Origin of the sequence: Bacillus sp. 2CMS4F, from assembly GCF_023161785.1 — a bacterium.
In the GTDB taxonomy this organism is placed as follows: Bacteria; Bacillota; Bacilli; order Bacillales; family Bacillaceae; genus Bacillus; species Bacillus halotolerans.
This window is the reverse complement of the sequence record NZ_JALNTO010000001.1, coordinates 172,693-403,378: the sequence shown is the minus strand read 5'-3', so window position 1 is coordinate 403,378 and position 230,686 is coordinate 172,693. Positions and strand designations below refer to the sequence as shown.

Below are 230,686 nucleotides of genomic sequence, written 5' to 3'. Positions count from 1 at the left end.
TACTTACCGGATTGCAGCAGTTGAACAGTTGAAAACATATGCCGAGCTGTTGCAGGCTCCTCTGGAAGTCTGTTATACAAAAGAGGAATTTCAGCGGGCGAAAGAATTATTTGCTGAATATGATCATGTATTTATCGATACAGCAGGAAGAAACTTCAGAGAACAGCAATATATCGATGAACTGAAAGAGACGATTCCTTTTGAAAGCAGCATTCAGTCATTTCTCGTTTTGTCAGCGACTGCAAAATATGAAGATATGAAACAAATTGTCAGACGTTTTTCATCTGTTCCTGTCAATCAGTTTATTTTTACGAAAATAGATGAGACTGCTTCCTTAGGCTCTGTATTCAGTATACTGGCAGAATCAAAGATAGGCGCCGGGTTTATCACAAACGGCCAGAATGTGCCGGAGGATATACAGACAGTCTCGCCGCGGGAGTTTGTAGGGATGCTGTGCAGATGAACAGATTTGACCAAGCAGCAACTTTACGGGCGAAAATGAAGAAGCGTGAGCGCGATCTGCCGATTGTTTTTGCACAGAAAGCTAAAACACTTGCAGTCATCAGCGGCAAGGGCGGTGTCGGAAAATCCAACATCACTTTAAATATGGCTCTTGCGCTGCAGGATAAAGGCAAGAAGGTACTGCTTATTGATCTTGATATCGGAATGGGGAACATTGATATATTAATGGGAAACTCGTCTTCCGCGACTATTATTGACGTTCTAACTGAGCGCAAGCCTTTTATGCAATCCATATCTACTGGGCCAAAGGGTCTTCGGTATATATCTGGCGGAACTGGGCTGGATGTGATGTTTCAGCTGGACCAGGAAAAATGGACCTTTTTTGCTAATGAGCTTTCTCATGCGTTAAGTCAGTTCGATTATGTACTGTTTGACATGGGGGCGGGCTTATCAAAAGACCAGCTGCCTTTTATTTTATCAGCAGAAGACATTTTGATCATAACAACCCCGGAGCCTACAGCCATTATGGATGCATACAGCGCTGTCAAACATTTAGCTTTGACAGGAAATCAGCTTTCAATGAAAGTAGCTGTCAATCGGTGCCGTGATCAAAAGGAAGGGCTTGACGCTTTTACCCGCCTTTCCCGGACCATTCACATGTTTTTAGGCGAAGCGGTTCAGTTTGCCGGTTCAGTCCCTGACGACGGGATCGTGAGCAAAGCAGTTGTCGAACAGGTTCCTTTTTTATTAAAAAGTCCTCAGGCAAAAGCCAGCCGGTCAGTCCGTCTCCTAGCGGACGCCTTGTTTGAAAGAGAAGAAACTAGACACAAAGAAGAAAAACAGACATTTATTGAGAAATTATCTTCTTTTTTAATGAGGAGGGCTTAATTTGATTCGTGTGCTTGTAGTTGATGATTCGGCTTTTATGAGAAAAATGATAAGTGATTTTCTAACCGAGGAAAAGCAGATAGAAGTAATCGGAACTGCGAGAAACGGAGAAGAGGCACTTAAAAAGATAGAATTGCTGAAACCGGATGTTATCACACTTGATATCGAAATGCCGGTGATGAATGGAACAGACACACTGCGGAAAATTATTGAGCTTTATCAGCTGCCGGTCATTATGGTTTCAAGCCAGACCCAGCAAGGAAAAGAGTGTACGATTAACTGTTTAGAGATAGGCGCCTTTGATTTTATCACAAAGCCATCTGGTTCTATATCTTTAGATTTATACAAAATTAAAGAACAATTAGTTGAGCGGGTCATCGCGGCTGGGCTTTCCGGCCAGCAAAAAGCTGCGGCTCCGGCGGTCATTCGGCCTGAGCCTAAACGCATCGCTAAGCCTGCATTGAGTCAGTCGAAATCTGGAACAGGCAGACAGATTGTTTGTATCGGCACGTCAACAGGCGGACCAAGGGCGCTTCAAAAGGTGATACCAAAGCTTCCTAAGGATTTAAACGCGCCTGTAGTCGTTGTACAGCACATGCCTGAAGGCTTTACTGCTTCTCTGGCTGATCGGCTGAACCATCTGTCTGACATTCGTGTAAAGGAAGCAAAAGATGGCGAAGCAGCTCTTAACGGCTGTGTGTACATAGCTCCGGGGGGAAAAAACATATCCGTTATCAAAAACAGCGGCGGCCTTAAAATCGTTCTTGATAATCACGATACGCCAAGCCGTCATAAACCATCAGCAGACTACTTGTTCCGTTCTGTCGGCAAACTTGCAGACTATGAAAAAGTAGCGGTCATTATGACTGGAATGGGCAGTGACGGTACTGCCGGTCTTAAGGACATGCTTGCGTCCGGCAATGTGAAAACCATTGCAGAGTCTGAAGAATCTTGTGTTGTATTTGGAATGCCGAAAGCAGCCGTTAAGGCGGGCCTTATTCATGAAATTAAACATGTGGAAGATATCGCAGCATCCATCACAAGCTGTGTGAAAAAAGAGAGGGTGTGATTCAAATGGATATGAATCAATATTTAGATGTCTTTATTGATGAAAGTAAAGAACATTTACAAACATGTAATGAAAAGCTTCTCCTTTTAGAGAAAGACCCGACAGATCTTCAGCTCGTCCACGATATATTCAGGGCTGCCCATACACTAAAAGGTATGAGCGCAACGATGGGGTATACGGATTTAGCCCATTTAACCCATCTGCTTGAAAACGTATTGGATGCTTTTCGAAACGGAGATATGGCAGTTACATCAGACTGGATGGATATCTTGTTTGAAGCGCTGGATCATCTGGAAGCAATGGTTCAGTCTATTATTGACGGCGGGGATGGTAAAAGAGACATCTCCGAAGTGAGCGCAAAGCTTGACGTGAACGGTGCGCATGCTGAGACTGCTGCTTCAGCCGAACCTGCTGAAGCGAAGGGTTCAGCATCTGATTGGGGATATGATGAGTTTGAACGAACAGTGATAGAAGAAGCGGAGGAGCAAGGTTTCAAACGGTATGAAATCACAATTTCTCTGAAAGAAGACTGTATGTTAAAAGCGGTTCGTGTATATATGGTTTTTGAGAAGCTCAATGAGATCGGAGAAGTAGCCAAAACAATACCGAGTGCGGAAGTGCTTGAGACGGAAGATTTCGGCACTGACTTCCAGGTGTGCTTCTTAACGAATCAAACGGCTGAAGACGTTGAACAGATCATCAACGGAGTTTCAGAGGTCGAGCATGTTGAAATTATTCAGGGCTCGCCTTTACAACCAGCCGAAAATCCGGAGGAGCCTCAGGCGGATACACCAGCTGCTGCACAGGCACCTGTTAAGCAGGATAAACAAAAGCAGCCTGCTAAAAACGAGGAACAGTCGAAGCATACATCAGGCGGATCTAAAACAATTCGTGTCAATATCGACAGGCTTGATTCTTTAATGAACTTATTTGAAGAGCTCGTCATTGACCGCGGGCGTCTTGAGCAGATTGCAAAAGAGCTTGAGCACAATGAATTGACTGAAACAGTAGAGCGAATGACGAGAATTTCCGGCGATTTGCAGTCTATTATTCTCAACATGAGAATGGTTCCGGTTGAAACTGTTTTTAATCGTTTCCCAAGAATGATTCGCCAGCTTCAAAAAGAGCTGAATAAAAAAATCGAACTCTCCATCATCGGCGCGGAAACAGAACTTGATCGAACAGTAATTGATGAAATTGGAGATCCGCTCGTTCACTTAATCAGAAACAGTATTGACCATGGAATTGAGTCTCCGGAAACACGTTTGCAAAAAGGAAAACCTGAGTCTGGAAAAGTTGTGCTGAAAGCTTATCACAGCGGAAATCACGTCTTTATTGAAGTAGAGGATGACGGGGCAGGACTTAATCGCAAAAAAATCCTTGAAAAAGCGCTTGAGCGCGGTGTCATTACAGAAAGAGAAGCTGAAACTTTAGAAGACAATGAAATTTATGAATTGATATTTGCTCCGGGATTCTCTACAGCTGATCAAATTTCGGATATTTCCGGGCGGGGTGTCGGGCTTGATGTTGTGAAAAATAAACTCGAGTCACTCGGCGGTTCAGTCAGTGTGAAATCTGCAGAAGGACAAGGATCATTATTCAGCATCCAGCTTCCGCTTACATTGTCCATTATTTCAGTTCTGCTGATCAAATTGGAAGAAGAGACATTTGCGATTCCGATTTCTTCTATAATTGAAACGGCAGTTATAGACAGAAAAGATATTCTGCAAACGCATGACCGTGAAGTAATCGATTTTAGAGGGCATATTGTCCCTGTCGTTTATTTAAAAGAAGAGTTTAAAATAGAAGATACAAGACAAGATGCGGAACAGCTCCATATCATTGTCGTGAAAAAAGGCGACAAACCTACAGCATTTGTGGTGGACTCCTTTATTGGCCAGCAGGAAGTTGTGCTGAAATCACTCGGAGATTATTTAACAAACGTCTTTGCAATTTCCGGAGCTACTATTTTAGGAGATGGAGAAGTAGCGCTCATTATCGATTGTAATGCACTGATTATTTAACCATACGAGGAGGTGTCTCACATGACTGCAGAAATTAAAACAGGCGAAAAAATGATTGTCTTTATGGTAAATGGCAAAGAATATGCCATTTCTGTCACTCAGGTGAAATCAATTGAGAAATGGCAAAAGCCAACGAGAGTGCCAGGCGTTGAATCTTATATTTGCGGAGTGATCAATTTGCGCGGCGTGGTGACTCCGGTTATTGATTTAAGAAAGCGTCTCAGCTTGCCTGAGTATGAAATTACCGATGAAACACGAATTATCATTATTGCTTATCGTGATATTGAAGTCGGCTGGATTGTGGATGAAGCAAATGATGTCATAACAGTTCATGAAAGTGAAATAGAGTCTGCTCCGGAAAGTGTTCAAAAAGACACGTATGTGTCGATCAAACAAATTGTAAAACAAGAGAACAGGCTCTTAAATATTATTGATGCAAATGCGGTTTTGGATAAAGAATCATCTCAGTCCGCTGTGCCCGATCAAGCTTAATCTTAAAGGGGTTATGACATGAGTATTTTTAATGGAATCAAAGAAGAGCAGATGGACATTTTGCGGGAAGTCGGCAATATCGGAGCCGGCCACTCTGCTTCTGCAATGGCCCAGCTGTTAAATAGAAAGATTGATATGGAAGTCCCGTTTGCAAAGTTACTATCGTTTGATGAACTTGTAGACTTTTTCGGCGGAGCAGAAATGCCGGTCGCCAGCATCTTTTTAAGAATGGAAGGCGATTTAACGGGCTCAATGTTCTTTATAATGCCTTTTTATCAGGCGGAGCAGTTTATCAGAGAGCTGATCGGCAACCCGGATTTTGATATAGAAAACCTGGGTGAAGATCATATGAGTTCTTCCGCTTTGCATGAACTGGGCAATATTTTAGCAGGATCATATTTAACGGCATTGGCTGATTTGACGAAACTCCAGCTTTACCCGAGTGTTCCAGAAGTTTCACTGGACATGTTCGGTGCTGTCATCAGTGAAGGTCTGATGGAGCTCAGTCAGGTTGGGGAACATGCAATTGTTGTTGATACGTCAATTTTTGACCAAAGCCATCAGCAGGAGCTAAAAGCGCATATGTTTATGCTGCCGGACTATGATTCATTTGAAAAGCTCTTTGTCGCCTTGGGTGCTGCATTATGAGTACAACTGCGGCTGCTGTTGTAAAGGTTGGAATTGCGGACGTGAAGATCGCCCGCTTCCCGGATTCAATCCGGACGTCTGGTTTAGGATCGTGCGTAGGGCTGGTGCTTTACGATAAAGAAAAGCAAACGGCGGGGCTTGTCCATGTCATGCTGCCGGATTCGACGTTATCAAAAACAGCTGAACTCAATCGGGCAAAATATGCCGATACCGCTGTAAAAGCTACGATTGATATGCTGGTAGAAGCGGGCTGCCGAAAGTTTGCGTTAAAAGCAAAGCTTGCCGGCGGATCAGAGATGTTTAAATTTAAAATGACGAATGATTTGATGAAGATCGGACCGAGAAATGTCTTGGCGATAAAGGAACAGCTGTCGTTATATAATATTCCGATTATCAGTGAAGATACGGGAGGCTCAAGCGGCCGGACGATAGAATTTGAACCGAAGTCCTGTATGCTGCATATTCGAACTGTTAAACAAGGTGAAAAAACGATTTAATTAAGGTATTAGGGGGATAACAATGCAATCCTTGAATTATGAAGATCAGGTGCTTTGGTCGCGCTGGAAAGAGTGGAAAGATCCTAAGGCCGGTGATGATTTAATGCGCCGTTACATGCCGCTTGTCACATATCATGTAGGCAGAATTTCTGTCGGACTGCCAAAATCAGTGCATAAAGACGATCTTATGAGCCTTGGTATGCTTGGTTTATATGATGCCCTTGAAAAATTTGACCCCAGCCGGGACTTAAAATTTGATACCTACGCCTCGTTTAGAATTCGCGGTGCAATTATTGACGGGCTTCGTAAAGAGGATTGGCTGCCCAGAACCTCGCGTGAAAAAACAAAGAAGGTTGAAGCGGCGATTGAAAAGCTTGAACAGCGCTATCTTCGGAATGTATCGCCCGCAGAAATTGCAGAGGAACTCGGAATGACGGAACAGGATGTAGTGTCAACAATGAATGAAGGTTTTTTTGCAAATCTGCTGTCAATTGACGAAAAGCTTCATGATCAGGATGACGGGGAAAACATCCAGGTCATGATCAGAGATGACAAAAATGTCCCGCCGGAAGAAAAGATCATGAAAGATGAGCTGATAGCGCAGCTTGCGGACAAAATTCACGAACTCTCTGAAAAAGAACAGCTTGTGGTCAGTTTGTTCTATAAAGAGGAATTGACACTGACAGAAATCGGACAGGTATTGAATCTTTCTACGTCCCGTATATCACAAATACATTCAAAGGCACTATTTAAATTAAAGAATCTGCTGGAAAAAGTAATTCAATAAAGAATTCTCATGATTAGCGAGTGAAAAACATGTCAACACTATTATGGCTTTTAAGCTTCACGCTTCACGGCGTTCTTCTGTACGCTGTCATTATCCTGTATATGAGGCTCGGCGCTGTGAAAGAAACAGAAAAACAGCAAAAGAAGCTGCTGGAAGAGACGGAGAACACACTTGCGGCATTTCTTCTTGAACTAAAAGAAGAAAATGAGAAGTTGATAGACAACTTGGATGTACCTTCTGTTCAAACTGAAGAAAAACAGAAGGAAGAGCATCATTACGCTGAACAACATTCAGAGCGAGGTGCTGTTCAGGAAGAAGACAACGCTCTTCCCGAGCATATCGAAGGTCTGATCAACGAGGTTGAGAGGGCGGAAGAGAACGTAAACAGCGATGCCCGATATGAAGATGAAGTTATGACATTATATGAACAGGGGTATTCAGCTGGTGAAATTGCTCAGAAATTGAAGAGCGGAAAGACAGAAATCGAGCTATTTCTAAAATTTCGCTCCAAAGCTGTAAAGGATTCTTGATTGTCGCATAAAGCTGTGTTATATTATGTCTTGGTGTTAAATACACACGCTTAACGATTTATGCAGAGGGTGCTGCAGGCGGCAGTTCTGCACAAAAATGACCTAAGCGGAGGAAAAAAACCATTATATTAGGAGGAAATAACATGTCAGTCATTTCTATGAAGCAATTGCTTGAAGCTGGTGTTCACTTCGGTCACCAAACACGCCGTTGGAACCCAAAAATGAAGCGTTACATTTTCACGGAGCGTAACGGAATCTACATCATTGACCTTCAAAAAACAGTCAAAAAAGTAGAGGAAGCTTACAATTTCACTAAAAATCTTGCTGCTGAAGGCGGAAGAATCCTTTTCGTCGGCACAAAAAAACAAGCTCAAGATTCTGTTAAAGAAGAAGCTCAACGCTCTGGCATGTACTATGTCAACCAACGCTGGTTGGGCGGTACATTAACAAACTTTGAAACAATCCAAAAACGTATTAAACGTCTTAAAGACATTGAAAAAATGCAAGAAAACGGTACGTTTGAAGTACTTCCTAAAAAAGAAGTCGTTCAATTGAAAAAAGAATTAGAGCGTCTTGAAAAATTCCTAGGCGGAATTAAAGAAATGAAGGATCTTCCTGATGCATTGTTCATCATCGATCCTCGCAAAGAGCGCATCGCTGTTGCGGAAGCTCGCAAATTAAACATCCCTATCATCGGAATTGTAGATACTAACTGTGATCCTGATGAAATCGATGTTGTTATTCCTGCGAACGATGACGCTATCCGCGCTGTTAAACTTCTAACTTCTAAAATGGCAGATGCAATCTTAGAAGCGAAGCAAGGCGAAGAAGAAGCGGAAGTTGCTGAAGAAACTGCACCAGAAACTGAAACAACAACTGCGTAACCTATTCAAAAGGTGATAAGAGGGACTGCCTTTTATCACCTTTTTTCAAGAAAAATGTCATGATACATATCTTGTTTAAACATATAAGGAGGAATTCAAATGGCTATTACTGCACAGCAAGTAAAAGAACTGCGTCAAAAAACTGGCGCGGGTATGATGGATTGTAAAAAAGCGTTAACTGAAACTGATGGAGATATGGACAAAGCAATTGACCTTCTTAGAGAAAAAGGAATTGCAAAAGCAGCGAAAAAAGCTGACCGTATCGCAGCAGAAGGTTCAACTCTTATTAAAACTGACGGCAACAAAGGTGTTATTTTAGAAGTAAACTCTGAAACTGATTTCGTTGCGAAAAACGAAGGCTTCGTAGAGCTTCTTAACACATTGGCTGACCACCTTCTTGCAAACACTCCTGCAGATGTTGAAGAAGCAATGGGCCAAAAAATGGACAACGGCTCTACTGTAGAAGAGTACATTACAAGTGCAGTTGCTAAAATCGGTGAGAAAATCACGCTTCGCCGCTTTGCTGTTCTTACAAAAGATGACAGCTCTGCATTCGGTGCTTACCTTCACATGGGCGGACGCATCGGCGTATTAACTGTTCTTAACGGTACAACTGACGAAGAAACTGCGAAAGATATCGCAATGCATGTTGCTGCGGTTAACCCTCGTTACATTTCTCGTGACCAAGTATCAGAAGAAGAAACAGACCATGAGCGTCAAATCTTAACTCAGCAAGCTCTTCAAGAAGGAAAACCTGAAAACATCGTAGCGAAAATGGTTGAAGGCCGTCTGAACAAATTCTTCGAAGAAATTTGTCTTTTAGACCAAGCATTCGTTAAAAACCCAGATGAAAAAGTGAAACAAGTTGTTGCAGCGAAAAACGCAACTGTTGAAACTTTCGTTCGCTATGAAGTTGGCGAAGGTATCGAAAAACGTCAAGAAAACTTTGCTGAAGAAGTAATGAACCAAGTGAAAAAATAATGGTGAAAAGATGTCGCGATCAAGTCGCGTCTTTTCAGGCAGTATAGGGGACACACTTTGTGTTCCCTATTTTTAAAACTATATTTACAAACCTTTTTTTCTCTTGCATAATAGAAAACGGCAATGTTTACACTTGGAGGTTATTATGGAAAAACCAAAATACAAACGTATCGTATTAAAGCTTAGCGGGGAAGCATTGGCAGGGGAACAGGGTAACGGAATTAACCCTACTGTCATTCAATCCATTGCAAAGCAAGTGAAAGAAATCGCTGAGCTTGAAGTCGAAGTGGCTGTTGTAGTAGGCGGCGGCAACTTATGGCGCGGAAAAACAGGAAGTGACCTGGGCATGGACCGCGCAACTGCAGACTATATGGGGATGCTGGCGACAGTGATGAACTCGCTTGCTCTTCAAGACAGCTTGGAAACACTCGGAATCCAGTCCAGAGTGCAAACATCCATTGAAATGAGACAAGTTGCTGAACCGTATATCAGAAGAAAAGCGATACGCCACTTAGAGAAAAAACGTGTCGTTATTTTTGCTGCGGGTACAGGAAACCCATATTTCTCAACTGATACGACAGCTGCACTGCGCGCTGCTGAAATTGAAGCAGACGTTATTTTAATGGCTAAAAACAATGTTGACGGTGTGTATAATGCTGATCCTAGAAAAGATGAATCAGCTGTAAAATATGAATCGCTTTCTTACCTTGACGTTCTAAAAGACGGCTTGGAAGTGATGGATTCAACAGCATCATCATTATGCATGGATAATGACATTCCGCTAATCGTCTTTTCTATTATGGAAGAAGGAAATATTAAACGCGCCGTGACAGGCGAATCAATCGGAACGATCGTGAGGGGGAAATAACGTGTCAAAAGAAGTATTAACACAAACGAAAGAAAAAATGGAAAAAGCAATTGCTGCTTATCAGCGTGAATTGGCTACTGTACGCGCAGGCCGTGCGAACCCATCTTTATTAGATAAAGTAACAGTTGAATATTACGGAGCGCAGACACCTTTAAACCAGCTGTCTTCTATTAACGTGCCTGAAGCTCGTATGCTGGTCATAACACCATACGACAAGTCAGCAATCGGTGATATCGAAAAAGCAATTTTAAAAGCGGATTTAGGCTTAACGCCAACGAGCGACGGCAATATGATTCGCATTGCGATTCCTGCGCTAACAGAAGAAAGACGTAAAGAATTAGTCAAAGTTGTAAAAAAATATGCTGAAGACGCAAAAGTAGCTGTACGAAATGTACGCCGTGATGCGAACGATGATCTCAAAAAACTTGAGAAAAACGGAGACATCACTGAAGATGAACTGCGTGCTTCCAATGAAGATGTTCAAAAACTGACAGATGAATATGTGTCAAAAATTGACAGTGTCACAAAAGACAAAGAAAAAGAAATCATGGAAGTTTAATGAAAAACTATGTACAATAGATAATAGTGAAAAGACCCTCTCATGTTTACAGGGGGTTTTTTTGTTAATACTGTTGATTACATCGGTTATCAGCAGGGAATGCAACCTTTTTGGGTGACGGAGGAATCTCATGCTCAACATACTCAAAAATTGGAAGAACCAGCAAACTGCGGCTTCCAACTTAGAACGCTATACAAAAGAAGACATACTTAAGGGAGAAATCCCCGAACACATCGCCATTATAATGGATGGAAATGGCCGTTGGGCTAAAAAACGCTCTCTCCCCCGAATTGCAGGCCACCACGAAGGAATGAAGGTGGTTAAAAGGACAACAAAGCTTGCTAACGAATTGGGTGTCAAGGTACTGACCCTGTACGCATTTTCAACAGAAAACTGGAAGCGGCCGAAAATGGAAGTTGATTTTTTGATGAAGCTTCCTGAAGAGTTTTTAAATACGTATCTACCGGAACTTGTTGAGGAGAATGTGCGGGTCCGGATTATAGGAGATGAATCAGCCTTGCCGCCGCACACAATGCGAGCGATTGAAAAGGCTGTAAAGGATACGGCGCAAAATGACGGGCTGATCCTTAATTTTGCTCTCAACTATGGAGGGCGTACTGAAATTGTCACTGCTGCAAAAACACTCGCGGAAAAAGTGAAGGATGGTTCTTTGAAAATAGAAGACATTGATGAATCGCTTTTTTCTAATCATTTAATGACTGAATCTTTGCAGGATCCTGAACTTCTAATTCGAACGAGCGGCGAGATTAGACTAAGCAACTTTATGCTTTGGCAGGTTGCCTACAGTGAATTTGTCTTTACTGAAGTTCTGTGGCCTGACTTTAAAGAAAATCATTTCTTGCAGGCGTTAGGAGAATATCAGCAACGGGGCCGGAGGTTTGGCGGAATTTAGAGGATGGTGGACATGAAACAAAGAATTTTGACAGGTGTACTGGCAGCAATTGTATTTTTATTTTTAGTTATTGTCGGGAATTTGCCGTTCACCATATTAGTTTATGCAATGGGCAGTGTAGCGCTTTTTGAGCTTCTGCGGATGAAAAAACTTAAGCTTGTTTCACTGCCTGGATTGATCAGTCTTTTATTGTTATGGATGTTCTTAATGCCAAGCCAGTATTCTTTTTTTGAAGCGAATGGTATCTCGAAAATTGAAACGGCTTTGTTCGCAGTACTGATTTTACTGACGTACACAGTATTGGTGAAGAACACTTTTACCTTTGATGAAGTCGGCTTTATTACCCTTGCAACGATTTACATCGGAATGTGTTTTCATTATTTTATTGAAATCAGAAATCTTGATCAGCACGGGCTGACATACATCTTTTATGCCTGTGTCGTGATTTGGTCGACTGATTCCGGTGCATATTTTGTCGGGAAATCGCTTGGGAAACGAAAACTGTGGCCTGAAATCAGCCCTAATAAAACAGTTGAGGGATTTGTAGGCGGAATCGTCATTGCACTTGTACTTTCGACGATTTTTCAGCTTGTCGCAAACTTGCCGATCCCATATTTCTATCTGCTTTTGATCACACTGTTTTTGTCTGTTTTCGGACAGATTGGGGATTTAGTAGAATCCGCTCTGAAAAGACATTACGATGTAAAGGATTCTGGGAAGATCCTTCCCGGGCATGGCGGTGTGCTAGACCGTTTTGACAGTTTTTTGTTTGTCATGCCTTTCTTGTACTTTCTGCTTGCCCTTTTTTCATAAAAAAGTCTAATATGAATATGAGACTGAATATGCAGCAAAAAGAATAGGAGTAGTGGCACTTTGAAAAATATTTGTCTTTTAGGAGCAACAGGATCAATCGGCGAACAGACTCTTGACGTATTGCGTACGCACCAAGACCAATTTCAGCTGGTATCTATGTCGTTCGGCAAAAATATTGATAAGGCCGTGCCGATGATAGAGGCCTTTCAGCCGAAGTTTGTATCTGTCGGTGATCTGGATACATATCACAAATTAAAACAAGTTTCTTTTTCATTTGATTGCCAGATCGGGCTTGGTGAAGAAGGCCTGATTGAAGCGGCAGTTATGGAGGAAGTCGATATTGTTGTCAATGCCTTGCTTGGAAGTGTCGGTCTCATCCCTACGTTAAAGGCGATCGAACAGAAAAAAACAATTGCGCTTGCAAATAAGGAAACTCTTGTCACTGCCGGGCATATAGTTAAAGAACATGCTAAGAAATACAATGTTCCGCTGCTGCCCGTTGACAGTGAGCATTCAGCCATTTTTCAAGCCCTACAAGGCGAACAGGCTAAAAACATTGATCGCCTTATCATTACGGCGTCCGGCGGAAGTTTTCGGGACAAGACGCGGGAGCAGCTCGAAACAGTTACAATTGAAGATGCATTACAGCACCCGAATTGGTCAATGGGTGCAAAAATTACAATTGATTCGGCTACAATGATGAATAAGGGATTAGAGGTGATTGAGGCGCATTGGCTTTTCGATATTCCATATGAACAAATCGATGTGGTCTTACATAAGGAGAGCATCATCCATTCCATGGTAGAGTTTCATGACAAAAGTGTGATTGCACAGCTCGGCACTCCTGATATGAGGGTTCCGATTCAATATGCGCTCACCTATCCCGACCGATTGCCATTGCCAGACGCCAAAAGGCTCGAGCTGTGGGAAATCGGCAGTCTTCATTTTGAGAAAGCTGACTTTGACAGGTTCCGCTGCTTACAATTTGCCTTTGAATCAGGTAAAATAGGGGAAACAATGCCGACTGTGCTAAACGCGGCAAATGAAGTGGCTGTCGCCGCCTTTTTAGCGGGCAAGATATCGTTTTTAGCGATTGAAGACTGTATCGAAAAGGCATTAAACCGCCATCAGGTTATTCAAAAGCCTAGCTTGGCAGACATTCAGGAAGTGGACAAAGATACCCGGGGATACGTCAATTCAATACTCACATAAGGTGGTATGTTCGTGAATACAGTTATAGCGTTTATCATTATTTTCGGAACGCTCGTTTTCTTCCATGAACTGGGCCATTTGTTGTTAGCCCAAAGAGCGGGAATTTTGTGCCGTGAATTTGCGATCGGCTTTGGTCCAAAAATCTTTTCATTCAAAAAAAATGAAACGGTGTATACGATCAGACTTCTCCCGGTCGGCGGGTTTGTCCGCATGGCCGGCGAAGATCCGGAAATGATTGAGGTGAAACCCGGCTACACGATCGGGCTTCTTTTTAACAAAGAGGATCAGGTGGAAAAAGTCATCATCAATCAAAAGGAAAAATACCCGGATGCTTTAATTATCGAGGTGGAAACGGCGGACCTAGAGCATGACATGAAGATCACCGGCTATGAACAGGGGAAAGAGGATGAGCTTTCCAGCTTTAGTGTGAGTGAAACCTCCTTTTTCATTGTAGACGGAGAAGAAGTTCAGATCGCGCCGTATAACCGCCAGTTTGGTTCCAAACCTGTGTGGCAGCGAATTAAGGCGATTGCCGCAGGTCCGATTATGAATTTCATATTGGCTTATGTCATTTTAGTGATGCTTGGGCTGATTCAGGGTGTTCCGTCAAATGAGCCTATGCTTGGACAACTGACAGACAACGGACGGGCAGCCGAAGCAGGGCTAAAAGAAGGAGATTACATTCAAAGCATTAACGGAGAGAAGATGAGGTCCTGGACCGACATTGTCTCTGCGGTAAAAGAAAACCCGGAAAAAGAAATTGACGTTGAGGTAAATAGAGATAACAAAACGCTCCACATTTCAGTTACTCCGGAAGCCGTTAAAGATGAGAACAAAAAAACAATCGGCCGCTTTGGTTCTTACGCGCCAACTGAGAAAGGCGTTCTCTCAGCAGTTGCTTATGGTGCAACATCAACTGTGGATGTTACAAAAGCGATATTAACGAATCTCAGTAAATTAGTGACAGGACAATTTAAAATTGATATGCTTTCAGGTCCTGTCGGCATATACGATATGACAGACCAAGTGGCAAAAACGGGAATTATTAATTTATTCCAGTTTGCTGCATTTTTAAGTATTAACCTTGGTATCGTCAATCTGCTTCCGATTCCGGCTCTTGACGGCGGAAGACTGTTGTTTCTATTTATAGAAGCCATTCGGGGCAAACCGATCAACAGAGAAAAAGAAGCCTTTGTGGTGTTTATCGGAGTCGCTTTCCTAATGCTTCTTATGCTGGTCGTTACATGGAACGATATCCAGCGGCTGTTTTTGTAAATGAAAAGTAAATCAATCAGAGGTGCGAAGAAATGAGACAAAGTTTGACGCTTATTCCTACGCTCCGTGAAGTTCCAGCTGATGCCGAAGCGAAAAGTCATCAGCTTCTTCTAAGAGCAGGATTTATCAGACAGAATACGAGCGGGGTATACAGCTATATGCCTCTTGCGTATAAGGTTATTCAAAACATTCAGCAGATCGTCCGTGAGGAAATGGAAAAAATCGACGCTGTAGAAATGCTTATGCCCGCGCTGCAGCAGGCTGAGACATGGCAGGAATCAGGCAGATGGTATACGTACGGTCCTGAACTGATGAGACTTAAAGACCGTCACGGCCGTGAATTTGCTTTAGGGGCAACGCATGAAGAAGTGATCACTTCACTCGTTCGCGATGAGGTTAAATCCTATAAGCGTCTCCCTCTGACTCTGTACCAAATCCAGTCTAAATTCAGGGATGAAAAACGCCCTCGCTTCGGTTTATTAAGAGGCCGCGAATTCATTATGAAGGATGCTTATTCTTTCCATGCTTCTGAAGAGAGCTTGGATGAAACATATCAAAAAATGTACAATGCGTATTCTAATGTTTTCGCCCGCTGTGGCATTAATGTAAGACCTGTTATCGCTGACTCAGGTGCCATGGGTGGAAAAGATACACATGAGTTTATGGCACTTTCTGAAATCGGAGAGGATACCATTGCGTATTCTGATGAATCACAATATGCAGCCAATATCGAAATGGCTGAGGTTCTTTATCAGGAAGTCCCTTCAAATGAAGAGCCTGTCGCTTTAGAAAAAGTGCACACTCCTAATGTGAAAACGATCGATGAGCTGACTGCATTTTTACAGGTTTCAGCTGAAGCCTGCATTAAATCGGTATTGTTTAAAGCGGATGACCGTTTTGTTCTGGTGCTTGTAAGAGGGGATCACGAAGTGAATGATATTAAAGTGAAGAATCTCCTGCATGCAGAGGTTATGGAACTTGCTTCTCATGAAGAGGTCGTTCAGCAGCTTGGAACAGAGCCTGGTTTTGTCGGACCTATCGGTGTGAATCAAGAGATTGACGCCTATGCAGATTTCGCTGTTAAAGCAATGGTTAATGCTGTTGCCGGTGCGAATGAAGGTGATTATCATTATAAAAATGTCAACGTAACCCGTGATGCGCAAATTAAAGAATTTGCCGATCTTCGCTTTATTAAGGAAGGCGACCCGTCACCAGACGGCAAAGGCACGATCCGTTTTGCAGAAGGAATCGAAGTCGGACAAGTCTTTAAGCTTGGAACTCGTTATTCTGAAGCGATGAATGCGACATATTTAGATGAAAACGGACGGGCACAGCCAATGCTGATGGGCTGTTACGGAATCGGTGTTTCCAGAACCCTTTCTGCTATTGCTGAACAGCATCACGACGAAAAAGGCTTAATATGGCCAAAAAGCGTCGCGCCGTATGATCTTCATATTCTTGCACTGAATATCAAAAACGATGCGCAAAAAGAATTGGCTGAAAAGCTGTACGCTGATTTAAAGGCGAAAGGCTATGAAGTGCTGTATGACGATCGTGCGGAACGTGCCGGCGTAAAATTTGCTGACTCGGATCTAATCGGTCTTCCAATCCGTATTACTGTCGGCAAACGGGCTGATGAAGGAATTGTGGAAGTGAAAATCCGCAAAACGGGTGAGTCAACAGAAGTTTCTGTTGATGAGTTATCTGCTTTTATCAGCAAGCAGTAAACACCATAACGATTTATCAAAAAACATGTTAAAATAGAAATAATAGAAGGTACCTCATTGCCTGAGGTACCTTCACTTATGATGTTTTTAGGGGGGATACTGTCTTAATGGAACAGTTATCAGTAAACAGAAGGCAGTTTCAAATTCTTCTGCAGCAGATTAATATGACAGATGATACCTTCATGACATACTTTGAAGATGGCGAGATTAAAAAGCTGACGATACACAAAGCGTCTAAATCCTGGCATTTTCATTTTAAATTCAAATCTTTGCTGCCTTATCAAATATATGACATGTTAACCATGAGGCTGACGCAATCGTTTGCCCATATTGCAAAAGTGACGTCTTCAATCGAAGTGCATGATGCCGAGGTTGATGAAGGCCTCGTGCAGGATTACTGGACACGCTGCATTGAAGAGCTGCAAGGCATTTCACCGCCGATTATCAGTCTCTTAAGCCAGCAAAAACCAAAGCTGAAGGGCAACAAACTGATTGTCAAAACAAAAACGGATACAGAAGCATCTGCTCTTAAGAACAAATACAGTGCGATGATTCAAGCGGGATACCGTCAATTTGGGTTTCCGGATTTTCAGCTTGATGCTGAAATATTTGTATCTGATCAAGAAGTGCAAAAGTTTCGGGAACAAAAGCTAGCTGAAGATCAAGAACGGGCGATGCAGGCTTTAATTGAAATGGAGAAGAAAGATAAAGAAAGTGATGAAGACCAAGCTCCTTCAGGGCCTCTTGTTATCGGCTATCAAATTAAAGATAATGAGGAAATCAGAACACTTGACAGCATAATGGACGAGGAACGGAGAATTACGGTTCAGGGTTATGTGTTTGATGTGGAAACCAGAGAACTGAAAAGCGGGCGCACGCTGTGCATCTTCAAAATTACTGACTACACAAATAGTATCTTAATTAAAATGTTTGCAAGAGAAAAAGAAGATGCGGCCCTGATGAAGTCTCTGAAAAAAGGCATGTGGGTAAAAGCGCGCGGAAGCATTCAAAACGACACCTTTGTCCGAGATCTGGTCATGATTGCAAACGATGTAAATGAGATAAAAGCAAAAAACCGTGAAGACACGGCGCCTGAAGGAGAAAAAAGGGTAGAATTGCATCTGCATTCCCCAATGAGCCAAATGGATGCTGTAACAGGCATCGGAAAGCTTGTTGAACAGGCGAAAAAATGGGGGCATGAGGCGATCGCTTTGACTGACCATGCTGTCGTTCAATCCTTCCCAGATGCGTATTCTGCTGCCCAAAAACATGGAATTAAAATGATTTACGGAATGGAAGCCAACATCGTGGATGACGGGGTGCCGATTGCTTATAATCCCGCACACCGTTTGCTTGATGAAGAAACATATGTCGTTTTTGACGTCGAAACAACCGGACTTTCCGCTGTGTATGATACGATTATTGAACTGGCGGCTGTAAAAGTGAAAGGCGGGGAGATCATTGATAAGTTTGAGTCATTTGCCAACCCGCATCGTCCGCTTTCGGCGACAATCATTGAACTGACAGGCATCACTGATGATATGCTGGTCGACGCGCCGGATGTAATAGACGTGATAAGAGATTTCAGAGAATGGATTGGCGATGATATTCTCGTCGCCCATAATGCAAGCTTCGATATGGGATTTTTAAACGTTGCTTTCAAAAAGCTTCTCCAAGTTGAAAAAGCAAAAAATCCTGTTATTGATACGCTGGAGCTCGGCCGTTTTCTTTATCCGGAATTTAAGAATCACCGTCTGAACACGCTGTGTAAAAAGTTTAACATTGAACTTACACAGCATCACCGTGCGATCTACGATACCGAGGCAACCGCTTATTTGCTTTTGAAAATGCTGGAGGATGCTGCTGAAAAGGGCATTCAGTATCATGACCAGCTGAATGAAAATATGGGTCAGTCCAACGCTTATCAAAGGTCAAGACCGTATCATGCAACAGTGCTGGCGGTGAACAGCACAGGCTTGAAAAACTTATTTAAGCTCGTTTCACTTTCCCATATTCATTATTTTTACAGAGTGCCGCGTATTCCAAGATCTCAGCTTGAGAAATACAGGGAAGGCCTTCTGATCGGTTCAGCCTGCGACAGAGGAGAGGTTTTTGAAGGCATGATGCAAAAGTCGCCGGAAGAGGTGGAGGATGTTGCGTCATTCTACGATTATCTCGAGGTTCAACCGCCTGAGGTGTACCGCCACTTGCTTGAGCTAGAACTGGTTCGCGATGAAAAATCGCTGAAAGAAATCATTACGAATATCACCAAACTCGGTGAAAAGCTTAATAAACCTGTTGTCGCAACAGGAAATGTTCATTATTTGAATGATGAGGACAAAATTTACAGAAAGATTTTAGTATCCTCTCAGGGCGGCGCGAATCCGCTGAACAGACACGAACTCCCGAAAGTGCATTTCAGAACGACAGATGAAATGCTTGAAGCCTTTTCCTTCTTAGGGGAAGAAAAAGCGAAGGAAATCGTTGTTACCAACACACAAAAGGTTGCATCTTTAATTGAAGACATCAAGCCGATTAAAGATGATTTATATACGCCGAAAATCGAAGGCGCTGATGAAGAGATCAGGGAAATGAGCTATCAGCGTGCACGTAGCATTTACGGAGAGCAGCTCCCTGAAATCGTTGAAGCGCGTATTGAAAAAGAACTGAAAAGTATCATCGGCCACGGCTTTGCTGTTATTTATTTGATCTCTCATAAACTCGTAAAGAGATCTCTCGATGACGGGTATCTGGTAGGGTCACGGGGATCGGTAGGTTCTTCATTAGTTGCGACACTTACTGAGATCACAGAGGTGAACCCGCTGCCGCCGCACTATATATGTGCTGAATGCCAGCATTCTGAGTTCTTTAATGACGGATCTGTCGGTTCAGGTTTTGACCTGCCTGACAAAATGTGTCCTCATTGCGGAACGCCTTTGAAAAAAGACGGGCACGATATTCCGTTTGAAACGTTCCTGGGATTTAAAGGGGATAAAGTACCTGATATCGATTTGAACTTCTCAGGGGAATATCAGCCGCAGGCCCACAATTATACAAAAGTATTGTTCGGAGAAGACAACGTATACCGTGCGGGAACGATCGGCACGGTTGCAGAAAAAACAGCCTACGGTTACGTAAAAGGCTATGCCGGCGACAATAATCTCCATATGCGCGGCGCCGAAATCGACCGGCTTGTGCAGGGCTGTACAGGTGTAAAACGGACGACCGGACAGCACCCTGGCGGTATTATTGTAGTTCCGGATTATATGGATATTTATGATTTCTCTCCGATTCAGTTTCCGGCAGATGCGACAGGTTCTGAATGGAAAACGACTCATTTTGACTTCCATTCCATTCATGACAACCTGCTGAAGCTTGATATTCTGGGGCACGATGACCCGACGGTAATCCGTATGCTTCAAGATTTAAGCGGAATTGATCCGAAAACGATTCCGACGGATGACCCTGAAGTAATGAAAATCTTCCAAGGAACCGAATCACTCGGTGTCACACAGGAACAGATTGGATGTAAAACGGGCACTCTGGGAATTCCTGAATTCGGAACCCGCTTTGTCCGGCAAATGCTTGAAGACACAAAGCCAACAACGTTTTCTGAGCTCGTTCAGATTTCAGGGCTGTCTCACGGAACAGATGTATGGCTCGGCAATGCGCAAGAGCTCATTCACAATAATATTTGTGAGCTGAGTGAGGTGATCGGCTGCCGTGATGACATTATGGTTTATTTAATCTATCAAGGGCTCGAGCCGTCACTGGCGTTTAAAATTATGGAATTTGTCCGTAAAGGAAAAGGTTTAACGCCTGAATGGGAAGAAGAAATGAAAAATAACAATGTCCCAGACTGGTATATCGATTCCTGCAAAAAGATTAAATACATGTTCCCGAAAGCCCACGCCGCGGCTTATGTATTAATGGCGGTCCGTATTGCTTACTTTAAAGTGCATCACGCGCTTCTGTATTATGCGGCTTATTTTACGGTTCGTGCAGACGACTTTGATATTGATACAATGATCAAAGGCTCCACAGCAATCAAAGCCGTCATGGAGGATATAAACTCCAAAGGGCTTGATGCGTCGCCGAAGGAAAAAAACCTTCTCACAGTATTAGAATTAGCGCTGGAAATGTGTGAAAGAGGCTATTCATTCCAAAAAGTCGATTTATACCGCTCCAGCGCAACGGAATTTATTATTGACGGCAACAGCCTGATCCCGCCGTTTAATTCTATTCCTGGATTAGGTACGAACGCCGCTCTAAATATTGTAAAGGCCCGTGAAGAAGGAGAATTTCTCTCAAAAGAAGATTTGCAAAAGAGAGGGAAAGTATCAAAAACGATTTTAGAGTATTTAGATCGTCACGGCTGTTTGGAGTCATTGCCGGATCAAAACCAATTATCGCTGTTTTAGCATATAAAAGCCGAATTTCTTAAGAAATTCGGCTTTTATGCATACATGAGCGGCAAAAGTGCAATCGTATGAGTAAGAGTCCCTGTGATCAGCTTAACAGCGTAAAGGTAAACGTATATCCATTTGCAATAAAAATATGGTTATGGTATAGTTTTATTGGAAATGCTAACGATTACCGAGGCAAAGAGTGGGGAAACCCGCTCTTTTGTATTGAACAAGACAATTTTGTCTCGACATGTTCATCGTTTACTTTAAAGCCCCTGCTCTTTTGAAGCAGGGTTTTTATGCAGAGTGACGAGACGAATATGATATCGACAGCACAAGGAGGAAGAACATGAGCAAAAAAGTGACTGACACCGTTCAAGAAATGGCTCAGCCAATCGTAGACAGCCTTCAGCTCGAACTCGTTGACATTGAATTTGTCAAAGAGGGTCAAAGCTGGTTCCTTCGCGTGTTTATTGATTCCGATGACGGTGTGGATATTGAGGAATGTGCCAAAGTAAGCGAAGCTCTAAGCGAGAAGCTTGATGAGGCAGACCCAATCAGCCAAAATTACTTTCTTGAGGTTTCATCCCCGGGAGCTGAGCGTCCATTAAAGAAAAAAGCCGATTTCGAAAAATCACTTGGGAAAAATGTATACATTAAGACCTATGAGCCGATTGACGGCGTAAAAGTGTTTGAAGGACAGCTGGCTGAATTCGATGGACAAACAGTGACAGTTGAGATGACAATCAAAACAAGAAAGAAACGGATCGATATTCCGTATGAAAAAATAGCTAACGCAAGATTAGCTGTCACATTCTAATGAATACAAGTTTTAAGGGGGGAGACCGTTAACATGAGCAGTGAATTATTAGATGCTCTCACCATTCTTGAAAAAGAAAAAGGCATCAGCAAAGAAATTATCATTGAAGCAATCGAAGCTGCTTTAATTTCTGCTTATAAGCGAAATTTTAATCAGGCGCAGAATGTACGGGTGGATTTGAACCGTGAAACAGGTACAATCCGTGTATTCGCAAGAAAAGATGTCGTTGATGAGGTATACGATCAAAGACTGGAGATCTCAATCGAAGAGGCGCAAAGCATCCACCCGGAATATATGGTAGGCGATGTTGTAGAGATTGAAGTAACGCCTAAGGATTTCGGACGCATTGCGGCCCAAACAGCGAAGCAGGTCGTGACACAGCGTGTGCGCGAAGCTGAACGCGGTGTGATCTATTCTGAGTTTATTGACCGTGAAGAAGACATCATGACTGGTATCGTCCAGCGCCTGGACAATAAATTTATCTATGTGTCTCTAGGCAAAATTGAAGCTTTGCTGCCGGTTAATGAACAAATGCCGAATGAAAGCTATAAGCCTCATGACCGCATTAAGGTGTATATCACAAAAGTAGAAAAAACGACGAAAGGCCCGCAGATTTATGTGTCAAGAACACACCCAGGCCTCTTGAAGCGTTTATTTGAAATCGAAGTGCCGGAAATTTATGATGGAACTGTAGAGCTGAAATCTGTTGCCAGAGAAGCAGGCGACCGTTCGAAAATTTCTGTTCGCACTGATGATCCTGATGTGGATCCGGTGGGCTCTTGCGTCGGTCCTAAAGGCCAGCGTGTTCAGGCGATTGTCAATGAATTAAAAGGTGAAAAAATTGACATTGTCAACTGGTCGAATGATCCTGTAGAATTTGTCGCGAATGCGCTCAGCCCTTCGAAAGTGCTGGATGTCATCGTGAATGAAGAAGAAAAAGCGACAACTGTTATTGTTCCTGATTACCAGCTGTCTCTGGCGATTGGCAAAAGAGGACAAAACGCACGCTTAGCTGCTAAATTGACAGGCTGGAAGATTGATATTAAGAGCGAAACAGACGCAAGAGAGCTTGGAATCTATCCGAGAGAACTTGAAGAAGAAGACGAAGAGCCGCTCTTTACGGAGCCTGAAACTGCTGAATCGGATGAATAAGAGGTGACCTTAGGTGAATAAACACAAAAAGATCCCGTTACGCAAGTGTGTAGTGACTGGAGAAATGAAGCCTAAAAAGGAACTAATCCGAGTTGTACGTTCAAAAGAAGGCGAAATCTCAGTAGATCCGACCGGGAAAAAGAACGGGCGGGGTGCTTATTTAACGCTGGATAAAGAGTGCATCTTAGCGGCAAAAAAGAAAAACACTTTGCAAAATCAATTTCAATCACAAATCGATGACCAGATTTTCGAAGAATTGCTGGAACTGGCGGAAAAGGTGAAAAAATAAAATGTCTGGAATGGAATGGTTTCCCTTGCTGGGTCTGGCCAATCGAGCTCGTAAGGTCGTGTCAGGCGAGGACTTGGTTATTAAAGAAATCAGGAATGCGCGTGCGAAGCTTGTCCTGCTTACAGAGGATGCATCATCTAACACAGCAAAGAAAGTAACCGACAAGTGCAATTATTATAAAGTTCCTTATAAAAAAGTCGCGGATCGCGCGATTCTTGGACGCTCTATCGGTAAAGAATCCCGTGTCGTTGTCGCCGTCACTGACCAAGGTTTTGCGAATAAGCTGATCAGCTTGCTCGATTAATATTTTTGGGGGTGAACGAATGGCTAAAATGAGAGTATACGAATATGCAAAAGCGTTAAATGTTTCAAGTAAGGAAATTTTGACCGCACTGAAGAACATGGATTTAGAAGTGAATAATCATATGGCCATGCTTGAAGAAAAGGCCATTAAACAGCTTGATGCCAAATTTAAAAAAGGCGGCGCAGCCGTTAAATCTCAAAAGCCTGCGGAAACGAACAAAAACAAACAGCCGCAAGGGGTAAATCAGCAGTCTGCTGGAAATCAACCAAATAAAATTCGAGACGGAAAGAAGAATGACGTGCAGAATAATCAATTTAACAAAAACAAGAAGAATAACAACAACAAAAAAAATAAACGCAACAATAACAACAACAGAAACCAACATCAGCAAAAGCCTGTGAAGCCGAAAAAAGAGCTTCCTGAAAAAATTACGTTCTCAGGCACTTTAACAGTCGGCGCGCTGGCTGAAGAGCTTGGCAAAGAGCCTTCTGAACTCATCAAAAAACTGATGCTTCTTGGAGTTATGGCGACCATTAACCAAGAGCTCGATAAAGACACAATCGAACTGATTGCATCAGAATACGGTGTTGAAACTGAAGAAGTTATTGTCCTTGAAGAAACTGAATTAGAGAAATACGAAGAGCCTGACAAAGAAGAGGATCTTGAAATTCGTCCTCCTGTCGTTACAATCATGGGTCACGTTGACCATGGGAAAACAACGCTTCTTGACAGCATCCGTAAAACAAAGGTTGTTGAAGGAGAAGCTGGCGGAATCACTCAGCATATCGGAGCCTACCAAATCGAAGAAAACGGCAAGAAAATCACTTTCTTGGATACCCCGGGTCACGCCGCATTTACAACAATGCGTGCACGCGGTGCGGAAGTAACTGATATTACGATCCTGGTTGTAGCTGCGGATGACGGTGTAATGCCGCAAACAGTAGAGGCGATCAACCACGCCAAAGCGGCAGAAGTACCGATCATCGTTGCTGTGAATAAAGTTGATAAAGAAGCTGCAAACCCTGACCGTGTGATGCAAGAACTGACAGAATACGGACTTGTGCCTGAAGCTTGGGGCGGAGAAACGATTTTTGTTCCGCTTTCCGCTTTAACTGGAAAAGGCATTGATGAACTCGTTGAAATGATTTTGCTTGTCAGTGAGGTAGAGGAACTGAAAGCGAACCCGAACCGCCAGGCAAAAGGAACTGTTATTGAAGCGGAACTTGATAAAGGCAGAGGGTCAGTTGCGACATTGCTCGTACAGACTGGAACACTGCATGTCGGTGATCCGATTGTAGTCGGCAATACATTTGGCCGTGTCCGTGCAATGGTCAATGATATTGGTCGCCGTGTGAAAACAGCGGGACCGTCTACTCCGGTTGAAATTACCGGTCTAAATGACGTGCCTCAAGCGGGAGATCAATTCCTTGTCTTTAAAGATGAAAAAACAGCTCGTTCTGTTGGAGAAGCCCGTGCTTCCAAACAGCTTGAAGAGCAGCGCAGCGATAAAGCAAAGCTGAGTCTTGACGACTTATTCGAGCAAATTAAACAAGGTGATGTAAAAGACATCAACCTCATCGTAAAAGCTGACGTTCAAGGATCTGCCGAAGCTTTAACAGCCGCACTTCAAAAAATTGAAGTTGAAGGCGTTAAAGTGAAAATCATCCACACAGGCGTTGGTGCAATCACAGAATCTGACATTATTTTAGCATCTGCTTCCAATGCAATTGTTATCGGGTTTAATGTGAGACCGGACGGTAATGCTAAGAGTACGGCTGAAGCTGAAAACGTAGATATTCGTCTTCACCGTATTATTTACAAAGTAATCGACGAGATTGAAGCAGCTATGAAAGGTATGCTTGATCCTGAATATGAAGAAAAAGTAATTGGTCAAGTAGAAGTGCGCCAAACATTTAAAGTATCTAAAATCGGTACGATTGCCGGCGGATATGTTACTGAAGGAACGATTACGCGCGACAGCGGCCTCCGTTTAATTCGTGACGGCGTCGTGATCTTCGAAGGCGAAGTGGACGTTCTGAAACGCTTTAAAGACGATGTGAAAGAAGTTTCACAAGGCTACGAATGTGGTATAACGATTAAGAAATACAATGACATTCGTGAAGGTGACATCCTTGAAGCGTTTGTCATGCAAGAAATTGAAAGAACGTGATCGGATTTGCGGAATGTGAATGCATCATTTATGATGCAGGATCGTTAAAAGAAAAGCGCGCCGTTCTGAAGCGGATCTTAACCAGGGTTCAAAATAAGTTCAATGTTTCGATTTCGGAGATTGGCTATCAGGACACATGGCAAAGAACCAGCTTTGGAATTGCCGCTGTTTCTTCCTCTCGCGTTCAGACAGAAAAAGAGTTGCAGCGTGTTCTTGCGTTTATCGACTCTTTTCCTGAAATTGAACGGACGATCACTAGAACAGAGTGGTTTTAACTTAGAGGTGATTGAATTGAGTATGAGAGCAAACCGTGTCGGCGAGCAAATGAAAAAAGAACTCGGTGATATTATCAGCCGAAAGCTGAAGGATCCGAGAATTGGTTTTCTGACAGTAACGGATGTACGTGTATCAGGTGATTTACAAATTGCAAAGGTGTATATTTCCGTTCTCGGAGACGAGAAAAAACGGGAGGAAGCACTGAAAGGGCTTGCTAAGGCGAAAGGGTTTATTCGCTCTGAAATCGGCAGCCGCATCAGACTTCGTAAAACGCCTGAAATTGAATTTGAGTTCGATGAATCAATTGATTACGGAAATCGAATCGAAACATTGATTCACCAATTGAATTCAGAGAACCCGTCTGAATAACAAATGAAGAGGATAGGCGTTCGTCGTCTGTCCTCTTTTCTGCGTTTTGAAGAAAATCCTCACAACAGAAGGAGTGAAAAGCATATGGTTAACGGAGTTCTCCTTTTACATAAACCGGTCGGCATGACATCGCATGATTGTGTCATGAAGATCCGGAAGCTGCTTAAAACAAAAAAAGTCGGACATACGGGAACGCTTGATCCTGAGGTATCAGGTGTGCTTCCGATTTGTGTGGGCCGGGCTACAAAAATTGTCGAATATTTAACTGAGAAGTCTAAAACATATGATGCTGAAATTACGCTTGGTGTTTCAACGACGACAGAGGATCAAACCGGAGAAACCGTTGAAACAAAGCCAGTAGATCAAGCTGTTGATGAAGCAGAAGTAGAAAAGGTTTTAAACAGTTTAAAGGGACAACAAGAACAGATTCCCCCGATGTATTCCGCAGTAAAGGTAAACGGCAAAAAATTATATGAATATGCAAGAGCGGGACTTGAAGTAGAACGTCCAAAACGTCTTATTACCATTGAAGATATTGTGCTCACTACAGGGGTTAAACATAATGGAGAGACAGCGAGTTTCCGGTTTACAGTAACATGTTCAAAAGGAACCTATGTGCGGACACTGGCGGTTATGATTGGTGAAAAGCTCGGATATCCGGCTCATATGTCTCATTTGATCCGTACGGCATCCGGCGACTTTTCTCTTGATGAATGCTTTACATTTGAAGAGCTGGAAGCTCAAGCCGAGTCCGGAACTGTAGCAGAGCATACAGTCTCTATTGAACGTGCGCTCAATCATTTGCCGAAATGGATCATAAGTGATACATTAGCTAAGAAAGTAGAAAATGGGGCCTTGCTTGAAACACCAGAACAATTCTCGGATCTGACAAGTGACGACCGTCTCGCAGTCTATACGGAATCCGGAAGCTGTCTGGCGATTTATTTCCCTCATCCTACAAAACACGGGCTGTTAAAGCCGGCAAAAGTATTGATGCAAAAAAGCGAACAATAGAAAAAAGGTGACCGTTCTGTGAAGACGATACATATTACACATCCGCATCATTTAATAAAAGAGGAGCAGCCAAAGTCTGTGATGGCGTTAGGTTATTTTGACGGCGTACATTTAGGGCATCAAAAGGTAATCGGCACAGCTAAACAGATAGCTGAAGAAAAGGATCTGACATTAGCCGTGATGACCTTTCATCCCCATCCTTCCCATGTGCTGGGCAGGGATCAGGAACCAAAGGATCTGATTACCCCTCTTGAAGATAAAATCAGCCAAATTGAACAATTAGGCACGGAGATACTGTATGTCGTTAAATTCAATGAAGTGTTTGCTTCTCTGACTTCTAAGCAGTTTGTTGATCAGTATATTTTAGGCCTTAATGTACAGCATGCAGTGGCAGGCTTTGATTTTACGTACGGAAAATACGGCAAAGGAACAATGGAAACGATGCCGATTGATTTAGATGGAAAAGCTGATTGCACAATGGTGGAAAAATTGACGGAGCAGGATAAAAAAATCAGCTCCAGCTATATTCGGACTGCACTTCAAAACGGAGACGTTGAACTGGCCAATGTCTTGCTTGGACAGCCCTACTTTATTAAAGGAATTGTCATTCACGGAGATAAAAGAGGGCGGACAATCGGGTTTCCGACGGCCAATATCGGCTTAAATAACAGCTATATTGTCCCGCCGACCGGTGTATATGCCGTCAAGGCGGAAATAAACGGCGAAATTTACAACGGCGTTTGCAATATCGGCTATAAGCCGACGTTTTATGAAAAACGTCCGGAACAGCCTTCAATTGAGGTCAATTTATTTGATTTTGATCAAGAAGTATACGGAGCCGCTATAAAAATTGAATGGTATAAACGTATTCGGAGCGAGCGCAAGTTCAACGGCATTCAAGAATTAACAGAGCAAATTGAGAAAGATAAGCAGGAAGCGATCCGTTATTTCAGCAATTTGCGGAAATAACATGCAGCGCACACAAATTTTATTCTAAAATATTTGCATATAGGCTCGATTTTTAGTATGATAGTTTTCGTAGTCTTAAAACCTTTGCTTGGCAATCCGAAGTCACCGACGGTTGCTAGGTAACTGGGGCTAAATATTATTTGGAGGTGAAACAGGATGGCAATTACTCAAGAGCGTAAAAACCAACTCATCAGCGAGTTTAAAACACACGAATCTGATACTGGATCTCCAGAAGTTCAGATCGCTATCCTAACTGATTCAATTAACAACTTGAACGAGCATTTACGTACTCACAAGAAAGACCACCATTCACGTCGCGGTCTTCTTAAAATGGTAGGTAAGCGTCGTAATCTTCTTACGTATCTGCGTAATAAAGACGTAACTCGTTACCGTGAGTTAATTAACAAACTAGGCTTACGTCGATAATCGTAAAAAGCGGGAGGATTCCCGCTTTTTTATCGTATAAAAGCGAAAAAATTTTCATAACCAATCATTAAAATCCTTTTACATACTACTTTGACATTGATATGTTCAATCCATTTCGTTCATAATAGGAGTAATTGATTATTTCACACAACGAAGAGAGGAGTTCGTAATCGTATGGGACAAGAAAAACACGTCTTTACCATAGATTGGGCCGGAAGAACGCTTACTGTTGAAACCGGCCAGCTTGCCAAACAGGCAAATGGTGCTGTTATGGTTCGCTATGGCGATACAGCAGTACTCAGTACAGCAACCGCTTCAAAAGAACCGAAACCGCTTGATTTCTTCCCGCTTACTGTAAACTACGAGGAAAGATTGTATGCGGTAGGTAAAATACCTGGCGGGTTTATTAAAAGAGAAGGACGTCCAAGTGAAAAAGCCGTTTTGGCGAGCCGTTTAATCGACCGTCCGATCCGGCCTTTGTTCGCCGATGGATTCCGTAATGAAGTTCAAGTCATCAGCATCGTCATGAGTGTTGATCAAGACTGTTCTTCAGAAATGGCTGCTATGTTCGGTTCATCGCTTGCACTTTCTGTATCAGACATCCCGTTTGAAGGACCGATTGCAGGGGTAACTGTCGGACGCATTGACAATCAATTTGTTATTAACCCGACGGTTGATCAGCTTGAGAAAAGTGATATCAATCTTGTCGTTGCCGGAACTAAAGATGCAATTAACATGGTGGAAGCAGGAGCAGACGAAGTTCCTGAGGAAACGATGCTAGAAGCGATTATGTTCGGCCATGATGAGATTAAACGCCTGATTGCTTTCCAAGAAGAAATTGTTGCAGCTGTCGGCAAAGAAAAATCAGAAATTAAGCTTTATGAAATTGATGAAGAGCTGAGTGAAAAAGTTAAGGCTTTAGCAGAGCAAGATTTGCTGAAAGCAATCCAGGTTCATGAAAAGCATGCCCGTGAAGATGCCATCAATGAAGTGAAAAACACAGTTGTGGCAAAATTCGAGGATGATGAGCATGACGAGGAAACAATTAAACAAGTCAAACAGATTTTGTCCAAGCTCGTCAAAAATGAAGTGCGCCGCCTGATTACTGAAGAGAAAGTAAGACCTGACGGCCGCGGAGTCGATCAAATCCGCCCGCTTTCTTCTGAGGTTGGCCTCTTGCCGAGAACACACGGTTCCGGATTGTTCACAAGAGGACAGACCCAGGCTCTCAGCGTTTGTACGTTAGGTGCTCTCGGAGATGTGCAAATCCTTGATGGTTTAGGTGTCGAAGAATCGAAACGGTTTATGCATCATTACAACTTCCCGCAATTCAGCGTCGGGGAAACTGGACCGATGCGCGGACCGGGACGCCGTGAAATCGGACATGGAGCTCTTGGTGAGCGTGCGCTTGAGCCTGTTATTCCGTCTGAAAAAGACTTCCCTTATACTGTCCGTCTTGTATCTGAAGTGCTTGAATCAAACGGTTCCACTTCTCAGGCAAGTATTTGTGCAAGCACACTTGCGATGATGGATGCCGGTGTACCGATTAAAGCACCAGTCGCAGGTATTGCAATGGGACTTGTCAAATCAGGCGAACATTATACTGTTCTGACTGATATTCAAGGTATGGAAGATGCGCTTGGAGACATGGACTTTAAAGTTGCCGGAACTGCAAAGGGCGTAACGGCGCTGCAAATGGACATTAAAATTGAAGGCCTCTCCAGAGAGATTCTTGAAGAAGCGCTTCAGCAGGCGAAAAAAGGAAGAATGGAAATCCTCAACAGTATGCTTGCTACATTAAGCGAATCAAGAAAAGAGCTTTCTCAATATGCGCCTAAGATTTTAACAATGGCTATTAATCCTGATAAAATCCGCGATGTCATCGGACCTAGCGGAAAACAAATCAATAAAATCATCGAAGAGACCGGTGTTAAAATTGATATCGAGCAGGATGGCACAATCTTTATTTCATCGACAGTTGAAAGCAGCAACCAAAAAGCGAAGAAAATCATCGAAGACCTCGTCAGAGAGGTTGAAGTCGGCCAGCTTTACTTAGGTAAAGTGAAACGAATTGAAAAGTTCGGCGCTTTCGTTGAAATTTTCAGCGGAAAAGACGGTTTGGTGCACATTTCAGAGCTTGCGCTTGAGCGCGTAGGAAAAGTTGAAGATGTTGTCAAAATCGGAGACGAGATTCTTGTGAAGGTTACTGAAATCGATAAGCAAGGACGGGTCAACTTGTCTCGTAAAGCTGTGCTCCGTGAAGAGAAAGAAAAAGAAGAACAAAAATCTTAAATGAAAACATAAAAGGAGCCTGGGAGACCCGGCTTCTTTATTTTGACGCTTTAAAAAGCAAGCGGGTTCTACCTTGTCCTTCTCCTTCATAATGTGAGGTGAGGGGGGGACAGAACATGTACAAAAAATTTGTACCGTTTGCCGTTTTTCTATTTCTTTTTTTTGTTTCATTCGAGATGATGAAAAATCCGCACACACTTGATTATATAGGGGCAATGAAACAAGATACGGTGACCGTCTCGGCGTCCAAAGACCCGTTATATGAAGAATTGCTTCAAAAGGCGCCAGATTATGAAGTAAAGCCTCAGAATGCAAGAATAGACAAGGTGTGGAAAAGCATTCCCGGTTACAATGGTTTAAAGGTCAATATTGAAAAATCATATAAAAAAATGAAAAAGCACGGTGAATTTCGGGAAAACGATTTAGTGTACAGTCAAGTAAAACCAAGCGTTCATCTTGAGTCTCTTCAGCCAGAGCCTATTTACAAAGGGAATCCGGAAAAACCGATGGTGGCTTTTTTAATTAATGTGGCATGGGGAAACGAATATTTGGAAAGAATGCTCCCTGTCCTTCAAAAGCATAACGTGAAGGCTACGTTTTTTCTGGAAGGCAATTGGGTGAAAAACAATGAACAGCTGGCTAAAAAGATTGCGGAAAAAGGACATGAAATCGGAAATCATTCATACAATCATCCGGATATGAGCAAACTGACTACAGGAAGAATTTCCGAACAGCTCGACAAGACGAATGAGCAAATAGAAAAAACGCTCGGCGTCAAGCCGAAATGGTTCGCTCCGCCAAGCGGGAGTTTCAGGAAAGCGGTTGTTGACATTGCAGCTGAGAAACATATGGGAACGGTGATGTGGACAGTTGATACAATCGACTGGCAAAAACCGGCTCCGTCTGCACTTCAAACCCGGGTGTTAAGCAAGATACATAATGGTGCCATGATTTTAATGCATCCGACCGATCCCACGGCGGAAAGTCTTGAAGCGCTGATTACAAAGATAAAAGATAAAGGATATGCGCTTGGAACAGTCACTGAACTAATGGATGAAACAAGACTGTTGAAATAACAGGGCAGGCAGCTAGTCTTTGAATAGGAGGAACAAATTTGATTAAACGATATACGTGTCAAAATGGTGTAAGAGTTGTGCTTGAAAATAACCCGACAGTCCGTTCTGTCGCGATCGGCGTTTGGATTGGCACAGGCTCGCGGCACGAAACGCCGGAGATAAATGGGATTTCCCACTTTTTGGAGCATATGTTCTTCAAAGGGACGAGCACAAGATCTGCACGTGAGATAGCAGAATCTTTTGATCGTATTGGCGGTCAGGTCAATGCGTTTACCTCAAAGGAATATACCTGCTATTATGCAAAGGTGCTTGATGAGCATGCGAATTACGCACTTGACGTATTAGCAGATATGTTCTTTCATTCAACTTTTGATGAAAACGAGCTGAAAAAAGAAAAAAATGTGGTTTACGAAGAAATAAAAATGTATGAAGACGCGCCCGATGATATTGTTCATGATTTACTGAGCAAAGCCACGTACGGGAATCATTCTTTAGGCTATCCGATTCTAGGCACAGAGGAAACGCTTGATTCCTTTAACGGCGACTCTCTCAGACAGTACATGCATGATTATTATACGCCGGACCGTGTCGTTATTTCTGTAGCGGGTAATATATCAGAAAGCTTTATAAAAGATGTAGAAAAATGGTTCGGATCATACGAGGCAAAAGGCAAAGCGACAGGTCTACAGAAGCCCGGATTCCATACAGAAAAACTCACAAGAAAAAAAGAAACAGAACAAGCCCATTTATGTCTGGGATTTAAAGGGCTGGAAGTCGGTCATGAAAAAATTTATGATTTGATCGTCCTTAATAATGTGCTCGGAGGCAGCATGAGCAGCCGCCTGTTCCAAGATGTTCGTGAAGATAAAGGGCTCGCTTATTCTGTTTACAGCTATCACAGCTCATATGAGGACAGCGGCATGCTCACCATTTATGGCGGAACAGGTGCAAATCAGCTTCAGCAGCTGTCAGAAACCATTCAAGAAACCCTTGCAACATTAAAGCGCGACGGCATAACGCCAAAAGAGCTGGAAAACAGCAAGGAGCAAATGAAGGGAAGCTTGATGCTGAGCTTAGAAAGCACAAACAGCAAAATGAGCCGAAACGGTAAAAATGAACTGCTGCTCGGAAAACACAAAACATTAGACGAAATTATTAATGAACTAAACGCTGTAAACTTAGAACGTGTCAACGGTCTTGCCAGACAAATGTTTACGAATGACTATTCTCTGGCTCTTATCAGCCCTTCCGGCAATATGCCGTCATAAATCCGAAATGCCTGCCCTGAAACGGAGCAGGCATTTTTTTATCCTTTTGATCATACATAGTACAAGGGGGTGACAGAGATGCGGCTCAGTGAATTATCCGGGAAGGAAATTGTCGACATCAAAAGAGCTGAACGGCTGGGAGTACTGGGGCAGACCGATTTAGAAATCAATGAACAGGATGGTCAGATCACAGCGCTCCTCATTCCGACAGTCAAATGGTTTGGTTTGAGAAAACACGGTCAAGACATTCGTGTCCCCTGGAATCATATTCAAAAGATCGGATCAGATATGATCATTTTAGATGTGCCTGAGGAAATTTCTCCTCACCAAGAGTAACTATAGAAAAAGCCCAACTCTGCAGGTTATGGGCTTTTCATGAAAACATCCAAACATCGGCTGAGTCTGCCGATGTTTTTTTGTGTGAAAAAAGCGTATGTTTTAATTCACCGCTATTTCCTTTTGATCATAAGATGAAGGGGAGCTTAACAGCTAGGGATCCAGTATATACAAAGAAGGTGAACGTTTAACATGTTAACCGGATTGAAAATTGCAGTTATCGGCGGTGACGCAAGACAGCTCGAAATTATTAGAAAGCTCACTGAACAGCAGGCTGACATCTATCTCGTCGGTTTTGACCAATTGGATCACGGTTTTACCGGAGCTGTAAAATGCAACATTGATGAAATTCCTTATCAGCAAATAGACAGTATCATTCTTCCTGTGTCTGCGACAACAGGAGAAGGTGTCGTATCAACCGTATTTTCAAATGAAGAAGTTGTTTTAAAACAGGAGCACCTCGACCAAACGCCTGCACACTGTGTCATTTTCTCAGGGATTTCTAACGCCTATTTAGAAAACATTGCAGCTCAAGCAAACAGAAAACTTGTTAAGCTGTTTGAGCGGGATGACATTGCGATATACAATTCTATTCCGACAGTAGAGGGAACCATCATGCTGGCCATTCAGCACACAGATTATACGATACACGGATCTCAGGTGGCGGTTCTCGGGCTGGGACGCACTGGAATGACGATCGCCCGTACATTTGCCGCGCTTGGGGCGAATGTAAAGGTCGGGGCAAGAAGTTCAGCGCATCTGGCGCGCATTACCGAAATGGGGCTCGTTCCGTTTCACACTGATGAACTCAAAGAGCATGTCAAAGATATAGATATTTGTATTAATACCATACCGAGCATGATTTTGAATCAAACTGTGCTTTCTCGCATGACACCGAAAACCTTAATATTGGATCTGGCTTCACGTCCCGGCGGAACCGATTTTAAATATGCTGAAAAACAAGGGATTAAGGCACTCCTTGCCCCTGGTTTGCCGGGGATTGTCGCTCCTAAAACAGCAGGGCAGATCCTCGCCAATGTCTTGAGCAAGCTTTTGGCTGAACTACATGCTGAGGAGGGGAAATAAGAATGTCGTCACTAAAAGGGAAAAGAATCGGATTTGGACTGACAGGCTCGCATTGCACATATGAAGCGGTGTTTCCTCAAATTGAGGCGCTAGTCAATGAAGGAGCGGAAGTTCGGCCGGTTGTCACATTTACTGTAAAATCGACTGATACACGCTTTGGAGAAGGAGCGGAATGGGTTAAAAAGATTGAAGACCTTACCGGATATGAGGCAATTGATTCAATTGTAAAGGCTGAACCCCTCGGGCCAAAGCTTCCGCTGGACTGCATGGTAATTGCGCCTTTAACCGGAAACTCGATGAGCAAGCTCGCCAACGCCATGACAGACAGCCCTGTACTGATGGCTGCAAAAGCAACAATCAGAAACAATCGGCCGGTCGTTCTCGGTATATCAACAAATGACGCTCTCGGTTTAAACGGCACTAACCTAATGAGGCTCATGTCTACCAAAAATATCTTTTTTATTCCATTTGGGCAAGACGATCCCTTCAAAAAACCGAATTCAATGGTTGCCAAAATGGATCTGCTTCCTCAAACCGTTGAAAAGGCGCTGATGCATCAGCAGCTTCAGCCGATTCTCGTTGATAATTATCAGGGAAATGACTAAATATACAGAAAATCTTTCCCAAACAAAAAAATTCGGTCATCACCCGCATATTCTATGGTAAAATAAAACGTAAAATTATAGTCAAATCAATTCAATGAAGCTGATTGGCGGAAGGAGTTTTACAGATGGGAAGAGGTTTACACGTAGCTGTTGTCGGAGCGACAGGAGCTGTAGGACAACAAATGCTTAAAACACTTGAAGACAGAAATTTTGAAATGGACACACTTACATTGCTATCTTCAAAACGCTCTGCGGGTACCCAAGTCACATTTAAAGGCCAAGAGCTGACTGTACAGGAAGCTTCTCCTGAAAGCTTTGAAGGAGTAAATATTGCTTTGTTCAGCGCCGGCGGAAGCGTATCACAGGCATTGGCACCCGAAGCTGTAAAACGCGGCGCTATTGTTATAGATAATACAAGTGCGTTCCGTATGGACGAAAATACACCGCTTGTTGTGCCTGAAGTTAACGAGGCAGACTTGCACGAACACAAAGGCATTATTGCCAACCCTAACTGCTCTACAATTCAAATGGTGGCTGCGCTGGAACCGATCCGCAAAGCTTACGGCTTAAATAAAGTTATCGTATCAACTTACCAAGCGGTATCAGGAGCGGGAAATGAAGCAGTAAAAGAGCTGTACAGCCAAACAGAGGCGATTTTGAACAACGAAGAAATCAAACCAGAGATTATGCCTGTAAAAGGGGATAAAAAACACTATCAAATCGCTTTCAATGCGATTCCGCAAATTGATAAATTCCAAGATAACGGCTATACGTTTGAGGAAATGAAAATGATAAATGAAACGAAAAAAATCATGCACATGCCTGAGCTTCAAGTAGCGGCTACATGTGTGAGACTTCCGATTGAAACCGGCCATTCAGAGTCCGTTTACATCGAGGTAGACCGAGATGACGCTACTGTGGAAGATATTAAAAATATATTAAAAGAAGCTCCTGGCATTACACTTCAGGACGACCCGAGCCAGCAGCTTTATCCGATGCCTGCCGATGCAGTCGGCAAAAACGATGTGTTTGTAGGCCGCATCCGCAAAGACTTGGACAGAGCAAACGGTTTTCATTTATGGGTAGTTTCTGATAACCTATTAAAAGGCGCGGCATGGAACTCTGTTCAAATTGCAGAAAGCCTGAAAAAACTAAACCTCGTATAAAAGAAAGAATTTCCCAAAGACGAATAGAAGAGAGTAAGGCGCAAATAGCCTGCTCTCTTCTGTTACGTCCGAATAATTTGGAGTGAAAACAGTGAAGATAATTGTTCAGAAGTTTGGCGGGACATCTGTAAAAGATGACAAAGGCCGTAAACTGGCTTTAGAGCACATTAAAGAAGCAATCAGTGAAGGATATAAGGTTGTCGTTGTCGTTTCTGCGATGGGCCGGAAGGGTGATCCGTACGCAACAGACTCTCTGTTGGGACTGCTTTACGGCGACCAGTCTGCGATTTCCCCGAGAGAGCAGGATCTGCTTTTATCATGCGGAGAGACGATTTCTTCTGTCGTCTTTACGAGCATGCTGCTGGATAACGGTGTAAAAGCATCTGCACTGACAGGGGCTCAGGCTGGGTTCTTAACGAATGATCAGCATACAAATGCGAAAATCCTTGAAATGAAACCGGAGCGTTTATTCAGTGTGCTTGCGAATCATGACGCAGTAGTCGTCGCAGGATTCCAAGGCGCTACTGAAAAGGGCGATACAACAACGATCGGAAGAGGGGGCAGCGATACGTCTGCAGCTGCACTTGGGGCGGCAATTGACGCTGAATACATCGATATTTTCACAGATGTTGAAGGTGTGATGACTGCTGATCCGAGAGTAGTGGAAAACGCGAAACCGCTTCCTGTGGTAACATATACAGAAATCTGCAACCTGGCGTACCAGGGAGCGAAAGTGATTCATCCGCGAGCTGTAGAGATTGCGATGCAGGCTAAGGTTCCGATTCGCGTCCGCTCAACATATTCCAAAGATAAAGGCACATTGGTGACATCACATCATTCTTCCAATGTCGGCAGTGATGTTTTTGAACGGCTGATTACCGGAATTGCCCATGTCAAAGATGTCACACAGTTCAAAGTGCCTTCAAAAATCGGTCAGTATAATGTTCAGACTGAAGTTTTTAAAGCGATGGCGAGTGCAGGAATCAGCGTTGATTTCTTTAACATTACACCTAGTGAAATCGTTTATACGGTGGCTGGGAACAAGACGGAAACAGCTCAGCGCATCTTAATGGATATGGGCTATGACCCGATGGTGACGAAAAACTGTGCAAAAGTTTCGGCGGTCGGTGCCGGTATCATGGGCGTCCCGGGTGTAACGTCTAAAATTGTGACAGCTCTATCAGAGAAAGAGATTCCTATTCTGCAGTCGGCGGACAGCCACACGACCATCTGGGTGCTTGTCCATGAAGAGGACATGGTTCCTGCTGTAAACGCTTTGCATGAAGTGTTTGAACTTTCTAAGTAAATGTGATTGAATCATGATGAGGTGAAAAAAATGAATTTCGGAAATGTGTCTACAGCTATGATTACACCTTTTGATAATAAAGGGAATGTAGACTTTCAAAAATTGTCTACACTGATTGATTACTTGTTGAAAAACGGAACAGATTCTTTAGTAGTAGCGGGAACAACAGGAGAATCTCCAACCCTTTCAACAGAAGAAAAAATAGCGCTATTTGAATATACGGTCAAAGAAGTGAACGGCCGGGTGCCTGTTATTGCGGGTACTGGCAGCAACAATACGAAAGATTCCATTAAGCTGACCAAAAAAGCTGAGGAAGCAGGCGTAGATGCGGTGATGCTTGTTACGCCGTATTATAATAAACCTTCACAAGAAGGAATGTATCAGCATTTTAAAGCTGTTGCTTCTGAAACATCTCTTCCGGTTATGCTGTACAATGTGCCGGGCCGCACCGTTGCTTCTCTTGCTCCTGAGACGACAATCCGTTTGGCGGCGGATATTCCGAATGTTGTTGCGATTAAAGAAGCGAGCGGAGATCTCGAAGCGATTACAAAAATTGTTGCGGAAACGCCTGAAGATTTCTCCGTTTATTCTGGGGATGACGCCTTGACGCTTCCTGTCCTGTCAGTAGGAGGAAGAGGTGTCGTTTCAGTCGCAAGCCATATAGTAGGCTCTGATATGCAGCAAATGATCAAAAATTATACAAATGGGCAAACAGCTAACGCGGCACTGATTCACCAGAAACTGCTGCCGATTATGAAGGAACTGTTTAAAGCGCCTAACCCGGCTCCTGTGAAAACAGCTCTTCAGCTGAAAGGCCTTGATGTCGGTTCAGTGCGTCTTCCTCTCATCCCATTAAACGAAGATGAACGTCTGAGCTTAAGCAGCGCGATCAGCGAACTGTAAGAAAAATTTCATACAGTGAAACAAACGCGGTCATTCTCATTCCACCTGAGTTTGACCGTTTCTTATACATATTGGTTTTCCCTAAACCTTCTGCTTTATCTTGTTTTCTAAATTTACTTTCAGTTATAATAGGAACAAGTGATGATGGACGGGTATGAGACTAGGAGGATATAGATTTTGAAAAAGAAAAATACAGAAAACGTTAGAATTATCGCCCTTGGCGGTGTCGGAGAAATTGGGAAGAACCTTTATGTCATCGAAATTGATTCAGACATATTTGTCGTTGATGCCGGCCTTATGCATCCAGAAAACGAAATGCTCGGTATTGATGTGGTGATTCCTGACATATCATATTTGATTGAACGATCTGACCGCGTTAAGGCTATCTTTTTAACACATGGGCATGATGAGAATATCGGTGGCGTTTTTTACTTATTAAACAAGCTTTCTGTTCCTGTATACGGAACAAAGCTGACGCTTGCACTATTAAGAGAAAAATTAAAACAATACGGACATAACCGAAAAGCTGATTTAAGAGAAATTCACTCAAAATCTGTCATTACATTTGAATCAACAAAGGTATCGTTCTTTAATACGATCCACAGTATCCCTGATTCAGTAGGCGTCAGTTTAAAAACATCACTTGGATCTATTGTATGCACGGGAGACTTCAAATTTGACCAAACACCCGCACTTAATCAATCGTGCGACATTGGCGAGATTGCTAAAATCGGCAACAGCGGCGTACTTGCTCTGCTTTCTGACAGTGCTAATGCAGAACGTCCGGGTTACACCCCTTCGGAGGCTGCTGTCAGCGGAGAGATTTCGGACGCGCTGTACAATTCAGAGAACCGGGTAATCATTGCCGTTTTCGCATCCAATATTAACCGGATTCAGCAAGTCATTCATGCAGCGGCTCAAAATGGCAGAAAGATTGCCATTGCCGGAAAAAACCTTCAATCGATCCTTCAGCTTGCAAGAAAGCTTGGATATATTGAAGCAGATGATGAACTGTTTATTTCCATTCAGGACGTCAAAAAATATCCGAAACGCGAAGTAGCGATTGTAACTGCCGGCAGCCATGGTGAACCGTTGGCAGCTCTGACAAGAATGGCAAACAAAGCTCACAAGCAGCTGAATATCGAAGAAGGGGATACAGTTGTCATTGCATCCACTCCGATCCCTGGGCAGGAACTCATTTATTCTAAAACAGTAGATTTGCTTGCCAGAGCCGGCGCACAAGTCATTTTTGCCCAAAAGCGTGTGCATGTATCTGGACACGGCTCACAGGAAGAGTTAAAGCTGATGATCAATCTGCTTAAACCAAAATATTTAATTCCTGTAAACGGCGAATACAGAATGCAAAAGGCTCATTCGAAAATCGCTGAAGATATCGGCATGAAGCGCAGTGATATCTTCTTAATTGAAAAAGGAGACGTTGTCGAGTTTCGCGGCCAAAACGTAAAGATCGGTGATAAAGTGCCATACGGCAATATTTTAATCGATGGTTTAGGTGTAGGCGACATCGGAAATATTGTGCTGAGAGACCGCCGCTTACTTTCACAAGACGGCATACTGATTGTTGTCATTACACTTGATAAACAAAAGAAACATCTTGTATCAGGTCCTGAGATTATCACACGCGGTTTTGTTTATGTAAGAGAGTCTGAAGGCCTTATCGTACAGGCTACTGAGCTTGTACGCTCTATCGTGACAGAAGCAACTGAAACATCAAACGTTGAATGGTCAACGCTTAAGCAGGCAATGCGAGATGCTTTGAACCAATTCCTATATGAAAAAACAAAACGTAAACCGATGATCATCCCAATTATTATGGAAGTCTAATGTAAAACGTAAGACCGGACCTGTTCCGGTCTTTATTTTTTTGCCTGTTAAGCCGGGATTGAATTGAAGATCTTTGTTCATAATACAAAGAGAAACTCGGAAAGGGTGAAAGCGAAATGGATCATCGTATGGAAAATACAGAAGAAGAACGTCCCGAAAAAAATGATGCGAAAGACAGCATTATGAATAAAATACAGCAGCTAGGGGAAACGACACTTCCACAGCTGCCGCAAGATACAAATATCCATTGTCTGACCATTATCGGACAAATAGAAGGCCATGTTCAGCTGCCTCCGCAAAACAAAACAACAAAATATGAGCATGTCATCCCGCAAATCGTAGCCATTGAGCAGAATCCAAAAATTGAAGGTTTGCTTATTATATTAAATACAGTCGGCGGAGATGTAGAAGCAGGTCTTGCAATTGCTGAAATGCTCGCATCATTGTCAAAACCGACCGTCTCCATCGTACTTGGCGGAGGACATTCCATCGGTGTACCAATTGCGGTATCTTGTGATTACAGCTATATCGCTGAAACAGCTACCATGACGATTCATCCCGTTCGTCTGACGGGACTGGTAATCGGTGTGCCTCAAACCTTTGAGTACTTGGATAAGATGCAAGAAAGAGTCGTTAACTTTGTAACAAGCCATTCAAATGTAGATGAAGATAAGTTTAAAGAGCTGATGTTTTCAAAAGGAAACTTAACACGCGATATTGGAACAAATGTCGTCGGCAAGGATGCCGTCGAGTATGGACTGATTGATCACGTCGGCGGAGTCGGACAAGCGATTCATAAATTAAATGAGCTGATCGAGGAAGCGAGAGAAGAAGAAGGACGGATGATTCAATGATTTTGTATACCACGATGCCGCAGGAAATTGTTTTCGCGGAACAGAACCAACAGCCAAGTGCACACGAGCAAATTGAGTATAGAGGTGTTCCGCTTCTTGTTGAGATGAAAGGCAATGAAGCAGAGGTTATTCAAGTCATGAGCACTAATCCTATGCACTTTCTGCATCCGGATATTTCTCCGGGACAAAAGCTAAAATTAAACGTATAAGATTCCGGCCCTTTTTTAAGGGCAAAATATGCTATAATAGGGGAATCCTACAGAAAAACGCAGCCAGTAAACGGCTGCTTTCTTCATTATGTATGAACTTACATTTTTTAACGCAGTAAGGTGATGAGTGTGGCAAAGAAAAAAAGAAAATCGAGAAAAAAACAGGCAAAACAGCTCAACATAAAATTTGAATTAAACGGATTGCTGTGCATTGCTATCTCAATTATCGCCATTTTACAGCTTGGTGTAGTGGGACAAACCTTTATCTACTTGTTCCGTTTTTTCGCTGGTGAGTGGTTTATTTTATGCTTGTTAGGCTTATTTGTTTTAGGGGTTTCCCTATTTTGGAAGAAAAAAACGCCGAGTCTTTTAACGAGACGAAAGGCAGGGCTGTACTGCATCATTGCAAGCATATTGCTGCTTTCTCATGTGCAGCTGTTTAAAAATTTGACGAACAGAGGATCCATTGAGTCTGCCAGCGTGATTCGCAATACATGGGAATTATTTTTAATGGACATGAATGGGAGCTCTGCTTCACCTGATTTAGGCGGGGGGATGATCGGGGCGCTTCTGTTTGCGGCTTCACACTTTTTGTTTGCATCAACCGGTTCTCAAATTATGGCGATTGTAATGATTTTGATCGGAATGATTCTGGTCACGGGGCGTTCTCTTCAAGAAACGCTGAAAAAGTGGATGAGCCCGGTCGGCCGTTTCATCAAAGAACAATGGTTTGCTTTTATTGATGATATGAAATCAGTCAAAACAAATATGAAATCATCGAAAAAAGCGAAAGCCAATACCAGTAAAAAACAAAAGCCGGCGCGCAAAAAACAGCAAATGGAGCCAGAGCCTGCTGCTGAAGAAGAGGAGCAGGAAATGGTATCGCCTCTCATTCATTCAGAGCCGATTATCTCAAGCTTTTCAGACCGGAATGAAGCGGAAGAGCCTCCGGCAGCTGCAGTAAAACGAATTGAGCCGGCCACAGAACCGCTTCAGGAAAGTCAGTCCGAGGCTGACCATAATGAAACGGCTGCTGCTCCGCCAATGACTTTTACAGAACTTGAAAATAAAGATTATCAGATGCCGTCATTAGATTTATTAGCTGATCCGAAGCATACCGGCCAGCAGGCTGATAAAAAAAATATTTATGAAAATGCCAGAAAGCTTGAACGCACGTTCCAAAGCTTCGGCGTAAAGGCGAAAGTGACACAGGTTCATCTTGGGCCGGCTGTCACGAAATATGAAGTGTATCCGGATGTCGGAGTGAAGGTAAGCAAGATAGTCAACCTAAGTGACGATTTAGCGCTTGCGTTAGCTGCAAAAGACATCAGGATTGAGGCGCCTATTCCAGGTAAATCTGCCATCGGAATAGAAGTGCCAAACGCGGAAGTGGCTATGGTATCGCTGAAGGAAGTGCTTGAATCAAAACTTAATGACAGACCTGATGCAAAACTGTTAATCGGACTTGGCCGTAATATTTCGGGTGAAGCTGTGCTTGCTGAATTAAACAAAATGCCTCATTTGCTTGTCGCAGGCGCGACCGGGAGCGGAAAAAGTGTCTGTGTCAACGGCATTATTACAAGTATTCTGATGCGCGCTAAACCGCATGAAGTGAAAATGATGATGATTGACCCAAAAATGGTTGAACTGAATGTGTACAATGGGATTCCGCATTTGCTTGCTCCGGTGGTAACTGACCCGAAAAAAGCATCACAAGCTTTGAAAAAGGTTGTCAATGAAATGGAACGTCGGTACGAATTGTTTTCTCATACAGGAACAAGAAATATTGAAGGGTACAATGATTATATAAAACGCTCCAATAATGAGGGAGAGGCAAAACAGCCAGAGCTTCCGTATATCGTGGTCATTGTGGACGAGCTAGCTGATCTCATGATGGTAGCTTCATCTGATGTAGAAGACTCGATTACGAGATTATCCCAAATGGCACGGGCTGCCGGCATCCATCTTATTATTGCGACACAGCGTCCGTCGGTTGACGTCATTACAGGGGTCATCAAGGCAAATATTCCGTCACGAATCGCATTCAGTGTCTCTTCACAGACGGACTCAAGGACCATTCTGGATATGGGGGGCGCTGAAAAGCTTTTAGGACGAGGAGATATGCTGTTTTTACCTGTCGGGGCTAATAAACCTGTCCGTGTACAAGGAGCATTTTTGTCAGACGAAGAAGTGGAGCAGGTCGTGGATCATGTCATTACGCAGCAAAAAGCTCAATATCAGGAAGAAATGATTCCTGAGGAAACAACGGAAACCCATACTGAGATTACCGATGACCTTTATGATGAAGCCGTAGAATTAATCGTCGGCATGCAGACTGCATCCGTATCGATGCTGCAAAGAAGGTTCAGAATCGGGTATACGAGAGCGGCACGCCTGATTGATGCAATGGAAGAACGCGGCGTAGTTGGCCCGTATGAAGGCAGCAAACCAAGGGAAGTCTTAATATCAAAAGAAAAACATGATGAGCTCTCTTCTTAAATGAAGGGAGTTCAGTAACAATAATAACATTATGTAAACTGTGCACCTTTCTATTTATTTTTTCGACAAAACATGATATAGTTGTCCCAATTGTTCAATAATTTTTATCGAAAGTGGTTTACGGAGGGGAAACATGTCTACAAAAGCTGATAATCGGCACTTGTATTTAAAAGTGATTGAACGAATAAAAGAGGATATTAAAAATGGAATCTACACTGAGAAAGAAAAGCTCCCTTCTGAATTTGAGCTTTCCAAAAAGCTTGGTGTCAGCCGGGCGACTTTGCGTGAAGCACTGCGGATATTGGAAGAAGAGCATGTGATTATCAGAAGGCATGGTGTAGGAACTTTTGTCCATTCTAAGCCGTTATTTCTTTCGGGCATTGAACAGCTGAACAGTGTAACCAAGATGATTGAACAGGCTAATATGATTCCAGGAACGATTTTTCTTTCATCTCAAGTGCTTATGCCGTCCGATGATGATATCAAGAGATTTCATTTGACATCAGGCCAGGAAGTTTTTTATCTTGAACGTGTCAGAACGGCAAACGGACAGCCGATTGTGTATTGTATTGACAAAATTCCGATGGATATTTTGCCGGATTCTTTTTCTCACCAGCAAGAGTCTATGTTTGACCTGCTTGAGAAAAATTCAGGCTCTGTGATCAGCTACGCTGTAACTGATATTGAGCCGATCGGCTATCATGATACGATTTCTCCAGTGCTGGAATGCGATCCGGAAACAGCTCTTTTGCTGTTAAAACAAACGCATTACGATCAGCATGATAAACCGGTGCTTTATTCATTAAATTATTTCAGAGCCGACAAATTCAGATTCCATGTTTTGCGTAAACGTTTCTAAAACAGACGCCTGTGATGTGTCTGTTTTTTTATTTGCCTGGTTTATGTTTCTTTGTACATACTTTTACTGCGGTTAACGCATGATATAAAGGATGACAAAGTGAATGGGTGAAAATGTTGAAAGAAAAAATAGGAATGAAAAATATTATTGCTCTGGCTTCCGTACCGCTTGTTATGACATTAGGGAACTCCATGCTGATTCCCGTGCTTCCGATGATGGAGAAAAAGCTGTCGGTCAGTTCATTTCAAGTGTCATTAATTATCACTGTATATTCGGTGGTAGCGATCATTTGCATTCCGATCGCAGGGTACCTGTCGGATAGATTTGGCAGAAAAAAAGTATTGCTCCCATGCCTTCTTATTGCGGGAATAGGGGGAGCAGTGGCTGCTTTTGCTTCAACATATATAGACAATCCTTACGCTATGATCTTGGCCGGACGGGTTCTTCAAGGCATCGGATCAGCGGGTGCAGCTCCCATCGTCATGCCGTTTATCGGCGATCTGTTTAAGGGGGATGATGAAAAGGTCAGTGCCGGTCTTGGCGATATTGAAACCGCTAACACCTCGGGAAAAGTGCTGAGTCCCATACTGGGCGCCTTACTTGCCTCCTGGTACTGGTTCGTCCCGTTTTGGTTTATTCCGTTTTTCTGTTTGATCAGCTTTTTGCTCGTATTGTTTCTGGTCGAGAAGCCTGAAGAAGATGAGGATGCACCTACAATTTCAGAGTTTTTCAAGAATGTGCGGAAAATCTTTAAACAGGATGGACGCTGGCTCTACACAGTTTTTATCATTGGATGCGTCATTATGTTTTTATTATTTGGCGTATTATTTTACTTATCAGATACGCTAGAGAATAAATATACAATTGACGGAGTGGCCAAAGGCGGGCTGCTGGCGATACCTCTTTTATTCCTGTCCAGCAGTTCTTTTATAGCGGGTAAAAAGATCGGCAAAGATAAGGCAAGAATGAAATTTTGCGTCGTTACAGGGATGATTATGTTAAGCCTGTCTTTTATCGGCTTGTGGTGGAACCACAGTTTTTATTTTTTATTTATCTTTTTGAGTTTTGGGGGAATTGGAATCGGAATGGCGCTTCCTGCTTTAGATGCGCTGATAACAGAAGGGATTGAGAGTGAGGAATGCGGAACTATTTCCTCATTTTATAATAGTATGCGCTTTATTGGAGTAGCTCTCGGGCCGCCTGTGTTTGCGGCATTGATGTCTAATGCAAGCTGGCTTATCTTCATTCTTTCCGCATTTTGCGGGATTGTTTCCTTATTTCTGGTGCTCTTTAATGTAGATGCTAAAAAAAGTGAAGAAGAAAAAAACTTAGGGACGGTTTGACACACCGTCTTTTTTTGCTGAGAAAAATAGTGAATCTTGGCAGAAAACTTGTGATTAGGAGGCATCAAGCAGGAAGCTCTTTTTTATTCCCAATAGCGGACGAACAATTAATACGTAAGAGGTTATTGTTTCCTTATAAATCCTACAGTTGCTATAATTACATGAAAGAGTGTTTCTGCGAATGCTGAAATTTGGTCATAATACATACTAATAAGAAATGAACGAAGGAGGTTTCACATGTCATATGTCAATGAAGTCAAAACAAAGCACGGCGGTTTAACCGCACATATTGTAGAAACAGAAAAATTTAAAACCGTCTCGCTTATCTTTAAAATGCTGGCGCCCTTAACAAAGGAGCAAGTTACGAAAAGAGCGCTGTTCCCGCATGTGCTGCTTCGAGGAACAGAAAGCCGTCCGAAAACTGCAGAATTGCGTTCTTACCTGGATGAACTCTACGGCACGTCTGTTTCGGCTGATCTCTCGAAAAAAGGTGAACAGCATGTAATTACATTCAGACTTGAAATTCCGAATGAAAAATATTTAAAAGATCAGACGCCGCTCCTTGAAAAAGGGCTGCAGCTTCTCGCAGAAATCGTGTTTTCACCTGCTTTGGAAGCAGGCGTTTTTCAATCGCAATATGTGGATCAAGAAAAACGAACGCTGAAGCAAAGAATTCAAGCAGTTTATGATGATAAAATGCGTTACTCTAATCTAAGGCTTATACAGGAAATGTGTAAAAACGAACCTTACTCGCTGCACGTCAATGGTGAGATCGACGATGTTGATGCCATTACGGCCGATCAATTATATGAAACATACCGACATGCGATCCAAAAAGACCAGCTTGATTTATATGTCGTCGGCGATGTTGACAGTAAACAAGTGCAAGCTGCAATTGAACAATATTTTCAAACAGAGGAACGCACCCTGGAAGCATTTGCAAACAATCATGCTGAACAACCTGAACCCAAAGAAGTCATTGATGAAGAAGACGTCAAACAAGGCAAGCTGAATATTGGCTATCGGACCAATATTACCTTTACAGATCAGGATTATTCAGCTTTACAAGTTTTTAACGGAATGTTCGGCGGCTTTTCTCATTCTAAGCTTTTCATTAATGTTCGGGAAAAAGCCAGTCTCGCTTATTACGCAGCCTCGCGTATCGATAGCTTTAAAGGTTTATTAATGGTGATGTCAGGAATTGAAGTGAAAAACTACAAACAAGCCGTCTCTATTATTGCCGAGCAATTTCAGGCTATGAAAAACGGGGAGTTCAGTGAGCAAGACATCTCTCAGACGAAAGCCATGATTCGGAATCAGGTGCTGGAAACAATTGATACTGCGTACGGTTTATCTGAATTTCTATATCAGCAGGCCGCTGCCCAAGTCGATATTCCGATCGAAGATTTCCTTGCCAATATTGAGCGGGTGACAAAAGAGGATATCATTAAAGTCGGCGAAAAGATTCAGCTTGATACGACTTATTTCTTAAAAGGGACGGAGGGTGCATCTTGATAAAACCAATCGAATTTGAACAGCTTCAGGAGACGCTGTATCATGAAAAAATGTCAAACGGCCTGGACGTATACGTTTTGCCGAAAAAAGGCTTCAACAAGACGTATGCGGTATTCACAACAAAGTACGGGTCTATAGATAATCAGTTTGTCCCTCTTGGAAAAGACGAGATGGTTCAAGTTCCGGACGGGATTGCCCATTTTCTTGAACATAAGCTGTTTGAAAAAGCTGATGGAGATGTTTTTCAAGATTTCAGTAAACAGGGCGCCTCTGCCAATGCGTTCACGTCATTTACAAGAACGGCTTATCTTTTCTCAAGCACGTCAAATGTTGAACGCAATTTGGAGACACTGATTGATTTTGTGCAGGACCCTTATTTTACAGAAAAAACGGTGGAAAAGGAAAAAGGGATTATCGGCCAGGAAATTAACATGTATGATGATAACCCTGACTGGAGGCTTTACTTCGGGGTGATTGAAAACATGTACAAAGATCATCCTGTCAAAATAGACATAGCCGGGACTGTAGAAAGTATATCTCATATCACAAAGGACCTTCTTTACGAATGCTATGAGACGTTTTATCATCCGAGCAACATGCTCCTCTTTATAGTCGGCCCTGTTGATCCTGAAGCTATCATTTCTCAGGTAAGAGAAAATCAGGAAAGAAAACCGTATACAGATCAGCCGGAAATTAAACGAGAAGAAGTAAAAGAGCAAGAAGCTGTTTTCCGGAAAGAAAAAGAAATTAAAATGAATGTTCAGGGACCGAAATGTCTCGTCGGACTGAAATCAAAGCATCCGTATAAATTAGGGAAAGAGCTGCTCAAGCATGAACTTGCAATGAACCTATTGCTTGAATCTTTATTCGGCAAAAGCTCTGCCCAATATGAGTCCCTTTATGAAAAAGGGTATATAGATGAAACGTTCAGCTTTGATTTTACGGCTGAATATGGGTTCGGTTTTGCGGCCATTGGCGGGGACACGCCTGAACCGGATAAATTGGCTGAAGACATTTCAGGCAATCTGCTTCGTGCCGGTGAAATCATCACCGCTGAGAAGATTGAACTTGCCAGAAAGAAAAAAATCGGGTCATTTTTAAAGGCATTAAACTCACCTGAATACATCGCTAACCAATTCACTCGCTATGCATTTTTGGAGATGAGCCTGTTTGATATTGTAACTGTTCTCGAGCAGATCACCCTTGAGGATGTGCAGCAAATCATACAAGAGGAAATTGCTGAGGACAGACTGACTGTCTGCAAAGTGGTTCCTAAATCTTAACATGCATCCCTCCAATGTGAGGGGTGTTTTTCTGCGGAAAGAAGGAAAGAGGATGAAAAAAACAGCATTAGTCACCGGGGCGAGCGGCGGTATCGGCAAAAGCATAAGTGAATCGCTTGCAGCAGAGGGTTATGATCTGCTTTTGCACTACAATCAGAATGAAAGCGCGGCTGCAGAGCTTGCTGAAAAACTGAAACGGTCATTTGGCATATATGCTGATATTTTGCAAGGAGATCTCTCCACTCCCACTGGCGCTGATGAACTAACAAAATCAATTGTTCAGCCGGTTGATGCGATCGTTTTAAACAGCGGCAGAAGCCATTTCGGGCTGATTACTGATGTAGATAATGCTACGGTACAGGAAATGGTTCAGCTGCATGTGGCAAGTCCTTACATGCTGACGAGAAACCTTGTTCCAGGCATGATCCGTAACAAATCGGGAGCGATCGTGGCAGTCAGCTCTATTTGGGGAGAGACTGGCGCATCGTGTGAGGTGCTGTACAGCATGGCAAAGGGAGCGCAGCACTCGTTTGTAAAAGGACTGGCTAAGGAGCTGGCCCCAAGCGGTATCAGGGTTAACGCAGTAGCACCGGGTGCTGTAGATACAAACATGATGAATCAATTCAATCCGGATGAATTAGAAGAGATCGCTGATGAAATCCCGATCGGCAGGCTTGCACAGCCGAAAGAAGTTGCCGAGGCGGCAGCATTTCTCCTGTCTGAAAAAGCTTCCTATATTACTGGACAGATTCTGTCAGTAAACGGCGGCTGGCACTGCTGATGCAAAATAAAATGTGTATAGTTTCTTTTAAGAAGGACAAAATAATTTTGTAACTTCACATGAAATGGAGGAAACTCACATGTCAGTATTAGAAAACTGGGATAACTGGAAGAATTTCCTTGGTGATCGTTTAAACTATGCGCAAGAAAAAGGCATGAGTCAGGACACCATCACTGACCTTGCTACAGAAATCGGCGGTTACCTGGCTAATGAAGTGGATTCTAAGAACGAGCAGGAAAAAGTGCTGGCAGATCTTTGGAGCGTAGCATCTAAAGAAGAACAGCACGCCATTGCCAATATGATGGTTAAGCTTGTTGAAAATAACAGCACTCATTAAGAAGAGAGGAGATTCTTCCTCTCTTTTTTATGTTTTCCCCATCACAGCAACATTCTTCTTTCTAATTAGAGAAAAATGCTTTATGATAAAGGAAGGTAAAATTTTGCCACAATGAAGGGGGTATATCATTTGGCAAAGCTCGAATGGTATTTTGAATATGAAATTCAAGTGAACCGCCCCGGACTGCTCGGGGATATTTCATCTCTTCTCGGGATGCTTTCTATTAACATCGTAACGATAAACGGCGTCGATCTTTCCAGAAGGGGAATGCTGCTCAGGTGCCGCCATATAGATCAAATTAAGCGATTAGAATCAATCTTAAAAACGATGGAAACAATTAAAGTAACGAAGCTGAGAGAACCAAGGCTTCGCGACCGCCTCGCCGTGCGTCACGGCCGGTACATCCAGAGGGATGCCGATGATAAGAAAACATTCCGCTTTGAACGGGACGAGCTGGGCTTATTAGTCGATTTTATGGCCGAACTGTTCAAAAAAGAAGGCCATAAATTAATCGGGATCCGGGGAATGCCGCGCGTCGGGAAAACGGAGTCAATCGTAGCTTCCAGCGTATGCGCCAGCAAAAGGTGGCTGTTTGTGTCATCTACCTTGCTGAAACAGACAATCAGAAGCCAGCTGATTGCCGATGAATACAGCACTGAAAATGTCTTTATCATTGACGGCATTGTATCGACAAGAAGAGGATCAGAACGCCATCTGCAGCTGGTGAGGGAAATCATGAGGCTGCCTGCTACAAAAGTGGTGGAGCATCCGGACATATTCGTTCAAAATACAGAGTATACACTAGATGACTTTGATTATATTATTGAACTGAGAAATGATCCTGATGAGGTTATTACATATGAACATGCTGAAGAACCCCAAATGTTTGATCAATCCGGGTTTTCAAGCTTTGATTTTTAAAATTGGAAGGTGTTTGTTGTGACTGAACTAGGAATCCGGCTGAAAGAAGCCAGAGAGGAAAAAGCAATGTCATTGGATGATCTCCAAGCGGCAACTAAGATTCAAAAAAGGTATTTAACCGCCTTGGAGGAAGGAAATTATGACATTATTCCGGGTAAGTTTTATGTCCGGGCTTTCATCAAGCAATATGCGGAAGCCGTCGGGCTTGATGCTGACCAATTGTTTGAGGAGCATAAAAAAGATATCCCGAATACGTATCATGACGATGTGTCTGAAAAAATCTCCGGCATGAATCTCCAGAAGGAAATGCCAAAGCCTGCTTCTAAGGCGCTGGAATTGCTGCCTACAATACTTGTGATTCTCGGCGTGATTGTCGTGATCGCCATTGTTTACGCTATAATTCAGTTTGCGAATCATAAAAACGATGATAATAGCAATGCGGCATCAGAAAAATCAATCGCGAAAAGTGAAAGCAAGTATGAGATCCCTAAAGATTCAACGCTGAAAGAGAATCAAACCAACAGCTCTGAAAAAGAGACAGACACGAAAAAAGAAACGAAAGACAAAGAAGATAAAAAAGTTAAAAAAGAAGACAGTGACAAACTAGAGATGAAAGCAACTGGCACTGAAGGATCTGTAACAACTTATGAAGTGTCCGGTGCTGATAAAATTGAGCTTGAGCTGAAGGCTTCAGACAGCTCTTGGATTCGAGTGCGTGATGAAAACAGCAGCTCTCTTAAAGAGGGTACACTGAAAAAAGACGAAACGTATAAAAAAGACATAACTGATCAGAAACAAGTTGAAATCCGCACAGGATATGCACCTAACCTGAAAATAAAAATCAACGGTGAGGTTCTTTCATATAAACTTGATCCTAAAGAAGTGATGGCACAAACAATAAAGATTGTAAATAAAAAGGAAGAAAAGTCATCTTAATCACCAGATGACTTTTCTTCACGTCCGAGTATGAAACTGGAGGGGCTTTATGTTTAACTTACCGAATAAAATCACACTAGCAAGAATTGCATTAATCCCAATCTTCATGATTATCATGCTGGCGCCGTTTGACTGGGGCAGGCTCGAATTTGGAGACGAATCCATTCCGGTCACACACTTGGCGGGCGCTATCTTGTTTATTATTGCATCGACGACAGATTGGATAGATGGTTATTATGCCCGCAAACTGAACCTTGTTACAAACTTTGGGAAATTTCTCGATCCGCTTGCGGACAAACTTCTCGTATCGGCAGCGTTAATTATCCTTGTTCAATTTGATCTTGCTCCCGCTTGGATGGTCATTGTGATTATCAGCCGGGAGTTTGCCGTAACAGGTTTAAGGCTTGTATTAGCCGGAACGGGAGAAGTGGTAGCTGCGAATATGCTTGGTAAAATTAAAACCTGGGCACAAATCATTGCAGTATCTGCATTGCTTCTACACAATCTTCCATTTGAGCTTGTGTCATTTCCGTTCGCTGACCTGGCGTTATGGGTAGCCGTATTCTTTACCGTTGTATCAGGCTGGGACTATTTCGCTAAAAACTGGGAAGCGCTAAAAACATCTAACTAAGAAAGAAGGACATACGTGATGGAATTTCCAAAAAAAGCAGAGATTATTGCAGTCGGTTCAGAGCTCTTACTTGGTCAGATTGCTAATACAAATGCTCAATTTATCAGCAAACAGCTGGCAGAAATCGGAGTAAACGTATTTTACCATACAGCAGTCGGTGATAATCCGGAGCGGCTGAAGCAGGTCATCCGCATTGCTGAAGAGCGCTCTGATTTTATTATTTTTTCCGGAGGGCTCGGGCCGACAAAAGATGATTTAACAAAAGAAACGATAGCAAATGTGCTGGGACGTCCGCTCGTTTTAAATGATGAGGCGTTTCAATCCATTGAGGATTATTTCAAACGAACAAAACGCACGATGTCACCTAATAACCGAAAACAGGCGCTTGTCATCGAAGGATCTGACGTACTGGCGAATCACTTTGGAATGGCGCCGGGAATGCTTACAGAGCATGATTCGCGCTTTTATATGCTTCTTCCCGGGCCGCCGAGCGAATTGCGTCCGATGTTTGAAAATGAGGCAAAACCGCTTCTTCTTAAAAAGATGGGCTCCAATGAAAAAATTGTATCAACTGTTCTTCGCTTTTTCGGTATCGGCGAATCTCAGCTTGAAGCTGATTTAGAAGATATCATTGATGCACAGACGAACCCGACGATCGCTCCGTTGGCAGCGGACGGCGAGGTGACGCTTCGCCTGACAGCGAAACATGCCGATGAAAAAGAAACAGAGCGTTTGTTAAAAGAAACAGAAGCCGTTATTTTAGAACGTGTCGGTGAATTTTTCTATGGCTACGACGATACATCGCTTGTGAAAGAGCTATCTAAAGCATGTAAGGAAAAAGGCATCACGCTTTCTGCCGCAGAAAGCTTTACCGGCGGGCTGTTTTCCGAATGGCTGACAGACCTTAGCGGCGCTTCAGCATTGTTTTCCGGCGGCGTTGTTTGCTATTCAAACGAAGTGAAGCAAAATGTCCTCGGCGTCAAAAAGGAAACATTGGACCGCTTCGGCGCAGTCAGCGAGGAATGCGCATCTGAGCTCGCAAAGGGTGTTCAGCAGCTCACTGGAAGCGATATTGGCATTAGCTTTACCGGTGTTGCCGGCCCTGATACTCAAGAAGGCCATGCACCTGGACATGTATTTATCGGTATTTCTGCAAACGGAAAAGAAGAGGTTCACGAGTTTCACTTTGCAGGCTCCAGAACAGGAATCAGAAAACGTGCTGCTAAATATGGCTGCCATTTAATTTTAAAACTGTTAGAGCAAAAATAATGTTTTCAGCACACTATCCTCCTCAAAAAACATGATTTCTCTGACTCATTATGATATTTTGGTAGAAATCAGGCCAAGAAAAAATCCGAATATGCGTTCGCTTTTTTCTTGGCAAATCCCTTCAAACAGGGTATAGTATATGTAGTGGTAACATAAAGGAGGAAAAAATAGAATGAGTGATCGTCAGGCAGCCTTAGATATGGCTCTTAAACAAATAGAAAAGCAGTTCGGCAAAGGTTCTATTATGAAACTGGGAGAAAAGACAGATACAAGAATTTCTACTGTCCCAAGCGGCTCCCTCGCTCTTGATACGGCACTGGGAATTGGCGGATATCCGCGCGGACGGATTATTGAAGTATACGGTCCTGAAAGCTCAGGTAAAACAACTGTTGCGCTTCATGCAATTGCTGAGGTTCAGCAGCAGGGAGGACAAGCTGCGTTTATCGATGCGGAGCACGCGCTAGACCCGGTATACGCACAAAAACTCGGTGTCAATATCGAAGAGCTTTTACTGTCTCAGCCTGACACAGGCGAGCAGGCGCTTGAAATTGCAGAAGCGTTGGTTCGAAGCGGTGCAGTTGACATCGTTGTTGTCGACTCTGTAGCGGCGCTCGTTCCGAAAGCGGAAATTGAAGGCGACATGGGAGATTCACATGTCGGTTTGCAGGCACGTTTAATGTCTCAAGCGCTTCGTAAGCTTTCAGGGGCTATCAACAAATCGAAAACTATTGCGATTTTCATTAACCAAATTCGTGAAAAAGTCGGCGTTATGTTCGGAAACCCGGAAACGACTCCCGGCGGTCGTGCGCTGAAATTCTACTCTTCCGTTCGTCTTGAAGTACGCCGTGCTGAACAGCTGAAACAAGGCAACGACGTTATGGGGAATAAAACGAGAATTAAAGTCGTGAAAAACAAGGTGGCTCCTCCGTTCCGTACAGCTGAGGTTGATATTATGTATGGAGAAGGTATCTCAAAAGAAGGCGAAATCATTGATCTCGGAACTGAACTTGATATCGTGCAAAAAAGCGGTTCATGGTACTCTTATGAAGAAGAGCGTCTTGGCCAAGGCCGTGAAAATGCCAAACAATTCTTAAAAGAAAATAAAGATATCATGCTGATGATTCAGGAGCAAATTCGTGAACATTACGGCTTAGATAATAACGGAGTAGTACAGCAGCAGACGGAAGAGACACAGGAAGAACTCGAATTTGAAGAATAAGAATAAAAATAAAATGAATTTGAAATGATAAAAAAGGCAGAGTGAAAACTCTGCCTTTTTTTCTTTTATATTTTCTGCAAAATAAAGATAAATAAATTGGTTTTTTTGACAACTTTTATAGTGCTTCATACGTCTAACAAAACGTGTGTATTTGAAATTAGATTGGGAGGATAAAATGAATGACAAGCCCCACTCGCAGAAGAACTGCGACGCGCAGACGGAGAAAACTAAATAAAAGAGGCAAACTTTTGTTTGGTATGTTGGCCGCAATCATTTGTTTCACGATTTGGAATGCCATTCATCGAGAGGATGAAGAAGCCGAACCATCTCAAGAAGCTGCGGCGGTTTCTGATACCGGTCAGAAGCAAGCTGATCAGAAGAAAAATAAAGCCAAAAAAACAGAGGAACAAATCAAAGCAGTGGATCGCAATCAAAAAATCAGCAGTTATTTAAAAGAGATCGGCTTCAGCGGGACAGCCATGATCGTCAGAAATGGAGAAGTCATAATAAATAAAGGTTTTGGTTACGCGGACCGCGAGCATCATATAAAAAACAATCCTGCGACATCCTTTTATGTCGGATCGTCACAAAAAGCGCTGATAGCAACCGCTATTTTGCAGCTTGAGGAAAAGGGAAAGCTCCAGACAAGTGATCCGGTCAGCACGTATTTATCTCATTTTCCCAACGGAAAGAATATTACATTAAAGAATCTGCTTACTCATACATCGGGAATAAACGGACATGTTGAAGGGAATGGGGAGATCACTCCGGATGACTTAATAAAAGACATAGAGCAGCAAGGAATCAAACGCCAGCCTGGGATATGGGACTATCAGGATTCTAACTATACAGTTCTCGCTTATATTGTTGCTGAAGTGAGCGGTGAGTCTTATGAACAATACATAACCAATCATATTTTTAAGCCGGCGGGGATGACGCATTCGGGTTTTTACAAGACATACGATAAGCAGCCTTATCCAGCTGTCGGCTACAAGCTGAAAGGCAGCAGGGCCGTCACACCGTATATGCCTGATTTATCTCAGCTTTATGGAGCAGGCGATATATATATGAGTGCTGCCGACATGTACAAATTTGACAAAGCACTGATAGACGGCAAGCTCTATTCGCAAGAAAGCTATGAAAAAATGTTCACGCCAGGGAGCAGTTCCACATACGGGATGGGATTTTATGTTGCTCCCGGAAGCTATTCAAACCACGGAGTCATGCCGGGCTTCAACGTATTGAACAGCTTCAGCAAATCCGGACAAACCGTTGTTGTTTTGTTGTCAAACATTCAAAATAACGCTAAACTTGGACAAGTGAACAATAAAATATACCAGCTTCTAAATCAGGAGTAATTTACGATCTGTTTTTTCAAAAGATTGGCGGATTCACGTTCAGCACGATAAATGGGGGCGGCTCGGCAAACGTTAAGCTGGCAAGCTTGACAAGTATTTCCGACACAATTACAATGAAGTTGTAACATTTGTTTTTTTAACATGATTGTTAAACCATTTAAACTTGACAAGGGCGATGAAACTTTCATTCCCTGTGAAGGTTCTGTATGTTGAGAAAACTAGACAATGTACATGCCGACACTTATTTTGAGCAACAACCAAGTTCATAGCAAGAGGAGGTGAAAGTATGACCCCAATTATGATGGTTCTCATCTCCATTTTGCTGATTCTACTCGGTTTAGTTGTTGGCTACTATGTTCGTAAAACCATTGCCGAAGCGAAAATTGCAGGCGCACGCGGTGCAGCCGAGCAAATTCTTGAAGATGCAAAGCGTGATGCTGAAGCACTGAAAAAAGAAGCTCTGCTTGAAGCAAAGGATGAAATCCACAAACTTCGAATAGATGCTGAACAAGAAGTTCGTGAAAGACGAAATGAGCTTCAAAAACAAGAAAACCGTTTACTCCAAAAGGAGGAAAACCTTGATCGCAAACATGAGGGAATTGATAAACGGGAAGCGATGTTGGAGAAGAAAGATCATTCTCTGAATGAACGACAACAACATATTGAAGAGATGGAAAGCAAAGTGGATGAGATGATTCGTATGCAGCAGTCAGAGTTGGAACGAATTTCGAGTCTGACTCGTGACGAAGCGAAACAAATCATTCTTGACCGGGTTGAAAACGAGCTTTCACATGACATCGCCATCATGACAAAAGAAACTGAGAACCGTGCGAAAGAAGAGGCGGATAAAAAAGCGAAAAACATTCTTTCACTCGCCTTACAGCGCTGCGCAGCGGACCACGTTGCCGAAACAACGGTATCAGTTGTCAATCTTCCAAATGATGAGATGAAAGGACGTATCATCGGTCGGGAAGGGCGTAACATTCGTACGCTTGAAACGCTGACAGGTATTGACCTGATTATCGATGATACCCCTGAAGCTGTCATCCTGTCCGGATTTGATCCGATCAGACGTGAGACAGCAAGGATTGCTCTTGATAAACTCGTTCAGGATGGCCGTATTCATCCGGCACGGATTGAAGAAATGGTTGAAAAATCTCGCCGCGAGGTCGATGACTACATTCGTGAGATGGGTGAGCAAACGACATTTGAGGTTGGCGTTCACGGCCTCCACCCAGATCTGATCAAAATTCTCGGCCGCTTAAAGTTCCGTACAAGCTACGGTCAAAATGTGCTTAAGCATTCCATGGAAGTCGCATTCTTGGCTGGGCTGATGGCATCGGAGCTTGGAGAAGATGCAAAGCTTGCTAAACGGGCGGGACTTCTTCATGACATCGGAAAAGCGATTGACCATGAAGTAGAAGGAAGCCACGTTGAAATCGGAGTCGAGCTTGCGACTAAATATAAAGAGCACCCAGTCGTAATTAACAGTATTGCATCACACCATGGGGACGAGGAGCCGACTTCCATTATCGCTGTGCTGGTAGCTGCAGCAGATGCGCTTTCCGCTGCAAGACCTGGCGCAAGAAGTGAGACGCTCGAGAACTACATTCGAAGACTTGAAAAGCTCGAAGAAATTTCTGAGTCCTACGAAGGTGTTGAAAAATCATTTGCGATTCAGGCTGGACGTGAAGTGCGTATTATGGTGAAGCCGGATTCAATAAATGATCTTGAAGCTCATCGCCTGGCGCGAGATATCCGAAAACGAATTGAGGACGAGCTCGATTATCCAGGTCATATTAAAGTGACAGTCATTAGAGAAACTCGAGCCGTAGAGTATGCAAAATAAAGTGATGCGCTAAGCATCACTTTATTTTTTTGACGGCTGAGGAATAGAAAGGATTTACAAAATGAGAATTTTATTTATCGGAGATGTTGTCGGGTCACCGGGCCGCGACATGGTAAAAGAGTATGTGCCAAAGCTGAAAACAAAATACAAGCCGCATTTTACCATTATAAATGGCGAAAATGCCGCACATGGAAAAGGCTTAACAGAAAAAATCTATCACAGTTTAATACAGTCTGGCGCAGATGCGATCACGATGGGAAACCATACATGGGATAAAAAGGAAATTTTTGATTTTATCGACGATGTCCCGAACTTAGTCCGTCCCGCAAACTTTCCGGAAGGAACACCGGGAAAAGGGATCACATATGTGAAAGCAAACGGTAAAGAACTAGCTGTTATCAACTTACAAGGCCGTACGTTTTTACCGCCGCTCGATGATCCGTTTTTAAAAGCGGATGAATTAATTGCCGAAGCTGCTAAAAGAACACCGTACATTTTTATCGACTTCCATGCGGAAGCGACAAGTGAAAAGCTCGCACTCGGCTGGTACACGGATGGACGGGCATCTGCTGTAGTAGGAACTCACACTCACGTGCAAACAGCGGATAACCGCATTTTGCCGAAGGGCACGGCATATATTACTGATGTAGGAATGACCGGCCCATATGACGGTATACTGGGGATGGACAGAGAAACGATTATCAAACGTTTCAAAACAAACCTTCCTGTGCGCTTTACTGTCGCTGAAGGAAAAACAACCCTGAGTGGAGTCGTCATCGATATAGACGATCAAACGAAAAAAGCCGTTAAAATCGAACGTATTTTAATCAATGATGATCACATGTTCTTTGAATAATTGATCTCATGGTTATTTTATAAAAATATTAAAAAGAAAAGCAGGAATATAGCAACTCCTTAGTGAATATAGTAAAAATGGAAGGTAGCCCGCTATTTTTGAAAAGCATTGTGGGGATGGCTTTTTGGATAGCAACATCTAATAATGATTGTTCTAATGAACACTCACTTATCCATTGTAAAACTAAGGGGGAGCAGAAATGGAAATCTTAAAAGTTTCAGCAAAATCGAGTCCAAATTCAGTGGCAGGTGCGCTTGCAGGTGTGTTAAGAGAGCGCGGAGCCGCCGAGATTCAAGCAATTGGAGCGGGTGCTTTGAACCAAGCTGTAAAAGCTGTGGCAATCGCCAGAGGATTTGTGGCGCCGAGCGGGGTTGATTTGATTTGTATTCCGGCTTTTACTGATATTCAGATCGATGGTGAAGAAAGAACAGCGATTAAATTAATCGTGGAGCCTCGCTAAGAAAATTAAAGTATTCACAACCTGTTTGCATATGCAAGCAGGTTGTTTTTCATTTATTGTGATATTTTCTCTCAATAGTATTTTTATAATATAAATGAACCATATGTCATGTGTAAAAACGATTCCGGCTTTTTATTAAAAAAATTTAGCCCATTTTTCAAGACGGATACTTTTGTCTTTCCTAGGAGGACACAGCTGTTTACGGTGATTCCAGATCATGGTACAATCCGGTTATAACAAGACTTTTAAAGGAGGATTGTACATGCAGAGTGGAAAGATGAAAGCTGTAATGAAAAAACACGGTGCTTTCGGCGCTGTGCTGGCTGAAGTCCCCATTCCTGAAATCGATAAGCATGAAGTTCTTATAAAAGTTAAGGCAGCTTCCATTTGCGGCACGGATGTGCATATTTATAATTGGGACCAATGGGCACGGAAGAGAATAAAAACTCCTTGTGTCTTCGGCCATGAGTTCAGCGGGATTGTCGAGGCTGTAGGCGAGAATGTCAGCAGTGTAAAAATCGGGGAGTATGTTTCTGCGGAAACACACATTGTATGCGGCACATGCGTCCCTTGTTTAACAGGAAAGCCTCATGTATGTAAAAATACGGCCATTATCGGAGTGGACACGGCAGGCTGTTTTGCGGAGTATGTCAAAGTGCCGGCCGAAAACGTTTGGAAGAATCCCGCGGATATGGACCCGGCGATTGCTTCCATTCAAGAGCCTTTAGGAAATGCCGTTCATACAGTTCTTGAGAGTCAGAACGCCGGAGGAACGACTGCCATTATTGGATGCGGTCCGATCGGACTTATGGCGGTAGCGGTCGCAAAAGCAGCAGGTGCAGCGCAGGTGGTCGCCATTGACAAAAATGAGTACAGATTAGCTCTCGCCAAACAAATGGGAGCCACAAGCACGGTCTCCGTCGAAAAAGAAGATCCGCTCAAAATTGTAAGCGCTTTAACGGGCGGGGAAGGAGCTGATCTCGTTTGTGAGATGTCGGGTCACCCTTCAGCTATCGCGCAAGGCCTAGCAATGGCTGCAAATGGCGGGAGATTTCATATTCTCAGCCTGCCGGAACATCCGGTTACCATCGACTTGACGAATAAAGTCGTGTTTAAAGGCCTTACCATCCAAGGGATCACAGGGAGAAAGATGTTTACGACATGGCGGCAGGTTTCACAATTGCTTGGATCAAACACACTGGATCTTTCACCTATTGTTACCCATCAGTTTCCATTAGAAGAGTTTGAGAAAGGGTTTGAACTGATGAGAAGCGGGCAGTGCGGAAAGGTTATTTTAATTCCATAAAGGGGGATCAACATGACAAAAGAATTTGAGTTTCTAAAAGCAGAGCTTGAAAGAATGAAAGAAAACCATACATGGCAAGACGTTAAACAGGTTGAATCAATGCAGGGCCCTTCTGTTACAGTGAATCATAAAAAAGTCATTCAGCTTTCTTCTAATAATTACCTCGGATTTACTTCACACCCAAGACTCATCAAAGCTGCACAGGAAGCTGCTCAGCAATTTGGAGCCGGAACCGGTTCAGTCCGGACAATCGCCGGAACGTTTACCATGCATCAAGAATTGGAGAAAAAACTGGCAGCCTTTAAAAAAACAGAGGCGGCACTTGTCTTCCAATCAGGCTTTACAACAAACCAAGGTGTACTTTCCAGCATTCTTTCAAAAGACGATATTGTCATTTCTGATGAATTGAACCATGCCTCTATCATTGATGGAATCAGATTGACTAAGGCGGATAAAAAGGTTTATCAGCATGTAGATATGAGTGATTTAGAGAAGGTGCTGAGAAAATCAATGAATTACCGCATGCGCTTGATTGTCACTGACGGCGTATTTTCAATGGATGGAAATATTGCTCCTCTGCCTGACATTGTGGAGCTCGCTGAGAAATATGACGCTTTTGTGATGGTTGATGACGCCCACGCATCCGGAGTGCTTGGCGAAAACGGCAGAGGGACGGTAAATCATTTCGGTCTTGACGGAAGGGTTCATATTCAAGTCGGAACGTTAAGCAAGGCAATCGGAGTTTTAGGGGGATATGCTGCCGGTTCAAAGGTGTTAATCGACTATTTGCGTCATAAAGGCCGTCCATTTTTATTTAGCACGTCACATCCTCCGGCTGTAACTGCAGCTTGTATGGAAGCAATTGATGTCTTGCTGGAAGAGCCGGAGCATATGGAGCGTCTGTGGGAGAATACACATTATTTTAAATCAATGCTTGTCCAAATGGGTTTTACTCTCACACAGAGCGAGACGCCGATTTTACCTATTTTAATAGGTGATGAGGGGGCAGCGAAGCAATTTTCTGATCAGCTTCTGTCAAAAGGTGTTTTTGCACAAAGCATCGTTTTCCCGACTGTTGCAAAAGGAAAAGCCAGAATACGCACAATTATTACAGCCGAGCACACCAAAGAAGAACTGGATCAGGCGCTTGATGCCATTGAAAAGACAGCAAAGGAGCTTCAGCTATTGTAAGGAGAAGGGAATACTCTTCTCCCTTTCATTCCTTATTGATTATTATTCTCAATGAGTGTACAATAATAGGTTGCCAGTTGTGCAGAGCTTCAATAACCTTTATACTGGAGGGTGGAAGTTTGGTTTGAAAGGAGAAATATCATATGAATGAAAAGCAAAAATTAGAGAGCGGACAAGTTAATCCATCGGACAAAAAATCCGAGAAGGATTACAGCAAGTACTTTGAAGCTGTCTACATTCCGCCTTCTTTAAAAGATGCGAAAAAACGCGGCAAAGAAGCCGTTACTTATCATAATGACTTTAAAATTTCTGAAGAATTCAAAGGCATGGGTGAAGGAAGAAAATTCTATATCCGGACGTACGGCTGCCAAATGAACGAACATGATACAGAAGTAATGGCAGGTATCTTTATGGCTCTTGGCTATGAAGCGACAAACTCTGTTGACGATGCCAATGTCATTCTGTTAAATACATGTGCGATCCGTGAAAATGCGGAAAACAAGGTATTCGGTGAGCTTGGACACTTAAAAGCACTCAAAAAAAATAACCCGGATCTTATCTTAGGCGTTTGCGGCTGTATGTCACAAGAGGAATCAGTCGTTAACAGGATTTTGAAAAAACATCCGTTTGTCGATATGATTTTCGGTACGCATAATATCCATCGTCTGCCGGAGCTTTTGTCTGAAGCATACCTTTCAAAAGAAATGGTCATAGAAGTTTGGTCCAAGGAAGGCGATGTCATTGAAAACCTTCCGAAAGTCCGCAACGGAAAAATTAAGGGCTGGGTCAACATCATGTACGGCTGTGACAAGTTCTGTACGTATTGCATCGTACCGTATACACGCGGAAAAGAAAGAAGCCGCCGTCCGGAAGAGATCATTCAGGAAGTAAGAAGACTTGCAAGCGAAGGCTATAAGGAAATTACACTTTTAGGCCAAAACGTAAACGCGTACGGAAAAGACTTTGAAGATATGAACTACGGCCTTGGTGATTTGATGGATGAGCTGCGCAAAATCGATATCCCGAGAATCCGTTTCACAACGAGTCATCCGCGTGACTTTGATGATCATCTCATTGAAGTGCTTGCAAAAGGCGGCAATCTGCTCGATCATATTCATCTGCCGGTCCAATCAGGAAGCTCAGAGGTCTTGAAACTGATGGCACGCAAATATGACAGAGAGCGTTACATGGAGCTCGTCAGAAAAATCAAAGCGGCTATGCCAAACGCTTCTTTAACAACTGACATTATCGTCGGCTTCCCTAACGAAACGGACGAACAGTTTGAAGAAACGCTGTCATTATACCGTGAAGTGGAGTTTGACAGCGCCTATACGTTTATTTACTCTCCGCGTGAAGGCACACCTGCAGCAAAAATGAAAGATAACGTTCCGATGAGAGTGAAAAAAGAACGCCTGCAGCGTCTGAACGCATTGGTTAATGAAATTTCTGCTAAAAAAATGAAGGAATATGAAGGCAAGGTTGTCGAAGTATTAGTTGAGGGCGAAAGCAAAAACAACCCTGAGGTTCTTGCCGGCTACACTGAAAAAAGCAAGCTTGTGAATTTCAAAGGACCAAAGGAAGCGATCGGCAAAATCGTTCGCGTGAAAATCCAGCAAGCGAAAACGTGGTCGCTTGACGGAGAAATGGCAGGAGAAGCAATCGAGGTGAAATAAGATGACGCTCTACTCTAAAAAAGACATTGTGCAGCAAGCCCGAAACCTTGCAAAAATGATCTCTGAAACAGAAGAGGTTGATTTTTTCAAACGGGCTGAAGCGCAAATTAACGAGAACGCAAAAGTGTCTGTAATCATTAATCAGATTAAAGCCCTGCAAAAACAAGCTGTTAATCTGAAGCATTACCAAAAACTCGAAGCGCTCAAACAAGTAGAAGAAAAAATTGATGCGCTGCAAGAGGAGCTTGAAGACATTCCTGTCATCCAAGAATTCAGAGATTCTCAGGTTGAGGTGAATGACCTTCTGCAGCTCGTGGCGACCACCATCTCCAACCAGGTCACAAATGAAATCATTACATCAACCGGAGGCGACCTTCTAAAAGGAGAAACCGGTTCGAAGATGAAACATTCAAATAACAGCTGTTCTCTTTAAACACGGTGCCTTTTCAGGCCCGTGTTTTTTAATGTTAAACTATCAACAGAACTAAATGAACTATGTACTAAATATTCAATCTGTTTTGCCGCCTTTAGCCAAATAAACTTTATCGCACTTATGAGTAAAGTTTCTAGGCACCCCTGCATACAATGGAACAGAAACTTTGTATTTTTATATTTTATTTATAAAAATGCACACTAGACGAATGCCCAGCATAAGATAACACGAAGAAGAACAAGGAGGCATGCCGGAATGTCTGAATACAGGGAAATTATCACGAAGGCGGTAGTAGCGAAAGGCAGAAAATTTACACAGTGCACCAATACCATCTCCCCTGAGAAAAAACCGAGCAGCATTTTGGGCGGTTGGATTATCAATCACAAGTATGACGCAGAAAAAATCGGAAAAACCGTAGAAATTGAAGGGTATTATGATATAAACGTATGGTACTCTTACGCAGACAATACAAAAACAGAGGTTGTCACAGAACGAGTGAAGTACGTCGATGTGATTAAACTCAGATACAGAGATAACAATTACTTAGACGATGAGCATGAAGTGATTGCAAAAGTGCTTCAGCAGCCAAACTGCCTTGAAGTCACCATATCTCCAAATGGCAATAAAATTGTTGTGCAAGCGGAGAGGGAATTTTTGGCGGAAGTGGTAGGGGAAACAAAGGTTGTTGTAGAAGTGAATTCTGATTGGGAAGAGGATGACGAAGAGGATTGGGAAGACGAACTTGATGAAGAGCTTGAGGACATCAATCCTGAATTTTTAGTTGGAGATCCTGAAGAATAAAAAAGAGACTAGGGGAGTCGGTACCCCAAGTCTCTTTTTTATATAGACATATCATTCTTTTAACACTTTCTGTTTATGTTATAATGAAGGCTGGCAAATAGAAACGTTGATACATAGTGAGGGATTAAACAATGGCTACTTATACGCCTATGATACAGCAATATTTAAAAATAAAGGCAGAGCATCAGGATGCCTTTTTATTTTTTCGTCTCGGTGATTTTTACGAAATGTTTTTTGAGGACGCTAAAAAAGCGTCACAAGAGCTGGAAATTACGTTAACAAGCAGAGACGGAGGCGCCGCTGAAAAAATACCGATGTGCGGTGTTCCGTATCATTCTGCTTCGGCTTATATCGAGCAGCTTATTAAAAAAGGATACAAGGTGGCCATATGCGAACAAACGGAGGATCCAAAGGCTGCAAAGGGCGTCGTCAAACGTGAAGTCGTTCAGCTGATTACGCCTGGAACTGTAATGGACGGAAAAGGCATCCATGAATCAGAAAACAACTTTATTGCATCAGTTTCGGCCTGCTCAAACGGATACGGGCTGGCGCTGTCCGATTTAACAACGGGTGAAAATTTGGCTGTTTTAATTGAACGGCTGGAAGACGTCATATCAGAAATTTATTCGGTCGGCGCGCGGGAAATTGTCGTATCGGGAAGCCTTGATGAAAAGACGGTTGCTCAGCTGAAGGAGCGGTGCGGCGCTACCATTTCAATTGAAGATGGGGAAACGGATGAGCACGTTCAGATTATTGAGCATTTGCAGAATCCGGACGTAACGAAAACTTTTCTCCGTTTATATACGTATCTGAAAAGGACTCAGAAACGGAGCTTAGATCACCTTCAGCCTGTACAAGTGTATGAGCTTGAAGAAGCCATGAAAATCGACTTATACTCGAAGCGAAATTTGGAGCTGACTGAAACGATCCGTTCAAAAAATAAAAAAGGCTCCTTGTTATGGCTGCTTGATGAAACAAAAACTGCGATGGGAGGACGGCTGCTGAAACAGTGGATTGACCGTCCGCTTATCAGAGTGAATCAAATTGAAGAGCGTCAAGAAATGGTGGAAACATTAATGTCCCATTTCTTTGAACGGGAAGATCTGCGTGAGCGTTTAAAGGAAGTCTATGATTTAGAACGCCTCGCAGGCCGTGTCGCATTCGGAAATGTCAATGCGCGGGATCTCATTCAGCTGAAAGAATCATTAAAGCAAGTGCCCGGCATTAAACAGCTTGTTGCTTCACTGGCTCATAAGAAAGCGAAGGAGCGTGCTGAGCGGATTGACCCGTGCGGTGATGTTTTAGAATTACTGGAAGGAGCCCTGTACGAAAACCCTCCGATATCAGTAAAAGAAGGGAACCTGATCAAAGACGGGTACAATCAAAAACTCGATGAATACCGCGATGCTAGCAGAAACGGGAAAGACTGGATTGCCCGCCTTGAACAGCAGGAACGTGAATATACAGGCATTCGGTCATTAAAAGTCGGCTTCAATAAAGTATTTGGCTATTATATTGAAGTGACAAAGGCGAATTTGCACCTTCTTGAAGAAGGGCGTTATGAGCGGAAACAGACGCTAACGAATGCAGAACGCTACATTACACCTGAATTAAAAGAAAAAGAAGCGCTCATTTTGGAAGCGGAAAATAACATCTGTGAGCTGGAATACGAGCTCTTCACCGAGCTGCGTGAGAAAGTGAAATTGTATATTCCGCGTTTGCAGCAGCTCGCCAAACAGATGAGTGAGCTCGATGCGCTGCAATGCTTTGCGACAATCAGTGAAAATCGTCATTACACGAAACCTGAGTTTTCTAAAGATGAAGTTGAGGTCATAGAGGGCAGACACCCGGTTGTTGAAAAAGTAATGGACAGCCAGGAATACGTGCCTAACAACTGTGTGATGGGCGATAACAGACAGATGCTGCTCATTACCGGTCCGAACATGTCGGGGAAAAGCACATACATGAGACAAATCGCGCTCATCTCTATTATGGCGCAAATTGGCTGCTTTGTGCCTGCGAAAAAAGCTATGCTTCCGATTTTCGATCAAATTTTCACCCGAATCGGCGCGGCGGATGATTTGATTTCCGGACAAAGTACATTTATGGTGGAAATGCTTGAAGCCAAAAATGCGATTGTAAATGCAACCAAAAACAGCCTCATTTTGTTTGATGAAATCGGGCGGGGAACGTCCACATATGACGGCATGGCCCTTGCGCAAGCCATTATTGAATATGTTCATGACCATATTGGCGCCAAGACGCTGTTTAGTACGCACTATCATGAGCTGACGGTTCTTGAAGAAAAGCTTCCGCAGCTGAAAAACGTCCATGTTCGTGCTGAGGAATATAATGGAATGGTTGTCTTTCTTCATCAAATTAAAGAAGGGGCAGCTGACAAAAGCTACGGTATCCATGTCGCCCAGCTGGCTGAGCTGCCGGAAGATCTGATTTCGCGCGCTCAAGACATTCTAAAAGAACTTGAGCATTCAGGGAACAAACCGGAAGTGCCAGTGCAGAAACCTGAGGTACCAGTGCAGAAACCTGAGGTAAAAGAAGAGCCGGCACAGCTGTCCTTCTTTGACGAATCGGATAAACCGGCGGCATCACCAAAGCTTTCTAAAAAAGAAAAGCAAGTGCTTGATATCTTTAAATCTCTGAATATACTTGATATGACACCGCTGGAAGCGATGAATGAAATGTACAAGCTGCAAAAGAAATTACATTAAAACGGGGTGATGAATGTGGCAAAAGTCATCCAGCTGTCAGATGAACTTTCAAATAAAATTGCGGCGGGCGAGGTTGTGGAACGGCCCGCCTCAGTCGTGAAGGAATTGGTAGAAAATGCCATAGACGCTGACAGCACAGTCATTGAAATCGACATTGAGGAAGCGGGTCTTGCATCCATTCGTGTTCTGGATAATGGAGAAGGAATGGAAAATGAAGATTGCAAGCGTGCCTTCCGCCGCCACGCAACAAGTAAAATAAAAGATGAGAATGATTTATTCAGAGTGAGAACACTTGGCTTCAGGGGAGAGGCACTGCCGAGTATTGCGTCAGTCTCCCATCTGGAGATTACGACAAGCACGGGAGAAGGAGCGGGAACGAAGCTCATGCTCCAAGGCGGAAACATCATTTCTGAATCGCGTTCCTCAAGCAGGAAGGGAACCGAAATTGTCGTTTCCAATCTGTTTTTTAATACACCGGCCCGCTTGAAATATATGAAAACCGTTCATACAGAGCTTGGGAATATTACGGATGTGGTCAACCGGATTGCGCTGGCACATCCGGAGGTATCGATCCGCCTTCGCCATCATGGAAAAAATCTTCTCCAAACGAACGGAAATGGAGACGTGCGCCATGTCCTTGCCGCGATTTACGGTACGGCTGTCGCTAAAAAAATGCTGCCGCTTCATGTCAGCTCACTGGATTTTGAAGTGAAGGGATATATCGCTCTGCCAGAGATTACACGGGCATCGAGAAATTACATGTCGTCTGTCATCAATGGCCGTTATATTAAAAATTTCCCGCTCGTCAAGGCGGTGCACGAAGGATATCACACACTTTTGCCAATCGGACGCCATCCGATCACATTTATAGAAATCACCATGGACCCGATTTTAGTCGATGTCAACGTGCACCCTTCGAAGCTTGAGGTACGGCTCAGCAAGGAAACAGAGCTGCACGACTTAATTCGTGACGGCATAAAAGATGTATTTAAACAGCAGCAGCTGATACCGAGCGCACAGCTTCCGAAAAAGTCAGCACCTGTGATCAAAAATGAGCAGCAGTTCATGACCTTTGATGAAAAACCTGCTGAAAGAAAAGTGCCGGAAAAAGCGCCTATGCCTTCGTATTCACCAATGAAGCTCAGTTCAGTTGTCAAAGAACCAGTTGAGATAGAAGACGAATTGCCTTCAGAGCAGCTTGAAACTCATTCTGTGGCTGAAACAAAACAAGATATTGCAGAGCCTGCTGTTTCAGAGGAATTGCCTGTAGCATTCGAACAGGAGCCCGCTCAGGAGCTTCAGCAGACATCATCTGAACGTGTGCCGATCATGTACCCGATCGGCCAGATGCATGGGACCTATATATTGGCGCAAAACGAAAACGGCTTATATATTATCGACCAGCATGCCGCCCAAGAGCGTATTAAATACGAATATTTTCGTGAAAAGGTCGGGGAGGTTGAGCCTGAGGTGCAGGACATGATTGTGCCGCTCACGTTCCATTATTCCACGAACGAGGCACTCATTATTGAACAGCATCAACAAGAGCTCGAAAGCGTAGGTGTCTTTTTAGAGTCTTTCGGCTCGAACAGTTACATCGTCCGCTGCCACCCGGCTTGGTTTCCAAAAGGAGAAGAAGCCGAGCTGATAGAAGAAATCATTCAGCAGGTGCTCGATTCGAAAAACATTGATATCAAAAAACTGCGCGAAGAAGCGGCGATTATGATGAGCTGCAAAGGTTCAATCAAAGCAAACCGCCACCTCAGAAACGATGAGATCAAAGCGCTCCTGGACGATCTCCGGAGCACATCAGACCCATTTACATGCCCGCACGGCCGTCCGATTATTATTCATCATTCCACGTATGAGATGGAAAAGATGTTTAAACGTGTGATGTAGCGGGGTTTGGTGAAGGGGATAGATCCTTTGCTTATGTTGAAGGCAAGCCAATATCCCGTTCGATGGCGTACGTCTCAGGGCGGCTGCTGAGTATGTAGGTATAGACGAAATTGAAACCCATCCGTTGAGGAAAACATTTGCTATCACTTTTACAAACTGAGATATTTAACCACTCGGACCAGCGTACAACGCTCGTTATATCGGAATCAATTAAGACGCAATGAAGAAATTCAAAATATAACCAGGCTCATCCAAAATAACAAGGATGGGTCTTTTTCTTTTCATTTTTCGTCAATTTTTCAAAAGTAATAGGTATGTAATTCATTTTAGGGATATGGCTTTAAAACAGAGACGACAAGGGATTAAAACAGTTGAACGAGTTACACAGTATAAAACGTATGGGGAGCATAGAAAAAAGGGTATTATAAATAAGAAAAAGGGGTCAGAACTTGAAAATTGATAAAAGAACTGCTGTTGAAATAAGTGTCAAAGAAGCAGCTGAAGAATTACGTAAATTAATGGATGAATTACATTAATTGTACAAGCACTTTGCTTTTGTGAAAGTGCTTTTTTATATTCTCTGTAAACTGCTTCCGGTAAATATCAGGATAGACAATTGGCGGTACGGTGGCAGTTTAGAAAGAATAAATATGTGATTAAAAGGGAATCGTTCGACAAATTTTGCGAAACTGTTTCATTTCTAGTCCTCTTGTCTGATAATAAAGCAAGAGGTGAAAGTTTATGAAATTTGAAGTTGTTTTTTGGTTTGATAATGAAAATTTAAGAACAGCTAAAGTAACTGCAGAATCTGAGAAAGCACTTATAAAAGAATTGCAAGAATGTGAACATTGGTATGAGTTTGAAGATGGTAAGCGTATAGCAAATGTTAATATGCGACTTGTCACGCAATTTGATGTGAAAAGAAAATAAAAAAGCATCCCTCGGGGTGCTTTTTTATTTGGGTAGTTGCGCGATGCAGTTGCACATGTGAACAGAGGAAAGGAACGTATGGGGGAGGGATTTACTTTTGTCTATTAAAAAGTAGTTTGAAACAATCATGTAAGGTATACTCTTCTCATAATGGAGGGAGTTACATGAAATACATAATAATTATTTTGATATCTATTGGACTGCTTGCTGGCTGTTCAACCAGCAATGAAACGAAAAACAATGACACTACGAAACAGAATGAGATAAACAAGGAATCAAACACAGATGGGTTGTCTATAGTTGATGCTGGTGTTACTCAAGAAGACGAGTCTACAGACACAGCACGTACAGAAGTTAACGAAACAGTAAAGGAAATTGCTACTCAAGCGTCATACGAAGAATTAAATGTAAACGATCCACCAGTTGATAAAGTTGTTAAGATAACTGGCACAGTCAAGAGTGTAACGGATGAAGGTGGTGCTTTGGATTCGTTTATAATTTCTCAGGAAGAAAATGGTGAAAAGTGTTTGTATCAAGTGATGAACATGAGTTACTTAATATTAACTAAGGGTGATAAGGTTTCAGCTTACGGCCCTGTGCAAGAAGGTGAAGAGACACCGGTGATTACAGGCGTTCTAGTAGAAAGAGAGTAAGACATCCGATTGGGTGTCTTTTTATATTGGCAAAGGAGAGATTATGAATAGGATACAAAATATTCGAAGGAGAATTAAAGATGACTAAGCAATTCATCAAAAAGATTTGATATGTAGCTTCACTCGCGAATGAAAGGACAAAGAGTGAGGGCTATGCCCCTAAGCCTATGAGAATATGAACCGCCTCTGATTGCCCGATCCTGCCTCACCCGTAGCTGGGGCTGTGATGCACACTAGACCAGCAACAAGAAGAAACGAAACCATAACAAGTTTTTAGACATATTTTGATTTTTGTTTTGCATTCGAGGTTTTATTCCTCTAATTGTTTTACACTTTCTCGTTGACCATATAAGAAAGTGAGGCGACGAACATGTCATTACAGCATAAAACCGAATCAATCACAAGCGGTTTTTTTATCGGTTTATGTTTTAGACTGATCATCAAATGCTAGTTCAGTAAACGCCATAAATGCTGATATGACAAAGAGTAATGCGTCCGGAATATAAATAGAATCCATAAAGTAATCAACTAAACAAATTGTGATGAAATTAGCGATGAAATAAAAAACAAATGTGAAAAGTGCTGTTTTTCTGATAGAAAGTGAATGGATCATGATCAAAGAAACGGCTTTTGTTAGAGGGTCTATAACCAGTCCGGCAGCAAAGCATCCCAATATAAAAAACAATAAGGTTTGATTGGAATCGTATGTGATGCCGAGAATTTCAAATAGCCCTTTCATGCCGAAGAAATAACCGCCGAAGATCACAGCAGCTGCAATTGTGATAAGGAGGGCAATGGATACAATCACTATTATTTTTGAGCTTGGTTTTAAGTCTTTAAATGGCGTGTCGTGTTCTTTCTGGCTCACGTATTACACTCCTTACATGTTAGTGATTCACAATACAGCAGAACTCATCCCGAATATACTAAAATAATAATAAAAACAGGATATGTTTCCTAGGCAAGTGCCTAATGAAAAAAGCGAAAATCCGGCAGGTATACTGAGAAAGCAGTGGCTTTTTTCATATAAGCTCCTTATCTAGATGACTTGCATAAAGTGTAACATATATTTACAAAAGTGAAAAAATCCTTTTTCTATTGAAAAAGGATTTTTTAGCGGGACTAATTTTAACTACTGAGATTTTTTGAAGCTTTCGCTTTTTTCGGCCAGATAAAATAACTGGCGGTGATCAGGCAATCAATGCCCAGAATGACTGTCCATAGCTTTAAAACACTGCTCAGCGCTTCGGTACGGGCAGCATCATTAATAAAATAAATCATCCCGGCCAGCAGCCCGGCACCAATAAGGTAAGCGAGCACATGTCTGATCAAGCTTTTCGCATAATGTTTCGCATGATCCATTCCATAGCGCACAAGCGGTTTTGAGCCTTGCTTTGTTACATAAAAACGGAATTTTTCATCCGCCCATTGGATCATTTGCTTGCCGAAAGCGATCGATACGCCGATGTACACTGCCGCAATCGCGTGTGCAGTAGTCGCAACGGCTCCGCGGTATAAGTCCGCAGACGTCATTACTAACAAAATCAGGTCAATGACAGGGGTTAAGGCAAAAAGAAGCAGCCCTAATTTATCTTGTTTAAATAGATAGCGTACGACAAGGCCTAACACTATTACAACCCAAAATCCTATTTCGCAGAAGACAATCATCCAAGCGACACTGTTCAATCTGTTCCCCTCTTTCCAATACAGTTGTATTATTTAATATGATTTTACCATCTGCGTTTTTATAAAACAACTGTATTATAAAAATTGCTCTCTGATTTTTTTCTTGGTAAAATAAAGATATGCCAAAACAAATTGACCATGAAAAAAGAAGAAAACACATTGCAGAAGCGACATGGCGGGTGATTTTAGAACGAGGGATGGAGGGGGCCTCAGTCAGAAACATTGCCAAAGAAGCAGGACTGTCGTTAGGTGCGCTTCGCCATTATTTTTCAACTCAGGATGAATTGCTTGTTTTTGCAATGAAACTTGTGAAAGAAAAGGTGACAGCCCGCATTAATGCAATTGCTGCCCATGATTTGCCGCCTAAAGAAAAAGTGTTACACATACTGCTTGAAATTGTCCCGACAAATGCTGAAACGATTAGAGAGATGGAGGTATGGTTTGCTTTTACTGTTTATGCGAGACATAAAGACAATATGTTTGATGAGGGACATGACGAAATTTACAAAGCAATTCGAAATCTGATTGACTACTTGGACCAGCTTCATTTATTGCAAAAACATGCTGATAAAGAAATAGAAGGAGAGAGGCTGTACGCCTTAATTGATGGCTTGGCGTTACATGCGATGTTTGACCCTCGCCGTGTGAATAAAGAACGGATCAAACGTGTTATGATGCAGCATTTACAATCTATATGCGTGGATGAATCAGCCCAAGAGTGAATAGGTCACTGCAAAAAGTTATTCTTAATGGACAAGTCTCCAAAAAGAATAACTTTTTTTATGAGAATCAAGCCGTAACTGCAAGAATGAATTGAAGAATGGAAAAGCCGCATGCCGTTTGGTAAAGTGGGAATGGAAGAGAGAATGAAAGAACTTCATATTGATAGGAATGGTGAAAATGGTTACTTATGCGGTACATACGATCAAAACATTTCATCACAGGTGGACTAACTACTGTTACATCATAGAAGATATTGTAAGCCGATCTGCGATAGTTGTTGATCCATCATGGGAATTGAGTAAAATAACTAATAAACTTTCTGAACTGGAGGTTGATTTATCAGCAATTCTTTTAACGCACTCTCATTATGATCATGTAAATCTTGTTGAGCCGCTCTCGGCATTATTTCATCCTCAAGTGTATATGTCGAAAACAGAAATCGACTTTTACCAATTCAGATGCAAAAACTTAATTGCTCTTCAAGACCGTGAAACCATCAGCATAGGAATGACGAAAGCGCAATGCCTGCTTACACCTGGGCATACAGCCGGCGGGATGTGTTATTTGTTTTCAGAAAGTATATTCACAGGAGATACGATTTTTACGGAAGGATGCGGGATATGTGAAGATCATGGCAGTTCCGCAGATGATATGTTCGATAGTGTTCAGAGGATAAAATCCATCGTTTCCCCAGAAGTGCGGGTTTATCCGGGGCATTCATTCGGTCAAGCACCAGGGCAAACAATAGGTGAGCTTTTAAAACATAATATTTATTTTCAGATTGATAAAAGAGAATATTTTGTGAAATTCCGCAATAGAAAAAATCAAAGAGGCATTTTTGATTTTAAATAAGTTTTTCCCGAAATCATTCTATTAGACTATTTTCTTTCTGCATCCGAAAGATTTGCCTTTTGAAAAATGATGACAAAGCACGGGTTGATTTTATTAAGTAATGAAATGAAGCTTATGTATCATCATCTTTTGGCACAAATGATATGCAGGTCTATTTTCTTATGTTTTACAGCATGTCCTGATTCTTTATACCTTTATGGAAAAATGCAGAGAAAAAACGATGGAAAGTGTAGGAAAAATTAACTTGACGGATAATATTTACAGAGGTTACCATCAACATGAACATGCTACTATTTATCCGGGGCAATACTTATATTTTCTATAACGTAAGTCAGCAGGTAATTATATATGCGGGGAAGGGTGGCTTTAATAGAATGATCACATATGTTTTTCCGGGACAGGGTTCACAGAAACAGGGAATGGGCAGTGAGTTATTTGATGAGTTTAAAGAACTGACGGCACAAGCAGATGAGATCTTAGGATATTCTATCAAACGCCTATGCATAGAAAATCCTTATTCAAACTTAAACAAAACGCAATTTACTCAGCCGGCCTTATATGTAGTGAACGCATTAAGCTACCTGAAAAAAATACAGGAAACAGACATAAAACCCGATTTTGTTGCCGGGCACAGCCTTGGAGAATACAATGCGCTATTTGCGGCTGAAGCCTTTGATTTTGAGACGGGGTTAAAGCTTGTCAGAAAAAGAGGCGAGCTGATGAGCATGGTAAGCAACGGCGGTATGGCGGCCGTTATGGGACTAAATGAAGAACAGGTTTCAGAGGTTTTGATAGATCATCATTTACATGCGATTGACATTGCGAATGTAAATGCTCCTTATCAAATTGTGATTTCAGGTCAAAAAGAAGATATTGGCAAAGCCGCATCCATCTTTGAAGCCAAAACAGACGTTACGATGTTTCTCCCCTTAAACGTCAGCGGTGCGTTTCATTCCAGATACATGAATCATGCAAAGCAGGAGTTTGAACAGTTTCTTGACACTTTTCATTTTGCTCCTTTGTCTATTCCGGTTATTTCTAATGTATATGCCAGACCGTACTCTTCTGAAGTAATTAAGCCGACACTGGCGGATCAAATCAACCATTCGGTAAAATGGACTGAAAGCATACGCTTTTTAATGGAAAAAGGTCAAATGGAGTTTGAGGAAATAGGACCGGGAAATGTGTTAACAGGATTGATCCGCCGCATTGAAACAGATGCGGAACCTATGACACGCTAAACCGATTTCTATACCAAAAGGCCTCAAATTTGGGTCTAAAGTATACGTGATGCATGATTCGATAGACACTGTTAAAACTGAAAGAATTTATATACTGTTACATAAAGAGGCTGATAACAAAGTTCGCTCTCTAGCGGACATTTGCACTATCGCAGTCAGTTTTTATATTACGATAAACCATCGCTCTCCTTTCAAGAGAACCGCCCTTTATTTCAAAAACATCTAAGTCATAATAGAGTCGATGTTTTTGGCGATGCCAAAATGATTCACATCAAATTCAGATACTTCCAAGATCACTTCATTAACGAGCTTCCACATCCAGAACAACAAAACCAAAGCATTTTTCCATTCATGTTATAAACCATATAACGAGGCTTTTCTCACAGGCAGCCAGCATCATCATATTTCCGTAACTCACCTTTAAATACATAAAAAAGAAGGTTATACAAATGAATGAACCACTCGTTTTTATGTTTTCCGGACAAGGCTCTCAGTACTATCATATGGGAAAAGAATTATTCAGCGGAAACACCGTTTTTCGTCAATGTATGCTTGAAATGGATGCCATTGTCTCTCGGCGAATCGGCATATCTATAGTCAATGAAATGTACCATCCCGCTAAGCGTGTGTCGGATCCGTTTGACCGTGTCCTTTATACGCACCCCGCTATCTTTATGGTTGAGTATTCTTTATATCGGGTTTTCGCAGAAAAGGGAATCCAGCCTGATTACGTGCTGGGGGCAAGTCTGGGAGAATTCGCGTCAGCTGCTGCTTCCGGTGTTTTAGACGCAAAAGAGATACTGGAATGCATACTTGAACAGGCAACCGTCATCGAAAAATACTGCGATAAAGGAAAAATGCTGGCTATACTCGACAAACCGCAACTATTACTTGATCATCCGCAGCTATTTGAAAATAGTGAATTAACCTCCATTCATTATGATTCGCACTTTGTCATTTCGGGAGAAAGTGAAAACATACAGCAGATCACTGATGTCCTGAGAGAGAACGAGATTCTCTGCCAGCCGCTGCCTGTATCCTACGGATTTCATTCTTCCCTTATTGATCCTGCAGAAGATGCATATAAAGAATTTTTAAGATCAAAATCTTTTAAACACCCTAAAATCCCGTTGGTATCCTGTTTAACGGGAAGCAGCAATCGCGAGATTCATAACGATTTCTTTTGGGATACTGTAAGAAGACCAATGAGATTTCGAGAAGCTATTCATTTTTTGGAAAGTCAGCATACGTGCCATTTCATTGATTTGGGACCTTCAGGAACCTTAGCTGCGTTTGTTAAACAATTAATCTCGGGAGATTCAGCGAATCGCTGTTATTCAATCATCACACCATTTCATCAGGAGCTGAAAAATCTGGAGATGGTTGAGCGTTTACAGAAACTAGAAAGGAAGTAAACAAGATGATTACATATGTTTTTCCAGGACAAGGCTCCCAGCAAAAAGGAATGGGACAAGGACTTTTTGAGCAATATCAGCATTTGATCGACCAAGCAGATCAAATACTTGGATATTCAATCAAAAAGCTCTGTACTGAAAAAGGCTATTTCGATCTCAATCATACTCAATATACTCAGCCGGCTTTATACGTGGTCAATGCACTCAGTTATTTGAAAAAGCTTGAGGAGACCGGCGAAAAACCTGATTTTGCGGCGGGGCATAGCTTAGGAGAATACAACGCGCTGTTTGCAGCAGGCGCATTTGACTTTGGGACAGGCTTAAAGATGGTGAAAAAAAGAGGCGAGCTGATGGGACGGATTACTGGGGGCGGTATGGCTGCGGTGATCGGTTTACATAAGGAACAAGTTGCAGCCGTATTAGAAGAACATCATTTACATACGATTGATGTGGCAAATGAGAATACACCTCGGCAAATTGTGATTTCCGGGCAAAAAAAAGATATTGAAAAAGCGGGAGCTGTTTTTGAAACCATCCAGGATGTAAAGCTGTTCCACCCGTTAAACGTAAGCGGAGCTTTTCATTCCAGGTATATGAATGAAGCAAAACAAGAATTTAAGCAATTGATAGAAACATTCCATTTTGCACCTTTGTCTTTTCCGGTTATCTCGAATGTTTATGCAGAGCCTTATCAACAGGAAAGGCTGAAAGAGACCCTGTCTCAACAAATGAACAGCACGGTTAGATGGACAGACAGCATTCGTTATCTTATGGGAAGAGGAGCAATGGAGTTTGAAGAAGTCGGTCCTGGAAAGGTGTTAACCGGCTTAATTACCCGCATAAAAAATGAAGCGGAGCCGTTAACACATCATGCTGATACAACAGAGAAAAAGGCCTTTCCCGGCCAGCAAAATGAACAAGCAGAAACTGACGCCCATTCAGCTCGAATGTTTGCTGAGATTACAGCTCATTCATTAGGAAGTGCCGAGTTTAAAAAAGACTATCAACTTACATATGCTTATCTTGCAGGAGGAATGTACCGCGGTATTGCTTCGAAAGAAATGGTTGTAAAGATGTCAAAAGCGGGGATGATGGGGTTCTTTGGCACGGGCGGTTTGGATCTGAATGACGTTGAGGATGCGATTCTGTCTATTCAAGGCGAATTGGGGCAGGGGCAAGCCTATGGCATTAACCTGGTGCACAATATGAAGCATATTGAATCAGAAGAAAAAATGATTGATCTTTTATTGAAACATAATGTGAGACATTTGGAAGCCTCCGCATTTCTAAGTGTCACTCCTGCTTTAGTAAGATATCGCGCCAAAGGATTGAAACGGCGTCCAAACGGTGAAGTGATATGTGCAAATCGAATGATAGCGAAAATCTCTAGGCCGGAGGTTGCCGAATCCTTTATGAGTCCTGCGCCGGAGAATATGGTAGAAAAGCTTTTAAGAGAAAACAAAATCACAACTAGTGAAGCTGAGTTATTGCGGGAGATCCCTGTGGCAGAGGATATTTGTGTGGAAGCAGACTCAGGCGGTCACACGGACGGCGGTGTCGCATACAGCTTGATGCCGGCGATGACATTATTAAGAGACGAAATGATGAAAAAGTATCGATATAACAAAAAAATACGCGTCGGTGCGGCAGGCGGGATAGGAACTCCTGAGGCGGCGATGGCTGCCTTTATGCTCGGTGCGGATTTTATCTTAACCGGCTCAATCAATCAGTGTACGGTTGAAGCGGCTACAAGTGACAGAGTGAAAGATTTATTGCAGCAAATGAATGTTCAAGATACGGCGTATGCGCCAGCGGGTGATATGTTCGAATCAGGCAGCAAAGTGCAAGTGCTGAAAAAAGGTGTGTTTTTTCCATCGCGAGCCAGCAAGCTGCATGAACTTTACCAGCGATTTGGATCATTGAGTGAGATCGATCAAAAGACCTTAACTCAGCTAGAGGAGAAATATTTTAAACGCAGTATCAAAAAAATATATGAAGATATTAAATTGCACTATCCATCGGCAGAGATTGAGAAGGCTGAACGGAATCCGAAACATAAGATGGCATTGATTTTCAGATGGTACTTTAGGTACAGTTCGCAATTGGCGATCAGCGGAAGCGAAGAGTCTAAAGTCGATTATCAAGTTCACTGCGGCCCGGCGTTAGGGGCTTTTAATCAATGGGTGAAAGGCTCGAAATTAGAGAGCTGGCGGAACCGTCATGTGGATGACATCGGGAAAATATTAATGACAGAAACCGCAAAGTTACTTAACGACAGAATTGCATTATTTTCTCAAAAGGCGCTTTAAAGTCTATTGTGCAATAATAAAAGATTGAATATTGCGAAAAAACTGGGCCGAGCTTGCATGTTTAACATTCCATTTAAAGGAGAGACAAACGTTATGAATAAACAGAAAGTCTTCGAAGTATTGATTACTAATATTTGTGAGGTTCTTCCGGAATTGGACGGACACCGTTTTGAGCCTGAAGACCGATTAGCTGATTTAGGGGCTGATTCTGTAGACAGGGCTGAAATTATAACCATGGTGCTTGAGGATTTATCATTAAAAATCCCTCGTGTCGAGCTGTCTGGTGTGAACAACATCGGCGAATTAGCTGAGGTGCTTTATGACAAAGTACAATCCGCCTGAGATTCTGGTGACCGGTGTCGGAGTAACGGCAGCGATCGGCCAAGGAAAAGAGGCTTTTGTTTCTTCGTTGTTGTCTGGGAGGCATGCCTTTGAAGTGATGCAGCGCCCTGGCAGACAAAAAGACAGCCGGTTTATTGGAGCTGAAATTCCTTCGTTATCTTATCCGGACCGTCTTTCTAAGAAACTGCTAAGAAAAGCGTCATTTTCCAGCCGAGCTGCTTTGGTTACTCTCTCAGAAGCCTGGGAGGAGGCGAAGTTAGACGATGCTGGTTCCGCACGTATCGGGCTGGTAGCAGGAGGATCGAACTTTCAGCAAAGAGAGACCCTCCAGCTTTATGAGAATTATAGGGACCGCTCTGGTTTCATGTCGCCAGCTTATGCACTGTCTTTTATGGATAGCGATCTTTGCGGTCTTTGTACAGAACAGTTTGGAATTACCGGTTTAGCTTATACGGCGGGAGGTGCTTCCGCAAGCGGCCAGTTAGCGGTGATTCAAGCCATTCAGCAAGTCCTGTCAGGAGAGGTTGATATTTGCATCGCACTGGGGGCGTTAATGGATATTTCCTATATGGAATGTGAGGCGCTCAGGGCTTTAGGCGCTATGGGAACGGATAAATATGCTGATGAGCCGGAAAACGCGTGCCGTCCCTTTGACCAGAACAGAGATGGATTTATTTATGGAGAATGCTGCGGTGCATTGGTGATAGAACGAAAAGATACGGCTGTCCGCCGGGGCGTAAAACCCTATGCTGCATTGTCTGGATGGTCAATCAAAGTAGACGGGAACCGCAATCCTGATCCTTCTTTAGAAGGGGAGATCTATGTTATACAAAAGGCATTGGAGCGAGCCGGTCTCACACCTGAAGAAATTGATTACATAAACCCTCATGGCACGGGTTCTTTCATTGGAGATGAAATTGAATTGAAGGCGCTGCATGCTTGCGGTCTTTCTCATGCTTATATAAATGCAACAAAATCAATAACCGGGCATGGGCTCAGTGCAGCAGGCATTGTTGAGATTATTTCTGTACTGCTTCAAATGAAAGAATCACGCCTGCATCCGAGCCGGAATTTACATGATCCAATTGATCCTTCCTTGCATTGGGTGACGGATCAATCAATTTCACACGACATAAAAAACGCGTTGAGTTTAAGCATGGGTTTTGGCGGAATGAATACCGCTGTTTGTATACAAAACATTGAAAAATGCGGAGGCGAATCATAAATGGTTTCTGCTGGAATAGAAGCGATGAATGTCTTTGGCGGAACGGCATACCTTGATGTCATGCAATTAGCCAAGCACAGACATTTAGATACTGCTAGATTTGAAAATTTATTAATGAAGGAAAAAGCGGTAGCACTGCCTTACGAAGATCCTGTGACCTTTGGAGTGAATGCGGCTAAACCGATTATTGATTCACTAAGTGACGCAGAGAAGGACAGGATTGAATTGCTGATCACCTGTTCCGAATCTGGGATCGATTTTGGAAAATCGTTAAGCACCTATATCCATGAACATTTAGGGCTCAATCGCAACTGCCGTTTGTTCGAAATAAAGCAAGCCTGTTATTCAGGAACTGCCGGATTTCAAATGGCAGTGAATTTTATATTATCCCAGACGTCTCCGGGTGCCAAAGCACTGGTCATCGCCAGTGATATTTCCCGTTTTTTAATCGCTGAAGGCGGAGACGCTTTAAGTGAGGATTGGTCCTATGCTGAACCGAGTGCCGGAGCGGGAGCAGTGGCTGTTTTGATAGGCGAAAATCCCGAGGTGTTTCAAGTTGATCCCGGGGCAAACGGCTATTACGGCTACGAAGTGATGGATACGTGCCGTCCCATTCCCGACAGTGAGGCGGGAGATGCTGACCTGTCTTTAATGTCATATTTGGATTGCTGTGAACAAACGTTCTTGGAATATCAAAAACGTGTACCCGGGGCTCATTATCAAGATACGTTTCAATATCTAGCCTACCATACGCCTTTTGGCGGGATGGTGAAAGGGGCGCACCGGACAATGATGCGTAAGATGGCAAAGGCGAAAACGGCTGAGATAGAAACTGATTTTTTAAAACGGGTACAGCCTGGATTGCTCTACTGCCAAAGGGTCGGAAACATTATGGGAGCCGCATTGCTTCTGGCGTTGGCTAGCACTATTGACAAAGCGCAGCTTGACTCGCCTAAACGAATCGGCTGTTTCTCCTATGGTTCAGGCTGCTGTTCTGAATTTTACAGCGGAATTGCAACGCCTCAAGGCCAACAACGCCAGCGCTTATTTGAAATCGAGAAGCACTTGGACAATCGATATCATCTTTCGATGGATGAGTATGAAACGCTGTTCAAGGGAAGCGGGATGGTCCGGTTCGGAACTCGTAATGTCAAGCTGGATCTTGAGATGATTCCGGGGGTATTGCAGTTTCATCAAGAAAAGCCGAGGCTGTTTTTAGAAGAAATTTCTGAGTTTCATCGCAAGTACAGGTGGATGTCGTGACATACCAAACAATTAAGGTCCGGTTTCAAGAGTCAATTTGCTATCTAACCTTTCATCGTCCTGACGCTAATAATACGATCAATGACCAATTAATCGATGAATGTTTACATGTGATGAATCAATGTGAGACATCTTCCGTTACGGTCATTGTTTTAGAGGGGCTCCCGGAGGTATTTTGTTTCGGAGCGGATTTTCAAGAAATATATCAGGAGATGAAAAGCGGCAGAAAACAAGCGAGTGCTCAAGAACCTCTCTATGATTTGTGGCTGAAATTGCAGACTGGTCCTTTTGTCACCATTTCACATGTGCGTGGAAAAGTAAATGCCGGAGGTCTTGGATTTGTGGCTGCCAGTGATATTGTCATTGCGGATCAAACTGCATCATTCAGTCTGTCCGAGTTATTATTTGGTCTTTATCCAGCTTGTGTGCTGCCATTTCTGATTCGCAGGATCGGCTATCAAAAAGCGCATTATATGACATTAATGACAAAACCGATTTTTGTTCAGGAAGCCATGGAATGGGGCTTGGTAGATGCCTGTGACGCTCAAAGCGAGGTCCTGCTTAGAAAGCATTTATTGCGCTTGCGGCGGTTAAATAAAAAGGCAATTGCGCGGTATAAACAGTTTATCAATTCATTGGATGACCGCCCGCGGCGTACAAAATCCATGGCTTTAACTGAAAATCAAGACATGTTTTCCGACCCTCAAAATCAAATGGGCATCATTAGGTACGTTGAAACGGGGCAGTTCCCTTGGGAGAAGAGCCCGTAAACTGTGTGAAATACATACAATCAGAAACCGTTAGGAGGACATCATGACGCATTCTGTTGTAGAGCTTTTTGAAATCGAGCCCGCTATTATTCAGGTCAAGATGCATGACCGTGTTCATAAAAACGCGTTTTCGCAAGAACTCACAGACGGATTAATTCAAGCGTTCGAATTCATTCGCAATCAACAAAGCTATAAAGCAGTGATTTTAACGGGATACGACAATTATTTTGCTTCAGGCGGAACACAAGAAGGATTGCTGAGAATCCAGCAAGGAATCACCAAGTTTACTGATGACAATCTCTATTCTCTGGCACTTGATTGCAGAATTCCCGTCATTGCTGCCATGCAGGGTCACGGAATTGGGGGCGGCTTTGTCATGGGGCTCTTTGCTGATTTTGTTATTCTGAGCAGGGAGAGCGTGTATACCGCTAATTTTATGAAATACGGGTTTACACCGGGTATGGGAGCTACTTTTATCGTTCCCCAAAAACTCGGGTTCAGCTTGGCGCAGGAGTTATTAATGAATGCAGGCAATTACCGGGGAGCCGATCTCGAAAAAAGAGGAATACCCTTTCAAGTCCTCCCTCGATCTGAAGTTTTGGAGTATGCTGTGGAGCTGGCGCGTGAGCTGGCGGAAAAACCGAGAAACTCCTTAATTACATTAAAAGACCACTTGGTTGCGCCGCTTCGCGAGCAGCTTTCCCGCGTGATAGAACAGGAGCTCGTTATGCATGAGAAAACATTTCATCAAGACGAAGTCAAAACGAGAATCACAGGTTTATATGGGAATTAATTGATTTAGAAACGATCGTCGTGTGATACATAAAAATGTGCAGGTGAAATGGAGGCAGCTCTATGAGAAATGATGTGAATACCCGCGGATTAGCTAATCCCTCTGTCAGTTATGGGGAGCCATTACATATATCCGAAGATCAACCGGCCACAATACCCGAGGTTTTATACAAAACGGCAGCGGAGCTTGGAGAAACAAAGGGGATCATTTATCTGCAGCCGGATGGGACTGAGATTCATCAATCTTACGGCCGTTTATGGAAGGATGCGCTGCGTATTGTGAAGGGGCTCCGTCAATCTGGCCTGAGAGCAAAAGATAATGTGATCTTGCAGCTTGGTGACAATTCACAATTTATCCCTGCTTTCTGGGGCTGTGTTTCAACTGGAATTGTTCCGGCGCCTTTAGCTGTTGTCCCAACGTACACAGAGTCGAACAGCGGGACTCAAAAGCTGAAAGACGCATGGACACTTCTTGACAGGCCGCCGGTGATTACGAGTCGGGAATTGCTTCAGGAAATGATTGATTGGGCAAAAGAGCAAGAACTTGAAGGTTTTTGCGCCTTGGCTGTCGAGGATCTTTACTGTGATGAGATGGAAACCGACTGGCATCAAGCTCACCCTGAAGATTTGGCGCTTCTGCTGCTGACTTCAGGGAGTACGGGCACTCCCAAAGCAGTCATGCTCAATCACAAAAATATTTTAAGCATGGTGAAAGGCATTATTCAAATGCAAGGTTTTACAAGAGAGGATATCACGTTTAACTGGATGCCGTTTGATCATGTCGGAGGCATCGGGATGCTTCATTTGCGGGATGTTTATCTTGGCTGCCAAGAAATCAACGTCGCAAGTGAAACGATTTTGATGGAACCTCTAAAATGGCTTGATTGGATTGATCATTACCGTGCTTCTGTGACGTGGGCGCCGAATTTTGCTTTCGGACTGGTCACTGATTTTTCTGATGAAATGAAAAATCGAAACTGGGATCTGTCATCCATGCGCTATATGCTCAATGGCGGTGAAGCGATGGTCGCTAAAGTGGGGCGCAGAATGCTAGAGCTTTTAGAACCTCACGGATTGCCTGCTGATGCGATTCGCCCTGCATGGGGCATGTCTGAAACTTCATCCGGCGTGATTTTCTCTCGTGAGTTTACCCGTGCCGCAACAAGCGATGATGATGGTTTTGTGGAAATAGGCTCCCCGATTCCTGGATTCTCCATGAGGATTGTGGATGACCATAATGAATTGGTTGAGGAAGGCGAGATCGGCCGTTTTCAAGTCTCTGGCCTCTCTGTTACCAGCGGATATTATCGGCGCCCGGATTTAAATGAGAGTGTGTTTACGGAGGATGGCTGGTTTGAAACTGGCGATCTCGGTTTTTTGCGCAATGGGCGTCTAACCATTACGGGCCGTACGAAAGATGCGATTATTATTAATGGTGTCAATTACTACAGCCATGCGATTGAATCCGCGGTTGAAGAATTAGCGGAAATCGAAACTTCTTATACTGCCGCCTGTGCTGTCCGTGTGAATAACAATACAACGGATCAGCTGGCTATCTTCTTTGTTACTTCCACCCAGATGAATGATGATGAAATCGTTCAGCTTCTTAGAAACATACAGTATCATGTCACGCAGACAATCGGTGTGACTCCCGAATTTTTGCTGCCGGTGCATAAAGAAGAGATTCCGAAAACAGCTATAGGAAAGATTCAGCGCACGCAGCTGAAAACGGCATTTGAAAATGGGGAGTTCGACCACTTGCTTCACAAACCGAACCGTATAAACGGTGAGGGAGAGACACAAGAAGCAGATGATGCCAAAAGAATAAGAGAAGATATACAGGAATATCTGCTCAGCTGTTTTACTGATGAGCTTCATGTTTCCCGCAATTGGATTGAGCCCAACACCAATATCCAAAGCCTCGGTATTGACTCTATTAAGATGATGAAGCTTATTCGGGCGGTCGAGAAAAAATACCGCATCAGACTCACAGCCAGAGAGTTATATAAGTATCCTGCAATCGAATCTCTGGCCAACTATCTGTCTGAAAAAGAAGATTTGCGGAGCAGCCTGTCTGGTGACAAAGATAGCATTGACGCACCCCAATCAGAAGAGGCGAAAAAAAAGCAAGCAGCCTTTCAACCTCTTTCTGAAGTACAAAAAGGTTTGTGGACATTGCAAAAAATGTCACCTGAAAATAGCGCGTATCACGTACCTCTCTGTTTTCGATTTACGTCAGCGCTTCACCTTGAAACTTTAAAGCAAGCTTTTCACCATGTGCTGAAACAGCATCCGATACTAAAGCATGTGATTCAAGAAAAAGACGGAGTGCCTTGCCTCAAAAATGAGCCGGCGCTGTCTCTTGATATCAAAACAGAAGACATTTCGGGTATGAATGAGCCTGACACGACTGCTTATCTTAGAAAACTAGTAAAAGAACCGTATGTAAAGGAAAACAGCCCGTTAATGCGCGTCCGTGTTTTTTCCAGATCAGAAGAAGAGCACTTTTTGCTTGTGGTTATTCACCATATTATTTTTGACGGGATTTCTTCCCTGACGTTTATTCGCAGCCTTTTTGACAGCTATAAGCTTCTATTAGAAGGACAGGAGCCGAAAGAGTCTGTTTCACCGGCCGTTTATCATGATTTTGCCGCTTGGGAACAGAACATGCTTGCCGGTGAAGACGGCGAGAAACATCGTTCGTACTGGCGGAAACAGCTATCGGGCACATTGCCGAATCTTCAGCTGCCGGCTGTAATCACCAGTACGTCCGTTTCAGAGTTTAAGGAAGACACATACGCTCGGCGGCTGCCCAGCAGTTTAATGAAGCATGTCAGATCGTTTGCCAAAGAGCAATCTACAAATATTTCAACAGTATTGCTGAGCTGCTATATGATGCTGTTAGGCCGTTATTGCGATCAGAAAGAACTGATCGTCGGCATGCCTGCGATGGTGAGACCTGAAGAGCGATTTGATTCCTCTATTGGGCATTTTCTCAATATGCTGCCTATCCGGGGTGAACTGAAAGCGGGAGAAACTTTTTCTGAGTTTGTTTCGAGATTGCAATTCACAATCCTCGACGGACTGGATCATGCGGCTTATCCTTTTCCAAAAATGGTGCGGGATTTGAATATTTCTCGCCAGCAAGCAGGTTCACCTGTTTTTCAGACAGCTTTTTTCTATCAGAATTTTCTTCAAACTGGAAGTTATCAAAGTATGCTGAGTAAATATAAGGATTCCTTTTCTGTTGATTTCGTTGAGAGTATTCATCAAGAGGGTGAATACGAATTGGTGTTTGAGCTATGGGAAGAAGAAGAAAAAATGGAGCTGAACATCAAATACAATACTGGGCTGTTTGATACCGCTTCTATTTCCGCTATGTTCGATCATTTTGTTTATTTAACAGAACAGGCTGTTGGGAGTCCTTCTCAGTCTTTAAAAGAGTATTCCTTATTAACTGACGAAGAGGAACAAATGATTCTCAGAACGTGGAACGCTACTGACAAGAATTATCCACATGCGTGTTTTCATGAGTTATTTGAGCAGCAGGCGAAAAAGACGCCTAATCGGGCGGCTGTCAGCTATAAAGGTGAAACATTGACGTATCGGGAGCTTGATGAAAAAAGCACACAGCTGGCCATATATTTGCAGGCGCATGGAGCGGGGCCGGATCGCTTGGCAGGTATCTATGTGGATCGATCGCTGGAAATGATTGTGGGTTTATTGGCGATTCTCAAGGCAGGAGGAGCATATGTGCCGTTAGACCCGTCTTATCCGGCTGAGCGATTGGAATACATGCTGAAGGACAGTGAAGTCTCCATTACACTGACTACTTCCGAATTGGCCAATACTTTAAGCTGGAATGGGGTTCAGACAGTTTTGTTAGATCAGGACTGGGATGATATCACTCAAGCCGCTTTTGATCGTCGTGTTCTTTCGCGCACCGTCAAGCCGGAAAACTTGGCTTATGTCATTTATACGTCCGGCAGCACAGGGAAGCCAAAAGGTGTCATGATTCAGCATAAAGCGTTGACAAACTTTCTCGTTTCCATGGGTGAGACGCCTGGTCTTTCATCAGCGGATCGCCTGCTTGCTGTGACAACCTACTGTTTTGATATAGCTGCTTTAGAGCTATATCTCCCTTTGATAAAGGGGGCGCAGTGTCATATTTGCCAAACTGAACATACAAAAGACGTTGAAAAACTGAAGCGCGACATACAAGATTTGAGACCGACAATCATGCAAGCAACCCCTGCGACATGGAAAATGCTCTTTTATTCAGGCTGGAAAAATGAAGAGGGAGTCAAGATTCTATGCGGAGGCGAAGCCTTACCTGAAAAACTAAAGCGGCATTTTCTCAATACGGACAGCGAAGCCTGGAATATGTTCGGACCTACGGAAACAACAGTCTGGTCTGCGGTCCAGCGTGTGAATGAAGAAAGCTCTCACATCACGATAGGCCGGCCTATCGCAAATACCCGGATTTATATTACCGATTCGCAGCTAACGCCTGTCCCGGCTGGTGTCCCGGGAGAGCTTTGCATTGCGGGGGACGGAGTGGCAAAGGGCTATTACAAACAGGGTGAATTGACGAATGAAAGATTTATAGACAGCCCTTTTGAGCCTGGGTCAAAGCTTTATAGAACTGGTGACATGGCACGCTGGCTTCCGGGAGGCAGGATTGAATATATCGGCCGCATCGACAACCAGGTGAAAATACGCGGATTCCGCATTGAGCTTGGCGATATTGAAAGCCGGCTTAATGAACATCCGGCTATTCAGGAAAGCGTCATTCTAGCAGCTGAACAGGATGGAGACGAGAAGCTCGCTGCCTATTATATAGTGAAAGATGCAAATTTATCTCTATCATCAAGGGAGCTGCGGAATTATTTAAAAAACAGTTTACCAGCCTATATGGTGCCTTCTTATTTTACCCAGCTTGACCATATGCCGTTAACACCGAACGGCAAGATAGACAGAAATACTCTGAAGAAACAAAAAGTGACAGCGAAGCAGCCAAGGCAAGGGAATATTGCTTCTATGAAAATACAGGAAACTATTTTATCTATTTGGCAAGATGTACTGAACGTTTATGACATTGAGCAGGAAGACGGATTTTTCGATGTGGGAGGCGATTCGCTTCTCGCTGTTACGGCGGCCGAACGCATCAAGCATGAACTATCCTGTGAGTTTACTGTCACGGACTTGTTTGAATACTCAACGATCAAAGGCATCAGTAAATATATCACTGAACAGCAAATGGCGGATACTGGTTTCTCTTTGACTTTAGCATCAGCGGAAAAGTCAGATAAGCCTATTCACATGCAAAATGTTACTGGTGATCTTCCGGATTATTATGAGGACAGTGTAGCGATTATTGGGATATCGTGTGAATTTCCAGGTGCGAAAAACCATGCTGAGTTTTGGGAGAACCTTAGAGACGGCAAGGAAAGTATTAAATTTTTCAGTACAGAAGAGCTTCGGAGTTTTGGTGTTTCAGAGGAACTGACTGAGAGCTCACGGTATGTCCCGGCTAAATCCTCGATTGAAGGAAAGGACGAGTTTGACCCAAGCTTCTTTCAAATATCACCTAAAGATGCTGAATTTATGGATCCGCAGCTGCGGATGCTCATGACTCACTCCTGGAAAGCGATAGAAGATGCAGGTTACGTGTCCAAACAGATTCCGGAAACGAGTGTTTATATGTCAGCAAGCAATAATTCATATCGCGCGCTCTTGCCAAAAGAAACAACGGAGAGCCTTGAAACGCCGGACGGTTATGTATCATGGGTGCTTGCACAGAGCGGAACCATTCCGACGATGATTTCTCATAAGCTCGGATTGAAAGGGCCTAGCTATTTCGTTCATGCCAATTGTTCTTCTTCTTTAATCGGATTGCATTCCGCCTATCAAAGCCTGATGTCTGGTGAATCTAATTATGCTTTGGTCGGCGGAGCGACATTGCACACTGAGTCAAATATCGGCTACGTGCATCAGTCAGGTTTGAATTTTTCAAGCGATGGGCATATTAAGGCATTTGATGCCTCTGCCGACGGAATGATTGGCGGTGAGGGCGTTGCCGTTGTATTGCTGAAAAAAGCGGCGGATGCCGTAAAAGACGGCGACCACATCTATGCGTTGTTAAGAGGCATAGGTGTAAATAACGATGGAGCTGACAAAGTCGGTTTTTATGCTCCAAGTGTAAAAGGACAGGCGGACGTGATTCAAAAGGTCATGAATCAAACGAATATTCAGCCTGAATCCATCAGCTATGTAGAAGCGCACGGTACAGGTACGAAGCTTGGAGATCCAATCGAGCTGTCAGCGTTGACGGCAGTTTACAGGCAATATACAAATAAAAAACAATTTTGCGGAATCGGATCGGTCAAATCCAATATCGGACACGCTGATACAGCCGCCGGGCTGGCAGGCTGCATTAAGGTTGTGATGAGCCTTTACCATAATGAGCTTGCTCCTAGCATCAATTATAAGGAGCCGAATCCAAATACAGACTTAGCTCATTCTCCTTTTTACGTCGTCGATCAAAAGAAAGCATTGAGTAATGAAATAAAAACGCACAGGGCTGCACTTAGTTCCTTCGGGCTTGGCGGGACAAACACTCATGCGATTTTCGAGCAATATAAAACAGTTGCTGCTGATCAGAAACAAACAGGGGCCTGCATCATTCCGATATCGGCAAAAAATAAAGAGCGGCTTCATGAGTATGTACATGGCATTCTGGTTCATTTGGAAAGAAGAGGGCTTGAAAGCGGCCGTCTGGCTGATTTTGCTTATACCCTTCAGATCGGGCGGGAAGCAATGGAATATCGGGTTGCCTTTATCGCTGATCATGTGGATGAGTTAAAACAAAGGCTGGCTGATTTTATCGATGGAAATTCACCAATAGAAGGCTGTTATCAAGGAGAGAAGCAGCAAGCCAAGGATGTTTCATGGCTGACAGAGGATGAAGACAGCGCGGAACTGATTGGGAAGTGGATCGCAAAAGGAAAAGTGAACAAGCTGGCGGAGATATGGAGTAAAGGAGCGCATATTGATTGGCTACAGCTTTACAAAGGTGTGCGTCCAAACAGAATGAGTTTGCCGACATATCCTTTTGCAAAGGAACGATACTGGGCATCACAGGATGATCACAAGCTTTCGGGAAGAATGTCCGCTAAACAGACCGGCGTCAGTGCATTGCATCCGCTGCTTCATCAAAATACGTCAGACTTTTCTGAGCAGAGATTCAGTTCAGTTTTTACAGGTGAGGAATTCTTTCTGACAGATCATGTGGTGAGAGGGAAGCCGGTGCTCCCTGGGGTTGCCTACCTTGAAATGGCGCAAATGGCTGTAAACAAGGCGACAGGCAGCACGAACGAACAGGATGTCAGAATCAAATTGAATCACGCCGTTTGGGTTCAGCCTGTAGTGGTCGAGAGTCAGCCGGTTCATGTGCATATCAGTCTCTTCCCAGAAGAGGATGGGAAAATCACATATGACATTTACAGTACCGGAGAAGGGTCAGACTCAGCCATACACAGTCAAGGCAGTGCGGAACTGATAACTGCAGCAGAAAAGCCGGCTTGGGATCTTGGTGAATTACAGCGCCGCTGCAGCCGGAAGGAGCTTTCGCCTCACCAATTTTACGAGGAAGGCAGAAGCAGAGGAATGTTTCATGGTCCGGCATTCCAAGGAATTCAGAAAGTGAATATCGGAAACAGAGAGCTTTTGGCACGATTGCAGCTGCCAGCATCTGTTTCTGACACACAGGAACGTTTTGTGCTGCATCCAAGTATGATGGACTCCGCTGTTCAGGCTGCCACAATCTGTATCATGCAGGAATTTACTGAGCAAAAATTGATTTTGCCGTTTGCGCTTGAAGAACTTGAAGTGATCAAAGGATGTACGTCTGCGATGTGGGCATATGCCCGGTTAAGTGACGGTGATCACGGCGGGGATATGGTGCAAAAAGCGGATATCGATTTGTTGGACGAGACTGGGGACGTATGCGTAAGGATGAAGGGATTTTCAACAAGAGTGTTGGAAGGAGAAGTTCATTCGCCAAAACCTGCAGTTACACATGAGCGGTTAATGCTCGAGCCGATTTGGAATAAGCAGGATGAGGTGATCGCTAAAGATGTGACATCTTACGGAGAGTATCTCGTTGTCTTCTGTGAAACCGAACGAAAGGTCAGCGACGGCATCGCATCCCGCATGCAGAATGTGCATGTCATTACTCTGAATGAAACTGAGGGGAATATCGCTGAACGTTTTCAAAGCTATACACAGCAGGTTTTTGAACTCCTACAAAAGAAAATTCGCTCTAAAGCTAATCTGATCATTCAAGTGATTGTGCCGGGGAAAGGCGAGAAGCATTTGTTTGCAGGAATGTCCGGATTACTCAAAACAGCAGAATTGGAGTACAGCAAACTTACAGCTCAGGTCATTGAGGTCGAGAATCCGGAAGAGATCATTGGCCTTCATCAAAAGCTGATAGACGACAGTCAGAGGCCTGATGACAAACAGATCAAATATAAAGCTGGAGACCGCTTTGTCAAAGGCTGGCGTGAAATAGCACGTCCGGCAGCTGCTGAGCTTCATATGCCATGGAAGGATAATGGCGTTTACCTTATCACAGGTGGAGCGGGGAGCTTAGGGCTTTTGTTTGCAAAAGAAATTGCCAATCGAGCCGTTCATCCGGTCATCATTCTTACGGGACGCTCAGTCTTAAATGAGCATAAGGAGCAGGAGCTTGAGGCTCTCCGAAAGTTGGGTGCAGAGGTTATCTATAAACAGGCTGATGTTGGAGATCAAAAGGCGGTCTCACGGCTCATGGATGAAATCAAAGAGACGTACGGCCATCTCAATGGAATTCTTCACGGTGCAGGCATCATAAAAGATCACTTCATTGTGCACAAAACAAATAAAGAGTTTCAAGAAGTGTTACAGCCAAAAGTGAACGGTTTGTTTTATCTAGATGAATGCAGCAAAGATTGGCAGTTGGACTTTTTCATCTTGTTTTCATCTGTGTCCGGATGTTTAGGAAACACTGGACAAGCAGACTATGCAGCAGCCAATACATTTATGGATGCATTTGCCGCGTACAGAAACGCGCTTGCCGTGTCTAAGAAGCGGAACGGCACAACCATTTCCTTCAACTGGCCGTTATGGAAAGAGGGCGGTATGCAAGTTGATGCTGAAATTGAAAAGAGTATGTTGAAAAACGCAGGAATGGTCCCGATGCAAAGTGATCACGGCATTAAAGCCCTTTATCAAGGAATCGCTTCAGAAAAGCCGCAAGTATTCGTGATGGAAGGTCAGCTTGCGAAAATGAAGCAAAAATTGCTCTCTTCCGGGTCTAAAATCAAACGGACGGATCATAAAAGCGCAGATAAACATAACAGCCAAACCCGTAAATTGGAACAGTCTTTCATCCAGATGGTCGGAGAGATTTTAAAAGTAAACACTGAAGATATTGATATCAATACAGAACTCAGCGAGTACGGATTCGATTCGGTTACGTTTACTGTATTTACAAACCGGATTAATGAAGCGTACCGATTGGAGTTAGCGCCGACCATTTTCTTCGAATACGGAAGCATACGAAGCCTGGCTGAATATGTAATGTCTGAGTATCAGGATGAATGGCTGCATCAAGATGTAGCTGTCAGCGGGGCTGATGAACCATCCAACTCTTTACCTGCTGCAGACAGCCTGCAAGCTTCATTGAGTCACATGGTCAGCGTCATTTTAAAAGTGAACGTTGATGATATCGATATCAATACAGAGCTGAGTGAGTATGGCTTTGATTCAGTTTCATTCACTGTATTTACGAATCAGATTAACGAAGCATATCAATTGGAATTGACGCCGACCATTTTCTTTGAATATGGAAGGATTCAAAGTTTGGCTGACTATCTGATAGATGAATACAAGGAGGCTTTTGCTGAGGAGAACGCAATATCATCGGTTCCTGAAAAAGATGAAGAAACAGCTCCTGCGGCGCCAAGCATGACAAAGAGGAGAAAACAGCGCTTTAAACAGACTGTTATGCCAAAAGAGGAAAGAAACACAAATCAGACTGCCGATTATGAGCCGATCGCGATTGTCGGCATCAGCGGCCGATTCCCTGGAGCCAATGACATAGATGAATTCTGGAGAAATCTTGAGGAAGGCAAAGACAGTATCACGGAAGTCCCGAAAGACCGTTGGGATTGGCGGGAGCATTTTGGAAATCCTGACTCAGAAGCCAATAAGACTGACATCAAATGGGGCGGATTTATTGATGGTGTAGCAGAATTTGATCCGTTGTTTTTTGGGATATCACCCCGTGAAGCCCATTATGTAGATCCTCAACAGAGGCTGTTAATGGAATATGCATGGAAGGTGATAGAAGATGCCGGATGCTCGCCGCAGACCCTTTCAGGTACAGGGACAGGCATCTTTATCGGCACAGGAAATACAGGATATAAAGATTTATTTAATAAAGAAAATCTGCCGATTGAAGGACATGCCGCAACAGGCCATATGATTCCTTCGGTCGGCCCGAATAGAATGAGTTATTTCTTAAATACCCATGGTCCAAGTGAACCGGTAGAAACGGCTTGTTCAAGCTCGCTAGTTGCGATTCACCGTGCTGTGACTGCCATGCAAAGCGGCGACTGTGAGATGGCAATCGCAGGAGGCGTGAACACGATATTAACCGAGGAGGCGCACATTAGCTACAGCAAAGCTGGCATGCTGAGCAAAGACGGTAGATGTAAAACATTCTCTGCTGATGCGAATGGTTATGTCAGAGGAGAAGGTGTCGGAATGGTCATGCTGAAAAAGCTGACAGATGCTGAGCGCGATGGGAATCATATTTACGGCGTCATTCGGGGTACGGCAGAAAATCACGGAGGAAGAGCCAATACTCTGACATCGCCTAATCCGAAAGCGCAAGCTGATTTGCTGGTGCGTGCATATCGCCGGGCAGGCATAGATCCAAGTACAGTCACATATATCGAAGCGCACGGAACGGGGACTGAATTGGGAGATCCGATAGAAATAAACGGGCTGAAAGCCGCGTTTAAAGAATTGTCTAATATGGATGAGCACATACAGCCGGAAGTTCCGGATCATCGATGCGGGATCGGCTCAGTTAAAAGCAATATCGGTCATTTGGAGCTGGCAGCGGGTATTTCAGGCCTGATTAAGGTACTGCTGCAGATGAAGCATAAAACCTTGGCCAAAAGCCTGCATTGCGATACGCTCAATCCTTACCTGCAGCTTACTGACAGTCCATTTTACATTGTTCAAGAAAAAGAGGAATGGAAGGCTGTCAAAGACCGGAACGGAAACGAAATCCCGCGCCGGGCAGGAATAAGTTCTTTTGGGATTGGCGGAGTAAACGCCCATATTGTGATTGAAGAATACATTCCAAAAGCAGGTTCCCGACATGCGCTTACTGAACATCCGAACATTATTGTGCTGTCGGCTAAAAATAAACAAAGGCTAATGGATCGGGCTGCACAATTGCTGGGTGCCATTCGTGACAAAAAGTATACAGATCAAGATCTGCACCGTATCGCCTACACGCTTCAAGTCGGGCGGGAAGAAATGGATGAACGTATGGCTTGTATTGCGGGCACAATGCAGGAGCTTGAAGAAAAACTGCAAGCGTATGTAGACAGCAAGGAAGGGGCTGAAGGGCTCTTCCGCGGACAGGCGAATCGAAACAAAGAAGCGTTGGCCATTTTTTCTGCTGATGAGGACTTGGCAATGGCTATTGAGGCTTGGATCAGAAAAAGGAAATACGCCAAGCTTGCGGATTTATGGGTCAAAGGTGTCGCGGTCAATTGGGCTAAACTATATGGTGAGGCAGCCAAACCGCGTCTGATAAGCCTTCCTTCATACCCGTTTGCGAAGGATTACTATTGGCTTCCAGCAGAGGAACGTCTTTCAGAACCGGACAACATAGAGTTCGTTGATCACAGTGAAAAGCGCACCTCATGTGTTTTGACAAAACAATGGAGCGCAAGTCCGATTGCCACAAAAACGCCGGGGACAAGGGCTGTTGCGATTCTCAGCAATGAAGAGACGGCAGACTTGGCAGCTGAAGTATCAAAGCATTTCCCGAAACATCTCATATTAAATGCGAGCCGGATTGACAATGAACAGTTCAGTAATGATTGGAAACAGTTTGACGGCCTTGTGGATTTAATCGGTTGCGGCGGACACGAGGAAGAACAGCTACATTGGATTAGCTGGATTCAAAGGCTGGTTGAAGACGGGCATAAAGAGGGAATCATGCTGCTTTGTGTGACGAAAGGGCTGGAATCATTCCAAAACCCTTCCGTGCAGATGACAGGAGCCTCCCGTGCTGGCTTGTATCGTATGCTTCAAAGCGAATACAGCCATTTGAGATCAAGGCATATGGATGCGGAAGACTCTGTTCATCCTCATATTCTCGCGAAGCAGATCGCTGAGGAGTTTTATTCCGATACTGAGGAGACGGAGGTTTGCTACAGAGAGGGCTTGCGGTACCAGGCTTACTTAAAAGCGCATCCGGTAACCTGGAAAGGAAACGAAGAGCGACAGACCTTCCCGGAAGAACATGTGCTTCTCATTACAGGCGGGACAAGAGGAATCGGACTATTAAGCGCCCGGCATTTTGCGGAACACTATGGAGTGAAAAAGCTGGTTTTGACAGGACGTGAGCAGCTTCCACCGCGAGAGGAATGGGCTCATGCTGAGACATTAAATACCTCTGTAGCGCAGAAAATTCAAGCGGTGCGGGAGCTGGAGGCACAAGGCATACAAGTTCAAATGCTGTCACTCTCTTTGTCTGATGAGACACAAGTACAGCAAGCCTTACATGAAATCAATCAAACAATGGGGCCAATTGGCGGAGTCATTCATTGTGCAGGAATAACGGACATGGATACCTTGGCGTTTATCCGCAAAACAGCTGATGATATGTGGCAGGTACTGGAGCCGAAGGTGTCTGGGCTTACAACCCTTTATCGCTATGTAAGTCGTGAGCCACTACAGTTTTTTGTATTATTTTCTTCTGTTTCGGCCATTATTCCGGCACTTTCGGCTGGACAAGCTGATTATGCCATGGCTAACAGCTATATGGATTATTTTGCAGAAGCACATAAGGAAAATGCGCCAATCTTCAGCATTCAGTGGCCGAATTGGAAAGAAACCGGAATGGGGGAAGTGACAAATCAAGCATATCGAGAAAGCGGCTTGCTGAGCATTACGAATTCAGAGGGCTTGCGTTTTCTGGATCAAATCTTATCTGGGACCTTGCAGCCGGTTGTCCTCCCTGCTATCACAAATCAGGAAAATTGGAAGCCAGACCGGCTGATGGAGCGGCGGATCCGGCAAGAATCTGGATTGAAAGAAGAAGCTTTGCTTGTATCACAACCTGAAAAAATCGGGAAAACCGCAGAGCCGGCTAAACATGAGCTGCTTTTAGATGAAACGCGGACATGGCTTGTTGCTTTGTTTTCTGAAGAGCTGAGAATCGAACGCGAACACCTGGAAATTGATGATTTATTTCAGGATTATGGTGTAGATTCTATTATTTTGGCACAGCTGCTCCAGCGTATTAATCGAAAGTTAGACGCAGCGCTCGATCCATCTATTCTTTATGAATATCCAACAATTCAGCGCTTTGCTGATTGGCTTGTAGGATCTTATGCCGAATCCTTGACTGCTCTGTTTGGAGACAAGATAGCGGAAAATGCGGAAGCATCTTCGGCAAATAGAACTGAGACAGTCACACCTCACCCTGCAGAGGATCCAGCTTCTGTCAGCCGAAGACAAGTGCCGGTGTCCTCGTCACCGAGTTCTCATGCAGAGGATATCGCCGTTGTCGGATTATCTTGCCGCTTTCCGGGGGCGGATACACTGGAATCATATTGGTCGTTATTATCTGAGGGACGCTCGTCAATCGGACCGGTTCCGGCAGAGCGCTGGGGTTATCAGTCACCGTATTATGCCGGAGTCATTGATCACATCAGCCATTTCGATCCTGATTTCTTCCTGCTCCATGAAGAGGATGTAAAGGCGATGGACCCGCAAGCATTATTGGTATTGGAAGAATGTTTGAAACTTTGGTATCACGCCGGATATACACCAGATGAAATAAAGGGTGAATCCATTGGTGTCTATCTTGGAGGCAGAAGCCAGCACAAGCCTGATGAAGAGAGTCTTCTTCATGCGAAGAATCCTATCGTGACAGTCGGCCAGAATTATGTAGCGGCAAATATTTCACAATTTTTTGATGTTCGCGGTCCGAGTGTTGTGTTAGATACAGCATGTTCATCAGCTTTAGTCGGCATGAACATGGCTATTCAGGCCTTGCACAGCGGGGATATGAAAGCTGCTGTAGTGGGCGGTGTCAGCTTGCTTGGTTCAGACGCCTCTCACCGGCTGTTTGAGCAGCGCGGCATTTTAAGTAAGCGTTCATCCTTCCATGTGTTTGATGAGCGTGCTGATGGCGTTGTTTTAGGTGAGGGTGTCGGAATGGTTCTGTTAAAAACGGTAAAACAGGCCATACAAGACGGAGATACCATTTATGCTGTGGTCAAAGCGGCCTCGGTCAATAATGACGGAAGAACCGCAGGGCCTGCAACACCTAATTTGGAGGCGCAAAAGGAAGTCATGAAGGCTGCGCTTGCCAAAAGCGGAAAACAGCCAGAGGACATCAGCTATCTTGAAGCAAACGGATCAGGTTCAATGGTAACCGATCTGCTTGAGCTTAAAGCGATTCAATCCGTGTACCGTTCAGGGAACGCGAATCCTCTTTCGCTCGGATCAATCAAGCCGAATATCGGACATCCGCTTTGTGCTGAAGGAATCGCAAGTTTTATCAAGGTTGTTCTGATGATGAAAGAGCGCAGTGTGGTTCCATTTTTATCAGGTGATAAAGAGATGTCACATTTCGATAAGCAGAAAGCGAATCTCACGTTCAGCCGATCGCTGGAAAAATGGACAGAACCGCTGCCTGCTGCGGCCATTAACTGCTTTGCTGATGGGGGGACAAACGCCCATGTCATTTTAGAGGCGTGGGATGAAGATAAAAAACGTGTGATTAAGCGTAGTCCAATATCGCCTCCTGAATTAAAGAAACGGGTGTTTTCGGCTGGCGCGTCAAAGCCGGAAGAGGAGACCTTAAAAATGGACACAGCAAACATATGGGATTCTTATGAAGTGGAGGTCTAACGTGAAAAATATAACGAAGCAACTCACTCTATCGTTAAAAAATCCGTTTATTTATCACCATGTGGTTTACGGACAACATGTTCTTCCGGGTTTGGCTTATATTGATATGATTTACCAGATATTCAGAGAACACGGCTATTCCTTCTCAGAGCTTCAGCTGCGGAACTTATCCATTTACCAGCCGTTGACTGCTAGACAGGATTCGGTAATTATGCTCAATATCGATTGCACGGAGAAAAATGAAGGGCATTGGCAAATATCAGTTAAAGGCTTCGAAAAACGCCGTGATAAAGAAGCGTCAGATGAAAAGCTCTACATGAAGGCTGATATGCACACCGACGTGCCGGCAGTGTTTGAAGAAACACTGGAGATCAATCACCTCAAAGCAACTCCGGACACGATTGTACAGCTTGATGATGTGTATGAACAGTGCAGACGCCAAGAACTTGTGCATAGCGGGTATATGAAAGCGAATGGACATATTTATGAAGAGGAAGACGGTGTGCTCCTTGATCTTTCTCTTGGCTCCGAAGCCATGCTTCATGCAGAAGGCTTTATGTTTCATCCGGCTCTCATTGATGGGAGCGGAGTGGGAGCCAACAATTTGCTTACATCCTTGCTTAAAGGGGAACAGAGGCTGTTTTTGCCTCTGTTCTATGAATCTTTTTCTGCTTCAGCCCTTTTGCAGACGCATTGCATGACAAGAATTAAGCGTTCATCTGTCCGTCAGGAAAAAGAGCTCATTTATGTAACGCTTGAATTTTTTAATGCTTCGGGAGAAAAGGTGGCTGAACTGAAAAACTTCACAAGTAAATTAGTGCGTGAAGCAGAGCTTATTCATGGAGGCCGCAAGGATTTGCCTCAAAACCAGGAGGCGAGAAAAGATACAGCCGAATTTTCACAGGCTGCAGAAGGAATCAAAGAGGTGTCATCGTCAGCCGAGAGCACGGGGACATACGAGGCAGCTGAACAATTCGTCAGCCAATTAATCGCAGACAAAATCAATAAGCCGGTCGAACAGATTGAAAAGCAGGTCGGCTATTATCAAATGGGCCTGAATTCTTCCGGGTTGCTTGAAGTGGTAGAAACCATCAGTGACAAAATTGGTGAGAGCCTTTCACCGACGCTCTTGTTTGAGCATACCACGATTGCGGAGCTGTCAGCGTTTCTTGCCCAGGAGTACGGTGAGCATTTTTCCTCCTCTCATTCTATTGGTCAAAATGAACGAAATCGTGCCGCTTTTCGCGCAATCGATCGCGGTACTGCTGAAAGCCGGAAGAGACGTGTACATGAGGATTCTGCCCGAACTGCATCTCTGAAGGCAGCGGAGGGAGACATTGCGATTATCGGCATGGCGGGCCGGTACCCGAAGGCAAACAATATTCATGACTTTTGGAACAATCTGAAAGAGGGAATGGATTGCATTAGCGAGATTCCCGAGTCGCGCTGGGATTGGCGGCGCTTTGAAGGAATCACCTCCCCTTCAGGAAAAAGCATTTCTAAGTGGGGCGGATTTATTGATGATCCTGATTGCTTTGATCCCCAATTTTTCAGAATCACGCCTAGAGAAGCGGAGACAATGGATCCTCAGGAGCGGCTGTTTTTAGAAACATGCTGGGAAACGATTGAGGATGCTGGCTACACGCCGAAGACGTTAGCCACACCTAGAGGACGGAACAAAAGACAGCATGTAGGTGTTTTTGCCGGCGTCATGCATAAGGATTATACATTAGTCGGTGCTGAAGCGGCATCGAAGGAAAATGTGTTCCCTCTCTCTCTCAACTACGCGCAAATTGCCAACAGAGTGTCCTATTTTTGCAATTTCCACGGTCCGAGTATGGCGGTTGATACGGTATGTTCCTCATCTTTAACTGCCGTACATCTGGCGTTGGAAAGCCTTCGACACGGAGAGTGCGAGGTCGCATTAGCCGGCGGTGTTAACCTTTCTCTGCATCCGAATAAGTATATGACGTACGGTGTTTGGGATATGTTTTCCACTGACGGGCACTGCCGCACGTTTGGCAAGGATGGGGACGGCTATGTGCCGGCAGAAGGAATTGGTGCGGTCTTATTAAAGCCTTTGCGCCAGGCCGAGAAAGATGGAGATCGGATTTATGCAGTAATTAAAGGAAGTGCAGTCAACCATGTAGGAACTGTAAGCGGGATTTCTGTGCCAAGTCCTGTTTCACAAGCTGATCTGATTGAGACATGCTTGGAGAAAACAGGGATTGACCCGCGGACTGTCAGTTATGTGGAAGCGCACGGAACCGGTACATCTTTAGGAGATCCGATCGAATTACAGGGTCTGGTAAAAGCGTTCCGCCAATATACAGAGGATCGTCAGTTCTGTTCAATCGGTTCTGTCAAGTCAAATATCGGGCATGCGGAATCCGCCGCAGGTATCAGCGGTTTAAGCAAAGTCGCCCTTCAGCTTCACCATCAAACCCTCGTGCCTTCTTTGCATTCAGAAGAGCTGAACCCGTACGTTGACTTTGAAAAGTCGCCATTTTATGTACAGCATAAAACCGAAACTTGGAAGCAGCCTGTTATCAATGAGAATGGTGAGGGAATCATCTATCCGCGCCGGGCAAGCATCAGTTCGTTCGGTGCAACCGGTTCTAATGCCCATATGATTTTAGAAGAATACATTCCTGAAGCAGCGGAGCAGACCGTGTCTGTACCTGACACCACACTGGTGATTATTCCGCTTTCTGCCCGGAATCAAGAACGTCTTCATGTGTATGCGGAACGTGTTCTCGATTTTCTTCATGAGGGTATTGAAATCAGAGATGTGGCTTATACATTGCAGATTGGCCGTGAACCGATGGAAGAGCGGGTTGCTTTTTTGGCAGGTGGGATTCAAGAATTGAGAGGTCAATTAGAAGCATATCTAAAAGGGCAGGAAACCATTGAGCATTGCTGGAAGGGCCGAATGACAAAAGAAACCGGTGATATATCACTTTCCGCGGAAACAGTACATAAATGGCTGGAACAAGAAAATCTAAACCTGATCGCTGAAAAATGGGCCGGCGGATCTGCGGTTGATTGGAAGCTCTTATACGGGGAAAACAAACCTAAGCGGATCAGCTTGCCGACATACCCTTTCGCAAAAGTGCGGTATTGGGTGCCGGAGAAAGAGACAGAGACTGACTTGCCAAAACAGAATTTGACCCAAGGCCATGCCATTCATCCTCTCCTGCACGAAAATGTGTCTGACATGTCGGGCGTGCGTTTTCGTTCGGAGTTCACAGGGCGTGAATTTTTCTTAAAGGATCATGTCATTAAGGGTCAGCGCATTTTACCCGGTGCAGCCTTGTTAGAAATGGTTCGGGCAGCTGCAGAAAAGGCGGCTGCGGACCAGATGCATGCAGATATTCGTCTTCAGGATATCGTTTGGATTCGCCCTGTTGCCGTCACAGATCTGCAATCAGACATATACGTTCACCTTTATCCGGAAGACAATGGTGATATTTTGTTCGAAATCTGCAGGGAGAGTGACAGTGCGGGGGAGGAACCGGTGATATACGGCCAAGGAAGCGTTGTGCTTTGCCAGACTGAAGAAGCTCCTAAACTGAATATTGAAGAGGTGAAAGCAAGCTGCAGTAGACGCATTCTGCCGCCTGATGTATGCTATGACGCTTATGCGGAAATGGGAATTGAGTACGGTGACGGTCACAGAGCGATTGATACTATATATGTCGGGGCAAACGAAGCTCTAGCTAAAGTGACGTTGCCGTCTGTCGTTTCACATACCCAAGATCATTATGTTTTGCATCCGAGCATGATTGATGCGGCATTTCAAGCTTCTATCGGTCTGAGGCTTGGAACAGAGGATGCCAGTTTGACAGAAAGCCAAGCAATGCTGCCTTTCGCATTGCAGGATGTCCAAATTTTCAAAGATTGTGAGACTTCGATGTGGGCCCGCGTGAAATACAGCGAGGACAGTACCGCTGCGGATCGTATTCAGAAGCTTGACATCGATTTGTGTAATGAAGCGGGCCAGGTATGCCTGCGAATGAAAGGTTATTCTGCCAGAACTCTAGAAAACGAGACGGATTTAGCAACTGGCATCCTTTTATTCGAGCATATATGGGAAGAAACAGCTGTTTCCGAGAAAAATGAGTTAATGGAATATCAGAGGCATAAAGTTATTGTTTGTGGTATTACAGAAAGGCAAATCGAAAGAATCCGGAACAAGTTTGACTGTACGGTATTAGAAAAAAGCGGGCAGGCAGTTCATGAATGGTTTAAAGCGTATGCTTTACAGTTATTCGAAGACATTCAACAGCTGCTAAACTCAAAACCTGGCGGGAATGTGCTCATTCAAGTCGCTGTTCCTGCATTGGACGAACCGCAGCTGCTAAACGGCTTAGCGGGACTTCTCAAAACGGCCCAGCTGGAAAACCCAGCATTCAATGGCCAGCTGATTGAATTTGATTCAGGCATATCTGCAACCGATCTGGCTGAAAAATTATCAGAATGCAGGCAATATCCTCATGATAACCATATCCGATATTGGAAAGGAAAACGGTATGTAAGCAAATGGAAAGAGGCAGCAGCTGATCAACCGGGCACCGACATGCCATGGAAGGATAAAGGGGTTTATCTGATTACAGGCGGTGCAGGGGGGCTTGGTTTCCTATTTGCAAATGAAATTGCAAACAAAACGCGTGAGGCTGTCATGATTCTCACAGGCAGGTCTCCGCTCAATGAAAGAAAGCAGTTACAGCTTCAGAAGTTACAGAAAATGGGCGCGCGTGTTGTTTATAGACAAACCGATATGACTGAAAAAGAAGCTGTTATGGCTTTAACGAAAGAGATTCAAGAGGAATATGGCGGCTTAAATGGCATCATTCATAGCGCAGGCATTATAAAAGATAATTTCATTATTAAGAAAAAGAAAGACGAGATTCAAGATGTGCTCGCTCCAAAGGTCACCGGCCTGATTCATCTTGACGAAGCAACGAAAGATATCCCGCTCGACTTTTTTATCCTTTTTTCTTCAAATGCCGGGACAGTGGGAAGTGCGGGACAGGCAGATTACGCAATGGCAAATGCTTTTATGAATACATTCAGCGAGTACCGGAATGTCCAAGCAGCAGAGCACAAGCGCTACGGGAAAACCCTTTCCATGAGCTGGCCGCTGTGGAAAGACGGAGGCATGCATGTTGATGCTGAAACCGAAAGGATGCTGACGAGAGATACAGGTATGGTCGCCATGGAAGCAGATGACGGAATTCAGGCATTATACCATGGATGGGCCTCAGGAAAATCGCAGCTGATGGTGGCTGCAGGCGTTGTGAGCAAAATCCATTCATTTTTGGATCAAACAGGAAATGGACAATCTCCAAATGGAAAATACAAAAGTGAAATTCAGCATACTGAAAATGCGAGTTCCGTGATGGGAGCCGACGAAGAGATGCTGAGAGAAAAAGCAGAGGATTATTTCAAGAGTGTGCTTTCCTCAGTTACAAAGCTGCCTGTCAGCCAAATTGACGCCGAAGCTCCAATGGAGGATTACGGAATCGATTCAATTATGATCATGCATGTTACCGGACAATTAGAAAAAGTATTCGGTTCATTGTCTAAAACCTTGTTCTTTGAATACCTCAATATTCGGTCATTATCACAGTATTTTACTGAATCACATAGAGAAAAGCTGTTACACATCTTGGGGATTGAATCAGAAACATCTTCTTTAATAGAAAAAAATAGAAAGACAGATTCTGAGACCGAAGAGAAAAAAGAAAGTCCGGTTCGCCGCAGAAAGTCCGGATTCGTCCCCATGCAAAGAAATGGGCAAAAGCAGTCTGCTGAAAAAGAAACGGAAGAGATTGCGATTATCGGAATCTCCGGACGCTATCCGCAAGCAGACAACATCCATGAACTGTGGGAAAACTTGAGGGACGGCCACGACTGTATTACCGAGATTCCTGAAGACCGCTGGGACCACAGTCTCTATTACGATAAAGATAAGGACAAACCAGGAAAAACGTATAGCAAGTGGGGAGGCTTTATTAGGGATGTAGATAAGTTTGATCCGCAATTTTTCCATATCTCTCCTCGTGAAGCGAAATTAATGGATCCGCAGGAGCGTTTATTTTTGCAATGTGTTTACGAAACGATGGAGGATGCCGGATATACAAGAGAGCACCTCGGACGTAAACGGGATGCTGAACTTGGCGGAAACGTAGGCGTTTATGTCGGTGTCATGTACGAAGAATATCAGCTGTACGGAGCGCAAGAACAAGCGCGGGGCCGATCTCTGGCTTTACCGGGAAATCCATCCTCTGTAGCAAACCGGGTATCCTATTATTTCGATTTCCATGGACCGAGTATGGCTCTGGATACGATGTGCTCTTCTTCATTGACCGCTATACATTTGGCTTGCCAAAGCTTGCAGCGCGGTGAATGTGAGGCAGCTTTCGCAGGGGGAGTCAATGTTTCAATCCACCCCAATAAATATTTGATGCTTGGACAGAACAAATTTATGTCAAGTAAAGGCAGGTGTGAAAGCTTTGGACAGGGAGGAGACGGCTATGTGCCGGGAGAAGGCGTTGGAGCTGTACTCCTTAAGCCATTGTCCAAAGCGATTGAAGATGGCGATCACATTTATGGAGTCATTAAGGGCACAGCCATTAACCACGGAGGAAAAACAAACGGATACTCAGTTCCTAATCCGAAAGCCCAGGCAGAGGTCATTAAAAAGGCGGTTACAGAGGCGCAAATTGACCCGCGGGCTATCAGTTATATCGAAGCGCATGGCACCGGCACTTCACTCGGAGATCCTATTGAAATAACGGGACTGGCTAAAGTGTTCTCAGAACATACGAAAGACAAACAATTTTGTGCCATAGGCTCAGCCAAATCAAATATCGGGCACTGTGAGAGTGCAGCGGGCATTGCGGGATTAACAAAGGTATTGCTTCAAATGAAATACAGACAGCTGGCGCCTTCCCTTCATTCAAAAGTGCTGAATCCGAATATTGACTTCTTTAATTCTCCATTCAAAGTCCAGCAAGAGCTTGAAGAATGGAAGAAGCCGATCATTGAAGTAAATGGAAAAGAAATTGAATATCCGCGAATCGCAGGTCTCTCATCATTTGGCGCCGGAGGGGGTAATGCCCATATTCTAATAGAAGAATATGCTTTCAAATCTGAGCCAGAGCATTCTTCAGCGGGACAGGCGGCTGTTATTGTGCTCTCAGCAAAAAATGAAGAGAGACTTCAAAAACGGGCGGAACGATTGCTGGATGCTCTCCGTGAGGGGCGTTATTCTGAAGCCGATCTGCCTCGTATCGCATATACGCTTCAGGTTGGACGGGAAGCAATGAATGAGCGTTTGGCGTTTGTGGCTGAAAATATGCAGGAGCTTAAAGAAAAGCTGAATGATTTTATCTCTGGAAAAGAACACATTGAACACTTATATCGGGGACAAGTGAAGCGAAATAAAGAAACCATGGCAGTTTTTGCGGCTGATGAAGATATGGCGATGACAATTGAAGCATGGGTTCGCAAAGGAAAATTCGCAAAGTTTTTAGACCTCTGGGTCAAAGGATTAAATATCGATTGGAACATGCTTTATCAAAATGGTAAGCCGCGCCGTATCAGCTTGCCTGCCTATCCTTTTGCAAGAGACCGTTATTGGATAGAAGAAACTGTGGTGAAGACAGTTGAAAAAAGACCAGTGAAGCCGGCTGTCACATCACAGCCAGTCATCCAAGAGCCATTTATTCCGGAAAAAGTCAGCGGTAAGCCTGCCAATATTTCGTTGCAGCCTTTGATGGCAAGCAGTCAGGAAACACCGCAAAGTACATCTGTTCCGCTGCAGCCGGTTAGAAAGCAGCAAACCATAACTGCTGAAGTCTTATGTGATGAACTGACGGCAAGCTTAGCAGACGTGTTATATATGGATCAAAATGAAATCGACCCGGACGAGGCATTCATTGATATCGGAATGGACTCCATTACCGGTCTTGAATGGATAAAATCAATCAATAAGAAATTTGGTACATCGCTTCTTGTAACCAAGGTTTATGATTATCCGACAATCCGTGATTTTGCCGCTTTCTTAAAAGATGAAGTAGATGGAGAAAATGCAGAAAACCATCCGCAAAAATCAGAGGAGACGTATACACCGATACAACGGGAATCCATCTCATCTAAACCGGATAATATTTCGTTGCAGCCTTTAGGCCATCATGAGCCGGAGCAGCAGAAACCAGTTGAAGACATTCAATATGCAGCTGCGGAAATATCTGCTTCCAGCCAATATGCTGGAACAATTGAAACACTGAATGATGAATTAAAGGAAAGCATTGCTGAAGTGTTATGCATGGATTCCCAAGAGGTCGATATCGATGACACTTTTATCGATATCGGAATGGACTCCATTACAGGACTAGAATGGATAAAAGCAATCAATAAGCAATATGGCACATCATTTTCAGTTACCAAAGTTTATGATTATCCAACAATTCGTCAGTTTGCAAATATGTTAAAAGCCGAGCTTGTCAATCATAGTAATAGAAGTAAAGAAAGAGCGGATGAGCTTTTCCAAGAGAATAAACAGTCTGAAGCACCAGCTAAAGCGAAACCCGCGGAGCGTTCGATTCAGCCTGTTCGGCTGCCAGCGATGAAAGCGCCTGAACAGAAACCAGACCGTTCTCATCAAGGTTACCGAGACGATGCGATAGCCATAGTCGGGATGGCAGGCAGATACCCCGGTGCCAAGGATGTAAGAGAATATTGGGGCAATCTGGTAAATGCAAGAAATGCGATCCGTGACATTCCGAAATCACGGTGGGATGTAGACAAATACTATGACCCGGCACTGAATCAAAAGGGGAAAGTCTACTGCAAATCACTGGGGATGCTGGATGATATTGAACATTTTGATCCGCTGTTTTTTAATATTCCGCCGTCAGAAGCTGAACTGATAGACCCGCAGCATCGAATCTTTTTGCAGGAAGGCTATAAAGCATTCGAGGATGCCGGATATAATGCGCAAACGTTAAGCAATAAAAAGTGCGGTGTTTATCTTGGCATTATGAGCAATGAATACGGAGTGATGCTGAATCGGAATCAGGCAAGAGCAAGCGCCACCGGAAACAGCTTTGCGATAGCGGCAGCGCGTATTCCGTATTATCTCAATTTAAAAGGGCCGGCGATTCCGATCGATACGGCTTGCTCATCCTCACTAGTCGGTACACATTTAGCGCGTCAAGCATTAGTAAACAAAGAAATTGATATGGCGCTGGTGGGAGGAGTCACCTTATACCTGACACCGGAATCTTACATCAGTATGTGTGAGGCCGGCATGCTGTCTCCTGATGGACAATGCAAAGCATTTGATAATGGCGCAAATGGTTTTGTTCCCGGAGAAGGGGCAGGAGCGCTCGTTTTGAAACGGCTGAAAGATGCAGAAGCGGATCGTGATCACATCTATGGCGTTATTATCGGTTCGGGCATTAATCAGGACGGGAAAACAAACGGAATTACGGCACCGAGCGTGAAAAGCCAAATGGATCTGGAACGGGATATATATGAGACATATGGCATACATCCTGAAAGCATTAGCTATGTTGAAATGCACGGCACCGGAACAAAACAAGGAGATCCAATAGAATTAGAGGCGCTGTCCACCGTCTTTAAAGAGAAAACAGACAAAAAGCAATTTTGTGCGATCGGTTCTGTGAAAAGCAACATTGGCCATACATCAGCGGCAGCGGGTGTTGCCGGTGTTCAAAAAGTGCTGATGTGCATGAAACATAAAACGCTGGTGCCTACATTGAACTTCTCTGAACCTAATGAGCATTTTCAATTTGAAGAATCGCCTTTGTATGTAAACACTGAGCTTAAGCATTGGGAAACGGCTGATAGAAAACCGCGGCGGGCCTGTGTGAGTTCTTTTGGATATAGCGGAACGAATGCCCACCTCGTGATTGAAGAATATCAGTCTGATAGAAACAATGATCCATTGCCAGATCGCCATCATTCAAAGTTATTTGTGCTCTCAGCGAAAAAAAGGCAGCAATTGAAGGCTTATGCCCAATCGATGAGAGACTTCGCAGATTCTAATAAAGATATCAATCTGGATGATATGGCATATACCCTTCAGACTGGCCGGGAACCAATGGACTACCGAATGGCATTTTTGGCTGAATCGAGAGAAATGCTTATCAAAACGTTAGAAGACTATATTGAAGATATTCCCAATACAGAAATCTATGACGCGCATGTCAAAACGAAGAAAAGTGAAATGAAAGTGTTTGAAGCAGATAATGACGCCAAAATCCTGCTGGAAACGTGGATTGAGAAAAAAAGGCTGGAGAAGCTAGCAGAATTATGGGTAAAAGGATTGCGAATAAACTGGAACGAGCTTTATGGCGAACACATGCCTCGCCGAATCAGTCTGCCTGCTTATCCGTTTGCAGAAGAATACTATTGGCTGCCTAATGAAGATTCTGCAGAAAAAGACAGCCGTTCGGCATTGCCATCTGCTGTACGGCCTACGAAACAGAGCTTGTTACAAAAACAGTGGCAGGATTGCCCGATTATATCAGCAGAACGTATGAGCCAAACGGTTGCCATATTGGCAAACGCAGAAACAAGGTCATTGGCTGAAGAGCTTTCCCTGTATTTCTCGAGCTATCGCATCATTGACAGCCAAGAGCTTGAGTATCTGTCAGACGCCGACTGGGAAAATGTCGGCGGAGCAGTGGATTTGATCGGATGCGGAATGAGCCATGAGCAATCGCTAAACTGGATCAGTTGGCTGCAGAAACTGATTGAGCTTGGCCGTAAACACAAGCAAGAATTGACTGTCTTGTGTGTGACGAAGGGGCTCGAGTCTTACGATAATAAAGATGTTAATCTGTCCGGTGCTTCCCGGGCCGGTCTTTACCGAATGCTCCAAAGTGAATACAGTCACCTTACATCAAGACATATGGACACAGACCATGTAACAGCCGAAAAGGAGCTGGCCAGACAGATTGCAGATGAATTTTATGCTGACAGTACAGACACTGAAGTTTGTTATCGAGACGGACGGCGTTATCGTGCATATTTGGACGAGCGAACAGCAGATGCTGTTAATCAAAAAGAATTATCGTTACCGTCAGACCAGGTGCTGTTGATTACAGGGGGGACAAGAGGGCTTGGAATGATGTGTGCGCGTCATTTTGTGCAAACATACGGGGTGAAACGATTGGTTCTCACCGGCCGTGAAGTCATGCCCCCGCGTGAACAGTGGGAGTTTCTTAAAGCGAAAAACACGCCGCTTGCTCAGAAATTGAAAGCCATCCAAGAGTTGGAAGAAATGGGCGCTCAAGTACAAGTACTGTCTCTTCAGCTCTCCGATCCGCTTGCTGTCAAACAAAGCATCGAGACGATTCAGCAAACGATGGGAGCGATTGGCGGAGTGATTCATTGTGCCGGGGCTGTGAATAAACATAATCCGGCATTTATAAGAAAATCAGCAGAAGAAATTCAAGCCGTGCTGGAGCCGAAAGTCGGAGGGCTTCAAACCTTATTTGACCTGCTCAAAGATGAGCCGCTGCAATTCTTTGTTTTATTTTCATCTGTATCAGCGACCGTCCCTGTGCTTGCGGCCGGACAAGCTGATTATGCAATGGCGAATGCATTTATGGATTATTTTGCAGAATCACAAGATAAATATCCGATCGTCAGCATTCAGTGGCCAAATTGGAAGGAGACCGGCTTAGGCGAGGTTCGAAGCAAAGCTTTAGAACAGACCGGACTGTTAGGCTTGAATAACGAGGAGGGATTGCAGCTTCTGGATCAGATTCTTTCTGAAAAACAACAAGCTGTTGTCCTGCCCGCGATTTACCATACAGATGTATGGCAGCCGGGTAAGCTCATGCAGCACTCACTAACGGATAAGGCTTTCCGACGTGCTGAGACAAGAGAATCAGACAGCGCTCAAAGCTTGTTCCATGGAACAGTAGAATGGCTTGTGACTATTTTTTCTGACGAGCTGAAGATAGGCGCCGGAGACCTTGAAACTGATGAGCCTTTTCAAGAATACGGAGTAGATTCGATTATTTTGGCGCAGCTATTACAGCAGATTAATCAAAAGTTAAAGGGAGATATCGATCCATCTATTTTATTTGAATACCCCACAATAGAATCTTTTGCAAAGTGGCTGATTTCTGAATATAAATCTGCCTTACCAGATGCTGTACATCCAGCTGACTCAAAAGAACATGTGCCTGATGCGGCATCATTGCCGCCCGATCAGGGTTCCGCGGCGAAACAGCAAATGCAAAAGGCAAGCGATATAAAACCGGCGCTTCATGCAGAAGACATCGCGATCGTTGGCCTGACATGCCGATTTCCCGGAGCGGAAACGCTGGAGGCATACTGGGATTTAATACGTGACGGTCGATCAGAGATCAAACCTGTGCCGCATGAACGCTTTGGCAATTCAAGCTCGTATTATGCCGGGGTAATCGAGGACCTGAACCGATTTGATCCTGATTTCTTCCTGATGTCCGATGATGATGTCAGAGCAATGGACCCGCAGGCTTTGGCAGTATTGGAAGAAAGTCTGAAGCTGATGTATCACGCGGGGTACACCGAAAAGGAAATGAAAGGCATGCGGGCTGGTGTCTATATAGGAGGACGCAGTCAGCACAAGCCTGATCAATCCAGTCTTTCAAAAGCGAGAAATCCAATTGTGGCTGGAGGTCAAAACTATTTAGCCGCTAATATTTCACAATTTTTTGATTTGCGAGGACCGAGTATTGTACTGGATACAGCTTGTTCCTCTGCATTGGTCGGCATGAATATGGCCATTCAGGCTTTACGAAGCGGAGATATCGAGGCAGCGGTTGTCGGCGGTGTCAGTTTGCTCGATACAGATGCACATCGAATGTTTCAGGAGCGCGGACTTTTAAGTGACAAGCCGTCTTTCCACGTATTTGACAAGCGAGCAGAAGGCGTCGTTTTAGGAGAAGGCGTGGGAATGGTTTTAGTCAAAACGGTCAGCCAAGCACTTGAAGACGGAGATTCCATTTATGCTGTCATTAAAGCCGCAGCTGTAAACAATGACGGAAGAACGGCAGGCCCGTCCGCACCGAATCTTGAGGCGCAAAAGGACGTGATGCTGTCGGCGCTTGAGAAAAGCGGCAAAAAGCCTGAAGAAATCAGTTATCTCGAAGCAAATGGATCTGGTTCAGTTGTGACGGACTTGCTTGAGCTTAAGGCGATTCAAGCGATTTACCGTTCCCGCTGCAATGCTCCATTAGGATTGGGGTCGGTTAAACCTAACATCGGCCACCCTTTATGCGCAGAAGGGATAGCAAGCCTGATTAAGGTCGCTTTGATGCTGAAACATAGACAATTGGTTCCGTTCCTGTCAGGTGATGAGAAAATGACGCATTTTAATATTGAGGAAACGGATTTGTATTTTTGTAAAACACAAGCCGAGTGGAAAGAGAATACGCCGGCTGCAGCGATCAATTGTTTTGCCGATGGAGGAACGAATGCCCACTTGATTATAGAAGCTTGGGATGACTCGGCTGATCGTCCGATCAGAAGAAAGCCTTTGCCGCTGCCGGCACTGAATCGGCGGCCCGTTTTACAAGAGAATCGAGCCCTATCAGCTCAAACTGAGCGGGGACAAGGGTTTTCAGACAAGGGTGCTCCTAAAGAAATGTTTTGGAAAACTTTCAAATAAGAGAGGAGTGGGAACATGATAACTGAACAACTGCGCATCTCATTAAATAATCCTATCATGTGCAATCACAAGGTATATGGACAAGCGTTATTACCCGGCCTTGCTTATATAGATCTGATTTATCAAGTATTCCAAGAACATGGTTACGCTTATCAAGAGCTAGAACTGAAAAATCTGACCATTTTTTATCCTCTGATCGCGGAAGCATCGTATGACATTGCCCTGACAATCCAAGTGTCTGAAAGCAAAAAAGAGACATGGTCCATCTTCATTGAAGGGCAAAAACAGCATGGAGAGTCGTTATCAGGTCATAGACGATATGCTTCGGCTGAGATGCATCATAAAGCACCAGCTGCTTTCACGGAAAAGATTGACCTTCATCAATGGAAAAAAGCGGCCGGACGAATTCTGAATTTGGACGACATCTATGATCAATGCCGCCGTCAAGAATTAGTGCATACAGGCATGATGAAAGCAGAAGGACAGGTATATGAAACAAAAGAGGCCGCTTTGATTGATGTATCTGTCGGACAAGAAGCATTGCTTCATTCTGAGGCTTTTATGTTTCATCCGGCGCTCATCGACGGCAGCGGTTTAGGGTCAAGCGGCTTGCTCTCAAGTGTAAATAAAAACGAACAGACTGTGTATCTGCCTTTGTTTTTCGAATCCTTTACAGCTTCAGAGCCATTACAAAAAGAATGTGCGGCGCGCATTCAGGCTTCCTCCGTGCGCCAGAAAAACGAGCTCACTTATATGACCATTGAATATTTTAATTCTTCTGGACAAAAAGTAGCCGAACTCAAAAACTTCGCAAGCAAGTCTGTCCGGGATGCGAAGGCCTTTCAGCCTGAAAAAGAAACTGATCAGCTCCAGGAAGAGAGAGTGGTAAAAGAAATTACTGTCTCTCATGACGCTGGCCGGAAATACAATGCGTTTGAAAGGTTACTGCGTCAGTTGCTGGCTGAACAGCTTGAAAAACCGGCAGAACAAATGGATATTCACGCCGGGTACTATGAGCTTGGGTTAGATTCGCCATCCTTGCTTGAAATTGTTCAGGCGATAGGATCTCATGTTGGAGAAGATCTCTCTCCCACTTTGCTGTTTGAATATACAACGATTGCAGAATTATCAGCGCATTTGGCTGAAAACTATTTGTTTGGAGAGGCGGACGATGCTGTCCGCCAGTCTCCTGCATCACTGCCGGAGTCTTTAGATGCTCCTTCTTCCCCGCCAAAAAAAGCGGAGGACATTGCGATCATTGGGATGGCAGGCCGTTATCCTAAGGCGAAAAACATACAAGAATTTTGGGAAAATCTTAAGGCTGGAACAGACTGCATCAGTGAAATTCCGAAATCACGGTGGGAATGGAAGGAATTCGATGAACTGACAACACCTTCAGGAAAGCCCTTTTCAAAATGGGGCGGGTTCATTGAGGATGCCGATTGCTTTGATCCGCAATTCTTCAGAATTTCTCCCAGAGAAGCAGAAACCATGGATCCTCAAGAACGCTTATTTTTAGAGACATGCTGGGAAGCCATTGAAGATGCAGGTTATACGCCTGAGACAATTGCTGCACAGCGAGGCGCTAATAAAAGACGGCATGTCGGCGTCTTTGCCGGTGTCATGCATAAGGACTATTCCCTAATAGGTGCTGAAGCTTTATCCGAACAAAATCCATTTCCTTTGTCCCTGAACTATGCGCAAATCGCCAATAGAGTGTCTTACTACTGTAATTTCCATGGGCCGAGCATGGCGGTGGACACGGTCTGCTCATCCTCTTTGACTGCCATTCACTTGGCGATAGAAAGCATCCGGAATGGGGAATGTGAGGCTGCGATAGCAGGGGGTGTCAACTTATCTCTGCATCCGGCTAAATATATCAGCTATGGCAGTGTGGGGATGCACTCGAGCGACGGCTATTGTCATACATTCGGCGAAGGCGGTGACGGATACGTTTCTGGAGAAGGGGTTGGAACGGTATTATTAAAGCCTCTGCGAAAAGCTGAACAGGATGGTGACCGGATCTATGCCGTCATCAAAGGAAGTGCCATTAATCATGTAGGCAAAGTCAGCGGTATTACGGTTCCGAGCCCTATAGCGCAAGCCGATGTTATAGAAACCTGCTTAGAAAAAACAGGAATCGATCCGCGTACGGTCGGCTATGTGGAAGCGCATGGCACGGGCACCTCTTTAGGAGACCCAATTGAAATTCAAGGATTGGTGAAGGCTTTCAGCCGAAATACGAAGGATCAGCAATTTTGTTCGATCGGTTCTGTGAAATCAAATATTGGCCATGCTGAATCTGCAGCCGGCATCAGCGGGTTAACGAAGACCGTTCTGCAGCTGTATTATAAAACGCTGGTCCCATCCCTACACTCAGAAGAGCTGAATCCTTATTTGGAGCTGGATCAATCACCGTTTTTTGTTCAGCGCGAAGCGAAGAAATGGGAGCAGCCGGCATTGACAGAAAACGGAATGGAGATTAAGTATCCCCGCCGTGCCGGTGTAAGTTCGTTTGGAGCGTCAGGGTCCAATGCGCATATCATTTTGGAAGAATACATCCCGGAAGAGAACGACTCAGCTTCTGTTTCTGTGAAATATGAAGAGGCAATTATCCCCTTGTCGGCGAGAAATATAGACAGGCTGCAAGCATACGCCGGCAAACTCATTGAGTTTCTTCACGAGGACATTAATCTTTTTGAGCTTGCTTATACACTGCAGGCAGGACGGGTGGAAATGGAGGAGCGGGCAGCCTTCATCGTGAAAGACATAAAGGATCTAATTCATCAACTTCAAGCATTTGTAAAAGGCGAAGAAGCCGATCGCTTCTGGACCGGACCGGCCAAAGAGGGTCAAGGGTTTACCGGGGCAAAATCGGGGGATTTGAAGAACATCGCAGAATCATGGGTTCAAGGAAAACAGGTCAACTGGGATGAACTCTACGGCGCTCGCAAGCCGCTTAAAATAAGTGTTCCGACCTATCCGTTTGCAAAAGAACGCTACTGGATACCGGCACCTGAGACGAAAATCAGCGGCAGAACAACGAATTCTGCATTACATCCGCTGCTGCATAGGAATACGTCAGACTTTTCTGAGCAGCGCTTTAGCTCTAGCTTCACAGGCAAGGAATTTTTTCTATCAGATCATGTTGTGCAGGGACAGAAAATCCTGCCGGGTGTTGCCTATTTAGAAATGGCAAGGGAAGCAGCGGAAAAAGCAGCGGGTGATCTGGAAGATGGACAAAGAATTGTGTCGCTCAGAGACATCGTCTGGATTCGTCCTATCGCGATTGAAAGTGAACCAAAAGAGATACATATTGGCCTTTATCCTGAGGAGACCGGAGAGATCAGCTATGAGATTTACAGCAAAGATGACCAGATGATACACAGCCAAGGGACTGCAATCCTAGGGGCTGAACCGGACATTCCTGTTTTAGATATTAAAGCGCTGCAGGCGGAATGCAGTCTGGACACAGTGACGTCAGAGCAATGCTATGCGGCGTTTCGGAAGATAGGGCTTGACTATGGAGAGGGCTATCAGGGGATTAAAAAAGTGCTTATCGGACACGAACAATTGCTTGCAAAAATCTCCTTACCCGCTTTTTTGGAAGACGGTAAGAAGCAATTCATGCTTCATCCGAGTTTGATGGATGCCGCTTTCCATGCATCGATTGGTTTTATCGTTAGCTCAGTCAATACGGATGCTCAAGTCCATAAGCTGTCTCTGCCGTTTGCAATGCAGGAACTTAACATTCTTGCCCCTTGCCCTTCTGAAATGTGGTCTTATATTAGATTCAGTTCAGACAGTAAGGCAGAGGACAAAATCAGAAAGTATGATATTGATCTATGCGATGAAGACGGGAATGTCTGTGTGCAAATGAAGGGTGCGTCCATTAGAGCGCTGGAAGGAGAACCTCAATCTCCGGAAGCAATAGCAGCGGGATCTTCACCGATAGGACATACGATGATGGTTCCTGTCTGGGAACCAGTGTCTCCAAATGCGGAGAGCGGTGTCTCGGCTGCCGGTGGACAAGCCGTTTTATTAGGGGGTACTGAGCACGAACAGAAGTTAATGAAACAATACTATCCTCAGGCTGTAGTTTTGGATATCCAGCCGGCAGATCACATGGAAACGATAGTGAACAAGCTGCAAGCGTGCGGCAACATTGACCATGTACTGTGGATTGCCCCGCTACACTCAGAGCAGATGTTTATTGAAGAACAGGAAGAAAACGTTCTTCACGTATTTAAGCTTGTGAAAGCACTTCTTCAATTAGGCTATGGCGGGGAAAAGCTGGAATGGTCCATTGTCACCGTCCAAGCGCAGCCGATTACTCAGCATGAAGCTGTCAATCCTGCTCATGCTAGCATTCAAGGACTCATTGGCACAATGGCTAAGGAATATCCGCATTGGAAGATCCGGCTGATTGACCTTGAAGAAGGCTGCGCTTGGCCGATCAAACAGATGTTTACACTCCCTGCAGACCGTCTTGGGCACGCGTGGGCCTATCGGAATCACCAATGGCATCAGCAGCAATTGATTCCCTATCAGCAATCCCCGTCAAATGATACGTTATATCGAACCGGCGGAGTGTATGTGGTTATTGGAGGAACTGGGTACATCGGCGAGGCGTGGAGTGAGTATATGATCCGCCGCTATCAGGCGCAGATCATTTGGATTGGACGCAGTCAAATCAATGATGCCATCCAGGCAAAATTAAACCGTCTCTCGGCACTTGGACCTGCGCTTTACTATATTGCAGCCGATGCTGCGGATATGCATTCATTGCAGCAGGCTTATGAACAAGTGAAAAAACGCCATCCTCATATTCATGGGATCGTTCATTCTGCAATGGTTTTATTTGAACAAAGCCTGGAAAATATGACGCTCGAAGAATTCAGAACTGGATTGGCGGCAAAGGTGGATGTAAGTGTTCATATGGCCCAAGTATTTCAGCAGGAGGATTTGGATTTTGTTCTATTTTTCTCTTCGCTTGTGTCCCATATCAAAAATGTGAAGCAAAGCCATTATGCCTCTGGCTGTGCGTTCGCAGATGCATTTGCTTACCGGCTGTCCCAAAGCTGGAGTTGTCCCGTTAACGTCATGAATTGGGGATATTGGGGGAACAGGGAAGCGGCCGAAGATGAAAATTATGTGCAGCTCATGAATCAAATTGGCTTAGGCTTAATTGAACCTGAGGAAGGGATGAGAGCGTTAGAAGCCCTGCTTTCAGGGCCTGTCAGCCAAACGGCTTTCATTCATACGACTAAACCTGTTGCAGTCGAAGGCGTGAATCAGAAGGAATTCATCACCCTTTACCCGCAGCAGCCTTCGATAGACGCCGAAAGCCTGAAGAGACGCCTGCCGGAAACACGGAAAATAAAAAGAGTAACACACGAGGAGCTGGACGCTCTCCTTTACAGACTTCTATTAGCACAGATGCAGACGGCCGGGCTGTTTGATGGTCATACATTATCGGTTGAACGTCTTCAACAAAACAACAATACTCGTGAGTTTTATGAAAAGTGGCTCCGGCAAAGCAGCGAATTCCTTCTGCAGCAAGACTACCTTAAAAAAGATGGAGATTCTTTGGTGAGGAAGGACAAGGCAGAGGATATAGACATGCTTTGGAATGAATGGGATGCAAAAAAATCAGAATGGCTCCAAGACAGCAACACAAAAGCGATGGTTGTATTAGCTGAGGCCATGCTGAAAGCATTACCGGATATCCTGACAGGGAAGGTGCCTGCGACGGATATCATGTTCCCTCATTCGTCAATGGAATTGGTGGAAGGTATTTACAAGCATAACCAAGTTGCAGACTACTTCAATACAGTGCTCGCTGATACGTTAACAGCTTACGTAGATGAACGGCTGAAACAGGACCCTAAAACCTCCATTCGCATTATGGAGATAGGCGCAGGTACTGGCGGCACGAGTGCCGGAATCTTTCAAAAACTGAAAACCTATCAAAATCATATAGGAGAATATTGTTATACAGATCTTTCAAAGGCGTTTTTGCTGCATGCAGAAAAAGAGTATGGGGCGGAAAACCCTTACCTGACATATCAGCTATTTGACGTAGAAAAACCGATCGATCAGCAGGAAATCGAGGCAGGCGGCTATGACGTTGTAATTGCCGCTAATGTCCTTCACGCGACAAAAAATATTCGCCAAACGCTGCGGCATGCAAAAGCTGTCATGAAGCACAACGGATTGCTGTTACTAAATGAAATGGCGGGAAACAGCTTGTTTCCACACATCACCTTCGGACTGTTGGAAGGCTGGTGGCTGTATGAAGATCCTGCGCTGCGAATTCCCGGCTGTCCTGGTCTATATCCAAACAAATGGAAAGAGGCCTTAGAAAGCGAAGGATTTGAATCCGTGTTCTTCCCGGCAGAAGCAGCACATGATCTCAGTCACCAGATCATCGCAGCCTCAAGCAACGGAGTGGTGCGCCGTATGGCTATGGAAATGGCGCCTCCTGCAGAAAAGGATTTTTCTTCAGTGAGGAAGGAGCCGGCATCTGTCCAAAACGAAGCTTCAGAGATAGGTGGACCATCAAATGATGCCGTCTTGATAGAAAAAAGCACCGAGTATATGAAAAAACTAATCGGACAAACATTGAAAATCCCTGCAAGTAAAATTGATTCATCTGAACAGCTTGAAAAGTATGGCATCGATTCCATTGTCGTTGTTCAGCTCACGAATACATTGCGTAAGGAACTAGACCATGTGAGCAGCACTTTATTTTTTGAGTATCAGACAATAGACGCGTTAGTGGAACACTTAATCAAAACGAAAAAAGAAGCACTTTTGAGACTGACAGGTCTTGACCGTCAAGTGCAAAATGACAAGCCGGTAGCAATCAATAACAAATCTTCTCAGAAGGCTGGGCAGGCGCCTGACACAACCCGGCGCTATCGTAAGCTTGGCCGCAGCCGCGAGAAAGAAGCACCATCACTGGCACAAGCACCGGTCAGCCGTGATGTTGCCATTATCGGCATATCCGGGCGTTATCCTCAGGCGGAGACAGCAGAAGAATTTTGGAACAATCTAAAAGAAGGAAGAAATTGTATAGAGGTAATCCCGAAAGATCGCTGGGATTGGAAAGCATATTACGATAAAGAAAAAGGAAAAGAAGGCTCGATTTATACAAAATGGGGCGGATTTATCAAAGGTATGGATACTTTTGATCCTTTATTCTTTCAAATTTCTCCGCTAGAAGCAGAAAGAATGGACCCTCAGGAGCGATTATTCCTGCAAACCGCCTATGCGAGTATTGAAGATGCGGGATACACGCCAGACAGGCTCTGCTCAAGCAGAAAAGTCGGCGTCTTTGCCGGAGTAATGAACAAAAATTATCCTACTGGCTACGGCTATTGGTCCATTGCCAACAGGGTATCCTATTTGCTGAATTTCCAAGGCCCGAGCCTTGCTGTTGACACAGCATGTTCGTCTTCTCTGACAGCGATCCATTTGGCGTTAGAAAGCATTTACAGCGGATCAAGTGAGTGCGCCATTGCCGGCGGCGTCAATTTAGTTGTCGACCCTGTTCACTATCAGAACTTATCTGTCATGAACATGCTCTCTGAAACTGACAAATGTAAATCATTCGGTGATGACGCAGATGGGTTTGTTGACGGAGAAGGAGTGGGTGCCGTCATTTTAAAACCTTTGCAAAAAGCAATAGAAGATGGTGACCATATATATGGGGTGATAAAGGCCAGCTCCATTAACAGCGGAGGCAAAACCAACGGATATACGGTTCCAAATCCGAATGCCCAAGCCAAGTTGATTAAAGAAGCCATTCAGCATGCCAATATCCCAGCCAGAACGATCAGTTATCTGGAGGCACACGGAACAGGCACTGCATTAGGAGATCCGATTGAGATTGCTGGATTAACAAAAGCGTTTGAGGAAGATACACAAGAAAGACAGTTCTGCGCGATCGGCTCCAGCAAATCCAATATTGGTCATTGTGAAAGTGCAGCCGGCATCGCTGGTTTGACAAAAATACTGTTTCAGTTTAGATACGGTCAAATCGCACCATCACTGCATGCTGAGCGTTTGAATCCAAATATTGAATTCAGTCAAACTCCGTTTATCGTTCAGCAAAAGCTTGGTGAATGGAAGCGGCCGATCATTGACGGTCGGGAAGTGCCAAGACGCGCCGGATTAAGCAGTTTTGGCGCCGGCGGGTCAAATGCCCATCTGATCTTAGAAGAATATATTCCGAAAACCGGGGCACAAACACCTCAAGTTCATCCTCCTGCTCTGATCGTGCTGTCAGCGAAAAACAGTGAACGGCTTCAAGAAAGGGCGGAGCAGCTGCTCACTGCCGTTCGCGAAAAAAGGTACAGTGAATCAGATCTGGTCCGGATTGCCTTTACGCTGCAAACAGGCCGTGAAGCAATGGAGGAAAGGCTTGGCTTTATTGCCGAATCAATAGAAGATCTAGAGAGCAAGCTGCAAGATTTTATAGAAATGAAAGCAGAGGATCTGTATCTGGATCGTATCGACGATAATAAACAAGCATTAGCGCTCTTATCAGCTGATGAAGATACGGAGAAGATGATAGACGCCTGGGTGAGCAAAGGGAAATTTACGAAATTACTGGATCTTTGGGTGAAGGGCTTGTCTTTTGACTGGACAAAGCTGTACGGAGCTCATAAGCCGATGCGAATCAGCCTGCCGACATATCCATTTGCGAAGGAACATTACTGGGCATCAGGTGTTGAAAAGAGAACAACGTCCTTTGAAAACAATATAGAACACCAAGAGCAAGAAGACTTCGAGGTGATGACCTTTAAAGAAGTATGGAAAGAACAGCAGGTGTCTCTCACATCGAAAAGCTTCACAACTCTCGTCTGTTTTCTGACTGACAGAGACAAGCAACAAGCATTTGCTTCAGCTGTGAAAAGCTTTGATTCAGAGACCAAGGTCATATTTGTTTCTCAAGGCGAAACGTACGGCAAACAGTCTCAATACTCTTATCAAATTGTACGGAAGGACCCCAGCACTTTTGAGAAAGCCTTCCGGAGGATTCAGGAAGAACATGGAGAACCGGATGCAATCCTCTATTTATGGGCGACGGAGGATTCAAGCTGTAGTCAGGATTATTCCTGTGCAGTCTATTTATTGCAAGCTATGGCGGCCGCGAAGCTTCAACCTGCCCGTGTGTTATTGGCTGGATGTTTTGAAAAGGGTCTTGACCGAAGTTATCTGGAATCATGGATAGGATTTGAACGTTCACTCGGGCTAGTCCTTCCGAATACGAAAGTGACAGGAATCTTTCAGGATGCTGATCAAATTCCAAAAGAATCAATGGATGATTGGACAAGTAAGATCTGGACGGAATTACAGGCTTCAACCGAACAAACCGTCTTGTATCAGAATGAGAAACGTTATGTATGTCAGATTGAACAGACAACGTTACAGCCAGGCAACAGCAAATTGAAGTCAGGGGGAACTTACCTGATTACAGGCGGTTTAGGAGGGCTCGGTTATTTATTCGCCAAGCATTTGGCTAAAAACTATGCCGCGAACATCATTCTGACAGGACGAACGCCTATCAACAAAGAAAAACAAAAGCAGCTAAAAGCATTGAAGGAGTTAGGCGGCGAAGCCATGTATGCAGAGGCGGATGTGTGTGATCCGATCGCAATGGGAGACTGTGTGAAACGCGGAAAAGACCGGTACGGCACCATCCATGGTGTCATTCATGCTGCCGGTATCGAGAGCGGGTCCTCTATTTTTGAAAAAGAGATGGATAGCTTCAAGCGCATTATTGAACCGAAAATCAATGGAACGATCGCGCTTGACGAGTGGTTTAAAAAAGAAACCCTGGATTTTATCTGTTACTTCTCTTCGTCTTCTGCTATTTTAGGAGACTTTGGTTTTTGTGATTATGCGGTAGGGAATCGGTTCCAAATGGCTTATGCACATTACAGAAACGAGCTTCATCGCGGCAATACGTTTGTTATCAACTGGCCTGTTTGGAAGGACGGCGGGATGACAATCGGGAATGCCAAAACTACCGAGATGTACCTGAAGTCAAGCGGTCAGCGCTTCTTAGAAGCGGAAGAAGGCATACGTATGTTTGAACACATTTTGTCTCAGCAGGATGCGCAGCATCTTATCATAGCCGGTCAGCCAAGCCGGGTCCGCCGCTTTTTAGGAATGACTGAACGTGCCGTTCCAGAACCGGACATGATAGCCCCGCCTGCACAAGAAACATCGGGCGGGATGAAGAACCTAAGCGTTGAAAAACGTTTGGAAATGGACTTGAAAGCGCATATTCACACCTTGCTTAAGATCTCAAAAGACAAGCTAGACTTGAATAAGAACTGGGCCGACTTTGGATTTGATTCCATCTACTTGGCTAAATTCTCGAACGTGTTAACTGACTATTACAAAGTCGAGATAACGCCTGCATTATTTTTTGGCTATTCGACTTTAAAAGAATTGATCCGCTTCTTTTTAACTGATCATAAAGGCCTGATCGAGGAATTTTACCGGGGTGATGCGTCTGATACTCAGAATCAGGCTGAAGCTGAAGTGCCGGTTTCTGCAGCACTCGAAACACAAAACAGCCATAGAAGCGGTCGGCAGCTTTACACAGAGCCTATCGCCATTATCGGAATGAGCGGCAGGTTTCCTCAAGCTGATTCGGTTCATGAATTGTGGAACAATCTGAAAAACGGAAAAAAATGCATTTCAGAAATTCCGAATGACCGCTGGGACTGGCGTGAAGTCAAAGGACATCCAGAGAAAGCAGAAGTGCCGAGATGGGGCGCATTTTTGAAAGACATAGACAGATTTGATCCGCTGTTTTTCCACATATCGCCTAAAGAAGCCAAAAGTATGGACCCGCGCCAGCGATTGTTTCTGGAAGAAGCATGGCATACATTTGAGGACGCAGGATATATGGGAAACCGGATTAAAGGAAAGTCCTGCGGCGTTTATGTGGGTGTGGAAGAAGGAGAATATGCCCACTTAACCGGTGATACGGATTATATTACCGGCACTCAAAACGCCACATTGGCTGCGCGAATTGCATACGCATTAGATTTAAAAGGACCTAATATGGCGCTGACGGCAGCATGTTCCTCAGGACTTGTAGCCATTCATCAGGCTTGCGCAGCCTTGCGTCAGGGAGACTGTGAAATGGCTTTAGCCGGCGGCGTCAGTCTGAATATTTCTCAAATGTCTTATGAGGCGCTGACAAAGGCAGAAATGCTTTCTCCAGATGGACAATGCAAAGTGTTTGACCAGGATGCCAATGGGCTTGTGCCTGGTGAAGCGGTAGCAGCTGTTCTGCTGAAACCATTATCAAAGGCAATTGAAGATCAAGATCACATTTATGGATGTATAAAAGCAAGCGGCGTGAATTATGACGGCAAAACCAATGGAATGACAGCTCCCAATCCTTTTAGCCAGGCGGAATTAATAGAAAGCATTTATGAAAAATATCAGGTCAATCCGCTGGATATTCAATATGTGATGGCGCACAGCACTGGATCAAATCTGGGAGATCCGCTTGAAGTACAGGCATTGACGGGTGCGTTCAGCAAATATACGAAACAGAAGCAATTCTGCACCATCGGCTCGATTAAATCATTAATCGGACACACATTTGCAGCTTCCGGTGTGGTTGCTTTGATCAGTATGCTGATGGCTATAAAAAATCAAACCATTCCTGCTACCCATGAATGTGAATCGAGCAATCCCTATATTCAGTTTGCAGAAAGCCCTTTTGTGCTTCACAAAGAGAACCAGCCATGGATCAGAAAAAATCATAATCCGAGGATGGGGACAATCAGCACAACGGGCATCAGCGGTACGAATGCGCATGCAGTAATTGAAGAATACATTCCGGATGAGCAGGCATCCGCGCATCAAGAGCCAACGGAATGTCCGCAAGTTATCGTGCTTTCTGCTCAAAATGAGGATCGGCTTCACGATGCTGTTCTGCAAATGCTTGAGTATGCAGAGCAGAATGACAGCCTTTCATTACCAGATGTTGCGTATACACTCCAGGTTGGAAGAAAAGCAATGGAAGCAAGACTGGCGATCGTAGTGAATAATCAGGAACAACTGGTGCGAAAATTGAAGGAATTTGCAGAAGCGGTGAAGAATGGTGAATCATTCGGCCAATTTACATCTTTTTATACAGGGAATGCGGAAGCCATTTCAGAAGAATTAGATGAAACATCTCTGAAAACGGTCGTCATAGAAAAAGATTTTAAAAAGATAGCAGATTGGTGGACGAAAGGAAATCATATTTCTTGGGAACTGCTCCATGAAGACAATAATGTCCGTATCGTTCCGTTACCTGGCTATCCATTTGCAAAGGAACGCTATTGGATCTCATCAGATAAGAATATTAGGCCATCGTCACAAGTCGCCCAAAGTGAGACTGACGAGTCCAAGGAAGAGAAACACATTCAAGACATCATCGTACAATTTCTGGAACGAGAGCTGAGCCTGTCACGGCATCAAATCAATTTCAAAAGAAACGTTCAAGAATACGGGATGGATTCAATTCTTGGCCGAAAGCTGATGCGTCATTTAGAAAAGACCATTCAGATCAAGCTGACCGGCCGGGAGCTTCTTGAATTCCAGACAATCCAAGCGCTTTCTGCTTATGTGGCCTTAAAAGCTGAAGGAAAAAACCGAAGCGCGGAGGCTCTGCCGCAAAATCAAACCAACAGCCTGTACACTGACGAGCAAATCATCGGTTTGATGCAAGAGGTGGCGCAAGGGAAATTGGATTTTAAGAGTGTGCAAAACATCATAGAAGGGAGTTAATCGTATGAACCATAAAGAAATTCTCGATGCCTACAGATCAGGAGAATTAACGATTACTGAGGTAGAAGAGCATCTTCAAAGCATGAAGCGTCAGTTGAAAAGCCCGCTTTCAGAAGGTCAAAAAGGGTTATGGATGCTTCAAAAAATGTCTCCTGATATGGGCGCATATAATATTCCTTTATGCTTTCGCGTCCGCAAAAAATTACATGTCGAGACGTTCAAGCAAGCCCTTCTGTTTGTACAGAAACAATATCCTGTTTTAACGAGTGTGATTCAAGAGGAAAATGGCATTCCATTTCAAACGGTGCAGCCGTTGCAGGCTCTTCATTTTGAGGAAGCGGATATCTCAGCTATGAATTCAGCTGAGGTATTGCCCTACCTAAAAGAAAAAGCTAAAGAACCTTTTCATCTGGAAACTGGTCCGTTAATGCGCACATATCTGTTTCATCAGTCAAACGAGGCATGCATTGTGCTTATCACGGTTCATCATATTATATTTGACGGTGTGTCAATGCTGACATTTATATCGACGCTTTTAGAGGCGTATCAACAATTGCTGCGAGGAGAAGAGCTGGTGCTGCAGACTTTACCGGCCGATTATCCTGACTTTGTTGACTGGGAAAATCGCATGCTGGGCGCTAGAGAAGGGGCTGAGCACCTTGCTTATTGGAAAGAGCAGCTGTCCGGGACGCTGCCTATTCTTGAGCTGCCGGCCGACCGTCCCCGTCCTTCAGCACAAAAATATAAGGGGCAAGCTTACAAAAGCTTGCTCCCTCATAACCTGAGCAAGCAAATAAAGTCGTTAGCCCGTTCTCATTATGTGAACGAATCTGTTGTGTACCTTTCTATTTATAAAGTGCTGCTGCATCACTATACAAAACAAAAGGACATCATTGTCGGAGTCCCGACAATGGGGCGGCCTGAAGACGGTTTTGAATCGATCATCGGGTACTTTATTAATATGATGGCTGTTCGGAGTAAAGAGCTAGGAACCCAAACATTTCATGAGTTCCTTCGAGACCTGCAGCTGACAGTGGCAGACGGACTTGACCATGCGGCATACCCGTTTCCGGCACTGGTAAGAGAACTGAATGTAGACCGCTCAGCAGCGGATTCTCCGATTTTTCAAACAGCCTTTCTCTACCAGAATTTCTTTCAGACAGCAGGCTTACAAAAAATGCTGGAACCATATCAAGCTCTTGGCATCAAATATATCGAAGACATTCGGCAAGAAGGGGAATTCGAGCTGGCGCTGGAAGTGTATGAACAAGAAAACGAAACAGTGCTTCATCTTCTGTATAACCCTGATATATATGAATTATCTACCATTGAAAGAATGATGGAGAACTACATCAAACTCACTGAAAACATCATTAACGATCCGTCTTTATCACTTGAAACATACTCTTTACAGTTAGATCAGGAACAAATCAGCTTGTTCGAGCAATGGAATGCGACAAAGACAAATGACTCCAAAGACAAGTGCATACATGAGATTTTTGAGGAAAAAGCGAAAAAAACCCCCGATGCGATAGCGGTCGTATTCGAAGAGGAGACTCTTACATATAAGGAATTAGATCAAAAAAGCACATCGCTGGCCATTTACCTTCAGGCACAGGGGGCTGGACCGGAACGCCCGGTAGGGATTTGTACAGAGCGTTCGTTTGATATGCTGATCGGAATTTTAGGGATTCTGAAAGCCGGCGGAGCGTATGTGCCTCTAGATCCGAACTTCCCTCAAGAACGATTAGCGTACATGCTCAAAGACAGTGAAGCGTCCATTGTCCTTACACAATCTAAAGCTCATGACAAAGTAAACAAATTAACTGATGACCATGTAAAAGTCATCAATATCGATTTGGCTTGCAGTCACACGGACACTGCTCAGCAAAAAAGTGAATTGAAACGAGAAGTCAAACCCCATCATCTCGCTTATATCATTTACACCTCGGGCAGTACCGGACAGCCCAAAGGAGTCATGGTAGAGCATCAGAGCATTATGAATACGCTGAATTTTCTTGAATCCCAGTATCCTGTCACTGCTGAGGACGCTTATTTATTAAAGACGAACTATGTTTTCGACGTATCCATATCGGAATTATTCGGCTGGTTTATCGGAAATGGCCGACTTATTATTCTTCCGCCAGATGGAGAGAAATCACCGCAGCAGTGCATGGATGTGATTGAAAAATATCAAGTGACCCATGTTAATTTTGTTCCTGCCATGCTGCATGTATTTTTAGAAATGGCGAAAGACAACAGGAAATTTACTGAAGAAGGACCAATCAAATACATGATGGTTGCAGGAGAAGCCTTTCCTAAGGAATTGGTGAAAAAGGCAGTATCGATCTTTAAAAACTGCCGTGTTGAAAATATTTACGGACCAACAGAAGCCTCCATTTACGCGACTTATTTTGGATGCGGAACAGGAGATATCGCCAGTCATCATACGCCAATCGGCAAGCCTGTATCCAATACGAAGATTTATATCGTGGACCAGCATTTGAAGCCTGTTCCGATCGGAAAACCTGGTGAGCTTTGTATCGCAGGCGACGGATTGGCAAGGGGCTATTATAACCAGCCCGGCCTGGCAGCGGAAACATTTATTGACAATCCGTTTGAATCTGGGACCAAGCTTTATAGATCCGGTGATTCAGCAAGATGGCTGCCTGACGGCAATATTGAATATTTAGGCCGTATTGACAGCCAGGTTAAAATTCGAGGTTTCCGAATTGAATTAGGTGCAATAGAAACGAAACTGAGTGAATATCCGGGCATTTTAGATCAGGCAGTAGTGGTCAAACAGCTGGAAGGACATAAAAAGCTGGCTGCATATTATACGGAGCAAAATGGACATCAGCCTATCGATCCAAACGATTTGCGACGCTGCCTGAAATCCAGCCTGCCGGAATATATGATACCTGCGCACTTTATCCGCCTGGATGAGATGCCGTTAACACCAAGCGGGAAAGTGAACCGCAAGGAATTGGAACATCGGAAGGTCATTTTAAATAATAGAAAAACACAACACTTACAGTTATCAGAAGTAGAAGGCAAAGTGCAGCTCATTTGGGAGGATATGCTGAAAGTCAGCGGTTTTGGGCCAGAGGACGGATTTTTCGATGTGGGAGGCGATTCACTTCTTGCCGTGGCCGTGGCGGAACGAATCCAAAAAGAATTTGACTGTGAATTCAGTGTAACGGAGCTGTTCGAGTACGCCAATATCAGGGCCATCAGCCAATATATTATTGAAATGAAAAACACAGCGGCGGCCATACCTCAAAATGAAAGCAAGCAGAATGTGACGAGGGTGAAACAAACGGAACAGACGGAACAGACGGAACAGCAAGCGCTGCCGCCGTATTTTGAAGACAGTATTGCCATTGTGGGAATCTCCTGCCAGTTTCCGGGGGCGAAAAATCATCATGAGTTCTGGAATCAAATCAAAGAAGGCAAGGAAAGTATTCAATTTTTTTCAAAAGAAGAACTGCGAGAAAATGGAGTGCCTGAAGAATTAATTCAACATCCTGATTACGTTCCTGTGCAATCTGTGATTGAGGGAAAAGATTTGTTTGACCCAGGTTTCTTTCAGATCTCTCCGAAAGATGCTGAGTTTATGGATCCTCAGCTTCGTCTCTTATTGCTGCATTCATGGAAAGCAATTGAGGATGCGGGTTATGTGGCAAAAGAAATTCCGGAAACAAGTGTGTATATGTCTGCAAGCAACAATTCCTACAGAACGTTATTGCCGAAGGAGAGAACAGGAGGTCATGAATCTCCGGATGGCTATGTCTCATGGGTATTAGCCCAAAGCGGAACGATCCCGACGATGATCTCGCACAAGCTCGGATTAAAGGGGCCAAGCTACTTTGTTCATTCCAATTGTTCTTCTTCACTAGTAGGTTTGTATCAAGCGTACAAAAGCCTAACAGCTGGTGAATCTGAATACGCGCTTGTTGGAGGCGCAACCTTGCACGCGCAGTCAGGAATAGGCTATGTGCATCAAAACGGATTGAATTTTTCAAGTGACGGGCATGTTAAGGCATTTGACGCCGCCGCTGACGGAATGGCAGGAGGAGAAGGTGTAGCTGTCGTCCTATTGAAAAAAGCTGTGGATGCGGTAAGAGACGGAGACCATATTTACGCCATCATGCGCGGAATAGGAATCAATAATGACGGAGCTGATAAGGCCGGCTTTTATGCTCCTAGCGTAAAAGGCCAAACAGAGGTCATACAGAGCGTATTGGACGAAACCGATATCCATCCTGAAACGATCAGCTACATTGAAGCACACGGTACAGGGACTAAATTAGGCGACCCTATTGAAATTTCTGCCTTAAACAAAGTGTACAAGCAATACACGGACAAAATACAATTTTGCGGAATCGGTTCGGTGAAAACCAATATCGGACATTTGGATACTGCCGCAGGGTTAGCCGGCTGCATTAAGGTTGCCATGAGCTTATCTCATAACGAACTTGCGCCAACTATCAACTGCCAGGAGCCGAATCCGAATATTCACTTTGACAGCTCTCCATTTTATGTTGTCCGCGAACGAAAATTATTACAGAAAAATCAAGGTGTACATCGGGCAGCTCTGAGCTCGTTTGGGCTTGGCGGAACGAACGCTCATGCCATATTTGAACAATATGAAAATGCCCAAGATACAAGAGCGGATAACGAAGGAAATCCTCCGTACCTCATTCCGGTATCGGCAAAGAACAGGGAGCGGCTGCAAGCATATGTAAAGGAACTGCTGACATTTGTCAGTCAAAATGATCTGACACAACACTCTTTAAGGGATTTGGCATACACCTTCCAGATCGGCAGGGAGGCGATGGACACCAGAGTTATTTTTATGGCGAGCGATATGGAAGAATGGAAGCTGCAGCTGGAGCGTTTTGTGGATGGACAACCGTTGACAGAAGGCTGTATTCAAGGAGAGAAAACGCGAGTGAAATCCGCTGATCTCTTGCTTGGAGATGAGGAAACGGAAGAACTGGTTGCATCATGGATGTCCAAAGGCAAACTGAAAAAGCTTGCCGAAGTGTGGGCCAAAGGTTTTCAGGTTGAATGGCGCCATCTTTACCCGAATGCGAAGCCGCGCCGCATGAGTCTGCCGACATATCCTTTTGCTGAAGAACGGTATTGGCCTGACATCAGCACGGGCAATCGTAAAACAGCCGTACCATCACGCTTGCATCCTTTGGTGCACCAGAATACATCTGTTTTATCGGAGCAGCGGTTCAGCTCCAGCTTCACAGGACAGGAGTATTTTATTGCTGAGCATATCATTAAAGGGATGTCGATTTTGCCTGCAGCTGTCACGCTTGAAATGGCAAGAGCCGCTATAGAACAAGGAATTGGCGGTTTAGATGATGAGGAATCCGGAATCCGCCTGAAACATGTGGTTTGGATGCGTCCGGTTGTAGCGGGAGATGAGCCGGTTACAGTAAACATCGGACTCTATGATGAAGACGGCGGACATATTCTTTATCGGATGTATGGTGAACCGGAATCCGCTGATGCAGACCCAATTGTATATAACCAGGGCATAGCGGAATTATTTCAGCCAAAGCATGCGGAGGTATTGGATCTAGGGGCGATAAAGAATCAATGTAATCAAGGCTTGATGGACACCTCCTTATTTTATGAAGGCATGATCGGAGCCGATTACGGTCCCGGATACAAGAGTGTGGAGACCGTTTATAAAGGAGACGGCCAGCTGCTTGCCAAATTATCGCTGCCGGGATCTGTCTCTCATACAGCAGCCGATTATGCTCTTCATCCAAGTTTATTGGATGGGGCGTTACAGGCGGCTGAATATTTGCAAAACGTCACCAGAGCGGAGCTTTCTGACAGTGAAGACTTTAAAGCTGCACTGCCATTTGCTTTAGAGGAGCTTGAAGTCTTTCATGAATGCGTTTCTGATATGTGGGTTTATGTTCAATTTAATTCAAAAAATAAACCGGGCGATCTGATACAGAAAGTTGATATTGATCTATGCGATGAGCATGGCAGCGTTTGTATACGGATGAAGGGGTTTTCGACGAGAGTGATGGAGGCTGACATACAAACAGAATCATCACATTCAGAAACCTTATTGCTTCAGCCCGTTTGGAAAGAACAAAAGGCTGGCGGAAAAGCGGATAAAGAATATGCAGAGCATCTCGTGTTCCTCTGTGAATGTGATCAGGATATGAGAAAAAAGATCGAAGCAGAAATGGAGCATGTCCATGTCTTCATCCTGGAAGCAAGGCCTGCTTCAGTGGATGGGCGTTTTCACTCGTATACGGAACAGGTGTTTAGAAAAGTGCAAGCGCTGATTCGCGAGAAACCGCAAGGAGATATTCTGATTCAGATCGTGACCTCCGCAGAAGGCGAGCAGCGATTGTTTTCTGGATTGACAGGGCTGCTGAAAACGGCCGAATTAGAAACGGCTAAGCTGACCGGACAAATGATTGAAATCAGCAGTGAAGAAAGCGGGGAAAGTATCGCCCGCAAACTGAAAGAAAATCAAATAAGCAGCGGCACCCATATCAGATATCAAAACGGCACACGATTTATTGCAGATTGGAGTGAAATGAAAGCGGCAAGCCGTAACATCAGCATGCCGTGGAAAAACGGCGGCGTTTATCTCATCACAGGCGGTGCCGGTGGCTTAGGCCTTATGTTCGCAAAAGAAATTGCTGAACAAACGAAAAATGCGACAGTCATTCTGACGGGCCGTTCACCTCTGACTGATAATAAAAGAGGGAAGATTGAAGAGCTTCGCGCCATAGGGGCCGAGATCACCTATCAGCAAATGGATGTTGCCGATAAAATCGCAGTGTACCAGTTAATGAACAATATCCATAAAGAACATGGCCGTCTTGATGGCATTCTTCATAGCGCGGGAATTATTAAAGATAGCTATTTGGCCAAGAAATCAGCAGAAGATTTGCATGACGTGCTGGCACCTAAAGTAAAAGGACTCGTTCACCTGGATGAAGCCAGCAAGGATTTGGCATTGGATGTTTTCATTCTCTTTTCATCTCTTTCGGGAAGTTTAGGCAGCATTGGTCAGGCTGACTATGCGGCAGCCAATGTATTTATGGATATGTATGCCGGATACCGCAGTACGCTAGCCGAACACGGTCAGCGGCATGGCAAAACGCTTTCTGTAAACTGGCCATTATGGAAAGAGGGCGGCATGAAGGTCGATCGTGAAACGGAGAAAAGACTTGTGCAGCTGGCCGGAATTGTTCCTCTGGAAGCAAAACAAGGCATACAGGCTTTTTATCAAGCGTTCAATAGTGAGGCAAGCCAGGTCATGGTGATGGAAGGCAACGTTCAGAAGATAAAACAAAACATGCTGTCAAAAACAGCCTCAGCACCTATTGAAAAGAGGGAAACAGAAAGCATGACTGAACCGGCAAAGAGCATTGACACAGGGAGTTTGCTGGATAAAGTAAAGGCGATGTTAAAGCGGGAGGTCGCCAAGCTATTAAAGGTTCCATTTGAAACGATTGATGACCATGCCGAAATGACGGTGTATGGGTTTGACTCCATTTCTATGACTGAATTCACCAACCATATCAATCGGGCATATAAACTGGCGCTGACGCCAACCGTCTTTTTTGACCATCCGACGATCCATGAGTTCGGCAAGCATTTGTCAGAAGAATATCAAGCGGTATTTGCGAAAACATTTGCTGTGCGGACCAGGTCAAAGGTTCAGGCTCAGCCTGCATTTGAACAGGATAAAACCATACATGTCACCTCAAAAAGACGCCGAAAGCAGCCGATTATGCTGCCGGCAACCATACAGAGTGAATCCGGTCCCGAGCCAATCGCAATCGTCGGAATAAGCGGCATTTTTCCAATGGCAAAAGATGTGGATGCCTACTGGAAGAACTTAAAAGAAGGCAAGGACTGCATGACGGAAATTCCGAAAGACCGCTGGGATTGGCGCGAATATGAAGGGGATCCTGCGAAGGAAGCCAATAAAACAAATGTAAGATGGGGAGGTTTTATTGACGGCATTGCGGAATTCGACCCATTATTCTTTGGCATTTCCCCGCGTGAAGCTGAACAAATGGAGCCACAGCAACGCTTATTATTGACTTACGCATGGAAAGCGATTGAAGATGCAGGGTATTCGGCAAAAAGTCTGTCAGGCACGAAAACAGGCGTATTCATCGGAACGGGTAATACAGGATACAGTTCTCTTTTATCTAAAGCGAACTCGGCAATAGAAGGGGCAGCGGCAGCTAACACGAGCCCGTCAGTCGGTCCGAATCGTGTCAGTTATTTCCTTAATCTGCATGGGCCGAGTGAACCTATTGATACGGCGTGTTCCAGTTCATTGGTAGCGATCCATCACGCCATTTCCTCAATCGAGGAAGGCACTTGTGACATGGCATTAGCCGGCGGCGTTAATACGATTATTCTGCCTGAGGTGTATATCAGCTTTGATAAAGCGGGTGCCCTGAGCAAAGAAGGCAAATGCAAGACGTTCTCAAATCGAGCTGATGGTTTTGCTCATGGGGAAGGAGCCGGCATACTGTTTCTGAAGAAGTTAAAAGCGGCCGAGGAAGCGGGAGACCATATTTATGGAGTGATAAAAGGAAGCGCAGTGAACCATGGGGGGCGTGCGGCGTCTTTAACGACGCCTAATCCGAAGGCCCAGGCGGAAGTCATTCAAACGGCATTCCAAAAGGCGGGAATCGATCCCAAAACGGTGACGTACATTGAGGCGCACGGAACAGGTACGGAGCTTGGAGATCCGGTTGAAATTAACGGATTGAAAGCGGCTTTTAAAGGGCTGGGTGTAAAAGAAGGAGACACTTCTGCCAATCATTATTGCGGCCTCGGTTCAGCGAAGACAAACATCGGTCATTTATCGCTTGCAGCCGGTGCAGCAGGAATTATTAAAATTTTAATGCAGCTTAAACACAAAACCTTAGTGAAAAGTCTCCATTGCGAGACTGTCAATCCGTATATTCAGCTTGAAAACAGCCCATTTTATATCGTTCGGGAAACAGAAGAATGGAAAGCGCTACAGAATGAGCAGGGGCAGAAGCTGCCTCGCCGTGCAGGCGTCAGTTCATTTGGTATCGGCGGGGTAAATGCCCACGTGCTCATCGAGGAATATATTCCGAAGGCGGACGCTGGCAACATACCGTCGATCACTTCTGAACATCCAGGTATTTTCGTCCTATCAGCTAAAAATGAAGCAAGACTGAAAGAATACGCACAGCAGCTGGCTGAAGCGTTAGACCAGCATATTTACAAAGACGAAGATCTCGCAAATATTGCTTATACGCTGCAAGCTGGGCGAGACGCGATGGAAGAACGGCTGGGGATCATTTCCGAGTCAATTGAGGATTTGCAAGACAAGCTAAAAGACTATGCAGCCGGCAAAAATAATGTGGAGAATGTGTATAGAGGGCGGATTGATAAAGGAACGCTGCAAATGCTGACGGAAGATGAAGAAATTCAAGAAGCGGTTGAAAAATGGATGGAGCGCGGAAAGTATGCAAAACTGCTGGAATTATGGGTGAAAGGGCTTGATGTGGACTGGGCGAAGCTGTATGGCGAGAATGAGCCGCATCGCATTAGCTTGCCTACATATCCGTTTGCGAAAGACCGTTACTGGATTTCTGATTATGTCGCAAAAAAGGGAAGCCTTGCAGCCGACAAAAAAGCATCTCACATCAGCGCATCTGTGTTACACCCATTAATGCATCAAAACACTTCGAATCTCTCGGAACAGCGGTTTAGCTCTATCTATACGGGAGAAGAGTTTTTCCTTGCAGATCATGTTGTCAAAGGCCAACGGATCTTGCCGGGAGTGGCCCATCTTGAAATGGCGCGGGCTGCCATTGAGCAGGCTGCAGAGGTACAAAACGGTCAGTATCGCATTACGCTCAAAAACACAGTGTGGGTGCGGCCGATTGTAGTCGGGGAGCAGCCGCTGCAAGTACACATCAGGCTTTTTCCGGAGGAGCATGGTGACATTACGTATGAAATCTACGGCAACCCGGAAACAGCCGGTGACAAACCAATTGTATACAGTCAGGGCGGGGCTGAATTACATCCTGCTGGGGATACGCCGGTCATTGATTTAGCATCCCTGCGCAAGAAGTGTCAGCAAACTCATTTCTCCGTAAACGAAGTATACGACACCTATAAAATGATTGGTTTTGACTACGGTCCCGCTTATCGCGGTGTAGAAAAGATTTATACAGCTGAACATTTTGTATTGGCAAGATTGTCATTGCATCCTTCTGTTTTAGATACAATTGGCCAATTCAGCATGCATCCGGGTCTGATGGACTCCGCTCTACAGGCATCCAGCATTTTGACAGGCACAGGAGATAACCGGCTGACGCTGCCTTTTGCGGTTCAAGAGCTTGAAGTCTTCGGGACATGCTCCTCGAACATGTGGGTATACGCCAGATACAGTGAAGGCAGCAAAGCAACTGATAAGGTGCAAAAGCGGGATATCGATATCTTAGATGAGAACGGCAATGTTTGCGTACGGATAAAAGGTTTGTCATTCAGAGCGGCAGAAAGCGACCCTAGATCAGCAGAGCCTGACCAAACAATGGAAACTTTGATGTTTGAGGAAAAATGGATGTCTAAGGAGATCGACAAAGACGGTCCGGAACCAGAATATGAACGGCATATTATCATGCTTTGTGAAATGAACAGACTCTCAAAAGACAGTATTGAATCAAAGCTCAAAGGAGCGGAATGTATAGTATTAGAGTCTTACCGGGAGGGTCTGGCAGAGCGATTCCAAGATTATGCCGAACAAGCGCTTGAGACGATACAGAGTATCCTCAAAAGCAAGCCGCAAGGCCATGTTCTGATCCAAATGCTTACTTCCGCGCAAAGAAAGCATTACTCTTTCTCAGGACTTTCGGCGCTCCTTAAAACGGCCGGGCTGGAGAATACAAAGCTGATCGGCCAGACGATTGAAATCGATACAAACGAAACTATGAATAGGATCGCAGACATAGTCCAAGAGAATAAAAGAAACACAGGAGATCAGCGCATTAAATATGAAAAAGGCAAACGGTACATCAATGAATTAAATGAAATTCATACGCCTGACCGTGAAATCAGATTGCCGTGGAGGGATAAGGGTGTGTACCTCATCACAGGCGGTGCAGGAGGACTTGGATTTATTTTTGCGAAAGAAATTGCAAGCCAAGTCAAACAGCCTGTTTTGATTCTTACAGGCAGGTCCGTGCTTAGCGCTGATCAGCAATTACAGCTTAGCGAACTGCAGCGTTTAGGTGCCCGTACAGAGTACAGACGGGTTGATGTGACTAAAACGGAGGCTGCGTCCGAGTTAATCACAAGGATCACAGCTGATTATGGCGACTTGCATGGCGTGATTCACAGTGCTGGACTGCTTAAAGACAACTATCTCATGAATAAAACAAATGAAGAACTTAAGCAGGTCCTCGCTCCTAAGGTAAAAGGGCTCGTAAATGTGGATGAGGCAACCGAGCATCTCGCGTTAGATTTCTTTATCCTTTTCTCTTCCATATCTAGTATCACCGGCAGCGCGGGACAGGCGGATTATGCAATGGCTAATGCATTTATGGACAGCTATGCCGCTTATCGTAATGCGCTTGTGACCGCCATGTACAGACACGGCCAAACATTTTCGATCAATTGGCCGCTGTGGAAAGAGGGCGGCATGCGTGTAAATAAAGAAACTGAAAAAATGACAATGAAAAATACGGGCGTTACGGCTATGCGAACCGAAACCGGCATTCAGGCACTTTATAAAGGATTGGCTTTTGGTAAAGATAACGTCATTGTCATGGAAGGTATCAGAGACATGATGAGAGAAAAGCTGTCTCAAAAGCAGCCTTCTGAAGATGTTCCGAATAAACCAGCGCAAGAACCGGTGACCCAGAAAGCAAGAATGGATCAAGGCAGCTTATTGGAACAAATACAAGACATTTTAAAGCAAGCAATCTCTCAATTGCTCAAAATCAAAACTGAAGAGATTGATCCGGATATGGAGTTTAATCAATATGGATTTGATTCAATCACTTTGACTGAATTCGCTAATATATTGAATGAACAATACAAGCTGGATCTGACCCCTACAATTTTCTTTGAGCATGCAACTGTTTCTGCCTTTGCCGCATATTTATCAGCAGAATATCAAGATACATTCTCGGCGCAATTTGCAGTACCTGTCAAGGAGGATCTGCCTGTACAGCCTGCGGAAAAAGCCATGAAAGACATCAGGTTTTCAACCGAAAACCGTTTTGGCAAACCAAAGGAGCTGCCAGTGAAGAAGGCAGCCGAGCATGCGCCTGAGCCCGAACCTATTGCCATTGTAGGAATGAGCGGAGTTTTCCCAAAAGCAAAGGATGTTGAGGAGTACTGGATGAATTTGAAAGAAGGCACAGATTGTATAACAGAGGTTCCAAAAGACCGCTGGGATTGGCGTGAGTACTACGGAGACCCGCTAAAAGAAGCAAATAAAACGAACGTCAAATGGGGCGGTTTTATTGATGGAGTAGCCGACTTTGATCCGTTGTTCTTCGGCATTTCTCCGCTGGAGGCTGAGCAGATGGAGCCTCAGCAGCGTCTATTAATGACCTATGCTTGGAAAGCGATAGAAGAAGCGGGACATTCAGCCCAAAGCCTATCAGGAACCAAAACGGGCTTATTCATCGGTACTGGAAACACGGGATACAGCTCTCTTCTCTCAAATGTAGATATCGAAGGCTCAGCAGCTGCTAATATGAGTCCTTCTGCCGGACCGAATAGAGTCAGTTATTTTCTGAACATTCATGGACCGAGCGAACCGATTGACACTGCATGTTCAAGCTCACTGGTCGCCATTCATCATGCAGTTTGTGCAATTGAAGCTGGAAACTGTGAAATGGCGATCGCGGGAGGCGTCAACACGGTTGTAACACCGCAAGGCCACATTGCCTACGATAAAGCAGGGGCTCTGAGCAAAGAAGGAAAATGCAAAACGTTCTCTGATAAAGCCGATGGATTTGCGGTCAGTGAAGGTGCAGGCATCCTCTTCCTGAAAAAACTAAAGGCGGCGGAACGCGACGGCGATCATATTTACGGTGTGATTAAAGGAAGTGCGGTAAATCACGGAGGCCGCGCGAATTCTCTGACGACTCCTAATCCGAAGGCTCAGGCAGAAGTCGTAAAAACCGCTTATTTCAAGGCGGGAATCGATCCGAGAACTGTGACGTATATTGAAGCGCATGGAACCGGAACGGAACTTGGCGATCCGGTAGAAATTAACGGGCTGAAGGCTGCATTTAAAGAACTGTACGAGAAAACGGGAGATCCTTCTGTTCATGCCAGCCATTGCGGACTGGGTTCAGCGAAGACAAACATCGGCCATTTATCGCTCGCAGCCGGTGTAGCCGGTGTCATCAAAATCCTGTTGCAGCTAAAACACAAAACGCTGGTAAAAAGTCTGCACAGTGAGACGATCAATCCGTATATCAGGTTGGAAGACAGCCCATTTTATATCGTGCAAGAATCCAGAGAATGGAAATCGCTGCGGGATGAAAACGGACGGGAGCTGCCTCGCCGAGCCGGAGTCAGTTCATTTGGCATAGGCGGTGTCAATGCCCATGTGGTCATTGAGGAATATATTCCAAAAGAAACTGCTCCTTCTGAACAAGCGCCAGCAGTGACATCACAGAATCCGGGCATCTTTATCTTGTCGGCAAAGGAAGAAGATCGCCTGAAGGACCAAGCACAGCAATTGGCGGATTTTATCAGCAAACATTCAATCTCAGATCGTGATCTCACTGATATTGCTTATACACTCCAAGAGGGGCGCGATGCAATGGAGGAGAGATTAGGGATTATCGCTGTCTCGGTTCAAGATTTACTGGAGAAACTGTACCTCTTTATAGAAGGACAAACCAATGCGACGAACATGTATAGAGGCAGGGCAAATAAAGGGATATTACAGACACTCAGGTCAGACGAAGACATTCAGAAAACACTCAAAAATGACTGGGAACCCGAAGTTTATACAAAACTGGTTGAATTATGGGTAGCAGGATTAAAAATAGATTGGAATAAAATGTATAACGGAAAACAGCCTAACCGCATCAGCTTGCCAACCTATCCATTTGCAAAAGAGCGCTACTGGATAACGGATATGAAAGAGGAGGCAATCACACAAAAGGCACCGACAAAAACTGTTGATACAGCAGTTTTGCACCCATTAGTACAAACCAACACTTCTGATTTGACAGAGCAGCGTTTCAGCTCAATCTTTACAGGCGCTGAGTTCTTTTTCAACGACCACAAGGTGAAGGGAAAGCCGGTCATGCCGGGGGTCACGTATCTTGAGATGGTGCATGCAGCCATTTCGCAGGCAGTGCGAGGGCTCAAAGATCATCAATCTGTCATTCATATAAAAAATGTTGTTTGGGTGCAGCCGATTGTGGCGGATGGTCAGCCTGTCCAAGTGCATATCAGTCTTGATCCTCAGCACGATGGTGAAATTGCTTTTGAAATCTTTACAGAAGACGGTGAGGGCGCACGAAAGGTACACAGTCAGGGCAGTGTTGAGATAAGAGAAGCAGGAAACATTCCTTCTCATCATATCAGCGCGCTGCAATCGCAATGCAGTCAAAGCACACTTTCAAATGAACAGTGCTATGAGTTATTTAAAGCGATCGGCATAGAATACGGGCTTGGTTTTCAAGGAATACAGCAGCTTTACATTGGCCGCAATCAAGCGTTGGCAGAGCTTTCGCTGCCGTCTGGTTTATCTCAAACGCTGAACGAATTTATTCTTCATCCAAGTATGACGGATTCTGCTTTGCAGGCGTCGATCGGGTTAAAGCTGAATTCCGGAGATGAACAGCTTTCATTGCCTTTTGCACTGCAGGAGCTTGAAGTATATAGCCCATGTACAGAAAACATGTGGGTCTCTGTCGCCTCGCGTCCAAACGAGGACAGAATACAAAGGCTGGATATTGATCTATGTAATGAACAAGGCCAGGTATGTGTAAGAATCAAGGGCATCTCCTCAAGAGTGATAGAAGAAGACATACAACGCCCTGAAAAAATAAAACCATCTGACAGCAAGGCGTCTCTTAATGGAGCGCTTCTAATGGCGCCGGTATGGGATCAAGTGCAAACGGAGAATAGCAGGATCATTCCGTCTGCTGATGAGCGTGTTGTCATTCTAGGTGGGGATGAAAACAGCAGAAACGCTGTACAAAGACAGTTCCCGCTTGCCAAAGAGCTGCACATCAAGCCGCATGATTCTATTCAACAGATGGCAAACCAGCTTGAAGCATTAGGGGCATTTGACCATATTGTGTTGATTTCTCCTTCCCATATTGCGGAGTGCGAAATCGGTGATGACATGATTGAAGCCCAAAACCAAAGCGTTATTCAACTGTTCAGGCTCATTAAGGCGATGCTTTCTTTAGGCTATGGAGAGAAGACGATAAGCTGGACGGTCGTGACAGCGAATACGCAATGTGTTGATCAGCATGACATTGTCAATCCAATTGATGCCGGTCTTCACGGTCTGATCGGCTCGATGGCAAAAGAATATACAAATTGGCAGACAAAGCTGATCGATGTAGATCGAAATGAGGATTGGCCGGTGGCTGAAATCTTTTCCCTGCCTTTCGACCAAGAGGGAAATACGTGGGCGTATCGGAACAAAACCTGGCACAAACAGCGTCTGATTCCTGTACACAGCAATCAGCCTGTGTACACCAAGTATAAACACGGAGGCGTTTATGTTGTCATAGGCGGTGCGGGCGGAATTGGAGAAGCTTGGAGCGAATATATGATTCGAACATACCAAGCGCATGTTGTTTGGATTGGCAGAAGAACAAAAGATGCATCCATTCAAAGCAAGCTGGACAGACTTGCGCGTTTAGGGCCGGCTCCGTTTTATATCGAAGCTGATGCCGCAAACCGAGAGGACTTGGAACGCGCTTATGCAGCCATCAAACAAATACATCGGGAAATCAACGGTATCATTCATTCTGCCATTGTTTTGCAAGACCAAAGCCTGATGAATATGGACGAGGAACGTTTCAGAAATGTTCTTTCTGCAAAAGTGGATGTAAGTGTGCAAATGGCTCAAGTCTTCCAGAAAGAGCCGTTGGACTTTGCTTTGTTTTTCTCTTCCGTACAATCATTTGCAAGAGCTTCAGGACAGAGCAATTATGCTGCCGGCTGCAGCTTTAAGGATGCTTTTGCTCATCGGCTTTCACAAGTATGGCCTTGTACAGTAGCTGTGATCAATTGGAGTTATTGGGGCAGCATTGGTGTTGTTTCCTCACCTGATTATCAGCGAAGAATGGCGCAGGCGGGCATAGGCTCCATTGAAGCCCCTGAAGCGATGGAAGCGTTGGAACTGCTGCTCGGGGGGCCGCTGAAACAGCTTGTGATGATGAAGATGGCGGACTGCGAAACGGGCAATGACTCAGGACAGAATGACGAAACAATTGAGGTGTATCCGGAAACTCACAGCTCCGCCATTGAGAAACTGCGAAGCTATCACCCGGGAGACAGCACAACGATACAACAACTGTTATAGGAGGGGAAGCGCCAATGCGAAACACAGAAGACATTCTCTGTAAGATGCTGTTAGCACAATTGCAGTCCATAGGATTTTTCAAGGAAAATAAGCCCCAGCCGGTGCTGCAGAATTTCTATGGCAGATGGTTTGAGGAGAGCCTATCGATTTTGGAGCGGCATGGTTTTCTTCAACAAACGGCAAATGGATACGCCGTAACCCGCTCAACAGAGGACATAAATGAATTGTGGAACGAATGGGATGAAAAAAAAGCAGACTTGCTTCAAGACAGTAACATGAAAGCCATGGTGGTGTTAGTAGAGACTGCACTTAAAGCCTTGCCGGATATTCTGACCGGCAAGGCATCTGCCACCGATATCCTTTTTCCGAACTCATCTATGGAGTTAGTGGAAGGAATCTATAAAAACAATCAAGTCGCAGACTATTTTAACGATGTGCTGGCAGACACCTTGGCTGCCTTTATGCAGGAGCGTTTAAAGCAAGAGCCTGAAGCAAGGATTCGTATACTAGAAATCGGAGCAGGAACAGGCGGTACAAGCGCGGCAGTTTTTCAAAAAATGAAACCCTATCAGTCGCATATAAAAGAATATTGCTATACAGATCTCTCCAAAGCGTTTTTACTGCATGCGGAAAAAACGTACGGTCCGGACAACCCTTATTTGACGTATAAGGTATTTAATGTGGAAGAGCCGGCGGCTGAACAACATATAGAAGCGGGCGGATATGATGTGGTTGTCGCTGCAAATGTGCTTCATGCGACGAAAAATATCCGGCAGACATTGAGAAATGCCAAAGCGGTTTTGAAGAAGAACGGCCTGCTCGTTCTGAATGAAATTAATGACCATAATATATATTCACACCTGACCTTTGGCTTGTTAGAGGGCTGGTGGCTGTATGAAGATCCCGATCTGCGTATCCCGGGGTGCCCCGGTTTATATCCAGACACATGGAAAATGGTGCTTGAGAGTGAGGGCTTTCGTTATGTTTCCTTTATGGCTGAACAATCACATCAGCTCGGCCAGCAGATCATCGCAGCGGAAAGTGACGGAATCGTCCGTCAAAAAACGCGAACAGAAAAACCAGCAGAAGAAATTATAGATTACCATCTAGATGAACATCATTCTCAAACGAAGGATAGTGATGAGGATTCTCTTCTTGAACAAACGACACAATTTGTGAAACATACGTTAGCAAAATCAATAAAACTATCACCGGAGCGTATACATGCAGAAACAACGTTTGAGAAGTATGGAATCGATTCTATTTTGCAGGTGAATTTTATTCGTGAGTTAGAAAAACTGACGGGTGAGCTTCCGAAAACAATTTTATTTGAACACAGCAATACGAAAGAACTCGTCGATTTTCTGATAAAGGAGCATGAAGGGAAGCTGCGGACATCACTGCTGAAAGAAAAATCACAGCCCGCAAATAAAGAAACTTCTATTCAAGTGAAGCCAGTAAAATCTGAACAGCCGTTTACATATGAAACGCGCCGTTTTAGCGGAGACCAGCAGCTAATTAAAACTCAGCAAGCAAAGGCGAATCCAAAATCAGAAACCGAAACAGCGAAAAACATAAAGGCAATCCCTTCTCATAGAACTACACCGAATCATTACGGCACAGAAGATATTGCAATTATCGGCATAAGCGGACGTTATCCGATGTCTGAAAACGTAGAAGAGCTCTGGGAGCATTTAATAGCTGGGGATAATTGTATTACAGAGGCTCCGCAATCAAGATGGCGGACATCTTTAGTAAACACTTTGTCGAAAGAATCATTACAATCGGCAGATAAGAAGCGCTACGGCGGATTTTTAAAAGACGTACATGCGTTTGATCATCATCTTTTTGAAGCGGATCAGAATCAAGTAATGGAAATGACGCCGGAACTTCGTTTATTTTTAGAAACCGTCTGGGAAACTTTTGAGGACGGCGGCTATTCCCAAATCCGATTAAATGAACTGCAGGACAACGGAACGGGAGTAGGTGTCTTTGTTGGAAACATGTATAATCAGTATTTTTGGAATATCCCTTCATTAGAACAAGCGGTGCTGAGCTCTAATGGCGGAGACTGGCATATTGCAAATCGCGTTTCTCATTTTTTTAACCTGACAGGACCAAGTCTGGCTGTCAGCTCCGCATGCTCCAGTTCATTAAACGCAATCCATCTTGCATGTGAGAGTTTGAAACTGAAAAACTGTTCGATGGCAATAGCCGGCGGTGTCAATTTAACACTGGATCTCTCAAAATATGATGCACTGGAGCGCGCAAATCTTTTAGGGAACGGACATCAAAGCAAGAGCTTTGGAACAGGAAGCGGGCTTATTCCGGGTGAAGGTGTCGGAGCCGTCCTGCTAAAACCGCTCTCTAAGGCGATAGAAGATCACGACCATATTTATGCCGTCATCAAAAGCAGCTTTGCCAATCATAGCGGCGGAAGGCAGATGTATACAGCGCCAGACCCGAAGCAGCAAGCTGCATTAATCTCCAAGTCCATTCAGCAATCCGGCATTGATCCGGAAACAATCGGCTATATAGAATCTGCGGCAAATGGTTCAGCGTTAGGCGACCCGATTGAAGTAATCGCACTATCTAATGCATTTCAACAGTATACAAATAAGAAACAGTTTTGTGCGATAGGCTCTGTAAAATCGAATCTTGGACATTTGGAGGCGGCTTCCGGCATTTCTCAGCTCACGAAAGTTCTGTTGCAGATGAAAAAGGGGACGCTTGTGCCGACGATTAATGCAACCCCTGTCAATCCAAATATTAACCTGGAAAACACAGCATTTTATCTGCAAAAACGAACGGAGCCGTGGCAGCGGTTAAAAGATCCCGATACAGGAAAGCATCTGCCCAGAAGGAGCATGATTAATTCTTTCGGAGCGGGAGGGGCCTATGCGAATCTCATTATAGAAGAATTTATCGGCGCTGCATCTGAGCAACAACATCCAGTGCCTCACCAGCAGGAATATCTGGCCGTTTTTTCTGCGAAAACGAAATGGAGCCTGCTCAGCTATCTCGAAAAACTGCGAGTGTTTTTAGAAAAAAAACCATCTTCTTCTATTGGATCAGTTGTACGCTCACTGCACAGGATCAACCATGACTTAGAACATCGGGCTGCATTTTCGGTATCGTCGACGCAGGAATTGATTGAAAAACTAGAGATTCTCCAAAAAACAAAAGAAAGCTCACTCCAGGATGGTATCTATACATCCTTTGATTTACAATCAGATGCGATTTCTACGAATGCAGGGTCTGCTCATGAAGAAACAAGCTTAACTGCACAGCAATGGGCTGCGGGGGCTTCGATTCATTTTGACCATATACATCAAGGGAATGAAACTGGCTGGATCAATCTGCCTCACTATGCATTTGACCATCAAACAGTCTTTCAATTTGGTGCCCTGCCTCATGAAGAAGGGAAAAGGCATGATGAGCAAACGGTTAATCATCCGCTGATACAAGCTTCATTCGAATACGATGAGCCTTACGTTCAAGGCCATGTGTTCAACAAAGAACGGGTGCTCGTCGGTGCAACCTATGCAAGTCTTGCGATTGACGCATTTTTTGAAATGTTTCCTGAGGAAATCAGCGGCCGTATCAGTAAATTAAGTTATCTAAATCCTGTTGTCATAAACCAGGGGCAAACAATTGAAGTAAAAGCTGATCCTCTTCAGAAAGATCATGCAATCGATTTGCAAATCATGTATCGTGAGCGGGCATCTGAGACGTGGAAGCCTGCCGCAATCGGGCAATGCCAAAAAGATCATTTTGAAACAAAAAAAGTCAATATCGAAAGCGTAAAACGTTCGTTAACCGAGCTGGATCATATTGACCAAATGTATCAAACCATCGACGGCGGCGCTGAGTGGGGAGACTTGTATAAAACCATCACTCATCTGTACAGAGGCAATAATTCAATCCTTGCAAAAGTGCGTTTGTCTCAAAACGGCATGACAAATGCGCATCATTACACTGTCAGCCCATTGATTACAAACAGTGCTTACCTGGCAATTCTCAGTTTCATAGAACAATTAGACATAGAGGGGCATTTCTTGCCATTTGGAATCAACGATATTCAATTCACAAAAAATAAAATAAGAGAAGATTGCTGGCTTTTGATTACTTTCGTTAAGAATACCGGTGACATGCTGCTGTTTGACATAGACGTGATGAATGAAGCGTCAGAGACGGTGCTGCGCTATTCAGGTTACTCTTTAAAGCAATTCCGCTTAACAGATCGAGGAAGCAAAGAGGAAAATCAGGAAGTTCAAATACACGATATAAGAGACCGTATTCGAAGCTATATCACAGATAAACTGGCTGAGAAGACGGCCAATCCATCAAAACTGTCTCTTGCAAAAGTTCATATCATGGATTTAGGGATCGATTCTTCCCAATTGATTGCGTTGACAAGAGAGCTGGAATCAGAGACAAAGATTGAGCTAAACCCTACATTGTTTTTTGAATATCCGACTCTTCAAGAACTGGCCGATTTTTTTGCCGAAAAACATGAAAAATCCTTTGTTCAATTGCTTGGAGGGGCCAAGCAACAGCAGGAATCCCCGAATATAAAAGAAAATAAAATAAAGCAAATGCAAACCTATGAAAGAAAGACGGATGAAACAAAAGAATATACGGCAGACGGTATAGCCATTATCGGCATGTCGGGGCAGTTTCCAAAAGCAAACAATGTAACGGAATTTTGGGATAACCTGATTCACGGGAGGAATTGTATTTCTGAAGTGCCGGAAGAACGCTGGGATTGGCGAAAATATACCGAAAAAACTGATGGGAAGCAGTCAAGCCTCCAATGGGGCGGGTTTATAGAAGGCATAGGTGAGTTTGACCCGCTGTTTTTCGGCATTTCACCGAAAGAAGCAGCGACAATGGATCCCCAGGAGTTTCTGCTTTTGACACATGCGTGGAAGGCGATGGAAGACGCCGGTATAACAGGCCAAGCCTTATCCAGCTGCCCGACAGGAGTTTTTGTCGCAGCCGGCAATACAGATGCGGCTGTGATTCCTTCCTTAATGCCAAACCGCATTTCCTATGCGCTGAATGTAAAAGGGCCAAGTGAATATTATGAGGCTGCCTGTTCCTCAGCTCTCGTCGCTTTGCACAGAGCGATTCAATCCATTCGAAACGGCGAATGTGAGCAAGCCATTGTTGGCGCTGTGAACCTTCTGCTCTCACCAAAGGGCTTTATCGGCTTTGATTCAATGGGATATTTGAGTGCGGAAGGGAAAGCCAAGTCCTTTCAAGCAGGGGCGAATGGATTTGTTCGAAGTGAAGGTGCAGGGGTTCTCATCATTAAACCTTTACAAAAAGCCATTGAAGACTCTGATCATATTTATTCTGTCATTAAAGGGACAGGTGTATCGCATGGTGGCAGGGGAATGTCACTGCACGCGCCTAATCCGATCGGAATGAAGGATGCGATGAAGAAGGCTTACCAAGGGTCGCAAGTAGATCCGAAAACTGTGACTTATATAGAAGCGCACGGGATCGCCTCGCCAGTGGCTGATGCTATAGAAGTGGAAGCGTTGAAATCGGGATACAGACAGCTCGAATCGGAGCATTCACACCAACTGCAAGGAGAAATGCCATGTTACATCAGCAGCTTAAAGCCGAGCATCGGGCATGGAGAACTGGTCTCAGGCATGGCTGCTCTTATGAAAGTCAGCATGGCGATGCAGCATAAAACAATACCTGGTATTCCCGGTTTTAATTCATTGAATGATCAGGTGTCAATAAAGGAAACACGTTTCCGGATGATTGACGGAAATCAGCAGTGGGAAGAAATACAGGATGATGCAGGCAGAACGATACCACGCAGAGCAAGCATTAATAGCTATGGTTTTGGAGGAATAAACGCGCACATCATCTTAGAAGAATATGTTCCTTCTCATACAGAACCAGCAATTGAACATACAGATGAGCCGCACATTGTGGTGCTTTCTGCAAAAAACCAAGACAGACTAAGAGCCGTTGTTCAACAGATGCTTGACTATGTAAAACAGCAAAAAGAACTGTCTTTACAAAATTACGCTTACACACTTCAAGTCGGACGAGAAGAGATGAGTGACCGGATGGCCTTGGTCATCCGCAGTAAGGATGAACTCGTACTCGGATTGGAAGAGTACTTAACAGCTGCGGAAAAAGCCGAAAAGCCGAAAAGCACTGTACCTTGCTTTATCGGAAATTCAGAAGAAGGCTTGTCAGATATCGGCGCCTTGCTTGAGGGAACATTGGGCGATATCGTGATGCAGACACTATTGTCTGAAAACCATCTTGAAAAGATCGCGTTTTGCTGGGCAAAAGGAGTGCAAATTCCATGGGAGCAGCTTCATCAAGGAAAAGGTGCGCGGAGAATATCATTGCCTGCCTATCCGTTTGAAAAAAGAAATTGCTGGAATGGCTTTCTGTCACCAGAGATAGCACCTGCTTTTTCAAATGATGAGATTCCCCTTCACAAAAGAAACGATATTCAAATGATATCTGATGTATTGGGCATGACGCCTAAAGAATTAAATCCTCAAAAGGCATTACAAGATTACGGGTTTGATTCTATCGTTTGTATACAGTTATTGCAGCAATGGCAAGCAGAAGCTGGCCTGTCAATCAGCCTGGCAGAGCTGCAAACGTGTCAAACCGTGCAGAATATGGTGGACTTGATAGCAACAAAACGGGAAAACACAGTACAAGACCAGTCAGTCCAGACTGTCAGCCGGTCATTTCCGGAATTAATACCGTTAAACGATGGCAAGCGGGGGCGCCCTGTATTTTGGTTTCATGGAGGAGTAGGCGGTGTAGAAATCTATACGCCATTTGCGAAGAAAAGCCAGCGTCCTTTTTACGGCATTCAAGCCAGAGGCTTTATGACAAATCATGCTCCTTTACACGGAATTGAACAAATGGCTTCCTATTATATAGACATTATTCGAGCCGTACAGCCGGAAGGCCCTTATGATGTAGGCGGATATTCCTTAGGCGGACTGCTCGCATATGAAGTAACACGCCAGCTGCAAAGCCAGGGGCTTGCTGTAAAAAGCATGGTCATGATTGATTCCCCTTACAGTCCTGGACGTGAACAAAATGAGCCTTCTGTAAAAACATCAATGCTTCAAACGATAAATACGATGCTGGCATCTATTGTTCAGCCGGAAAAGCTTACAGACGTTCTCATCAGCCGTGAAGAGGTAGATGTTGACAGAGAGGAAGAGGAATTTTTAACTGAACTGATTGGTTTAGCAAGAAAGCGGGGATTAAACAAACCGGAGAAGAGAATACGGACTCAGCTTAACCAAATGGTCAAAGCTCAGCATGCTTATGAATTTGAGGCGTACACTGTGCAGCCGCTTGTGGATCCTGAAGCGGTAAAATGTTATTATTTCCGCAATAAAAGCAGGTCATTCCTTGGAGACTTGGACATTTACTTTGCCATTTCAAATGAAAAAATACCGTTGGATGATACTGCCTACTGGGAGGAATGGGAGCGGCAAATCCCTCAATTCCATCTTGTGGATGTCGATTCCAGCAATCACATGATGATGTTAACAGAATCTAAAGCGTCCAGCGCCATGCTGGAGTTTTGTGAAAAACTATACTCAAACAGAGGCGTAGTAAACGCGAATTTCCTTAAGGCTTTTCGCAAAAAACATGAAGCCAGCGAAGAAAACGCAGATGAATTGGTAAAGCGCTGAGAAAATATAAAATCCCCCTTTAAAAGGGGGATTTTTATCTGCTGGAAGAAATCAGCTGAGGTGTGAAAGTGAATCTTTCCTTGCAAGTGAGACCGGAAGACTTTCTAATCCTCTTAAAAAAGCATTTTTTCTCCATTTCAACTCTTCTGGCGTTACCGTAAGTTCAATTTGCGGAAATCGTTTCAGCAGTGCGTTAAACGCAATTTGTCCTTCCAATCTTGCCAGCGGCGCTCCTAAACAGAAGTGTATCCCAAAGCCGAAAGAGATATGCCGATTAGGTGTTCTGGTTATATCGAATGTTTCTGGATTTTCAAATCGTTCAGGATCTCGATTGGCAGAACCGATTCCTATAAAAATCATGTCTCCCTTTTTGATAGAATGGCCTTGGTAGGAGAAGTCTTCAATGGCCCACCGATTTGCCATCATAACGACAGGGGAGGTGTAGCGCAGCAATTCTTCAACGGCTGTATCTATCATTTCAGGATGCTGTTTCAGTTTCTCTAATTCTTCCTTGTGCTGAAGCAATGCAAGGGTGCCAGATCCGATTAAGTTAACCGTCGTTTCAAGTCCTGCTACCACCAAAAGGAACAGCATAGAGTAAAGTTCTTTTTCACTTAACGTTTGGCCGTCTTCTTCAGCATGCACAAGTTTACTGATCAAATCGTCTTTTGGCTGTATTCTTCTTTCATGAATTAACTTGCCAACATAGTCTTTAAACTCCCGAAGAGCCTGATTGGTCAGTTCTCGGTTGGCCTCTGAAGTATCAACCATGGCATTGGTCCATATTTGAAACTGTGCCCGATCCTCTTTCGGTATGCCCATCATTTCAGAAATCACGATAAACGGTAACGGAGAGGCAAAGGATGCCATGAAGTCCGTTTCATTCTCTTTTTCCATTTCATCTAACAATCGTTCAGTAATTTGTTCGATGCTGATGCGTAGATTTTCAATGGTGCGGGGGGTAAATGCTTGATGAACCAGTGACCTTAAACGAGTATGGTCAGGTGTGTCTTTTGCCAGCATATGATCTGATACAAAATCAACGTCTTCACTGACATTGAGCATTTCAATTTGTTCTTTGCTCATTACGTTTTTAACGTCTCTTGTAATTCGGTTGTCTTTAAGAAATGCCATGCAATCATCGTAACGGGTGATTAACCACGCCGGATATGTACTTCCAAAACGGTGTAATTCGAATCGATGAATGGGTGCTTGTTCTCTAAAACGGCCTAAAACTGAAAAGGGGTTTTCATGAAACTCTTTAGCATGCGGATGAAACATCAAATTTTCCATTTTCCATTCTCCTCGCCTAATAGATTAAGACAGATGCATTTATTCAGTTTAGACCAGATGTAAAAGAAAGCTTTGCGCAATCTGTATAACAGAATCCCATTGGAAACGACAACCTGTTATGTCTAAAACTATATATCTATTTTAGGTGCCGTTCAATAGTTTTGGGACGAAAATATCGGCTTGCGGGTAAGGAAATGATTCCATGCAAAAAAGCGCCTTTGGGGCAATTTCAAAAGCGCTGTATTCTTTCGACCAGGTGAAAGTTTCTTCATTTGTTTTGTACATCAATAGTATATACCGCACGATCTGTCAGTACCTTCAATCCGCCATTTTCTTGGTGAATGTGAATATCCCCTAATAAAGGAATTTCATAAGCGTTCTGCGGAAGCGGTACGTCCCCAGCTTCAGTAAAGGTTGTTCCTTCGCCTTCCAGGACGAGTTCGTCATTTGCAACGTAGTCGTCAGGGTGGTTTGCGCTGCGTATGCCCACTTTTTGAAGGTGAAGAACAATCTGATCCAAATCTGAAATCTCGTCTTGGTTATTGGTCAGTTCGCCTTTTCTAATATCAAGCGTCTGGCCGATCCGCTCTCTCAACCATTCAGAAAGCTCAGTATTGTTGAGTGCCATCAGTCATTCCTCCTTTTGATCTATACTGTAACTATTCCCAATTGTTTTATGTTTTACACTCTGCTGGGATATACCGGCTTATGTATGCTAAAAACACTGCTGACCCTTTAACGAACCAGCAGTGTTCACGAAATTCATGAAATCTTATTCACCAGGAATAGCTTTCTCAGCATTGATCGCTCCGGCACCGTAAATATTCGGGTCTTCGCCTGTCCATTTATCAGCCCCATTTTTAAGCAGCTCTTTTACTTCGTCTGGCGTAAGATCCGGATTCTGCTGGAGTATTAAGGCGGCGATTCCCGCACAGATCGGCGTTGCCATTGATGTCCCCGACATTGTAAAATACTGAGACCCTACACGGCTTGATTTTTGCAGCTTATCGATATATGAATTCGGTGAGCGAAGGGAAATGATATTTACGCCCGGTGCTAAAATATCGGGCTTTTCTTTCCCGTATACAGTCGGTCCGCGGCTTGAGAAAGAAGCAACTGTGTCATCTTCGCTGCTTACTGTATTGTGATCGTCAAACGCGCCGACAGTAATGACTTTTTCGCTTACACCAGGGCTTGAAATTGTCTGCGGATCAGGGCCTGAATTTCCGGCAGCAACACAGACGACAATCCCGGCGTTCCAAGCTTCTTCAACTGCTTTGACTAATGGATCTTCCAGTTCATTGTCATAACGCAGCGCATCGCCGCCAAGGGACATGCTGATAATATCAATTGGTTCATCCGGATTGTCCTCATTATATTGAATACACCATTCGACGCCTTCAATAATGTCCGCTAACGTGCCTGAACCTTGTTTGTTCAGCACTTTTACTCCGATTAAATTGGCTTCCGGTGCAGGTCCGCGGTATTGGCCGGAAGATGACGCGCCGCTGCTTGCGACATCACCTGCGCAGTGTGTGCCATGTCCATTATCATCATACGGCTCTGTTTTTTGGTTTACCATATCGGCAAATCCAATAATTCTTCCCTCTAAGTCAGGGTGCGGGTAGATTCCTGTATCGACTACTGCGACTGTAACGCCTTTACCGGTTAAGGTTTGCCCGCTTCTGACGACTTCCTTTGCATGGCTTGCTTCGGCTGCTGTGTCAAGAAGCGCTTTGACTTCGCGGTTTAAATACACTTTGCGAATATCGCTGCATTCAGAAAGAAGAGAATGCAATGCTGAAGGGGTAACCTCTGCGCTGCAGCAATTGATTTTGTTAAAACGGTTTTTTAACTTGCTGCGTTTTTCTTTTTGTAAAACCTGTCCCGCAATTTGAAAGCCTGCCTCATGGCAGCCTTCCTCGAATTCAATGATGACCGACATTTTTTTTCTGTTTTTTAATTTTGTTTCAAAAAACTGATGTAAAAAGCAAGGAGTCCACTTGAAGGGCTTGTAGAGCTGCAAGACGCTTTCACGCAATGGCCAATCAAGCTTATGAGCGTTTGCTCTCACCATTTGTACCATAGAGTAGCCAAACATCGATTTTCCTCCTGTTATGAAGTTCTCTGTATACTCTATGAGTGGCTCATATGTTTGGTAAGTTTGTTTGTCCTTTAGAGGAGGCGGACAAGAGTTTGTTTTTATGAATCTTTTGAATCTGATACGAAAGAATCATGTGTACTGTTAATCATTGGGCATTGAAAAAGAACGTTTGTTCGTATTATCATTTATATATATCAAACAGGAGGGAGCGATAATCGTATGAATATCTTCTTACGCCGGTCTTTGGAAGATCAGATACCAATCAGCATTATATATATGAAGAAAGACGGCACCATAACAAAAAGAACGATTATCGTCAGGCAGAAAAGCAAAACACAAATTAAAGCTTTTTGTTTTACAAACCATCAGATCAGAACGTTTTTATTAGACTCTATCCTCTCCTGTGACTTTGTGCGAACAAGGAAGCAAGAACCCCGGTTCGCAGGACTATAACAGGCTGTCGCTTCAGCATCCCGGACAGCCTGGTTTTTAGTAAAACCTTCCTTATTCCTCTATACATTTAATTACCAAGTGAGGTTATTCCTACCTTTTTCGTTTTTCCTCTCAATCTTTTTTCACTGATATTTGAATATAACCGCTGATAAATGTGACATTCAATTGATTTTTTGAAACCGGGAACTTTTTCACTGATGATATGGTGTATACAATGGTAAGATAAAACCTATTGACTATACCTCATATAATGAACCTTGCCATTCTTGTGAAAGGAGTTTAACATGAGAAGATTTTTACTAAATGTCATATTAGTCTTAGCCATAGTCTTATTCATAAGATATGTTCATTACTCATTAGAACCTGAACCATCCAACCAGCCGGATACATATTCAAATTTCAGCAGTCTGGCAGAGAATGAGGACCCTGCTGATTATGATATTTCTTATCAAGAGAAAAAAGGGAGCAAAGTTTTAATCATGTCTCCGCACGGCGGAAGAATTGAAGGCGGAGTAAGTGAGCTTGTGCGTTATTTCAACGATGACTACTCGACTTACCTGTTTGAGGGCTTAAAGTCACATGATAATCAAACGCTGCACATTACAAGCACCAACTTTGATGAGCCATTGGCTAAAGAGAAGATCAAGGAGCACCAGTACGTTGTCGCTTTTCACGGATATAAAGGAGAAAAGAAAAATACACTTGTCGGAGGAACAGACCGTAAGCGGGCGAAAATGATTGTCAGAGCTCTTGAAAATAGAGGGTTTTCAGCCGAATTAGCGTCCTCTCAAAGCGGCCTTGCAGGATTAAGTGCAGATAACATTAATAACCAGGGGGAAACCGGGCTGAGTATCCAGCTGGAAATCAGCCGTGAACAGAGAGAAGCCTTTTTTGATGATTTTTACTATAAAGATAGGAAATACACGAAAACCAGTGAATTCTACTCTTATGTCCGGGCGATAAAACATGTACTTGAAAAAGAATATTCCTAATAAGCAAATCAGAGGACAAAATCAAGGAAGATCAGTAGACTGAAATGGAATCCATTGAAGGAGGCAATCAAATGGCAGATCATCATTTTTATTTAAAAGCGAATTGGCCGGGAAAACGCAATGATGTCGGCACAATCGAAAGCGGCAATCTCATCACGTCTATTTCTATTCCTAAAGAAATGGACGGACCGGGGGAGGGGACCAACCCGGATGAAATGCTTCTCGGGGCAGCGGCAACCTGTTATATTATTACGCTTGCTGCTATGATGGAAAGAAGCGGACTGGAAAAAGAAGATCTGCAGATGGAATCAGAAGGCATAGTCGATGTGACAAGAGGGATCTTTACATACAAAAAAATCATTCACCGCCCCGCAGTAGTCCTCAGACACGATGCCTCAGAAGAAGACGTTGCGTTAGCCCACAAGCTTTGTGAAAAAGCGGAGTCTTCCTGCATGATCTCACGAGCCATTCAAGGAAACGTCGAACTGCAGCTAGAAGCTTCTGTAAAAATATCGGAGCAATCATAAAAAAGCAGACGGTCACTGACAGGCCGTCTGCTTTTTTTCTTTATTAGGGGCTTTTGACTGATTTAACAGCACAACGCCTGCAATAACGAGTGTCAGCCCAAATATACCCTTCAAGCTGATGGTTTCGCCAAAAAGCAAAAAACCGACTACAGCTGTAAGCGCCGTCCCGATACCGGACCAAGTGGCGTAAGCGCTTGATAAGTCTATGGTTCTTAAAGAAAAGCTTAAAAACGTGAAGGCGGACAGAAATCCGGCAGCCACTCCGATAATAGGCCAGAATTGCGTAAAGCCTTCGGAGAGTTTGAGCATTGTGCTCCCAAATACCTCAGATAATATGGCAAGAGCCAAATAAAGAAATCCTCTCATATACAACACTCCCTTACTGCCAATTAAGCAGCACGACACCTGAAATTAATAGACCAATCCCAATAAGTCCTTTTACATTCAGTTTTTCCTTGAAAAATTTTGCCCCGATAACGGCCGTCAGCACCGTACCCACGCCGCTCCATGTCGCATATGAAAGGCTTAGAGGGATGCGGTTTAAGGTAAGCGACAGCATATAAAAGGCAAGGGAATAACCAATCACGACCAATGCACTCGGCTTCCACTTTTTGAAGCCGTCAGACACTTTCAGCATGGCCGCTCCGATTGATTCTGAGCATATGGCAATTGTGAGGAATAAGTAACCGATCATCATCGTAATCCTCCTCACTCAAAATATGATAAATGTAAGTTAATGAAAAGATCATCAGCTAGAAAAATATTAGTGCAAACCTATGTATGAGTCAAGAGATTCATTTTAACTCAGATTCGGGGGATAAAAAAGACCCCTTTTATAAGGGGTCTGCCGGGTTTAGTAGTAATATGGGTATGGGGGATAAGGATATCCGCCATAAAAATAAGGGTTAAATAAAGCACTTCCTACCAGTCCGCCTACCAGCCCGCCAAAAAAAGGTCCTCCGTAAAATCCAAACGGCCGTCCAAAGCCATAGCCAAACCCAGGTCTTCCAAATCCAAAACCTGGCCGTCCAAACCCGTAGCCGAACCCTGGTCTGCCAAAGATTCTTGCATCATTTTCGTCAATGAAATATTCCACTTCGTTCATTTTTTCTTTCCTCCAATAATAAAATGTAGATGATGCAGTGTATTCAGCCTACCCAAATTTGATTGGGCGTTCAGCTGAAAAAGAAGGAGAGTGAATTGATTGGGCCTGTATCAGTCTGACTGGGCCATGGCGCCGCCTCACGTACATGCTTATCGTGCTAAAACAACCAGTGAACAGGGGCATTATCATATCATTGAAGGTTTTACTCAGCCGGCAAACGGAACGAATACGGATCGCCATACACACTACTTCACTGGGATTACTTCGTTTGAAAATGGCCATTTTCACCGCTATTACGGGATCTCGGGCCCTGCCATTCCCCGGGCTGACGGCACACATTATCACGAAATTGAAGAAAATACTTATCTCGCTTATAACGAGCCGATTCAGATCCGTTACGGAGGCGTTGTGTACGATCCCCGAAATCACAGCAAAAAAACGCATCGCCATCATTTGAAAGGCAAGACACGGGAAATTGTAGGAAATGAGCCTCTTGGCTGGTAGAAGAGATGTTTACTGCTGCAAAAAAAGGGCAAAATGGATAGGTGGTTATATATGATGAATGCTATAATGGGGGGAGATTTGTAAAAGAGAGTGATACATAGTGAAAAATAACAAACAGCCCGTTGTCATATTAGTCGGACCAACGGCAGTGGGGAAAACCAATTTAAGCATTCAGCTTGCTAAGGCTTTGAACGCAGAAATTATCAGCGGAGATTCCATGCAGGTTTATAAAGGAATGGACATCGGGACAGCTAAAATCTCTGAACAGGAGACAGAAGGTGTGCCGCATCATCTGATTGACATTCTAGACCCGGCAGATTCTTTTTCCACCGCGGATTATCAAGGCTTGGTCAGAAATAAAATCAGCGAGATCGCAAAAAAAGGAAAGCTTCCGATGATTGTAGGCGGTACGGGGCTTTACATTCAATCCGTCCTTTACGATTATACCTTTACGGAAGAGGCGAACGATCCGGCGTTTCGGGAAGAAATGCAGAAGGCTGCGGCGCAGGAGGGGGCTGAATTCCTTCATGCTAAGCTGGCTGCGGCTGATCCGGAGGCAGCAAAAGCGATTCATCCGAATAATACAAGAAGAGTGATTCGCGCACTGGAGATTTTACATACATCTGGTAAAACGATGTCGCAGCATTTAAAAGAGCAAAAGCGGGAGCTGCTGTACAATGCTGTATTAATCGGGCTTACAATGGACAGAGACACGCTTTACGACAGGATTAATCAGCGAGTCGATCTGATGATGGAAGCCGGACTTCTTCCGGAAGTGAAACAGCTCTACGACCGAAAATTGAAAGACTGTCAATCGATACAGGCGATCGGCTACAAGGAGCTGTACGCATATTTTGACGGATTTGTGACACTTTCTGAGGCTGTCGAGCAATTAAAACAAAACTCCAGACGGTATGCAAAACGCCAGCTGACGTGGTTTCGCAACAAAATGCCGGTTGACTGGTTCGATATGACCCCGCCTGTTGATATGGAGCTGAAAAAAAAGGAAATTTTCACACATATAGCAGGAAAACTGCAACTTTAATCGAAACTGTATGATATAGAGAATCAAGGAGGACGAAACATGAAACCGATTAATATTCAGGATCAGTTTTTGAATCAAATCCGCAAAGAAAATACGTATGTAACTGTTTTTTTACTGAACGGCTTTCAATTGCGCGGCCAGGTGAAAGGCTTTGATAACTTTACCGTATTGCTAGAATCGGAAGGTAAGCAGCAGCTTATATATAAACATGCGATCTCAACTTTTGCACCGCAAAAAAACGTCCAGCTTGAATTAGAATAGACCATAAAGATAAAAACGAAATAGAAGAACCTCGGGCTGAAAGCCCGAGGTTTTTTGTGTCACAGAAATTCCTATAGAGATTACAAAAAATACAGGAAATTGGTTATTTGTGTAAAAACCCTATTGTTGTACAATGATTTGTAATCACTGGAAAGGGGAGAGGAAAATGATTCACAAACGAAAACGTGCCATATCATGCGGTCTGGTGTTTTTCTTAACATTGCTGTTTGTCACGCTGCCGGTATCTAAAACTTGGGCTGCAAGCGTAAATGGCACGCTGATGCAGTACTTTGAATGGTACCTGCCTAATGACGGACAACATTGGAAACGTTTGCAAGAAGATGCGGGGCATTTATCTGAAATTGGAATCACTGCTGTATGGATTCCGCCTGCATACAAAGGAACGAGTCAATCTGACAATGGATATGGCCCATATGATTTGTACGATTTAGGAGAATTTCAGCAAAAAGGGACGATGCGAACAAAATACGGCACAAAACCGGAGCTCCAGTCAGCGATCAGCTCCCTGCATTCGCAAAACATCCAAGTATACGGTGATGTTGTTTTGAATCATAAGGCAGGCGCGGATGCAACGGAAGATGTAACCGCGGTCGAAGTGAATCCAAACGATAGAAATCAGGAAACATCAGGAGAGTATCAAATAAAAGCATGGACAGGCTTTCATTACCCGGGCCGCGGAAGCACGTACAGCGATTTTAAGTGGCATTGGTACCATTTCGACGGAGCGGATTGGGACGAATCCCGAAAGCTGAACCGCATCTATAAGTTTCGAGGGGATGGAAAGGCATGGGATTGGGAAGTATCAAGGGAAAACGGCAACTACGATTATTTGATGTATGCAGACGTTGACTATGATCATCCGGATGTTGTCGCAGAAACGAAAAGATGGGGTACCTGGTATGCAAACGAGCTTCAACTCGACGGTTTTCGGCTCGACGCTGTTAAACATATTAAATTTTCTTTTCTGAGTGATTGGGTAAAGGCAGTCAGACAATCAACAGGAAAGGAAATGTTTACAGTTGCAGAGTATTGGCAAAATAACCTGAACGAGCTCGAAAACTATTTGAATAAAACTGATTTTAAGCAATCTGTTTTTGATGTCCCGCTTCACTATCATTTGCAGGCCGCATCCTCACAGGGGGGCGGCTATGATATGAGACATTTGCTGGATGGCACTGTCGTATCGAAGCATCCGATGCAAGCGGTAACATTTGTGGAAAATCATGATACACAGCCGGGGCAATCATTGGAGTCGACTGTACAAACATGGTTTAAGCCCCTCGCTTATGCCTTCATTTTAACAAGAGAGGCTGGTTACCCGCAGGTTTTCTATGGAGATATGTATGGAACAAAGGGTTCATCGTCAAGGGAAATTCCGTCGCTCAAAAATAAAATAGAACCCATTTTAAAAGCGCGTAAACATTATGCATACGGGACCCAGCATGATTATTTTGACCATGAGGATGTGATTGGCTGGACGAGGGAAGGTGATCAATCGGCCGCCCAATCAGGATTGGCTGCATTAATCACAGACGGTCCTGGCGGGTCAAAGAGGATGTACGTCGGAAAACAAAATGCCGGCGAGACATGGTATGACATTACTGGGAACCGCTCCGATCCTGTTACGATTCATTCTGATGGATGGGGAGAATTTCATGTAAACGGAGGTTCAGTATCCATTTATGTACAGAAGGAAGAAAGGGAGGGGCTGAAAGGCTAAAACAGCAGTCTCTCTGGTTTTTTAACTTGCGTGGTCTTTTTTATAATGAGAACATAAGAAGGGGGAAAGTGTATATAATGTAAAAAATTTGAACGCAAGAGGAGTGAACGAATGTTTTCTGAATCCGAAGCGGAGTTGAGACGAATCAGAATTGCACTTGTCTGGATTGCTGTGTTCTTATTGTTTGGTGCGTGCGGGAGGGATGAAACAGTAATTGAAACAGATAGCGGAGATTCTTATGAAACGCCCCAGCCAAGTTCATTTCCGCTCGAAAATAATCATTTTGGAATCGTAAATGACGGCAATATAGAAATTTATGAGTATAATGAGGCTGATAACAAGGTAAAGCTTAAAAAAGAGTTTCCGTCTGATGAGCTTGAATAAAATTCACAAGCATGGAATTTTACAAAGCAGACGCAGGCCGCTAAACTGAATACTGACACAGAACATACAGAGGGTGAAATGATGAAGCATAAGATTATTGTCAATCACTGGGAAGAAATCTGTGAAGACGATTCCTGCTATGAATATGGAACGAGTATTATTGTTAATGGAAAAGAATTAATCAGAGAAGCCTCAATTATAAGCGCATTGAAGGCAGTTTTAGAAGAAATCGGCGCTGACGCAGAAATAGAAGAAACAGTCGAAAGCGAAAAATGCTGTGACAGTATAAGAAAAAAAAATCTAGACTACTAAGCAGTTTTTTTTCATGTTATGATATACATCGGCTTAAAAACGACACTTCGAGTAGGATGAGAGATGATTCTCGTTCTGCTCTCTTTTTTGGGCCCTGATGAGGGTGCCAGAGAGAAAATATGAATTTTTTATTAAAACGAATCTATATATTGTGTTTTTGCCAGAGGGTAGTATACTATATATAGTGTTAGTAGTTGAGAGATTCATATTTTTTGATAGGTCGTGATAAAACGTGGTACAAATCATATTTGATTCAAAAACAGGGAATGTTCAGCGCTTTGTGAATAAAATAGACTTTCAGCAAATACGCAAGGTGGACGAAATTGACCACCAGGACACTCCGTTTGTTTTGGTCACCTACACGACAAACTTCGGCCAGGTACCGGCATCAACACAATCATTTCTCGAAAAATACGCCCATCTCTTATTAGGGGTCGCTGCGAGCGGCAATAAAGTATGGGGCGATAACTTTGCGAAAAGCGCCGATACCATTTCAAGACAATATCAGGTGCCGATTTTGCACAAATTTGAACTCAGCGGCACACCTAAAGACGTTGAATTGTTTACTCAGGAGGTAGAAAGAGTTGTCACAAAATCAAGTGCCAAAATGGATCCAGTTAAATAACGAAATCATGATCCAAAAAGATGGAAAATTCCAGTTTGATAAGGATAAAGAGGCTGTACATAGCTATTTTGTAGATTATATCAATCAAAACACGGTTTATTTTCACGATTTAAAAGAGAAGCTGGATTATTTGATTGAAAACCAATACTACGAAGAGGAATTCTTAAGCCTTTATTCTTTTGAAGACATTAAAGAAGTGTTTAAGACAGCTTACGCAAAGAAGTTTCGTTTTCCTTCCTTCATGAGTGCGTTTAAATTCTATAATGACTATGCTTTGAAAACGAATGACAAGAAAAGAATCCTCGAGCGTTATGAGGACCGGATCTCAATTGTTGCGCTGTTCTTCGCAAACGGCGAAACTGAGAAAGCAAAAGAATATGTCAACCTGATGATCAATCAGGAATATCAGCCGAGCACACCGACATTTTTGAACGCCGGCAGAAAACGCCGCGGAGAACTGGTGAGCTGCTTCTTGCTCGAAGTCAATGATTCTTTAAACGACATTTCAAGAGCGATCGATATCTCCATGCAGCTTTCTAAACTGGGCGGCGGGGTTTCTCTTAATCTGTCCAAGCTTCGAGCGAAAGGTGAAGCCATCAAAGATGTTGAAAATGCCACAAAAGGCGTTGTAGGCGTTATGAAGCTTCTTGATAACGCGTTCCGTTATGCTGACCAAATGGGACAAAGACAAGGATCTGGTGCGGCGTATTTAAACATTTTCCACCGCGATATCAATGATTTTCTCGATACGAAAAAGATTTCTGCCGACGAGGATGTGCGCGTCAAAACACTTTCTATCGGTGTAGTCATTCCGGACAAGTTCGTTGAGCTTGCGCGTGAGGACAAAGCGGCTTATGTATTCTATCCGCATACCATCTATAAAGAGTACGGACAGCACATGGACGAAATGGACATGAATGAAATGTACGATAAGTTTGTCGACAACCCTCGAGTGAAAAAAGAGAAAATCAACCCGCGGAAATTGCTCGAAAAACTTGCGGTGCTTCGTTCTGAATCAGGCTATCCATACATCATGTTCCAGGATAATGTCAACAAAGTACATGCGAATAACCATATTTCAAAGGTGAAATTTTCTAACCTTTGCTCTGAAGTGCTGCAGGCATCTCAGGTTTCTTCTTACACAGACTACGATATAGAAGATGAAATCGGTTTGGATATTTCCTGCAACCTGGGATCGCTTAACATTCTCAACGTGATGGAGCACAAATCGATCGAAAAGACTGTTAAGCTTGCGACTGATTCTTTAACTCACGTATCTGAAACGACTGATATCCGTAATGCACCTGCTGTAAGACGGGCAAACAAAGCGATGAAATCAATCGGTCTCGGCGCTATGAACCTTCACGGATATCTTGCGCAAAACGGCATCGCGTATGAAAGTCCAGAAGCACGCGACTTTGCGAACACATTCTTTATGATGGTGAACTTCTATTCTATCCAGCGTTCTGCAGAGATCGCAAAAGAGAAGGGCGAGACGTTTGATCAATATGAAGGATCAACCTATGCAACTGGTGAATACTTCGATAAGTACGTTTCAACTGATTTCTCGCCGAAATACGAAAAAATCGCAAATCTGTTTGAAGGTATGCACATCCCGACGACAGAGGACTGGAAACAATTAAAAGCATTTGTCGCTGAACACGGTATGTATCACAGCTACAGATTATGCATTGCGCCGACAGGCTCGATTTCATACGTTCAGTCAAGCACGGCATCTGTCATGCCGATTATGGAACGGATTGAAGAAAGAACATACGGCAACTCAAAAACGTACTACCCAATGCCTGGGCTTGCATCTAATAACTGGTTCTTCTACAAAGAAGCCTATGATATGGATATGTTCAAAGTCGTAGATATGATCGCGACAATCCAGCAGCACGTTGATCAGGGAATCAGCTTTACATTGTTCCTAAAAGATACAATGACGACTCGTGATTTAAACCGGATTGATTTGTATGCACATCACAGAGGAATTAAAACCATTTACTATGCAAGAACGAAAGATACTGGGCAAGACAGCTGCCTTTCTTGTGTTGTTTGATTAAAGGAGAGTTTATAGTGACGAAAATTTATGACGCAGCAAACTGGTCAAAGCATGAAGACGACTTTACCCAAATGTTCTATAACCAAAATGTGAAACAGTTCTGGCTTCCGGAAGAGATTGCTTTAAACGGCGATCTCCTCACTTGGAAGTACCTCGGGAAAAACGAGCAAGACACGTATATGAAGGTACTGGCCGGATTGACTCTTCTTGATACAGAGCAGGGGAATACAGGAATGCCGATCGTGGCTGAGCACGTAGACGGCCACCAGCGGAAAGCCGTGCTGAATTTTATGGCGATGATGGAGAACGCCGTTCACGCAAAGTCGTACTCTAATATTTTCATGACACTGGCACCGACTGAAACGATTAATGAAGTATTCGAATGGGTCAAACAAAACAAATTTTTGCAGAAAAAAGCGCAAATCATCGTCGGACTCTACAAAGCGATTAAAAAAGATGACGAGATTTCACTGTTCAAAGCAATGGTTGCATCTGTGTATTTAGAAAGCTTCCTATTCTATAGCGGTTTCTATTATCCGTTATATTTCTACGGACAAGGAAAACTGATGCAAAGCGGTGAAATTATCAACCTGATCCTTCGTGATGAAGCGATTCACGGTGTTTACGTCGGACTTCTCGCTCAAGAAATCTACAATAAGCAGACAGAAGAGACAAAAGCAGAGCTTCGCGAATTTGCCATTGACCTTTTGAATGAGCTTTATGAGAATGAGCTTGAGTATACCGAGGACTTATACGATCAAGTCGGACTCTCCCACGATGTCAAGAAGTTCATCCGTTATAATGCGAATAAAGCGCTGATGAACCTTGGATTTGATCCGTACTTTGAAGAGGAAGACATTAATCCGATCGTTTTAAACGGATTAAATACAAAAACAAAATCACATGACTTCTTCTCCATGAAGGGGAACGGGTACAAAAAAGCGACCGTTGAGCCGATCAAAGACGATGACTTTTTCTTTGATGATGAAAAAGAGCAGATATAATATCTGCTCTTTTCGGCTTGAAGGTTGAAATAGGAGGACGCAGTAATCATGGGAAAAATGGATGAAATCATCTTGGTCGCTCCGCGCGATGAAGTGTTTAAAAAAGAAAAATTGACTTTTCAAGGCGTAAACAGTGAAGATGCCCGAGTAGCAGAAATTATGGCTCAAATTGAGGCGACCTATTCTGAAATGAGAAGGGGAGACGCAGAAGAAGATCCTCATTATAAGCAGCCGATTCCTTATGTCGTCATTAAACGCGAGGATGAAGTTTTCCTTTATGAGCGGCTGGCTGGCGGCGGAGAATCACGTCTTCACAATAAGCTTTCTCTTGGCTTTGGCGGCCATATGAATCATATTGAAGGAGCTGCTTCCTTTGCCGAGGTCTTAAAGCTGAACACAGACCGGGAGCTTGATGAAGAACTGCAAATCGAAGAAGAGGATAAGCAGGCCATTGTCACATTAGGTTTGATCAATGATGATGACAACAGTGTCGGCAAAGTGCATATCGGTATTCTATCTGCGCTTCAATTAAAGCCAGGCTCACATGTGGAAGTCAAAGAGAAAGAGCAAATTGCGGGTAAATGGATGAAAATTTCTGAACTACAACAAACAGACATTTATAACCGTCTGGAAACATGGTCGCAATTCGTGGTTGACATTCTTGAATAAAAAAACCCGGTTTCTCATGAAGAGGAACCGGGTTTTTTTATCAGGCATGCTCGTCCGCAGCAGTATTATGATTCTAGGAAGACCATAGCGTCAAAGCCGGTATTCTCAGCTCTGGCAGCAAGGGCATCGGCATTATCTTTGGAAGAAAAAGCGCCGATCTGAACCTTATATAATCCGTCCTTTAAGAGCACAATAGCGTCAAAGCCCTTAGACTCTGCGCTGGTTGCAAGATTGTCCGCATTTGCTTTGACTTTAAAAGCCCCGATTTGAACCTTATATAACCCTGAGTTGGATGTCTTTTGAAGGCTGAAGGCTTGCTCCAACCCGTTTGCATGTCCTCTTGCTAAGCTTTGAATAAAACTGCTCGTTTTAAGCTTGTTCGCATCTGTAACCGTATCAATAAAACCGTTTTCCGTAAGCAGGGCAGGCATTGAGGATTCCCTTAATACGTGGAAGTTTGCTGTTTTTTTACCGCGATCGGAAAAGTCGACAGCTTGTATGACTTCAGAGTGAATCTCCGATTGGTAAGTCGTTGTCGGTGCTCCGACTCCCGGATAAATGTAGCTTTCGAAACCTGTTCCGCCCCCGGAATTAATGTGAATGGATAAAAAGAAATCGGCTCCCCAGTTATTTGCAGCATTTGTCCGGTCGCTTAAGCTGACATATTGGTCGCTTGTCCGGCTCAGCAGCACGGTAACACCCTCATACTCATTCGTCAATATAGTGCGTAAAGCTAAAGCGATTTGCAAGGTTAACGTTTTTTCTTGGAGACCATTGCCTGTTGCGCCTGGATCGGACCCGCCATGACCTGGATCAATAAAAATTTTAACCATTCTCCATCACCTCATTACAGGATATGAAAAAAGACGGCTTCTGCTTGTACGATTATCATCCGGCAGAAAAATGAGGAAATAACCCCTGTTACCCGAAAAATTATTTCTCGGGAAAGCGCACAATTCAACAGGATGCGACAGGAAGGTTACTAAAAGTGTGCCTTCTAATCGGCTTAAAAAAGGGGGTTATTCAATCGATTTCAGCAGAAAGCGGAGGGGTATATGATGATGACATACACAACGGTTTCCATGCTGCTTCAGTCTTTTTGAGGCCCGACTGTGGTTTTGGGGGTCAGTCAAAACGTACTCAATGGAAATAGAGTTCAGACATTCTTTTTGTTTCCTATTGAAATCTCTGACTCATGGTTCGCATGGATTAACGTAAATACTCACTCTTTTCCTCGATGCCATTATTTTGCTCTCCAGTTCTTCATCGGATTATTGGGCATTTGTATTTGAAGGAGTATGGGGATTTGACATCATCCTAGACTTAGTCACCGATTTTTTCTCAGGAAAGTTGATTTTCCGGGTGTTTTACCCGAGTTTCTTCCAAAAAGTTGCTGGCTTTTATACATCATCAGAAAATCCTCTTTCTCGATGAGCCAAAAATTGCTTTAGATATCGTTGCGAAAAGAAGAATACAGCAATTTCTTCATCATGTAAATACTGAGCATAAAACGAGGATTCTTCTCACCTCCCATCAAATTGATGACGTTGAACGTTTATGTAAACGGATCATCCTGATCGAGGAGGGAGAAATCATTCGACGGACCAAAAGAAAAGCACAGTAAGAGAAGCTCAGCTGTTGAAGTAGACGCCGTTCATGCAGACTGGGGTTTACTTTCATGTCAACCTACTGAAGTGAAAGGGAAGTCTATCTGATAATTCACAAATTCCTCAGCTCATCACAAGCATATCTGCGCATTGAAAATATCCTGACTGAGGTTTATACATCGAAGAAATATCACTTTCATCGCTGATTGTTCTAACAAATTTGCTGAAAATAAAATCTCTTGGTTTGTCCACCCTGTGTTCGTGAATACAATAAGAAATAAAGTATTTCTCGGGAAAGCGCAGGATTCCCCATTGTTCCCGAAAAAAAGCATTTGTTTCGACACATGATAGGCGTTTGTCACATAAGGCATACGCTTGAATATCATATAGAGAGAACTGAGAGGTGAAAATGTTGGAGCGCGCTGTGACTTATAAAAACAACGGACAGATCAACATTATTCTTAACGGACAAAAGCAGGTGCTGACAAACGCTGAGGCAGAGGCGGAATATCAAGCGGCTTTGCAAAAAAACGAAGCTAAGCACGGCATTTTGAAGGAAATAGAAAAAGAGATGAACACACTGGTTGGAATGGAGGAAATGAAACGAAACATTAAGGAAATATACGCTTGGATTTTTGTCAATCAAAAACGTGCGGAACAGGGCTTGAAGGTGGGAAAGCAAGCGCTGCATATGATGTTTAAAGGAAATCCGGGAACTGGGAAAACGACAGTTGCACGGCTTATCGGCCGGCTGTTCTTTGAAATGAACGTACTGTCAAAAGGCCACCTTATCGAAGCGGAACGTGCTGACTTGGTCGGGGAATACATTGGCCACACCGCCCAAAAGACGAGGGATTTAATCAAAAAGTCATTAGGCGGCATTTTGTTTATAGACGAAGCCTATTCCCTTGCAAGGGGCGGCGAAAAGGACTTCGGGAAAGAAGCGATTGACACGCTCGTCAAGCATATGGAAGACAAACAGCATGAATTCATTTTAATTCTTGCCGGATATTCACGGGAAATGGAGCATTTTTTATCATTGAATCCCGGTCTCCAATCCAGATTTCCCATCTCCATCGATTTCCCGGATTATTCCGTCAATCAGCTTATGGAAATTGCGAAACGGATGATCGCAGAGCGGGAATACCAGCTCAGTCAGGAAGCTGAATGGAAATTAAAGGATTACTTAATGACAGTCAAAAGCACAACAAGTCCCATTAAATTCAGCAATGGCCGTTTTGTCAGAAATGTCATAGAAAAATCGATCAGAGCGCAAGCCATGAGACTTCTAATGGGCGACCAATACTTAAAAAGCGATTTGATGACCATTAAAAGCCAAGATCTTTCAATTAAAGAAGATACCGCTGGCTCGATATAGACCTCTTCCTGTGAGAGGTCTTTTTTTTCTAATGTATTTCTTGTTTTCACAGCAATCGATTTGTGGTATACACATGCAGGGTTTGGTATGATAATACTACTGCCCAATATGCAATAGAAAGGAACATCCATTTGAACGAACAAGAAATAAGACAGGAAAAGGCCATTTTAGTCGGATGTCAGCTGCCGCATATCACAGATGAGCATTTTGAAAATTCCATGGAAGAGCTTGCATCACTGACAAAAACAGCAGATGGAACGGTATTGACCAGCGTCACGCAAAAACGAAACCGGGCTGACGCAGCTACATATATAGGAAAAGGGAAGGTTGAAGAGCTGAAGACGCTCGTTGAAGAGCTTGAAGCCGATCTTCTTATTTTTAATGATGAACTGTCACCAAGCCAGCTGAAGTCCTTGGCAACTGCGATTGAAGTAAAAATCATCGACCGCACGCAATTGATATTAGATATTTTTGCGAAAAGAGCAAGAACAAGAGAAGGGAAACTTCAAATCGAGCTGGCTCAGCTCCAGTATGCTCTCCCGCGTCTGACGGGACAGGGGATCAACCTTTCCCGGCAAGGCGGAGGGATCGGCGCGAGAGGACCGGGGGAAACAAAACTGGAGACCGATCGCCGCCATATTAGAAATCTCATTCATGAAATTAACACGCAGTTATCCGCTGTCATTCGCCATAGAAGCCGCTATCGTGAAAGAAGAAAGAAAAACGGTGTGCTGCAAATCGCTCTTGTCGGGTATACGAACGCGGGGAAATCAACGTGGTTTAACCGCCTGACAAGCGCTGACAGCTATGAAGAAGACCTTCTCTTTGCCACACTGGACCCTATGACCAGAAAAATGGTGCTGCCAAGCGGCTACAGCGTGCTCCTGTCAGATACGGTCGGATTTATTCAGGATCTTCCGACGACACTGATCGCTGCATTCCGCTCAACGCTTGAAGAAGTAAAAGAAGCGGATGTGATTCTGCATCTGATTGATTCCTCAAATGAGGAGTACACAGGGCACGAAAAAACGGTGCTTCGCTTGCTGGAAGAGCTTGAAGCAGATGATATCCCGGTGCTGACGGCTTATAACAAACGCGATCAAAAGCTGCCTGACTTTATCCCGTCCGTTGGAAAGAATCATATCATGGTCAGTGCGAGATTTGAGGAGGATGCTGAAAAGTTTAAGGAAGCCATCCAGCGTTATTTGCGCCAAGAGCTGTTAACGCCTTTTGAAGCGCAGGTACCGGCAAGTGAGGGCAAGCTTCTCTCCAGAATCAAATCCGAAACGATGGTTGACCGTTTTCATTTTAATGAAGAAAACGAACAGTACGACATATCAGGATATGTACAAGAAGAGCAAAGTATCATCGGTGAATTGAAGAAGTATATGTAAGAAGGGAATACAAGGACATGTTCGAAACTTTAACACACGGAGATTTATTAAAAAAAACAGCAATGGAAGTGGAAACGGAAATTGCCGGCGTTCATAAACAAATAGAAGAAATCAGTGAACGCAATGAATGGAGAGTGCTTCAAAGCTATAGAAAACACAAGGTGAGCGACACTCATTTTACGCCCTCTACAGGATACGGCTATGATGACATCGGAAGAGATACACTTGAAAGCATTTATGCAGATGTGTTTGGGGGCGAAGCCGGGCTTGTCAGGCCTCAAATTATATCAGGCACACATGCGATTTCCATTGCTTTATTCGGTGTCCTCAGACCGGGGGACGAGCTGCTTTATATCACAGGCAAGCCGTATGATACGTTAGAAGAAATTGTCGGCGTCAGAGGCGGAGAAAATTCTGGATCGCTAAAGGATTTTCAAATCGGCTACAATGCGGTTGACCTGACTGAAGACGGAAAAATAGATTACGATGCTGTCGCTGCAGCTATCAATCCGAAGACAAAGGTGATCGGCATTCAGCGCTCAAAAGGATATGCCAATCGTCCTTCTTTCTTAATTAGTGAAATCAAAGAAATGATTCGCTTTGTAAAAGAAATCAATGAAAATCTTATTGTATTTGTGGACAACTGTTACGGAGAATTTGTAGAAGAGCTGGAACCTTGCCATGTAGGCGCCGATCTCATGGCGGGATCTCTTATTAAAAATCCGGGAGGCGGTCTTGCCAAAACAGGCGGGTACCTCGTTGGAAAATCTGAATGGATCGAGGCTTGTTCATACCGAATGACTTCACCGGGCATCGGCCGGGAAGCCGGAGCGTCTCTTTACTCGCTCCAGGAAATGTACCAAGGTTTCTTTTTGGCGCCTCACGTTGTGTCACAAAGCTTAAAGGGAGCGGTGTTTACAGCGAGATTCCTTGAAAAACTGGGCTTCACTTCAAACCCGAAATGGGATGCGAAAAGAACAGATTTGATACAATCCGTTGAGTTTTCCGACAGAGAAAAGATGATTGCCTTTTGCCAGGCCATTCAATATGCATCGCCGATCAATGCCCACGTGACGCCTTATCCAGCCTACATGCCGGGATACGAAGATGATGTGATTATGGCAGCGGGCACATTTATACAAGGAGCAAGCATTGAATTATCAGCTGATGGCCCTATCCGCCCGCCATATGTAGCGTATGTCCAGGGAGGATTAACCTATGCGCATGTGAAAAATGCCATATGCAGTGCAGTGGATTCTTTAATGGATAAGAAATTAATTTGAATAGTTTAAAATTTTCACTGAATTTCATGTTAAGAATCCTTACATGTTATTGACACAAAATATAACATCTCTTATAATGAAACTAAGTTAAGAAAAGGAGGAAATTGAGATGAGTGATAACATTCGCCGCTCAATGCCTTTATTTCCAATAGGAATTGTCATGCAATTGACCGAATTATCAGCAAGACAAATTCGGTATTATGAGGAAAATGGACTGATATTTCCAGCTAGAAGCGAAGGAAATAGACGATTATTCTCATTTCACGATGTAGATAAACTGTTAGAAATTAAACACCTGATTGAACAAGGTGTAAACATGGCAGGAATTAAACAAATTCTGGCGAAAGCTTCGGCCGAGCCGGAACAGAAACAAAATGAGAAGACGAAGAAACCAATGAAACATGATCTGTCTGATGACGAACTGAGACAGCTCCTGAAAAACGAGCTTATGCAAGCCGGCCGTTTTCAAAGAGGAAATACATTCCGTCAAGGCGACATGTCCCGCTTCTTTCATTAATCCGTTAGCAACTGTTTTGCTATATACATTTACCTTTTAGAGGAGGAGTTTTACGAAATGGCAAAGTATACAAGAGAAGATATCGTAAAATTAGTAAATGAGGAAAACGTCAAGTACATTCGCCTGCAATTTACCGACATTCTTGGAACAATCAAGAACGTTGAGATTCCTGTAAGCCAGCTTCCAAAAGCACTGGATAATAAGGTCATGTTTGACGGATCTTCTATTGAAGGTTTCGTTCGCATCGAAGAATCAGATATGTACCTGTATCCTGATCTAAATACATTTGTTATCTTCCCATGGACAGCTGAAAAAGGTAAAGTAGCACGTTTCATCTGTGATATTTACAATCCGGATGGCACACCTTTCGAAGGTGACCCGCGAAACAACTTAAAACGGATTCTGAAAGAAATGGAAGACCTGGGCTTCAGTGATTTCAATCTAGGACCTGAGCCTGAATTCTTCTTATTCAAATTAGACGAAAAAGGCGAACCGACTCTTGAATTAAACGACAAAGGCGGATATTTCGACTTAGCTCCAACTGACTTGGGAGAAAACTGCCGCCGCGATATCGTTCTTGAGCTTGAAGAGATGGGCTTTGAAATCGAAGCATCTCACCACGAAGTAGCACCTGGCCAGCACGAAATCGACTTTAAATATGCTGGTGCAGTCCGCTCTTGTGACGACATCCAAACGTTTAAACTAGTTGTTAAAACAATTGCCCGCAAACACGGTCTGCATGCGACATTTATGCCAAAACCGTTGTTCGGTGTGAACGGTTCAGGTATGCACTGCAATCTATCACTCTTCAAAGATGGCGTTAACTCATTCTATGATGAAAACGCAGATCTTCAGTTAAGTGAAACAGCGAAACACTTCATTGCAGGTATCGTGAAGCATGCAACAAGCTTTACAGCAGTAACAAACCCGACAGTGAACTCTTACAAACGTCTTGTTCCTGGCTATGAAGCACCTTGCTACGTTGCATGGAGCGCGCAAAACAGAAGCCCGCTTATCCGTATCCCGGCTTCCCGCGGCATCAGCACACGTGTTGAAGTGCGCAGCGTAGATCCAGCTGCGAATCCGTACCTAGCACTTAGCGTCTTGCTTGCTGCAGGTTTAGACGGAATCAAAAACAAACTAGAAGCGCCAGCTCCAATCGACCGCAACATCTATGTGATGAGCAAAGAAGAGCGCATGGAAAACGGAATCGTCGACCTTCCTGCAACACTTGCTGAAGCATTAGACGAATTCAAATCAAACGAAGTGATGGTCAAAGCCCTAGGCGAGCACCTATTCGAGCACTTCATCGAAGCAAAAGAAATCGAGTGGGATATGTTCCGCACACAAGTTCATCCTTGGGAGCGCGAACAATATATGTCTCAGTATTAATCTCTCAATCCCTTGGCACTATTGGTGTCAGGGGATTTTTTGATTGCTTCACAATTTTAATAACTTAATATAAATCATACACCACCCACAAAACACCCACAAAAAAACAATAAAAAATCACTCCATAATTGTGGAGATATAATCTTCGTACTTATTCATTGAATCCCTATCAATCTTTTTGCTGATGTGTGAGTAAATATCTGACGTAACTTGAATACTTTTATGACCCAGTCGTTCTTGTACATATTTCATTGAAGCACCTGACTCAAGGAGCAAAACAGCATGTGTGTCACGAAGGGCATGAATAGGAAGTTTCTCTAGACCAGCTTTATTTAGTATTCGGACAAAAGCATTAAACAAGGACGATTTAGGTAAATGTGAACCATCTTTGCGAGTGAAGACTAAGTTAAGGTCATGGTGATAGATCTCATTAAGCTGAAGTTTATCTTCGTTTTGTCGTTTTCTAAGTTCGTGAAGTTCATTTACCAACCTTTGATCAATAGTAATAATACGTTTGGATGTATAAGTCTTAGGGTCACCAAATAATTCATCTTTTGAAGCTGCTTTAAAATCTAGAGTTTTAGAAATTGAGATGGTTTTATTTTTTAAATCAATATCTGACCACTGTAAAGCAGCAGCCTCGCCTTTACGCATGCCAGTATTTATGAGTGTTTTAAAGAAAATATAGTACATATAACCATATTCATATGCTACACGTAAAAAAAGAGGTATGTCATCGCTATTGATAAACTCCATATTGTATTCTCGTTTTTTATTTGTTTTAATCTCGATACCATAACAAGGGTTTTTTTCGAGTTTTCCTAATACTACTGCTTTCTCCATCGCATTTCGCATTGTTCCATGTATAATTTCGATGGTTCGTTTACTATATTTTTGTTCGCAAAGGTGGTTGATAAATTTTTGGTAGAGGATTGGTTTTATGTCTTTAATATCAATATCTTTGAAGTACGGAATAATATGATTATTTATGTTTCTTTTATGTAATTCAAAAGTGTTTTTGCGCACTGATCCTAATTTATACTCTTTTAACCAGTCTTGCAGATAATTTTTAAGATAGTAGGGGTGATTATCCAATTCAAGATCATTAAAAATTCGTTTTTCTGTTTCAGCAGCAGCCAATTGAGCCTCTTTTTTTGTGGAAAAACCACGCTTAGATTTTTCTTTAAACTTTTGATTGATAGGGTCTTTGTAACGAATTCTATATTCCCATGTTCCATTTGAATGTTTGCGAAAACTCGCCATAATTATGATCACCTCTAATAAGAATATGTGTTCGATTTTTGTGTAAATTTTTTTACGTTTGAAAGGTTTCGAACATTTCGATCACCCCTAAGGGTTGAAAGCAAATTGTTAGTCCGTTTACCTCTTTAAAATAACCGTACTCTTCAATATATCTTTTAAGAGCTTCGTCCAAGAATTTTTCTGTTACATTAAGAAACTCAGCGAGTTCATAACGATTTTTAATACCTGCTTTATGGGCTTGAATAATTTTATTTAGTGGTACTAATTTTTTGTAAGCCCAATTTCTAGCTCTCAATTCTTGTTTTCTGTTTTGTACGGTTGACTGATCGAGTATTTGGCCAGCAGTTGTAAAGTGATGTCCTAATTCTTCAGCTAGAACCTCTCTTTTTTCTGTATTCGATAACTTTTTATTTATCCAAATAATTCCATCTGAATATAAACCTTTTATTCTTCGGCTGAGTTTCTTTTCGAATACTGTTACTGTATCTTCTGATTCAATTAAAAGGTTTTCATAACTCATTTATAGACTACTCCTGATTGTTTTTTCTTTTTGATTTTACAAATTCTTTAAAGCGACGAATTTCCTCGAGCTCTTCTTCAGTCCAATCTTCTCCATCGTGATGCGCAGCAATGGTCTCTACGTCTTCATGGATTTTAAATTTCAAAGGTTTGACCTGCATATCAGATATACCTACTAAATAATCGGAGGATACATTAAAGTAATCAGCAAGGATCCGTACAATTTCCATTTTTGGATCTGATTGTCCGTTTTCATACCGAGATATCATGCTTTTACTGATACTTGTCTCATATTTTTTATTTAATTCTAAGACCAATTCATTTATGCTTTGCTTGTTTTTATCACGTAAAGATTTCAACCTTTCACCAAATACATTCATTCTTTTATCTTCTCCTATTCGATATTCCTTGTATGGGAATATTTTATAATATGTGTTCCTTAAATGCAACATTTTATCCAAAAATGATTCCATATTAGGAACATTTTTTGTTGACACAGAAAATAAAGTGTTTTATATTTGAGTTGTTCCTTAATCGGAACGGAAGGAGGCGGTGATTTGGAAACTAGAAATAGACAACCATACAATAAAATCAAAGCATATTTTGTAGAAAATGAAATTAAGCACAAAGACGTGGCAGCTTTATTAAAAGTGAAGCCTAACACTATTAGTAAAAAGTTAAATGGTTTTGGAGGAGACTTTTCTCTAGAGGATGCAAAAAAGATGCATTTTCATTTTGGCGTACCGATCGCCTATTTTTTTGAACCTGTCGTTCCTAAAAAGGAACGATCGCTTATATCATAAGGGAGTGATTTGGTGTTATCTGTTCAAGTAAATGAAGAACAAATTAAGCAGCTTTGTATTCAAAAAATTGAAGAGAAATTGAATGAGGCCAGAGATTCATACACCTTTTGGGATATGAAAGAGCTATGTAGACAAACAAATATGAGTCTGAATTTTATCAAGGAGACTTTCTTTTATGATGAAAGATTTCCGAAATATCGTGTCGGAAAGAAATGGCTCTTTCCAGAAAAACAATGCAAAGAGTTTTTACTCAAATGGCTTTCAGAACAACCAAGAAATTAATACCAATCTATAAGAAATGTAGGTGGGAAAATGAATGAAAGTTTGAAGTTGAATGACATTCAAATAATAAACCCGGAACCGGACTTAGATATTGAAGCATCTTACAAATTCATAGATTTTTTGTTTAATAGCGGACCGCTTTTCGCGTTTTCAAAAAATCCAAGTGATAATTCAGGCTTGAAGTTTGAAATAGCAAAAAAGACACAGCCTGTAAAAGGCCGTGTGATGCTTGAGTTTGTCAGCGCAGGAACAGAATACTGCGTACATATGTGCGAGGCTGAGGAACTAGAAATAATTGAAGTCCGATGCAGGGAATTAGAAAGAATGGAGGCTACAACATGAATAATAAAAATAATTCGATCCCAGCAGTAAAGGTGGAAGGCGTGAAAAAAATTATTAGAAAAAGCGTCGAAGATGAGTTTATATGTAACGTTATTGAATTTGTTACAAAAGAGGGCTTGACTATTAACAATATTGAAGCTTGCATGGAAAAAGTATATGAGCATATGAAAGCAAATGCTTTTTTAGGGAAAGACTACCAAGTAGATACCGGTAGCCTTATAGAAGATTAATAGAAGCGGTATCGATATCGTCCACCGCCACGGACTATTAGATACCACCTTCCAGCACCACGGACTGAGATATTTACTGGTGTTCGTGTATAGTGCCCACCATAGTATTTGAATCTTCGTCCAGCTTTATAGTTTTTAAAATTGATGCTGTCTACAAGAAATACATCAGCAGCATGCTCTAAATGAACTTCAACCGATAAAGAATTGTTTGTATCAGCATAAGGTATTTGAGTCATTGGATAAACACCCCCTATCTAAATAGATAGGAACATTATACCAATAGGAGGAAATAAATTGAATAACACTTTAAATTTAATCGAATCAAACGGACAATACCTCATGGACAGTCGAGACGTTGCTGAATATATAGACAAACGACACGACCATCTTTTGAGGGACATCAAGAAATATATTGATGTTATTTCAACCAACCCAAATTTGGGGGCGTTAGATTTCTTTGTTCCTTCGACTTATCAGGACAATAAAGGACAGATAAGACCTCATTATCTTCTAACAAAAAAAGGCTGTGAAATGGTTGCAAATAAAATGACGGGAGAAAAAGGTGTGTTATTCACAGCTGAATACGTTACAAGATTTAATGAAATGGAGCACCACTTACAAACTGGTTATTCGCAGTTGAGTCCACAGTTACAACACATGATCCGTCTTGAGCAAAAACAGAATGAACAAGACAAACGTTTAGGCAAACTTGAAGACAATTTGAGTATCGACTCCTTTCAACAAAATGTTATCCAAAAGCAAATTAAAAAACGTGTTTATGAAATTCGTGATAGATACGATGACAGCCCAGAGGGGACACGCCGCCTATTTTCAAGTATTTACCGCAATTTTAGGGACGCTTTCGCAGTGCCTTCATACAGGGATTTGAGAAAGTTAGATTTTGAGGATGCTAAGGCATGGATTAAAACATGGCGGCCGTTAATTTAGGAGGATGAGAATATGAATAAATTTGAGTTTTATAGTCGTCTCAAAGCTTTAAAAGTAGAAGTGAATCATGTAACGAAGGAATTTCATGCTTTCATCAATGACACATACAAAGCCTTTTGGCGTGGTGTTGATCATATCGCGGAATCTAATTTGATGTATTTGTTTGTTGGCATGACTGAGGCGGATATTCCTGAAAAAGTGAGTCATGACCTACGTAAATTTTTCAACGTAGATAAAATTATGTCCGTTTCAAAATATAGTCCATATAACGCCTTGGTGTGGATCAAACGATTACAGCGGGAAATGAATCGCGGAGAAATCACCGCTTCTAAATATCGCAAGCGCTTGTGGTCTATTTTAGCCGAGCTTGAGGATTTAGAGGAAGCGAATGAATCTATAGGGGAAATGGGCGAAAATTCCATCGCTGAGATTAAGCAAGAAATTGAAAAAGCAGTTAAATTAAGTCCCTCTTATCCAGAAAGACTTGAAAAGCATTTAGTCTTGTCAATGGGTTTCTGGAAAATGAAAAAGAATGATTTTTTATCTCTGCTGTCTATAGATCATAGCAAAGAAAGAGCGGCTGAAATGAGAAGCACAATTGATAATATGCCGGATGAAATAGATTTTGATAGGTTCATGCTTGAGGTATTTGTGAAAAATATTGAGTCGCCAGATGATGATGTTTTCTTTGATATTTTCTATAGAGGTGTAATGGATCGAATCATAAGCGGGGAGATTGATACTTCAAAAATATTACATGAGGTTATTAAAGAACCAATTCCGGTGTATAAAGCCGAAAAAGACGAATATGGCCGCATCGCCTCAATAGAGAAGGATCGGCCAAATCTCACATTACTCTAAGATGTAAGAGTCAAACATACGGTCAAGAAATAGTGTTGCCGCACTTTTTCTTGATTTATTCAGATAGACAATACCACGACTTAACGAAAATATCAATCTAATAAATAAAACAGGGGAGAGTTCAATTATGAAATTAATGGGTACGCCTACTAAAATAGCTGCTATTGGTGAACAGATCGGAGCGGATATAAATAAAACGACTGTATGTGGTAAGTATTATGATGCTGGCATGGTTACTATGCTCAAATTGATAGCGACGAAGGCTTTACATGAGCCATTAGATAGTGACAAAGAGAATGTTGAATGGTCACAAAAAACAACTAAAGCAAACGACAGAATGAATAAGCTTTATGCAGTATTAAGCGAGAAGCTGCCGGCAGACTTAAAGCCGCTTTTGCAGGACTTTGACGAGGCTTGTTCAACAAAAGCAGCATATGAAAGCGAGGATGCTTTTATATCAGGGTTTATTGCCGGTTTCCGTTATCTCATGGGAGAAGTGGCTTATAGCGATGAATTGAATTTTTACAAGTAAGCAAGGTGATTCTAATGATTGGTTGGATAAAGCTTCATAGGAGTGTTCAAGATCACTGGATTTATCAAGAGAAAAGGAAGTTTTCTAAATATGAAGCTTGGCTCGATTTACTCATGATGGCCAGTCATAAAGATAATAAATTCGTTCTAGGGAATGAGCTTTACGAGGTGAAGAGAGGTCAATTTATTTCCTCAATTCGTAAACTTGGTGAGCGTTGGTCATGGTCTAATACCAAGGTAACGCAATTTCTTGACCTGTTACGGAAAGATGAAATGATTGATTTTAAAAAAGACACTAAAAAAACGCTTATAACCATTGTGAATTATGGGGTTTACCATGATTCAGAGGAAGAAAAAAAGACAGTGATCGAACACGAAAACGACACGAAAGCGACACAAAAACACACAATCAAGAATGATAAGAATGTAAAGAATGAAAAGAATATAAATACTTCTCGTCTCAAATATGAAATTTGCGACATGGAGAATGCGGAATTTTTGTTTCAAGAAATTCTTAAAAATAATCCCGATGCTAAAAAGCCCAATCTTGAAAAATGGGCTAATGAATTTAGGTTAATCCGAGAAAGAGATAAACGGACAGACAAACAAATCAAATACTTAATTAGGTGGTCACAACAGGACAGCTTTTGGAAAACCAATATCCTAAGTCCATCCAGCCTTCGAAAACAGTTTGATAGGCTTGTGACCAAGATTAAGAGTGATAAAGAACAGGAGACAGCAAAGAGAACTGTTATACCTAAAGGAGAGGAGTTTAATTTGGATGATTAAAAAACAAACCTTCGAAATTATGTCTCTTATCAAGCAATACTTTGAACATTTTGAGATTACGCAAGAAAAAATTGATTCTTGGCATGAACTTTTGCAGGAAGCTGAATACGAGGAAGTACGCCGCAATCTAATCAACTTTTGCCGATTGAATAAGTTTCCGCCGAAGGTTGCAGACTTGTTGAATGCAAAGCCTGCAACAGTTGACCGGATGAATGCTATTCCCTCTGTAGAGGAAACAAAAGAGTATCTTGCGAAAATGGCTGCTCCTAACGAGCTAACAGATCAAGAGCGGGCATCCATAGAGAAATCAAAAGCAGAAATCAGACGAATGCTTGGGATCGGTGATTAAATGGACACGAACCAATTTTTATACAACATAGATGCGGAGCAGTCCTTTTTAGGGGCGCTCCTTTTAGAACCTGAGCTAATAAAAGACAGTCGCATTAAGCCGCTCCATTTATCACAGTTCAAACATAGAAATCTATTAGCTGCGATGATTGAACTAGATTCTAAAGGGATCCCGATAGATTTGGTTGCAATCGTGGAGCAAGTAGGACGTGACAACTTAGGCAGCGTTGGCGGGCACAAATATTTATCCGACTTAACTGAGTCGGTGCCGACTACCGCCAATATTTCCTTTTACGAAAAGCTTATATTTGAGTATTGGCAAAAAAGAGAAATGAGCAAGATCGCGGAGGAAATTAAGCAAAATGCCGCTCATGAAGATGTGTCCTCAACTATTCAAACGAGCATATCCAATTTAATGCGCTTAGAAGACGCTACAGGCGATGAAGAGGACGGTGCAATACAAAATGACCTATTAGACATTTACGAAGAGCTAGCGACCCCAAAAGGGGAAATTACGGGTATGCGAAGCGGCTTTGCAGAGCTTGACCGAATGACTTCGGGTTTTCAAAAGCAAGAATTGGTCATCATTGCCGCTCGGCCGTCTGTCGGGAAAACTGCTTTTTGCTTAAATGTTGCGGCTAATTTTATGGGGAGTTCATTAAATCAATATAGCGGCGGCGCAGTGGGTATTTTCTCTCTTGAAATGTCACGTAAGCAGCTCTTAAAAAGAATGGCTTCAATTCTTGGAAATATTAATGCAGATGCGATACGTACGGGGAATTTGACAGCGAATGACTGGAACAAGCTTTCACAAGCAAATGGTATTCTTGGTTCTGCTGATCTAAGAATATTTGACCGCCCAGGCGTCACAGTAAACGAAATATGGTCAAAGGCAAGGAAAATGAAACGGGAGTATGCCGGCAAAGATATCTTGATCATTATTGATTATTTGCAGCTGATTACAGGATCAGCAAAACATAGGGGGAACAGAACACAGGAAATAGGCGAAATAAGCCGCATGCTCAAGCATATGGCCCGAGAGTTAGACATTTGTGTGATTGCTCTTAGTCAGCTTTCAAGGGGCGTTGAACAGCGGCAGGATAAGCGCCCAATGATGTCTGATATTAGGGAATCAGGGCAAATCGAACAGGACGCGGATGTCATTGGGTTTCTTTATCGGGACGATTATTATGACAAGGAAAGCGAAAGTAAAAACATCATCGAAATCATTATTGCAAAACAGAGAAACGGTCCTGTTGGTACTGTCTCATTGGCGTTCATTAAAGAATATGGATTGTTCTTAAATTTGGAGCGCAGGTTTGACAGTTAGAGATTGGTATCGCGAAGCGCTGCGGCATAACTATTATTCTCTCATTCTGCTGATAGAGTTTTTGGTTTATGAGAAGAAAACCATAAAACTGCAGGATCCGGAACAGGCGCTTAATTTTTATTTGCAGGAAAGATTTAAGGATAAAATGAACGCTTATTTGTTGGCATACGAGCAGCGGATTAAAAGGAGGGAAACAGTTTGAGATTAATCAATTTAGATCATATAATTGAAAGAGATAAACTTGTCATAGACACGAAACAGCACGATTGTTTTGCGGTTATTCTATCCAATGGAGCTGCAAGGATGATCCCACTCCCCCCATATGGGGAAACAAAGATAATTACAAATCAAGGCAAGGTCACCCGCTTTAAATGGGACGAAGGTGAATTGTTTAATTGAATACAAGTCCAAGACGGAAAACCTGCGGACACTGAACCTACAGCGCTAATGCTTTAGTTAAGTGTCCGTTGGCAGCTTCATTCTGTTAAATTTAAAGAGGTCGTGCATAAAGGGCTGTCCAAGTTCCGTCACTTGCTAGCCATGCATCTTTTAAGTACCATTTATAAGGGGCGAAGGGAAGTATGTTAGGGATAACATCACGGGATTTCCAGCCACCGACTTTCATAGTTTCTATGTCTTGCGCTGTTATTGCGTGATTGTTTGAACTTGAAACTTTAGGACTTTCAGCAAAAGCTGGTGATGCAGAAACTAGTAGAACTAGAGACAAGGCGGAACCAGTTAAAACTTTTTTTAATTTCATTTTGAAATCCTCCCTTTATTTTTAATACACCTGTATTATCACACTGTTTGGGAACTTTGTCCAAGTAAATTTATGTTAATTTTTTGTGAACTAAATAATAGTCCAAGACGGAAAGCCTGCGGACACTGAACTTACAGCAATAGCGCTGTTTGTTCGGTGTCCTTTTTTATTTTGAATAATCAGGAGGTAAATATGAATCAAATGACATTAAACCTGCCTCAGATTGACGAAGAAGCCACTAAAGCAAAAGCAGAGCAGCTGCTTGATCAATACCGGTTATATCTCTTACAGGTGCCAGATGATTTTTTGCCAAAGGTTACACCAGCTTATAGCATTGTTCCGCCGAGTATTACGAATGAATTTCATTCATCGACAGAAGATGCAGCATTAAAACGTCTTGATTGGGAGATTCAGCGTGATAAATTTCTAAAAAGGATCCAAAGGGCTGTTAACCGGCTTACTCAAAGAGAACGGCAGATCATTGTCATGCTCTATATGCAGCCGGAAGAACTGTGTGATTATGAAGTTTATACGGAAATGAATATGAGTCATCGCAACTATTACCGAGTGAAGGCAAAAGCTTTCTACAGACTAGCGTTTGCTCTAAGAGAAGAAGTGTACAAGAAGAGGCAGGAAAGTGCTTCTGTTTGATAGAAATGAATGTTAGAAAATGGAGAAAATGATATTATCGTGTTACAGGAGGTGATCCGAATGAGTAGAGGTGCTGGATCAAAGAAAGAACAAAAAGGTATGGTTTGATAACTTTTACAATCACGTATTAGGAGGTGAACATTTATGAGCAGAGGAGCAACAGGTTCACGTTTAGATCAAAAAGGCATGTATTGAGATTTGTAAAAAGGATGGTGTTTCTTTTGAGTAGAGGAATGACAGTAAAATAATTTTGGCACAAATTTGGCACGATAACGGCACACCATTTTGTTTTCAGTCATGTATTATGGTAATAGGTAATAAATCGACAGGCGCTTTCCTAATCGGGAGGGCGTTTTGTTTTTTTTATGTAAAAACCTCAGGTTATTTTAGGTTTAGTGAACAATTCGACAAATTCCGAAAAATGGTAAAAAAGTAGCTGGAAAATATAAAGTTAAATGGTATATTTTATTTACATTCTGAAAAGGAGATGAGTAAATTGGTTAAGAAGTTAATCTCGTTTGGCCTTTTAATTAGTATGTTAGTTGTGGGTGCTGACGGTGCTCTTGCAGCAGGACAGGAATCTAAAAGTGTCCAAGGTACAGGAGAAATTACTGTTAATGGTATTGGTCAGTACGGCAGATGGACTATTCAAACTGGGGTAAATGGTGGCGACATTCAGGGCTTATTATATGAAGACTGTGGGAATGGCATTAAAAGATTAGATGAAATGAATACTGGCGGAGTTTATGTCTTCGATCAACTTTCAAACAACGCTTATATGCAATTTGGATGCAAATATACTTTGGACTTCAGAGAGCATAGAGGAACTGGCGGCAAAGGGTTTATAAGAAACTGGAACTAAAGTTATTAATAAACAAAGAGCATCCTTTAAGGGTGCTTTTTGTCTTACGACTGCTACTAGTTATGAAGGGTGCTTTTGTTCGACAAATTCTGCAAATAGTTCCTTTAATTACTGCTTTCACCGATAATAAGGGGGAGGTGAAACAGTGTGGACGAACTTATAAAAACTTTCGGTGTACTACCCACCGCATTAACAGCTGCAGCAGCTATTATAGTACCATTTATTACTTTTATTTTAGGTAGAATCAATGAAGATCATAAAGTTAAGTTTGAATACAGAACTTTTATGGTGATGGATGAGATAACAGGAAAATACCATCTTAAAAATGCTCCTTTTGTAAAGAAGGGGTCCAAGTTATTATTGCCAAAGAGCTACGAGAGTTTAGAGAAATTTATAATAGGAAAAAGACTAGATCAAGATGAGAATTTCACTGATGTATCTAGATTTAACTATTTACAGGTAAGGACTGTTGGGAAAAGTATTATTACAGGTGGATACATTAAAATAAAATTAGGTAACGATGATGAGAGTATAATAGAAACATCTTTGCCATTTATGCTTCCCGATGATGAGGTTTATATCCCACTGGATATAACTCATGAGAATGTTACTAATCGCAAATATGGAATTAAAAGAATAGATGTTTGGTATCAATTGCAAACAGGACAACGGATGAAATATAAAAGTGTAAGATCATTTAAAGAGGAAGAAAACGAGACAATCATTAAAGATAGTCATAGTGTAAAAAAATTTCATTTATATTACTGGAGGATTCAAAATTTAAGAGGAAAGAACATGGGATGGTATTATCTGAATTTAAATAAAAGCGAACAAAAGAACCCTTCTAACTGAAGGGTTTTTATATTCTCTGTAAACTGCTTCCGGTAAATCTCAGGATAGACTATTGGCGGTTAACGGCTTGAGTACGGTGGCAGTTTAGAAAGAATATGATAGGAGTGATAAATTTAAAAAAGAAACCATCTACACCATAAGGTATAGATGGCACGAGTCATTATTTTTTTAACTTAGATTTGATTTCTTCAGGAATAAGATTCACTAAGGAATCAGGGTGAGTTCTATTCAGCTTAGCAGCTAAAGCATAGTATTTTGCGAATGTATTAGCAATGTCCTCTTCTGTTACAACTTCAAACTTTCTAATATGTAACTGTGTTAGTTCAGTTGCAACATCCAGTGGATTACGCTGAATAGGGGTTGGTTTAGTAGTAATATCAGCCATATTTATCACCTCCTGGTTAAATTATATCGTATTTGGGAATTGAAGTGTTATATTTTTCTAGTTGTTAAAAGGAAAGGAAGTGATAGTTCTGCCGTTAAAAAGATGTAACGCGCCAGCCTGCCGTAACTATGTGGACTGGGCACAGCGCTATTGTGAGAAGCACGAGGGCTATGCTGACAAGCAGTACAACAAAGATGTGAGATACAACAGGGAGAACAATGAACTCTATTCTTACTACCATTCGAGAGAGTGGAAGCTTCTTCGTGAACAGAAGCTTAGAGAAAGCAACTATCATTGTGCCGTCTGTGCCTCACAGGGACGTTTAAATAAGTCTCATAGGTTAGTAGTCCATCACAAGTTCAAAGAGCTTAGAGACGTTTTAAACGATGATCAGGCACGTACTGATTTAAATAATCTTGAGGTGCTATGTCAGTATCATCATAACCAAGTCACGTTTGGGAAAGGAGAAGGTAATGCAGACAATATTTGAGCATCCGTATCTAACATCGTGGTTTATTTTCTGGTTTGCATGCTGTTTTCACTCATTAACTACAATAAATATCAAAAAAGACGACTGAAGTCCCCCCGAACTTTAACCGGGTACCAAAAAATTTTTCCTGGGTATCGGCGCCCCCTCTTCTTCGTAAAATTTGTTGAAATGAAATTTTGATTTTTACTATTTTGAGCCGTTTTTGAATATGAGTTCTTTGCGCTTGATCCCTTATCCAGCATAAGTTGATCGGCGTTTTTATTATGCGTTCATTTGTTGAAAATCAGTAGTGCGGAAATTCGCTGAAAGGTGGTGGTTTTTATTGGCGAGAAGAAAACAAATGACGGAAACACTAAAAGGACAAATATCTAAAGATGAATTGCAGAAACGGCAGCAGCAGGAAGAAAAATTAAAAGGTTTTACGCCATTGCAAGAGAAACCACCCTACTGGCTTTCGACAATGGCGAAAAATGAATGGGAAAGAATATACCCTTATCTCAGCGAGCTGCCAATATCAGAATTAGACAGGACGCTCTTTGCTCTGTTTTGTAACAGCTACGCACAGTACAGGATAGCGCTAAATGACATTAACGAAAACGGTCAAACGATCGAAGAAATAAACAGCAAAGGCTTTCCTGTCAAAAAGAAAAACCCGTCCGTTGATATCATGAATAGCATGTCAAAAGAGATACGCGGAATAGCAGGTCAGTTAGGGCTTTCATTAGACTCAAGGCTGCGTCTTGTTGGCTTGGGTGACGATGAGGGCGAAGAGGACCCAATCACAAAATTCATGAAAAGCCGTGGTAAGAATGGTTGATCATGTAAAGGCATATGCCCAAGCGGTTATAAGCGGCGAGATTGTTGCGGGTGAGTATATCGTTCTTGCTTGCAAAAGGCATATGGAGGATTTGGAAAGATCGAAACTTGCACCTTTCAACTATTATTTTGATGTGGAAGAGGCAAACGCAAGAATTGACTTTACTGAAATATTGCCAAACCCTGAGACTGGTGAACCGGTAGAATTGTTGTCATATCAAAAATGGATTATTGGAAGTATCTTTGGTTGGAAAAGAAAAGATAATGGCAACCGACGATTTAAAAGAGCACTAATAACAAAGGCCCGGCGTAATGGGAAAACGTTTTTAGTCTCGACGATGGGAACGAATGAGTTTTTCCTCTGCGAAACACCAAAACGCAACAGAAAAATTGTATTTGCCTCCAATGCCTTAAAACAGGCGAGAATCGGCTTTGAGTATATGAAAGACCAAATAAGAACATTGACAAATGGTTCAAAAGCCATGAAAAAGAGAGTCAAAATTTTAGACGCTGAAATAAAAGACTTGTATTCAGGCAGCACGGCATATCCCATTTCCTCTGATACGTCTACGGGAGACGGATTTGCGGCAACAGTCGCAATCATAGACGAATGGCACGAAAGTCAAGATTTGAAAATGTACAACCTTTTAAAATCGGGTCAGATCGCTTTAAAAAATAGCTTGCTTGCAATTATCAGCACAGCAGGATTAAACCCAAACGTCCCAATGTATAGGGAAGTTCAAATGCTGAAAAAGGTTTTAAGAAAAGAGCGGTCCATGGATGACTATTTCATAGCTATTTATGAACAGGACGACGTTGAAAAAGAGGCGGAGCTCCCAGAAACATGGATAAAGTCAAACCCTATCTTGGAGCATCCAGAGATTGGCGAAACCGTCATGGAGTCATTAAAGATGGACTTGATAGCCGCAAAAGAGCAGCGGAACCTAAATGCTTTATACGTGAAAAACTTTAATGTGTGGCGGCAAGTGAGTGAAGAAAGTTTTATCTCTATTGACGATTGGAACGCCTGTGCCGTGGACGAAGCGCCGGACCTTGTCGGTCGAGAGGTTTATATTGGGCTGGACATGTCAAGGTCAGACGATCTAACGGCTGCGTCCTGGATTTATCCACTTGATGACGAGGCAAGAAGGTATTACGTTGACAGTCATTCATTTGTTGCGACAAAGGGCGGCCTGGACCAAAAAATAAGCCGGGACAAAATTGACTATAGGGAGATGGCTGACCGGGGTTACTGCACCATTACTGATAAAGAAACCGGGATAATCAATCAGCAGCAGGTCATCGACTACATTAAGCATAGAATTAAGTCGCAAAAGCTTAAGGTTAAAGGCATTCTTTATGACCCTCATGCTATTTCCTTGGTGTTGAATGAGCTGGAAGAATACCCGTTAATTGAAGTGGGGCAGGGGGCGAAGCGACTTTCCCCACCAGCAAAAGACTTCCGGCTATGTGTTTATGATAAGCGCATCATTCACACTGACAATCCTTTACTGACAATTGCCGTAAACAATGCAATAGTCAAAGAGTTTAATGATTTAATCAGGATTGATAAAGATAAGAACCGTGAGAAAATTGACCCGATCGCGGCAATGATCACGGCTCACTATGAAGCGATGCACTATTACACAGATGAATTTGATTGGAACTCTTATTACGAAAGCGAAGAATTCACTCTTTAGGAAAAGGAGGGGCGCCATGAAAATCGGAAAAATAAATACATTTTTGTTGGGAGTATGTCAGTTTATTAAGTTGAACTTGCATACTCTTTTATTTTTGGCCGGCTTGTTTGTTATCGACTATGGGGTTTTCTATCTTCATCCAGTAGCCGGCTTTATTGTGGCGGGTCTTTTTCTCGTTCTTATTGCCTTCTTGCTGAATCCAAAAGAAGAGGAAGGGAGGTGATTAAGTGGCATTCTTTCGATCGTTAGATAAGCAGAGCCCAGGAGCGCGAGAGTTCAATGAAATCATTCTCGGCTTGGACGGACTGTCTTACACGTCTGTCAGTGCGATTAAAAACAGCGATGTATTCACGGCGGTTCTCACTCTTTCCTCTGACATTGCAGCGTCGCCAATTATGGTCCACCAAAATGGTGTTGAGGAAAAGGATTCCGACCTGTTCAGGTTACTGAATGAGAAGCCTAATGATTATTATTCAGGGTACTTTTTTAAATTCATTCTTGTGGCCAACGCTCTAATGAATGGCCAGTCTTACGCGGAAATAGTCCGGGACAAAGAGGGAACGCCTTTAGAGCTGATTCATTTATTGAACAGTGAAGTCTATGCCGAGCAGCTGCAGGACCGGAATGAAATACTGTACCGATATTATCCGTCTGGCGGCAAAGAAAGAGTCTTGAAGCCGGAAAATGTACTGCACATTAAATTTTTCAGCATGGACGGAATAACGGGTATGAGTCCTCTTTCTAGTCTTAAGCATGAAATTGAAAGCCAGGAGGCTGGGAAGCGCCTTGTTACAGACTTTTTCAGAAGAGGCGTCAACTTAAGCGGTATCGTAAACATGAAAAAAGGTCATTTGTCTTCAGAGGCAAAGGACAAAATCCGTAATGAATTTGAAAAAGCAAACTCTGGCATAAAGAATCAACAGCGGGTTGTTGTGCTCGATGAAAACATGGAGTTTAGCCAGTTAGAAATCAATACGAAAGTGCTTGAGGTCGTGAATAACTACACGCATTCAACGAAACAGATAGCCAAAGTGTTCGGGCTGCCGGCGCACAAGTTGGGTATTGAGCAGGTCAACACGTCACTTGAACAAGCTAACCTGGACTATCTGACAAATACACTTTCAAACTATTTTGCGGCCATCGCCTCAGAGCTTAATTTCAAAATGCTGCCGTACCCTTTAAACCTGCAGCGGAAATTTCAATTCGACACACGGCGATTTAGAGAAACGGACGCGAAAACAAAGCGCGAGAATGTTATTGCCTTGCTGCAAAACGGTATTTTCTCTCTCAACAATGCCCTGGCTGAGTATGGTTACGAGCCTATACCAAATGGGGACAAGCGTTACATGAGTTTGAACTATGTGAACATTGATTCAATGGACGAGATTCAGAAAGCAAAAGCAAAGAGCCTGCCGATCTCGTCAGCAGGTGAAGGAGGTGAGGGGAATGTCTAAGGAAGTAGAGATTAGAACATCGCAGGAAGGGGCCTTAAAAGCTCATTCAGACAATGACGGCCCAAAAGTAATTAGCGGTTATGCTTTAAAGTTCGGCACCCGCAGCCACAACCTGGGCGGTTTTATTGAAATGATTGATAAAAGGGCCCTTGATCAGACAGACATGAGCGATGTGCGGGCATTGATTGATCATGACCCGTCCAAGATTCTTGGTCGGACGTCTGCCGGCACGCTTAAGCTTGAAGTTGATGACATCGGCTTAAGGTTCGATGTTACTTTGCCTAATACACAGTACGCATCGGATTTATACGAAAATCTGCGGGTTGGCAATATCTCTAATTGTTCTTTCGGCTTTATGCTAGGGAAGGATGGAGACAGCTTTACTCGTGACCAGGAAACCGGCCTGCCGTTGCGGAGCTTGAGAAACATTTCAAAGCTTACAGATGTGTCAGTCGTTACTTATCCGGCTTATGAAGACACTGACGTGACAATTGCAAAACGGAATTTACAGCAGTACGAGGAAAGAAACCGGAATCCGGAAAAAGAAAAGCTGCTGCTGCAGCTGGATTTATTAAAAATGGGATTGTAAAAGCACTCGAAAACCGGGTGCTTATTTTATTTGAAAAGGAGCAAACACATGTTATCTGAAAAAATTAAGGAACTGAGATCACAGGTTACTCAAAAACAAACGGCCATTAATACAAAAATCACAGAAGCCCATAAACGAGCAGAAGAAGACAAGCTGGACGAAGCTACAGCTCTGAAAGGTGAAATCACTTCCATGAAAGAAGAGCTTGACGGCCTGCAGAAAAAGCTTGCGGAGTATGAAGAGTTAGCCGGGCTTAAGCCGGAGAACCCTGCACCAGCTGGGGGTAAAGAAGAAGACGACGAGGAGAAAAGATCAATGCATGGCGGTGGCTTCCGTACAATCATAAAACCAGGTAAGACAGAAGAGGTAAGAGCTTTTGAAGAGTTTCTGCGATCAAAAGGGGAAAAACGCGACGGGTTGAAATCTGATGGCGCAGAAGTGCTAATTCCTATTGATGTAATCACTAAGCCACAACAGGAACTGGAAGACGTTGTTGACCTTGGCACAATGGTAAATAACGTTTCTGTTACAACTTCTTCTGGTACTTATCCAGTTCTGGAGAACGCAAGCACTCAACTAAACTCTGTGGAAGAACTAGAGAAAAATCCAGAGTTAGCGAAACCAAAATTTAAGAAGGTGGAGTGGAAGGTTGTAACATACCGTGGTCAATTGCCAATTTCTCAGGAGGCTATTGACGATTCAGGTGTTGACTTAACGGCTCTGGTAGCAAATTATTTGCAACAGATTGAACGCAATACACGAAATTCTCGAATTGCTGCAGTTCTGCGCACATTTACAACGATGACAGTCTCAGGAACTGACGAACTTAAGAAAATTCTCAATGTGTATTTAAAACAGGCCTATAAACGTGATATTGTCGCAACTTCTTCAGCGTTCCAATTCTTAGATACGTTGAAAGATAAAAACGGCCAGTACATTTTACAGCAAAATATTTCATCCCCATCCGGAAAAGTATTGTTTGGAATACCGAACACAGTTGTAGATGATCTTGTTTTAGGTGAAAAAGATGGCGACGCGGTTATGTTTATCGGGGATTTAAAAAGGGCTGTTCTTTTTGCGAATCGATTAAAAGCTACAGCGAAATGGGTGGAAAATGATCTTTATGGACAGGTCCTTTCCCTGGCGATTCGTTTTGATGTGAAGAAAGCTGATGACAAAGCCGGCTATTTTGTCACTATCAATCAACCGACAACTAGCACAGAAGACCAGTCAGCGGTAGACGTGGGACAATAAAAAATAATTGAAAAGGATGATTAAAAATGGAGAAAGAATTTCTAAATAAAAGCGGAAACGTTTGGACAGCATCGGAAATGGACACGGACGGAAAACCGATAACGCGGGTTTACCTTGGCGGAAACAGTGAAGAAAATCCTCTGTTTATCAAGGGGATGCAGGGAGAACAAGGCCCACAAGGTCCAGCAGGTCCGCAAGGCCCTAAAGGCAATCCTGGCGAACAGGGACCGAAAGGAGATACAGGCCCACAAGGTCCTCAAGGAAAGACCGGCGCCCAGGGTCCTCAGGGTGAAGCTGGTCCTCAAGGTCCTAAAGGAGACAAGGGCGATCCTGGTAAAGACGGTTTTGGAACGGAAGAGCAATATAATGAACTTGTTAAACGTATTGAAGCCCTGGAACAAGTAGCACAAGCAAAATAATGACGTAATGGGACGCATACCGGCGTCCCTTTTTGTTTGTAAAGGAGTGTTGGAATGACGCTTGAAGAATTAAAGCTTGCGATGCGTATAGATCACAATTTTGATGATGGGTTTATCCAGCGTCTAAAAGATACTGCGGAAGATTATATCAAGGATGCCGTAACGCTTTCGCCAAACAGGGATGCTTTCTTTCAAAACAACCCTAAATTTGATACAGCTGTCATGTTCCTGGTCGGTGCCTGGTATGAACAGCGCGTATCCTCAATGGACAAAGCGTTGCAAGAAATACCTTTCGGCGTAACAAACTTTATTCAGCAATTCAGAGGGGCGTATACAGATGGAATTTAGCCGGCTCAATACACGCATCACTTTTGTTACACGAAAGAACGGGAAGGACCCGGAAACCAGGGAGAATATTGTGGTAAATGAGCCCTTATTTTCTTGCTGGGCTGAGATAAGAGAACAGAAGTTAAGGGAAAAGCTCACGACAGCTGGCACCTTCTTAGAGAACAGCATTACGTTCATTATTCGCTATCAGCAAGTTAAGAAGGTGACAAATAACATGCATGTTCTTCATGATGATGAGCTTTATGAAATAAAAGACATTCTCCCAAATTCTCAGGACAAAAACCTGATCAATGTTTTTGCGGAGAAGGTGAGCTGATGGCGCGGCAAGATGACGGGATTGGCGGCATAGAAAAAGAGCTTGATAAGCTTGCAAGAAAAAATACCAGGGCAGCCAAAGCAGCCGTCCAGGCAGGCGCACAGGTTTTTGCTGAGGCTCTGGAACGTAATACGCCCCGAGGCAGAGAAAGCGACCACGACCCCCACAAAGTACACATGAAAGATAATGTGGTGTACACAAAGGCGAAGGAAGACGGGGAGATATATGCAAGTGTGGGTTATGGGAAAGAAACGGCATCCCGCCTACACTTCTCTAACTTTGGAACGATCAAGCAGCCCCCGCAGCATTTCATTGAGAGGACATCAAACGAGATGGAGCAAACGGTTTTGCAGATTGTACAGCAAGTTTACATGAGGGAGCTGGGACTATGATGCTTCCCATTCAGGAAATTGAAAAGCTTTTAAGTGAAAACGAAACCCTTACTTCTTTTGTGGGCAGTGACCGGATATTCCTGGTCTTTGTTCCAGAAGAAGATCAGGACATAGAAAAGGCCCCAATGATTCGCATTAACGAGCTTGAGAGTCACAGAAAAGACTATGCGGATGATAGGGCCCTAACATTTGAGGTTGATATTCAAATAGATTTATGGACCAAAACAATAAAGGACGCCCAGGCTATTCAGCCTGTGATTGATCAGATCATGGCAGAGAACGACTACAAACAATATGCGTCAGCCTTTGACCGTGACCCGGATATTGCTCTGTATCGGTACGCCCGTAGATACAGAGCGACGAAATTAATTGATGTTCAAAAAATAAACATAGAAAAGGATGATATGAATGGCTAAGACGGGACTAAGCGGCATTAAATATGCTGAGCTTGTTGATGAAAAAGCCTCTGCTATCGTAGATATGCCGGGGGCAATTGAAGCGAAGCTGGACGTTTCTTCTGAACTAACACCCCTTTATGCAGATGATGGCATTTATGCGGTTAAGAGTTCAGGAGTTAGTGAAACAAAACTGGAATTAAACGTCGCAGACCTTACCACAGAAATGAAAAGGACTCTTTTAGGTGTGCCAGTTGTTGATGGTATTGAAGAGTATCATAAAGATATGGAGCCGCCTTACGTGTGCATCACATGGCGTCAAAAACACCATGAGAAAGGCTATGTGTATTATGCCTTGTTAAAAGGGAAATTTGGCATCCCTTCTGTGGAAGGAAAAACGAAAGAAGATAAAGTGGACTATCAAACAGATACGATCGAAGGGCAATTCTTGCCGCGTAAAGCGGATGGGCTTGTGTTCCTGATTGGTTACGATCAAAACGATGGATTTACATTAGAGAAATTCTATCAACGTGCTTATGGGATGCTGCCAGACGGCATGACAACAGAAGAAGTAAGTGCAGACTTAGGAAAATAAAACTGGCAGCCGGATGACGGCTGCTTTTTCTATAAAAATTAAAAGGTGGGTTTCACAATGGTTAAAGCAGTTTTAAGAGACTATGCCCTAGCTGAAGTAGATGAAAACGGCGAAATTGTATCTGTTCCAGAAAAAACATTTGTTCAGCCAATTGTTACAGCAAGATATACGTATAGAGCTTTAGAAATACATGCAAATGCAATGGATGAAGAATCTGGAATGACAGAGCATGATGTGATGGATGACATGATCACTCTTGTTTTGGACATATTCAAAAATCAATTTACATTTGATGATATTCTAGACGGTGTTCAATCTGATGATTTATTTGACTGGCTCAGAGATATTATTGATCAGGTTATGGTTAAAGATAAAAAAAAGGCTCAATTGAAGAAGAAGGCCGTGGAGTCTCAAAAATAACAGGGAAGCCAATGACCTACAGGGACTATCTTAACAGAATGAAGCAAATGTATCTTGACTTGATAGAAAATGGTTACAAGCTTCATGAAATAGATGACATGGATGTACAACGCTTTTTTGATCTTGCAACTTACAAGCATGAGGAAGAAAACAAACTTGTCCCTGCTTATCAAATATTCGGTGCAACTTTGTAAAAGGGTGTCTGTAAAGGCGCTCTTTTTGTATTTCTAAAAAACGATAGAAGGGAGGTAACTATTTGGCGACAGAAGGCAGACCAATAGGAAATTTAGTCATTAACACCACGCTAAACGATGCCGGCGTAAACAGAGGGATAACCGGTCTTAGAAATAACCTCAAAACAGCACGGACAGCCACAAAAGCGACTGTTCAAGAGTTTAAAGCGATGGGTGATGAACTCACGGCCAGCAAAAAGCAGGTTGAAGGTTTATCAAATGAGCTTTCCATTCAAGAGAGGATTGTGGAAGAATACCGGAAATCTTACGAGAAACAGGTTGAGCTATACGGCGAAGGCTCACAGCAGGCCCAGAAATACGCCCAGCGGCTCAATACGCAGATTCAATCGTATCATTCTCTGGAAGGGTCTCTGCGGCGCGCGCAGATGCAATACCAAAGGCTAGAACAAGCCCAAAGCCAAGCAAGTGAAAGCGCAGATGAGTTGACGGACAGCCAAAGAGAGATCGGTGACGCAAGTGGTGACGCCGGCGGGAAAGTATCCAAATTCAGTTCTTTTATAAAAGTCGGGCTGGTCGGTGCGTTGACTGCAGGCGTTGCCAGTGTCGGTGCCCTAACAGCTGCAATCGGCGGGCTTGGTGCCAAAATGGCGCTTGATACGCAGGCGGCCCAGGGTGAAATTCGGGCTCAATTAGGGCTGACGGAAAAAGAGGCTCAGAAGGTTGCAAGTTCAGCAAAAAGCTTGTGGGCTGATGGTTTCGGTGACAGCGTTGGGGAGGCTAAAAACGCACTCGTTAACGTAAAACAAAACGTGAAATCATTAAAAGGTGCAACTGATGACACGGTAAAAGAAGTCACGAAGGGCACCATGACAATTGCCAAAGCTTTTGACCAAGATGGGAATGACATTACAAAGTCAATCAACGCAATGCAAAATTCATTTGATGGACTTTCCACTGATGCAGCAATGGACATGATCACCAGTGGTTTTCAGAAGGGCCTTGATTATTCCGGAGAGTTCTTAGATTCGATTAACGAATATTCCAATCAGTTTGCAGCTGCAGGATTTTCCACACAAAGAATGTTTTCAGTCTTTCAGGCGGGTGCTGAATCAGGAGCGTTCCAGCTGGATAAGGTTGGCGATCTGATCAAAGAAATGAACATTCGTTTATCAGACGGAACAGCAGACGAAGCCATGCAGTCACTATCAAAACACACCCAAGATTTATACGCTCAGTTTAAAAAGACTGGGAAAGGCGGCGACCTGGTTTTCTCGGCCGTTATGAAAGATATTGACGGCATGAAAAACAAAAGCGATGCCTATAAGATAGGGCAGCAAATTATGGGTACGCAGTTCGAGGATTTAGGACAAAAAGGCGTCTCTGTCCTGGCTAACATAGAGAATAGTTTTTCAAATACAAGCGGAGCAACCAAAAAAGCAGGCCAGGCCCTACAAGATAATTTTGGGACAAGGCTTAAAAAAATTGGACGTTCTGCCTTGGCGTCGTTAGAGCCTATTGGAAATGGGGTCCTAAGCTTACTTGAACCGGTCATGTCTGGCTTAGAGTCTGGCATGAAAAGCCTTGAACCGACTTTTAACAATATCGCGAATGCCGGAAAGAATCTAAAGACTATTTTCTCTGGCATTATGGACGTTTTCAATGGTGATACGTCAAAAGGTGCCGATAAACTGATGGACTTTTTCCCGGTGTTAACGGTCCAAACCATTATCGACGGGATAAACAATATCAAGACAGCTTTTTCGGGCTTTAAGCAGCAGGCACAGCCCATCCTATCCAACATGAAGGCAAGTTTTGACGCCATGAAGCCAACCTTTTCGGCTCTCGGCACTATTGCATCCCAAGTTTTTGGAACTCTTGGTCCTCTGGTCAAACAGGCATTGGGCGGCGTGATGTCTTTCATTGGTCAACTCACTGGGCAGTGGAAGTCTTTCTGGCAGCAAAACGGTTCTGTTATTACTCAAGCCCTTCAAAATGTGTGGTCGATTGTCCAATTTGTCATGCCGGCTATACTTGCGATCATACGTTCTGTTTGGGGGAATATAAAGGGCGTCATCACTGGCGCGATTTCAATTATCCAGGGCGTTATCCTCGTTTTTTCTGGGTTACTAACCGGGAATTTTTCAAAAATGTGGGAAGGAATTAAGAAAATATTTTCTGGCGCGATAAAAGTCGTCTGGAATGCAATCCAACTTTCGTTTTTCGGCAAGATTCTTGGCGGTGCCAAGGCTCTCGGCGCTGGCTTAAAAGGTATATTCCCAAAAATGTGGGGCTGGATCAAAAGTTTGTTTAAAGATGGCGCCACAAATGCGGGAAAAATGTTTAGTTTCTTGAAAGATAAAGCTCTAAAAATTGTTACTGACATGAAAACTAGTATTTCTAAAAAATTCACTGACATTGTAGATGGAGCGAAGGCGCTACCTAAGAAAATGGGTGACGGAATTAAGAGCATGGCAGGCAAAGCCTGGGACGGAATAAAAGCCTTTGGAAACAGAACGCTCCGCGGCTTCGGTAAAATCATCAACGGCTTTACTCAGCAGGGTATCAACTGGATTTTGGGAAAAATCGGGGTTGATACTAAAATCCCTAAATGGGAAGTGCCGCAGTATGCAAATGGTACAGGCGGGCATCCGGGAGGTCTAGCCATTCTCGGTGATGGTAAGGGCTCAAATGCTGGACCGGAAGCTTTTATAACCCCTTCGGGTCACATGGGGCTGAGCCCTGCGACTGATACGCTTATGAACCTCCCTCAAGGAACACAAGTCTTGTCAGCAATTGACACTAGAGCTTTTCTTTCAGGGGTTCCGGCTTATGCAAACGGAACAAAGAAGAAAGAAGGCTTTATTTCAAAGATGTGGAATGGAGCAAAGGCAGCCGTTGGGAAAGTGAAGGACCTTGCTTTAGATGTGTTTGACTATATCAGCAACCCGTCGAAACTCGTCAAAAAGGTTATTGAAAAGCTGGGGTTAAAACTGCCTAAAGTAAAAGGCATTACCGGCGATGTCCTAAAGGGTTCTTTCTCCCTTATCAAAAAGAATTTTGTTAATTTCATTAAAGATAAGTTTGGAGAATCAAGCAACTTCGGTGAAGGCGGCACTGCAGCCGTCAAAAAGTGGGTTGCTCAAGCCTTAAAGATAAAAGGGTTAGGGTCAGAATATGCCTCAGCACTTGAGACAATAGCGATGAAGGAATCAGGCGGCAATCCGAATGTTGTAAACAGATGGGATTCAAACTGGAAAGCAGGGCACCCATCACAAGGATTGATGCAGTTTATCCCGAGTACCTTTAACGCCAATAAGGAACCAGGGCACGGAAATATCAAAAATCCAGTTGACCAGATCCTTGCCTCCATTAACTATCTGAACAGCAGATACGGCGGAATCTTAAATCATCCTGGCTTGAAGTCAATGGCGCGCGGCGGCCGTTACATCGGTTACGATACAGGCGGATTGATTACGCGTGATCACATGGCCGAGGTCCATAAAGGGGAAATGCTGCTGCCGTTGCGTCAATTTAGGCGCAGCCAAGCCCATAAGGTTCTCAGCCAGGCAGGTAAAATGGTTGGGTATGAACCGGAAAGCCGGTCAAGCTCAAGCGATGCAAACGCATTGCAAACGATGGTCACTCTGCTGCAGCAACAAAACAGCAATCAGCAAGCCGAAATTAATCTGTTAAGCCAAACGGTAAGACTGTTAACACAGCTTGTGGCGAAAGACCCGAAAGTAATACTGAGTGTCCAGGAATTAAATAAAATTCAAGACGAAGCATACAACAAGGAAAGAAACCAAAAGGGATTGCTGAATAATGTAAGCTTCTCTTAGGAGAGTGGTAGGTTGATAAACTATGATCTAATAATAGACGGCAAGTATTTAAGCGAGACTCTTCCAGGTGTCTCGCTTTCTTCATTTAGGCCGGAGGCACCAGTGTTCGAAAGGCAGACGGCAGGAACAAGCGCGCTTATTAACGGGACGATGATGCTTAAGCAGGGGAACACTGGACGATACACAGAAAGAAAAATCAATACAAAAGTGATTGTGGAGGCAAATAGCTCTTATCAGTTCCAAATCAAGAGGGACGCCGTGTACAACCTTTTTATAAGAGAGGACCCCTATTATGTGATCAATACGCAGCAGCCTTATAAACGGTGGCTTGTTACGTGTGATGACGCATTTTCCATCTATCAAGAAAACGGCAAAAAGTATCAGGAAGTGGATATTGCATTAACGGCCATTCAGGGGCTTGCTGAGTCTTTAAATGACAGCACTGCATCTATGGAATTGAAGGACGAAAAGTTTCACTTGGGCATGAATATCAGGCGGGACACAACTCCTGTGTTTCACTTTAAAAATAAAAACTCTTTTGTAGTGGATAACATAGGGGACGTAAAATTGGACCCGATTAACTACAATTACAACGTCGAAATGTATCTGCAGGGTACTGATATTTCAATCACTAATATCACAACAAATGAAACCCTGACGCTGAACGGGAAATTTTCAAAAACGGATAAGATAACGCTTTTGAAGCATCACATTCTGAAGAACTCTGCACCTATTTCCGATAGAAGTGGGCGGTTTCCGTCTCTTGCAGCCGGCCAGAATCAATTTAGGATTGCGGGTGCTACCTACAGCGATATCCGATTCATTACACACTTTTATTATAAATAGGGGGTGAGGCTCTTTGAATCAGATGTTTGTTCATGACATTAAAACTGGCCAAAAACATGAGCTTATTCACGTTGAGCCCAAAGTGAATGATGACGTCACGGGGAAAAAGGATTTGTCTTTTTCGATTACCTTGACTGAATACAATCAGATCCCTTTCAATGCTTTAGTCGGAAGAAATTTTATTATTATCGACGAGGTGCGATATAAAAAGCAGCAGTATTTCATTAACACGCCCACGATCAAACAGGAAGGCGCTCTGCTAACTAAAGACATAACAGCTACGCATATCTATTCCTTTAGGGCGATCAAGCATGTTGTTCACGAGACGATAGAAGGTACAAAAACTCTCAATGAAGCACTAAAGCACGCAGTGAAAGGCAGTGAAATCACATTTACAATTATGCCGGATGCGAAGGGAATCGGAGCTAAAAAGCTGGAGGGATTCGGCAATAAAAAGACCTCTGAACTGATGGACGAAATCATTTCTACCTTTGGGGTTGAAATCATCCCGAATAACACGCATTTATACATTTACAAAAAAGCCGGCAAAGAGATTGTAAAAAGGCTGGATAACCTTTCGAATCTCACGTCCTTACAGATCACAACAACGGAAGATAACACGACAACCCGGGTGAAAGGATACGGGAAGCTCAAGGAAGATAAAGACATCCTGGGTGATCAATCGATTCCCTACGATTCAAAAACAGGCACCTGGGCGTATGATAGCTCATTAAAAGCTGATTATACGAAGAAAATAGGAGCCACGTTTTCTTTCTCTTTCACAGGGACAGGCTTTAAATTTAAAACACTTGTATCGAAGCTAGGCGGTAAATGGGAATTTAAAATAGGCGATCAGACGAAAACCATATCTGTCTATAAAGATTCAGCCCCGACAGAAAAAGAGTTTGATATCATTCGCGGCCTGGACAATAAGACATATAAAGTAGTGGCTACCTTTAAAGGCAGGGACAGCAATAACCCAAATACTAAAGGCACAAAGAAAGCTGACCCGGTCATGTATCTCCTGCGCGGCAACATTATTGGGGTGTACAGGACATTCAAAAATGAGGATGAAAAGTATGTCTTTCCCCCGGTCACCTATGTTCACCCGGAAGAAAAAAAGTTTCTGATTAACGGGCAACCATCCTGGGCGGAACCCGTCACAGATGATTCTATCACCAAAAAAGAGGATATGATTAAGCTGCTTAAAACCAAAGTCAATCCTTACGCAGAGGTTTCTTATGACGCTGACTATGTGGAGTTATTAGATCAAGCCCTGGCTGATATAGAAGAGCCGGTGATGGCAGGAGACACCATCCGTGTATATGCTGATACGCCTCTAAACGGAATCACTTTTGATGGGAAGCTGAGAGCAACAGCGGCCTCATACAACCCATTAAGGCCAGAACAGCCTTCTGACCTGACAATTGACGGGAAGCGAAAAAGCCGTGTAGACATGGAAATTGAAGCGAAAAAGCGAGCGAAGAATCAGGAGCAGGCCATCAAGAATTATCAAAATCAATTGGCTTCTGGGCTTGCTGAGATCAATCAAATAAAGCAAAGCCTTGCGAATACGCAGGCTTCACAGCAGACCACATATACTTTCTCTTTGCAATTTTTAAACGGTGAATGGTCTGTATCTTCTGGCGATGGTTTTGCTTCATTGGCAGCGGGCATCCTTTCTTTGAATACGGATGATGATTATGCAATTCAGTATGTGACTGGTGATGCCAATTCCATTGTGAAGGAGTCAGGCTATACGTTATACGCAGAAGATGTGGACACAAATATAATCAATATAACCCTTTATAAAGACGGAAAAATAAGTGATCCTCTGGGGGTTCCCGAAGGGTCAAAAATGAAAATCCTCATAGTAGGACAGAAATAGAGGTGAAAACATGACGCTTTATCTTAATAAGAGGCATGGGGATGCTCCAAACGCAAAACTCTTTACTCAGCTGGACGATAACGCCAAGGCAACCGAAACGGAAGTCAACCTGCTAAACAATAAAATTAAATATCATGAAAGTTCACAGACCGCCCACAAATCAAGTCAAATTGATCACGGCGGTCTTTCTGTTTCTACAGAATTAGAAACGATGAAAAAGCGTTTCGCCAACGTGATTACCAAAGCAGACGGCACGAATGTAAAAGAGGTTCTGGACCTCCGCATAAATCGAGAAGGTAAAGAATTTGACACAGCAAATGAGCGTGTTGTGGAGATTGAGAAATCACTCTCTGATCTTGATGCCTCTGTTCAAAAAGAATACGGATTCGATTACACGACAATCCCGCCCGTTTATCACACGAGTTTGAACCTTGCTGATAAAACGGTGCTGCAGTGTTTCGTAATCGACGAGAAAACAGGCGATATTTACGCGACCCAGGTGGGAAGTGGCAACACAGATCAAAGTCAAAACTATGTCATTACCCGGATGAATAAAAACGGCGTAATGCTTGATAGCATGACCGTCGTTCATGGAGGTCACGGTACAACAATCGGGCTTGAACGAGAAAACGGCAAGGTGTATATCTGGTCAAACTATGATGTTGTCGATGCAAATGGGAGTCCGATTGGTAACGACCTGGTTAGGTTCCCCTATACAGCTGGGGCAACGATTAACGGCGGAAACGGAGGAATCAAACGCTATAACAAGTTCAGTGAATTATATGCGATTCCTGTAATTGATCAGCAAAACGGCTTAATTGCTTTGCGTTTAAAAGACAGCAACGATGACAGCGTTGTGCAGCTGCGTAAATTAAATGATGTGAAAAACGGTATTGATAATCTCTTGGGAGAAGTGACAGTTCCAAACGATCTGCATTATCTGCAGGGCTTTACTATAGACGGATACGACTTGTATTGGTACACAGGAGACACAAACAGCGTCGCCTATCCGGCTGAATTGTCTTTGTTCAGCTTCAAAGATGGGAAGCTTAAAAAACGTATTACGTGTAACTTTGGCCGGGGTCCTGATGGGAAATACGAGGGGGATTTTCGGGAGCCGGAATCCGTGTTTCTTTATAAGGACCCAATGACGGGGAAGAAGTCGCTATTCGCTGCGATTGCAACTGGTCCAGTCGGAAAGCGTCTGGCAAAAGTCTATGCCTATCATTCAAAAGACAATGCAGCAGCCTTTGCCACAGACCTATCGCAAGGGTTTCAGGGCTACCCGTTAACGAAAAACAACGGATACGCAATGCGGCTGCCTGATGGAATAACGAAACTGAAAGACTTTTGTCAAGTGGGCTACTATTACATGACTACAGCCGAGACTTCCAAGCTGACGGACCACCCAGCAGGCGGGGACGCGGGTTGGTGGTTTCATGTTGCGCCAGCTGACATATCAGGGTCTGTTATTCAGACTCTTACACGAAACTCCACAGGACGATCAATAAAGATGTTTACTCGTGTTGTAACAAATGCGGGCGTTGCTGGGGATTGGACGGAGCTTATGTCCAGTCAGTCTTTAGATTGGACAAATCTACCCTTGAAAAACGGGGCCTCCAATCCGGATTCAGACGATAAATTGCAATACGCCATAAACGGTGGGCTCGTTCATCTGCGTGGAAGGGTTAATATTCCGGAAACAGACGGAGTCGTGTTTGCTATTTTGCCGGCAGGAGCCCGGCCACGTAAAAGTTGGTATAGAGGCTGTCAGGTTGGTGGTACTACAGGAGATCGAAAAATAGGGATTCGCAGCAATGGGCAAGTTGCGGCTTTAGGTTTCGCAGTAAACAATCTAGATGCGGTCACTTACACATACGTCAATATAAGCTTCCCAATAGGGTAAGGAGGGGGATTCATGGTCTATAAAGATGCTGCGATTAGTGCCAATGTCGGCACTGGCTCAAGCAGCAGGACAACAAACATACATTTTAGTACGCAAGATATAGGGACGGCCAAATTGACCTTTAAAGTGTTCAAAGATGGCGTCCCTTTACCTTTGTCCGCGGTGACTGGGAAACTTGTTATGGTGATGGTCGATGGCAGTAAGTTCATCAAGAATATTACGATCGTAGATAAGCTAAACGGCATTGCTGAATACGTTTTGACAAGTGAAGAAATCAAGCATTACGGCAAGGTTCAAGCGTCTCTTAATCTGTATTACGACAATAAACAGTCACTGGGCGTCACTCAGTTTACTTTTCAAATAGACAAAGACCTTATTGACTCGGATATTGTCCCAATTGCTGAGTATTACATTGAAGATTTTGAGACATTGAGGCAGTCAGTTGAGGCGATAGTGGCGGACCTCCAGGAGAAATTTAAAGACTTGGATAATGTTGAGACAAAGGCAGGCGCACAGGAGAAAGCTGACGCTGTCCAGGCGAATCTGGACAATCACACAAGGAATAAGTCGAACCCTCACGGGGTGACGAAAAGCCAAATAGGATTGGGCAATGTGGACAATGTGCAGCAAGCTCCTAAACAAGATTTTGACCTTCATGTATCGGATGCAACCAAACATATTTCTTCTAGTGAGAGAACCAAGTGGAATAATGGTCAAACTTTTAGGATAACAGCAGAGAACGGAACGCAGAAATATAACCTCACAGAGGGCTCTTTTTATGATTCGCTTAAAGATGTCGGGACTGTCTCTTTTTATGGGACAAATGCCGTTACTGATAACCCGTCATCATCAAGCTTGCGCGGTCTGCAGCTTGTAGGACAGCCAGGGATTGGCATGGGGTACGCCGTGGACGTGAACGGGAATGCTTGGTGGTTCTATTACAATTCGAATCATACGAAGATCAATTGGATTCCTGCAGAGTCCATCACAGGTGCCCAATCAAAAGTAGATGCTCACGCAAATAGAAAAGATAACCCACATTCCGTAACAAAAGCGCAAGTTGGGCTGGATAAAGTAGATAATGTTCAGCAGGCTTCTTTGGCTGATTTTAACGCTCATAACTACAATTCCATCCGGCATATCTCACAAAATGAGAGAGATAAATGGAACGGCGGCCAGCTGGCGAAGCTGACAAAAGATGACGGGAAACGAACTCAATTAGCTGATGGGGCTGATGTTCTTTCGTTGAGTTCTGGATTTTATTTTGCTTCAGGAAATCTAGTGAAAAACAATCCCGTTTCAAATGATAGCTCGTGGTTCAATTATGACGTTATAGACGGGGGTTCCGGGAGAAAATCAATCTTAGCTTGGAGAAGTTACGATAATACCCTGTGGCACGCTACGGTCCACACTAACAACGTTTTTAAAGGATGGAAAAAGCTTATAACAGACGCCGATTACGAGGGTATCACTTGGCAAAACGTCACACTCAAAAACGGCGCAGCTAATGGAGACAGGCCATTCCAGTATGCTAAGTGGGGCAAATTGCTTTTGTTCAGAGGACAGATCACAGCACCGCGGGAAGTCGTGATTGGTTCAATACCTTCCTCTGTGGTTCCAAGTAACGGTGCGGTTGTTCTCGCGTCAACGACCGGAATAACTGGTTTTTGTAAACTCATTGTTTATGGTACAGGAGATTTAAAATTGACTGGTTTAATGTCCAATGATAACAACGCAGTCACCGGCTATTATATGGATGTTAACCCGATTCCGTTAGATTAAGGAGGATAAGAATGTTACAGGTTTATAGATATGATGAGAATTTAGAATATGTTGAACCGGTATTGGTCACAGAAATAGACGAAAAAGGCGATTATATCATCCCAGCAGACTGCACGACCGTGGCGCTGCCGGATTCACCTTCCTTTTTCAAACCTAAGTTTGATCCAGAGAATCAGGAATGGTCAGAGACTGCCACACAAGAAGAGATCGAGGCTATTTTAAATTCAGGCGGCAAAGAAATCTCAGTAGTTGACCTTTTGAAGCAGCAGAATGCAGCACTTTCCTTACAGATTGCAAAGTCAGAGAAGGAAAACGAGGAAAGACGTATGAGGGAAGCAGAACAGGCTTTAGTCATTGCACAGATGCAAAAACAAATTGAAGAATTGAAGGAGGCAAATTAAATGGCTCGGTATCCAGAAGTAGCGGACATTAAGCAGTTTTATGAATGGAAATGCTATACAGACGAAAAGGTACAGGAATATGTTGAGATTGAATGGATTACTACAGAACAATACAAAGAAATTACCGGAAAGGATTACCCTTCTCCCAGCGACGTCCCTTCTGGGGAGACTGACGAGCCTGCTGGGGTTGAATTGAATAAAGAAGGATAAACGCTTAATAGGCGTTTTTTATTTTGCCTCTAAGGAGGTGATAACAAGAAATGGAGGAGACAACGGTGTTTATTAATTTTGAAACATTGGATTTAGCGAGAGTTTATCTGTTTGGGGGTGTGAAATATCTTGATTTAATGCTGGTGCTAAATATCATTGATATCCTTACCGGTGTGGTGAAAGCGTGGAAGTTTAAGGAGCTCCGCAGCCGTAGCGCATGGTTCGGTTATGTGCGTAAGATGCTCAGTTTTCTTGTGGTTATCGTGGCAAACATCATAGATACAATTCTCAATCTGAACGGCGTCCTGACATTTGGAACCGTTCTTTTTTATATCGCCAATGAGGGGCTTTCCATTACGGAGAACCTTGCACAGATCGGCGTTAAGATTCCGGCTGCCATTACTGATCGTCTTCATGTAATCGAAAATGACAACGAACAAACAAATGAAAAGGATGAACAGGCTGCTGGGTAACCCGGCGGCTTTTCTACATCAAAAATAAAGGAGAGAACCCTTATGACAATCACAGTGAAAAAGAATCTTGTATCAGAAGCAAAATACGCTTTGAAATGCCCTAATCACATGGACGCTCAATACATCACCATCCACAATACAGCGAATGATGCGTCAGCTGCCAATGAGATCAGCTATATGATCGGAAATACTAGCTCGACAAGCTTTCATTTTGCCGTTGATGACAAAGAGGTTATTCAAGGGTTGCCGTTAAATCGAAACGCATGGCACACAGGGGACGGCAAAAACGGCACCGGGAACCGTAAATCTATTGGCGTTGAAATCTGTTACAGTAAGTCAGGAGGCCCTAAATATAAGGCGGCAGAAAAACTGGCAATCAAATTTGTGGCGCAGCTGCTCAAAGAGCGCGGCTGGGGTATTGATCGTGTCCGCAAGCATCAAGACTGGAACGGCAAATATTGCCCTCACCGTATTTTGTCAGAGGGTAGATGGGACGAGGTTAAGGCTGCCATTGAAGCAGAATTAAAGTCACTGGGCGGGAAAACAAGCTCAAGCAAAAAGAAAACGTCATATGCGCTACCTTCTGGCATCTATAAAGTGAAAAGCCCAATGATGAAAGGCGCGTCTGTAACACAGATTCAGAAAGCGCTGGCGGCTCTTTATTTCTATCCAGACAAAGGGGCGAAGAATAACGGTATTGACGGCGTGTATGGTCCGAAAACAGCAAACGCAGTCAAACGGTTCCAGCTGATGCACGGGCTATCTGCAGATGGTATCTACGGACCGAAAACAAAAGCAAAACTTGAAGTCCTATTAAAATAAAAAAGGCCCTTTAGTCAGGGCCTTTTTTTCAAATACTATCAATTAACACTTCTGAATTTGTTTTTTTTCCTTTTTCAAGCGCACTTTTTAAAATCTTTATAAAATCCTCCCCATCACTCGTAACAAAATAATTAGACAAGTCGGTGATTTCTTCACTTATGTTATCTCCCCATGGAGGCCTTTTACTAACATCTTCAATATCCCAAATGACTTGTGAAGGGTTGTACTCTTTCAATTTCTCTTTTATATCTTCTAATTCTTCAAGGGCAGGATCAATGTTTTTGCTTTCAAGCTTTCCTTGATAAAGCTCATTTAATAAATGCGGATATTTCGATCCCCAACCATGCTCTTCTAAATGGTAGCTTACGGTTGAAAAAAATGAATGTAAGAAGTCTCCATGCCCAACTTGATACCAGTAATATTTAACCTTAAATCCTACAGCCAACGTGCTCACCTCTAATTGGTTTTGAATTTTATATCTGCTTTTCCGTTAGTCTTTTTCATTATCTTATCATATAAGTCGTCCATTATTTCTTCAGAAACTGACTGGCCCCTAATATCTATGACTACAGATTGTTTTGTATTATTAGGAAGGTCAGTGAGTCGTTTTTCAACTTGTTTTGAAACATTGTTTACTAACCTACTTCTCCCACTTGGTGTAGTAATCTTATAGTTTTTAACCTCTATACTATGCCCAGTTTTATAGAAGTCCGGACGGGAGCTGCCTTTCTTTCCATAAGGGACTTCTTTGCCATCTATAAATGACTTTTGTTCACTGTAATCAGGATAATCTTTTCCAACATCTTTTTCAGATTGTCGCCATGATGGTCTCTTAGGAATATCAGAATTTTTCACATTTAAGTTTTTGCTGACTCCACGCAAACCGAATCCGCCAAGCATCGATAACGCATGATTAAGGCTGTTTTGTCGTTGTTCATCAGAAATTTTATTCCCAAACATATCCCGGCCAGTTATTGCTTCGCTAAAACCGTTTGCAGATGCGAGACCGTAAAGTCCTTTGCTGGAGTTTTGAAGAGCGTGAAATGTCTTAGGCGTTTTATAGACATCAAGCGCTTTGTCTGCTTTGGAGATCGCTTTGCTAGTTGAATACACAGCTTTTACACCTTTGCCTAATTTACCTGCCCATCCCACAATGGGCACATAACCTGCTGCAGCCATTGCGCCAGCTGCTACACGTTGGCCCTCTGTCAACTTTTCACCGGTTACAGGATCAACGCCATCGGCGGCTCTTTTATAATCATAATATCCGGAGACTTCCCCTGTAAAATTACAAACAACATCCCACGTTTTTTCGTACCATGGCTTATTTGCAAGCTCTTCCTGTTCTTTTGCTATCATTCTTTGTTCGGCCTGCTGATCTTTAAAGGCGATATAATCAGTCGATTGTTTTTTTACATCCTCAGTCATCTTGTGGACTTCACTGTCCCTATAAGCCTTGGCATTATAGTGGATGGGAGAGGCACTCTTGCCTGTTGTTGTTGCGTTTATGAGTGCTTGGTAATCAGCCTGAATCATTTGTTCATTTGCTTCTGATAAGGCATATTCTGACGTTAGGTTCTCATCGACTTCACTTATTTTCTCGACTGTATTTTTTCGTTTTTTCTCAGCAGAAGATAACTCAGTTTTAAAATCTTCCGTTGAAAAAACATCTAAGGGGAGGACATCGTGTATTTCATTTAATATGTCTTTGATGGCCTTTTTCTGTTCTGACATGATGGATTTTGATTTGGAATTAGCATTGGCCAACTCATGCTCTAGGAAGGATTCTTCTATGTAGGCATCTGATAAGCTGGCGTCTTCCAAGATACCAGGAATACTCGTTAAAAATGATATTTTCATCTCAATTAGATCAATCCATTGGTCAGCAATGCCGGCCTGATCTTCATAAAATGATTTGATGTTATTTGCACCTTTACCTGAAAACTCACTATCATCTAAATCAGCGACAGCTTTGAATGCTTTCTTTAATTTGATCATTTTACTTTTTAAATCTTTGTATTCTTTTGCACGGTTTTCAGCTTCGGAAAGCAGTGTTTTGGCTTCAAATACCTTCATGATCATATCCTTTCATATGGAATTTAACACAGGGATTTTACCATAGTTTAGGAGAGAGCAGCTGATAATAAATATGTAGTTACAAGAATGATTCGAATTACATAGGTACTATTAACTCAGTTGAATTCTGGCCGCATAGTATTAAGTTCGGCAGACTCATTTTTTAATGAGTTCATCATTCTGAAAAAATAGTAAAAATTACCCTAAAGGAAATTTGCGCCATAACGAAAAATAAATTGCGCTATGTCGAAAATTATTTCTATATATGACATAAAATGTTAAACGTGTGTTAACATTTGTTTGAGTATTTAGAATTTTGACGGAAAGAGGGGTTTATTATGAGTAAACTTGCTTCTGAGTATGTTGCTAATATCTTAAATGAGTGGTATATCGCTATAAAACAGCAAGATGTTGAGGCTGCCGAGAAATATTTTAAAGAGGTTAAAGCTCTGTTTGATGAAATGGTGGAAGATCAAGAGGTATTGATGTATTACTCTTTGCTTGAAGAGAGACATAAAATGATGATGTACCAAGTTAAAGGATCAGACTTCCCTAAGCATTCATATTTCAATAAAAGACACGCAAAAGAAATTCAAAAAACTGATCACATGATAGAGTATTATTTCTTTTTATTTGAAGCGTTATACGAATCATATAATCGAAACTTTGAGAATGCCATAAGCCTTTTTAAAATCGCAGAGAAAAAGTTATCTGTCATTCCGGATGAAATTGAAGCTGCTGAATTTTATTCTAAAGTGGCGTCAATGTACATGATGCTACGGCAAAGTATTGTTTCATTAAATTATATAAACAACGCTCTCAACATTTATAAAGGGAATGAAAATTACAAAAGAAAGTTTGCAACTGCATTGATGGTTGTTGGAACTAACTATACTGATCTAGGCCAGTTTGATAAAGCTGAAGAAGCCTATTTCCAAGCGATTAGAATTTCAAAAGAGCTTGGTGATAAATTTTTCGAAGCCCAAATCCATCACAATTTAAGTATTACATACTCAGCAGCAAATAGATCCCAAGACTGCCTTAATGCACTAAGAAAAGCAATCCGAAACAAAGAATGGAGACAATCAGTTTATTACATTAACTCTCTTTACATGGTCACAAAAGAGTTATTCCTCATGGGCCAAAAAGATAAGGCTGTATATTATTACAAAAAAGGACAGGAAAATTTAAACCAAAAAGAGAATAAAGTGTATGAGGCTAAAATAAACATCATTTATAAACTTCTTCAAGATAATCAAAACGAAACGATTGAGCATTGTTTGAGTTATATTCATTTCCTTCAAGAAAAGAATGACTTAGACAGTGTTCTTGATCTTTCCTTGATTATCTCTCGGTACTGCGAGGAGAAAGAATGTTATAAGGATGCTCTTGAATTTTCTAAACGAGCTATTTTAGCCGAAAAGAAAATGAGGCAGTTGGAGGGAATAGGATGAAAAGATTAATACTTCGTGTGTCTGTTACAGCTATTGTCTTAAGTGGGTTAGCTGTTGGCGCTAGTTTGATTACTCAATCTGACTTTTATTTAAGTGAAAAACCAGTTGGAACAGAAATACAAGTTGCAGAAAGACCTGTTGGCACTTAATACAAGAACCCTGAAAAGGGTTTTTTATTGCGCGAGAACGTTTGTTCTGATATGGTGCCATGTAGAGGTGAGATATATGAAAAAGTTATCAAAAGAGCTGGAAGAGGGATTAGAAAGAGTACCAAATTTGATTGAAGAGGTTTTGCAAATTTATGAACAGCATCAAGGAGAGCCGGAGAACAAACCAGGCGTTAGCTGTCCTTCGTGTCTTAATAAATCATCTGATTATGTGTGTAATTGGTATGGAAATAAACATGTTCATTTCATTTGTAAGTGCGGTTGTCAAGTCGACCAATAATAAAAAGGCCCTTCTCATATGAGAGAGCCTTTTTATTTATCCACCTACTCTTATTTCACGACCTAAGCCCATTCCTACAGGTGGGTCGATTTGATGGGTTCCTACTGGTAGCTCGCGTGCGATCATCATTTATCAACTCCTCTCTATAGATACATTACTTCATAATTTTCCAAATCCCTTTTATTTGAACAATTTTTTTAATAATTTATTTGTTGCTTTTCCGGCTGCACGGCGAGCCACTCTTTTTCCAAGTGTTCCGTTTTTGGCTGCGTTAACATCTCCAAGAAGCTTTGCCGATTTGTAAAGCGCAGATCTGATTTTATTTATATTCAATATTATCATTCCCTTTATATGTATATCTTTAGCTTACAATAAAAATCTAAAAATGAATAGATGTGGGCACCCACAAAGACACCCACAAAACACCCACAAATATAATATACTTGATGATTTCTTATTCGAAGAGAAATAACAAAACCTTCTTAATTCAACGTTTATCATGCACTATGACATTGAAATATTGCCTAGATTATATTCCGCACGCAAGTACATCCTTGGGAGCGCGAACAGTATATGTCTCAGTATTAATCTGATAAACCTTGATTTGATAGGGTTTTAGATTAATAACTAGGTGGTCAAGTCAAGTGGGATAACTAGAAACAACTAGTTTGACCACTTTTTGACCACCAAAAAAATTAAAAAAATTTAGGACAAAAGTGAATTCATGTTATTCTTCATAACCATCCACTGATGTATTTTCAAGCTTCTCAGATATATGAGAGTATACGTCCGATGTGATGGTTATATTTTTATATCCGAGTCTTTCTTGAACAAACTTCATACTTGCACCTGATTCTAGAAGAAGGACAGCATGAGTATGTCTTAAACCATGAATTGGCATTTTTTCTAATCCAGCTTTCTTCAGAATGCGATTGAGTGCATTGAAGAGGGTAGACTTTGGTAAAGGTTTTCCATCCTGTCTACAAAAAACAAGATCTAATTCATGTTCGTAAATCTCATTAAAAACTATTCTATTATCATTTAAATAGTTCATGTGTGTTGCTAACTCTTTTGCTAATGAATTGCTAATTTTAATTCTTCTTTCGGATTCATATGTTTTTGTTTCTCCAAATATTTCTTCTCCCTCTTTAACTTGAAAGTCTAATGATTTGTTAATGTTGATGAAGTTATTTTTTAGATCAATATCCTTTCTTTGTAAAGCAGCTGCTTCTCCCTTACGCATTCCTGTTTCAAGTAAAGTTTTAAAGAAGATATAGTACAAATAATTATCTTGTTTTGCAAATTTAAGGAAGAGGGAAATATCATCTGACTTAATGTATTCTAACTTTTCTTTTTTCTTAGATTTAGCCCTTGGAATTGTTACCCCTTCACATGGGTTTTCTTCAATTTTTTTAAGAGGCTTTACTGCCGTAGCTAAAGCGTTGAACATTGTCCCGTGAATGATTTCAATTGTTCTTTTGCTGTATCCCTGGTCTGCTAAATAATTAATAAATTTTTGATAACGTAAGGGTTTAATATCTTTTAGTTTAATCTCCTTAAAATAGGGGAGAATTTTTGTATTAACATTTCGTTCATGAAGAATGTAAGTGTTTTTCCTAACATTACCTTGTTTGTATTGAGCGAGCCAATCTTTAAGATAATGCTTTAAAAGGGTTTCTCCTCCGTTAATTTCTAAATCACCTATCAATCTTTCCTCTTCTTGTCTTGCAGCTATCTGTGCCTCTTTTTTTGTTTTAAATCCACTTTTGGAGACTTCGATTGGCTCTTGAGTTAAAGGGTCTTTATGTTTTATTCTGTATTGCCATGTAGTTCCTCTTTTTCTGAAACTAGCCATATTATTCCACCTTTCGTTTGTAACATATCCCATTTTAGCACTTAGTTTTTTGAGGGAATCAAAAAATTCAGATAAGTAAGTCTCTAGCATATATTGAAGTGAATTTCTCCTCTTGACTCTAAATAAAATTCCCATTTTATTTAAACCTAAAAGCTGCTTGAATACATCCTAAATTTAAAGTATCCTGTATATGTATCATAGTTGGTATATCAGCCACTATAGGCCAGAGAGTTCCCTCACATACTCTCTGGCCTTTTGTTTAAAAAAGCTAAAAAGCCCTTTAAAAGGGCTTTATATCTAACACATTATCTAGGAGTTCTGAAAACTTTATAATCATAACCTATTTGTTTGCTATATTTACTGTCTTTGTAGACGTACATATCAACGATTGTGTATCTATACTTTTTGTCGTAGGCTAAGTATTGGGTTGTTGAGTAATAACGAGTTGGTTTTTTGTGATAGAATGTTCCAAACACAGCTTGAGCGAATATACCAGCCCAGGAGTATTTAAGACCAGGTAATCCTGCAGCAATTCTTGCTCCTAATTCAGCTGCAGTGTCTATGTTCTTAGAGTTCCCTCTAAAATGATCTACAACCTTCCATTTTGTTGATGGTGGTACAGCTTGAATTGAAATTTCTCCATTCTCTTGGATGACTGGAACTGATGATGTTTTAACTAATTCTTGAAGTGGTGTTGAATTAACCTGAGTGATATAACTTGGTGTAGGTTCTGAGATGGATTCTGCATGGCTAGTTAGTGGAGCCACTGTTGAGAATAGGAGTCCGAGAGATAGGGTAGTTAGAACTGTTTTTTTCACTAACAATCATCCTTTCAAGTTTTTTAATGCTTATGACTATCTGGATGCTGTATAATTATAACATATAATATACATATTTTGGAGGTTGAAATTATGAACTTTGATGACAAAAAGAGTATATTAAAGACTGTAGGGAACATATTTATGGTTCTTGTTCTTATCTCTTTATTTGTTTATGCATTCTCCAATGAATCTATTGGATGGTATGTTAAGATCACTTCTATTGTGATGTTAACTATCTCTTATATTTGCTACGCTTTAATTTCTTTGCAGGAAAAATGGTTCATTTTAACTTTGATTATCTCCTGGCTTGTGATTATTTTTTGGGTATTCTAAATCAATAAGGCTGCCGTTTACCTTCCATTTCAATGCGGAAGTATGAACGACAGCCATCTTTATTATTTACGGTGACATTAATTATCCTCCACAGGGTTACTTTTAGATTATTTGGATTTCCTTTCGATGAGGCGCTTTCTTCTGGGACGGATTTTAACTCCAGAAAGTCTTTTTTCAATCTTAAATAACAAAGTAGGTGGATTATTCAGAATATTTATTATTTACATATAGAGGATTTACTGTTATAATATGTATATCTTACATATAGGAGGTGTTATTAATGTCTATTTTTAACCCTTTTGAAAGTGAGTATGAAAATCGTCTTAATGAAGAATATGGAGAAACATCTCCAGCAAACTAAGTTAAAATGGTGGCTGACATATATTATTGTCAGCCACTCATCTTTTATTTCAACTATTTTAGTTTAATAAAAAGTAAATTAAAACCTACCAAGGAGATTTTGACATGTTATTGAAAACTTCAGATAACATTATATGTTTTTGGAAAAATGGACATTTTGTGCTAGATAGTTTTTTAAAACATGAACAAAGAAGTATTGATCCTTCAGTTTATCCTGTACTAGAATTATTCTCAACGTGGAAAGAAGAAAAAGATGTATTTACTCTAATTAGTAAATATCCGAATTTTAGCAAAGAGTACTTAGAAAATGTACTGAAACAATTAGTAAAGTCTAAGTTACTAATTGAAAAAGGATCACCTGAACATGAAGAAGAAGAAAAATTAAAACACTGGGGGACATGGGGTACAGCGTGTAAGTATTTTCATTATAATACGCGATTATTAAATAAAGATAAATATATAGATAAGGATCAACAATATAATCGTTTGCAAATTAAGAAAAAAACGGAGGAACCTCCAGGTTTATACAAAGCCCTTGAAGGTGCAGAACAAATTAAGTTGCCTTTACCATCTTTTGGACAGGATAAGCAGTTTTTGGATACTTTACTTAATCGACAAACTATAAGATCTTTTAGTCAAAAACCAATTCTATTAGATGACCTTTCCACGATGATGTATTTGACGTATGGGGCTCAAAGCTGTAAACGTGATGTTGGAATTGACAAACTTATTTTCAAAACAAGTCCTTCAGGTGGTTGTAGGCATCCAATTGAAGTGTATCCGGTTATTTTAAATGTTGATGGGCTAGAGAATGGTTTATATCATTACTCTGTTGCTAATCATACTCTTGAGGTTATACATAAAGATAATATGATTGATAAAGTTGTTAAGATGGCTGCCGGTCAAGAATTTGTACAAAGGGCATCAGTATTATTTTTCTATACAGCTTGTATCGAACGTTCAATGTGGAAATATCAAAGTCCTAGGACTTACAGGGTTGTAATGATGGATATGGGACACTTAAGCCAGACGTGTTTTTTAGTATCAGGCTGGCTAGGTTTAGGTGCTTTTTTCTCTGGTTACCTTAATGATGAGACTGTAGAGGAAGAGTTGAAAATTGATTCAAATAAAGAGATTGTTCTTGGAGTTTCTGGAATTGGGTACAGATCAGAAGAATCAATAAAACTAGGTCGAGGTTTAAGGTTTGCAAAGGAGATGAAAGATGAATTTCAATGTGGAAATATTTAAAAACCGAAATCTAATAATTATATTAACCAGCCAATTAGTATTCCAACTAGCTTTATGGATTGGTTTAATTGGAAACCTTCAATTTTTACAAAACAATGTACATTCACATCTCTTACAATCTTTGCTGTTAGTTGCGGGTAGTGTTTTTAGTCTGCTTATTGGTCCTTATGCGGGCAACTTAATTGACGGAATATCAAAGAAGAAAATCCTTCTTATTGTTGGCGTATTACGTATGTGCTCTGTTATTTTTATGTTTGTTGCCATATTTACGAATTCAGTTTGGCTGATGCTTCTTTATAGTATTGGGGTAAGCTCTTCTGCAGCATTCTTTGAACCTGCACTTCAAGCAACTATATCTGAAGTTACAGATGAAAAACATTTGGTGTTCGCTAACTCATTAAATCTAAATATTGTAACATTAGCTAGGATCTTCGGCGCTACTTTGGGAGGAATAATATTATCGATTACTTCGTTATTTTCACTTTATCTAATTGCTTTTATTAGCTTTTTATTCGTATTAATAATTACCTTTTTCTTAAAAATTGAAGAGAATCATCTAATAGTCAAAAGAAAGAGAAAAAAAGTTATATTTCGTGAAGTTTTCCCAGTTATCTCTGGTAAATTTGATGTGAAAATGATCTTGTTTCTTTCGTTAACTCCTATTGTTTTTATTGCAGGATTTAACTTGTTCATAGTAGAGATTAGTACGATTCAAAACAATCCGTCTGTAAAAGGACTTTTATATGCTATCGAAGGCATTTCACTTATTTTATCTAGCACACTTGTTAACAAATTAACTCGCAATAGAAATCAAATTAAATTTTTATTATTAGCAAGTTTCTTAATTGGAACCGTATACTTTATATTGTCTTTTTCTAATTTTAGATTGGCACCTTTTATTGCTTTTTGTTTGTTTGGTTTAGCTTATGGATTATTTAGTCCCCTCGCAAATACATTTAATCAGAAAGTTGTTCCTAATGAATTTCATGGTCGTTTTTTTGCATTTAAAGCCATGTTAGAAAGAACTGTCATACAAATCTCAATGGTTTCTATTGGTTTTTTACTAGATGTCTTAGGTTTTAATAAAGTTGTAATTGTGCTAGGATTTATATCAACTGTCTTAGTTTTTATCCTTACTGCCTTTTATTTTGGAAATTTGAAAATGAAAAATAACAAAAAAAATTCTTCAACAACTAATTCTCAGATTTAAAAATAAGTAGTTTAGTAGTCTCTATAGTCCATGATACAATAACTTAAATATAAACTTTGAATTTCCTTAAAAGTCTCCTTTTTAAAAGTGAGGCTTTATTTATTTGACTGTCAATTCATCAGTGAAAAAAGCCCCCAGATAGGGACTTTCAATTAGCGTTCACATGCATCCTGTCCATTTTAGATTGGTATGCAGGGTGAGAGCTAGATACTCCATTCGAATATTTCTTTCTTAACTCAGTAATTATTTGAAAAGCAACATTTATTTCAATGTTTTAGGTAGTTCTGTTTTTTGTTTTAATTCCCAACGTTGTGAACCAATAGGAGCTTTCGCAAAACTATTTATATTAGGATCATCTATTGGAGGACAAAGTGGCACAGGAATAGATGATACAAATCCTATAATTTGAATACCTGGAACCTTAATTGTTGTACCATCAAATTCTGAATGGAATGTTTCAGGGCTCTGACTGGATTCGTAACTACCTGATAATTTAAAACACCCATATCCAATTGAGGCCCCGCCACTTGTTGCTTCCTTAATAATCTCTTTAAATTTTTCTTGTGTTTTCAACAACATATTCATAATCGGATGTAGCTTCTCTGCACCATTTAGTTATTTCAATACATCGCTTTGCGGCAACAAGGGATAGCCCAGGCTAAATCTGATCTTCTCTCCCTTCAAGGAGATATCAGCCATAAGCCCCAACCAAATGATGCACCACCTCGATATGATTCATAATAATCTGTTACCGTCTATTCTCTTTTTACTTAGTATCGGGTCATTGTATAATTCAGCAAAATCCGCCAGTTTAATCACCTCCGTTAATTTTGTTGATAAGCTTCCAAGTTCAGATTCACTAAAGCCCATTCGTCCAAATGAACCAGTGATTTCAAGGATATCCGAAATCTTATTAGATAGTTGATCACCAAGATCAATTGAGGATTGCAGTAGTTCATTAAATTTGTAATCAGGTAAGTCCATGACTCGTCTAATGTCTGTCATTAAAGTATCGATTTGAATGACTTGTTCCACCATTGACTTTAATGCTTGAACCCCTGAATAGAACATCGTCCCACTCAGAAAATATGCGGGCATTCGACTAAATGATTGTGCTAATTGTTCTCCAAAGCCTGAAACATTAGAGGAAGCAGATGATGCATTTGCAGATACTTCTCTGAACTGCATATTTAGATTCTGCATTTGTGTTCTTAAATTAGAAGTTCTTGCCGTAAGTTGGTTAACTGAGTTGAGATAATTCTGAAGGGCAGAGGAGTTAGCGGTACTAAGTGAACTGCCGTAACCAGTATTGATGTTTTGAACATTTATTTGCGCTTGACGTTGATATAATTGAACTTGATACTCAAGTTCTTTTGTTTTTGCTTTAGCGGTAGAGGAATCATCAAGTCGTTTAATACGATTTGCAATTTGATCAATTTGAGCAGATGTTTGTGCACCGTTAATTGATGTCGAAAGGCGAGTAAGTACCTGGGATGAGACTATTCCTTTTGCTCTCAACTTTTCTAGGCTTTGATTTAGCTGTTCAATTGCTTTCCGTAGTTGATCGTAGTTAGTTGTAGTTTTTGAAGAAGTTGCATTAGTTTTAGGATCAGTCGTATAAACAATATCTTCAAAACCGTTACGGTTTTTCTGTACCACCTTTGTGGTTTGGCCTTGTAAATTCTTTTGTTCCGTCTTTTTTTGTACTTGGCCTAATTTTTCAGTAGCTTGAGCGAGTTTGTTAACTTCTTGAGTTTCTTGCCTGAGAGCATCATTGCGATTATTAATTATTTTCGTTTCACGTTGAAGAATCTCACCGTTTTTCTTGTATTGCTGGGTGAGTTTTTCAACTGATCCATCAGCATTCTTAATTACAGTGGACGTTTCTTTTACTGTTTGATTATAGGATTTTAGATTTTTTTGATACGCATCTACAGCAGAAGAGAATTCTTGCAGAGCTTTTAAGGTTGTAGAATCAATATTTGTGTTGAGTTTGAGGGAGTTAAGCTTCTTTTCTAAAGATTTGATTTGCTGATTTAACTGTTCGACAGTTTTTGATGAGGTATCAGCTTGTGGGGTTAATATGATTTTGAGGTTTTGACTCAAGTAAGAATCACTTCCTTTCAGTAGAGGAGGGGGAAAATAAAAAAAGCCACTCAGCTATTGAGCGACTTTACTTCCTTTGCGTATTGCTATTTCCATAATCCCTTGCCAAATTTCAACATTAGATAAAGCTTCCTTAACTTTTTGATCATCTTGTTTAAATCCTTTAGTGTTTTCTAAGCCAGTATCAGTTTTACTTGGTAAGAACTCTATTTTAGTGATGGGGTTAGAAAAATCATCAAGTTTTAACTTAAGATCAATCTTTCTAAAATACTTGGACTCAGTTCTGTCTGAAGATAATCCTCCAACAAGAGCTCCAATACCTCCTGCAGCAAGTCCTCCGATAACGGCTCCTGCCATTTGACTACCTCTAGAAACTCTTGTTATGGATTGATCGTCAACGGCTATCTCAGCTTCGATTATCTTGCTAAATGGGATAGATTTTTCTTCAATCGCCAAAATTTCATTGAAATGATGAATAACAAACTTATTTTCGGATTCAACCAAAGTCAGTTTTTTATTTTTATCTGGGGTTAGATATGACTTACAGTCCTTTGGGTAATTTCCTGCGGAAATTATTTTCTCTAAATTTTGTTTTTCGATTTCCTTTTGTTTATCTGCTCCAAAATCCCCTAATATAAAGATAGCAGCTATTATTAACAAAACAATAATTGCCCATATCATACAACCACCACCGGCATCATTTTCCTACATTATAACACGGTTACCAAAGTAGGGCAGAGGGGCTGTTTTTCTTCTCTAATCTTATTCTCTTGTAACCCTAAATAATAATTCTTTAAAAATATGTTTCCTTCTATCCAAAAAGCCTGTTGTTAATATAGACATGATAAAAATTGCTCCTAAGAGTGCAGCGCCCAATCCATCCCCAAATACATTCTTAAATATCAGGGTATTCCAGAAAATACGATTGTGATTACGGATAAGCTCTTAGCGATATCAAATACATTATTTATTCTTGACATTCGTACAATAGCTGCGGTTAAGTCATTATGGCTTAGGATAATAAGACTTCAATTTTGAAATTTTAAGAGGATGCTTGCTGTCCATTAGGGGAAAACTCTGTTCTTATAAATTTAATCAGCTTTATATTTAATTCATTATTTAACATTTTCAACACCTCTTCTTACTATCGGCAAACATGGTAAAAGAATTGAATACTCTAAGTGGAAATTATTTTCCGTATTAAAATTAAGTTACTTATCTGATTTAAGTTGTTCAAGCAAGTCTTTAAAATAAGCTGCTGTATTTGAGATTTTAATATCCTTCCTGGCAGAGTTATACAATACTTTACAAATTATCATAGCGACAATACCATACAATAAAAAATTTATATAGTTTTCGTCTGAAATTTTTGCAAGGTTTATTTTAAATAAGATTTGTAATACAACAAGAACTGTACCAATAAACACCGCACCAACAGTCCATAATTTAGTGTGATCGAATTTTCTTTGAATTCTAGCCAGTCTGGCTATAGCTGCTGATAAGTCCGTTTTTGATAATGATTTCAGCGTTTCAATTTTCTTTTGGTGAAGTTCATGGTTATATTTTACTTCTTCAGGAAATTCTTTTTTAATAAATTCTATGAGTTCTGAACTTTTTAACTTAATTAAACTCTCTTCTAAATATCTTTTATAATATTCTTCAGTGTTCAAGACATTCACCTCAAGGTGATTATCGGACAAAAATGGAAAATTTTAAAGGGGGAAAAAGGCTTGTAAAATTCAATTTCACTCAAAATCAAAACCCCTCTAGAAAAGGGGTCTTGATTTTGAATAAAAGAGGGGAGTATTAGGAGAATATTTTGTTCTTTTCTTCTTCAAATTCCCTGAGATCATAGTGTGCAATAGTGTTGATACATCTTCGTGGTGAGCAAGATACTTTGAAACGAGTATTAAATCTACTCCACTTTCAAGAAGATAAGTTACACAGGAGGCTTTAAATATATGAGGATTGACTCTTCGTTGGAGAATATCGCTTAAAACATTTGAACAAAAATAATCAGCCCATGATTTTGAAGCTTGTCTAACTTCACCACCGTATTTAGTTGAAAATATGTACTCTGATTCATAGCCTCTCTTCTCAACCCATAATCGCATGTATTTTAATGCCTCAAGATTAATCATATAAGGCTCAACTTTCCCATCATCACCTTGTCCTTTTAGGCGCACGTTATGACTGTATACAAACGTTTTACCATCAGGTATTAGATAATCAATTATTTCGGTTTTGAATTGTATAATTTCACTTCTTCTAGCTCCAACATTAAAAGCTGTTGCAAGCCAGGCCATACCTAAATAATTCTCGTCCTTTTCAATTACATCCATCATATCTTTGTACTCATCAAAAGTAATTTTCACTTTGTCATATACTTTGTTTTTGGGGATAGGAGGGAGCCCACGAGTTAAATTCCTAAAACTACGGTATTCTTTGAAATCCTCGTCATCAGCAATTACATTCTCGATGTAGTTAAACATGGATGAAACACAAGCTTTTTTAAAACTTTGTGCAGAGGAGGAGAGTTTCCGATTATCACGAAGGTAGCTTAAATAGCGAAGAATATCTCTTTTGGTAAGCTTATATAAAGGTTTGTTATTCATTGATGATATACATAATATCCAAACTGTCTTAGTCCAGATTGATATTGTTTCTTTGTTGCAGGACTAAAGTTTTGAACAGTAATGAACTCATCAACAATATTTCTTAATTCATCGTTTACGTGTTGCCACATTTCATCTGTGATTTCAGGAAGTTTTTTAGCCCTATCCCGTAACATGTTTTTCTTAATTTTGACCATTAATTCACCACCATTAGTCTGCTTTAATTCCGTCTGCTTTTAAATCTCTTTTTAATGCCTCTGCTAATCGTCCATCTTTTAGAGTCTCGGCAGTATTCTTCATAACAGGACGAGGTTTACCGTAGCCATAACCATATGAATCAGGGTATGTATAACCCTGTCCGGTTTCAATAACTGTAGCAACATCTTTCCCGTCATCTTCTCTAACATTGTCCAAGGATACCCCGTTACTTTCATTGATGGTTGTAAAAGCGTCTTTAAGCTTTCCTGTACGTTCATAGAGTAGGGGGTTATAGGTGCCACGTTGATATGGAATCACTAAAGGAGGAAGCACGATGAACGAAAATAACCCATGAAGAAGTGATTGAGGATTCAACTAATTGAAGAAGAAATGGTGCTGATCATTGACGGGAGCTTGTTGTGAAAATAAAAAAGAGGGAAGATTCCCTCTTTAAAAGTCAGCACTCATACAGGTGTTGAGTACCAACAACGTTCAAATGCACCATACCAAATACCTGAGTAAGATTCCGCACCTTTTAAGTACCAATTATAGGTGCTGTCGTTATAAATAGCCGGTATTGCATTTCTAGAAGAGTATGGGCCAAATATTTCTGAAATACAATGCTTCCATGTTTCATTAGGGCTAGCAGCTTCTGCTTGAGCAGTAAAAAAAGCAGATGAAGAAACTAACAAAGCGAGTGATAGAACTGAACTTGCAATTACTTTTTTAATTTGCATGATTGACGCTCCTTTTCGTTTGAGATAATAGTCTTATAAGTTTAATAATACTATATATTCAAATATAATCCATGTAAAAATTTATTTAACTTATATGGGGATTAGTAGCGGAAGAAGATAAGGAGGGCGCGGAGTGATGGAGAAAAAAGATAACAACGAATTGAAATTCCGAATGATTACGCCGGATGGAAAATCATTTCCGGTTAATTCTGCACTTATTGAAAATTGGGATAATGCTATTTGGAAAGCATTTGATGAACAGAAACAGGTTTTCGATGCAGAGATTAAAAAGGCATTTGAACACTGTAACGTACCACTGGAGGAAACGATTAAACGGGCAGAATTAGTCATAGATAAGGACGACAACACTGTTCTGACAATAGACAAACTACCGGTTTTAATCTCATATAAACCTGAATTTTTATATTCGGAAGGAAAAGCAGTACAGAGATTCAAACGACTTTATGAGGAGGATGCAGAGTGAGTAAGTTAAATGGATTGATTACAGATAAATACGGTGATGCATTGAATAGAAATGGTTTTTGTAGAACCACTGAAGCGAATTCACACTCTAGGATGATTACGGCAGATTTCACATTAAACAGAAGTCAACTACCGTTTTTAAAAGATATTGTAAAAGACTTAGAGGAGGGTGCGGAGTGATGGCATATGATAAAGAAGTGATTGAGATCAGATACAAAACAGTTGTGATTTGCGATAAATGCAGAAAAGAGAAGGTTTTGGGTATAGGAAAACCTTTAACATGGGAAGACCACATGAATGGCGCTTAGCATCACGGTTACACATTCACAGAGAAAGGAAACGGATTTGAAAATCTATGCCCTAAATGTCAGAAGGAGGGCGGGGCTGATTTGAGGTTACAGTTAAGATAAAAGATGCATTTTATTTAGTTGTACTAGGATAGGTAGGCTCCTAAATGACTTGTTAAAATATGGTTAGTTAAGTAAAATTATGTATATGTTTAATTTTTAGAGGAGGGCTTTTGATGAGTGAGAAAAGGTTAAAAGTTGAGAATTTGGTAAGAGAGGAACTTAAAAAAACTTTTGGAGAAAGATATAGTGAAGTACATATTGAAGGGATTGTTATGCAAATTTCCAATGGCATTGAATCAGAATATAATTTAAATTCATTAGATAGGAATGGGGAAGTTTTGCTTACCGAAATTAGATCACGGATAGAAAAATATAAAAATATGGTTAATTAACTAAACTACGTGGAGGGTAAAGTTAATTGGAATCTATATGGGTTATTATTTCAGAGAGTGGTATTGTCAGAAGGAAATATGGTTGGTATGAAACAAAAGAAGAATGCGAGAATAAATGCCGAGAATTAAGTAAAGAAAAATCAGCATGTTTCCTCCCATTTGAACTCAAAAGAGCATAAAGAAAGGAATGAAAAAATGAGCAAGGAAGTTAAACATGTAGAAATCCCATTAAGAATTTGGATATCTGACAATGAAAATGAGAAAAGAATTGAACTAGGATGTCTAAATGAGTTTAGATCCTCATTAACTCAAAAGCAACATAAATGCCTATATAATCACCTTAGAAGAATACTTCAAGAAAACAATAAGATTTAAAGAGTATAATTCTTGCAGTCGATTATATGTTGATCGATTGCAAAATTTTTAAAGATAAAAATAAAATATATAAATTTAGAATAAATCGAGATAAAAGTGAAATTTTAATTAGAACAGGAGAGAAATCATGAGTATTACAAAATTAGAGCAAAAGCTACTTGAAAGAAAGGCAGAAGAATTTAACAAAGAAGTTGACAAAGGTGTAGAAATTATTATTAATGCCATCCAGACACTTTTTGATGTAGGCAGTAAAACAAGTCCGACTCGTGAAATGGTTGGATTCAAAGATAACCATGTTTCGGATATTCAGAAGTACTTGAAGCAAAAGCTTGATGTGAGAACAGTATACCGAGCAGGTGAGCTAACCACTGTAAAAAATGCTTCGAGAGGCCACAGAGCTACCGGCTATATTTGCAGAGGCGCTACTTGAGCAAGCTACTACTGAATTCTTTGCAAAGTTGAAAGATGTGGAAGATGTATTAGACGGTATTTAATTAAAATTGAAGTTTTAATCAAATACATATGAATAATCAATCCAGAAATAAGGAAAATTAACTAAAAAATTGTGAGGAACATTCAATGAAACGATTTATTTTAGTTTTATCCTTATTGAGTATTATTGTTGCCTATCCCATTCAAACAAACGCCAGTCCAATGCCTTGCAGTGTAATACTGGAACCGGTAGATAAAAATTTAAAAAATGCTAAAGGTGTAGCATTAATCTATAAGGTGCAATTGAACCCACCGAGTGCTGCCAGAACCAATATAAGCATTCTTGCTGTCCATCTTCCTGCTCCTTCTTCTTTTGGAACTTACGACAGTTACGAAGGATTTGCTACTAAACCTGGTGAGATTAGTTGGCGGTTTAAACTTTATCCTACTCCTGAGGAAGAGAGCCCTAGTTGGGCGGGAAGATTTGACTTAATTACAGCCGAAATGAAGAATGTTAAAGTTCAAGTACGTCTTTCTAATTCTAGAACTCAACAGTTGGGGCCAAGTGTATTAACGAATAATATTCAATCTTGTGATTAGAAGTTATTTGACGGCACAACAGTGAAAATAAATTTGGATTGGGTTGAAGTGGATGATTAAATCGATTATTTTGCCTGAAGAGAATACAAAAATAACTGTCGGAAAACCAATAAGCGAAGAATCGATAATGAGCATTGTCGCTGCGGTAATGTATTGGTTATGGGACTCCACATTCCTTTGTTTAACTTAAATCACGTGTTTTACAACGTTCACAACAAGTATAAAGGCCGCTGATCCGAACAACAAATACCCTGACCTTGTTTGTTTATTTGAAAGTGATTCCACTCCCACTAAAACAAAGAGAAGTGCAACTAATACTTGGAGAGAAATCAAGAGGAATTCACTTTGACTATATAGAGAATACACACATAGTATCAAAGCTGCACATGAAATAAAAATTTTTGAAGCTTTAAGCAAAGAACCACTCCTAATGAAGTTTTTATTAAACCTTAACACGTTATATATTATTGGAGAGGCAAAGGGATCAAGATAACGAAGTATTTTAAACAAATTTAAAACAAAAAGAGCATTAAATTACATGCTCTTTTTTTCAATTTCCCCGCATCAGATCCGACCGTCTCATTTGCTCAAGCCGGGTTCCTGATTGAAGCTGTATGAAATAGTTTCAAATTATTTTTTGGATTGATGTATTTGTCGTTTTCGGTTTTATAAAAACGCTGTATAGAAATCTTTCATTTTCTCTAAAGGCTTTGGAAATTGTTATTACTAAATACCACTCCCGAGAAATGTATATACATTCACACTTTCTGTCGTGAAAATTTAAATGTATTCATAAAGATGCCGCAGCATATCAGCAGTGCGCCGATGATGATGTTTATGGTGATCTGTTCGTGCAATTGCAGCCATCCAAAGAATAGAGCCAATACGGGAACGAACATTAGTGCCATGGATGCTTTTGACGCTTCGATTTGATTGAGTACCCAAAACCATACGACAAATGTAAAGCCGGTGGAAAGCAAACCATTAAACACCAATGACCATATCGCCTGATATGTCCACTCGGCTGAATGCACCGGTTCCAATATAAAGGAGAAAACCAATAACATGACGGCTCCCATCAGAAGATGCCAGGCATTCATATGAATGATATCGATATGCTTGAATTGAAGCTTGCTAAACACATTTGCGATTCCCCAGCTAAGCGCTGCCGCAAGGACGCATAGTTCTCCAAATAAAGCGCTTTGATTGACATGCAGCATTTCTTTTCCAAATATAAATAAAAGTCCGAAGAAGCCGCTTATCAGCCCGATCGTTTTATACACATTCATTTTTTCGTTTAATGTAAAATGGCTGATCACCGTAACAAATATAGGCATCGTATACACCAAAACAGAGGTTTTTCCTGAATCAACAAATTGCATTCCATACGTTAAGATCCCCATATAACCCAGACCCATTAGCAGGCTCATGATGATATAGCTTTTGACATGTGCTTTTCCTATTGAAAGTTTCTTTCTTTGAATGAAGAGAATGAGAAATAAAGGAACCGCCCCGATGAACAGGCGCAAAGCCGAAAACAAAAGCGGGGGGAGGTCATGAATTCCAACTTTCATCGCTACCCAAGTATAGCCCCAAATAAGTGTGACAGATATGATTCCCAGCATGACTTTTACCATTATAAAGCCGCCTTTCTTGTTTATATATTCGTGCTGGTTTCTATCATATGTTACATTTATATATAACTGAAATACATTTTTATTATTGGGGGTATAACCAAATGGTTATGAACATGAACCACCTTCACATATTTGTAAAAGTCGGGGAGAAATTGAATATTACCGAAGCGGCAAAAGAATTGTTCATCTCTCAGCCAGCGGTTAGCAAAGCGATTAAAAATCTGGAAAGCTCGCTGCAGCTGAAATTATTGATCAGAGATAAACATCATGGTTTAATGCTGACTGATGTCGGAAAGGAAATTTTGCTGCTGGCGAGGCAAATGAAGGGGATTGAAAGCAAAATATATCAAGTAGCCAACCGGGAAAACAAGCTGTTAAGCGGGAAGGTGAAAATCGGTTCATTTCCTGCTGTTTCAACAAATATCATGCCGCAGGCGATTGCGGCATTCAGATCAAACTACCCGCTGATCCGCATAGAATTGGTCGAAGGGACCTCTGATCAAATCAAAGGATGGGTCGAGGATCGAACGGTTGATATTGGGGTCGCAGCATCTCCATTTGAACCGTTTGACCATCAACCATTGTGCAAAGACTATATGGTGGCTGTCATCCCACCGCAATATGACGAATTAAAACAGGAAAAGCATGTTGACCTCAAAACATATCAAGATGACCTTATTTTTTGCAAAGGTGGTCATGAAATTGCGATGTCAAACACGTTTCAGCGGCACCACATTGAATTAAAGGAAAACTTAACTGTGCAAAATGCCGAAACCTTGATCAATATGGTCAAAAACAACTTGGGCATAGGCATTATTTCAAACTTTACACTGTCATCTGTCCCGCATCAATTGATCAAAAAAGACATCTTTCCGCGGATCACCCGTGATATTGGCGTTATCGCGCATTCTTTTGATGAAATAACGCCGGCGGCGCAAGAGTTTATCAAGGTGTTGAAAGCAGATGTGATTTAAATCCGTACACAAAAAAACATAAGGCGGTCAATCATAAGAAAAAAGCAACAATTCGAACGTTGCTTTTCCCATCACCTTATTGAAACTTTGTGCCCATGGATAAATATGATTATGATTGGAAAAGCCTTTTTTAAAATCAAAAAGCTGTTAAGCTGGGTTAATTATAATCCAGCTTTAAAATTGACATAAGAAGGATGAGTCTATGCCAAACATTATTTTCAAAGAACAAGATAAAGTATGGTCTGCAGATCAAAAAATGTGGTATAAACGTATGCTTGATGTAGCAGATGAGATTATTAATATTGAAGAATTAGATAAATATAAAGTTAGTGGAGATGAACCAGGAGAGTTTTCACCAGCTAAGATGCAAAAACGAAATGAATACATGATTGATCACAGTGAAGCAATAGTAGCTGTTTATGATGGAACTAAAAGTGGCACAAGGACTGCTTAAATTATGCCCAAAGAGCTCTTTTAGGGCATCAACTATGGAGGCTTCATCCCGATTATAGCTTTGAATTGGATATATCTTATACATCTTAATAACCCAGCGGGAGGTAATAAAGCATTGAATCCTTTTAACTACAGATCTGAACAGAGAGGATGCAAGAATACTATGGGGGTTATTGTAATCAAGTGAGAAACCTTGGTTTAGTACCTATCCCATTTCACAGGTTTCAGGACTTTTTAAGAGAAAGCTACTATTCAACAAGAACAAAGAAGGAAAGAATGAGATTTCTAATTAAGATCACAGAATCACAATAAAAGGATTATTTTATCTAGAGAGGACTGGACAAAATAATCAATAATAATACTCTATCGTAAGTTCATATTTGAATAACATTGAATTTAAAAAGGGAGCTAGAAGCCCCCAATTGCGATCTTATATTCGTACACCTTCATAGTGCCCAATCCAATATCCATCTGAAACTTTCGTAATACCTTTTAAATACCAGCGATATCCGCCGTCTTCAAATGAGTTGGCAAAAATACCTGTACTGCTAGGTAAATCCCAAGTGATAGATTGAGCTTTAAAATCATCACTTGCAACATTAGCTATTCCCTGATCCGGGCTTGGGCTTGTACTTGCAGCGAATGCTGGAGATGCTGAAACAAGTAAACCTACAGATAATGCAATACCTGTTAATGCTTTTTTGTAACTCATGTAAATCCCCCATTCTTATAATTTTTTCTTTCAATTACATTATATGGTTTTGACGGATAGGGAAATAGCGAAATTACTCCCATATATATGGAAATTGTGTGTCGGTTAATGTCGTGATAGATGAGAAGGCAAATGGAGAGATGGATTATAGGATGGAATCATAAAAAATATAGAATATAAATAAAATAAGTGGAGGTTATATTAGTGATAAAGAGGAATCTTCTTAGAAACCACGTTGATGAGATTATCGGAGAATATTACGCTGCTAAAGGACATTCAGTTCAGAGTATTGATCGCCAAGAAAATGGTCAACTAATTGTTGTTACGCAGCGAGCAGCTAAAGAACAGAAACAAGAAAAAGTCGATATTGCATTTGATTTTGTACATAGAAGACAGCATAAAAAGAAATGCCTTTCTTAAAACAAGAAAAAAGGAGCTAAAAAGCCCCTACCTTTAAATTTAAACAACTTTTGTATAAATAGCCGTATAAAACTGAATTGAGTAATCGAAATAATATCTTGTAAGAGTATAAGTATATCCGTTGTATTCAATAGAAGGCTTGAAGTTTGGTATTGGGCTAAGCTGATATATGGTGTCATAATCATATTCATCACTTTTTACTACCACTTCAGACGAAGAACTTGTTGCCAAGGCAGGAACAGCGGATATTAGCATGCCAAATGTTAAAGCAGAACTCAATAAAATTTTTCGAGGGTTCAATTATATCAACTCCATTAACATTTTATACATTAATTATGAGGTAAATGGAAGTTGCTTCGGAAGTGAATAATGGATCATAAATAGTTAAAATCGTGATTTTAAACAGATAGGAGGAAACGAATGAATCAAGATATTCAGTTTTTAAAGAGCTTAAAAATTAGTTGAAAACACAAGACAACGATTGTCAAGCTTCACCGCGGTATTGGACAGTCGGTGATTATGAATGGGCTGAAGCTCGGGAGGAAAACGCAGAACGCTATTCTGTATACCTGCCATATATTGCAGAATCATATGTTTTAGATGATTATCTAGAAGAAATAAAAGATGATAGTGAGCTGTCTTAGGAAGCCCTTATAGAGTTGCAAGAAATTGAGGATGACTATGACGATGTCATTGAGTGGATTCAAAAATACATTGATGAAGGAGCAGAACTAATTCCAGAAAGAAAGGTTCACATTATACAACCAGATACAATGTTTTTGACAAAAGCAGAAGCAAAGAGCCACTCAAATTGAATAAGCATCATTATACTTCAGAAGCTCATACGTACGCGATGACATCTTGGAGAGCGCCAAAAGTTGAAAGGTTGCTTAAAATTCTCGAAACGTTTGATTGGAGTTCAATAACGATATCTAAATAAAAGATAGTTTTTAACCAGATAACTCAAGGGTACGCTACCCGCAAAAGATTTAGATTTTACAGGTAGCGAGTAAATTACAGATAGCGTCTTTATAGCCTGAAACGCCGTTTATCTTGAAAGTGATCGGGGTACTTCTTTTTTGGATTAAATGCAAGAAAAATTACAACAGCAATAAAACTATCCAAGCTCTTTTCAAACAACCAATTAAAGAATAAATCAAGTAAATAATTCATAACTATCTCCTCCATTAATTAAAATAAATTTGACATTCAACTTAGTAAGCAACAAAGGTATTTACAATTAACCTATTGGAAATTAAGGTGAAAATTTAAACGGGAAATTAAAAAAAGGGGGAAATTTAAATGACGAAAAGCAATCAAAATGTTCACGTACTGGCTGACGAAACACTTGGCGGCATCAAGCGCGAATATGTAGAGGTCAAAAGAAAGGCAAAAATTGGTGAGAAGGTAATTATCGTAGACGCTGATGTTCAAGACGAGGAACCGTATGATAACGGAGATATTTTCAAAGTAGAAAAAAAGTACGGGCTTTCTGAAACGGCTAGGAATAGGTGGTAATCCAATTGTCGGGAAAAATATTTCTGCATTACACTTTATAATGTCTTCCTTTTCTTCTTTAGTTTGATCGCTATTTAGAAACTCTTCACAATACTTTACTGTAAATAGCAAACCTTCTTTACTAATTTCCTCAATAAATTCGTCTAATGCGTGTTCAGGGGATCGATATCTTGATGAAATGTTGCACCTGAAAAATTTTCTAATTCGTCTAAGAAATCATAACTTTCATCCATGATACTTCCTCTCTTTCTATTTGGTTGGATATCCTGTAAGAATAAAGTTACCGTTGATATCTTTTTTGAGTATAATTTTTGCGTTTGTAACGTTCTCTACTAGTTCTGAATTTCTTGATACACTTCTGCCGATTATTTCTCCATCGCCCTTGTAGCTTAACATTAGTTTTAAGATCATCAATCCAATTTTCGATTTTCTTTATATTTTTTGGATCGTTTAAAACTGAATTAGCAATTCTCTCAGCGGTAGCCCTATCTTTAAAAGTAGATGAAGCTGTAATATGTGGGTTAGAATCAGTTCTCAGTCTTTCTATTAATTCTTCGTCGGTCCTTCCAACGTGTCTTTCAATAAAATAAACGAAAAAGCAATACTTGAATCTTTATTGAGTGGCAAAAGACCCTCTCTATGAGAGGGTCTTTTAACTAATTAAGGTGCTGTTCCGCAATCAACTTTGTATTCGTCCTCTGTTACTTTCTTTGAATAACAGAGATAAGGAGTTTGACCAGTTTCACTTTTCCAAGCATTAAATAACATCAAAGAATAAAGAC

Annotated in this window: 183 protein-coding genes and 10 pseudogenes (2 of these 193 running past the window's edge); 156 read left to right on the top strand and 37 right to left on the bottom strand. The window is 42.5% G+C overall.

The window, feature by feature from the left end; all coding sequences use genetic code 11:
* From flhF to MTN95_RS01395, 66 genes are all read left to right on the top strand, one after another.
* On the top strand, window positions 1–463 hold the end of the coding sequence (gene flhF / locus MTN95_RS01720) for a flagellar biosynthesis GTPase FlhF (RefSeq protein WP_105954237.1). The gene continues 635 nt to the left of window position 1, outside the view; only the last 463 of its 1,098 coding nucleotides appear in the window; the start codon falls outside the window, past its left edge; the stop codon is at window positions 461–463.
* Window positions 454–1,350, top strand: a complete 897-nt coding sequence (locus MTN95_RS01715; protein ID WP_105954238.1) for a MinD/ParA family protein — start codon at window positions 454–456, stop codon at window positions 1,348–1,350. The genes flhF and MTN95_RS01715 overlap by 10 nt, the downstream gene beginning before the upstream one ends.
* 1 nt (window position 1,351) lies before the next feature.
* On the top strand, window positions 1,352–2,419 hold the full coding sequence (gene cheB / locus MTN95_RS01710; RefSeq protein WP_202853049.1) for a protein-glutamate O-methylesterase CheB: 1,068 nt from the start codon (window positions 1,352–1,354) through the stop codon (window positions 2,417–2,419).
* A gap of 5 nt (window positions 2,420–2,424) precedes the next feature.
* Window positions 2,425–4,443, top strand: a complete 2,019-nt coding sequence (gene cheA, locus MTN95_RS01705; RefSeq protein ID WP_105991188.1) for a chemotaxis protein CheA — start codon at window positions 2,425–2,427, stop codon at window positions 4,441–4,443.
* Window positions 4,444–4,464: 21 nt separating this feature from the next.
* Window positions 4,465–4,935 (top strand): chemotaxis protein CheW, encoded by a 471-nt coding sequence (gene cheW / locus MTN95_RS01700; RefSeq protein WP_105954241.1) that lies wholly within the window; start codon window positions 4,465–4,467, stop codon window positions 4,933–4,935.
* An 18-nt stretch (window positions 4,936–4,953) separates the two neighbouring features.
* On the top strand, window positions 4,954–5,583 hold the full coding sequence (gene cheC / locus MTN95_RS01695; protein ID WP_059292775.1) for a CheY-P phosphatase CheC: 630 nt from the start codon (window positions 4,954–4,956) through the stop codon (window positions 5,581–5,583).
* The gene (cheD, locus tag MTN95_RS01690) at window positions 5,580–6,080 is read left to right on the top strand and encodes a chemoreceptor glutamine deamidase CheD (RefSeq protein ID WP_059292774.1); all 501 of its coding nucleotides are present in this window, start codon (window positions 5,580–5,582) and stop codon (window positions 6,078–6,080) included. Before cheC ends, cheD begins: the two co-directional genes overlap by 4 nt.
* 22 nt (window positions 6,081–6,102) lie before the next feature.
* On the top strand, window positions 6,103–6,867 hold the full coding sequence (gene sigD / locus MTN95_RS01685; protein WP_010334270.1) for an RNA polymerase sigma-28 factor SigD: 765 nt from the start codon (window positions 6,103–6,105) through the stop codon (window positions 6,865–6,867).
* Window positions 6,868–6,896: 29 nt separating this feature from the next.
* Window positions 6,897–7,397, top strand: a complete 501-nt coding sequence (locus MTN95_RS01680) for a Swarming motility protein SwrB (RefSeq protein WP_248336748.1) — start codon at window positions 6,897–6,899, stop codon at window positions 7,395–7,397.
* A 143-nt stretch (window positions 7,398–7,540) separates the two neighbouring features.
* Entirely contained in the window at window positions 7,541–8,281 is a 741-nt protein-coding gene (rpsB, locus tag MTN95_RS01675; RefSeq protein WP_024121418.1) for a 30S ribosomal protein S2, read from the top strand.
* Window positions 8,282–8,380: 99 nt separating this feature from the next.
* Window positions 8,381–9,262, top strand: coding sequence for a translation elongation factor Ts (tsf, locus tag MTN95_RS01670; RefSeq protein WP_024121419.1), 882 nt, complete (start codon window positions 8,381–8,383; stop codon window positions 9,260–9,262).
* A gap of 145 nt (window positions 9,263–9,407) precedes the next feature.
* Window positions 9,408–10,130, top strand: a complete 723-nt coding sequence (pyrH, locus tag MTN95_RS01665; protein WP_010334275.1) for a UMP kinase — start codon at window positions 9,408–9,410, stop codon at window positions 10,128–10,130.
* Window position 10,131: 1 nt separating this feature from the next.
* Window positions 10,132–10,689, top strand: a complete 558-nt coding sequence (frr, locus tag MTN95_RS01660) for a ribosome recycling factor (RefSeq protein ID WP_024121420.1) — start codon at window positions 10,132–10,134, stop codon at window positions 10,687–10,689.
* 130 nt (window positions 10,690–10,819) lie between these two features.
* Window positions 10,820–11,602 (top strand): undecaprenyl pyrophosphate synthase, encoded by a 783-nt coding sequence (locus tag MTN95_RS01655; protein ID WP_248336746.1) that lies wholly within the window; start codon window positions 10,820–10,822, stop codon window positions 11,600–11,602.
* Window positions 11,603–11,605: 3 nt separating this feature from the next.
* Window positions 11,606–12,415, top strand: a complete 810-nt coding sequence (gene cdsA, locus MTN95_RS01650) for a phosphatidate cytidylyltransferase (RefSeq protein ID WP_081638302.1) — start codon at window positions 11,606–11,608, stop codon at window positions 12,413–12,415.
* A gap of 60 nt (window positions 12,416–12,475) precedes the next feature.
* Window positions 12,476–13,627 (top strand): 1-deoxy-D-xylulose-5-phosphate reductoisomerase, encoded by a 1,152-nt coding sequence (gene dxr, locus MTN95_RS01645; RefSeq protein WP_248336744.1) that lies wholly within the window; start codon window positions 12,476–12,478, stop codon window positions 13,625–13,627.
* A 6-nt stretch (window positions 13,628–13,633) separates the two neighbouring features.
* Window positions 13,634–14,902, top strand: coding sequence for an RIP metalloprotease RseP (gene rseP, locus MTN95_RS01640; RefSeq protein ID WP_105954244.1), 1,269 nt, complete (start codon window positions 13,634–13,636; stop codon window positions 14,900–14,902).
* Window positions 14,903–14,934: 32 nt separating this feature from the next.
* Window positions 14,935–16,629 carry a proline--tRNA ligase gene (gene proS / locus MTN95_RS01635; protein WP_248336742.1) on the top strand — a complete coding sequence of 565 codons (1,695 nt, stop codon included), beginning with the start codon at window positions 14,935–14,937 and terminating at the stop codon, window positions 16,627–16,629.
* Window positions 16,630–16,736: 107 nt separating this feature from the next.
* On the top strand, window positions 16,737–21,050 hold the full coding sequence (locus MTN95_RS01630) for a PolC-type DNA polymerase III (protein ID WP_024121426.1): 4,314 nt from the start codon (window positions 16,737–16,739) through the stop codon (window positions 21,048–21,050).
* Between the two features lie 334 nt (window positions 21,051–21,384).
* Window positions 21,385–21,855, top strand: a complete 471-nt coding sequence (rimP, locus tag MTN95_RS01625; protein ID WP_024121427.1) for a ribosome maturation factor RimP — start codon at window positions 21,385–21,387, stop codon at window positions 21,853–21,855.
* Window positions 21,856–21,888: 33 nt separating this feature from the next.
* Window positions 21,889–23,007: a transcription termination factor NusA gene (nusA, locus tag MTN95_RS01620; RefSeq protein ID WP_105954246.1), complete on the top strand. Its 1,119-nt coding sequence runs from the start codon at window positions 21,889–21,891 to the stop codon at window positions 23,005–23,007.
* 13 nt (window positions 23,008–23,020) lie between these two features.
* Window positions 23,021–23,296, top strand: coding sequence for a glucose-induced regulator RulR (gene rulR / locus MTN95_RS01615; RefSeq protein ID WP_010334283.1), 276 nt, complete (start codon window positions 23,021–23,023; stop codon window positions 23,294–23,296).
* Window position 23,297: 1 nt separating this feature from the next.
* Entirely contained in the window at window positions 23,298–23,600 is a 303-nt protein-coding gene (locus tag MTN95_RS01610; RefSeq protein WP_024121429.1) for a YlxQ family RNA-binding protein, read from the top strand.
* Between the two features lie 19 nt (window positions 23,601–23,619).
* Window positions 23,620–25,770 carry a translation initiation factor IF-2 gene (gene infB / locus MTN95_RS01605; RefSeq protein ID WP_105991182.1) on the top strand — a complete coding sequence of 717 codons (2,151 nt, stop codon included), beginning with the start codon at window positions 23,620–23,622 and terminating at the stop codon, window positions 25,768–25,770.
* Window positions 25,767–26,045, top strand: a complete 279-nt coding sequence (locus tag MTN95_RS01600; protein ID WP_003220950.1) for a DUF503 domain-containing protein — start codon at window positions 25,767–25,769, stop codon at window positions 26,043–26,045. Before infB ends, MTN95_RS01600 begins: the two co-directional genes overlap by 4 nt.
* Before the next feature lie 16 nt (window positions 26,046–26,061).
* Window positions 26,062–26,415 (top strand): 30S ribosome-binding factor RbfA, encoded by a 354-nt coding sequence (gene rbfA / locus MTN95_RS01595; protein WP_010334286.1) that lies wholly within the window; start codon window positions 26,062–26,064, stop codon window positions 26,413–26,415.
* 84 nt (window positions 26,416–26,499) lie between these two features.
* Complete coding sequence (gene truB / locus MTN95_RS01590; RefSeq protein WP_202853047.1) at window positions 26,500–27,429, top strand: tRNA pseudouridine(55) synthase TruB; 930 nt, start codon at window positions 26,500–26,502, stop codon at window positions 27,427–27,429.
* An 18-nt stretch (window positions 27,430–27,447) separates the two neighbouring features.
* Window positions 27,448–28,398 (top strand): bifunctional riboflavin kinase/FAD synthetase, encoded by a 951-nt coding sequence (ribF, locus tag MTN95_RS01585; protein ID WP_202853046.1) that lies wholly within the window; start codon window positions 27,448–27,450, stop codon window positions 28,396–28,398.
* A 156-nt stretch (window positions 28,399–28,554) separates the two neighbouring features.
* Complete coding sequence (gene rpsO, locus MTN95_RS01580) at window positions 28,555–28,824, top strand: 30S ribosomal protein S15 (protein WP_003154182.1); 270 nt, start codon at window positions 28,555–28,557, stop codon at window positions 28,822–28,824.
* 174 nt (window positions 28,825–28,998) lie between these two features.
* Window positions 28,999–31,116 (top strand): polyribonucleotide nucleotidyltransferase, encoded by a 2,118-nt coding sequence (gene pnp / locus MTN95_RS01575; RefSeq protein ID WP_095713847.1) that lies wholly within the window; start codon window positions 28,999–29,001, stop codon window positions 31,114–31,116.
* Between the two features lie 116 nt (window positions 31,117–31,232).
* Entirely contained in the window at window positions 31,233–32,192 is a 960-nt protein-coding gene (locus MTN95_RS01570) for a polysaccharide deacetylase family protein (RefSeq protein WP_024121435.1), read from the top strand.
* Window positions 32,193–32,230: 38 nt separating this feature from the next.
* A complete protein-coding gene (locus tag MTN95_RS01565) occupies window positions 32,231–33,460 on the top strand; it encodes a M16 family metallopeptidase (protein WP_024121436.1) in 1,230 nt (409 codons plus the stop codon).
* 78 nt (window positions 33,461–33,538) lie between these two features.
* Window positions 33,539–33,796, top strand: a complete 258-nt coding sequence (locus tag MTN95_RS01560; protein WP_010334291.1) for a YlmC/YmxH family sporulation protein — start codon at window positions 33,539–33,541, stop codon at window positions 33,794–33,796.
* Window positions 33,797–33,988: 192 nt separating this feature from the next.
* Window positions 33,989–34,882 carry a dipicolinic acid synthetase subunit A gene (gene dpaA / locus MTN95_RS01555; RefSeq protein ID WP_202853045.1) on the top strand — a complete coding sequence of 298 codons (894 nt, stop codon included), beginning with the start codon at window positions 33,989–33,991 and terminating at the stop codon, window positions 34,880–34,882.
* Between the two features lie 2 nt (window positions 34,883–34,884).
* Entirely contained in the window at window positions 34,885–35,487 is a 603-nt protein-coding gene (gene dpaB, locus MTN95_RS01550) for a dipicolinate synthase subunit B (RefSeq protein ID WP_044155854.1), read from the top strand.
* A 125-nt stretch (window positions 35,488–35,612) separates the two neighbouring features.
* On the top strand, window positions 35,613–36,653 hold the full coding sequence (gene asd, locus MTN95_RS01545) for an aspartate-semialdehyde dehydrogenase (RefSeq protein WP_248336740.1): 1,041 nt from the start codon (window positions 35,613–35,615) through the stop codon (window positions 36,651–36,653).
* Window positions 36,654–36,744: 91 nt separating this feature from the next.
* Window positions 36,745–37,959, top strand: a complete 1,215-nt coding sequence (gene dapG / locus MTN95_RS01540; protein WP_024121441.1) for an aspartate kinase — start codon at window positions 36,745–36,747, stop codon at window positions 37,957–37,959.
* 30 nt (window positions 37,960–37,989) lie between these two features.
* Window positions 37,990–38,862: a 4-hydroxy-tetrahydrodipicolinate synthase gene (gene dapA / locus MTN95_RS01535; protein WP_024121442.1), complete on the top strand. Its 873-nt coding sequence runs from the start codon at window positions 37,990–37,992 to the stop codon at window positions 38,860–38,862.
* Window positions 38,863–39,039: 177 nt separating this feature from the next.
* A complete protein-coding gene (rnjB, locus tag MTN95_RS01530) occupies window positions 39,040–40,707 on the top strand; it encodes a ribonuclease J2 (protein WP_101861229.1) in 1,668 nt (555 codons plus the stop codon).
* 116 nt (window positions 40,708–40,823) lie between these two features.
* Complete coding sequence (tepA, locus tag MTN95_RS01525; protein WP_105954253.1) at window positions 40,824–41,561, top strand: translocation-enhancing protein TepA; 738 nt, start codon at window positions 40,824–40,826, stop codon at window positions 41,559–41,561.
* On the top strand, window positions 41,558–41,770 hold the full coding sequence (locus MTN95_RS01520) for a YlzJ-like family protein (RefSeq protein WP_024121444.1): 213 nt from the start codon (window positions 41,558–41,560) through the stop codon (window positions 41,768–41,770). The genes tepA and MTN95_RS01520 overlap by 4 nt, the downstream gene beginning before the upstream one ends.
* A gap of 129 nt (window positions 41,771–41,899) precedes the next feature.
* Entirely contained in the window at window positions 41,900–44,269 is a 2,370-nt protein-coding gene (locus MTN95_RS01515; RefSeq protein ID WP_248336738.1) for an FtsK/SpoIIIE family DNA translocase, read from the top strand.
* A gap of 133 nt (window positions 44,270–44,402) precedes the next feature.
* Window positions 44,403–45,128 carry a GntR family transcriptional regulator gene (locus tag MTN95_RS01510; RefSeq protein WP_059292764.1) on the top strand — a complete coding sequence of 242 codons (726 nt, stop codon included), beginning with the start codon at window positions 44,403–44,405 and terminating at the stop codon, window positions 45,126–45,128.
* A gap of 134 nt (window positions 45,129–45,262) precedes the next feature.
* Entirely contained in the window at window positions 45,263–46,471 is a 1,209-nt protein-coding gene (gene bcbE, locus MTN95_RS01505; RefSeq protein ID WP_248336736.1) for a bacillibactin exporter BcbE, read from the top strand.
* Between the two features lie 237 nt (window positions 46,472–46,708).
* Entirely contained in the window at window positions 46,709–47,986 is a 1,278-nt protein-coding gene (gene yfmF, locus MTN95_RS01500) for an EF-P 5-aminopentanol modification-associated protein YfmF (protein ID WP_059352922.1), read from the top strand.
* Window positions 47,983–49,269 carry an EF-P 5-aminopentanol modification-associated protein YfmH gene (yfmH, locus tag MTN95_RS01495; protein ID WP_105954257.1) on the top strand — a complete coding sequence of 429 codons (1,287 nt, stop codon included), beginning with the start codon at window positions 47,983–47,985 and terminating at the stop codon, window positions 49,267–49,269. The genes yfmF and yfmH overlap by 4 nt, the downstream gene beginning before the upstream one ends.
* A gap of 52 nt (window positions 49,270–49,321) precedes the next feature.
* Complete coding sequence (gene ymfI, locus MTN95_RS01490) at window positions 49,322–50,050, top strand: elongation factor P 5-aminopentanone reductase (protein WP_105954258.1); 729 nt, start codon at window positions 49,322–49,324, stop codon at window positions 50,048–50,050.
* 79 nt (window positions 50,051–50,129) lie between these two features.
* Window positions 50,130–50,387 carry a DUF3243 domain-containing protein gene (locus tag MTN95_RS01485; protein ID WP_024121451.1) on the top strand — a complete coding sequence of 86 codons (258 nt, stop codon included), beginning with the start codon at window positions 50,130–50,132 and terminating at the stop codon, window positions 50,385–50,387.
* A 129-nt stretch (window positions 50,388–50,516) separates the two neighbouring features.
* Window positions 50,517–51,308: a DUF3388 domain-containing protein gene (locus tag MTN95_RS01480; RefSeq protein ID WP_024121452.1), complete on the top strand. Its 792-nt coding sequence runs from the start codon at window positions 50,517–50,519 to the stop codon at window positions 51,306–51,308.
* Window positions 51,309–51,326: 18 nt separating this feature from the next.
* Window positions 51,327–52,244 carry a cell shape determination protein RodZ gene (gene rodZ / locus MTN95_RS01475; RefSeq protein ID WP_105954259.1) on the top strand — a complete coding sequence of 306 codons (918 nt, stop codon included), beginning with the start codon at window positions 51,327–51,329 and terminating at the stop codon, window positions 52,242–52,244.
* 49 nt (window positions 52,245–52,293) lie between these two features.
* On the top strand, window positions 52,294–52,875 hold the full coding sequence (gene pgsA / locus MTN95_RS01470; protein ID WP_010334305.1) for a CDP-diacylglycerol--glycerol-3-phosphate 3-phosphatidyltransferase: 582 nt from the start codon (window positions 52,294–52,296) through the stop codon (window positions 52,873–52,875).
* 18 nt (window positions 52,876–52,893) lie between these two features.
* Window positions 52,894–54,144 (top strand): competence/damage-inducible protein A, encoded by a 1,251-nt coding sequence (locus MTN95_RS01465; RefSeq protein ID WP_059352925.1) that lies wholly within the window; start codon window positions 52,894–52,896, stop codon window positions 54,142–54,144.
* Between the two features lie 172 nt (window positions 54,145–54,316).
* Window positions 54,317–55,363, top strand: coding sequence for a recombinase RecA (recA, locus tag MTN95_RS01460; protein ID WP_099042952.1), 1,047 nt, complete (start codon window positions 54,317–54,319; stop codon window positions 55,361–55,363).
* Window positions 55,364–55,542: 179 nt separating this feature from the next.
* The gene (locus MTN95_RS01455) at window positions 55,543–56,721 is read left to right on the top strand and encodes a serine hydrolase domain-containing protein (protein ID WP_248336734.1); all 1,179 of its coding nucleotides are present in this window, start codon (window positions 55,543–55,545) and stop codon (window positions 56,719–56,721) included.
* 286 nt (window positions 56,722–57,007) lie between these two features.
* Window positions 57,008–58,570 carry a ribonuclease Y gene (gene rny / locus MTN95_RS01450; RefSeq protein ID WP_010334309.1) on the top strand — a complete coding sequence of 521 codons (1,563 nt, stop codon included), beginning with the start codon at window positions 57,008–57,010 and terminating at the stop codon, window positions 58,568–58,570.
* Window positions 58,571–58,631: 61 nt separating this feature from the next.
* Entirely contained in the window at window positions 58,632–59,426 is a 795-nt protein-coding gene (ymdB, locus tag MTN95_RS01445) for a 2',3'-cyclic-nucleotide 2'-phosphodiesterase (RefSeq protein ID WP_003245138.1), read from the top strand.
* A gap of 199 nt (window positions 59,427–59,625) precedes the next feature.
* Complete coding sequence (gene spoVS / locus MTN95_RS01440) at window positions 59,626–59,886, top strand: stage V sporulation protein SpoVS (protein WP_003154135.1); 261 nt, start codon at window positions 59,626–59,628, stop codon at window positions 59,884–59,886.
* A gap of 262 nt (window positions 59,887–60,148) precedes the next feature.
* Entirely contained in the window at window positions 60,149–61,192 is a 1,044-nt protein-coding gene (gene tdh / locus MTN95_RS01435; RefSeq protein ID WP_248336732.1) for an L-threonine 3-dehydrogenase, read from the top strand.
* 12 nt (window positions 61,193–61,204) lie between these two features.
* Window positions 61,205–62,383: a glycine C-acetyltransferase gene (locus tag MTN95_RS01430; protein ID WP_248336730.1), complete on the top strand. Its 1,179-nt coding sequence runs from the start codon at window positions 61,205–61,207 to the stop codon at window positions 62,381–62,383.
* Between the two features lie 143 nt (window positions 62,384–62,526).
* A complete protein-coding gene (miaB, locus tag MTN95_RS01425; RefSeq protein ID WP_024121459.1) occupies window positions 62,527–64,056 on the top strand; it encodes a tRNA (N6-isopentenyl adenosine(37)-C2)-methylthiotransferase MiaB in 1,530 nt (509 codons plus the stop codon).
* Between the two features lies 1 nt (window position 64,057).
* Complete coding sequence (gene ricA, locus MTN95_RS01420; protein WP_024121460.1) at window positions 64,058–64,489, top strand: regulatory iron-sulfur-containing complex subunit RicA; 432 nt, start codon at window positions 64,058–64,060, stop codon at window positions 64,487–64,489.
* Window positions 64,490–64,744: 255 nt separating this feature from the next.
* Complete coding sequence (gene cotE, locus MTN95_RS01415; protein ID WP_024121461.1) at window positions 64,745–65,290, top strand: outer spore coat protein CotE; 546 nt, start codon at window positions 64,745–64,747, stop codon at window positions 65,288–65,290.
* A gap of 131 nt (window positions 65,291–65,421) precedes the next feature.
* Window positions 65,422–68,019, top strand: a complete 2,598-nt coding sequence (gene mutS, locus MTN95_RS01410) for a DNA mismatch repair protein MutS (RefSeq protein WP_248336728.1) — start codon at window positions 65,422–65,424, stop codon at window positions 68,017–68,019.
* A gap of 15 nt (window positions 68,020–68,034) precedes the next feature.
* Complete coding sequence (mutL, locus tag MTN95_RS01405; RefSeq protein ID WP_248336725.1) at window positions 68,035–69,918, top strand: DNA mismatch repair endonuclease MutL; 1,884 nt, start codon at window positions 68,035–68,037, stop codon at window positions 69,916–69,918.
* A 741-nt stretch (window positions 69,919–70,659) separates the two neighbouring features.
* Window positions 70,660–70,848, top strand: a complete 189-nt coding sequence (locus tag MTN95_RS01400; protein ID WP_105954264.1) for a hypothetical protein — start codon at window positions 70,660–70,662, stop codon at window positions 70,846–70,848.
* Between the two features lie 164 nt (window positions 70,849–71,012).
* Complete coding sequence (locus tag MTN95_RS01395; RefSeq protein WP_248336723.1) at window positions 71,013–71,501, top strand: OB-fold protein; 489 nt, start codon at window positions 71,013–71,015, stop codon at window positions 71,499–71,501.
* Window positions 71,502–71,922: 421 nt separating this feature from the next.
* On the opposite strand, the gene MTN95_RS01390 is transcribed toward MTN95_RS01395, so the two are convergent.
* Window positions 71,923–72,369, bottom strand: coding sequence for a YrvL family regulatory protein (locus MTN95_RS01390; protein WP_248336721.1), 447 nt, complete (start codon window positions 72,367–72,369; stop codon window positions 71,923–71,925).
* A gap of 260 nt (window positions 72,370–72,629) precedes the next feature.
* A complete protein-coding gene (locus MTN95_RS01385) occupies window positions 72,630–73,187 on the bottom strand; it encodes a hypothetical protein (protein WP_248336719.1) in 558 nt (185 codons plus the stop codon).
* Between the two features lie 119 nt (window positions 73,188–73,306).
* Between MTN95_RS01385 and MTN95_RS01380 the strand changes: the two genes are divergently transcribed.
* From MTN95_RS01380 to MTN95_RS01305, 16 genes and pseudogenes are all read left to right on the top strand, one after another.
* On the top strand, window positions 73,307–73,909 hold the full coding sequence (locus MTN95_RS01380) for a TetR/AcrR family transcriptional regulator (RefSeq protein ID WP_248336717.1): 603 nt from the start codon (window positions 73,307–73,309) through the stop codon (window positions 73,907–73,909).
* Between the two features lie 178 nt (window positions 73,910–74,087).
* The gene (locus MTN95_RS01375; protein WP_248336715.1) at window positions 74,088–74,762 is read left to right on the top strand and encodes an MBL fold metallo-hydrolase; all 675 of its coding nucleotides are present in this window, start codon (window positions 74,088–74,090) and stop codon (window positions 74,760–74,762) included.
* 178 nt (window positions 74,763–74,940) lie between these two features.
* A pseudogene (locus tag MTN95_RS01370) lies at window positions 74,941–75,063 on the top strand (hypothetical protein); the annotation flags it as partial.
* Between the two features lie 73 nt (window positions 75,064–75,136).
* Window positions 75,137–76,003 (top strand): ACP S-malonyltransferase, encoded by an 867-nt coding sequence (gene fabD, locus MTN95_RS01365; RefSeq protein WP_105991166.1) that lies wholly within the window; start codon window positions 75,137–75,139, stop codon window positions 76,001–76,003.
* Between the two features lie 449 nt (window positions 76,004–76,452).
* Window positions 76,453–77,418: an acyltransferase domain-containing protein gene (locus MTN95_RS01360; RefSeq protein ID WP_248336713.1), complete on the top strand. Its 966-nt coding sequence runs from the start codon at window positions 76,453–76,455 to the stop codon at window positions 77,416–77,418.
* Window positions 77,419–77,423: 5 nt separating this feature from the next.
* Window positions 77,424–79,727: an ACP S-malonyltransferase gene (gene fabD, locus MTN95_RS01355; RefSeq protein ID WP_248336711.1), complete on the top strand. Its 2,304-nt coding sequence runs from the start codon at window positions 77,424–77,426 to the stop codon at window positions 79,725–79,727.
* 93 nt (window positions 79,728–79,820) lie between these two features.
* Complete coding sequence (locus MTN95_RS01350) at window positions 79,821–80,069, top strand: acyl carrier protein (RefSeq protein ID WP_024121473.1); 249 nt, start codon at window positions 79,821–79,823, stop codon at window positions 80,067–80,069.
* Entirely contained in the window at window positions 80,047–81,294 is a 1,248-nt protein-coding gene (locus MTN95_RS01345) for a beta-ketoacyl synthase N-terminal-like domain-containing protein (protein WP_248336709.1), read from the top strand. Before MTN95_RS01350 ends, MTN95_RS01345 begins: the two co-directional genes overlap by 23 nt.
* Window positions 81,295–82,557 carry a hydroxymethylglutaryl-CoA synthase family protein gene (locus MTN95_RS01340; protein WP_248336707.1) on the top strand — a complete coding sequence of 421 codons (1,263 nt, stop codon included), beginning with the start codon at window positions 81,295–81,297 and terminating at the stop codon, window positions 82,555–82,557.
* Complete coding sequence (locus MTN95_RS01335; RefSeq protein ID WP_227599148.1) at window positions 82,545–83,327, top strand: enoyl-CoA hydratase/isomerase; 783 nt, start codon at window positions 82,545–82,547, stop codon at window positions 83,325–83,327. Before MTN95_RS01340 ends, MTN95_RS01335 begins: the two co-directional genes overlap by 13 nt.
* A 43-nt stretch (window positions 83,328–83,370) precedes the next feature.
* Window positions 83,371–84,120, top strand: a complete 750-nt coding sequence (locus tag MTN95_RS01330; RefSeq protein WP_248336704.1) for a polyketide synthase — start codon at window positions 83,371–83,373, stop codon at window positions 84,118–84,120.
* A gap of 62 nt (window positions 84,121–84,182) precedes the next feature.
* Entirely contained in the window at window positions 84,183–99,335 is a 15,153-nt protein-coding gene (locus MTN95_RS01325; protein WP_248336702.1) for a non-ribosomal peptide synthetase, read from the top strand.
* Entirely contained in the window at window positions 99,319–113,037 is a 13,719-nt protein-coding gene (locus MTN95_RS01320; RefSeq protein ID WP_248336700.1) for a type I polyketide synthase, read from the top strand. The genes MTN95_RS01325 and MTN95_RS01320 overlap by 17 nt, the downstream gene beginning before the upstream one ends.
* A gap of 15 nt (window positions 113,038–113,052) precedes the next feature.
* Entirely contained in the window at window positions 113,053–125,850 is a 12,798-nt protein-coding gene (locus tag MTN95_RS01315; protein ID WP_248336698.1) for an SDR family NAD(P)-dependent oxidoreductase, read from the top strand.
* 82 nt (window positions 125,851–125,932) lie between these two features.
* Window positions 125,933–142,429: a non-ribosomal peptide synthetase gene (locus tag MTN95_RS01310; protein ID WP_248336920.1), complete on the top strand. Its 16,497-nt coding sequence runs from the start codon at window positions 125,933–125,935 to the stop codon at window positions 142,427–142,429.
* Between the two features lie 14 nt (window positions 142,430–142,443).
* Entirely contained in the window at window positions 142,444–150,138 is a 7,695-nt protein-coding gene (locus MTN95_RS01305) for a beta-ketoacyl synthase N-terminal-like domain-containing protein (protein WP_248336696.1), read from the top strand.
* Window positions 150,139–150,189: 51 nt separating this feature from the next.
* Here MTN95_RS01305 and MTN95_RS01300 read toward each other — a convergent pair whose 3' ends face one another.
* From MTN95_RS01300 to aprX, 3 genes are all read right to left on the bottom strand, one after another.
* Window positions 150,190–151,431, bottom strand: coding sequence for a cytochrome P450 family protein (locus MTN95_RS01300; RefSeq protein WP_105991155.1), 1,242 nt, complete (start codon window positions 151,429–151,431; stop codon window positions 150,190–150,192).
* 268 nt (window positions 151,432–151,699) lie between these two features.
* Window positions 151,700–152,059 carry a protein YmzB gene (ymzB, locus tag MTN95_RS01295; RefSeq protein ID WP_024121485.1) on the bottom strand — a complete coding sequence of 120 codons (360 nt, stop codon included), beginning with the start codon at window positions 152,057–152,059 and terminating at the stop codon, window positions 151,700–151,702.
* 144 nt (window positions 152,060–152,203) lie between these two features.
* The gene (gene aprX, locus MTN95_RS01290) at window positions 152,204–153,532 is read right to left on the bottom strand and encodes a serine protease AprX (protein ID WP_248336694.1); all 1,329 of its coding nucleotides are present in this window, start codon (window positions 153,530–153,532) and stop codon (window positions 152,204–152,206) included.
* Window positions 153,533–153,754: 222 nt separating this feature from the next.
* On the opposite strand from aprX, the gene MTN95_RS01285 reads away from it, so the two are divergent.
* The 3 genes from MTN95_RS01285 to MTN95_RS01275 all read left to right on the top strand — a co-directional run bounded on the left by MTN95_RS01285 (window position 153,755) and on the right by MTN95_RS01275 (window position 155,507).
* Window positions 153,755–153,988 carry a WYL domain-containing protein gene (locus MTN95_RS01285; RefSeq protein WP_024121487.1) on the top strand — a complete coding sequence of 78 codons (234 nt, stop codon included), beginning with the start codon at window positions 153,755–153,757 and terminating at the stop codon, window positions 153,986–153,988.
* Between the two features lie 284 nt (window positions 153,989–154,272).
* A complete protein-coding gene (locus MTN95_RS01280; protein ID WP_248336692.1) occupies window positions 154,273–154,980 on the top strand; it encodes a poly-gamma-glutamate hydrolase family protein in 708 nt (235 codons plus the stop codon).
* Between the two features lie 71 nt (window positions 154,981–155,051).
* A complete protein-coding gene (locus MTN95_RS01275; protein ID WP_101863296.1) occupies window positions 155,052–155,507 on the top strand; it encodes an OsmC family protein in 456 nt (151 codons plus the stop codon).
* A gap of 12 nt (window positions 155,508–155,519) precedes the next feature.
* On the opposite strand, the gene erbB is transcribed toward MTN95_RS01275, so the two are convergent.
* From erbB to MTN95_RS01260, 3 genes are all read right to left on the bottom strand, one after another.
* Window positions 155,520–155,873 (bottom strand): SMR family multidrug efflux transporter EbrB, encoded by a 354-nt coding sequence (gene erbB, locus MTN95_RS01270; RefSeq protein WP_024121490.1) that lies wholly within the window; start codon window positions 155,871–155,873, stop codon window positions 155,520–155,522.
* A gap of 13 nt (window positions 155,874–155,886) precedes the next feature.
* Complete coding sequence (gene ebrA, locus MTN95_RS01265; protein WP_010334329.1) at window positions 155,887–156,204, bottom strand: multidrug efflux SMR transporter subunit EbrA; 318 nt, start codon at window positions 156,202–156,204, stop codon at window positions 155,887–155,889.
* A gap of 156 nt (window positions 156,205–156,360) precedes the next feature.
* Window positions 156,361–156,612 (bottom strand): hypothetical protein, encoded by a 252-nt coding sequence (locus MTN95_RS01260; protein ID WP_024121492.1) that lies wholly within the window; start codon window positions 156,610–156,612, stop codon window positions 156,361–156,363.
* Window positions 156,613–156,738: 126 nt separating this feature from the next.
* Between MTN95_RS01260 and MTN95_RS01255 the strand changes: the two genes are divergently transcribed.
* From MTN95_RS01255 to MTN95_RS01210, 10 genes are all read left to right on the top strand, one after another.
* The gene (locus MTN95_RS01255; protein ID WP_081638307.1) at window positions 156,739–157,116 is read left to right on the top strand and encodes a YmaF family protein; all 378 of its coding nucleotides are present in this window, start codon (window positions 156,739–156,741) and stop codon (window positions 157,114–157,116) included.
* A 100-nt stretch (window positions 157,117–157,216) separates the two neighbouring features.
* On the top strand, window positions 157,217–158,161 hold the full coding sequence (gene miaA / locus MTN95_RS01250; RefSeq protein WP_248336690.1) for a tRNA (adenosine(37)-N6)-dimethylallyltransferase MiaA: 945 nt from the start codon (window positions 157,217–157,219) through the stop codon (window positions 158,159–158,161).
* A 39-nt stretch (window positions 158,162–158,200) separates the two neighbouring features.
* Window positions 158,201–158,422: an RNA chaperone Hfq gene (hfq, locus tag MTN95_RS01245; protein WP_003221097.1), complete on the top strand. Its 222-nt coding sequence runs from the start codon at window positions 158,201–158,203 to the stop codon at window positions 158,420–158,422.
* A 166-nt stretch (window positions 158,423–158,588) separates the two neighbouring features.
* The gene (gene amyS / locus MTN95_RS01240; protein ID WP_248336688.1) at window positions 158,589–160,163 is read left to right on the top strand and encodes an alpha-amylase; all 1,575 of its coding nucleotides are present in this window, start codon (window positions 158,589–158,591) and stop codon (window positions 160,161–160,163) included.
* 111 nt (window positions 160,164–160,274) lie between these two features.
* Entirely contained in the window at window positions 160,275–160,547 is a 273-nt protein-coding gene (locus MTN95_RS01235) for a YmzC family protein (protein ID WP_105954286.1), read from the top strand.
* 81 nt (window positions 160,548–160,628) lie between these two features.
* Entirely contained in the window at window positions 160,629–160,859 is a 231-nt protein-coding gene (locus MTN95_RS01230; RefSeq protein ID WP_024121497.1) for a hypothetical protein, read from the top strand.
* A gap of 232 nt (window positions 160,860–161,091) precedes the next feature.
* Complete coding sequence (nrdI, locus tag MTN95_RS01225; RefSeq protein ID WP_248336685.1) at window positions 161,092–161,484, top strand: class Ib ribonucleoside-diphosphate reductase assembly flavoprotein NrdI; 393 nt, start codon at window positions 161,092–161,094, stop codon at window positions 161,482–161,484.
* Window positions 161,444–163,546: a class 1b ribonucleoside-diphosphate reductase subunit alpha gene (nrdE, locus tag MTN95_RS01220; RefSeq protein ID WP_105991152.1), complete on the top strand. Its 2,103-nt coding sequence runs from the start codon at window positions 161,444–161,446 to the stop codon at window positions 163,544–163,546. The genes nrdI and nrdE overlap by 41 nt, the downstream gene beginning before the upstream one ends.
* Before the next feature lie 17 nt (window positions 163,547–163,563).
* Window positions 163,564–164,553, top strand: coding sequence for a class 1b ribonucleoside-diphosphate reductase subunit beta (gene nrdF / locus MTN95_RS01215; RefSeq protein WP_044155791.1), 990 nt, complete (start codon window positions 163,564–163,566; stop codon window positions 164,551–164,553).
* A 48-nt stretch (window positions 164,554–164,601) separates the two neighbouring features.
* The gene (locus MTN95_RS01210) at window positions 164,602–165,222 is read left to right on the top strand and encodes a hypothetical protein (protein WP_105954289.1); all 621 of its coding nucleotides are present in this window, start codon (window positions 164,602–164,604) and stop codon (window positions 165,220–165,222) included.
* 65 nt (window positions 165,223–165,287) lie between these two features.
* Here the strand turns inward: MTN95_RS01210 and MTN95_RS01205 are convergent, their stop codons facing one another.
* Window positions 165,288–166,055: an N-acetylmuramoyl-L-alanine amidase gene (locus tag MTN95_RS01205; RefSeq protein WP_248336683.1), complete on the bottom strand. Its 768-nt coding sequence runs from the start codon at window positions 166,053–166,055 to the stop codon at window positions 165,288–165,290.
* Window positions 166,056–167,238: 1,183 nt separating this feature from the next.
* Here MTN95_RS01205 and spoVK point away from each other — a divergent pair.
* The 5 genes from spoVK (at window position 167,239) to glnA (ending at window position 172,793) form a co-directional block, all read left to right on the top strand.
* Window positions 167,239–168,207 carry a stage V sporulation protein K gene (gene spoVK, locus MTN95_RS01200; protein WP_049809927.1) on the top strand — a complete coding sequence of 323 codons (969 nt, stop codon included), beginning with the start codon at window positions 167,239–167,241 and terminating at the stop codon, window positions 168,205–168,207.
* A gap of 131 nt (window positions 168,208–168,338) precedes the next feature.
* Window positions 168,339–169,601, top strand: coding sequence for a GTPase HflX (hflX, locus tag MTN95_RS01195; RefSeq protein WP_248336681.1), 1,263 nt, complete (start codon window positions 168,339–168,341; stop codon window positions 169,599–169,601).
* Window positions 169,602–169,618: 17 nt separating this feature from the next.
* On the top strand, window positions 169,619–170,884 hold the full coding sequence (locus MTN95_RS01190) for a methionine gamma-lyase family protein (protein ID WP_105991873.1): 1,266 nt from the start codon (window positions 169,619–169,621) through the stop codon (window positions 170,882–170,884).
* A 109-nt stretch (window positions 170,885–170,993) separates the two neighbouring features.
* Window positions 170,994–171,401 carry a transcriptional repressor GlnR gene (gene glnR, locus MTN95_RS01185; protein ID WP_010334345.1) on the top strand — a complete coding sequence of 136 codons (408 nt, stop codon included), beginning with the start codon at window positions 170,994–170,996 and terminating at the stop codon, window positions 171,399–171,401.
* A gap of 57 nt (window positions 171,402–171,458) precedes the next feature.
* A complete protein-coding gene (gene glnA, locus MTN95_RS01180; RefSeq protein WP_105954294.1) occupies window positions 171,459–172,793 on the top strand; it encodes a type I glutamate--ammonia ligase in 1,335 nt (444 codons plus the stop codon).
* A gap of 117 nt (window positions 172,794–172,910) precedes the next feature.
* On the opposite strand, the gene MTN95_RS01175 is transcribed toward glnA, so the two are convergent.
* Genes MTN95_RS01175 through MTN95_RS01165 form a run of 3 tightly spaced genes read right to left on the bottom strand, consistent with a single transcriptional unit; the run spans window position 172,911 to window position 174,955 of the window.
* Window positions 172,911–174,056 carry a site-specific integrase gene (locus tag MTN95_RS01175; RefSeq protein WP_063695048.1) on the bottom strand — a complete coding sequence of 382 codons (1,146 nt, stop codon included), beginning with the start codon at window positions 174,054–174,056 and terminating at the stop codon, window positions 172,911–172,913.
* 52 nt (window positions 174,057–174,108) lie between these two features.
* Window positions 174,109–174,576: an ImmA/IrrE family metallo-endopeptidase gene (locus MTN95_RS01170; RefSeq protein ID WP_248336680.1), complete on the bottom strand. Its 468-nt coding sequence runs from the start codon at window positions 174,574–174,576 to the stop codon at window positions 174,109–174,111.
* A gap of 7 nt (window positions 174,577–174,583) precedes the next feature.
* Complete coding sequence (locus MTN95_RS01165) at window positions 174,584–174,955, bottom strand: helix-turn-helix domain-containing protein (protein ID WP_213407740.1); 372 nt, start codon at window positions 174,953–174,955, stop codon at window positions 174,584–174,586.
* 177 nt (window positions 174,956–175,132) lie between these two features.
* Between MTN95_RS01165 and MTN95_RS01160 the strand changes: the two genes are divergently transcribed.
* Genes MTN95_RS01160 through MTN95_RS01145 form a run of 4 tightly spaced genes read left to right on the top strand, consistent with a single transcriptional unit; the run spans window position 175,133 to window position 176,232 of the window.
* A complete protein-coding gene (locus tag MTN95_RS01160) occupies window positions 175,133–175,378 on the top strand; it encodes a helix-turn-helix domain-containing protein (RefSeq protein ID WP_041056152.1) in 246 nt (81 codons plus the stop codon).
* Window positions 175,379–175,390: 12 nt separating this feature from the next.
* A complete protein-coding gene (locus MTN95_RS01155) occupies window positions 175,391–175,660 on the top strand; it encodes a hypothetical protein (RefSeq protein WP_019712253.1) in 270 nt (89 codons plus the stop codon).
* A 30-nt stretch (window positions 175,661–175,690) separates the two neighbouring features.
* Entirely contained in the window at window positions 175,691–176,002 is a 312-nt protein-coding gene (locus tag MTN95_RS01150; RefSeq protein ID WP_248336678.1) for a hypothetical protein, read from the top strand.
* Window positions 175,999–176,232, top strand: coding sequence for a hypothetical protein (locus MTN95_RS01145; protein ID WP_017697530.1), 234 nt, complete (start codon window positions 175,999–176,001; stop codon window positions 176,230–176,232). Before MTN95_RS01150 ends, MTN95_RS01145 begins: the two co-directional genes overlap by 4 nt.
* Here the strand turns inward: MTN95_RS01145 and MTN95_RS01140 are convergent.
* Window positions 176,229–176,468 carry a DUF1883 domain-containing protein gene (locus MTN95_RS01140; RefSeq protein WP_017697529.1) on the bottom strand — a complete coding sequence of 80 codons (240 nt, stop codon included), beginning with the start codon at window positions 176,466–176,468 and terminating at the stop codon, window positions 176,229–176,231. The genes MTN95_RS01145 and MTN95_RS01140 overlap by 4 nt on opposite strands.
* A gap of 58 nt (window positions 176,469–176,526) precedes the next feature.
* On the opposite strand from MTN95_RS01140, the gene MTN95_RS01135 reads away from it, so the two are divergent.
* The 8 genes from MTN95_RS01135 to MTN95_RS01100 all read left to right on the top strand — a co-directional run bounded on the left by MTN95_RS01135 (window position 176,527) and on the right by MTN95_RS01100 (window position 181,438).
* Window positions 176,527–177,180, top strand: a complete 654-nt coding sequence (locus MTN95_RS01135; protein ID WP_248336676.1) for a Rha family transcriptional regulator — start codon at window positions 176,527–176,529, stop codon at window positions 177,178–177,180.
* Between the two features lie 12 nt (window positions 177,181–177,192).
* Window positions 177,193–178,041, top strand: a complete 849-nt coding sequence (locus MTN95_RS01130; protein WP_248336674.1) for a hypothetical protein — start codon at window positions 177,193–177,195, stop codon at window positions 178,039–178,041.
* Window positions 178,042–178,168: 127 nt separating this feature from the next.
* On the top strand, window positions 178,169–178,573 hold the full coding sequence (locus tag MTN95_RS01125; protein WP_248336672.1) for a DUF6809 family protein: 405 nt from the start codon (window positions 178,169–178,171) through the stop codon (window positions 178,571–178,573).
* A gap of 14 nt (window positions 178,574–178,587) precedes the next feature.
* Entirely contained in the window at window positions 178,588–179,361 is a 774-nt protein-coding gene (locus MTN95_RS01120) for a Replication protein O (RefSeq protein ID WP_248336671.1), read from the top strand.
* Window positions 179,354–179,710: a replicative helicase loader/inhibitor gene (locus MTN95_RS01115; RefSeq protein ID WP_248336669.1), complete on the top strand. Its 357-nt coding sequence runs from the start codon at window positions 179,354–179,356 to the stop codon at window positions 179,708–179,710. Before MTN95_RS01120 ends, MTN95_RS01115 begins: the two co-directional genes overlap by 8 nt.
* Window positions 179,711–181,039: a replicative DNA helicase gene (dnaB, locus tag MTN95_RS01110; RefSeq protein ID WP_248336667.1), complete on the top strand. Its 1,329-nt coding sequence runs from the start codon at window positions 179,711–179,713 to the stop codon at window positions 181,037–181,039.
* Complete coding sequence (locus MTN95_RS01105) at window positions 181,029–181,241, top strand: hypothetical protein (protein ID WP_248336666.1); 213 nt, start codon at window positions 181,029–181,031, stop codon at window positions 181,239–181,241. The genes dnaB and MTN95_RS01105 overlap by 11 nt, the downstream gene beginning before the upstream one ends.
* Window positions 181,238–181,438 carry an XtrA/YqaO family protein gene (locus MTN95_RS01100; RefSeq protein ID WP_248336664.1) on the top strand — a complete coding sequence of 67 codons (201 nt, stop codon included), beginning with the start codon at window positions 181,238–181,240 and terminating at the stop codon, window positions 181,436–181,438. Before MTN95_RS01105 ends, MTN95_RS01100 begins: the two co-directional genes overlap by 4 nt.
* 91 nt (window positions 181,439–181,529) lie before the next feature.
* On the opposite strand, the gene MTN95_RS01095 is transcribed toward MTN95_RS01100, so the two are convergent.
* Window positions 181,530–181,799, bottom strand: coding sequence for a hypothetical protein (locus MTN95_RS01095; RefSeq protein WP_019712243.1), 270 nt, complete (start codon window positions 181,797–181,799; stop codon window positions 181,530–181,532).
* A gap of 192 nt (window positions 181,800–181,991) precedes the next feature.
* Between MTN95_RS01095 and MTN95_RS01090 the strand changes: the two genes are divergently transcribed.
* From MTN95_RS01090 to MTN95_RS01080, 3 genes are all read left to right on the top strand, one after another.
* A complete protein-coding gene (locus MTN95_RS01090) occupies window positions 181,992–182,450 on the top strand; it encodes an ArpU family phage packaging/lysis transcriptional regulator (RefSeq protein ID WP_248336662.1) in 459 nt (152 codons plus the stop codon).
* A 496-nt stretch (window positions 182,451–182,946) separates the two neighbouring features.
* The gene (locus MTN95_RS01085) at window positions 182,947–183,312 is read left to right on the top strand and encodes a hypothetical protein (RefSeq protein ID WP_248336660.1); all 366 of its coding nucleotides are present in this window, start codon (window positions 182,947–182,949) and stop codon (window positions 183,310–183,312) included.
* A gap of 147 nt (window positions 183,313–183,459) precedes the next feature.
* A complete protein-coding gene (locus MTN95_RS01080; protein ID WP_130572385.1) occupies window positions 183,460–184,164 on the top strand; it encodes a hypothetical protein in 705 nt (234 codons plus the stop codon).
* A 160-nt stretch (window positions 184,165–184,324) separates the two neighbouring features.
* Here MTN95_RS01080 and MTN95_RS01075 read toward each other — a convergent pair whose 3' ends face one another.
* Window positions 184,325–184,549, bottom strand: coding sequence for a hypothetical protein (locus MTN95_RS01075; RefSeq protein WP_146910690.1), 225 nt, complete (start codon window positions 184,547–184,549; stop codon window positions 184,325–184,327).
* 79 nt (window positions 184,550–184,628) lie between these two features.
* Between MTN95_RS01075 and MTN95_RS01070 the strand changes: the two genes are divergently transcribed.
* From MTN95_RS01070 to MTN95_RS00955, 24 genes are all read left to right on the top strand, one after another.
* A complete protein-coding gene (locus MTN95_RS01070; protein ID WP_248336658.1) occupies window positions 184,629–185,039 on the top strand; it encodes an HNH endonuclease in 411 nt (136 codons plus the stop codon).
* A gap of 322 nt (window positions 185,040–185,361) precedes the next feature.
* Window positions 185,362–185,856, top strand: coding sequence for a phage terminase small subunit P27 family (locus MTN95_RS01065; protein ID WP_248336656.1), 495 nt, complete (start codon window positions 185,362–185,364; stop codon window positions 185,854–185,856).
* Window positions 185,849–187,555, top strand: a complete 1,707-nt coding sequence (locus tag MTN95_RS01060; protein WP_248336654.1) for a terminase large subunit — start codon at window positions 185,849–185,851, stop codon at window positions 187,553–187,555. The genes MTN95_RS01065 and MTN95_RS01060 overlap by 8 nt, the downstream gene beginning before the upstream one ends.
* A gap of 16 nt (window positions 187,556–187,571) precedes the next feature.
* On the top strand, window positions 187,572–187,778 hold the full coding sequence (locus tag MTN95_RS01055) for a hypothetical protein (protein ID WP_167568553.1): 207 nt from the start codon (window positions 187,572–187,574) through the stop codon (window positions 187,776–187,778).
* A 4-nt stretch (window positions 187,779–187,782) separates the two neighbouring features.
* Window positions 187,783–189,009 carry a phage portal protein gene (locus MTN95_RS01050; RefSeq protein ID WP_003237409.1) on the top strand — a complete coding sequence of 409 codons (1,227 nt, stop codon included), beginning with the start codon at window positions 187,783–187,785 and terminating at the stop codon, window positions 189,007–189,009.
* Window positions 189,002–189,598: an HK97 family phage prohead protease gene (locus MTN95_RS01045; protein WP_248336652.1), complete on the top strand. Its 597-nt coding sequence runs from the start codon at window positions 189,002–189,004 to the stop codon at window positions 189,596–189,598. Before MTN95_RS01050 ends, MTN95_RS01045 begins: the two co-directional genes overlap by 8 nt.
* Window positions 189,599–189,646: 48 nt before the next feature.
* Window positions 189,647–190,852 carry a phage major capsid protein gene (locus MTN95_RS01040; protein WP_248336650.1) on the top strand — a complete coding sequence of 402 codons (1,206 nt, stop codon included), beginning with the start codon at window positions 189,647–189,649 and terminating at the stop codon, window positions 190,850–190,852.
* 26 nt (window positions 190,853–190,878) lie between these two features.
* Window positions 190,879–191,271 (top strand): collagen-like protein, encoded by a 393-nt coding sequence (locus MTN95_RS01035; protein ID WP_248336648.1) that lies wholly within the window; start codon window positions 190,879–190,881, stop codon window positions 191,269–191,271.
* A 54-nt stretch (window positions 191,272–191,325) separates the two neighbouring features.
* On the top strand, window positions 191,326–191,619 hold the full coding sequence (locus tag MTN95_RS01030) for a head-tail connector protein (protein WP_014479872.1): 294 nt from the start codon (window positions 191,326–191,328) through the stop codon (window positions 191,617–191,619).
* On the top strand, window positions 191,609–191,935 hold the full coding sequence (locus tag MTN95_RS01025) for a phage head closure protein (RefSeq protein ID WP_248336646.1): 327 nt from the start codon (window positions 191,609–191,611) through the stop codon (window positions 191,933–191,935). The genes MTN95_RS01030 and MTN95_RS01025 overlap by 11 nt, the downstream gene beginning before the upstream one ends.
* Window positions 191,935–192,327 carry an HK97-gp10 family putative phage morphogenesis protein gene (locus MTN95_RS01020; RefSeq protein WP_248336644.1) on the top strand — a complete coding sequence of 131 codons (393 nt, stop codon included), beginning with the start codon at window positions 191,935–191,937 and terminating at the stop codon, window positions 192,325–192,327. The genes MTN95_RS01025 and MTN95_RS01020 overlap by 1 nt, the downstream gene beginning before the upstream one ends.
* Window positions 192,324–192,743 carry a tail completion protein gp17 gene (gene gp17, locus MTN95_RS01015; protein WP_248336642.1) on the top strand — a complete coding sequence of 140 codons (420 nt, stop codon included), beginning with the start codon at window positions 192,324–192,326 and terminating at the stop codon, window positions 192,741–192,743. Before MTN95_RS01020 ends, gp17 begins: the two co-directional genes overlap by 4 nt.
* On the top strand, window positions 192,736–193,317 hold the full coding sequence (locus MTN95_RS01010; protein ID WP_231834089.1) for a major tail protein: 582 nt from the start codon (window positions 192,736–192,738) through the stop codon (window positions 193,315–193,317). The genes gp17 and MTN95_RS01010 overlap by 8 nt, the downstream gene beginning before the upstream one ends.
* 57 nt (window positions 193,318–193,374) lie before the next feature.
* Window positions 193,375–193,737, top strand: a complete 363-nt coding sequence (gene gpG, locus MTN95_RS01005; protein WP_167568559.1) for a phage tail assembly chaperone G — start codon at window positions 193,375–193,377, stop codon at window positions 193,735–193,737.
* 38 nt (window positions 193,738–193,775) lie between these two features.
* A complete protein-coding gene (locus tag MTN95_RS01000) occupies window positions 193,776–193,931 on the top strand; it encodes a hypothetical protein (RefSeq protein WP_396022364.1) in 156 nt (51 codons plus the stop codon).
* A 62-nt stretch (window positions 193,932–193,993) separates the two neighbouring features.
* Window positions 193,994–197,770 (top strand): phage tail tape measure protein, encoded by a 3,777-nt coding sequence (locus tag MTN95_RS00995; protein ID WP_248336638.1) that lies wholly within the window; start codon window positions 193,994–193,996, stop codon window positions 197,768–197,770.
* Between the two features lie 12 nt (window positions 197,771–197,782).
* Complete coding sequence (locus MTN95_RS00990; protein ID WP_248336636.1) at window positions 197,783–198,616, top strand: phage tail domain-containing protein; 834 nt, start codon at window positions 197,783–197,785, stop codon at window positions 198,614–198,616.
* A gap of 22 nt (window positions 198,617–198,638) precedes the next feature.
* Window positions 198,639–200,504, top strand: a complete 1,866-nt coding sequence (locus MTN95_RS00985; protein ID WP_248336918.1) for a phage tail protein — start codon at window positions 198,639–198,641, stop codon at window positions 200,502–200,504.
* A 10-nt stretch (window positions 200,505–200,514) separates the two neighbouring features.
* On the top strand, window positions 200,515–202,410 hold the full coding sequence (locus MTN95_RS00980; RefSeq protein WP_248336634.1) for a phage baseplate protein: 1,896 nt from the start codon (window positions 200,515–200,517) through the stop codon (window positions 202,408–202,410).
* 12 nt (window positions 202,411–202,422) lie between these two features.
* Entirely contained in the window at window positions 202,423–204,192 is a 1,770-nt protein-coding gene (locus MTN95_RS00975; protein WP_248336632.1) for a phage baseplate upper protein, read from the top strand.
* Between the two features lie 11 nt (window positions 204,193–204,203).
* Window positions 204,204–204,593, top strand: coding sequence for a hypothetical protein (locus tag MTN95_RS00970; protein ID WP_248336630.1), 390 nt, complete (start codon window positions 204,204–204,206; stop codon window positions 204,591–204,593).
* Entirely contained in the window at window positions 204,594–204,803 is a 210-nt protein-coding gene (locus MTN95_RS00965; protein WP_248336628.1) for an XkdX family protein, read from the top strand.
* A gap of 50 nt (window positions 204,804–204,853) precedes the next feature.
* Window positions 204,854–205,276: a phage holin family protein gene (locus MTN95_RS00960; protein WP_041056416.1), complete on the top strand. Its 423-nt coding sequence runs from the start codon at window positions 204,854–204,856 to the stop codon at window positions 205,274–205,276.
* A 42-nt stretch (window positions 205,277–205,318) separates the two neighbouring features.
* Window positions 205,319–206,098, top strand: coding sequence for a peptidoglycan recognition protein family protein (locus MTN95_RS00955; protein ID WP_248336626.1), 780 nt, complete (start codon window positions 205,319–205,321; stop codon window positions 206,096–206,098).
* Between the two features lie 28 nt (window positions 206,099–206,126).
* Here the strand turns inward: MTN95_RS00955 and MTN95_RS00950 are convergent, their stop codons facing one another.
* Together MTN95_RS00950 and MTN95_RS00945 are read right to left on the bottom strand one after the other, a co-directional pair.
* Window positions 206,127–206,543, bottom strand: a complete 417-nt coding sequence (locus tag MTN95_RS00950; protein ID WP_019712650.1) for an immunity 70 family protein — start codon at window positions 206,541–206,543, stop codon at window positions 206,127–206,129.
* Between the two features lie 11 nt (window positions 206,544–206,554).
* The gene (locus tag MTN95_RS00945; RefSeq protein WP_248336624.1) at window positions 206,555–208,174 is read right to left on the bottom strand and encodes a ribonuclease YeeF family protein; all 1,620 of its coding nucleotides are present in this window, start codon (window positions 208,172–208,174) and stop codon (window positions 206,555–206,557) included.
* A gap of 338 nt (window positions 208,175–208,512) precedes the next feature.
* Here MTN95_RS00945 and MTN95_RS00940 point away from each other — a divergent pair, with 338 nt between their 5' ends.
* The 3 genes from MTN95_RS00940 to MTN95_RS00930 all read left to right on the top strand — a co-directional run bounded on the left by MTN95_RS00940 (window position 208,513) and on the right by MTN95_RS00930 (window position 210,075).
* Window positions 208,513–209,628 (top strand): Rap family tetratricopeptide repeat protein, encoded by a 1,116-nt coding sequence (locus MTN95_RS00940; protein ID WP_019712648.1) that lies wholly within the window; start codon window positions 208,513–208,515, stop codon window positions 209,626–209,628.
* Entirely contained in the window at window positions 209,625–209,777 is a 153-nt protein-coding gene (locus MTN95_RS00935; RefSeq protein WP_248336622.1) for a PhrK family phosphatase-inhibitory pheromone, read from the top strand. Before MTN95_RS00940 ends, MTN95_RS00935 begins: the two co-directional genes overlap by 4 nt.
* Before the next feature lie 76 nt (window positions 209,778–209,853).
* Entirely contained in the window at window positions 209,854–210,075 is a 222-nt protein-coding gene (locus MTN95_RS00930; RefSeq protein WP_019712646.1) for a hypothetical protein, read from the top strand.
* A gap of 180 nt (window positions 210,076–210,255) precedes the next feature.
* On the opposite strand, the gene MTN95_RS00925 is transcribed toward MTN95_RS00930, so the two are convergent.
* The 3 genes from MTN95_RS00925 to MTN95_RS00915 all read right to left on the bottom strand — a co-directional run bounded on the left by MTN95_RS00925 (window position 210,256) and on the right by MTN95_RS00915 (window position 212,748).
* Window positions 210,256–210,408: a hypothetical protein gene (locus MTN95_RS00925; RefSeq protein ID WP_019712644.1), complete on the bottom strand. Its 153-nt coding sequence runs from the start codon at window positions 210,406–210,408 to the stop codon at window positions 210,256–210,258.
* A 394-nt stretch (window positions 210,409–210,802) separates the two neighbouring features.
* On the bottom strand, window positions 210,803–211,930 hold the full coding sequence (locus tag MTN95_RS00920; RefSeq protein WP_248336916.1) for a tyrosine-type recombinase/integrase: 1,128 nt from the start codon (window positions 211,928–211,930) through the stop codon (window positions 210,803–210,805).
* A gap of 305 nt (window positions 211,931–212,235) precedes the next feature.
* Entirely contained in the window at window positions 212,236–212,748 is a 513-nt protein-coding gene (locus MTN95_RS00915) for a hypothetical protein (protein WP_116315469.1), read from the bottom strand.
* A gap of 801 nt (window positions 212,749–213,549) precedes the next feature.
* Here MTN95_RS00915 and MTN95_RS00910 point away from each other — a divergent pair.
* Both MTN95_RS00910 and MTN95_RS00905 read left to right on the top strand, forming a co-directional pair.
* Window positions 213,550–214,692, top strand: coding sequence for a SagB/ThcOx family dehydrogenase (locus tag MTN95_RS00910; protein WP_095713885.1), 1,143 nt, complete (start codon window positions 213,550–213,552; stop codon window positions 214,690–214,692).
* Window positions 214,667–215,902, top strand: a complete 1,236-nt coding sequence (locus tag MTN95_RS00905; protein WP_095713886.1) for an MFS transporter — start codon at window positions 214,667–214,669, stop codon at window positions 215,900–215,902. The genes MTN95_RS00910 and MTN95_RS00905 overlap by 26 nt, the downstream gene beginning before the upstream one ends.
* Before the next feature lie 148 nt (window positions 215,903–216,050).
* Here MTN95_RS00905 and MTN95_RS00900 read toward each other — a convergent pair.
* The 9 genes and pseudogenes from MTN95_RS00900 to MTN95_RS00860 form a co-directional block, all read right to left on the bottom strand.
* Window positions 216,051–216,155: pseudogene (locus tag MTN95_RS00900) on the bottom strand (excalibur calcium-binding domain-containing protein); the annotation flags it as partial.
* Window positions 216,156–216,163: 8 nt separating this feature from the next.
* A complete protein-coding gene (locus tag MTN95_RS00895; protein WP_248336620.1) occupies window positions 216,164–216,487 on the bottom strand; it encodes a hypothetical protein in 324 nt (107 codons plus the stop codon).
* Window positions 216,456–216,536 (bottom strand): annotated as a pseudogene (locus MTN95_RS00890) (hypothetical protein); the annotation flags it as partial. The gene MTN95_RS00895 and the pseudogene MTN95_RS00890, both read right to left, overlap by 32 nt.
* Before the next feature lie 176 nt (window positions 216,537–216,712).
* Window positions 216,713–218,008: pseudogene (locus MTN95_RS00885) on the bottom strand (phage tail tape measure protein); the annotation flags it as partial.
* 54 nt (window positions 218,009–218,062) lie between these two features.
* Window positions 218,063–218,689 (bottom strand): hypothetical protein, encoded by a 627-nt coding sequence (locus MTN95_RS00880; RefSeq protein ID WP_248336618.1) that lies wholly within the window; start codon window positions 218,687–218,689, stop codon window positions 218,063–218,065.
* 530 nt (window positions 218,690–219,219) lie between these two features.
* Entirely contained in the window at window positions 219,220–219,687 is a 468-nt protein-coding gene (locus tag MTN95_RS00875; RefSeq protein ID WP_232351023.1) for a hypothetical protein, read from the bottom strand.
* A gap of 127 nt (window positions 219,688–219,814) precedes the next feature.
* Window positions 219,815–220,820 (bottom strand): annotated as a pseudogene (locus tag MTN95_RS00870) (tyrosine-type recombinase/integrase).
* 13 nt (window positions 220,821–220,833) lie between these two features.
* Window positions 220,834–221,121, bottom strand: a pseudogene (locus MTN95_RS00865) (hypothetical protein); the annotation flags it as partial.
* A gap of 164 nt (window positions 221,122–221,285) precedes the next feature.
* The gene (locus MTN95_RS00860) at window positions 221,286–221,558 is read right to left on the bottom strand and encodes a hypothetical protein (protein ID WP_248336616.1); all 273 of its coding nucleotides are present in this window, start codon (window positions 221,556–221,558) and stop codon (window positions 221,286–221,288) included.
* Window positions 221,559–221,691: 133 nt separating this feature from the next.
* Between MTN95_RS00860 and MTN95_RS00855 the strand changes: the two genes are divergently transcribed.
* From MTN95_RS00855 to MTN95_RS21620, 7 genes and pseudogenes are all read left to right on the top strand, one after another.
* On the top strand, window positions 221,692–222,042 hold the full coding sequence (locus tag MTN95_RS00855) for a hypothetical protein (protein WP_248336614.1): 351 nt from the start codon (window positions 221,692–221,694) through the stop codon (window positions 222,040–222,042).
* Entirely contained in the window at window positions 222,039–222,221 is a 183-nt protein-coding gene (locus MTN95_RS00850; protein WP_095713891.1) for a hypothetical protein, read from the top strand. The genes MTN95_RS00855 and MTN95_RS00850 overlap by 4 nt, the downstream gene beginning before the upstream one ends.
* Window positions 222,221–222,349 (top strand): hypothetical protein, encoded by a 129-nt coding sequence (locus MTN95_RS21485; RefSeq protein ID WP_255238339.1) that lies wholly within the window; start codon window positions 222,221–222,223, stop codon window positions 222,347–222,349. The genes MTN95_RS00850 and MTN95_RS21485 overlap by 1 nt, the downstream gene beginning before the upstream one ends.
* Window positions 222,350–222,564: 215 nt before the next feature.
* Window positions 222,565–222,783, top strand: coding sequence for a hypothetical protein (locus tag MTN95_RS00845; protein WP_095713892.1), 219 nt, complete (start codon window positions 222,565–222,567; stop codon window positions 222,781–222,783).
* A gap of 502 nt (window positions 222,784–223,285) precedes the next feature.
* Window positions 223,286–223,588: a hypothetical protein gene (locus tag MTN95_RS00840; protein ID WP_232350975.1), complete on the top strand. Its 303-nt coding sequence runs from the start codon at window positions 223,286–223,288 to the stop codon at window positions 223,586–223,588.
* Between the two features lie 149 nt (window positions 223,589–223,737).
* A complete protein-coding gene (locus tag MTN95_RS00835; RefSeq protein WP_248336612.1) occupies window positions 223,738–224,190 on the top strand; it encodes a YoqH family protein in 453 nt (150 codons plus the stop codon).
* Window positions 224,191–224,242: 52 nt separating this feature from the next.
* Window positions 224,243–224,344: pseudogene (locus MTN95_RS21620) on the top strand (hypothetical protein); the annotation flags it as partial.
* Between the two features lie 32 nt (window positions 224,345–224,376).
* On the opposite strand, the gene MTN95_RS00830 reads toward MTN95_RS21620, so the two are convergent.
* Together MTN95_RS00830 and MTN95_RS00825 are read right to left on the bottom strand one after the other, a co-directional pair.
* Window positions 224,377–224,607, bottom strand: coding sequence for a hypothetical protein (locus MTN95_RS00830; RefSeq protein ID WP_248336610.1), 231 nt, complete (start codon window positions 224,605–224,607; stop codon window positions 224,377–224,379).
* A 341-nt stretch (window positions 224,608–224,948) separates the two neighbouring features.
* Window positions 224,949–225,827 (bottom strand): DMT family transporter, encoded by an 879-nt coding sequence (locus MTN95_RS00825; protein ID WP_024121515.1) that lies wholly within the window; start codon window positions 225,825–225,827, stop codon window positions 224,949–224,951.
* Between the two features lie 101 nt (window positions 225,828–225,928).
* Between MTN95_RS00825 and MTN95_RS00820 the strand changes: the two genes are divergently transcribed.
* Both MTN95_RS00820 and MTN95_RS00815 read left to right on the top strand, forming a co-directional pair.
* The gene (locus MTN95_RS00820) at window positions 225,929–226,801 is read left to right on the top strand and encodes a LysR family transcriptional regulator (protein WP_248336608.1); all 873 of its coding nucleotides are present in this window, start codon (window positions 225,929–225,931) and stop codon (window positions 226,799–226,801) included.
* A 205-nt stretch (window positions 226,802–227,006) separates the two neighbouring features.
* Window positions 227,007–227,344, top strand: a pseudogene (locus tag MTN95_RS00815) (SLOG family protein); the annotation flags it as partial.
* 340 nt (window positions 227,345–227,684) lie between these two features.
* Here MTN95_RS00815 and MTN95_RS00810 read toward each other — a convergent pair.
* A complete protein-coding gene (locus MTN95_RS00810) occupies window positions 227,685–227,966 on the bottom strand; it encodes an LCI fold-containing protein (RefSeq protein WP_248336606.1) in 282 nt (93 codons plus the stop codon).
* A 198-nt stretch (window positions 227,967–228,164) separates the two neighbouring features.
* On the opposite strand from MTN95_RS00810, the gene MTN95_RS00805 reads away from it, so the two are divergent.
* Window positions 228,165–228,386 carry a hypothetical protein gene (locus MTN95_RS00805; RefSeq protein ID WP_081638308.1) on the top strand — a complete coding sequence of 74 codons (222 nt, stop codon included), beginning with the start codon at window positions 228,165–228,167 and terminating at the stop codon, window positions 228,384–228,386.
* A gap of 39 nt (window positions 228,387–228,425) precedes the next feature.
* On the opposite strand, the gene MTN95_RS00800 is transcribed toward MTN95_RS00805, so the two are convergent.
* Entirely contained in the window at window positions 228,426–228,686 is a 261-nt protein-coding gene (locus MTN95_RS00800; protein WP_101861265.1) for a hypothetical protein, read from the bottom strand.
* Between the two features lie 120 nt (window positions 228,687–228,806).
* On the opposite strand from MTN95_RS00800, the pseudogene MTN95_RS21615 reads away from it, so the two are divergent.
* Window positions 228,807–229,326 (top strand): annotated as a pseudogene (locus MTN95_RS21615) (hypothetical protein).
* An 89-nt stretch (window positions 229,327–229,415) separates the two neighbouring features.
* Here MTN95_RS21615 and MTN95_RS00785 read toward each other — a convergent pair.
* The gene (locus MTN95_RS00785; RefSeq protein WP_180948931.1) at window positions 229,416–229,559 is read right to left on the bottom strand and encodes a hypothetical protein; all 144 of its coding nucleotides are present in this window, start codon (window positions 229,557–229,559) and stop codon (window positions 229,416–229,418) included.
* 129 nt (window positions 229,560–229,688) lie between these two features.
* On the opposite strand from MTN95_RS00785, the gene MTN95_RS00780 reads away from it, so the two are divergent.
* Window positions 229,689–229,904 (top strand): hypothetical protein, encoded by a 216-nt coding sequence (locus tag MTN95_RS00780; protein ID WP_024121522.1) that lies wholly within the window; start codon window positions 229,689–229,691, stop codon window positions 229,902–229,904.
* On the opposite strand, the pseudogene MTN95_RS00775 reads toward MTN95_RS00780, so the two are convergent.
* The 3 genes and pseudogenes from MTN95_RS00775 to MTN95_RS00765 form a co-directional block, all read right to left on the bottom strand.
* Window positions 229,893–230,137: pseudogene (locus MTN95_RS00775) on the bottom strand (contact-dependent growth inhibition system immunity protein); the annotation flags it as partial. The gene MTN95_RS00780 and the pseudogene MTN95_RS00775 overlap by 12 nt on opposite strands.
* 47 nt (window positions 230,138–230,184) lie before the next feature.
* Entirely contained in the window at window positions 230,185–230,442 is a 258-nt protein-coding gene (locus MTN95_RS00770; protein WP_248336914.1) for an RNase A-like domain-containing protein, read from the bottom strand.
* 122 nt (window positions 230,443–230,564) lie between these two features.
* On the bottom strand, window positions 230,565–230,686 hold the end of the coding sequence (locus tag MTN95_RS00765) for a hypothetical protein (RefSeq protein WP_248336600.1). 202 nt of this gene lie beyond the right edge of the window; the window shows 122 of its 324 coding nt (coding positions 203–324); its start codon lies beyond the right edge, outside the window; the stop codon is at window positions 230,565–230,567.

What these genes read in the sequence shown, in the direction of transcription:
- rny (WP_010334309.1), top strand. Translation starts at nt 57,008, where the DNA reads ATGACCCCAATTATGATGGTTCTCATCTCCATTTTGCTGATTCTACTC.
- MTN95_RS01315 (WP_248336698.1), top strand. Translation starts at nt 113,053, where the DNA reads ATGATAACTGAACAACTGCGCATCTCATTAAATAATCCTATCATGTGC.
- MTN95_RS01125 (WP_248336672.1), top strand. Translation starts at nt 178,169, where the DNA reads ATGAAATTAATGGGTACGCCTACTAAAATAGCTGCTATTGGTGAACAG.
- yfmF (WP_059352922.1), top strand. Translation starts at nt 46,709, where the DNA reads ATGTCATATGTCAATGAAGTCAAAACAAAGCACGGCGGTTTAACCGCA.
- MTN95_RS01170 (WP_248336680.1), bottom strand. Translation starts at nt 174,576, where the DNA reads ATGAGTTATGAAAACCTTTTAATTGAATCAGAAGATACAGTAACAGTA.
- MTN95_RS00825 (WP_024121515.1), bottom strand. Translation starts at nt 225,827, where the DNA reads ATGGTAAAAGTCATGCTGGGAATCATATCTGTCACACTTATTTGGGGC.
- nusA (WP_105954246.1), top strand. Translation starts at nt 21,889, where the DNA reads ATGAGCAGTGAATTATTAGATGCTCTCACCATTCTTGAAAAAGAAAAA.
- MTN95_RS01325 (WP_248336702.1), top strand. Translation starts at nt 84,183, where the DNA reads ATGAGAAATGATGTGAATACCCGCGGATTAGCTAATCCCTCTGTCAGT.
- ricA (WP_024121460.1), top strand. Translation starts at nt 64,058, where the DNA reads ATGACGCTCTACTCTAAAAAAGACATTGTGCAGCAAGCCCGAAACCTT.
- MTN95_RS01655 (WP_248336746.1), top strand. Translation starts at nt 10,820, where the DNA reads ATGCTCAACATACTCAAAAATTGGAAGAACCAGCAAACTGCGGCTTCC.
- MTN95_RS01075 (WP_146910690.1), bottom strand. Translation starts at nt 184,549, where the DNA reads ATGGCTGATATTACTACTAAACCAACCCCTATTCAGCGTAATCCACTG.
- truB (WP_202853047.1), top strand. Translation starts at nt 26,500, where the DNA reads ATGGTTAACGGAGTTCTCCTTTTACATAAACCGGTCGGCATGACATCG.
- MTN95_RS01485 (WP_024121451.1), top strand. Translation starts at nt 50,130, where the DNA reads ATGTCAGTATTAGAAAACTGGGATAACTGGAAGAATTTCCTTGGTGAT.
- fabD (WP_105991166.1), top strand. Translation starts at nt 75,137, where the DNA reads ATGATCACATATGTTTTTCCGGGACAGGGTTCACAGAAACAGGGAATG.
- MTN95_RS00840 (WP_232350975.1), top strand. Translation starts at nt 223,286, where the DNA reads ATGAGTATTACAAAATTAGAGCAAAAGCTACTTGAAAGAAAGGCAGAA.
- MTN95_RS00835 (WP_248336612.1), top strand. Translation starts at nt 223,738, where the DNA reads ATGAAACGATTTATTTTAGTTTTATCCTTATTGAGTATTATTGTTGCC.
- dpaB (WP_044155854.1), top strand. Translation starts at nt 34,885, where the DNA reads ATGTCGTCACTAAAAGGGAAAAGAATCGGATTTGGACTGACAGGCTCG.
- MTN95_RS00980 (WP_248336634.1), top strand. Translation starts at nt 200,515, where the DNA reads ATGACGCTTTATCTTAATAAGAGGCATGGGGATGCTCCAAACGCAAAA.
- dapA (WP_024121442.1), top strand. Translation starts at nt 37,990, where the DNA reads ATGAATTTCGGAAATGTGTCTACAGCTATGATTACACCTTTTGATAAT.
- MTN95_RS01345 (WP_248336709.1), top strand. Translation starts at nt 80,047, where the DNA reads ATGACAAAGTACAATCCGCCTGAGATTCTGGTGACCGGTGTCGGAGTA.
- bcbE (WP_248336736.1), top strand. Translation starts at nt 45,263, where the DNA reads ATGAAAAATATTATTGCTCTGGCTTCCGTACCGCTTGTTATGACATTA.
- MTN95_RS01330 (WP_248336704.1), top strand. Translation starts at nt 83,371, where the DNA reads ATGACGCATTCTGTTGTAGAGCTTTTTGAAATCGAGCCCGCTATTATT.
- ymdB (WP_003245138.1), top strand. Translation starts at nt 58,632, where the DNA reads ATGAGAATTTTATTTATCGGAGATGTTGTCGGGTCACCGGGCCGCGAC.
- MTN95_RS01145 (WP_017697530.1), top strand. Translation starts at nt 175,999, where the DNA reads ATGAATAATAAAAATAATTCGATCCCAGCAGTAAAGGTGGAAGGCGTG.
- MTN95_RS00785 (WP_180948931.1), bottom strand. Translation starts at nt 229,559, where the DNA reads ATGAATTATTTACTTGATTTATTCTTTAATTGGTTGTTTGAAAAGAGC.
- cdsA (WP_081638302.1), top strand. Translation starts at nt 11,606, where the DNA reads ATGGTGGACATGAAACAAAGAATTTTGACAGGTGTACTGGCAGCAATT.
- MTN95_RS01120 (WP_248336671.1), top strand. Translation starts at nt 178,588, where the DNA reads ATGATTGGTTGGATAAAGCTTCATAGGAGTGTTCAAGATCACTGGATT.
- MTN95_RS00975 (WP_248336632.1), top strand. Translation starts at nt 202,423, where the DNA reads ATGGTCTATAAAGATGCTGCGATTAGTGCCAATGTCGGCACTGGCTCA.
- erbB (WP_024121490.1), bottom strand. Translation starts at nt 155,873, where the DNA reads ATGAGAGGATTTCTTTATTTGGCTCTTGCCATATTATCTGAGGTATTT.
- rpsB (WP_024121418.1), top strand. Translation starts at nt 7,541, where the DNA reads ATGTCAGTCATTTCTATGAAGCAATTGCTTGAAGCTGGTGTTCACTTC.
- pgsA (WP_010334305.1), top strand. Translation starts at nt 52,294, where the DNA reads ATGTTTAACTTACCGAATAAAATCACACTAGCAAGAATTGCATTAATC.
- MTN95_RS00935 (WP_248336622.1), top strand. Translation starts at nt 209,625, where the DNA reads ATGAAAAGATTAATACTTCGTGTGTCTGTTACAGCTATTGTCTTAAGT.
- MTN95_RS00820 (WP_248336608.1), top strand. Translation starts at nt 225,929, where the DNA reads ATGGTTATGAACATGAACCACCTTCACATATTTGTAAAAGTCGGGGAG.
- MTN95_RS00810 (WP_248336606.1), bottom strand. Translation starts at nt 227,966, where the DNA reads ATGAGTTACAAAAAAGCATTAACAGGTATTGCATTATCTGTAGGTTTA.
- amyS (WP_248336688.1), top strand. Translation starts at nt 158,589, where the DNA reads ATGATTCACAAACGAAAACGTGCCATATCATGCGGTCTGGTGTTTTTC.
- MTN95_RS00905 (WP_095713886.1), top strand. Translation starts at nt 214,667, where the DNA reads ATGAATTTCAATGTGGAAATATTTAAAAACCGAAATCTAATAATTATA.
- glnA (WP_105954294.1), top strand. Translation starts at nt 171,459, where the DNA reads ATGGCAAAGTATACAAGAGAAGATATCGTAAAATTAGTAAATGAGGAA.
- MTN95_RS01040 (WP_248336650.1), top strand. Translation starts at nt 189,647, where the DNA reads ATGTTATCTGAAAAAATTAAGGAACTGAGATCACAGGTTACTCAAAAA.
- MTN95_RS00845 (WP_095713892.1), top strand. Translation starts at nt 222,565, where the DNA reads ATGAGTGAGAAAAGGTTAAAAGTTGAGAATTTGGTAAGAGAGGAACTT.
- MTN95_RS01030 (WP_014479872.1), top strand. Translation starts at nt 191,326, where the DNA reads ATGACGCTTGAAGAATTAAAGCTTGCGATGCGTATAGATCACAATTTT.
- MTN95_RS01630 (WP_024121426.1), top strand. Translation starts at nt 16,737, where the DNA reads ATGGAACAGTTATCAGTAAACAGAAGGCAGTTTCAAATTCTTCTGCAG.
- MTN95_RS00860 (WP_248336616.1), bottom strand. Translation starts at nt 221,558, where the DNA reads ATGCAAATTAAAAAAGTAATTGCAAGTTCAGTTCTATCACTCGCTTTG.
- mutS (WP_248336728.1), top strand. Translation starts at nt 65,422, where the DNA reads ATGGCTACTTATACGCCTATGATACAGCAATATTTAAAAATAAAGGCA.
- MTN95_RS01010 (WP_231834089.1), top strand. Translation starts at nt 192,736, where the DNA reads ATGGCTAAGACGGGACTAAGCGGCATTAAATATGCTGAGCTTGTTGAT.
- MTN95_RS01570 (WP_024121435.1), top strand. Translation starts at nt 31,233, where the DNA reads ATGTACAAAAAATTTGTACCGTTTGCCGTTTTTCTATTTCTTTTTTTT.
- spoVK (WP_049809927.1), top strand. Translation starts at nt 167,239, where the DNA reads ATGTTGGAGCGCGCTGTGACTTATAAAAACAACGGACAGATCAACATT.
- MTN95_RS01090 (WP_248336662.1), top strand. Translation starts at nt 181,992, where the DNA reads ATGAATCAAATGACATTAAACCTGCCTCAGATTGACGAAGAAGCCACT.
- MTN95_RS00920 (WP_248336916.1), bottom strand. Translation starts at nt 211,930, where the DNA reads ATGGCTAGTTTCAGAAAAAGAGGAACTACATGGCAATACAGAATAAAA.
- MTN95_RS01310 (WP_248336920.1), top strand. Translation starts at nt 125,933, where the DNA reads ATGAAGCGTCAGTTGAAAAGCCCGCTTTCAGAAGGTCAAAAAGGGTTA.
- cheA (WP_105991188.1), top strand. Translation starts at nt 2,425, where the DNA reads ATGGATATGAATCAATATTTAGATGTCTTTATTGATGAAAGTAAAGAA.
- MTN95_RS00780 (WP_024121522.1), top strand. Translation starts at nt 229,689, where the DNA reads ATGACGAAAAGCAATCAAAATGTTCACGTACTGGCTGACGAAACACTT.
- infB (WP_105991182.1), top strand. Translation starts at nt 23,620, where the DNA reads ATGGCTAAAATGAGAGTATACGAATATGCAAAAGCGTTAAATGTTTCA.
- MTN95_RS01150 (WP_248336678.1), top strand. Translation starts at nt 175,691, where the DNA reads ATGAATGAAAGTTTGAAGTTGAATGACATTCAAATAATAAACCCGGAA.
- tepA (WP_105954253.1), top strand. Translation starts at nt 40,824, where the DNA reads ATGGATCATCGTATGGAAAATACAGAAGAAGAACGTCCCGAAAAAAAT.
- MTN95_RS01305 (WP_248336696.1), top strand. Translation starts at nt 142,444, where the DNA reads ATGCGAAACACAGAAGACATTCTCTGTAAGATGCTGTTAGCACAATTG.
- cheD (WP_059292774.1), top strand. Translation starts at nt 5,580, where the DNA reads ATGAGTACAACTGCGGCTGCTGTTGTAAAGGTTGGAATTGCGGACGTG.
- MTN95_RS01320 (WP_248336700.1), top strand. Translation starts at nt 99,319, where the DNA reads ATGAAGTGGAGGTCTAACGTGAAAAATATAACGAAGCAACTCACTCTA.
- MTN95_RS01380 (WP_248336717.1), top strand. Translation starts at nt 73,307, where the DNA reads ATGCCAAAACAAATTGACCATGAAAAAAGAAGAAAACACATTGCAGAA.
- pyrH (WP_010334275.1), top strand. Translation starts at nt 9,408, where the DNA reads ATGGAAAAACCAAAATACAAACGTATCGTATTAAAGCTTAGCGGGGAA.
- MTN95_RS01610 (WP_024121429.1), top strand. Translation starts at nt 23,298, where the DNA reads ATGTCTGGAATGGAATGGTTTCCCTTGCTGGGTCTGGCCAATCGAGCT.
- MTN95_RS01400 (WP_105954264.1), top strand. Translation starts at nt 70,660, where the DNA reads ATGAAATTTGAAGTTGTTTTTTGGTTTGATAATGAAAATTTAAGAACA.
- dpaA (WP_202853045.1), top strand. Translation starts at nt 33,989, where the DNA reads ATGTTAACCGGATTGAAAATTGCAGTTATCGGCGGTGACGCAAGACAG.
- MTN95_RS00970 (WP_248336630.1), top strand. Translation starts at nt 204,204, where the DNA reads ATGTTACAGGTTTATAGATATGATGAGAATTTAGAATATGTTGAACCG.
- pnp (WP_095713847.1), top strand. Translation starts at nt 28,999, where the DNA reads ATGGGACAAGAAAAACACGTCTTTACCATAGATTGGGCCGGAAGAACG.
- MTN95_RS01350 (WP_024121473.1), top strand. Translation starts at nt 79,821, where the DNA reads ATGAATAAACAGAAAGTCTTCGAAGTATTGATTACTAATATTTGTGAG.
- MTN95_RS00895 (WP_248336620.1), bottom strand. Translation starts at nt 216,487, where the DNA reads ATGAATATGTTGTTGAAAACACAAGAAAAATTTAAAGAGATTATTAAG.
- MTN95_RS01280 (WP_248336692.1), top strand. Translation starts at nt 154,273, where the DNA reads ATGAGAAGATTTTTACTAAATGTCATATTAGTCTTAGCCATAGTCTTA.
- MTN95_RS00960 (WP_041056416.1), top strand. Translation starts at nt 204,854, where the DNA reads ATGGAGGAGACAACGGTGTTTATTAATTTTGAAACATTGGATTTAGCG.
- MTN95_RS01285 (WP_024121487.1), top strand. Translation starts at nt 153,755, where the DNA reads ATGAATATCTTCTTACGCCGGTCTTTGGAAGATCAGATACCAATCAGC.
- gp17 (WP_248336642.1), top strand. Translation starts at nt 192,324, where the DNA reads ATGATGCTTCCCATTCAGGAAATTGAAAAGCTTTTAAGTGAAAACGAA.
- MTN95_RS01000 (WP_396022364.1), top strand. Translation starts at nt 193,776, where the DNA reads ATGAAGCAAATGTATCTTGACTTGATAGAAAATGGTTACAAGCTTCAT.
- MTN95_RS01255 (WP_081638307.1), top strand. Translation starts at nt 156,739, where the DNA reads ATGGCGCCGCCTCACGTACATGCTTATCGTGCTAAAACAACCAGTGAA.
- MTN95_RS01165 (WP_213407740.1), bottom strand. Translation starts at nt 174,955, where the DNA reads ATGAATGTATTTGGTGAAAGGTTGAAATCTTTACGTGATAAAAACAAG.
- MTN95_RS01060 (WP_248336654.1), top strand. Translation starts at nt 185,849, where the DNA reads ATGGTTGATCATGTAAAGGCATATGCCCAAGCGGTTATAAGCGGCGAG.
- proS (WP_248336742.1), top strand. Translation starts at nt 14,935, where the DNA reads ATGAGACAAAGTTTGACGCTTATTCCTACGCTCCGTGAAGTTCCAGCT.
- MTN95_RS01510 (WP_059292764.1), top strand. Translation starts at nt 44,403, where the DNA reads ATGTCTACAAAAGCTGATAATCGGCACTTGTATTTAAAAGTGATTGAA.
- ebrA (WP_010334329.1), bottom strand. Translation starts at nt 156,204, where the DNA reads ATGATGATCGGTTACTTATTCCTCACAATTGCCATATGCTCAGAATCA.
- MTN95_RS01130 (WP_248336674.1), top strand. Translation starts at nt 177,193, where the DNA reads ATGAATAAATTTGAGTTTTATAGTCGTCTCAAAGCTTTAAAAGTAGAA.
- dnaB (WP_248336667.1), top strand. Translation starts at nt 179,711, where the DNA reads ATGGACACGAACCAATTTTTATACAACATAGATGCGGAGCAGTCCTTT.
- MTN95_RS01235 (WP_105954286.1), top strand. Translation starts at nt 160,275, where the DNA reads ATGTTTTCTGAATCCGAAGCGGAGTTGAGACGAATCAGAATTGCACTT.
- MTN95_RS01375 (WP_248336715.1), top strand. Translation starts at nt 74,088, where the DNA reads ATGGTTACTTATGCGGTACATACGATCAAAACATTTCATCACAGGTGG.
- MTN95_RS00955 (WP_248336626.1), top strand. Translation starts at nt 205,319, where the DNA reads ATGACAATCACAGTGAAAAAGAATCTTGTATCAGAAGCAAAATACGCT.
- asd (WP_248336740.1), top strand. Translation starts at nt 35,613, where the DNA reads ATGGGAAGAGGTTTACACGTAGCTGTTGTCGGAGCGACAGGAGCTGTA.
- MTN95_RS01340 (WP_248336707.1), top strand. Translation starts at nt 81,295, where the DNA reads ATGGTTTCTGCTGGAATAGAAGCGATGAATGTCTTTGGCGGAACGGCA.
- tdh (WP_248336732.1), top strand. Translation starts at nt 60,149, where the DNA reads ATGCAGAGTGGAAAGATGAAAGCTGTAATGAAAAAACACGGTGCTTTC.
- MTN95_RS01230 (WP_024121497.1), top strand. Translation starts at nt 160,629, where the DNA reads ATGAAGCATAAGATTATTGTCAATCACTGGGAAGAAATCTGTGAAGAC.
- ymzB (WP_024121485.1), bottom strand. Translation starts at nt 152,059, where the DNA reads ATGGCACTCAACAATACTGAGCTTTCTGAATGGTTGAGAGAGCGGATC.
- spoVS (WP_003154135.1), top strand. Translation starts at nt 59,626, where the DNA reads ATGGAAATCTTAAAAGTTTCAGCAAAATCGAGTCCAAATTCAGTGGCA.
- rimP (WP_024121427.1), top strand. Translation starts at nt 21,385, where the DNA reads ATGAGCAAAAAAGTGACTGACACCGTTCAAGAAATGGCTCAGCCAATC.
- tsf (WP_024121419.1), top strand. Translation starts at nt 8,381, where the DNA reads ATGGCTATTACTGCACAGCAAGTAAAAGAACTGCGTCAAAAAACTGGC.
- glnR (WP_010334345.1), top strand. Translation starts at nt 170,994, where the DNA reads ATGAGTGATAACATTCGCCGCTCAATGCCTTTATTTCCAATAGGAATT.
- sigD (WP_010334270.1), top strand. Translation starts at nt 6,103, where the DNA reads ATGCAATCCTTGAATTATGAAGATCAGGTGCTTTGGTCGCGCTGGAAA.
- MTN95_RS01045 (WP_248336652.1), top strand. Translation starts at nt 189,002, where the DNA reads ATGTCTAAGGAAGTAGAGATTAGAACATCGCAGGAAGGGGCCTTAAAA.
- MTN95_RS01025 (WP_248336646.1), top strand. Translation starts at nt 191,609, where the DNA reads ATGGAATTTAGCCGGCTCAATACACGCATCACTTTTGTTACACGAAAG.
- MTN95_RS21485 (WP_255238339.1), top strand. Translation starts at nt 222,221, where the DNA reads ATGGCATATGATAAAGAAGTGATTGAGATCAGATACAAAACAGTTGTG.
- MTN95_RS01395 (WP_248336723.1), top strand. Translation starts at nt 71,013, where the DNA reads ATGAAATACATAATAATTATTTTGATATCTATTGGACTGCTTGCTGGC.
- MTN95_RS01680 (WP_248336748.1), top strand. Translation starts at nt 6,897, where the DNA reads ATGTCAACACTATTATGGCTTTTAAGCTTCACGCTTCACGGCGTTCTT.
- MTN95_RS01115 (WP_248336669.1), top strand. Translation starts at nt 179,354, where the DNA reads ATGATTAAAAAACAAACCTTCGAAATTATGTCTCTTATCAAGCAATAC.
- ymfI (WP_105954258.1), top strand. Translation starts at nt 49,322, where the DNA reads ATGAAAAAAACAGCATTAGTCACCGGGGCGAGCGGCGGTATCGGCAAA.
- MTN95_RS01020 (WP_248336644.1), top strand. Translation starts at nt 191,935, where the DNA reads ATGGCGCGGCAAGATGACGGGATTGGCGGCATAGAAAAAGAGCTTGAT.
- cheC (WP_059292775.1), top strand. Translation starts at nt 4,954, where the DNA reads ATGAGTATTTTTAATGGAATCAAAGAAGAGCAGATGGACATTTTGCGG.
- MTN95_RS01360 (WP_248336713.1), top strand. Translation starts at nt 76,453, where the DNA reads ATGAATGAACCACTCGTTTTTATGTTTTCCGGACAAGGCTCTCAGTAC.
- hfq (WP_003221097.1), top strand. Translation starts at nt 158,201, where the DNA reads ATGAAACCGATTAATATTCAGGATCAGTTTTTGAATCAAATCCGCAAA.
- aprX (WP_248336694.1), bottom strand. Translation starts at nt 153,532, where the DNA reads ATGTTTGGCTACTCTATGGTACAAATGGTGAGAGCAAACGCTCATAAG.
- MTN95_RS00945 (WP_248336624.1), bottom strand. Translation starts at nt 208,174, where the DNA reads ATGAAGGTATTTGAAGCCAAAACACTGCTTTCCGAAGCTGAAAACCGT.
- MTN95_RS00910 (WP_095713885.1), top strand. Translation starts at nt 213,550, where the DNA reads ATGTTATTGAAAACTTCAGATAACATTATATGTTTTTGGAAAAATGGA.
- cheW (WP_105954241.1), top strand. Translation starts at nt 4,465, where the DNA reads ATGACTGCAGAAATTAAAACAGGCGAAAAAATGATTGTCTTTATGGTA.
- MTN95_RS00940 (WP_019712648.1), top strand. Translation starts at nt 208,513, where the DNA reads ATGAGTAAACTTGCTTCTGAGTATGTTGCTAATATCTTAAATGAGTGG.
- MTN95_RS01210 (WP_105954289.1), top strand. Translation starts at nt 164,602, where the DNA reads ATGGGAAAAATGGATGAAATCATCTTGGTCGCTCCGCGCGATGAAGTG.
- MTN95_RS01190 (WP_105991873.1), top strand. Translation starts at nt 169,619, where the DNA reads ATGTTCGAAACTTTAACACACGGAGATTTATTAAAAAAAACAGCAATG.
- MTN95_RS00965 (WP_248336628.1), top strand. Translation starts at nt 204,594, where the DNA reads ATGGCTCGGTATCCAGAAGTAGCGGACATTAAGCAGTTTTATGAATGG.
- rpsO (WP_003154182.1), top strand. Translation starts at nt 28,555, where the DNA reads ATGGCAATTACTCAAGAGCGTAAAAACCAACTCATCAGCGAGTTTAAA.
- MTN95_RS01465 (WP_059352925.1), top strand. Translation starts at nt 52,894, where the DNA reads ATGGAATTTCCAAAAAAAGCAGAGATTATTGCAGTCGGTTCAGAGCTC.
- recA (WP_099042952.1), top strand. Translation starts at nt 54,317, where the DNA reads ATGAGTGATCGTCAGGCAGCCTTAGATATGGCTCTTAAACAAATAGAA.
- fabD (WP_248336711.1), top strand. Translation starts at nt 77,424, where the DNA reads ATGATTACATATGTTTTTCCAGGACAAGGCTCCCAGCAAAAAGGAATG.
- MTN95_RS01035 (WP_248336648.1), top strand. Translation starts at nt 190,879, where the DNA reads ATGGAGAAAGAATTTCTAAATAAAAGCGGAAACGTTTGGACAGCATCG.
- MTN95_RS01455 (WP_248336734.1), top strand. Translation starts at nt 55,543, where the DNA reads ATGACAAGCCCCACTCGCAGAAGAACTGCGACGCGCAGACGGAGAAAA.
- MTN95_RS01055 (WP_167568553.1), top strand. Translation starts at nt 187,572, where the DNA reads ATGAAAATCGGAAAAATAAATACATTTTTGTTGGGAGTATGTCAGTTT.
- MTN95_RS01560 (WP_010334291.1), top strand. Translation starts at nt 33,539, where the DNA reads ATGCGGCTCAGTGAATTATCCGGGAAGGAAATTGTCGACATCAAAAGA.
- MTN95_RS01300 (WP_105991155.1), bottom strand. Translation starts at nt 151,431, where the DNA reads ATGGAAAATTTGATGTTTCATCCGCATGCTAAAGAGTTTCATGAAAAC.
- MTN95_RS01260 (WP_024121492.1), bottom strand. Translation starts at nt 156,612, where the DNA reads ATGAACGAAGTGGAATATTTCATTGACGAAAATGATGCAAGAATCTTT.
- rseP (WP_105954244.1), top strand. Translation starts at nt 13,634, where the DNA reads ATGTTCGTGAATACAGTTATAGCGTTTATCATTATTTTCGGAACGCTC.
- MTN95_RS01520 (WP_024121444.1), top strand. Translation starts at nt 41,558, where the DNA reads ATGATTTTGTATACCACGATGCCGCAGGAAATTGTTTTCGCGGAACAG.
- MTN95_RS00985 (WP_248336918.1), top strand. Translation starts at nt 198,639, where the DNA reads ATGTTTGTTCATGACATTAAAACTGGCCAAAAACATGAGCTTATTCAC.
- MTN95_RS01275 (WP_101863296.1), top strand. Translation starts at nt 155,052, where the DNA reads ATGGCAGATCATCATTTTTATTTAAAAGCGAATTGGCCGGGAAAACGC.
- miaB (WP_024121459.1), top strand. Translation starts at nt 62,527, where the DNA reads ATGAATGAAAAGCAAAAATTAGAGAGCGGACAAGTTAATCCATCGGAC.
- MTN95_RS00880 (WP_248336618.1), bottom strand. Translation starts at nt 218,689, where the DNA reads ATGATATGGGCAATTATTGTTTTGTTAATAATAGCTGCTATCTTTATA.
- MTN95_RS00930 (WP_019712646.1), top strand. Translation starts at nt 209,854, where the DNA reads ATGAAAAAGTTATCAAAAGAGCTGGAAGAGGGATTAGAAAGAGTACCA.
- MTN95_RS01095 (WP_019712243.1), bottom strand. Translation starts at nt 181,799, where the DNA reads ATGAAATTAAAAAAAGTTTTAACTGGTTCCGCCTTGTCTCTAGTTCTA.
- gpG (WP_167568559.1), top strand. Translation starts at nt 193,375, where the DNA reads ATGGTTAAAGCAGTTTTAAGAGACTATGCCCTAGCTGAAGTAGATGAA.
- MTN95_RS01175 (WP_063695048.1), bottom strand. Translation starts at nt 174,056, where the DNA reads ATGGCGAGTTTTCGCAAACATTCAAATGGAACATGGGAATATAGAATT.
- MTN95_RS01205 (WP_248336683.1), bottom strand. Translation starts at nt 166,055, where the DNA reads ATGGTTAAAATTTTTATTGATCCAGGTCATGGCGGGTCCGATCCAGGC.
- cotE (WP_024121461.1), top strand. Translation starts at nt 64,745, where the DNA reads ATGTCTGAATACAGGGAAATTATCACGAAGGCGGTAGTAGCGAAAGGC.
- MTN95_RS01140 (WP_017697529.1), bottom strand. Translation starts at nt 176,468, where the DNA reads ATGACTCAAATACCTTATGCTGATACAAACAATTCTTTATCGGTTGAA.
- MTN95_RS01430 (WP_248336730.1), top strand. Translation starts at nt 61,205, where the DNA reads ATGACAAAAGAATTTGAGTTTCTAAAAGCAGAGCTTGAAAGAATGAAA.